Raw genomic sequence first — 230,686 nt, 5'->3', positions numbered from 1 at the left:
GATTGACTGTCGACCTCATCAATATGAATTTAGCCGTCTAAATCTTGAGTACACAGTGATGTCTAAGCGTAAGCTTAATCAGCTGGTTACCGAGAGATTGGTTGCAGGGTGGGATGACCCGCGTATGCCAACCATTTCAGGACTACGTCGTCGCGGTTTTACTTCTGCGTCAATTCGTGAGTTCTGTAAACGTATTGGTGTGACAAAACAAGAAAACATGATCGAATTTAGCTCTCTAGAGTCTTGTATTCGTGAAGATTTGAATGAAAATGCACCTCGTGCAATGGCCGTTCTTGACCCCGTCAAAGTGGTAGTTGAAAACTTTGATGCCGATAAAGTGGAAACATTGACGCTTGCTAATCACCCAAATAAACCTGAAATGGGTGACCGCGAAGTACCCTTTACCCGTGAGCTGTGGATCGAGCGCGAAGACTTCCGTGAAGAAGGCAACAAAAAGTACAAGCGTTTAGTTCTAGGTAAAGAAGTTCGCTTACGGGGCGCTTATGTCATTAAGGCCGAGCGTGTTGAAAAAGATGAAGCAGGTAATATTACAACTATCTACTGTACCTACGACGTAGATACGTTAGGAAAAAACCCAGCCGATGGGCGTAAAGTGAAAGGTGTTATTCACTGGGTGTCTGCAGATAAAGGATTGCCAGCGGAAATTCGTCTGTACGATCGTTTATTCACAGTAGCCAACCCTGCCGCTGCTGACAATTTTGCAGAAACGATCAATCCGGATTCTCTCGTTAGTATCACAGGTTTTGTTGAACCAAGTTTAGCCAACGCAAAAGCAGAACAAGGTTTCCAGTTTGAGCGTATGGGGTATTTCTGCGTTGATTCTAAAGATTCCACAGCAGAAGCTTTAGTTTTCAACCGTACGGTTGGTTTGCGTGATACGTGGGCTAAAATCGATACAGAGTAACTTCAAGTCATGAAGTATAAAGGTCAGCAAATGCTGGCCTTTTCTTTTTGTGCCCAGATAGCTTCTCGTTGTTTTGCCCGCTATGACTCATTTGGTAGCAGTAAAATGTGTGAGATTCCTGCGATTATTGTGGTCGTGACACATTTTTTACCATACGTCCTATAGTTTTGCTGCGGTTATCCGATATATTTAACAGATCACCGTATTTTTTTTCCAAGCACATAGCTGAGCCTTATATGCGTCAAATTATTCAGCGTCTTCTATTGCCGATAGCAATCGTTGCCGTGACTCAGATTTCTATCGTTAGTGCAGAGAGCATTCGCCTGATTGGGCCGAATGGCGAGATCCAGTCTTCTCCTCAATTTTCAGAAAATCTAGCCCAAACTCGTAACTTGCAACAATCTGATAATCAACCATCGAAGTTTTTTGGACCGACTTTAGAAAGTGACACTTTGTGGTCAATTGCGACTCGTTTACGTCCATCAAACGCGGTGACGGTTCAACAAACATTATTCGCTATCTATCGCCTAAATCCGCAAGCGTTTGAAAATCAAAATATCCATAGTTTGATGCCTGGAAGTAATCTACGAATTCCATCGCTTGCCCAAATCCGAAGTTCATCGACCCAAGATGCGGTAAATGTGATGGCGGCCCATCAAGCCAAGTTGGATAATATTGGCTCGCCATCGGTTGTTGCAGCTCCGCCTGCACCTGTAACACCGGTGAAACCACCAGTAACAAATAATGCTGTGGCCGCAGTGGAGTCTCCAACGGTCAAACCTGCAGTTGAAACCCCTGTCACTTCGCCAGCAATAAAAACATTAGAAACACAAATTGTAAGCTCAGATGCTGAGCTAATGGCTCTCGAAGAAAAAAATCATAAGCTGCGCTTGATGCTAGCGGATGTGAAATCTGAGGTTGATGAGCTAAAAGGTGAATTGGGTGATGAGAATCGTATTCGCTCTGAAGTTGAAAAACTACTCGATGAAGAGCGCAGAAAAGCAGCCGAAGCACAAAAATTAGCTCCAAGTGCTCTAGATCAGTTGCTTTCAAATCCATGGTTAGTCGCGGCCTTAGCAATTATACCTGGTTTATTGATCGGTCTGATTGTGGTTATGTTACTAGGACGCCGTTCTAAAACGGAAGCTCAGCAAGAGGTGACGCCACCAATTCAAGAAAATATTGCCCCGATTACTGTTGGTGACCCTAACATCGAAGATATCGGCGATGACTTGATGTTAGACGATGATTTATTTGGCGAATCAGACGATAGTGAAAAGCTGTTTGGTGATGATATTGCATTTGATGATGAGACAGATCCTAACGCTGATAAAGAACCGGACATCTTTGCTGACCTAGAGGATAGCGATTTAGATTTCAATCTAGAAGGTGAGGATGATGAAGACCCATTCGCTAGTATTGGTGATGATGGTGATTTAGAAGAGCTGACCTCTAGTAGTAATGGCATCAGTGTTAGTGGCGATGAAAAAGCCGTTGGTCTAGATGAAATGGCTCGCGCTCTTGATGAAGCCTCGGTTGATTCTGCCGATGAGAGCGAATTTGATCTGTCTGATGAACATGCTATGTCTGATGCAGATATTGAGGCGCTACTCAACGGGGATGGAGCAACGGAAGAACTTGAAAGTGATACGTTGGATCAATCTTTGTTGGATGACCTGCTTGCCAGTACTGAACAAGATGATCACGATGACTTTGATTTTGACTCTTTACTGGATGACTCTGGCGATGATTTTAACCTCGACTCTGAGCAGTCAGATCCAATTAATACCGACTTTGGTATAAAAGATGCCGAGCTGGCTTCTGATAGTGAGTTAGACGATTTATTTGCCAATATAGAGGCAGAGGCCGATCTCGAACAACTAGAAGCTAGCGCAATTGATGATACAGCTCTGCTCGATGAATTACTGAATGAAGAAGATTCACCGCAAATTGATAGTAATAGTGTTGATTTATTAGATGAGCTACTCGACGAGGAAGAAGACGAGAGCTTACCTGATCTCACTCAAAGTACTGACTTATTGGACGAACTTGTTGAAGCTGACAATAATCAGCAAGATACTGATGAGCCAGACTTTTCTAGTGCTCAAACCTTAGATGAACTATTAGGCGACACATCATCAGAAGATGAAGATGTTGATTTAAATCTTGATGAAGAAAGCACCGACTTATTGGATGAATTGCTGTCAGATGATGATGGTTCTGAAACGCTTAAAATTGATGAAACTGCGATCTTAGATGAGTTAGCTGATAATGATGATATTGCCGTTGAAGATGGCACCGAATTGTTCGAAGAGTTGCTCGAAATTGAGCAGCATGCTCAGCAGGTTGAAGGTACGCAGGAAACTGAAGTAAGTAGTGAGCTAACCGGGGGGCAACCTGAAATAGAAGAGGCTGAGTTCAACCGCAATACTTTTATTGATGACATGCTCAATGTGGCTCCTGACAAGGATCCACTGCTTGATGACGGAGAAATAGAACTTAGCACCGCGGAGGATAGTCGCGACTTTTCTGAGGAAGTTGGTAGCGATGATGACTTTGATTTTAACCCTGAAATCGAAGGTAGCGATTACTTAGAACAGAATAATCAACAGCCATCTAACGATACTCCATCGCTGGTAGACGCAAACAATGAGAATGTAGGTGCTCCTGAAGCGGTCGCTAATGAATTTGGTATCCCGCAAGATGGTGATTGGGAGCTTGAGCAAGAGCCGCTTTCTGACGCGAATGCCGAGCTGGCCGAAGAACGTTCAGAGCCAGTGGCGCAAGAAACGTTTGAAGCGATTGATGACGAGTCGCTGCCCGAGTTCAGCGAAGAAGAGGCGTTAGCCTCATTCGAACCAGAAAAGGTTAGTGAGCAAGAGTCGGTTGAAGAAGACGTGCTCGCTTCACTAGAAGCCGAATCGGTTGATGCCCCAGTTCAAGATCAGGACGAAGCGCTTGATGAACTGGAATTGCCGGAATATACCGAGCAAGACGCATTGGCTGACGCGAATGCCGAGCTGGCCGAAGAAAGCTCAGAGCCAGTGGCGCAAGAAACGTTTGAAGCGCTTGATGACGAGTCGCTGCCCGAGTTCAGCGAAGAAGAGGCGTTAGCCTCATTCGAACCAAAAAAGGTTAGTGAGCAAGAGTCGGTTGAAGAAGACGTGCTCGCTTCACTAGAAGCCGAATCGGTTGATGCCCCAATTCAAGATCAGGACGAAGCGCTTGATGAGCTGGAATTGCCGGAATATACCGAGCAAGACGCATTGGCTGACGCGAATGCCGAGCTGGCCGAAGAAAGCTCAGAGCCAGTGGCGCAAGAAACGTTTGAAGCGCTTGATGATGAGTCACTGCCTGAGTTTAGCGAAGAAGAGGCGTTAGCCTCATTCGAACCAGAAAAGGTTAATGAGCAAGAGCCGGTTGAAGAAGACGTGCTCGCTTCACTAGAAGCCGAATCGGTTGATGCCCCAATTCAAGAGCAAGACGAAGCGCTTGATGAGCTGGAACTACCGGAATACACCGAGCAAGACGCATTGGCTGACGCGAATGCCGAGCTGGTCGAAGAAAGCTCAGAGCCAGTGGCGCAAGAAACGTTTGAAGCGATTGATGATGAGTCACTGCCCGAGTTCAGCGAAGAAGAGGCGTTAGCCTCATTCGAACCAGAAAAGGTTAGTGAGCAAGAGCCGGTTGAAGAAGATGCGCTCGCTTCACTAGAAGCCGAATCGATTGATGCCCCAGTTCAAGAGCAGGACGAAGCGCTTGATGAGCTGGAACTGCCGGAATACACCGAGCAAGACGCATTGGCTGACGCGAATGCCGAGCTGGCCGAAGAACGTTCAGAGCCAGTGGCGCAAGAAACGTTTGAAGCGCTTGATGACGAGTCACAGCCTGAGTTTAGCGAAGAAGAGGCGTTAGCCTCATTCGAACCAGAAAAGGTTAATGAGCAAGAGCCGGTTGAAGAAGACGTGCTCGCTTCACTAGAAGCCGAATCGGTTGATGCCCCAGTTCAAGCACCAGAAAATAATAATCGTCATCAAGAGGCGAGCAGTGAACAATTGCAGCTGATTGCCAAAGATGAGTTTGATGAACAGGCTTTAAACGATTGGTTAAATGAAGACGATTCCTCTCAAGCACCATTTTCATTTGAGAAACCACTAGACACACTGACCATAGACAGTGCAGGTATGAATATCGATGCCATGCTTGAAATGGGTGGCGAAGATTGGAATGGTTTTAACTTAACGCCTGATCAGCAAGCCTCAATTCCTGATGACGTTCCAGAAGAAGAGCGTGAAGTTTGGAACCAGGATATTCAGACGGAAGAGCCCGAAATTCTTGAAGAGAATTGGGCAATGCAGGATGTGTTAGATGACTTTGATGCCAAGAAAAGTCAGTACATGACTATTGATGAGCTGATGGCACAAGTCGATGATGCCGAGCAAGGAGCGATTAGTCCAGAAGATGAAGCTCTCAAGCTTGATGTTGGCTTGAATGAATTCCCTGATGTGATTGGAGATATCGGTGATATCGATGTCGATAGCGATTCCGAGGCGTCTGGAAAACTTGATTTAGCTAAAATATACATCGAAATGAATGATGAAAAAGGTGCAATAAAATTATTGGAAGAAGCGATTGTTGATGGTAATGACGTTATTCGCCGAGAAGCAAAGACCTTGATTGATATCATCAATGGTCGAGTATAGGTGAGTTTGGAGGCAGCTTGATGCTGCCTTTTGGCATCGATTAGAATTTTGTTGTCATTACTATTATACTGCCAACCCCATTTTTAAAGAGAATTGCATCATGAGAATCGCTTTAGGTGTCGAGTATAATGGTACTCAATACTTTGGTTGGCAGCGACAACGCGACGTTAAGAGTGTCCAAGAAGAGTTAGAAAAAGCACTTGCAGTTGTCGCAAATCACCCTATTGAAGTATTGTGCGCAGGTCGTACGGACGCTGGTGTTCATGGTACGGGACAAGTTGTTCATTTTGACACTAGCGCGAATCGAAAAATGGTGGCTTGGGTAATGGGCGTCAATGCTAATTTGCCAAAAGATATTGCCGTTCGGTGGTCTAAAGAGGTTTCTGAAGATTTCCATGCGAGGTTTACGGCCACGGCTCGCCGTTACCGTTATATCATCTATAACCATGCGTATCGTCCAGCAATATTATCTTCTGGTGTTAGTCACTACCACGGTGATTTAGATGTTGAGAAGATGCAGCAAGCGGGTCAGTTCTTGCTGGGGGAAAATGATTTTACGTCTTTCAGGGCTGTTCATTGCCAGTCACGAAGCCCTTGGCGAAATATCATGCACTTAAATGTGACTCGTCATGGCCATTATGTGGTGATCGATATTAAGGCGAATGCTTTTGTGCATCACATGGTACGTAATATCACAGGCAGTTTGATCACTGTTGGGCGTGGTGAACAGGAACCTCAATGGATGAAGTGGTTGTTGGAAGCAAAAGATAGAAGACTGGCCGGAGCAACCGCAAAAGCTGCAGGTCTATATTTGGTAGATGTTGATTATCCAGAAGAATTTGGACTACCAAGAGAAACGATCGGCCCTCTATTTTTAGCCGATAATTTGAACTAATTAAGAGCAACTTACTCAAAAAATTCAGTGGCGTGTGTGAGATTAAGAGTCAGAAAATAGGTACAACCAGTTTTTTGTCTACACTCAGCATTTTATATGTTCTAATCCTCACGCATAAATCCCAATTTTGTATTTCCCGCAATAACGCGGGAGAGTTAAGAATAAAAGGTCTTCCATGAGTTGGCTTGAAAAGATTTTAGAAAAAAGCAACATTGTAACTTCACGTAAAGCATCGATTCCTGAAGGTGTTTGGACTAAATGTACTTCTTGTGAACAAGTCCTTTACCACGCAGAGCTTGAACGTAATTTAGAAGTTTGTCCTAAATGTGATCATCACATGCGGATGAAAGCGCGTCGTCGTTTGGAAACGTTTCTTGACGAAGGTAATCGTGTTGAGATCGGTGAGGAACTTGAGCCTCAAGATAAACTGAAATTTAAAGATTCAAAGCGTTACAAAGAGCGTATCTCTTCAGCACAAAAGAACAGTGGTGAAAAAGATGCACTTGTTGTGATGAAAGGTGAATTACTAGGTATGCCTTTAGTCGCTTGTGCGTTTGAGTTTTCTTTCATGGGTGGTTCCATGGGCTCTGTTGTCGGAGCGCGCTTTGTTCGTGCTGTCGATGCGGCGATTGAAAACAACTGCGGCTTGGTCTGTTTTTCTGCTAGTGGTGGCGCGCGCATGCAAGAAGCGTTGATGTCATTGATGCAAATGGCAAAAACAAGTGCAGCACTTGAGCGTCTCTCTGATAAAGGTTTACCGTTTATTTCGGTAATGACCGATCCAACGATGGGTGGCGTTTCAGCGAGCCTAGCAATGCTTGGTGATATCAATATTGGTGAACCTAAAGCTTTGATCGGTTTTGCAGGTCGTCGAGTGATCGAGCAAACGGTTCGCGAAGACTTGCCAGAAGGCTTCCAACGCAGTGAGTTCTTACTTGAGCACGGTGCTATCGATATGATCGTTGACCGTCGTGAAATGCGTCAGCGTGTTGGTGGATTAATTGCGAAACTAACGAATCACAGCTCTCCGTTAGTGGTTTCTGTTAACGATTCTCCTGTTGAAGCTGATTACTCTGTACCAGAAGCGAACGAAAAAGGGTAAAGTAGGCACTAACAAACTAACTGCTTAATGGTTAAAAACGTTAGATGACTCAGAACCTTATTCCTCAAGCCACATCCTCCCTAGCGGTGTGGCTTGATTATTTAGCTAATATTCACACATCAGCTATCGACCTTGGGTTGGATCGCGTTCAAGCGGTTGCCCAAAAAGCAAACCTCACTAAACCTGCCCCAACTGTTATTACCGTTGCCGGAACCAACGGCAAAGGCTCGACATGTGCGATCATGGAAGCGATCTTGCTTGATGCAGGCTATCGTGTTGGCGTTTACAGCTCCCCACACCTTATTCGTTATAATGAAAGAGTACGTATTAACGGTCTTGAACTCAGTGACGAAAAACATGCCCAGAGCTTTTCCTTTATTGAAGAGCTGCGTGGTGAAATCAGCCTAAGTTTATTTGAATTTGGTACGTTGGCTGCGTTGCGTCTTTTCCAGACGGAAAAGGTGGATGTGGTTTTGCTGGAAGTAGGGCTTGGTGGGCGATTAGATGCCACGAATGTGGTTGATCACGATGTTTCTGTTATCACCAGCTTAGCAATTGATCATGTTGATTGGTTGGGCGACGATATTAATGTCATCGGTTATGAAAAAGCGGGCATCTACCGCAGTGGTAAGCCTGCTATTTGTGGTCAGCCAAAGCCACCAGCTACGGTTGCGGCACATGCCGATGATATTGGTGCACAGCTTCACCAAGTCGGGATTCAATTTAATTATGAATTGGTGTCTGACACGACTTGGAATTGGCGTAGTGGTCGATTTGAATTAACGCAATTGCCTATACCAAGTTTACCTCTACCCAATGCGGCAACAGCACTCATGGCGCTAGGTTGTGCTGAGTTGGATCTTAGTTATGTCAATATTGTCAGCGGTTTGAAGAATGTAACATTAGCTGGGCGTATGCAGAAAATAAGCGATGCGCCAACCATTATTTTAGATGTGGCGCACAATCCTCATTCTGCACAATATCTGGCCGATCGGCTTCAACAACGATATGCGCAACGTACTATCCATATGGTTGTGGGTATGCTGCATGATAAAGATGTAGAATCGACATTAAAACAGTTACAACCTATCAGTAGTGCTTGGTATCCTGCCTCATTAAGTGGTCCTAGAGCAGCAAAAGCTGAAGAGCTATGTAGGCACCTTGAACAATACGTAGGGCAATTTACCAATCCTGTGAGTGCATTTGAAGCGGCAATGGCACAAGCCAAAGAGAATGATGTGATAGTGGTTGTCGGTTCATTTCATACCGTTGGTGAAGTATTAGAACACTGGCAGAACAAAGGAGTATAAATGGCAAGCAAGTTCCAAAGTCGGTTAGTGGGTACGATTATTTTAGTCGCAATCGGCGTGATTGTTCTTCCGGATGTATTGGATGGAAAGAAGACCCATTATAAAGAAGAGATTGCCAGCATTCCGATCAAGCCTGACTTAGATAGTGATATGGAAGAATTCCAGATTCTTGACCCCGTGGAAGATCAAATCGCGATGCCTGACTCACCAGTTGAGGTCACTGAGCAGAGTACCACTTCGGAAAGCAAGCCTTTACCGATTAAGGTAAAAGAGCCAACCGAGAGAAACGACTATCAAGATAGTGCTTGGATCATTCAATTGATGGCTTTAAAGAATGCTGAAAACGCCAAAAATATGGTGATCGATCTGCAAAAACGCGGTTATCAAGCTCACACCAAACAAGAAAATGGTTTTACTCGGATCATTATTGGTCCAGATGTATCCAAAAGTAAGCTTGAGCGTCAACTCCTAGAACTGGAAAAAATTACCGGTGCGAAAGGTCAAATGCTCAAATTTAAACCACTAAACCCATAAGAAAACGTTTGCGTCGCGTTTTTTTCTGTTAAAATGCGCGCCAACTTAAGATGTAAGAACTCATGAATTGGTTAGATATTGTCATTTTAAGTGTGATCGGCCTATCGGCATTGATCAGTTTAGTTCGTGGCTTTGCTAAAGAAGCTTTGTCATTAGTGATATGGTTTGGTGCTTTTTTTATCGCCAGCCAGTACTACGCAAAACTTGCGGTGTATTTTACTAATATTAATGATGACATGTTTCGTAATGGCACAGCCATTGCAGCATTGTTTGTTGCAACACTCGTTGTTGGCGCGATCATCAATTATGTGATTGCTCAACTAGTACAAAAAACTGGGTTATCTGGAACTGATCGCATATTAGGTATTGTCTTTGGGGCATTGCGTGGTGTGTTGATTGTTTCTGCAGCCTTGTTTTTTATGGATGCGTTTACCGCATTCCCGAGTTCAGAGTGGTGGAAAGGGTCGCAATTGGTGCCGGAATTTAGCCGCATTATTGCTCCGTTCTTTGAGCACTTACAAGCAACATCAAGTTTTCTATCTGGCGCGATTTAGCGCCAGTTATTGTCGCAAATCGAGGATTAGGACATGTGTGGTATTGTTGGAATCGTGGGTACAACGCCTGTAAACCAGTCTATTTATGACGCGTTAACGGTATTACAGCATCGTGGCCAAGATGCCGCTGGTATTTGTACCATAGAAAGCAATCGTTTTCGTCTGCGTAAGGCGAACGGTTTAGTAAAGGATGTCTTTGAAGCGAAACACATGCAGCGTCTTCAAGGAACGGTTGGAATAGGGCATGTACGTTATCCTACTGCAGGCAGCTCTAGCGCCTCTGAAGCTCAACCTTTCTACGTAAACTCTCCTTTCGGTATCACTCTTGCTCATAACGGTAACCTTACAAACGCTAATGAAGTTCGTCAAAAGCTGTTTGAAAAAGACCGCCGTCATATCAATACCACCTCTGACTCTGAAGTACTACTTAACGTACTAGCGCATGAAATTGACACCGTAAAAGGTAATGTTACGTCAGATGATGTATTCCGTGCCGTATCAAATGTACATCGCACCATTCGTGGAGCATACGCAGTTGTGGCGATGATTATTGGTCATGGTTTGATTGCGTTTCGTGATCCGCATGGCATTCGCCCATTATGCTTAGGTAAGCGTGAGCTTAATGGACGCACCGAATACATGGCTGCTTCTGAATCGGTAGCGCTTGATGCTGTTGGTTTCGATTTTGTGCGTGATATTGCTCCTGGTGAAGCGGTGTATGCGACGTTTGATGGTCAACTGTTTACTAAACAATGTGCCGATAATCCAACACTTAACCCATGTATTTTTGAATTCGTTTACTTTGCTCGTCCTGACTCGTTTATTGATAAAATTTCGGTTTACAGTGCGCGCGTTGAAATGGGTAAAAAATTGGGTGAGCGTATCAAAAATGAATATTCAGACCTTGATATTGATGTAGTCATTCCTATTCCAGAAACGTCATGTGATATCGCGCTTCAAATTGCTCAGGCTATTGATATTCCATATCGTCAAGGCTTTGTAAAGAACCGTTATGTAGGTCGAACCTTTATCATGCCAGGTCAGCAACAGCGCAAAAAATCAGTGCGCCGTAAACTTAATGCGATACGTTCTGAATTTAAAGGCAAGAATGTACTGCTAGTTGACGACTCTATTGTGCGTGGTACTACATCAGAACAAATCATTGAGATGGCTCGAGACTCGGGTGCAAACAAAGTCTATATGGTTTCAGCCGCGCCTGAAATTCGTTTTCCAAATGTGTACGGAATCGATATGCCAAGTGCGAATGAGTTAATTGCTCATGGCCGCGATACCGACGAAATCTGTAAACAAATTGGGGCTGATGCGCTGATATTCCAAACCATTGAAGATCTTGTCGAAGCAGTGGGTCTTGGCAATCAAGATATCGCCAAGTTTGAGGCTTCAGTTTTTAATGGCGAATATGTAACCGGTGATATCGACCAGCAATACCTTGATTACCTTGAATCGATGCGTAACGATGATTCGAAAACCGTTCGAGAAATGCAGCAAGATCTTGCCAACTTGGAACTGCATAACGAAGGTGCGTAGTTTGGCGTTGTTAAAGGCTCAATAAAAAGGCTTCCGTGATGGAAGCCTTTTTTACATTCGTAGCTTATGCAGCTTATAAAACCATGGCGGCAAGCCAACCAAAAGCGATCAATGGAATATTGTAGTGAATAAAGGTCGGTACGACCGTTTCCCAAATATGCTCATGTTGGCCATCAGCATTTAAGCCTGATGTTGGACCTAACGTGGAGTCAGAGGCAGGAGAGCCCGCATCACCTAGCGCAGCCGCAGTGCCGACTAGCGCAATGGTTGCCATTGGTGAAAAACCAAATGCGATCGCAAGCGGTACATAAATAGTTGCAATAATTGGAATGGTTGAGAACGAAGAGCCAATCCCCATGGTAACTAATAGGCCAACCACGAGCATGAGCAGCGCCGCGAGAGCCTTGTTGTCACCAATAGTGGTGGATAGTGCTTCAACTAATGACTCAACACCGCCTGTTTGCTTCATTACGGCTGCAAACCCGGCTGCGGAAATCATAATAAAGCCGATCATCGCCATCATATGCACACCCTTGGTAAACACATCATGAGTTTCTTTCCATGCAATTACACCACCAAAAGTGAACACCATAAAGCCTGCCAGTGCGCCGATGATCATCGAACCCGTCGACAGTTGCGCGGCAAGGGCGGTCACAATTCCTAAGCCTGCAATAAAAATGTGCTTTTTGTTGATCGCAGTTGGTTCTGTATGAACAGTGGTGAGTTCCGTTTCTTTATACTCACGCGGTTTACGGTAAGTAAAGAAAATTGCGACCAATAAGCCAAAAATCATGCCCATTGCTGGGAATATCATCGCAACAGGCACTTGACTTGCTGTGACGCCTTCAAGCCCATTATCGCGCAGATTTTTAAGTAAGATGTTATTGAGAAAAATACCGCCAAAGCCAACAGGCAGTACCATATAAGGGGTGATTAAACCAAACGTTAACACACAAGCGACTAAACGACGGTCAAGTTTTAGTTTTGCAAAAACGCCTAGTAGAGGTGGAATTAAAATCGGGATAAAGGCGATATGAACAGGAATTACGTTTTGAGAGGACATGGTCACCAACACCAACGCAATTAATACGGCATATTTCAAACCAGTGCTGGCTGCGCTGTTTTCTTTGCCATGGATACGCTTGATAACGCTTTGAGCTAATAAATCAGTAATACCTGATTTGGAAATTGCTACCGCAAAAGTCCCTAACATAGCGTAGCTTAATGCGATGGTTGCACCACCACCTAGGCCACTTTCAAATGCAGAAACAGCGTCGTTTAAACTCATCCCTGCAACTAAACCACCGACTATCGCACTGAATGTCAGAGCAACCACGACATTCACACGCATCAGTGCTAATAGCAGCATGATACATACAGAAATTACTACAGGATTCATATTTTTCTCGGTTAGTTGTGTTTACTTATTATCATCTGATGGTTCAATAAGTGGCCAGCCTCCTAAGGCTTTCCATTTATTGACGATGCCACAAAAAAGTTCGGCTGTTTTTTGGGTATCGTAGAGCGCTGAATGCGCTTCTTTGTTGTCAAAATCCATCCCCGCAGATTTACACGCTTTGGCTAGCACGGTTTGGCCATAAGCCAAACCACTGAGAGCGGCAGTATCAAACGTTGCAAAGGGGTGGAAAGGAACTCGTTTTAACTTACAGCGTTCGCTGGCGGCCATGACAAAGTTAAGATCAAAAGTCGCGTTATGTGCCACCATAATGGCACGGCTACAATCATTATCTTTCTGTTCTTTGCGCACTAACTTATAAATTTCTTTGAGCGCTTCAGACTCACTCACAGCACCGCGTAAAGGGCTAAAAGGGTCTCGAATACCATTAAATTCGAGCGCTTCTTTTTCAAGGTTGGCACCTTCAAAAGGCTCTACATGAAAATGAATCGTCGATGCTGGGTGGAGGTCGCCATGTTCATCCATACGTAATGTAATGGCGCAGATCTCTAATAGTGCATCGGTTTTTGCATTGAAACCGGCCGTTTCTACATCAATAACGACGGGGAAATAACCACGAAAACGTTTTTTCAATGTCAATGCTTCATTTATGTCAGTCATGCTAGCTCTTGTTTGTGTGACAGGGCTGGCATTATTGCAGATTCTCTCTACGATAAAAACCGAACATGTGAATAAAAAGCCATTTATCTGAGGAGGATTTGCACACGTTACTGCCACACTGAACACTTCTAGTTGCTCGGGCGTGACAATTAGTGTGGCTAGATTTTTGCATAACTTGGTACAATGGAAAACCAAGTGGCAATTGACCGCCACCATTGCAGTACCGCTCGGAGAATACAGCCATTATGAATAAATGGGTTATCGCTACTATTTTTACTACATTCGCTTTAAATTCTGTTGCGACATTTGCGATGGAAAAGCGTTATGTGGCAACGCCGCAGCAGTCTACGTGGCAAATGGTGGCTAATACACCACTGGAATGTCGTTTAGTACATCCTATCCCTAATTATGGTGATGCCGAGTTCTCTTCACGAGCAAACAAAAAGATAAATCTCGATTTTGAACTAAAAATGCGTCGCCCAATGGGTGAAACCCGTAATGTGAGTTTAGTTTCATTACCACCAAGTTGGCGTCCGGGAGAAAGTGCTGATCGTATTACGACATTGCAATTTTTTAAGCAGTTTGATGGCTATATTGGTGGGCAAACCGCGTGGAGTATACTCAGTGAATTAGAGAAAGGACGTTACCCGACGTTTAGTTATCAAGATTGGCAAAGCAGAGATCAGCGCATCGAAGTAGCACTATCATCAGTGCTGTTCCAAGAAAAATACAATATATTTAGTGATTGCGTGAGCAATTTGCTGCCGTACAGCTTTGAAGACATTTCCTTTACGATTTTGCATTACGACCGTGATAACGTACAACTCAATAAAGCATCGCAAAAACGACTCGCACAAATTGCAGAATATATCCGTTATAACCAAGACATCGACTTAGTTTTGGTTTCAACCTATACCGATTCAGTGGATGGTAAGAGCGTAAGCCAAGATCTCTCAGAACGTCGAGCTGAAGTCTTAAGGGATTATTTTAAATCATTAGGTTTACCTGAAGACCGCATTCAAGTGCAAGGTTATGGTAAGCGCAGACCAATCGCTGATAACGCATCACCAATCGGCAAAGATAAAAACCGAAGAGTGGTTATCTCATTGGGACGAACACTGATCTAATCCAGCTCAATAGATATAGAAAAAGCAGCGATGGCTGCTTTTTCTATATCTAGCTTATGCTTAATTAGCCTTCTAATCCCGCTGAAGCTTGCTTATTTTGGATAAGTTCAATCATGTAGCCGTCAGGGTCTTTTATAAAAGCGATGTGGGTAGTACCGCCTTTTACTGGCCCTGCTTCACGAGTGACATTACCGCCAGCCGCTTTAATCGCGTCACAGGTTGTGTAGACATCTTCGACACCAATGGCTATGTGGCCAAATGCATTGCCAAGGTCATAGCTGGTGGTGCCCCAGTTATAGGTCAGTTCTATCACTGCGCCTTGTGACTCATCACCATAACCTAGGAACGCTAATGTGTACTTATACTCAGTGTTTTCATTGGTGCGCAGTAACTGCATACCCATAACTTTGGTGTAAAACTCGATGGATTTATCTAAATCACCGACGCGTAGCATAGTGTGCAAAATACGACTATTTGACATGATGGGCTCCTAGCTTCTTGGCAAGTTTTTATAGTTCAGTTTTTTCTTTGTATTCACAAAGGTCTTCAATAATACAGCTACCGCAACGGGGCTTTCTTGCCACACAGGTGTAGCGACCATGAAGAATCAACCAATGGTGAACGTCAATTTTGAATTCTTTAGGGACGACTTTTAGCAGTTTTTGCTCGACGTCATCAACGTTTTTACCAACTGCAAATTTTGTACGATTCGAAACACGGAAAATATGTGTATCTACCGCGATAGTCGGCCAGCCGAAAGCGGTGTTGAGGACGACATTTGCCGTTTTCCGCCCGACACCGGGGAGCGATTCTAATGCTTCTCGATTCTCAGGAACCTCACCATGATAGTGGTCGAGTAAAATTCGACAGGTTTTAATCACATTCTCAGCTTTGGAGTTAAATAACCCAATGGTTTTTATATACTCTTTCAGTCCCTCAACACCCAAATCGAAAATAGCCTGTGGGGTGTTGGCAATCGGGTAGAGCTTGTCCGTTGCTTTGTTGACGCTGACATCCGTCGCTTGAGCGGAAAGCAATACTGAAATAAGCAGCTCAAAAGGTGTTGTCCATTTGAGTTCAGTTTCCGGTTTGGGGTTGTTTTCCCTTAAGCGTTCGAGAATCTCGACTCGTTTGCTATTGTTCATCGTGCTGGCTGCTTCCTTTGTATTTTGACTTATATTAGGCGTTGGTCACACGTGCTCGTTCTATGGCTGGCTTTTGTTCTTTTGGCTGGCGAGCAGCAATATTACTATCGATAATGTTTTTAGCCGCAATCAAGAAACCAACCCCAATAAACGCACCAGGTGGAAGCAGGGCAAGTAAGAAGCTGTTATCAAAATGGAATATTTCGATACGCAGCATGGTCGCCCAATCTCCTAGCAATAAATCGGCGCCATCAAACAGTGTGCCATTGCCAATCACTTCGCGCATTGCACCTAGAACCACTAAAATAGTGGTCATACCCATTCCCATCCAAAATCCATCTTGAGCAGAAGGTAATACTGCATTTTTTGATGCAAATGCTTCAGCGCGACCAATGATGATGCAGTTGGTTACAATGAGAGGAATGAAGATCCCAAGCGAGAGATACAAGCCGTAAGCGTAAGCGTTCATCAACAATTGCACGCAGGTAACCAGTGCAGCGATGATCATCACAAATACGGGGATACGGACTTCTTTTGGTACATAATCTCTAACCAAAGAGACAGTGACATTAGAGCACACCAAAACCAATAAGGTTGCGATGCCCAAACCTAAGGCATTGGTCACGGTTGACGATACGGCAAGCAATGGACATAACCCAAGTTGCTGTACTAACGCTGGGTTGTTGCTCCACATACCATTTTTAATTAGCGTTTTGTGGTCAGTCATCGTTGGCTCCTTGGCAGTCAAAAGGTTGAGCTAATAACTGTGCACGGTTGTTGTTAACAAAAGCAACCGTATTTTTGACCGCTTTCACTACAGCTCTTGGTGTGATAGTTGCGCCAGTGAACTGGTCAAATTGTCCGCCATCTTTGCGCACCTTCCAAGTATCCAGATTCTGTGCGGTCACTTGTTTGCCTGTGAAATTCAATATCCAGTCTGTGACACGCAGGTCGATTTTGTCACCCAGCCCCGGAGTTTCTTGATGCGCTAAAACTCGCGTGCCAGTGATCGTTCCATCTTGTTGGATACCTATAATGATTTTTATTGCACCGTTATAGCCATCAGGCGCGATTGCTTCAATCGCTAACGCGCTCGGCTGACCGTTGAGTGTTGCAATATAAGCATGCATCTGCTGCTCAGTTCCTAGTGCTGGGTCTTTAACCAGTGTGCAGGATTTATATAGCTCATTATCATGTGCATCATGAGCAATGACTTGGTTGAGGATCGACTGCAACTGCGCTTGCTCTTGTCTGCTTATTTGCTCTTCAGTGAGATACTGAGTTAAGGCTACAACGCCTGTCGAAGCACAAGCAAAGATAGCAAGGATCAAACCGTTTTTACGAATGGCGGTTAACATAGTGCTCCTTAATGACCATAAGTACGAGGTTTAGTGTAGTAGTCGATCAACGGTACACACATGTTTGCTAGCAATACGGCAAAGGCAACGCCATCGGGAAAACCACCCCAACTGCGAATAACAAAGACCATCATGCCAATGAATGCACCGTAAATAAGACGACCTTTTACTGTGGTCGAGGCGGTGACAGGATCGGTGGCGATAAAGAATGCCCCCAACATTGTTGCACCAGAAAGTAAATGAATCAGCGGTGATGCTGTTGTTCCTGGAGCAATGAGTTGAGTGATAAGGCTGGCAAACAGCAAACCACCCAGCACAGCAACAGGAATATGCCAGTTAATGACGCGCAGCTTTATTAGCAGTAGTCCACCGGCTAGATAGGCGAGGTTGACCCATTCCCAACCAATACCCGCTAAGCCACTAAATTGTGGATGCGTCATGGCTTCAGACACAGTTTGACCTGCGCGCAGTGATGTTTTTACCGAATCTAGTGGTGTTGCCATAGTAACGCCATCAATGCCGGTTCGAATTTGTTGTAGTGAAAGCCCTTCAATATTAAAGCCGCTAAAAATGAGTGAAAATGCATCACTAAATGAAATGGGCTCTGGTGCCAATGCGTTCGGTGCTATCCAACTGGTCATCTGTACTGGAAATGAGATCAGCAAAACCACGTAAGCAACCATTGCTGGGTTGAAGGGGTTTTGTCCGATTCCGCCATATAGATGTTTTGCGATCACAATGGCAAAAAGCAGACCAATAAACAGCACCCACCAAGGTGACATCGGAGGAATGGCAATAGCTAATAACCATGCGGTGACCAATGCGCTGTAATCACTCAGCGAGCGAGTTGGGTTGCGTTTGCGCAGCAGCATTACTCCGGCTTCAAGTGATAAAGCAATCACAATGGCCAATATGAGCTGAATAATAGTGCCCCAACCGAAGAAATAACTTTGTGCAATCAGTCCAGGGATAGCGCACAAAGCTACCCACTTCATCAAGTCTGAGGTGCTGCGCTTACTGTGCGCGTGGGGGGAGCTGGCAATAAAAAAGGCCACTACTCATTCTCCTCATTGTTTTCATTAACTTGTTTTTGTTGTTGGGCTTTACGTGCTTTAGCACGCGCAATGGCCGCCGTTACCGCGGCTTTTTTCGGGTCGTCTTGCTCAGTTGGTTCCACTGGTGTTTGAGTGTGTGACGGCTCTGTTTGTTGCTCGGCTTTGCGCGCTTTAGCCCGTGCAATGGCCGCCGCCACCGCGGCTTTTTTCGGGTCGTCTTGCTCAGTTGGTTCCACAGGTGTTTGAGTGTGTGACGGCTCTGTTTGTTGCTCGGCTTTGCGCGCTTTAGCCCGTGCAATAGCCGCCGCCACCGCGGCTTTTTTCGGGTCGTCTTGCTCAGTTGGTTCCACAGGTGTTTGAGTGTGTGACGGCTCTGTTTGTTGCTCGGCTTTGCGTGCTTTAGCCCGGGCAATGGCTGCGGCTACCGCGGCTTTTTTCGGGTCGTCTTGCTCAGTTGGTTCCACAGGTGTTTGAGTGTGTGACGGCTCTGTTTGTTGCTCGGCTTTGCGTGCTTTAGCCCGTGCAATGGCCGCCGCTACCGCGGCTTTTTTCGGGTCGTCTTGCTCAGTTGGTTCCACTGATGTTTGAGTGTGTGACGGCTCTGTTTGTTGCTCGGCTTTACGCGCTTTAGCACGCGCAATGGCCGCAGCCACTGCCGATTTTTTATCCGTAGTGTCAGTAACCACAGGCTCTTCGGCACCGCTCGATAGCGCTTTTCGCTCTCTTGCTTGGCGTTTTCGCTCTTCTCGAAGCTTTATCATTTCAGAATTGTCAGGTTGCGTTTCGCCTGCTTGCAGTGCTTGCGCCTGTTTAGCTTTTGCTCTGGCTATAGCGGCTGCCACAGCAGGTTTAACGTCAGGTGAATCCTTAGTTTCAGCTTGGGATTTTTGTGCCTTAACGCGCGCGATAGCGGCTGCAACAGCATCATCACCACCTGTTTTTTTCATCTCTTGGCGGCGTTCATCAGCGGCTTTCTTAAAGCGATTTTCACGCTCAGCTTTATCTCTTTCTAAGCGCGCTTTTTTCTCTTCAAAGCGTAGCTTGGCGCGCTCTGCTGCTTCAGCTTCTTGCTTACGTGTTTTTATTTCCACTTTTGCTTGACGATAATACTGCACCAAAGGAATTTCACTAGGGCACACATAAGCGCATGCACCACACTCAATACAGTCCTGTAGATGCAGTTCTTCACACTTGTCATATTCTTGTGCTTTTGCATGCCATTGCAGTTGTTGGGGGAGTAATGATGCGGGACAAACTTCAGCACATTGCCCACAGCGAATACATTCCATTTCGTGTTGTGCCGATGCAATTTCTTTACGTGTAGGAGCAAGAATACAGTTGGTTGTTTTGGTGATGGGCACCTGAGAGTGAGGCAAGGTAAAGCCCATCATTGGGCCACCCATAATCAACCTCGGCAGTTTTTTATCAGCGGTATAACCAAACTGCTCCAGTAAATGTTGCACGGAAGTGCCTAGTAATACCCATACATTACGAGGTTGCTTGAACGTCTTGCCAGTTAGTGTCACCACTCGGTTGATTAACGGCTCACCGTTAATTACAGCACGCTTAATAGCATAAATTGACCCAACATTTTGCACCATAAGTCCGATATCAGCTGGAATTTTCCCGACGGGAACTTCTTGGTTAGTCAGCAGCTTAATCAGCTGCTTTTCGCCACCAGACGGGTATTTGGTTGGGATAACGCGGATCACGATGTTTTTATTAATAGCCGCTTTTTCTAATGCTCGAATTGCTTCGGGTTTGTTATCTTCAATACCAATGATGGTCAATGTGGGTTTGAGTATGTGTTCAACGATGCTAATGCCTAGGATGATTTCTTCTGCATGTTGCTGCATCAAAACGTCATCGGCGGTAATGTAAGGTTCACACTCGGCCGCATTAATGATCAGTATTTCTGTACGAGCCAAGCCCGATTGTATTTTTTTAGCTGTTGGGAAGCCTGCGCCACCTAGCCCTGAAATACCCGCTTGGCGAATTACTTCAATCAGTTGCTCTGGTGTTTTCTGCTGGTAATCAGCTATAGGAGTGCGCGCGATCCATTCATCTTGTTGGTCTGCTGTTATGACGATACACATTTCGCTCAGCCCTGAAGGGTGTGCGGTAGTACGTGGTTCAATTGCAGAAATTGTTCCCGAGGTAGGGGCATGCACAGGCAGCATGAAGGTTGATGTATACTGGGTTAAAGGTTGTCCTTTCAGTACACGCTCACCAACCGTTACCAGTAAATCACCTGCGCGGCCAATATGTTGCTTTAAAGGCAATACGATTTCGTTGGGAATGGATGCGGCAATCAATGGTGTTTGGTTTGATTGACGTTTGTTTTCTGGTGGGTGAATGCCGCCAGGAAAACTCCAAAGCGCACCCGTTCTAATTTGTTCAATTAATGGCAACATACCAGTCCTTAATTCACGCTTTTCTGCGATTGAGATGCAGAATCGGTAACATCAACAACAGGAATGGCGTTCATTTGCCACTTCCAAGTATCGGTGGTTTGTTCTACTGGAATCATTTCAATACAGTCAGTTGGACAAGGCGCAACACAAAGGTCACAGCCAGTACATTCCGATTTTATAACGGTATGCAGTGCTTTAGTGCCGCCGACAATCGCATCCACAGGGCAAGCTTGAATGCATTTTGTGCAGCCGATGCACATATCTTCATGAATAAATGCAACGGTTTTCACTTTATTATCAAGGTCGTGGGCTGACTCTTCTGCTTCGACGCCCATTAAATCGGCCAGTTTTTCGATGGTTGCTTGGCCACCTGGTGGGCATTTATTGATTTTGTCTCCGCCAGCAATGGCTTCAGCGTAAGGACGACAACCTGGGTATCCACATTGCCCGCATTGAGTTTGCGGTAAAATAGCGTCAATTTGATCGACGATAGGGTCGGCTTCCACTTTAAAGCGGATAGAAGCAAAGCCCAAAATAGCACCAAAAATGGCGGCTAGAGCAGCAAGCGCGAGAACAGCGATTAGTATCGTACTCATATTACAGTTTCACTAACCCCGTAAAGCCCATAAAAGCAAGAGACATAAGACCTGCGGTAATCATCGCGATAGAGGCCCCTTTAAAAGGCGTGGGTACATCGGCCACGCTGATGCGTTCACGCATTGAGGCAAACAGAATCAATACCAATGAAAACCCGACGGCAGCACCAAACCCATAAATAATGGACTGAATAAAGTTGTGGTTCTCGTTGATATTGAGCAGAGCCACACCCAAAACAGCGCAGTTAGTGGTGATCAAAGGAAGAAAAATACCAAGTAGGCGATACAACGTTGGGCTAGTTTTGTGTACCACCATTTCGGTAAATTGCACCACCACCGCAATAACTAATATAAAGCTCATCGTGCGCAGGTATTCAATGCCTAATGGGTGGAGTATGTAGTTTTCAACTAGGTAGGCACACACAGAGGCTAAGGTTAGTACGAATGTCGTCGCCAACCCCATGCCTATTGCCGTTTCTAGTTTTTTTGAGACACCCATAAAAGGGCAAAGCCCCAAAAACTTTACCAGTACAAAGTTGTTGACCAGTACTGTGCCAACTAACAACAAAAAATATTCGGTCATAGTTATATCAATCTTAAATTCCGATCCGGTCATTATCGTGCTTTGCAAGGGTAATAACAACCAAGGAAAGATAAGGTTTTAGATTGTTGGTGGGATTTTGTTCATTAATGAGTGGGAAGTTATGGACTGAGAGTTATTCCCACCTTTCCCCCAAGGCTTTGTTGCAGCCGAGGCGTTTATTAGAGATGAATGATATCGAGAGCAGTGGAATGCTAAGTTACCAGTATCAATCTTCTTATGCTGATCAACTGGATCCCGATGAATAGCCAACAAGGCTATGACGTACAGGGGTATATTTACTAATACCTGATTGAAAAATTTGTCGCCAATGCCAGTAAGTTTTACATGCCTAATTAAGTCTCGGCACTCATGCTGCACATCGTTGCCCAAAAGCCAAAACCCTTTAGTAATCTAACCTCTGTAGTTCGGGAACCTTGTTATTCTAAAGTGATTCTATGTTTATAAAAGTGAACAAAGTCAAAACAGAGCAGGGTAGTAATATGCTACCTTTATTTAGAGGGTTCTAATATAAGTCATATTAATTTATACAAGGTATTGCATGAAAAGATTTAAATGGACGCAAAGATTTTTATTTATCCCTCCCGTTCTTATTGGTGCTGCAATACTCGTATCTGCACCAGCAATGAAAGCCGAGCCACCAAAGATAATTGATAATAAAGGGGAAAAAGTGGTGAGGGTACTTAAAGTTGCGCCACGAGATATCCAACCCTCTGCTATTGGTTATGGTCACACCCAACCCGCAAGAGATTGGGAAGCACAAGCGGAATTGGAAGGTGCGGTAGTCTGGATAAATGATAACTTCCACGATGGCAACATAATCAAACAAGGCAATGAAATTCTCAGACTGGATCCCTCTTCTTATCAACTCTCTATCGCCCGTCTAGAGGCTGAACTTGAAGTCGCAAAACTCACCGATCAAACGATTCTGGAAACGCTGAATATTTCTGAGCAAGAGTATCAGGTGCAGAAATCAGAATATGAGCGTACGGTTCGCCTGAGTAAATCCGGGCATATATCCAAAACAGACAAAGATAAAGCCACCAAAGACCTTCTCAACAGCCAACAGCAGTTCCAGACACAAAAAAATAACCTTGCTATTAATAAAGCGACACAAAAGGTACTGCTGACTGAACTGGCTTTAGCCAAACGCGATCTTGAGCACACCATCATCAAAGCACCTTTCGATGTAAGAGTTACAGATAAAATGGTTGGTCTGGCAGAATACGTTAACAAAGGCGAGATCATGCTAAAAGCCGATGGCATCGATGCGGTTGAGATCAATGCCCAGTTCCCGCTTGGCAAAATGCGCCCTTTGAGAAGATCGGAAGTGCTGAGTAAAGCAAACAGTAACGACTACACAGGCCTTGAGGCAATTGTCGAGCTGAACGTTGGAGAGCATCTTATCTCATGGGATGCGAACGTCAGTCGTTCGGGTGGCCATATTGACGTACAGACACAAAGCCAGAGCATCGTGGTGCAAATTGATAATCCGCTCAAGCAGGCGTCTCCGGGCCAACGTCCACCTCTCATTAGAGACACCTTTGTAAAAGTGACCCTGAAAGCACCAGTGATGAGCAAGCAGACCCTACTTCCCCTGACCGCTATCCATAACGATAAAGTCTATTTGGTTCAGGACGGTAAACTGAAAATTCAGCCGGTAAAGGTTGATTTTGTTCAGGGTCAGATTGCTGTTATCAAATCTGGCATCCAGCAGGACGATATTGTTGTATTAAGCAAGCTTTCACCAGCAGTAGAGGGAATGTTGCTTAAACCGCAACCCGATAAAAATATCAACCAGTGGTTGGATAAAGAAACCGGATTTAAATTAGATAAACCAAAGAGTGAGGTCAAATTATGATTTCATTCTTCGCCCGTCACGCGACCGGTGCCAATGTGCTGATGGTGGCGATACTTTTGCTTGGTGCTTTTGCGCTACCGAAACTGCAAAAAGACACCTTCCCGATAACCCAAACCAAAGATATCGAAATTCGAGTCAGTTATCCGGGCGCTTCCCCTTCTGAAGTGGTTGAAGAAATTTGTACCCCGCTAGAAGAGGCTGTGGATAAATTAAACAGAATCAAAGAGTTAACCTGCGATGCTAGAGAGAATATGGCTATCGGCAATGTTGAAATTGATGACGGTGAAAATATCGATGCACTCACCTCAGATATTCAGCAACAAGTAAACTCCATCAATGATTTTCCCGACAGAGTTGAGCAGATAACCGTGACGAAACTAGACAGGATCGCAACGGTAGCAAGCGTCGCTATAACTGGAAATATGTCTGCAAGCGATCTCTACCTTTATGCTCAGGATGTTAAACGCAGGATAAAATCACATCCATTAATCGCGCAGGTTTCCGTTGGCGGCTTCTCCGAACAAGAGATAGAAATTCGTGTTTCCCAATGGAAGCTTAAGCAATACGGACTCAGTATTTCTGACCTGTCCAACCTTGTTCAGCAACAAAGTATAAACACCCCTGCTGGCGTGTTTACTAACGATCTGGAAGAACTCAGTGTACGTTTTAATCAACTGGGCAGCGAAGTCGACGATTTTAAAAAAATCATAGTGAAATCCAGCGAGCTTGGTACTCAGGTTACACTGGGTGATATTGCAGAAATTGAACAGAAGTTCGCCACTGAAGAGGACCAAATTATCTTCCAAGGCCAGCGAGCGGCCTTACTGCAAATCTCCAAAACCTATTTCCAGGATTCTCTGAGGGTAAAAGAGGCGATTATTAATCTCGTCGAAAAAGAGCAGATGAGAGCGCCACAAGGTGTGGAATTTACCATTACTCAGGATGTCAGCGTTAATATTGAAGATAGGCTGAGAATCTTAACCAGCAACGGTGTTCAGGGGCTGGCATTGGCATTTCTGATGCTCTGGGCCTTCTTTAATTTTCGCTTTAGCTTCTGGGTAGCGCTGGGGCTTCCTGTCTCATTCCTAGGCGCAATCTTTGTCATGTATATGCTGGGCTACACCTTGAATATGATGACCATGGTCGGCCTCATTGTTGCTATCGGCCTGTTAATGGATGACTCTCTGATCATTGCAGAAAATATCGCAGCCAAAAGGCAGGCGGGTATGCCGCCAGTTGAAGCGGCAATTAAGGGCACCATACAGGTACTTCCCGGTGTTATCGCCTCATTTGCCACAACCTTGATGGTTATTGGCCCACTAATGTTCCTGAGCGGAAATATGGGAGAGGTGCTGCGTTATATTCCGATTGTTTTGCTAATTACTTTGCTAGTAAGCCTGATTGAAGCCTTGTTGATTCTTCCGGCGCATCTTGCGCACAGCCATTTGGAATCAGGATCAAACCCTGTGCGAGAAAAGTTTATCGGAAGTTTTGAAAGAGTAAGAGACAAGTTCTTTGTTCCTCTGTCTGTTAAAGCAATGAATGCGCCTTACCTGACACTGGGCATTCTGACTATGGTCGTACTGCTCTCAACCGCAACTTTCTCCGCAGGGCTTCTTAAATTTAAAGCGATGCCATCACTGGAAAGTGACACGCTTCAGGCGCGTGTTCTACTTCCTCAAGGAAGCCTGCTTTCTCAAACAGAGGACGTGGTTGCAAAAATATCCAAAGCTCTGGATAAAATAAATCAGGAATATTCGGAAAAATTTCCCGATTCAGAGCCACTGGTGAAAAGCAAAACCATTATGTACAACACCAATATAGATGCCAACGAATCTGGGCCTCATATGGCGACAGTCAGTGCGGATTTACTTCCGGCGCAGCTGCGTCAAGAGAGCATCAAATATCTGGTGCAAAGCTGGAAGGATAAGACAGGCCCCACTGCAGACGTCGTTTCACTTAAGTTTACCGATAAAGAACGGGGGCTTGCAGGCAATGGTATTGATATTCGTGTTCAGGGCAACTCTCTTGAAGAACTAAACAAGGTAAGCCGCTCTCTTATCAAGTGGCTGAAAGGCTTTGATGGCGTCTTTAATCTTTCTAGTGATCTGCGTTACGGTAGATCTGAAATTCACGTAAAACTTAAAGACGAAGCAGGTGTTATGGGCGTTAACTCAGCACAGCTAGCCCAGACACTTCGCAGCGCGGTAAAAGGCAGTACGGATCTAACTGTGTTCCAGAGCGGTGAGATTATTGATATTACTGTCCGTCTTGACGAGTTTACTCACCAAGCGAGTTTGCACGAGCTAAAGGACCTTATGGTGACGGCTTCCAACGGTAGACTTGTTCCGTTGTCTGCCGTGGCTGATTTTGAAGAACAGCAAACATTCTCTAGAATTAACCGAATCAACGGTATCAATACGGTAACAGTTCAAGGCAATATCAATACCCAAATTGCCAACTCCAGAGAAATAATGCAGCAGTTCTATACGACGTTTGTCCCCAATGCTAAAAAGAGTTTCCCAGATGTTAGCTTTGTTTCTCAGGGACAAGACAAAGAAAGCGCCGATACCGGCTCATCCCTGCAAACCTTTTTTACTATGGGTGTCATCGGTATTTATTTGATCCTGACCTTTTTATTCCAAAGCTATACTCAACCGATTGCGGTATTACTCGCCATTCCTATGGGGTGGATAGGTGTCGTTTGGGGGCACTTGGGGATGGGAATCGATTTGACGATTCCGAGTCTGGTTGGCTTTGCAACGCTTGCCGGTATTGTCGTAAACGACAATATTCTGCTAGTAACCTTTATTAAAGAGAACATAGCCAAAGGCGTCAGCTTGATGGATGCTTGCCGTGAGGCCGTTCATGATCGATTCCGAGCTATCTTTATCACCTCGCTAACCACCTTTGCCGGGCTGTTACCTTTGTTAACCGAGAGCAGTACTCAGGCGCAGTTCCTGATCCCGCTGATTGCCAGTATCGCCTTTGGCTTGATATCGGCAACCCTATTGGCATCCATTATTGTCCCTTGTGTGTTACTCATTCTCGATGACTTGGGTTTAAGCAAATTATCAGAACCAAACCTTAAGAGGTATGCATGATGCAATTATAAAATGGAATAAGCTGCGAGAGCTTTTATTTTGCTTAGTCTATAAAAAGTAAAACGAGTTAATCCATACTTAGTTAGGAGTTCTGCATAAGATAAACCTCGTTCGATGACTCTTGATTGACCGCTTATGTCTAGACGTACTTTAGGTAGGAAGATTATGTACTGTCAGGGACAAGCGGTAGTAAGTACTGGCTAGGCAGTTACCAATAGAGCATTATTGTTTGTCCAACTTCAGTAATTGCTCTGAGGTTTTCCGGTAAATACGGGGCATGTTTACCGAATTTGTATACCTAAACTTCTAAGCTAGTACTAGTCAGGAAAATACGTTAAGAGAATACAATCCCTTGAAATAGCTAGGTTTAGATACAAAAAAAGACGTCCTAGGACGTCTTTTTTCTTGAATTTGGCTCCCCCTGCAAGACTTGAACTTGCGACATACGGATTAACAGTCCGCCGTTCTACCGACTGAACTAAGGGGGAATTGCTTTAAGCGGTGCGAATGTTAGCTAGCGAGATGTTTAGTGTCAACCTTTTTACATCAATAAAAAATAAATTTTCCCATTAAAAATGCTTTACTTTTTTGTATCCCTTATCAGTATTAGGCTAGGTTTACTTATCCACCAAAATTGTGGATAAGTGTGTTAATGAACCTTGCGCAACTTGTTTTTAGGATAAATATTGAGTAATTACTCAAATGTGATTTACCGTTAATCTTGTATTTAACTGTTTGTTTTTACGTTTTTTTTATGACTTATCAACCGAGACGATTGTGGTGGTGGTTACATCGCGTAAAAATAAAAATATCGATTTTCAATAGTATTTTGGGGAAAACAAGTGGATTATTTTTTTGTACAAGGCTGATTTTTGTACGAATTGGGTGGAGGATGATAGCAAACTCCAAAGTGGTAATCTAGTGGTTTTTTCGATGCTTGCTCGATCTTCTGCACAACTATTTTGATGAATTGCTTGCAACAAAACCTCGCTAACAGCGAGAATGCTTGAGAGGTCACAGGCATTGGTTAGAGGAACTATGAACAAAGCGTTTGAATTGGTATCAGACTATCAACCGTCGGGGGATCAACCAACGGCGATTAAACAGTTATTTGCTGGGTTAGACGCAGGGCTTGCTCATCAAACCTTATTGGGTGTGACGGGGTCGGGCAAAACGTTTACTTTAGCCAATGTCATTGCGCAAGCTCAGCGTCCAGCAATTTTATTGGCACCTAACAAGACCTTAGCCGCTCAATTGTATGGGGAAATGAAATCATTCTTCCCCAATAATGCGGTTGAGTATTTTGTCTCGTACTACGATTACTACCAACCAGAAGCTTATGTGCCAACCACGGACACGTTTATAGAAAAAGACTCCTCGGTTAACTCCCATATAGAACAAATGCGGCTTTCCGCGACCAAAGCACTGTTAGAGCGTAAAGATGCAATTATTGTTGCTTCGGTTTCCGCTATTTATGGGTTGGGTGATCCAGATTCGTATTTAAAGATGATGCTGCACGTCCGCCGTGGTGATGTGATGGATCAGCGCGATATTATCCGCCGTTTAGCGGAGCTTCAATACACACGTAACGACATGGCGTTTGAACGTGGTCAATTCAGAGTCCGCGGTGAAGTGATTGATATATTTCCAGCCGAGTCAGACTATGCCGCTGTACGAGTCGAAATGTTTGATGATGAGATTGATTGCATCAGCCTGTTCGATCCGCTAACAGGGGCGATGATTCAGCGTGACTTGCCAAGGTATACTGTTTATCCCAAAACTCACTACGTGACTCCTAGAGAGCGAATATTAGATGCAATAGAACTGATTAAAGAAGAGCTGCGAACTCGTCAAGCTTATCTGCTTGAAAATAACAAATTGCTCGAAGAACAACGGATATCGCAGCGCACTCAATTTGATATTGAAATGATGAATGAACTTGGATTCTGTTCTGGTATTGAAAACTACTCGCGCTATCTCAGTGGTCGTAATGAAGGTGAGCCACCGCCAACACTTTTTGACTATCTGCCTCATGATGGCTTGTTGATTATTGATGAATCTCACGTCACCGTGCCGCAAATTGGCGCAATGTTTAAAGGGGATCGATCGCGCAAAGAAACGTTGGTCGAATTTGGTTTCCGTTTGCCTTCTGCCCTAGATAACCGCCCATTGAAGTTCGAAGAGTTTGAATCACTCGCGCCACAAACTATTTTTGTTTCGGCGACACCGGGTAACTACGAATTGGAAAAATCGCAAGGTCAGATTGTCGATCAAGTTGTTCGTCCAACGGGTTTGCTTGATCCTGTGCTGGAGGTTCGCCCGGTGGCGACACAAGTTGATGATCTGTTGTCTGAAATTCGAATCCGTTCGGCCAAGGAAGAGCGAGTATTGGTTACCACTCTGACTAAACGAATGGCAGAGGATTTAACCGAATATCTGCATGAGCATGGAGTAAAAGTTCGATACCTTCACTCGGATATTGACACAGTTGAACGAGTTGAAATTATTCGTGACCTTCGTTTGGGTGAGTTTGATGTATTAGTGGGTATCAACTTACTTCGCGAGGGTTTGGATATGCCAGAAGTGTCGTTGGTTGCTATTTTGGATGCAGATAAAGAAGGCTTCTTACGTTCAGAACGATCGCTGATTCAAACCATTGGTCGTGCCGCACGTAATATCGAAGGCAAAGCGATTTTATATGCAGACCGTATCACTAACTCGATGAAGAAAGCGATGGATGAGACCGAGCGTCGTCGTCAAAAGCAGCAAGCGCACAACGAGGAGCTGGGCATTCAACCGCAGGCCCTTAAACGTAATATCAAAGATATTATGGAATTGGGTGACATCACCAAATCGAAAAAACAGCGTGCTAGCGCTCAAGTTCCGTTATCGAAAGTGGCCGAAAGCTCTCAAACCTATGGCGCGTTAACACCACTGCAATTAGAGAAAGAGATCAGTAAATTAGAAGCTAAAATGTATAAACATGCGCAAGATTTGGAATTTGAATTAGCAGCACAGAAACGAGATGAGATTGAGAAGTTACGTCAGCAGTTCATAACCAATAGTTAAAAAAATAGCCAATAGAAAAGAGACTCTATTGGCTGTTATTTGTGAATACTTTATTCACTAACAACGTCAGTTGGCTAGGTGACCCCTAAGGGTCATATAAGCTAAGGCATATACCATGCCAAGCTTAACTAAGCCCTAAAGTGTGATGTGGGCTTTAAACTATCGGCTTTCTCTAACTTTTTTTTTGCAAAATGCAAACCTTAATGCAACAATTAAGGCATACTGCAAATGTTAATGGCTAGGTTATGCAATCGAGTTTATCAATACGGAAGACTAAGTATCTTCTGATGGTCGAAGATACTGCGTCTGTTGCGGCGTTGTATCGTTCTTATTTAACGCCTCTTGAAATCGATATTAATATCGTCGGGACCGGCCGCGACGCAATAGAAAGCTTGGCCCATCGAGAGCCAGATTTAATTTTGCTCGATCTTCGATTACCGGATATGACTGGTATGGACGTCTTGCACGCGGTCAAAGATCAATATCCTGACGTCCCTGTGATTTTCATGACAGCACACGGTTCGATTGATACTGCCGTTGAAGCAATGCGTCATGGGGCACAAGACTTTCTGATTAAACCCTGTGAAGCGGACCGTTTGCGTGTCACGGTCAATAACGCCATTCGCAAAGCAAGCAAATTACGAGATGACGTCGGTAATCCGGGTAATCAGAATTACCAAGGTTTTATTGGAAGTAGCCAAACTATGCAGTCGGTTTATCGTACTATTGACTCTGCCGCAACCAGTAAAGCCAGTATTTTTATCACAGGTGAGAGTGGTACAGGTAAAGAGGTGTGCGCCGAAGCGATTCATGCTGCGAGTAAGCGCGGTGATAAACCGTTTATTGCCATCAATTGTGCGGCGATTCCTAAAGATTTGATAGAAAGTGAGTTGTTTGGTCACGTCAAAGGTGCATTTACTGGTGCAGCCACCGACCGACAAGGTGCTGCCGAGTTAGCAGATGGTGGTACTCTATTCTTGGATGAATTGTGTGAAATGGACTTGGATTTACAAACCAAACTACTGCGTTTTATACAAACGGGTACATTCCAAAAAGTCGGTTCGTCTAAAATGAAAAGTGTGGATGTGCGTTTTGTTTGTGCAACCAACCGTGACCCTTGGAAAGAAGTTCAAGAAGGGCGTTTTCGAGAAGATTTGTACTATCGACTGTATGTAATCCCTTTGCATTTACCCCCTTTGCGAGAACGAGGTGATGATGTTATTGAAATCGCTTATTCGTTGTTAGGTTTCATGTCGAAAGAAGAAGGAAAAGGCTTTGTCCGTCTAGCGCCTGAGGTGGTTGAGCGTTTTACACAGTATGAATGGCCCGGTAATGTTCGCCAACTACAAAATGTTTTACGTAACGTTGTTGTTTTGAACCAAGGTAGTGAGATCCAACTAACTATGCTGCCACCACCTTTGAATCAAGTGCTGGATAATCAAATCCGTATCCCCAATTCGAATTCAGAGACTGATACAAAAAGTGTCACCGTACACGATATTTTTCCACTATGGTTAACAGAGAAGCAAGCCATTGAACAAGCGATTGATGCTTGTGATGGCAATATTCCTAAAGCCGCGGGTTATTTAGATGTTAGCCCTTCAACCATCTATCGTAAAATTCAAGCATGGAACGCCAAAGAGAATTAATCGAAATGGAATTAATAAATCAAAATAAAATTGCACATTTAGCTCAGGAAATTGGTGAAGAGAACGTTCCTGTATTGTTGCAGATCTTTCTAGGGGAGCTTAGTGACTACTCTCATAAGCTTACTGATGACACGCTAAGTAACAAGTTTGAGTATCTCAAAGAGATTAGCCACGCTCTAAAAAGTAGCGCATCGAGCTTTGGTGCTGATAGATTATGTGCTAAAGCCGTTGAGATTGACGCGAAAGCGAAAGAACAGCAGTCATTTGATGAAGCTCAAGAATCGGCAGCGATGCTGAGTTTGATTGAAGAAACGCATCGCTGTTATTCCAACTTGATGGAGCCAAGTTAATTATTAGGTAATTCCATAGGGAATTAACCGATTAACTGAGCTTCAATCGCTTGCTGAAGTTTTACGCGATCATGCCGCCAGTCGCGGTTGGGAGAGGCTAAGTCGTTGGTGACACAATTCCATCGTTCAGCGAGCTCTGGATGAGGCGTGTCGCCAATCACAACATCAATACCACGAGCATGACATGCTCTCTCACACCATTCCAATTTTTGTTGAAGTGACATTCTTCCCGCCGGACCTTGCTCTGGCGATAAGTTTTCGACAAAAATCAATTTTGCTTTTATGTTTTGTTTAATGGCATTGCCGATCTCTGGCAGTAACAGTGGCGGCATTACACTGGTTAAGAAACTGCCGGGGCCAAGGATAATACAATCTGCAGCACTGATTGCCGCTACCGCCTCTTTCGTAGCTGGTACTTCAGGCGACAAGTCTAAACGGCGCAAGTTTTCCTGCATTTCATCGACATTGGTTTCACCTGTAACCCAGCGACCATCCAAAGACAAAGCAGTCAGATCAGAAGGATGCTCCGACATTGGCACGATATTGACGTCCACTTTCAGCATATTGCGAATCAGGTTGATTGCATCGAGGGGGCGTACCGATAGGTTGTCTAAAGCAGTTAGCATTAAATTACCAAGGTTGTGTCCATTCAGCTCACCTGCGCCTTTGAAGCGATATTCAAACATCATCGAACTGATCGAGGGTTCGGTAATCAATTGATTAATACAGTTGCGAGTATCACCCCAAGCAATACCACCTTGGCAGTGGCGAATGCGACCAGTTGAGCCGCCGTTATCGGTAGTGGTAACAATACCGGTTGCGTTAGAACCGAAATCTTTTAAAGCCGCTAGCATACGTCCTAGCCCGTGTCCGCCGCCTATAGCGACGACTTTTTTGGATGCGTAAATACTCATCTGTTTCTTCTTATTTTTAAATATTTCACTACAATTTAGAGTAGGTGGTTCATAACTCATACTCATTAGGTGGTAAATTGAGTGGTGGATATATTTTTTTTGCTACAAGGGTAGAATCACTTAAAAATATTAAGTATTTTACCTTCAGCTGCTGTTGATTTGGTTGATTATAATACCTCAACAGTTGCCATAGCTCCGAGCTTAATCAGCTAAGTCTCATTTTTGTGAGATAAGGTGGTTAAGCCAGTGGCCTACTGCCACAAGGGCATAATTGGAAATGATTATGCCTCCCGTATTTGGAAAGGTGTTTCGTGGCGCAACAATTCGAAGATAGATTTCAGCGTAAATTTTATTATTTACGCTTATCCGTTACAGATGTCTGTAACTTTAAATGCACATATTGTCTGCCTGATGGTTATAAACCTTCGGGGCAGAAAAATTCGTCATTTTTAACCCTCCCAGAGATACAACGCGTCGTAAAAGCATTTGCTGATTGTGGTACGTCTAAAGTACGCATCACTGGTGGTGAGCCCAGTCTCCGCAAAGATTTCACCGAAATTATTGCGACAGTGGCCAATACAGCTGGCATCAATAAAGTAGCGACGACAACCAATGGCTACCGTATGGCGAAGCAAGTTGAACATTGGAAAGCCGCGGGGTTAACTCATGTCAATGTGAGTGTTGATAGTTTAGATCCGCGCATGTTTCATCAGATCACGGGCGAGAATAAGTTCAACGATGTAATGTTGGGGATTGATCGTGCTTTTGAAGTCGGATTTGAGCAGGTTAAAGTTAATGTCGTACTGATGAAAGACATGAATCATCACGAGCTTCCTGCTTTTCTCAACTGGATCAAACACCGTCCCATTCAACTGCGTTTTATTGAATTGATGCAAACTGGAGATATGGATAGCTTGTTCGACCGTCATCATGTTTCTGGCGTAGCGATTCGTAATCAACTTATTGCGGACGGATGGGTGCTCAAAGCACGAGCTAATAATGATGGTCCGGCACAAGTGTTCGTTCATGCCGATTACCAAGGTGAGATTGGCCTTATCATGCCTTATGAGAAAAACTTTTGTGAGAGTTGCAACCGCTTAAGAGTATCAGCAAAAGGCAAACTGCATTTGTGTCTGTTTGGCGACCATGGAGTTGAACTGCGTGATCTGCTTGAAAAAGATGAACAAGAAACAGCGTTAATTGAACGTATCCAAGCGCAATTACAAACTAAATCTGTGAGTCATTTTCTACATGATGGTCATACAGGAATGACACCACATCTCGCCTCAATCGGCGGCTAAAATTCGAATTTTCTGATACTTGCCCACGATATAACGAAGGGGCAAGTTCAATACAACATCATATTTTAAAAAGAAAGGTGAACTAATGGGTCACGCAGAAAGCAAATTCCAACCTGCAAATATCGCGGTATTAACAGTGTCAGATACTCGTACTGAAGAAAATGACACCTCAGGCGGTTACTTAGCCGAGCAGCTTCAAGAAGCTGGTCACAAATTAGCAGATAAGAAAATTGTCATTGATGACATGTACAAAATTCGAGCGATTGTTTCACAGTGGATTGCTGATGAAAACATCCAAGCGGTGTTGATCACTGGCGGAACAGGCTTCACTTCTCGTGACAGTACACCTGAAGCACTTAAGCCTTTATTTGATAAAGAAGTGGAAGGTTTTGGCGAGTTATTCCGAATGGTTTCTTATGAAGAGATAGGTACATCCACCATTCAATCTCGCGCTATTGCGGGTTTTGCTAATCACACCGTAATTTTTGCGATGCCGGGGTCTACCGGGGCATGTCGTACTGGTTGGACGAAAATTATTAAGCAGCAAATGGATGCGAGTCATCGCCCTTGTAATTTCATGCCTCACCTTGCGGTATAAGGAAGCCCGATGAGCTCATTTACTCATATTAATGCTTCTGGTGAAGCTAACATGGTTGATGTTTCGGCAAAGGCCGAAACCGTTAGAGAGGCACGCGCAGAAGCGTTTGTTCATATGGCACCAGAAACGTTGCAGTTAATCGTTTCTGGGCAACATCACAAAGGTGATGTCTTTGCTACGGCTCGTATCGCGGGTATTCAGGCGGCAAAGAAAACATGGGATTTAATTCCACTCTGTCATCCATTGTTGCTTTCCAAAGTTGAAGTGCAGCTTGAGGCTATTGAGGCTGAAAATAAAGTACGTATTGAATCTGTTTGTAAGCTTGCAGGAAAAACAGGCGTAGAAATGGAAGCTCTGACGGCTGCTTCGGTTGCAGCGTTGACCATCTACGATATGTGTAAAGCCGTTCAAAAAGATATGGTGATTAGCCAAGTTCGTTTGTTGGAAAAAACAGGCGGGAAATCGGGTCACTTTAAGGCCGAAGAATAAAAATTGAATTTTGAAAACTATAATTCAAACAAGACAGTAAGTGGTGAAGGCATGATTACGGTTCTCTTCTTTGCTCAAACACGAGAATTAGTTGGGCAAGACAGTTTGGTTGTTGATAGTGAGTTTGATACGGTTGAAGCATTGCGTGCTCACTTAGCCGCTCAAGAAGGTAAGTGGGGGCTCGCGCTAGAGGCTGGTAAATTATTAGCCGCCGTTAATCAGTCGATTGTCCCATTCGATACAGTGTTGCAAACTGGTGACGAGGTTGCTTTTTTTCCACCAGTGACCGGGGGCTAAAATGGATAGCAGAGTAAGCGTACAGCAAGATGATTTTTCGGTTGATGCCGAATACCAATATCTGTCGGAGGGAACGGCAGCCGGTGCGGTGGTTACCTTTATTGGTAAAGTTCGAGATATGAACTTAGGCGACAACGTCATTGGCTTGTCGCTGGAGCACTATCCAGGTATGACAGAGAAATCGCTCAGTGAAATTTGTGATCAAGCTGAGCTACGTTGGCCTTTGCAGAAAATTCGTGTGATTCATCGAGTCGGCGACATGGATATTGGTGATCAAATTGTGTTTGTTGGTGTTACCAGTGCGCATCGTGGTTCTGCATTTGAAGCGTGCGAATTCATCATGGATTACTTAAAGACTAAAGCGCCTTTTTGGAAAAAAGAACGTACCACGCATGAAACACGTTGGGTGGATTCAAGAGATTCTGATGCTAAAGCTGCGGCTCGTTGGCAGAGATAGGTACCATTTGCTTAGTCCTTTTTGAGCATATGAATGGTGCCTCGTTGCTGATGTTTAGCATGAAATAGAGCTTTATCTGCAATTGCAACAAATTGTTGTGGTGTCATGTTGGTTGGTATATCGACGCAATGTTGTATGCCGATTGTTATCGAAACATAGGGAGAAACGTGTGAACCTTTGTGGGGGATCGCTAGTTCTCTCACTTTATCGAGTAGTTGATAGGCTCTATCTTTACATTGTTTGTCATCTATATCGGTAAGAAATAGCAAAAATTCATCTCCTCCGTACCGAAAACAGAGATCATGTTTTCGTTTCCAATGCTGAAGTAGTTTCCCTACCTCACGCAACACATCATCACCATTAACGTGCCCATAGTGGTCGTTGTATTGTTTAAAACAATCGATATCGATCATAAAAATAGCGGCACTGGATTTTTCTAGCCTAGCCATATCTAAAGCTTGAGGGAGTAAGGAATCCATCGCGTAGCGGTTATAGACTTGGGTGAGGTGATCTATATAGGTCAGTTTTTCAAGCTCGAGCTGGTGGGTCGCGAGTTTTTCTACAGTACGTTTGTATTCGGTAATGTTACGTACCGTCCAGAGTACATATTCTGTTCCGGCTAACGGGATTACGAGTGCATTGAAATATTGAACATCTTGAGGGCCTTCTATGCCTTCAAAACAGGGTAAAGTTTTCGGATCAAGCTCATATTCGAATTCTTGGTGCTGACCGCTATCAATCACGTCAGCAATGATTTGATTAAACCAACGAGCTTTATCGTGTGGAAGCACTTGGTACTGGTTTAGGCCGATGATGGTGGCAGGGTCATGGTGACGACTTCTGTCGGTTCCTCCCCATGTTTCGACATAGACTCCTTCACGGTTAATGAGAAAAGTTGGCTCAGGAAGCGATTCAAAGAAGGCATACATCAATACTGGATTTTCTAAGATAGCGGATATTAACGGTGAATTCGCCATATCTCAGCCTTAATAATATAAAAGTTAATACATTAATATATAGATGATCTTGACGATAAAATCTTGCGCGTAATGGCGTGTTCAATGCTATTAAGTGGTTTATAAATGAGACAAAGGGCTTTTTGTTTTTCAATGATTTTCTTTTAGTAAAGTAACACTCTGGAATGGTGATAGTTTTTGCCTATTAAAAAAATTGGTCATTTCCATTTAGTAAAATCAAGAAATTAGACAACACTTACTCTAAAGGCAGCATAACGTTGCAAGTAAGGAGACTATTATGCAATCGCTCAAAGTTAAAGATTATATGACATTACAAGCGGTTACTTTTAAACCCGAAATGTCACTCACTGCCGCGCTAGATAAAGTGATTCGTTCTGATCATCTAGGCGGTCCTGTCATTAACGATCAAGAGCAGGTGATCGGTTTTCTTTCCGAGCAGGACCTACTCGATAAATTAGTGAAAGTCAGCTATTTTTGCCAAGACACACATCTAGTCAGTGACTGTATGCACCCTGATGTGTTATCTGTCGGGCCTGATATCTCTATCATAGAACTTGCCGATATGATGAAAGTCGGTAAACCTAAGGTTTATCCCGTGATAGACCAAGGCAAATTGGTGGGTATTATCACCCGAAGAGATGTGCTACGTGCACTGGGTAAAAATCTCGACAGCTGTTTCAAGCGACAAGTATAAGTAGATTCAATCGTTTTCTAATCGATCGAAATAAGGATGTCGTTGTCTTTGCTATCCTGAGTCTAACTTAAATTGTGTGTGAGTAGTCAAGAGACGCCAAAGAGCGTCTCTTTTTTTTACTGGAGTATTGACCTTGGAGTTAGCTCTAAGGTGTAAGCTTATTGAAAAGTAAAAGGAGAACCTTATGTGTACAAAACACGACGCCTGTCGCTCAACAAAAAAAACGATAGTTCATCAGCATTCTGCTTCATGTGCTAGTCCCAAAATCACCTCCATTAAAGCGGCTACGGTAGAGCCTAGTGATGGCGGCTGTTGTAGCTCTCAAGGTTGTCCAAGTGGTGCAGACACTACTGATGACGAGGAATCTGCTCGGAGAGCATCATCCAATGCACTTTATTCTTTAAGTTGGCAAATAGAGGGAATGGATTGTCCTTCTTGTGCGCGAAAAATAGAAACCGCGATTAAAAAAGTAAACGCTATTGTTGATGCAAAAGTACTGTTTGCTACTGAAAAACTGGTGGTTCAATTTAATGCGCCAGAGGCAGAACAAGCGATAGAGCAAGCCGTTGCCAGTGCGGGCTTTTCGATTCGCCGCACTGGTGCATCTCAAGTAAAAACTAGCGATAACACTGGTTGGAAATTGATCCTCATCCACAATGCACAAATCTTCTCAATAGCCTCAGCCATGGTTTTTGCTGCCATTATCCAATCTTACTTGCCACAGATTAGCCACTGGATTTTCGTCGTAACCTGCTTGGCTGGTTTATATCCGATTGCCAAAAAAGCGATACAGTTGGCAAAGTCAGGAACCCCTTTCGCTATAGAAACGTTAATGAGCGTTGCCGCATTAGGTGCACTCTATCTGGGGGAAACAGTAGAAGCGGCGATGGTTCTTTTACTATTTCTTATCGGTGAGCGTTTGGAAGCTTTTGCTGCCTCTCGCGCGAGAAGTGGTGTGCAAGCATTAATGGCTCTGGTACCTGAAACAGCAACAAAAATAGTGGCAGGAGATCGCGTGAATGTCGCGGTAAGTGAACTACAGCCGGGGGATGTTGTTGAAGTATCACCGGGAGCACGACTTCCAGCCGATGGCCAGTTACATGAAGTATCCGCCAGTTTTGATGAAAGTGCTTTAACTGGCGAATCATTGCCAGTTGAACGTTTTAAAGGTGAGAATGTGATGGCGGGCGCGGTGGTCGTCGATCAAGTGGTACGTTTTACCATAGTATCCAAACAGGGTGAAAATGCGATTGACCGCATTTTGCATTTAATTGAAGAGGCTGAAGCTCGTAAAGCGCCGTTAGAACGTTTTCTTGACCAATTCAGCCGTTGGTACACGCCATTAATGATGGTGCTCTCCCTTGCGGTGGTTGTCATCCCACCACTGTTTTTTGCTCAGCCTTGGGAAACGTGGGTGTATCGAGGTTTGGCGCTGTTATTGATTGCTTGTCCTTGTGCTTTAGTGATTTCAACGCCAGCGGCCATTACGTCGGGTTTAGCCGCCGGTGCGCGTCGTGGAGCCTTGATAAAAGGTGGAGCAGCGTTAGAGCAGTTAGGCAAAATTGAAACTATTGCGTTTGATAAAACCGGTACACTAACTAAGGGCAAACCCGATGTAACTGATGTGATTGCGCTTAATGGTTATCCGGAAAACCAATTATTGAGCATGGTGGCAGCTATTGAAATGGGGTCAAGCCATCCGTTGGCTACCGCCTTGGTTGCTAAAGTTGAATCTATGGGGCTACCGATTGCTCAGGCCTCTGACAAGAAGGCACTGATTGGTCGAGGTGTTTGTGGGGTTGTGGATGGAAAAATATACCAAGCACTAGCGCCAAGTAAAGTGACGGTTAGTGTTTCCCATGAGACAAAACAGCGCATCGAAGCATTAGAAAGTGAAGGTAAGACCGTTGTTGTTGTTTTGGAAGATACGCGACTGATTGGCCTATTGGCTTGGCAAGATACCTTGCGTGAAGATGCGAAAGAGGCCATTGATGCTCTGCATCGGCTCGGGATCAATACGATCATGCTCACGGGTGATAATCAAAGAAGTGCTGCAGCCATTAGTACTCAATTAGGTATCGACTTCAAAGCTAGTTTGTTGCCACAAGATAAAGTCAGTTATATCCAGCAGTTGGCACAGCAAAAAAATGTGGCCATGGTGGGGGATGGCATCAATGATGCACCGGCAATGAAAGAGGCGAGCATTGGTATTGCAATGGGGGGAGGAACCGACGTTGCGCTTGAAACAGCAGATGCCGCTATTACCCATAATCGGCTCATTGAATTAGCGACCATGGTGGAGTTATCGCAAGCGACGTTAAGAAACATTCGGCAAAATGTCACGCTGGCTCTTGGCTTAAAAGCCGTATTTCTAGTGACAAGCTTATTGGGGATAACAGGGTTGTGGGTCGCTGTTTTGGCTGACAGTGGTGCGACAGCTCTCGTTACATTGAACGCTTTGCGCTTATTGAAATTCAAGCAATAACCTAATGTTGATACGGGTGGCGGGTTGTCTCCTGTATCATTTATGCTTTCACCGCCATTCTTTCTGAAAATGTGAAGTATGCGAACTATAATTGCATTGTTTTGTTCTATATAACCTTTTTACTTGAAGCCGCAGCGGTGTTGGCTACGTTCACTCACCTCAATCGCATAGTATGTCTATGCTCATGGGGATTCACTCACTTGCCGCCTAGTTGCAACTCCAAGTAGTTTGGGTATAGGCAAACCAATCGCATTATTTAAACGTACACTATTGCATCGATATGGACTGTTTTTGTGATGCAAACCGTTTTTCCGTGAAATGTTCGGTTACATTACGGTATTCATTGTGAAATTGATCACTCTTTGTTGAGGCTAGGTCATATAAAGTAAGTCCATACCCGATGAATATCTATGAGCTGAACAAGCCGCAATAAGGAGTCACTTATGTCTCAAGCAGTTTTCCATCTTGGCGTTACCGAAGCCGATCTTAATGGTGCAACCCTAGCCATTATTCCTGGCGATCCGGCGCGTGTACAAAAAATCGCGGAAGAAATGGAAAATCCAGTTTTTCTAGCAAGCCATCGCGAATATACGGTTTACCGTGCAGAATTAGATGGTAAGCCAGTGGTGGTTTGTTCAACTGGTATTGGTGGTCCTTCAACTTCTATTGCGGTTGAAGAACTTGCGCAACTTGGCGTTCGTACGTTCTTACGCGTAGGTACCACTGGTGCCATCCAACCACATGTCAATGTTGGTGATATGATCGTGAGCACAGGCTCTGTTCGTCTTGATGGTGCGAGTTTGCATTTTGCCCCAATGGAATTCCCTGCTGTTGCTGATTTTGATGTGGCAACCGCGATGAAAGCAGCAGTTGTTGAAAGTGGTGCTACAGTGCATATGGGCGTTACGGCATCTAGTGATACTTTCTACCCTGGCCAAGAACGTTATGACACTTTCACTGGTCGTGTTGTACGCCGTTTCCAAGGTTCAATGCAAGAATGGCAAGACATGGGCGTGCTAAACTTTGAAATGGAATCTGCAACGCTACTGACTATGTGTGCAAGTTCTGGTTTGAAAGCGGGTTGTGTGGCCGGTGTTATCATTAACCGTACTCAAAAAGAGATCCCAGACCACGCTACACTAAAAGAGACGGAAGCGCGTTCAATTAAAGTAGTTGTTGAAGCTGCACGTAAAATGCTTTAACGCTTAAACTTTACACTTCTCTTTAAAACTAAGCCCCAATGTTTGGGGCTTTTGTGTTCATAGAATCATCAGCCAAAATTTTCATTCATCAATCCGGTTGCTGTCAAAAACGATAAGTTGATATTCACCACTGTCAATAAGCTGCTGTAAACCTCGAGCGAACACTCGGTTAAGATGTTGGCTGCGTTCAAGGTTGTGTTTAGAAAATAGAATATGCATTTCGTCTTCCATTAGAGATTGGCTACTGACTTGGAACTGAGATGCTTCTTTGCTATCAAATAGTTTACCGAGTAAATAGTTTCCTCTGATCAAACCTGTCGGATAAGCATCAATACGTTTTTTGGCTAACTTTATAAAATTAATCTCTTCAGCGTTGGCGATATTGGGCTCAACGCCTAAGTTGATAAGATAATTGGTTGCTTGGTAGTCTTGGGTTGCACCGATAATATATTTTTTGAGATCTTCAGTATTGTTCCAAGTAAAGCCCACATCTTTGTGTGAGAAAAAGACAATTTTTTGAGTAAAGAATGGCACTGAGATAAGAAACTTTTCCTGTCTTGAGTCGCTGACCATCCAAGGGAAGCTGCCATCATACTTATCTTGAGCTGCAAGGCGTAGAGAGCGTGACCAAGGGAAGTAATCCAATTCAACCTGATAACCCTGGCTTTCAAAGGCTTTGACCACTATTTGCTCTGCAATTTTCTCGTTGGGGCTAGCAGATGAACTGGTATAAGGTGCCCATTCTCCAATCGCAAACTTTACTCGCATTTCTTGTGCGGCTAACGAGCAAGAGAGTAGCAGACAACTTAACATCCACGATATTGCTTTCATTTATCTCAACCTAAAGACGACCTATCGCTCAGTCTAGTGGTATCGTTTGCTTTTAGCGCTCTGTTTAAAAAATATTTGTGATAGAAATCGAGTAAGTCGGTTAGCGTTAATGCTAACCGACTTATTTTACTCAACTGAATGCAATTTTTGGTAGTGGCTGGTAGAGGCTTTCAGTTAAATCACTCAGCATTTGATCGTACACATGCGAAATGCTCAATGATATTTCGGTGGTGATTTGATACATCCTATCGGGGCTAATATCAAAAGCGGGGTGGTCGTGTAATTCACCTAAGCAGTGCAGGGCTGATGAACAGCTAGGCGAAGCAATCGTCAGTGGGCTAATTAACGCTAACTGATTCATCTTACGTCTCACGACATCGCTGTAGTGTTGTAGACGCATTCGTCCATCCTGGCTTTGCATATCATCAATACAAATACGCAGTTGTGTGAGTGAGTCCATTGCATCGATGACTTGTTGCCAGTTGATGTGGTATTCATCACTTAAGTCTTCGCGGCTTGACTCAACTAACCACGCCAAAATGACTTCATCCATTAAGAACATACAGTGGCGAATCGTTTTACCATGCATCATTTGATTACGAGCGACACTGCGTTCTGGCCATTCATTCATCAATGCTTTTAGCTTGAGTTGTAGTACACGGTACATTGGCTTGTTGTCAAAATGCGCTGTGGCAATCAGTTGGTTACTTTTCTGAAATAGTTGGTCCTGTATTTCAGTTAATTCGGTGCCTCGTCGACTGTTTGATAGCAATGCATGGTGCGTAATGCTGCGGTGCTGGCGGGTAAGAAGCAGCAACTGGCGCAGATTGATCAGTAATTCATATTTCCGCTGTAAGGTTGATTCACGCTGTTTAGATAAATAAAACATGGACCATAATATCCCGATAGAGACGAGCATAGAGATAAAAACAAACATAACCAACTCCTTGTTAATGTTATACCAATAAGGAGGTTGCAGACTTAATGCCAATTATTAATTTCTTATTATTCAGATGGTTATGGTTTTTTGTGGTCAGTTAATGCATCAAAACAGTGCATTTTGAACTAAAAGTGTGAGGCGGATCGCTATTGCTGGTTAGGGGATATAAAAAATCCCCAATACATCTCTGCATTGGGGACTTTGTTATTTGGCGAGCGATTACATTACGCGCATACCAGGCTGAGCGCCTTCATGTGGCTCTAAAATCCACAAGTCACTACCACCAGGGCCTGCGGCTAAGATCATGCCTTCCGACATGCCAAACTTCATTTTACGAGGTTTGAGGTTAGCGACCATCACGGTCAGTTTACCTTCTAACTCTTCTGGTTTATAAGCCGACTTAATACCAGAGAATACCTGACGCGTTTCGCCACCGATATCCAATTGGAATTTCAGTAGTTTGTCAGCTTTTGGCACTGCTTCACATGAGATAATACGAGCAATACGCATATCAACCGCTGCAAATGCATCAAACTCAATTTCATCTGCAATTGGATCTTTGTCCAGTTCCGTTTGGCTTGCTTTCTCGTTTTCCGCTTCTGCTTTTTCTTTTGCTGCGGCTTCCGCTGCTGCATCTTCTTTAGAGGCTTCAATCATGGCTTCAATGTGCTTAGGATCAATGCGATTAAATAGCGCTTTGAATGGTGTTAGGCTATGACTTGTGAGTGGATCTTGTACGCCATCCCACGTAAGTTCTTGATTCAAGAAAGCTTCGGTACGTGCAGCCAGTGCAGGCATAACTGGTTTCAAGTAAGTCATCAATACACGGAATAGATTAATACCTACCGAGCAGATATCTTGCAATTCTTGATCTTTACCTTCTTGTTTTGCCACAACCCAAGGTGCTTTTTCATCAACGTATTGGTTCGCTTTGTCAGCGAGTGCGGTAATTTCACGAATCGCACGACTGAATTCACGTGTTTCATAAAGTTCAGCAATACGCTCGGCAGCGGCGGCAAATTCGGCGTACAGCTCTGGCTCAGCGAATGTATCAGAAAGCTTGCCTTCAAAACGCTTGGTGATGAAACCAGCGTTACGAGAAGCAAGGTTGACAATCTTGTTAACCACATCAGCATTGACGCGTTGTGTGAAGTCTTCAAGGTTTAAGTCAAGGTCATCGATACGACTGTTAAGTTTTGCCGCATAGTAGTAGCGTAAGCATTCAGGGTCTAGATGATTAAGGTAAGTGCTTGCTTTGACAAACGTACCTTTAGACTTAGACATTTTCGCGCCATTGACAGTCACATAACCGTGCACGAATACATTGTTTGGTTTGCGGAAACCGCTGCCGTCAAGCATGGCAGGCCAGAATAGGCTGTGGAAATAGACAATATCTTTACCAATGAAGTGGTATAGCTCTGTTTTACTGTCTTTATTCCAGTACTCGTCAAAGTCTAAGTCATCGCGTTTGTTACATAGGTTTTTGAATGAGCCCATGTAGCCAATCGGTGCGTCTAGCCACACATAAAAGAATTTGTTCTTTTCGCCTGGAATTTCAAAGCCAAAGTATGGCGCATCGCGTGAAATATCCCACTGTTGGAGGCCTCCCTCAAACCATTCCTGCATTTTGTTTGCAGTTTCAGTTTGTAGTGAACCAGAACGAGTCCACTCTTTAAGCATGCTTTCAAACTGAGGCAAGTCAAAGAAAAAGTGTTCAGAGTCCTTCATTACCGGAGTAGCACCAGAAACGGCAGATTTCGGGTTAATCAATTCAGTCGGGCTGTATGTTTCGCCACAATTGTCACAGTTGTCACCGTATTGGTCTTCAGACTTACATTTAGGGCAAGTGCCTTTAACGAAGCGATCCGGTAGGAACATCTCTTTTTCTGGGTCAAATAACTGAGAAATAGTGCGGCTAGAAATAAAGCCATTTTTCTTCAGTTCAAGATAGATATGTGAAGCCAACTCGCGGTTTTCTTCGCTGTGCGTACTGTGGTAGTTATCAAAGCTGATATCAAAGCCCGCAAAGTCTTTTTGGTGCTCTTCGCTTACCGCGGCAATCATTTCTTCTGGCGTGATACCCATCTGTTGCGCTTTAAGCATTATTGGCGTGCCGTGAGCATCGTCAGCACAGATGAAGTTTACAGTATTGCCGCGTAAGCGTTGGTAACGAACCCAAATGTCGGCTTGGATATGCTCAAGCATATGACCAAGGTGGATCGAACCGTTAGCGTACGGAAGGGCACAAGTTACCAGCAGTTTCCTTGAAGAAACGTTTCTTGGATCAGTCGCCATACTTAATATTCGCTTTTATTGATAGGTATTAGAAATTGTGACTAATACTACCTTATGAAGCGAATGACTCCAAGGCGTGCGCTTAAGGAATCCCGCAACTTTTTTAGGGTTCTGTCAGACAAAGGAGAGTGATAGCATGAGCAAAAAAGGAGAGCGTATGCATCAGTTCACGTCTAAACAAGATTTTTGCGATTGGTTGAACCAATTTGAACATCCTTATCTGATTTCTGGTTGGGCAAATCAGCCTAATTTGGTTTCCATTTCTGCTGCGGGTATTTTTAACATTCAACTACCTTTTGCGGCGAGTGAATTGGTTCAATCGTTGTCTCAGTGGATCACAGCAAAACAGCAAGCCAAAGAAGTAGTGGAATTTAGTTTTGATGTGCTTATCGCACCGAAAGCCTTGCAAACGAAAGTTGCCCACAGTGTAAACGGGGTAAAGAATATTATCGCTGTAACATCAGCAAAAGGTGGGGTTGGGAAATCAACGACCGCAGTTAATTTGGCGTTAGCAATTGCTCACTCTGGCGCTAAAGTCGGTTTGTTAGATGCCGATATTTATGGTCCATCAGTGCCGATGATGCTTGGTAAACAAGATGCTAAACCAGAAGTGCGAGACAATAAGTGGATGCAGCCGATCCTTGCGCATGGCATTTATACTCACTCAATTGGCTATCTGGTTGATAAAGCCGATGCGGCAATTTGGCGAGGGCCAATGGCTTCTAAAGCGTTAGCACAATTACTCAATGAAACCGAGTGGCCGGAATTGGATTACCTCGTGATTGATATGCCGCCGGGCACGGGGGATATTCAATTAACGCTTTCTCAGCAAATTCCTGTAACAGGGGCGGTGATTGTGACGACACCACAAGACCTTGCGCTTGCGGATGCACGTAAGGGAGCTGCGATGTTTGAAAAAGTGGATGTGCCAGTAGTTGGATTAGTTGAAAACATGAGCTACCACATTTGCAGTCACTGTGGCGAGAAAGAGCATATCTTTGGAATGGGAGGTGCGCAGCAACTCGCCAGTGAGTATGGTTTAGCTTTGCTCGCTCAAATCCCGTTACACATCACTGTGCGTGAAGATATTGATCAAGGTAAGCCTACGGTAGTCGCAAGGCCAGAAAGCGAGCACGCTGAGCACTACTTGGCGTTAGCTGATCATGTCTGCTCTCGTCTGTATTGGCAAGGTATAGCCAAACCAGATGCAATCAGTTTTACATTGGTCGAATAGCCCGTTAAGCACCATGTAACGCACGAAAACGTTTGCTTGGTGCTTTGTTACTCCATTCGAATAAAACCCGTCTTAAAGTCTAAGCATTGACTGGCATCACATCGGTTAAGTCCCTATAATCGGGCAGTTTATCTATTTTCATCACCAAACCACATCGGGTGCAAAAATAATGTCTGATAATAATCAATGCGTCATCGTAGGTATTGCTGGCGCTTCAGCTTCTGGAAAAAGCCTCATAGCAAGCACGATATATAATGAACTTCGTGCCAAAGTGGGCGACCACCAAATTGGTGTGATTACGGAAGATTGCTATTACAACGACCAAAGCCATCTCAGCATGGAAGAGCGTGTAAAGACAAACTACGACCACCCGAGTGCACTTGATCACGACCTTCTTTGCCAACATTTAGAAAAATTGACTCGCGGCGAAGCGGTTGAAGTGCCAGAGTACAGCTATACTGAGCATACTCGTACTGATAAAACGACAACGCTCACCCCGAAAAAAGTGATCATCTTAGAAGGTATCTTGCTTCTTACTGATCCTCGCTTGCGTGATTTAATGCATGCCACGGTCTTTATGGATACACCACTGGATATCTGTTTATTACGCCGTGTTAAGCGTGATGTTGAAGAACGAGGTCGTACTATGGAGTCTGTTTTAAAGCAGTACCAAAAAACGGTTCGTCCGATGTTTATGCAATTTATTGAACCGTCAAAACAGTATGCTGACATTATTGTTCCACGCGGTGGTAAAAACCGTATTGCCATTGATGTATTGAAAGCCCACATTGCTAAATTGTTGAAATCTTAACGTTAGTGGTCTTTATTTTTAAGCAGACAAGTGGCACTTTATGTGCCACTTTTTGTATCTAAACATAAGCAAGGAAAAAGCTGATGAAAAAACTGTTTCTTTTCATTGCCATCATTATCGGCGTGTTAATCTCGGCCGTGCTCGCACTTGTTCTTTTGGTTAACCCTAACCAATTTAAACCATTGATCGTGGAGCAAGCCAAAAAACAAACTGGCTTAGACTTAGTGATCGAAGGAAATATCGGCTGGAGTTTCTTCCCTTCCATCGGCTTCGAACTAGGTAGAACCGAGCTTAGAAACCCTCAAGGTTTTACCACTGCAAATTTGTTTAAAGTGGAGCAAGTTGGTATTGATATTTCTGTTATGCCTCTGCTTGATAAGCAGTTGGAAATTGGCAATATCAGCTTAAATGGGGCGGAGTTTCACCTCGAAACCCTCAAAGATGGTCGCTCAAATCTAGATAGTTTGACTCAGCCAGCAGCCTCTCAAACGACTCAAGCTTCATCAGATGAAAAGCCTTCGCCAAATGCACAGAATAGCGATAATTCTGCAAGTCCGACCCAAGAGTGGAGCATTAACCTTGCAGGTGTTAGCGTAGAAAATGCGTTACTTGAAATACAAGATCGCAAAGCGGGGACGCATACAAAACTCTATGATGTGGCTCTCAATCTTTCTGAGTTTGCGGTTGATCAATGGACATCAATGACTTTTGCTGCCAAAGGCAAAAATAACCAACAAAATTTTGCCGCAACAGGCCGAGCAGAGTTTAAATTGGCTGCTGGTTTCAAAGAATATGCATTAAAGAATATCGTTCTTGATACGAGTTTTAGTGACCCATCAAACCAAATTGATGCTGCGAAAGTCGAATTAGCGACTTTTGAGTTTGATAAGGCAAATGACCTTTCATTTAGCGTGAAAGGCAAAGCTGCCGATCTAGCGTTAGATGCACAAGGGAGCGCTCAACTTACCGTTGATAAAGCCATCAGCTTGGTGAAAGTTGATAAGTTAACGTTGGATGCCAATCTAGAAGGGGCTAGTTTACCGCAAAACCCGATGAAGGTCGGGCTGAGCTCGGATATCAGTTTTGATATCACAAAAGGCTACCTCAATGTGCTGTTAAATAAACTTACAGCCAATGCCTTGAGCTTTGATGGTGATGCTAATGTTACTTTAGCCGACATTCCTAAAATTCGTTTTAATCTCCACAGCCCAAATATCGATCTTGATGAGTTTTTGGGTTCAACAACTGCCGAGCCTGCGGGTAAGCCAGTAGGTGGAAGCACTCAGCCGGCTGCATCGACTACCGATAAGGCGGCAACGGCTACTGCTGCCCCTGAGATTGAACCAGATCTAAGCGCATTAAAAACATTGGATGTAAAAGGTGTGGTGGTGATTGATAAGTTCAAGGCAAGCAATGCTCATCTGCAAAATGTCAAAACCAATTTTAGTGTTAACCGCGGTATTGCCGATTTGGTGTCATTTACATCTGATTTGTACCAAGGCTCTATCCAAGCGACGGCTCGTTTAGATGCAACTAAAACTCCGGCTACCTACAGTGTGAAGAAAAACATAAAGGGTGTGAAAGTCCTGCCACTATTGAAAGATGTCGCTAATAACGAAATGTTAGAAGGGACGGGAAATTTTGATGTGGATGTCAAAGGTCAAAGCTTGACACCGACGGGCATCAAAAAGAACCTTGTTGGTACGGTAAAGATTAATTTTGCAGATGGAGCAGTCAATGGCATCAATATCGCGCACTTGATTCGTAGCAATTACGCCAAAATCAAAGGTAAAAAAGTAGAAAGTGACGCTGTGCAAAAAACAGACTTTAGCGCTATGACCGCGACATTGACACTGAATAAAGGTGAGGTTTCTACCAATAACCTAGCGATGCAATCACCGTTGCTAAGAATTCGCGGTGAAGGTAAAGCGAATTATCTTGATGAAACCGTAGATTTCTTAGTCAGTACTTCAATTGTTGGTTCACTCGAAGGTCAAGGTGGTCAAGATATCGATGAACTTCGCGATGTGACCATTCCTATCAATGTGTCAGGAAAATGGGCTGATCCTAAATTTAAGCTAGTGTTTGATGACGTGCTTAAGCAAAAAGCGCAAAAAGAGATCGATCGTGGTTTAGAAAAATTAGGCGTCGAGATCAAAGATGAGAAAACCAAAAAAGCCGTGGATAGCTTATTGAAAGGGTTATTTAACTAATTCTTGAATAGGTATCTTTATAGCCTCCTCAGATGAGGAGGCTATCTTCGTTCTACCAATCCACACCTTTTAAGGCTTTTACCCCAGACTCAAAAGCATGCTTTACGTTTTTAACTTCTGAGACCGTATCAGCCATTTCAATTAAGGTGCGATGTGCTCCACGACCAGTAATGACAACGGACTGCATTTTCGGACGTTGCTCTAATGCGCTGACCACTTCATCTAAATCAATGTACCCATAACTCACCATGTAAGTCAGTTCGTCAAATAGCACCACATCAATCGACTCATCTTTGAGCATGCGTTTGCATTCTTGCCATACCGACTGCGCAGCTTGTGTATCAGCTTCTTTATTCTGTGTTTCCCAAGTAAAACCGGTGGCCATAACTTGAAATTCGACCCCCAGTTTTTCTAATAAATTACGCTCACCATTGGCCCATGTTCCTTTAATAAATTGCGCTACCGAGCATTTCATCCCATGTCCAACTGCACGAGCAATGGTGCCAAAGCCGGAAGTTGATTTACCTTTACCATTACCCGTAATAATTAACAGCAAACCTTTTTCTTGCTGGGCGGCGGAAATTTTTGCATCGACTTGTTCTTTTACTTTCTGTTGCCGCGCCTTGTGGCGTTCATTTTTAATCTCTTCGGTAGACATGCCCAATCCTGTTCATTAATAGTGTTGTCGCTATCATATCTCAACTATTCGGCAGCAAAAACCATCTAAATTACAAGGAATAAAAAAGCCAGAGCAGTGCTCTGGCCTTGAATGTTTCGCTAGATATTAGAATCGATAATTGGCTTGCACACCAATTATCCATACATTACCTGTCGTTGTACCCACAAACTGACCACCGATCTTTTCCGCTGCATCATCTGAGGCATAGCCACGAGATTCAGTAATCGGTGCATCTTTCGCTAGGATGTAAGTGAAACCTGCATCTAGGGTGAATTGGTCAGTAAATGCGTAACCAGCACCAATACTTAGCCAAGTACGGTCTGTTTCTGGGATAGTAATGGTTCGGTTTTTATCGCTCACTGCCGCGATGTCGTATGCAACACCAGCGCGCAATGCCAATTTTGCATCTAGTTGATAAGTTGCCCCTAACGCGAAGCGATAGTTGTCTTCCCAATTTTCAATTTTCACTTCAGATGGCTGGGCTCTGCCTACCAGGTCGGCTTCGAGCTTGTCAAAGCTGCTCCAGTCTGTCCAATTAATGCTAGCATGCAGAGCAAGTTTGTCATTGAGTTGATGGAAACTTGCTAATTCTGCGGTTGCAGGTAGGTTTAGGTTCATAAAGCCATCAAGCTTTTGACCTGATGGCAAACCAAAGCCAAGTCCTTCAGCGTGACCTTCAAGTTTCAGTTTTACCTCTGATTTATAGGTGAAACCAATGCGGTTGTTATCGTTGACTTGCCAAGCGGTACCTACTTGCCAACCCCAAGATGTGTCATCACCTTCCATGTATTTTAGTGTTGTGCCTTGTGGAAGAGGCTTAGTTTGAGCCGGAGAGGTCGCACCAAAATGCCCTTCACCTATGACATAGCGAACACCACCACCAATGCTAACCGTTGGGGTCACTTGATAACCAACATTAACATTCGCTTCCATAGTTTTAACCATGGCTTCATTGCCAAAATGGCTTGCTGCAAAGTTATTATCTAACTCTGTTTCCATGCCGTAGTTAGTACCCAGAGCCAAGCCAAGCACCAGTTTTTCATTGACCTGATGTGATAGGTAGAAGTTAGGAATTACCGCGTCGCGTGCAAAGTCGTCTGAACTTGTCTCTAACATACCATTGATTTTGCCTTTAACATCAACATTCGGGTTAACGTAAATAGCACCCACAGAAATTTGCGTACCTTTCAAATAAGTCAGCATGGCAGGGTTACGCCATTGTGCACTGGCATTATCAGCCATGGCTGCTTCACCAGCGTAAGCACGACCAAGACCGGTTGCAGAATATTCAGCAAGTTGGAAACCTGCTGCTTGGGATGCGCTTGATACGCTGAATAGTCCACATGCCACTGCGAGTGAAAGAAGAGTTTTATTTGATTTCATTATAATGTTCGCTGAAATATTTGAATTTGGTATGCGGATTCTAAGGTTAGAGCTAATACTTTAAAAATATAAAGCAGTGTATTTCCTACTTTTGAAAGTAAAATCTTTAAAATCAAGATTTTCAAGTCGAATGCTCTGCTTGTTATGAAAGTGTTTCTATTTTTCAGCGAACATTTGTAGCGTGGTTTAAGGTTGTAAAGGTACAGCTGTTAGCTGAATTAGGCGAGGGTATGCTGTTACAGTATTGAAAAGGGCTGGAAAACCAGCCCTTTATTGATGCTTTGCTAATAAACGTTTTGTTTAGAAGCTGCGGCTATATTGTAAGCCGACTAGGATTGCATCTGCATGAGTTGTTGCGGTTAGTACAGTACCGGCAGAATCTTCTTTAACGCTTACATCGTCACCTAATAAGTAAGTGAAGCCAAAGTCTATATTTGAAGCGGTATCAATATTGTAAGTGAAACCAGCCGAGAACCATTGACGATCAGAATCTGGTACAGAAACTGAAGTTAGTGAGTCTTGTGCACTAGTGTCGTACATATAGCCAGCACGCACTGTCCAATCGTTATTTAGATAGTAAGTACCACCGATTGCGTAGTGCCAGCCGTCTTGCCATTGGTATTCTTTACCGTAAGTGCCGCCACCAGCTAGTTTTGCTGCGATAGGTGATTGTGAAGCATCTAGGTTTTTAAAGTCGATTTGATCAAAGGCACCCCAACCAATCCATTGCACGCTATAGTGGACAGCAAACTTGGTGTCTTGAATTTTGTGAAAACCAGAGAATTCTGCGATATCTGGAAGTGGTAGGACGATTTTTTGACCGTAATCATCTTTCGCTTCAAATTCCGGACTGTAATGGTAAGCAAGGCCAAAGCGGTTATTCTCGTCTAATTCGTATACTGTACCTAAGTTAAAACCAACAGCCCAACCATCGGCTTTATCAACATCTAGAAGAGCCGTTCCTGCAGGAACCTTTAGTCCAGCAGCTAATGTTGCACTAGCGTAACGCTTCATTGTGCCTTGACCATAGATCAGATCTAGGCCAGCACCAATGCTCCACTGCTCATTGATACGGTATGAACCAGCCAAACCGAAGTTAATGCTTTTAACATCAGTTAAACCACCATATTCTGAAGCTGGATATGAGTCAGAAAATTCAGTTTTGGTACCAAAGTTGGTGTAAGCATTAACACCCCACGCAAATTTGTCATTCACTGGAACAATTAAGTGGATATTTGGAGCGATAGATGTACCGCCTACATCATCCACATCAGGAATTGATTGCCCCATATACTTTGCATCTTTCACATCAATCATTGATGTAATGCTTTCGAAACCTAAAGATAGTTCCATTTTGTCAAACAGAGCCATCGCCGCTGGGTTGCGAGCCATTACCGATGCGTTATCGGCGATAACGGCATCACCAGCGAACGCACGACCTACGCCAGTAGCCGATTGTGCATTGAGTTGGAAACCTGCTGCAAGTGCTTGTTGTGAAGCGAGAGCTACAGTTACAGCGAGTAGAGATTTTTTAAACAGACGCGTCTTGTTCATTGTGCTTTTCCTTTTAACATCGTCGCCTCTAATGGGCGTTGTCTGAGCAATAGCTCAGTTTGGTGGCTGATACTAGACTCTAGTGTAGAAGATAGAAATCCGACCATTGTCTAATTGGATGATAAAATTGCAGAAATGATGTCTATCTGGCAGGAAAAGCTTATAAAATGCTTTGTTTTAGAGTTTTGACTCTATTTTTATCGGAAAAATCCGACCCACAACTCGATGTGAGTCGGAACGTGACTTAGCTGGCAGGTTTTAGCATTGGCATCAGTTTTTTGGCGATGTTAGCGACATCTTCACCTTTTTCTCCGACAAGGATAAGGCTTGTGTTACCCATTGGTTCGACAATGCCATTCATGCCTTGCTGGGTGAAATTGGCAGGTTGATCACTAGCAACGCCAGCTAAAAATAGCGTTACCTTGCCTTTTTCGCCTTGAAATACCATATGTAGGGCATTTGCTTGACCAAATCCACAATGGTTTAAATAGTAAACATGGTACGGAAAATTATGATTGAGCTGATAAGCAAAAGGCAGCATTTTTGCGTTGATCTGGCTTGAATTCACCTGTTCATCAAGAGTGCTGACAAACCCATCTTCATCAATAACGTGTTTGATTGCCGTATCGACAAGGCTAGCTTGCGCTGGTGGTACGATTAAGTTGCCCCAATTGACTTGACCTACGAGTAGCCCGAAAACAAAAGCAATAGAAGCGGCCATCGCCATGGCTTGCTTTGCAAAAGTTGGTCGAACTACATTGTCGGCTACGGATGTTTGGTTAAATAAGATGCGATCGGCTAAGTCATCAGGCACATCAACATTCATGGCAGCGGCAATTTTCGTGTCTAGATTGAGCACATCATCTAAAAATTTACTGTTCGCTTCATTCGCTGAGGCGGCATCGATCAGATCTTTATCGCGCTGTTTTGGATCTGACATCACGCGGCGGCGAAATTCTAAATCATCCATTTTGCTGCCCTCTATAAGTTTCAGAAGAATCCAACATTTCTTTCAATTGATTACGAGCTCGAAACAAGCGAGTCATCACTGTGTTTTTATTGAGCTCTAAGATCTCGCCAATTTCTTCACCACTAAACCCGCCAATCACTTGCAGAAAAAGTGGTTCTCGGTATTCAATATCCAATTTCATGATCTGTGCTTGTAACCATTCTTGTTGGTGATGAGGATCGTCGTTGACTTTAACATCGCCGCTATAGTCATCAATATCGACCAAATCCAATTGTTTTCGCTCAAATCGGCGAGCATTCTCTCGACGCAGAATCGTGATCAACCACGATTTCGCTGCTTTTTCATCGAGTAAACTATCAAGAGATTTCCAAGCTCGCAGGCAGGTCTCTTGCACCAAATCTTCTGCAATACTCTTGTCTTTACACAGCCAGTAGGCATATCGGTAAAGGTCCCGATGATAGGCGCGCACGAGCGCTTCATATTTTCTTTGTCTGTCCATATCATTATTGACCGGGGGGCTGGCCTTTTTCTTTCCAAACATTTTTATTATCGACACATGAGCCTCCATCTGCTCTGTGGTTTTATACCAACGTTATGCGTTTAGCATAGGAATACGGTGTGTTATGGAAATTCAAGTTTTGCGGCTTTTTCATTCCGCTACATTCAATAAATCACAATAAAATTGATCTACTTCAAAAAGTCATCACCTGAAGCCGCTATAGTACACCTTGTCATCTCGTTAGTCATTGCGACTAACATGTTGAGCAAGATGACACTTCCTTTTGAAGGCTGACTTTACTTTCTCCTAATCAGGAAACTGATTATTTCAATTGGCGTAAGTTAATTGCTTTATATATTCCGACCACACATTCTTGTGTGGTTTTTTTTGCCTAAAATTCTCCAATACCAGAGCGCGTCCGCGACCATGAGAGGGCTATCTTCTCGAGTTGTCTTATGTTTTTCTTCCGTTGTTTTATCGGGATTTGCCTAGATTCGATGCGAATATCACGTTTATTTAAACACTTGTTTGATTGTTTTAACAATCTCGTTACAATGCGCAGGTCAGACCTCTTATTGTAAGGAGAAACAATGGGCAAGCAGGAAGTCAAAACACGCTCGGGTGAACGTGTTGCAATTGTAGCGGGGCTGCGCACTCCTTTTGCGCGTCAAAGCACCGAATTTAGCCAAGTTCCCGCCGTCGACCTAGGAAAAATGGTCGTTGGTGAGATGTTAGCGCGTACGGATATTGATCCTAAATTGATTGAACAATTGGTCTTTGGGCAAGTGGTCCAAATGCCGGAAGCGCCGAATATTGCGCGTGAAATCGTGTTAGGCACTGGTATGAATATCCACACCGACGCTTACAGCGTGACACGTGCTTGTGCCACCAGTTTTCAAGCCGCGGTTAATGTGGCTGAAAGTATCATGGCTGGAACCATTGATATCGGTATTGCGGGTGGTGCTGACTCTTCTTCTGTTCTGCCAATTGGTGTCTCTAAAAAGCTTGCCGCAGGTCTTCTCGCACTGAGTAAAACTAAAACGGTTGCTCAAAAACTCAATATATTAAAATCGCTTTCCTTCAAAGACTTAATGCCAGTTCCTCCTGCTGTTGCAGAATACTCGACTGGGTTATCGATGGGGCAAACGGCGGAACAGATGGCGAAGTCACATAATATCAGTCGCTTGGAGCAAGATGCACTGGCTCATCGTTCCCATACCTTAGCTGCGCAAGCGTGGAAAGAGGGTAAAATTCAGGGCGAAGTGATGACCGCTTTTCCTGAACCTTATAAAAAGTGGATTGCGGAAGACAACAATATTCGTCATGACTCCACTTTAGAGGGCTATGCCAAGCTACGTCCTGCGTTTGATCGCCAATATGGCAGCGTAACCGCAGCCAACAGTACACCACTAACTGATGGTGCCGCCGCGCTTATATTGATGCGCGAAGGGCGAGCTAAAGAACTCGGTCTAGAGATCATGGGGTATATCCGCTCATACGCATTTTCTGCGATTGGGGTAGAACAAGACATGCTTATGGGGCCTTCCTACGCGACTCCTCTTGCTTTGGCGCGCGCGGGTATCGAACTTTCCGACCTTACACTAATTGATATGCATGAAGCTTTTGCAGCGCAAACCCTTTCCAATATGAAAATGTTCGCGAGTGACCAATTTGCCCAACAGCATTTAGGTCGAGCGAAAGCTATCGGTGAAATTGATATGGATAAATTCAACGTGTTAGGTGGTTCTATCGCTTATGGTCACCCTTTTGCAGCAACTGGTGCACGTATGATTACACAGACATTAAGAGAGCTGAAACGCCGGGGGGGCGGGTTAGGCTTGAATACGGCATGTGCGGCTGGTGGCCTTGGCGCAGCGATGATTTTGGAGGTTGAATAATGAACACAGCAAAAGCCTTTAATTTGACCATTGATGAGCAAAATATCGCGTGGCTCGCTATTGATGTCCCAGGCGAGAAAATGAACACGTTGCAAGCGGCGTTTGCTGAAGAAATGCAAGCCATTTTCTCAGAACTGGACGCGCAAAAAAACAGCTTAAAAGGGATGGTTGTCCACTCACTTAAACCAGACAACTTTATTGCAGGTGCTGATGTTCGCATGTTGGACGCTTGCCAATCGTCAGCGGAAGCAGCAGCGTTAGCGAAACAAGGTCAGGACATGTTTCAAACCTTGTCTGATCTTCCTTTCCCAGTTGTTGCTGCGATTCATGGCCCCTGCTTAGGTGGTGGTTTAGAGCTAGCATTAGCGTGTCACTACCGTGTGTGTACGGATTCCGATAAAACGCGTTTAGGTTTGCCTGAAGTTCAACTCGGCTTATTGCCAGGGTCGGGTGGCACTCAGCGTTTACCTCGCTTAATTGGTTTGCTCCCTTCACTTGATTTGATTTTGACTGGCAAGCAGTTAAGAGCAAAAAAAGCCAAGAAACTGGGAGTGGTGGATGCCTGCGTGCCTGAAACTATTTTGCTTGATGTAGCGCAGAAGTTTGTTATCGATAATGCAGGCAAAAAGCAGAAGAAACATAAGGTTGCAACCAAAGAAAAGCTGATGTCTCATACTCAATTTGGGCGTAAGTTGATTTTTGAGCAAGCGGCGAAAAAAACTAAACAAAAGACGCGCGGAAACTACCCTGCGGCTGATGCAATTTTAGATGTAATTCGACACGGTTTAGAGCATGGGTTTAAAGCCGGATTGGAGTTAGAAGCAAAGCGTTTTGGTGATTTGGTAATGAGTTCTGAATCAAAAGCCTTGCGTTCTATCTTCTTCGCGACGACCGAGATGAAAAAAGAAACGGGCAGCAGCGCCAAACCTAAACACGTTCAGCGTGTTGGTGTATTAGGGGGCGGTTTGATGGGGGCTGGCATTAGTCATGTAACGGCTTCAAAAGCGAAAGTGCCAGTACGCATTAAAGACGTTTCTAATGATGGTGTTTTGAACGCGCTGAATTACAACTACAAGTTGTTTGATAAACAGCGTCAGCGCCGAATTTTGTCTAAGGCACAATTACAATCGAAAATGTCGCAGTTGTCTGGTGGAACGGACTTTACTAGCTATTCGCAGATTGACGTAGTAATTGAAGCGGTATTTGAAGATTTAAATCTAAAACAGCAGATGGTTGCAGATATTGAGCAAAACGCGAAAGATAGCACCATTTTCGCAACCAATACTTCATCACTACCAATTTATCAAATTGCAGAGAAAGCGGCTCGCCCTGAAAATATTATTGGCTTGCATTATTTTAGCCCAGTAGAAAAAATGCCGTTGGTGGAAGTTATTCCTCATCAAAGTACTTCGGAAGAAACGGTTGCCACCGTAGTTGCACTTGCCCGTAAACAAGGTAAAACACCGATTGTCGTTAAAGACTGTGCTGGCTTTTATGTGAACCGTATTCTTGCCCCTTACATGAATGAAGCCGCGCAAGTGTTAATGGCGGGTGAGCCGATTGAAAAGCTCGATACGGCATTGCTTGATTTTGGGTTCCCTGTTGGGCCTATCACTTTGTTAGATGAGGTTGGTGTCGATATCGGAGCGAAAATTATGCCGATTCTGGTCAAGGAGTTGGGGCCGAGATTCCAAGGTCCAGATGTATTTGACGTACTGTTGAACGATAACCGTAAAGGCCGTAAGAGCGGCAGAGGCTTCTACACTTACAAAGGCAAGAAAAAAGAAGTGGATAAGTCGGTCTACAAATTGCTGAAGCTGACTCCGGAATCGAAATTGAGCGACAATGAAATGGCACTGCGTTGTGTATTACCAATGCTCAATGAAGCGGTTCGTTGTTTAGATGAAGGCATTATTCGTAGCCCTAGAGATGGCGATATTGGTGCTATTTTCGGTATTGGTTTCCCTCCTTTCCTTGGTGGGCCATTCCGTTATATGGATCAAATAGGTATCGATAAGTTAGTTGAAATGATGAACAAACATGCTGAAAAGTATGGCGATAAATTTGCACCGTGCGATGGTTTACTGACTCGTGCTGGATTAAATGAGCGTTTTTATCCTTAATCGCAATGACTCTAACTTAAAGTATTAACAGCGAGGGATAGCCCCTCGCTTTTTTTGTGCGAATTATTCTCATTTGTTATAAGATGAAAAAACAATAATGAAGTAAAGAAGGATTTCAAATGGATGCATTAGAACTGCTGTTGAACCGACGCTCCATTGCTAAGCTCAACTCACCCGCACCTGAAGGCAAAGTATTGGAAAATATTATTAAAGCGGGTCTACGAGCACCTGATCACGGCGGTTTAACACCTTGGCGCTTTGTCATCGCTCAGGGAAGTGGCTTGAATAAACTCGCCAATATTTTAGCGGCAGCAGCACAAGCTGATGACAGTGAAGCGGTGGTGATCGAAAAAGTGAAAAATGCGCCCTTTAGAGCACCGATGGTCATTACCATCATTGCCAAAGTGACCGCACATGACAAAGTGCCTGCATTCGAGCAGCATTTGTCGGCTGGGTGCGCGGTGCAAGCTATGCAAATGGCCGCAGTAGCACAAGGTTTTCAAGGCATTTGGCGTTCAGGTAATTGGATGTTTCATCCTGAGGTGCGTAAAGCTTTTTCTGTGCAAGGGGAAGATCAAATCGTTGGCTTCTTATATCTAGGAACACCAGGATGTACAGCGTTGAAAGTGCCAGAGCGTGACTTGAGCAAATTTGTAGAATTCTTATAGAAAAGAGACCCAGTCAGGCTGGGTCTCTTACAAGACAACAAAACGCTTAATCTAGAATTTAGTCAGTGTGATAGGCAATCACAAAATCGATAAATAAACGGACTTTTTCAGGTAAATGATCTTTGTGGTTGTAAAGCATATAAATATCACGTGGGTTTGCTACCCAATCGTGTAGCACTCGCACCAGACTTCCATCTTCAATAAACTCCCTTATCATCACATCTGGCATCAAAGTAATACCCAGACCTTCAGAGCAGGCACTGCGAACGACATTGAGGGTATTCGCTTGAAAGCGACCTTTATCGTTATTAACTATGCTTTCCCCTTTGTTATTCGTCAGTTGCCACTTCATTAGAGGGTGGCCTTTAAGCAGCGAATGGTTACTGAGTTCTTCTGCATGAATGGGGGCCGGATGCTTAGCCAGATAAGTAGGGCTTGCCACCAAGATGTCTTTTACTTCATTAATTTTTCGTGCAATTAGGCTAGAGTCTCTTTGTGGTCCAACTCTGAAAATGACGTCCCATTCGGTCGGGTCAAGCTGGTCAGCATGATTGCTCGTGGTGAGCTCAATGTTGATATCAGGGTACTGATTCATAAACGCATTGAAGATGGGCATCATCATGCGCTTTGTCACGTTGGATGGTGAGGATATTTTGAGTTTACCTGAGGCCCCTCGGCAGTCGTCAGTGATCTCTTCAGTTGTCGCCGCGAGTCTGTGCAGTAAAGGTGAGCACTCTTGAAAGAATCGTTCGCCGGCTTCAGTTAGCGACAGTTTCCGAGCATGACGATTCAACAGCCTAAGATTCAACGAATCTTCAAGTGCTTGAATGCGTCGGGTAATGGTTGCTACTGGGATCATCGTTTTACGTGAAGTAGCGGTGTAGCTTCCATTTTCGACCACCAGTCGAAATAGGTTTAGGTCATCTAATTTCATTATTCCTGACACATTATTTTGCGAATTTGAGTAATCTATACGTATATCATTTGTCAAAGTTTGAGTCATATCAACTTGTTTGACGAAAAGTGATATTCAATACATATAGTAGGTAGCCTCAAAAGAAAGTGGAACATTTGTATAAATCTTATTTAGATACTACCTTATAAAGTATCGTATCAATCCATCTTATAACAATAATATAACCGCTTTTAAAAGCATTGTGAGGCGATAACCATGTACAAATCTCACAGTCAGGTTGGTGAGCGCTCGGCACAAAAACGTATAGAGAATACTCCCATCGACCAGAAGCTCATTATGCTCGTTGATGATGATCCTATTTTCAGACATATCACCAGTGGCTACTTGGCTTCTCAGGGCTATCAAGTGCTTGAAGCCGAAAATGGCCTTGATGGCTTACGCAAATTAAAAGATGCAGAACCCGATCTTATTGTCTGTGATCTTGCAATGCCAGTGTTAAATGGTATTGAATTTGTTGAAGAAGTGAGTCTGGAATATCCTTCAATGCCATTGATTGTGGTATCTGCGACCGATGAAATGTCTGATGTCGCCAAAGCCTTGCGCTTTGGCATCAAAGATTTTCTACCCAAACCAATTGGTAACCACCAACATCTTGGTTGTGCGATTGAAAGTACACTAGAAGATTCATTCAGTCGTTTGGCGGATCAACGTGACTTCTCAACTCAGTGGTTTCGTATTGATGATGATGGTGATGTTCCTGAAGAGCAGGAATTACATTGGCATCTCGAGTATTTACAAGATAATCCAAATGCTGCAAGAGATTTGCTTCACGCCTTGTTACCGGATAAAGACACCTCGCAAGGAAGTTGGAAATGCACTTATCGACTTTTACAGTCTGCTGATGTGATGCCTTTGGTCTTTGATTATGCGTGGCTAATGAATGGGCAATTTGCTTTTTACTTAGTTGATTCAAATAATTACCATGAAGATGGTGTTGCCTCGACCTTATTGGTCAGAGCCTTATTTCATGACTATCTGCGTAACTTAAAGAGCTTCAGTGCTGATCTAAAAAATATGGCTGAGATATTGGAAAAGGGGATTGAGTGCGCTAAATCGGCCAACTCCGTCAAAGCGCTATTTGGTATTGCGGATCTCGCTGAAGGAACGGTTTCGTTGTTGCCGGCTGGTTTGGACTGCCAGTGGTCTAACGGCTACATCAACCAACACATAGCACCTGGTGTTAACTTAGGTGAAAACTGTTTGAAAAATTTTATTACCAAGGATTTACCGATTAATTCAGCCTGCCAACTATCAAGTAATCGATTAGGTTCCAGCAGCTTTAAACTGGATATTTATCAAGGCAAAGATGCCTGACTGATCGGTGAAGCTGATTAATTCGCTAGTCGTTATTAGACTTTAATAACCCTAATTTTACTCTGTGTTTGTGGTGATGTGTTTGAGGTATAGTTTGCGCCTAAAACAATAATCACTAAATCCGTTTACTTTTCATTAACCCTAATTGATAAAAAGAGCGGAGAAAACAGTCACCCAACACTAGAGAAGTAGCAATGGCAGACCAAGATTTTAAAGAACCTTATAACGTTTTTTACTTTTTAGGCTTAATCGCCGTCATTTTAATCCCGACTTTACCTGCAACACTGACTTGGATTCGTGTATTTAACGGCTATTCAGGTTTTTAATTTTGAACGGAGCTCGTCATTAATATTCGTCATCTTTTTCTTAATATTTTTGGCGGGCTGAGCCTAGTTTTAGGCATTATCGGTATTTTCTTACCTCTACTCCCAACGACTCCATTTATCCTACTCTCCAGTGCTTGTTTTTTGAGAAGCAGCCCTCGCTTTCATTATTGGTTACACCATCACCGTATCTTTGGTCCAATACTCGATAATTGGCAACAGTATCGCGCTGTCTCTCAACAAGTTAAGCAACGAGGTTGCATATGGATTATCGCGAGTTTTGCTTTTTCTATCTGGTTTGTTCCTCACTCTTGGTTAAAAATCATGTTGTTTATCATGCTTGTGGGATTGATCACTTGGTTTATTCGCCTTCCAGTTCATGAGCAGGTTGCTAACCAACAAGAAAATCACTAGCATTATAGAGAAGTGTGCCCACTCTTCGAGTGGGCGTTTGTTTTTTCAGCGACTAGATATATTGGCATATCGATAGTGCTGAGAGCTCATGCTCTACCACTCTAAGCCTGTATAAGCCTTGGGGTCTACGAGCCAATCGAAGTAAATGAAGTTATGACAACTGAAACTATCTCTCTGATCAAATCAAGCATCAAAAGTATTCCTAATTATCCAAAACCGGGCATTCTATTTCGTGATGTCACCAGTTTGCTAGAAGATGCTCAGGCATACCAAGCGACCATTGCATTGTTGGTTGAAAAATATAAGGACATGGGCTTTACCAAGGTCGTGGGCACTGAGGCGCGTGGTTTCCTATTTGGTGCACCACTTGCGTTGGAGTTAGGCGTTGGTTTTGTACCTGTACGTAAGCCAGGCAAATTGCCACGAGAAACGGTTGCCCAGTCTTACGAGTTAGAGTACGGCACCGATACCTTGGAAATTCATGTCGATGCCATTAAGAAAGGCGATAAAGTTCTGATGGTTGATGACCTGCTTGCGACGGGTGGCACGATTGAAGCGACCACCAAATTGATCCGTCAATTAGGGGGTGAAGTTGACCATGCTGCGTTTGTGATTAATCTACCTGAAATTGGTGGAGACAAACGTTTACAAGCAATGGGACTAACCGTCTATAGTATCTGTGAATTTGAAGGTCACTAAGTCAACCAACTGGAAGTATTCATGAGTTATCTTGCCTTAGCGCGAAAATGGCGACCAACGAAATTTAATGAAGTAGTCGGACAAGCTCATGTCTTGACGGCGCTTGAAAATGCATTAGCACAAAATAGATTGCATCATGCTTATCTGTTTAGCGGCACTCGTGGTGTTGGAAAAACGACCATCGGTCGATTGTTTGCCAAAGGGTTAAACTGTGAAACGGGTATCACCGCCACTCCTTGTGGTGAATGTGATACATGCCGTGAAATTGACCAAGGACGCTTTGTTGATCTTTTAGAGATTGATGCTGCATCACGCACTAAAGTTGAAGATACTCGTGATTTACTGGATAACGTGCAGTACAAACCTGCACGTGGTCGCTTCAAAGTTTATTTGATCGATGAAGTTCATATGCTCTCTCGCCACAGTTTTAACGCTTTGCTTAAAACGTTGGAAGAGCCACCTGAATATGTGAAGTTTTTACTTGCGACGACTGACCCGCAAAAATTACCTGTTACTATTTTATCGCGTTGCTTACAGTTCAATCTTAAACCAATTAGCGTTGAAAATATCCATGAGCAGCTAGAGCATATTCTATCAGTCGAACAAGTAGCTTGTGAATCAAGAGCGCTAGGTATGATAGCGCATGCGGCCGACGGTAGTATGCGTGACGCACTGAGCTTAACCGACCAAGCCATCGCCTTAGGCAATAATCAGGTTATGGTTGATGTTGTTGCTCCCATGCTTGGCACGTTAGATACTGACCAAGCATTGAACTTACTACAAGCCATCAGCAGTAAACAGCCACAAACAGCAATGAATAGTGTAGAGTCTTTGGCTCAACATGGCGTTGATTGGGATGGATTGTTACAGCAAATCGCGATGCAATTGCACCGCATTGCTATGTATCAAACCTTACCTGCTACACTGGATAAAATGCAGCCAGATGCTGAAAAAATTCAGCTATTGAGCAAAGCATTGAGCCCACAAGATGTTCAGCTTTATTACCAAATTGCGTTGAAAGGTCGTGAAGATTTAGCCTTGTCACCGACGGCGCGTGTTGGTTTAGAAATGATTGTCTTACGTATGATGGCGTTTCGCCCTGCGTCAGTGTCGCTGGTTAATACTATTAGCACTGATGTGTCTAAACCTAGCGAACCTCAAGCTCAACAGTCAGCACCAGTTTCTAGTGTTGCAGCTCCATCTCAAACCGCACCCAGACCAAATGTTACTCCTGCGCAGCCGGTAGTATCGACAGAACCGCAACCTGGTTACCCTAGCTACGAGGCGGATCGAGAGTACGATAGTCGCTATTCTGACATGAATTATGATGACTCTAATGCAATGGACTATGTACCAGAAGCATATTCGCACGCGTCATCAGCCCCCCCAGTCTCTCAACAACCAGCCACACCGCCACCAGCACAGTCGGTTTCACCGATAGCAGGGTTACGCCATCAATTGCGCTCTCAGCGTAAAGGGTTAGCTCAACCAGTAAAAGGTTCTAATCCAACAAGGAACGGTGGAAAAAAGTCTAATGCGGCATCTGCTCAACCTGAATCTGTGCTTGAACGCGTTGCGTCGCACGGTAAATCAGCGCGGATGTCGCCTGCATCAAAAAACAAGCCTGAGAGCGACCAACCTCTTGGTAATGAACCTTATCAATGGCGTCCAACACAGACTGAGGTCATTGAGCCACAACAGAAAACTGAGCTGACACCCACTCAAATTAAACAAGCTTTGGAGCATGTTAAAACCCCTGAAATGGCGGCGAAGTTGTTGGAAGAGTCGGTAGCCAAAGACCCGTGGGCAGCATTGATTCAAAAACTGAATACAGCAAAATTGGTTGAACAACTGGCGTTAAACTCTGTCTATCATAAATCAGGTTCATCAATCGAGCTGACATTAAGAGCGAGCCAAGCTCATCTCAATACCGAACGAGCGCAAAGTGAATTATTGCAAGCGCTCAATGAAGTGCTTAATGAAGAGTGTCATCTTAGTGTGACTATCGGTGAACAAGGTGAAACGCCATTAGAGCTCAGAGAGCGGCTGTACCAAGCAAGGTTAGAGCAGGCTTTTGCCAGCCTGGAGAGCGACCCTAGTGTGGTGTTTCTACAAAAGCGCTTTGAAGCTGAACTTGACCGCGATAGTGTGAGACCAATTTAATCAAATTAACCGTGTGTGGGGTTGAATCTATTCTTTAGTAACCCCACTTTATGTGAAACACCCAATGAAACCAGAGAGATAAACATGTTTGGTAAAGGCGGTATGGGCAACTTAATGAAGCAAGCCCAGCAAATGCAAGATCGCATGCAAAAGCTTCAAGAAGAAATCGCAAATATGGAAGTGATTGGTGAATCTGGCGCAGGTCTTGTAAAGGTCACTATTACTGGTAGCCACAGCGTACGTCGTGTTGAGATCGATGAAAGCTTGATGGAAGATGACAAAGAGATGCTTGAAGATCTTATCGCAGCGGCATTTAACGATGCGGCACGTCGCGTTGAAGAAACTCAAAAAGAAAAAATGGCTTCAGTAACTGGTGGTATGCAACTACCACCAGGCATGAAAATGCCGTTTTAACCAACAAGCAGGTTATTAATGCGTACCAGTCATATGCTGGAGCATTTGATGGAGGCCTTACGTTGTCTGCCTGGGGTTGGCCCCAAGTCAGCTCAACGTATGGCCTTTCATTTGTTACAGCGCGATAGAAAAGGCGGCTTACAGCTAGCCGATGCTTTAAGCCAAGCGATGACGGAAATTGGTCATTGCAGTGAGTGCCGAACTTTCACCGAAGAAGAAACGTGTAATATTTGCACCAACCCCAAGCGCCAAGAAAACGGGCAATTGTGTGTGGTAGAAAGCCCAGCAGATATTGCCGCCGTCGAGGCAACGGGCCAATATTCTGGGCGCTATTTCGTGCTTATGGGTCATCTGTCGCCATTAGATGGTATTGGTCCGAGTGATATCGGTTTGGATACGTTGGACTATCGCTTGCAGCGTGGTGGCATTTCAGAAGTGATTCTAGCGACCAACCCAACGGTCGAGGGAGAAGCAACGGCGCACTATATTGCTGAATTGTGCCGAGCTCACCAAGTGTCCGCAAGCCGTATTGCTCATGGTGTACCTGTTGGTGGAGAGCTTGAGCTAGTCGATGGCACAACGTTGTCTCACTCGCTACTTGGGCGGCAAAAGTTGTAATTGGCTTGAACGCGCCCTAAAGATCAAAAGCCGCTGTGATAATCGCCAGCGGCTTTTTCATTGAACGTTTTATTGGTTGGTCTTTTTCAAGAAATGAATGGCTACTCTTGATGATTATTCAACCAAGAGGTAGCTAGGTTAAAAGCTCCAATTCAGTAATGTTCTGTAGTGCTTCTTGGGCTGTGTTGCCACAAATTATCGGACAAGCCTTAAACTGGTGGCATACTTTGGGCCGTTCTGGCTTGCCAAACAACTTACATAGATTATCGTCGTTAAGTTGAATGCAACGAACCCCTGCCGGTTTACCATTTTCCATGCCTGGAATTGATGAAGAAATACTAGGGGCAATACAGCATGCGCCACAACCGAGTCGGCATTCCATAACATTGTCCGAGAGATAAATTAGGCACGCATCCTAGCAGATATTAGTAGGAATCGCAGCGTCTGTGGTGAATTTTTCTCCTTGAATTTTCTACGCCACAGCGGTATAACACGCCCCCATTCGTTAAGTTAGTCGTTAAGTAAGAAGTCATCCTATGAATACACCATTTTGGCAAACTAAATCCCTAGAGCAAATGACTGAGCAAGAGTGGGAGTCGCTTTGTGATGGGTGCGGTAAGTGTTGTTTACACAAATTAATGGATGAAGATAGTGATGAAGTGTATTACACCAATGTCGCTTGCAGTTGGTTAAACAGCGATACTTGTTCGTGCAAAGATTACCCAAATCGATTTAATTCAGGTGAAGAGTGTTTAAAGCTGACCCGCGATAAAATTGATGAGTTTAACTGGCTACCTGATACGTGCGCTTACCGCCTAATGTCGGAAGGGCAGTCTCTACCACAGTGGCATCCGTTAATCACTGGCTCCAAAGAGGCGATGCACGCCGCGCAAGAAAGTGTCCGTAATAAAGTGGTTTATGAAATCGATGTTATTGATTGGGAAGACCACATTTTGAATCATCCCTCACGTTAGGGAAATGAACCAAGCCCTTCCAAGCATTTAATGTCTGAGTAAATCGTTATGCTGCTGATTATGATGAGTGGTATTGATTTACTCAATAATCAGTGTGCGTTACCCAAGTAGGTTGAACCTCATAATAACAGTAGTAAACCGCCAATCGTTGCCGCAGCGGAAAGATATTGCCCTGCCGAATAGGAGTCATCTTCATCTTCAGGGATCTTGTCTGGGTGGTCTAAGCCTAATGCACCGTGAGCAAAGGATTCTACTTTATCCCCAACGGTTTTTTCCTTGTTTTGATCAACTTTGTTATCTTTTTCAAGCTCCTGCAATGCGGCAAGTAATGCTTTTCCTTCATCGGATAAAGTCACTTTATTTTGCTCGACTTTTAGCGGAGCAGCTGCGCTTGCCTCTGGTGTAGAGTTTGCTTGAGTTTTTACCGATTGACTTGAATACAGCTTAGCTGCACCTGTTCCTACGGGTGTCATACTTCTCTCCTAAAATATGCCCTCAGACAATGTATCGACAGATATACAAAAAACTTGTGCAAAAAAATCGCAATTTGTATGAAATAAACACAAGCAAAAATCGCGCCTATTTATCCGATCAAATCAGACAAAAGACGCAGTCTATTTGATTGGCTATTTACAGGAGAGCTCTGCATTTCGTGTAGCAAGTTGTTTATAGGCTTGCATACGATTGTTCGGTTGGATAAAAGCAGTGGGAACAGGCAGTACCTCTAGTTGAAAATCTGGAGAAAGCGGCTGAATTTTTTCAACTGGGGTAATAACAACGATCTTCAAATTTGGATTGCGACGAAAAATAGAATTTGCAGTACCTAATCCCTGTTGTGTGTGGAATTTACCCGCAATATGCATGACTTGTGAGTTAGGGTGATCAGTCAAATATTCAACAATACTTTCTGCCATGGTTTCATCCCAGGTGATTTGTGCAGCAAACTGATTTTCTGTTTGTTCGGCAGAGCCGTGATGCATCGATGCCATGAATTTTTCTTTATATAAAGATGAAGACATATCAACTTGTCTGGCAACATGTTGTCGTTGTTCTGCTGGCAACCTATCAAGATATTCTATGCCGACTTTTCCTATGCAGCGTACAATCGATTTAGGAGCATTCGCCGCAATGGTGTCGATGTTGTGCGCTTTGGCGTATTCAACCAGTGGGCGGTAGTCACTTTCATAATTTGGCCACGCATTCGCTTGAGAGATAAGGTATTGCTCACCAATTTCGCCTACAAGATAACGATTGAGTACTGGTTGGCTATCGCGTGAAAATTGTTCCATAGACAAAGCGACATCTCGTTTTTGTAGGTTGAGTTGTTCGAGTAGATCAGTTTGAAAACGGTGGATAGCTGGGTGCGTATGCCATTCTCCAACCAAAATAACATCAGCATTTTTAAGCGCTTGAGGTAGGGCTGTGAGAGCGATTGGCTCTCCTTCAGGAGAGGCTAGTTGGTAATCATAAAAGTGTGTGACTGGCTTAGTCGAGTATGTTGTACAGCCCATAAGCCATAGGGATAAAGCAAAATAAATAATCGTGCGCATGAGAGCCTCCATCTAAGTTTTAAATAGTAATGGAGGCGTTGTTAACTTGCAATATAATGAGAATTGTTATCAGTTATTCTTTCTGTAAACGCTGATCATAAAATCCGCCTCACATTCAAATATCTCGGCATTTTTCAAATGAGATCTTAATTCATCACTGGCTCGCCATGCAAACGGGGTCATCTGCAATAAATCAAAGGCATCAGAGCCACTAAGGGACATTGTATAATTAAGCTGTTGTTGGTGTTCTAATGTGAATCCAGCGATTATTTCAGGTGTTTCATCATGCAGCTGTACGGTTTGGTAGATACCTTGTTTGAGCTGGTATAAATGGCGACCCGCGGGCGTAACGGTAATTACGATACCATTAGCTTGAATGCATCGGTTAAGCTCATCAGCTTTGCACGGCGCATAAATCCGCAAGACACCATCAAGTGAGTGATCTGCGAAAGGTAGGCGATGGCTTGATGCGACAACAAAATTGACATTCGGATAACGCTTGGCGGCATAGCGAATCGCGATTTTAGAGATGTCTAAACCATAAGTGGTTGCCTGTGGTGCTTGGTCTGCCAGCGAATGCGCGACAAACTGAGTGTAGTAGCCTTCGCCGCAGCCAATATCTAAAAATTGGTATTGTGAACCTTGCAAATAGTCACAACATAACTGGGTAACAGCTTGACGCATCGGGTCATAATGTCCACCTTCGAGGAAGCGGCGTCTTGCTTGCATCATCTCCTTATTGTCACCGGGATCTTTTGAACGCTTGTGCTGCACAGGCATTAAATTCACATAGCCTTCTTTTGCGCGGTCGAACTGGTGATTATTTTCACATCGGTAGTTTTGTTGATTGAGTGCAAGAGGCTGGTGGCACAGGGGACATTGGTAAGTCATAACGACCTCATGGAGATATTCAAGGCGGCAAGTTTAACGGTATTAGCGTTAAATAAAAAGGGTGGGAAAGTACCACCCTTATATGATTGCGCTTATGCAGAAAGACGAGTGATCAACTGGTGGCTTTCACCGGGTTGCAAGGTTTTACCTGCAGACAAACAAGGTGCATGTAGTGTTGATTCAACACATAACATGGTTTGGTAGCCATCATCAGGCATGTCGGCCATTGATTGTGCTCCTGCTGCCCAGGGGTTCCAAAGTACCGCCGAGTTATGGCCGCTATTTTCAACAGTCAGTGTTCTATTGAGTTTAGCGTCAGCAACCTTAATTTGAGCCTCTGGCGCAGTATAAACACGGTCAATGGTATCGGTGAGGAGTAATTGTTCACCGCCTTGACATACCTTCGCATTCTGTAGGCTATCGATATATTCACGGCCCATACCTGTGGTGGTAGTTTGGCTAATATCGCCAACATTGAGATAAGTATGCAGTGCGCCAGAGAACGTCCATGCTTTCTCATCAGTGTTGGTGACTTCAAGGGTAAGATTTAGTGCATCACCAATTTCTACATACAGACGTGCTTGGAACTGATAAGGCCAGATAGCCAACGTGTCAGCTGTTGCTTCCAATCCAAGAACGACGATGACGCCATGGTCGTTTTCTTTATGTTCAACCAGCGTCCATTCGCTAGTACGTGCAAAGCCATGAGCTGGTGCGGCAATACGGCCAAACCATGGCCAACAAACAGGAATGCCGCCTCTTAGTGCTGCTTTTCCATCAAAAATTGCACTATCACTCATCCAAATAAGATCATCTTTGCCAGCTGGGGTGAATGACACAACGTGGCCGCCATGTAAGGCAATACCTGCGGTTGCTTTATCGTGAATAACACGAACGATTTTCACACCATCTTTTTCAACGATGGTGACGTTATCAGAAAGAAAAGTAAGCGTTGGAAGAGAGTGTAAGTCCATAAATGCCGTTCCTCATGCAGTTCCTGCCAGACAAACGGGTAAGGAACCGGTTGGAGTTGTCCAAAGCGAGTCCCTAGGTAAAGGGACAGATACTAAAAAGGCGACACAATGGCCGCCTTTGTTCTCAACGAATTTCTTCGCTAAACACTTACATTATTTAGAAACGTGAGCGATTAGGTCTAGAACTTTGTTTGAGTAACCGATTTCGTTGTCGTACCAAGATACAACTTTAACGAAGTTGTCAGTTAGAGCGATACCAGCTTTAGCATCGAATACTGAAGTTTGAACTTCGCCGATGAAATCTTGAGATACAACTGCATCTTCAGTGTAACCAAGAACACCTTTAAGCGTAGTTTCAGAAGCTTGCTTCATTGCAGCACAGATAGCTTCGTAAGATGCGCCTTTTTCTAGGTTAACTGTTAGGTCAACTACAGAAACGTTAGCAGTTGGTACGCGGAAAGCCATACCAGTTAGTTTGCCGTTTAGTTCTGGAAGAACAACGCCTACTGCTTTAGCTGCACCAGTTGAAGATGGAATGATGTTTTGAGAAGCACCACGGCCACCGCGCCAGTCTTTAGCTGAAGGACCATCTACAGTTTTTTGAGTCGCAGTAGTTGCGTGAACTGTAGTCATAAGGCCTGAAACGATACCGAAGTTGTCGTTTAGAACTTTAGCGATAGGTGCTAGACAGTTAGTAGTACAAGAAGCGTTAGAAACGATGTCTTGGCCTGCGTAAGATTCGTGGTTAACACCCATAACGAACATTGGAGTTGCGTCTTTAGATGGACCAGTTAGAACAACTTTCTTAGCACCAGCAGTGATGTGCTTACGTGCAGTTGCGTCGTCTAGGAATAGACCAGTTGCTTCAGCAACTACGTCAACACCGATTGCATCCCACTTAAGATCTTCAGGGTTACGCTCAGCAGTTACACGTACAGTTTTACCGTTTACTACTAGGTTACCGCCTTCAACTTCAACAGTACCGTTGAAACGGCCGTGAGTTGAATCGTACTTCAGCATGTATGCCATGTAATCTACGTCGATAAGGTCATTGATACCTACAACTTCGATGTCATTGCGCTCTTGCGCTGCACGGAATACGAAACGACCGATACGGCCAAAACCGTTAATACCTACTTTGATAGTCATTGTAGTTGCTCCACAACTTAATTTCTGATTAAAGATAAACTGGTAGTAAAATTACAAAATCCAGTAAACATCTGCAACAGATAATCGGACTTAACTTGTTCAAAGTCAAAAAAAACTGTCGCTTTTTTTCACAATCCGTCGCAAGTGATTAAAATTTAGACTTTAAGTGGCTTTCGATTACTACCAGCTGGCGTAAAATACTTTAGAGCTCTAAAGCATTTAAGAAATTCTAAACCTACCGTTTTACGGAGAGAAAGTATGTGCTACAAAGAGCTGGCTGTGCAAGTTTTTAGCACAAAAAGAATGGTCAAATTTTGAGAAAAGGAAGTTTTGTTAAGTGGAACGAAAGGTCGAAAATACCATAAAGCCCGATGAATACTGGCGTGAGAAGCTGACTGATGATGAGTTTTATGTATGTCGTCAGCGTGGAACTGAAGCTCCATTCAGCGGCAAGTTATTGCACAATCGTGATACAGGGGAGTATGTATGTACTTGTTGCGAAGCGCTGTTATTTACTTCCACCAATAAATACGATTCAGGTTGTGGTTGGCCGAGTTTTGATGCGCCAATTAACGACACCGCTATTCGCTATTTAGAAGATAGAAGTCATGGAATGGTACGTACGGAGATCCGTTGTGCTCAGTGTGATAGTCATCTTGGGCATGTTTTTCCTGATGGGCCAAAGACGACGGGTGAACGATTTTGTGTCAACTCTGTGTCGTTAATTTTCAACAAAAAGTGAAAAAGCGGTGAGTTTCTCACCGCCTTTCGTTTTATCGTTACAGGTTTTAAAGCTAATTAGTGGTAGACCTATGCCCTTGTCTACTTGAAACTGCAGCGGTGTTGGCTACGTTCGCTTACCCCAATCACATCGTTTATCTATGCTCATGGGGATGAACTCACTTGGCCGCCTACCTGCAACTTGAAGTTGTTTGGGTGTTTATAACTCTGATAGATTCGAAGGCATAAGAGACGCTTTGAATTGCCCATTTTCGATCGCCTCTGTTATTTGATCCGCAATGAGATCTAACCTATCGAATTTCTCTTGAGTGAAGCCATACAATAATTCAAGCTCAGCTTCTGAGGCGACAGGCACATTGAATGCCTTACCGACCATCGCCCAAATGTACGCTTTTTCTTTATGTTTCAGGATCTGATTAGTGCTTGCCAAAGATTTTATAATCTCGATATTAACTGGTTTACCTTTGCTGAGTTCAAGCGAGTGAGTGAGTAAGGCAATACTTTTCTCTCTATCTCTGTTGGTATAAAAAGTAGCAAGCGCATACTGCATTTCTGCATTTTCAAGCTCAGGTTTTCCTTCCAACTGTAAGAATTGACGCTGAGCTTGTTTGTCACCGATTTGACTCCACAAAAAGTAAAGTGATTGTGCTGAGCGTGATTGTTTCAGTTCTTTAACGATGCGATCCAGATCATTCCCCGAATTGACCAGAGCCTCAAAACGTCGCTGCTTAAGCTTGGTTTGGTCTATGGCTTGAATTTGGGAGGCGAGTTCAAGGCATTTTCGATAAGATTTGACCAAACCATATTCTTCAATTTTGTTTTTATCTGTAGGGTTCTTTAGTACCTCAAAGCGGTGCCAAATTAAATCGGTACGAGGAATTCTGCACTGACCATCATCCATATTGAGCTGTTCACAGCGTAAGTTTGGATTATCAGCGCAGAGCTTTTCAGTATTCTTATTGTTTTCAAAGCAGCCACTAGCAAGCAGTGGAAAGCAAAGAATTAGCGTAATTTTTATGCGGTTCATTGTCTTAGCTTGTGATCAAATACACTTATTTATTTGGCTTGCCTTGACTCAATAGATTGGCAAGTTATGTTTGTGATGAATTTGTTAATCAAGGACACATCATGGATGCCAACCAATTAATTAACGCCATCACACCTGAAGCTTATGAGCGTTTATTACACGCTGTGGAAACGGGTAAGTGGCCTGAGGGTACACCACTTTCTCAAGAGCAGCGAGACTCATGCATGCAAGCTGTGATGTTGTATCAATCTAAGCATAATCTAGAAGCTGAGCATATGACAGTTGCCGCCGGTGGTGAAATTAGCTTGAAGTCAAAAAGTGAACTGAAAAAGCGCTTTCAAAAAGGGCAAGAAGATATCGTGCGAGTTAACCCCAATCACGATTAAGCTAACAGTGTTCAAGGTGATATTAAAAAGCCCTATCTAGATAAGACGGGGCTTTTTATTGTCCATAGTTTAATGCAGATGAAATTATACCAACGCGTTATAGGCTCATTTCACCACGCAGTACTTGCTGCATTTTTGTTTTAACTTCCTCATAGGAGAGGTTTTGACTAAGTAAGTAGTGAAGCTTTGCTAATGCAGCTTCTGGCGTCATGTCATAGCCACTAATCACACCTGATTCTGCCAGTGCACAGCCCGTTGCGTAGCCACCCATGTTGACTTTGCCTGCTAGGCATTGCGTTAAGTTGACGACAATCACGCCACGCTCAGAGGCTTCTTTTAAATGACCTAATAATTCAGGGTTTTGTGGTGCGTTACCGACACCGAAGGTGAGCAAAATCATTGCATTTACCGGTTGCAATAAGGTGTTGCGAATAACCTCGTGTGAAATACCTGGGTACATTGTAATCACTCCAATTGGTTGCGGGGTGATGTTATGGACTTTAAAAGTACCTTGAGGTTGCTCGTTGACCTTAACACTATTGCTGATTTGGATGTTAATTCCAGCTTCGAGTAAAGGAGGCAAGTTTGGTGAAGTAAAGGCATTAAAACCATCGGCGTGAGATTTCACACTGCGATTGCCTCTCATCAATTGATTGTTGAAGAATAACGTCACTTCATTGATGGGATAATTGGCCGCAATATGTAAGGCATTAAGTAAATTTGCTTGGCCATCAGAACGAAGTTCAGCCAGCGGAATTTGCGACCCAGTCACGATGACAGGCTTACCTAAATTTTCTAGCATGAAGGAGAGCGCAGATGCCGTGTAGGCCATGGTATCGGTACCATGTAGGATCACGAAACCATCGTATTTATCATAATTATCACGAATATCGTTGGCTATTTGTTGCCAATCTTCAGGGGTCATATCGGAAGAGTCGATCAAAGGATCGTATTCGTGGATGGTAAACTCAGGCATTTCAGGACGGTGGAACTCGGGCATGCCTGCTAATTGTTTTTCCATGAATCCCGCAATTGGGACGTAACCATGGTCGGATTTTAGCATACCAATAGTGCCGCCAGTGTAGGCGATGTAAATATGTTTTCTTGCCATTGCTAGAAACCACTCGTGTAGGGGGGAACAGAGCGGCGATTATAGCGTATTCAATCAATATAAAAAGGGGCGCTTTACACAAAGCGCCCTAGAGTATTATTTAGTTAATAACAGTTATTTTTATTGTACTTGGCAGTTAAGACAGAACGCATATTGTCCTTTTGGATCATTAAAACTGCTGAGTATATTGGCATCTTGCACCAGTTGTTTGGCTGCCGGTTGTAGTGCGGCAGGCAGTATCAAAGATACATCAAACTCAAAGTGAGCTTGTACTTGGCTCATGATATCTTGTAGGAACTGTTGTGCCGGAGTGAGTGGTTCTTCTACCCAGTAAATATTATAGGTTTCCAGATTCGCTAATTCCGCTGCCAGTTTTACCGCGTCATCAAAGTCACCCATTTGGTCGACTAACCCATGGTCCATTGCATCTTGCCCTGTCCAAACACGACCTTGAGCGATGCGGTCAACTTGCTCGGTAGATAAACCGCGGTTTTCACCGACAAGGCTAATGAAACGATGGTAACCGTGTTCTATGCCTAATTGAAGTGCATCGGCTGCACCTTTTGGTAGGCCGGTGGTCACCCCAACACCAGAGAATGGAGATGTGCCAATACCATCGGTATAGACCCCTAGCTTGTTGAGGCCTTTTTCAAAGGTAGTGATGACACTGAAAATACCGATTGAGCCCGTTAATGTGGTTGGCTGAGCAACGATTTTATCCGCGCTCATGGAAATCCAGTAGCCACCGGAAGCCGCTAGGCTCGACATGGAAACCACGACCGGTTTTCCGGCGTCTTTCAATGCTTGGATCTCGTTACGGATTACCTCAGATGCAAAGGCACTGCCACCCGGGCTGTCGACTCGCAACACAACGGCTTTTACTTTATCGTCATTACGTGCTTGGCGAAGTAAACTTGCCGTTGTATCGCCACCCACAGTGCCGCGTGGCTGGGAGCCATCCATAATCGCACCACTGGCCACAACAACAGCCACATCATCCATCTCACTATTAAATTGCGGTGTTATGGTCGCTTGGTATTCGTAGTAACTCATTGCGTTGTAGCTATCTTCGCCATTGCTACCGAATACTTCGGCTAATTCACGACGTACTTGCTGGCGAGTGGCGAGTTCGTCGACCAAGCCGAGTTTCAGCGAAAGCGCGGCAAGGTCACCATTAGTGGCTTTTAGCTGGGTAAGGAATTCTTCCATTGATGGGTTAAGCGTTTGGGCATCAATTTGGCGATTGGTTGAAACATCATCGATGTACGCGCCCCATAGCTGCGTTAACCAACGAGAAGCTGACTCTTTGGCTGCCTGTGACATGTCATCGCGAATAAAAGGTTCAATGGCAGATTTGTAAGTGCCAACACGAAAGACGTGCGTATTGACATCTAACTTTTCTAGCAAGGTTTTATAGTACATGGAATACGCACTATAACCTTTGAGCATCACCGCACCATCAGGCGCTAAGAACACTTTGTCAGCGTAGCTGGCTAAGTAATATTGACTTTGGTTATAGAAGTCACCAATAGCGTAAATTGGTTTACCCGCCGCTTTGAACTCATTGAGTGCTTTAGCTATGTAGCGCAACTTAGTCAGGTTCGTCTCAGGCATTTCACCTAATGCTAAAACTAAGCCGGTGATTTTTGTGTCATTCTTTGCATGGCGAATAGTGTCAACCACGTCAAACAGCACATTTTCTTTTGGCAAATCCTGACCAAAAAATGAACCAGCTACCGAATCCATTGGATTCACATAGGAGCTTTGTTCAACGATAGGACCAGACAAATTGAGCACCAAGGCCGATTCTTTGTCTACGGTCGGAAGAGGGGATTCTGCATGTACATACAAAAAATAAATAATGGCGATACTGAGCAAAAAGAATATGTTGGTTAAAGCCACTCTTACAAAAGTAATAGCTTTCCAAAAACCTTTAAAGATCAAGCCGATAAATCGAAATAGTGATTTCATTGCCTCTCCACTGCGGTTATTCGCTAGCGTGTTAAATGAATAGAAGGGAATACCCTTGAGATATGAATGAGTTACATCCTACGTGATCTAGTATACCCAAACAACCGCAAGATTGATCGGTGTTACAAAAATGTAAACACTTGTTTGATTTTTATTGACTCCGATAATATTCTGGTCTGACCACGAAGCATAATTATAAAAGTGAAGTCAGCATGTACCCACACCTATTACAGCCATTAGATCTAGGATTTACTCAGTTACGTAACCGTGTATTGATGGGATCAATGCACACTGGATTAGAAGAACATAAAGAAGGACTCCACAAACTCGCCGCCTTTTATGAAGAGCGTGCAAAAGGTGGGGTTGGACTGATCGTAACTGGCGGTTTTTCGCCTAATTTACGTGGTCGACTTCATCCTTTTAGTGCCGAGTTTAGTAAAGTGAAGCACGCTCGTTCCCACAAAGTGGTCACAGAAGCGGTTCACCGTCAAGGCGGCAAAATAGCATTACAATTGCTTCATGCTGGCCGATACGCGATGCATCCTTTTGCTCAGAGTGCATCAGCGATCAAAGCGCCAATCGCGCGCTTCGCACCGAGTGAAATGAGTGTTCGTCAAATCAAAAAAACCATCGATGCTTTTGCAAATAGCGCTGAATTGGCGCACTTAGCCGGTTACGATGGGGTAGAAGTGATGGGCTCAGAAGGCTACCTTATCAACCAGTTTATCTGTAAGCGTACCAATATGCGCTACGACGATTGGGGGGGTAGTTATGAAAATCGTATTCGTTTTCCCTTAGAAATCGTCAAGGCGATACGCGCCGCGGTTGGTAAAGATTTCATCATAATTTTTCGTCTTTCGATGCTGGATTTGGTCGAAGAAGGCAGCACTTTTGAAGAAGTATTAACGCTTGCTAAAGCATTAGAAAAAGCTGGGGTGACCATCATCAATACTGGTATTGGTTGGCACGAAGCACGTATCCCAACCATTGCCACGCAAGTGCCACGCGCTGCATTTACGTGGGTAACAGAGAAAGTGCGTCCTCATTTATCGGTTCCTGTAGTGACTTGTAACCGAATTAACACACCTGAAGAGGCGGAGAAAATACTGGCATCTGGCCAAGCTGATATGGTCTCAATGGCTCGTCCATTTCTCGCTGATCCTGAATTTGTGAGCAAAGCCGAGCAAGGAAAAGCGGCGCTGATTAATACCTGCATTGGTTGTAACCAAGCTTGCTTGGACAATGTATTTAAAGCGAAACGTGCCAGTTGTTTAGTCAATCCTAGAGCCTGTTACGAAACTGAAATTGTGGTGCAACCTGCCGAAAAACCCAAGAAAATTGCTGTGATAGGGGCAGGGCCTGCCGGTTTATCGTGCGCCACAACCTTGGCAGAAAGAGGCTATCAAGTTGATTTGTTTGAGAAAAATGATCGAATCGGTGGTCAGTTTAGACTAGCAATGCAGATCCCCGGTAAAGAAGAGTTTCGAGAAACTATTCGCTATTTTGCCAATCTAATTGATGAGACGGGCGTCAAGCTTCATTTAGATACTGAGGTTACTTTCGATATGCTGCAAGGCTATGATGATGTGGTGATGGCCTCTGGTGTGACCCCAAGAAAAGTCAGTATTGAGGGTATTGAAAACCAAGAAAAAGTGGTTGATTACCAAACCTTGATTCGCGAAAAAACACCAGTAGGCGAAAAGGTTGCGATAGTCGGGGCTGGTGGCATTGGTGTCGACGTTGCCACCATGTTGACTGAGCCGCAAGATCACACACTCGATGATTGGCTACACGATTGGGGGATCGATAAAGAAATCGCTCACCCTGGTGGCTTGTACCCTTACCCAGATTCATTGAGTGATAAAACGGTTTGGGTTTTACAGCGCCGCAAGGGACGTGTGGGCAAAGGGCCAGGTAAAACGACAGGTTGGATCCACAAACGTACGCTTGAGAAACGCGGAGTTCACTTACTAGGTGGCGTGAGCTATGAAAAGATAGATCCAAACGGATTGCATATTTCTATTGATGGCAAGCAACAATTACTCGATGCAGACAAAATTGTAATTTGCGCTGGTCAAGAATCAGTTCGTCCGTTTGAAGATAAATGGGATTCGTTGGGAGACAAATTACATGTGATTGGCGGTGCTGATTACGCTGGTGAGTTGGATGCGGTACGCGCTATTCGCCAAGGTGTCGAGTTAGCGACGAAATTGTAATACCTAATCACTAAATAGAAAAAAGCGCTGAATTCAGCGCTTTTATTGATGGTATCTAATTTGTTTTTCTTCGGTCAAAGTGCCTAAAGAATAACGGTTTTGTTGCCGTACACAAAAACGTGATCGTTTACGACTTTATTGAGTGCTTTGCTCAATACATTCTTTTCTACATCGCGTCCGGCTTGTGCCATATCTTTTGCACTAAAAGTGTGATCAACAGGAATGACATCTTGTTTGATGATTGGGCCTTCATCTAAATCGTTGGTAACGAAGTGTGCTGTTGCACCGATGATCTTAACGCCACGCTCATAGGCTTGTTGATAGGGTTTTGCACCAATGAAGGCTGGCAAAAAGCTGTGGTGGATGTTAATGATTTTGTGATGATAGCTCTCAACAAATGTCGGTGTCAGCACGCGCATGTATTTCGCAAGAACCAAATAATCTGGCTGATACTGGTTGATCACTTCAAGCAGTTTTTCTTCGTGCTCAGAGCGGTTTAGTCCTTCGTGAGAAACGTGGTGATAAGGAATATCAAACCGTTCAGTCAGACTTTGTAGAGTATCGTAGTTGCCCACAACCGCGGCAATCTCGACATCTAAACTGCCATCGAAGTTCTTCATTAAAATGTCACCGAGGCAATGTGCTTCCTTTGTGACCAAAATCACTACGCGTTTACGTGATGAATCTACGAGTTTACGCTTGGCTTGAGCAGGTAGAGCTTGATCAAGGTCAGCAAGAAGCGTCGTATCATTGAAGTAACCTTCAAGTTCGGTACGCATAAAAAAGTGACCGCTTGTGTTATCAACGTACTCATTATTTTGGATGATGTTGAGTTGATGTTTATAACAAATGTTGGTGATTTTTGAGATTAAGCCTGGTGCATCGCTACAATGAGTCAGGAGAGTCTTTCTTTCCATTATCTAATACTTCCGTGATTGAATTCTTTTATTCTAAAAACTAATTCGAGCGCGCATGAACGGTGACGCACTCCACAATATAAGGGCTATAATTAATCTATTATCAAGTTGGTTTCAATAAATAAACGGGTTAACCGTTAGGCTTTAGCTTATTTTCTTCTTCATGAGAGTCTTAAGGCGGTATTTATGGATAAAGAACTCCTTGCACGTAAACTGTACGTCGAAAGAGTGAGTGCATTGATGGGCGATCAGCAGATCGATGAAATTATCTTGGAAGACATGTGGGAGAGCCGAGCATCACCGGCCGACGCAGCTAAAGCAATGACCCAAGCGGAAAGTGGCTATGAAGCGCCGATGTGGCTGTCACGTTACCTCAATCGCAAATAGAACATCCCTAACCGGCGTGAGTCATCGTTCGATTCGCGCCGATTCATGAAACCTGCCATAATGCCCCGCAACGAATACTTACCCCTATTTTTAGATGATCGCAAAAACCTTTTCTTCGCAGGGTGCACTCGGTAAAGCCATTCCTGGTTTTCAAGCACGACAAGCACAAATTGATATGGCTGAAGCTGTGGCCAAGGCCATTACCCAGCAATCACAATTAGTGGTTGAAGCGGGAACAGGAACGGGGAAAACATTCGCTTACCTTGTCCCGGCATTGCTCAGTGGTAAAAAAACCATCATTAGTACGGGGTCTAAAAACCTACAAGAACAGCTTTTTCACCGAGATTTACCGCTAATGGTTGATGCTCTCGGTTTCTTTGGCAATGTCGCATTGTTAAAAGGTCGTGCGAACTATTTGTGCCTTGATAGATTAAGCCGACAAATGATTGAAAGTCACACCAATGAAGCAGATCCGCAATTGTTGACTCAATTGGTTAAAGTTCGTAGTTGGTCATCAGAGACCAAAAGCGGTGATTTGGGCGAATGCGATGAACTGCCTGAAGATAGCTTAATTATCCCAACTATTACCTCGACCAATGATAACTGCCTAGGTAAAGAGTGCCCAAGCTACGTTGATTGCTTTGTATCCAAAGCGCGAAGAAAGGCGATGGATGCTGATGTGGTTGTGGTTAATCATCACCTTTTCCTCGCCGATCTTGCTATCAAAGAAACCGGATTTGGCGAATTAATCCCTGAGGCGGAGGTGTTCATCTTCGATGAGGCACATCAATTGCCAGATATTGCCAGTCAATATTTTGGTCAGTCTGTCTCAAGTCGCCAAGTTCAAGAGCTAGCGAAAGATATTGAAATCGGTTATCGCACTGAAGCTAAGGACATGCGCCAGTTACAAAAAGTAGGCGATAAACTAACTCAATCGGCGATGGAATTGCGTATTGTATTGGGCGAACCGGGTTTTAGAGGCAATTGGCGTGAAGCCTTATCTTCCCCATCTGTTGCACGTGAATTAAGTCGATTGCGCGAGAGTTTAGATTTTGCAATTGATGTCCTGAAACTGGCTTTAGGGCGTAGTCAATTATTAGATACCGCATTTGAGCGAGCTAACCTCATTAAAGGGCGTATCGACCGAGTGTGTGATGTTTCTATTACCGGTTATTCCTATTGGTATGACACGACACCGCGTCACTTTAGTTTGCATATTACCCCCCTCTCTGTGGCGGATAAGTTTCATGAGCAGATAGAACTCAAGCAAGGTTCGTGGATATTTACCTCCGCGACGTTGGCGGTGAACGATGATTTTAGCCATTTTACCCATCGTTTAGGCTTGAAGCCGCAGGCGCAATTTTCTTTGCCGAGCCCGTTTGATTATGAGCAGCAAGCCAAGCTGTGTGTGCCACGTTATTTACCAGAACCCAATAGTGCTGGGCTGGCGGATAAATTGGTGCAAATTCTTGCGCCTGTTATAGAACAAAACCAAGGGCGCTGTTTCTTCTTATGTACCTCACACAATATGATGCGCGAATTAGGAGAGCGTTTTAGAGAAGTACTAACGGTTCCAGTACTTTTACAAGGGGAAACCAGTAAGCAAAAAACCTTAGCGGAGTTTATGGAGCTAGGGAACGCGTTGTTAGTGGCAACTGGCGCATTTTGGGAAGGGATTGATGTTAGAGGTGACGCCTTGAGCTGTGTTATTATTGACAAACTTCCGTTTACCGCACCTGATGATCCGCTATTAAAAGCGCGAATTGAAGATTGCCGTTTGCGAGGCGGAGACCCATTTTCTCAAGTACAATTACCAGACGCGGTCATCACGCTAAAACAAGGCGTAGGGCGTTTGATTCGAGACAAGAACGACAAAGGGGCGCTCATCATCTGTGATAACCGATTAGTGACCCGTGATTATGGTGGGGTATTCCTTGCCAGTTTACCGCCCATTCCTCGTACGCGAGATTTGGATAAAGTGAAAGACTTCCTTAGTCAGATTTCAGTAACAACACAAAATAATTAGAGATAGTAATGAGCGCAAAAATTCTTGCCTTAGACACAGCAACAGAAAACTGTTCTGTTGCATTGATGGTTGGCGACAAACTGTATGTTCGCAGTGAAGTTGCACCACGTGATCACACCAAAAAAATCCTGCCAATGGTCGATTCGGTTCTAAAAGAAGCAGGCATCCGCTTACAAGAACTGGATGCATTAGCTTATGGTCGTGGTCCGGGAAGTTTTACCGGAGTGCGCATTGGCATTGGAATTGCACAAGGTTTAGCGTTTGGTGCCGACTTACCAATGATCGGTATTTCAACCTTGGCAGCAATGGCGCAAGGTACCTATCGCCAACACGGTTATCAACAGGTTGCGTGTGCTATTGATGCCAGAATGAGTGAAGTGTATTGGGGGCGCTACCAGCGTCAAGAAGATGGCTCTTGGAGTGAAGTCGACAGCGAATGCGTGATTCCACCGAGTGTGCTAAGCCAGCAGTTAGCGGCAGATGATAAAACTTGGGGTTGCGCAGGTACTGGTTGGGCGGCGTATGCCGAGGAGCTGGAATCACTCCCCATTGTTCGTGAAATGGGCGAAGTACTTTACCCAGATGCGCAAGATATTGTTTATCTTGCACAGTATGAGTTTGCCAAGGGAAATACCACATCGGTGGAAGAGTCTAGCCCAGTCTATTTACGAGACAAAGTGGCTTGGAAAAAACTACCTGGCCGCGAATGATTCACCGTGAGTAGGGTTGTATGCCAATCCTACTCAAATAGAACAGGAACAGTATGGTTTCAATTAATGGTTTACCTCCTTCGATAGTGCCGGGGTCTAATAAGACCAATAGAGCAAATAAGAAAAATGAGGTAAGAAAAGGCGATACTAAAGCTGCGGTTGGTCAAACAACCAAGGTGGCTAATGCTGTTTCTCATTCGATTCGTCAAGTACAAGAAGCTGATATTCAGCGCGCAACCCTAGAATATGATTTACCCGAAGGGCGAGCCAGAAAAGCGATGGAAGAGTATATGGATGTGATGAATCAAGCAAAAAAAGAGGAACTTGCTCAGATGCTTGGGGTCGACATTTACATCTAACATAATAAGGTCATTATCATGCGCGCTGCGAGCAAAAGGTTTTTTACCCATAGAACCTTTATCCATAAAACACCAATTAGTAACAAGCTACTTCGTCACTCCTGTATTGGTAGAATATTACTGCTTTTATCTTCCGTGTTTCTAATTAGCGCCTGTTCTAGTTTGCCGGAAAACCTCAAAGCAAGCGGTGAGAATGTGTTTACCGACTACAGCAGTTGGGTAAATAGCTCAGCTGCTGTGGGCAGTGAAGTTCGGCTTGGCGGTGTGATTGCCAATGTCACGAACTTAACTAATCAAACGCGTATTGAGGTGGTGAACTTACCGATTAGTTCATCTGGAAAGCCCGATATTAGTCAAGAGCCTCAAGGTCGCTTTGTTGGTTACATCGACGGTTTTGTCGATCCTGTTACTTATGCTAACGGTCGTTTGATTACGGTTATTGGGGTTGGTTCGCCCGCAGAGCAAAAGAAAGTGGGTGAATATCAATATACCTTTCCTGTAATGGCGGTCAAAGGCGCTCATTTGTGGCGTATTGAGGAACGGGTCATTGTTAATGAAGTCGGCTCCTATTTATCACTGTGCAATGGTCTATACTGCCGTCAAAGAGCCCCAAGTTCCCGAGAAGGTCGTGTGGTTCAACAGGTCAAATGAACATTCAACAAAAGCGTTATTTCCTTGAGCAAGGTTACATTGCATCACAGGAAATTGGCAATGCACAAACGGCCGAAGTCTCGGTCGTTTTTTTACATGGTTGGCTAGATAACTCATCCAGTTTTTTAACTACTATCAATGAGTTAAGTTGGCGGCTTTCTGGCGCACACCTTTGCGCAATCGATTTGCCTGGTCATGGCCTATCAAGCCATAAATCAAACGACAATTTTTACCCTTTTCACGACTATATTGACGACATTTACCAACTTTTGCTTAATTTGTCACCAAACAGGTTAGTGTTGGTTGGGCATTCTCTTGGTGCTTTAATCGCAAGTTGCTATAGTGCCGCCTTTCCTGAGCAAGTCGCAGGATTAATTCAAATTGAAGGGGTGGGGCCACTAGCTGAATCGCCAGATAAAAGCGTAACTAGGTTACGTAATGGTGTGCTGAGTCGACAACGGATCCGACGTAAGCCAAAACGTTCACTACCCACCTTGGAAGATGCGATAGCTCGCCGATCAGCAGTCAATCACTTGGATACGAAATTGATTCGTCCTGTTGTCGAGCGAGGAATAGAACAGCGAGGCGAACAGTGGGTTTGGCGGCACGACGTAAAGTTAAATAGTGACTCACTATTTAGGATGTCGTTTGAGCATGCTCGGCAATTTTCAGGGCAAGTCCAATGTCCACATCGGGTCATTCTTGGCGATCAAGGTTTTGGCTATTTAAAGCAAAATTGTGACTGTTTAACCAATAATCACTGTGAAATGTTCACTATTTCTGGTGGTCATCATTGCCATCTTGAACAACCTTCGCAAGTCGCAGAACTAATCTTTGGCTTAGTTAACAAAATTTAAACAAGTGTTTGAGTGTTTCGTGCTCATACGCTTTGGCTGTGCTGTAATAGCAAAAATAAAAATATTGCCGTAGAGCAGCAGCCAATAACGAGGAGTATTACCGTGGATAAACCTTGGCTTTCACGTTACCCAAGTGACGTACCGGAAACCATCAATCCAGATACGTATCCATCTTTGGTGGAAATGTTTGAACAATCTGTCCATAAATATGCCGACCAGCCCGCTTTTATGAATATGGGCTCAGTGATGACGTTCCGTAAACTGGAAGAGCGCAGCCGTGCTTTTGCCGCTTACTTACAAAATGAGCTAAAGCTGAAAAAAGGCGATCGAGTAGCGTTGATGATGCCAAATTTGCTGCAATATCCCGTTGCATTATTTGGTGTACTTCGCGCAGGCATGATTGCAGTTAACGTTAACCCACTGTATACCCCTCGTGAACTTGAACATCAACTCAATGATGCCGATGCAAAAGCCATCGTTATTGTGTCTAACTTTGCCAACACGTTAGAGCAAATCGTAGATAACACCCCGGTTAAACACGTGGTACTCACAAGCCTTGGGCAGATGTTACCAAGAGCCAAAGGTACGCTCGTTGATTTCGTTGTGAAATATGTCAAAGGGATGGTACCAAAATACGATCTGCCAGGGGCAATCTCAATGCGTAAAGCATTGCATAAAGGTCGTCGTCTGCAATATGTGAAACCATTTATGTCGGGTGATGATATCGCCTTTTTGCAATACACCGGTGGCACTACTGGGGTCGCGAAAGGTGCAATCTTGACCCACAGAAATATGATTGCCAACGTACTGCAAGCTAAAGGTGCTTATGGCCCTGTTTTAGCTGAAGGGCGCGAGCTTGTGGTGACAGCATTACCGCTGTATCACGTATTTGCATTAACCGTAAACTGTTTGCTGTTCGTCGAAATGGGTGGTCGCAACCTTTTGATTACCAACCCAAGAGATATTCCAGGCTTTATTAAAGAACTGCAAAAATACCCTTTTACTGCCATTACTGGGGTGAATACGCTCTTTAATGCACTGGTCAATAACGAAGATTTCCATGAACTTGATTTTAAAAATCTTAAGTTATCAGTAGGTGGCGGTATGGCAGTGCAGCGCGCTGTTGCTGAGCAGTGGAAAAAAGTAACCGGGATTCATTTGCTTGAAGGTTATGGTTTAACTGAATGTGCTCCTTTGGTAACCGGTAACCCTTATGATTTGAGTGATTATTCTGGTGCTATCGGTTTGCCAGTGCCGTCGACTGAAGTCCGTATTGTTGATGATGAAGGTAATGTCTTAGCGTATGACCAAGTGGGTGAGCTGCAAGTGCGCGGACCACAAGTGATGCAAGGTTATTGGCAGCGACCTGAAGCGACAAAAGAAGTCATCAATGCGGATGGTTGGTTATCTACTGGCGATATTGTGAAGTTTGATGAACAAGGCATGCTGTATATTGTTGACCGAAAAAAAGACATGATTTTAGTCTCTGGTTTTAATGTTTATCCAAATGAAATTGAAGATGTCGTTGCCCTGCATGGCAAGGTGTTGGAAGTTGCAGCGGTTGGACAGTCACACGAAGTATCAGGTGAAGTGGTGAAAATCTATGTTGTCAAACGAGATCCTAGCCTAACCAAAGACGAAATTATTACGCATTGCCGTAAGCATTTGACGGGTTATAAAGTGCCTAAATTGATTGAGTTTAGGGAAGACTTACCTAAATCTAACGTTGGTAAGATTCTGCGCCGAGTATTGCGCGAAGAAAATGAAGCTCAGCAAGCGGAAGCAAAGCGAGCATAAGCGTCAAGCCAGCAATAGAAAATAATGATAGAATGCCGACAAAATTGTCGGCATTTTTATGTCCCCCATCGTGGGCTGCCCAAAGTGAGCCATTTGTGAATTATCAAATCATTACCCAATTGAACGACCTTCAGCGAGTATGCCTTGCCGCACGTGATGCAGACTTAGTGATGCTCGACACCGAATTTGTCCGTGTCCGTACCTTTTATCCACAGCTCGGCCTTATCCAGTTGTACGACGGTGAGAATCTCTCATTAATTGACCCATTGGCTTTTGATGATATGGCTCCGTTTGTTGAGTTGTTGCAAGATGTCTCTGTATTAAAGGTGCTACATGCTTGCGGTGAGGATTTAGAAGTCTTCCACAACGCATTTGGTTGTGTTCCTTTCCCTATGGTCGATACGCAAGTGATGGCGGCATTTTTAGGTCATGGACTCTCCACCGGTTTTGCCGCGCTGGTGAACGAATTTGTTGGGGTTGAGTTGGATAAAAGTGAGTCGCGAACTGACTGGCTTGCCCGTCCATTATCGCAAAAGCAGTTAGATTACGCTGCCGCTGATGTTTTCTACTTATTACCCATGTATCAACAACTGTTGGAAAAAGTGACTCAAGCTGGCTGGTGGGATGCTGCGCAGCAAGAATCAGAACTGCTCACGGTTAAACGTATTAAGAATACCAATCCTGAATTTGCTTATCTTGATCTTAAAGGGGCATGGCAGCTATCACCGAAACAGTTGGCAATTCTGAAACCGTTGGCAACGTGGCGTTATGAAGAAGCGGTGCGCCGAGATTTAGCGTTAAATTTTGTGGTTAAAGAAGCCGATTTGCTCACCATCGCTCGCTTGGGGCTGACTAACCCTAATCGTATGATTGAGGAGGGGGCTGACCCACGAGGGATTCGTCGCCATAGTGATAAAATTATCGCCTTGGTCAAAGCGGGGCAACAAATCCCTGCTGACCAATATCCGCCTCAAATCGAACCGTTGATGGACTACCCAGGTTATAAACAACTGTTTAAAAAGTTGAAAGATGAAGTCAAAGCGGTTTCTCAAACAACAGGATTAGCGACAGAGTTTTTGGCATCGAAAAAACAGTTGAATCAACTGTTAAGTTGGGTGTGGAAGAAAGAGCGAAACCCTGAAAAATTACCGGATGTTATGCAAGGCTGGCGTTTACCTATCTTAGGTGAAAAGCTTAATAAACTTGTTTAATTTCTCAAGGCCAACCATTTTAAGGATCAAAATGACAGCAACAGCTTATCTTAATGATTTGAACCAACGTTATCTTGCCATTCATCGCACGAAAGAAGATTTCTTTTGGGATACCTATATGGGTATCAGTGAGGATCATCAAGGCTCGACTCAAGCTCAAACTCGTTGGACGCAATTTCTCAGCGACGCAGAGCATATTGCTGAAATAAAGCAGCAATTGGTTCAAGCGGAACGTATTACTAACGAAGAAGAAAAGCAAAACACAGTTATTGGTTTAAATGGTTGGCTCGCCATGTTTCAAGCGCATGCGATTGAGTCAGAACACGCTCAAACGTTAAAGGCTGATTTAATTAAATTTGAAGCTGAATTGTTTGAGAAAAAACAAAACCATGTGATGACATTCACTAGTGAGCAAGGTCAACGTATTGAGGGATCATTGCCAGTTGTTGGCTCGACGATTCGTACCAATAACCATGAAGCTGTTCGCCAAAGTGCTCATCAAGCCTTGCTAGATCTTGAACAGTGGTTATTGCAAAACGGCTTTTTAGAGTTAGTGAAGCGGCGTAATCGGTTTGCTCAGTCACTTGGATATAAAAGCTTTTTTGATTATTCAATCAACAAAACGGAGAAAATGACAACCGAGCAACTGTTTAATATTTTAGATGATTTTGAACAGCGTACCCGCGATAGTCATCAGAGCAGCTTAGCGATGCTGGTACAAGCAAAAGGGGAGCAAGCACTCGCAGGGCATAATTTTGTGTATTCTTTTGCCGGTGATGTGATGCGTGAATTAGACCCTTACGTGCCATTTTCACAGTCGTTGCGCCGTTGGATTGAATCCTTTGGTCGTTTAAATATTGATTATTCTGGCGCGGAATTGACGCTCGACTTACTTGATCGCAAAGGCAAGTATCCTAATGGTTTTTGTCATGGCCCCGTACCATCATTTTATGACCAAGGAAAGTGGATTGCGGCGAAGGTCAACTTTACCAGTAATGCAAAACCTGACCAAGTTGGAAGTGGTTATGATGGCATTAATACCTTATTCCATGAAGGTGGACATGCTGCACATTTCGCTAATGTTAAGATGAATGCGCCATGTTTCTCTCAAGAGTTTGCGCCAACTTCAATGGCTTATGCTGAAACACAATCAATGTTCTGTGATAGCTTGCTCACTGATGCTGATTGGCTAAAAAGCTATGCGCTTGATGCTCAAGGTAACCCAGTACCTGATTCAATTATTCAAGCGATGATCAAGAGCCGTCAACCGTTTAAAGCATATGAAGAACGTAGCATTTTGGTGGTGCCATATTTTGAACGCGCATTGTATGAATTAAGTGAAGAGGAATTAACAGCGGAACGTATCACCGCTCTTGCTCGGGCTACGGAACAAAAAATTCTCGGTCTGGCTTGCAGTCCACGTCCATTGATGGCGATTCCTCATCTATTGTCCGATGAAGCATCGTGCTCTTATCAAGGATATTTGTTGGCACATATGGCGGTATATCAAACACGAGCTTTCTTCACTCAAAAATTCGGTTACCTGACTGACAATCCTGAAATTGGCCCATTGTTAGCTGAACATTATTGGCAAGCTGGAAATAGCGTGTCGCATAATCAAACCATCGAGAAACTGACCGGTGAAGGTTTCAATGCTAAATACTTAGCGGACGTCTGTAACCTATCGGTTGAGCAAGCATGGCAACAAGAGTTACAGAAGATAGAGCGTCTAGCTGATAGAACGCAAATTCAACCAGCCTCACTCAATGCCACAATTAAAGTTGTCGATGGAGCACAAGAATTAGCCAGTAATACTCATTCTGACGATGAAATGTGCCGCCAGTTCGAGCAGTACATTGCACAACATTATGGTTGTTAAGCTGTTAGTGTTGTTAACTGCTTAAGGTGCTAGCGCCATGCAAATAAAAGAGCCTGCATTTTAGCAGGCTTTTTCTCGATCAGTGTTTAACTCAATTTAAAGCCGAGTTTATTTCTCTTCATCTGGCAATTTGACATTCAATTCCAACACAGCAATATCATCTCCTTTATGCTCAAATGTCAGTTCAACCATGGAAGGGTCGATGGGAACATATTTAGCAATGGCTTTTAGAATATCTTCTTTCAACTGCGGCAAATAAGTCGGTGCTGGGTCACTTTGGCTACGACGCTCCGCAACGATGATCTGTAAACGTTCTTTCGCAAGATTAGCTGATGTCTTTTTTTGTGGTCTGAAGAACTCAAGTAGTGACATAGTGCTTAACCTCCAAATAGTCGTTTAAAGATGCCTTTTTTCTGCTCAGTGACGAAGCGAAAATCAACTTGTTGGCCTAATAGACGCTCAACTGCGTCACCGTAAGCTTGGCCTGCATCTGACTGTTCGTCAAAAATAACTGGTACGCCTTTGTTGGAAGCATTTAACACAGCTTGGCTTTCTGGAATTACACCCAGTAGAGAAATGTGTAGGATCTCTTCAACATCTTCCACACTCAGCATTTCACCTTGCGTCACGCGTGTTGGGTTATAACGTGTGAGAAGCAGGTGCTGTTTGACTGGTTCTAGACCTTGTTCTGAGCGCAGTGACTTTGAGTCTAAAATGCCAAGAATGCGGTCAGAATCTCGCACCGAAGATACTTCTGGGTTAGTGGTCACAATGGCTTCGTCGGCAAAGTAAAGTGCCATTAGCGCGCCTTGCTCAATACCTGCTGGAGAATCACAGATGATGAAATCAAAACCCATCGCATCGAGTTCATCGAGTACGCGCTTGACGCCATCCTTAGTCAGCGCATCTTTATCGCGAGTTTGTGATGCGGGAAGAATGAATAAATTGTCTGTGCGCTTGTCTTTGATCATCGCTTGGTTGAGCGTAGCTTCACCGTTGATGACATTGACAAAGTCATACACAACGCGACGTTCGCACCCCATGATAAGGTCAAGGTTACGTAAACCAATATCGAAATCGATAACCGCAGTTTTTTTACCTTTCAAAGCCAAACCTGATGCGATGGCTGCGCTTGAGGTCGTTTTACCTACGCCGCCTTTTCCTGACGTTACAACAATAATGCGTGCCATTATGTTTTCCTTGTTAATTTTTAAATCGTGAGCGTTTCGAAGTGTAGTGAGTCATCAACCATGCTGAGCATCACTTTCTTCTGCCAAAACTCACTTTCAATTTGATCACTAAGCCAGTAATTACCAGCAATGGATACCAGCTCAGCTTGTAAATCGTGACAAATAATTCGTGCTTCGGTTTGACCGCTTGCGCCTGCGATGGCTCTGCCTCGCAATGTGCCATAAACATGGATAGAGCCATCAGCAATTACTTCTGCTCCAGCACTGACATGGTTTAGGATCACTAAATCGCCATCTTTAGCGTACACTTGCTGTCCAGAGCGAATTGGAGTGCGAACGACTTTGGTCGGTGCCATTTTTGCGGGTGCTTGAGCAGGGGACTTACTTGCGCTCATCACGGCAAAACCGGCTTCTGATGCCAAGTTTTGGCTGCGTTTATCTTTACAGCCAGTCACTCCTACCGGAATCATTCCTGCTTCACTGATCCCCTGTTTTAGCATGATGAAATCAATCTCGCCCATTACCTTGGCAATATTAATAACCACCGGGGCTGATGCGAAAAAAGCTGGGGCTTGGGTTACTTTTTCCTTGAGAAACTCAATGCTATTGGCAACTTCATTGTCGCAAAGGTGTAAAACTGACAAAGTAAAACTGCTACCTTTTAGGTCAGGAGTATTGGACATCTTATTTTTGACCTCAATAACTAATGGCTTCACTAGAAAGGGCGTTGCCTGAAACTAGGGTTGTCATGTTATATTTACTCACTTAGCTCAGCAAGTTATCTACTGCCAAATGTTTGTATTAATCTCAAATTTGGCGAAAATTTAACGTTTATCACTTAATCTGCTTAAAAAGCCGATTTATTACAAGAAAGGGTTGTCATGCTTTGTTCTATCTACAAAGGCTCAAAAAAAGAAGGTACCTATCTTTATATTCCGAAAAAAGACGATTTTTCACAGGTCCCTGACACGCTGATGCAGATGTTCGGTAAACCTACTTTGGTTATGGTAGTGAAATTAGAAGGACGGACACTTGCTCAGGTCAACATTGAGAAAGTGAAAGAGTCTTTGGAAAATGAAGGTTATTTCTTACAGTTACCACCGCCACCAGAAAATTTACTTGAAAACTACAAACAGCAAAAAGCTCAGCAACAAGGCCGTTAGGTTTTTAGCTCAAGGAGGGCGATTTGAGAAAATTATTGTCAGTCGTATTAGGTTTGAGTCTTACTGCGCCGTTAATGGCGAATGAAGTCAGTTTCGAACAGTATGTTGAAAGCTTAAAACAGCAAGCGCGCAGTGAAGGGATCTCAGAGCAAATTTTAAGCGATGCTTTCAAAGATGTTGCTTACAAGCCGCGTGCGGTCAAAGCGGATCGCAATCAGCCAGAAAAAAAATTGACGCTGGACGAATATATTCCCCGTGCAGTGCCAGACTGGAAAGTAAACCAAGCCAAAGCCTTGTATGAAAAGCACTATGATCAACTTAGCCGTATTGGCAAACTGTATGGTGTACAGCCTCGTTTTATCGTGGCGCTATGGGGAGTGGAAAGTAATTTCGGTGCATTGACGGGGGGTTATAGTGTTATTGATGCTTTAACGACCATGGCTTATGACGGTAGAAGAGAGGCATTTTTTCGTAAAGAGACGATGGCTGCACTGCAGATTCTACAGCAAGGTCATATCAGTGCTGACGACATGAAAGGGTCATGGGCAGGTGCAATGGGCCAATGTCAATTTATGCCTAGTTCATTTTTGGCCTTCGCTTCTGATGGCAATGGTGATGGCAAAAAAGATATTTGGGGCACTAAAGAAGATGTGTTTGCTTCAACGGCCAATTACTTAAGCCAATCAGGTTGGGATGATAAATACACTTGGGGCCGCCAAGTAAAAATCCCGAAGGGATTTGACCATGAGCTAGAAGGACGTCAATCAGAAAAAGGCAAATTCCTGCAAGAGTGGTCCAAGCTAGGCGTTACTCGTTATGATGGCCGCCCGTTGCCAACGCTAACAGACGATATTCAAGCTTGGTTGATCATGCCAGACGATGAAGCTGGTCGAGTCTATTTGGTATATAACAATTACAATGTGTTGATGAAGTGGAATCGTTCGTATTATTTTGCTCTTGCCGTTAGCCATTTAGCAGACCGCATCGCCGGTTTTTAGTTGCAGTTGAATTCATTACTCAACCAGTGTGATGAATTCAACTCATTGCTTAAAAATTTATAATTTTGTGAATAGTGCTGTGGTGGTTTACTTTTGTTTTGGTTACTATCATTTTTGTTATTTTGAACTGAAATCACATTTTTTGTTGTATTTAGCGGTCGAAATCACTTGCTAGCAACGGCTGGTGGTAGAACTTTACAGAGGAATCTCGGTGGCGCATGATGTTCACAGTTTTGTAGCGGATAAACTATCTGAAGTGGTTCTAACAAAACATCACCGGCAACGGATGATGGTTTTTGCTTTGACGCTATTTGGTATAGTGTTTCTTGGTGTTTTTTCTGGCTATTGTTTTTATAAAGGTCAAACGTTACTGGCAACGACCTTAGCGTTCTATACGGGTTTTGGCTTGCTGACGGTTTGGCTATTGACACGTTGGCGAACGGTTGGCTTGGTTTGCCTCTCTGCGATTATTTACTCTTTGAGCTTATACCTTGTCGTAACTGGTGGATATGAAGGTACAGGGGTTATGTGGGTATATCCGCTTGCCGCAATCGGAATATTTATTAATCAATTTAAGCATGGTTTACTTCTTTCCTTTCTATTTATTACTGGTGTTTTTATAACGCTCGCTTTCCAATTGTCGATCTACGAGTATTCTCATGTGATGAGTATCCGCTTGGTCATTACATTGATTGCATTAAGTGGAATGTGCCATATTTTGATTTATTTTCAGTCTCAAATGGATGACTACATACTTAAAATGCATGAGGAAGGTATTCATGAACTCGCTTATATTGATTCACTGACCAAGTTAGCTAACCGTTCTAGTTTCAACTCGGTACTTTATCATTCCATGCAGTTAACTCGTCACTACCAAAGCGCAATTGTTTATATCGATTTAGATAATTTTAAGAACATTAATGATCGCTATGGTCATAATTATGGCGACATCGTCCTAGCTGAATTTGGCTTAAAGTTGAAAGCTATTGCCGAGCAATATCTACAACAAAGCTTAGGTGCATATGATGTTGCTCGCATCGGTGGCGATGAATTTGCTATTTATGCGAAAGAGTATGCCAGCGAGCAGGATGTCGTGAACATGGCAAATGAGATCATTGCGCTATTTTCTAGCCAGCAGCTCTCTTCACTAAAAAAAGTAGTGAACGATGTTGGAGCAAGTATTGGTATTGCATTCGTTGACACGGAAAAGATGGACTTGAGTGATAGCCTGACGATTGCAGACAGGGCTATGTATCAAGCCAAAAAGGCAGGCAAAGGTAAAGTTTGCGTTGCAGAAGTTGGTTCGGAAATAAAGAGGAGTTACTGCACTAATCCATCAGAAAATGAATGGTAATGTTCCCCCCATTTTTTTGTCTATTGTTGTTGTTAATTAGAGCAGAAAGTAGAAGTTTCTCTTCATGTTTTTAGATGTTGATACTGGTTATTATTGGCCAAAATATCATCTACAGAGAGACTTATATGTTAATGCCAAGCGTAAATCGATTAGGATTAGTTTTGGCGATAGGGATATCGTTGGCTGCATGCGGGGGAGGTGAAGGGGATTCATCTTCGAATGTAGTTACGACACCAAAGAGTGTTACACCACCAACCAGCATTCCCTCTTTGGAAAGCGAAAAAGATCGTATTGATATTGTGGTAAATGATATCACTTTATTATCGTCATCTAGCTATGCTGGATATAGTTTTAGCCCAACTGTTTTTAATCAAATGGGTGAGGTTAGCTATACGAGTGATCCAGCTGATATTGTTGTCGATAATGGCGATGGAAGCTTAATGGTACTAAAACCAGGTTCGGTTACCGTTACGGCTACGGACACACTTAATGGTTACAAAACTGCAAAAGATATATTTAATGTCACAATTGAAAAGTGGGATAATTCGAGTTTAAAGGCTGACTCCTTAACACTTAATACACTTGGTGATAATAATACGCGCAAGTTAAATGTTAGAGGATTCAAAGGCGAACTCAACTTTACGGTTCAACCTAAGTATGACCATATTATTAGTGTGGATCATAAAGGAAATGTCACTGCTAATGGATTTGCAGGAACAGCTATTGTAACTATCACCGACTCTGGAAATAGTAGTTATAAATCTACTAGTGTAATGGCTAAGATTATAGTAACGGCTGTGTCAGCGGATACATTAAGTTATGAGAATTTTGAACAAGAATATAGTGATGGCTTATTTATTCAAGCAAATAAAATTACCGGGGCTCCAATAAAAAGTCAGAATTATTCCGTTTGGGATGGTCAGGATGTTTTAAACATCAATCCTGCTACTGGAGAAATGGAAATACTAAAAGCTGGTGAGGCAATAATTCAGGCAAATGTCGAATATCAGCCGGGGTATAGTACTAGTAGAGAAAGCGCTACATTTACAGTGAAGATAAATAAAGCTGAAGCACCTTATTCTCTAAAGCTAGATAAGCAATCTGTAGTGTTTGAGGAAGAAAAGCGTCTTCAGCCAAGCTTCAATGGTAGTCCTGAATCTGTAAGCTATTCTATCGCTGATGGTCAAGATGTATTGAGTATAGACCCGTCTACTCATTTTCCTCAAATTAATAATACAGGAACTATTGATGTTACGGTAACTGTTCCAGAAAATGATAGATATAAAAAATATCAAGGCGTTATCTCATATGATGTAATCAAAGCTCCCCACCCTGGATTGAGAAATGATTTTATTAAGTCAGAATATCATGAAGATTTGTCTTTACCTTTTCATCTGGTTGGCCAAAAAGGTAATTTATCTATTATATCGAGTGAGCCATCAGGAATAACTTTACGTGATGAACAATTAAAAATACCCAGTGTTGGTAATTATGTTTTAAGTATATCTGATGATGGTGGACGTAATTACCAACCTGCTGCTAATAATGCAACTGTAATAGTTGAAATAAGCCAAGGTGTTCAACCACAGCTAGAAGAGTTAAAACCGATTACTGTGGTATATGATAATGACTTACTAATTGATTTATATAAGTACTATGGAATTGCTACTAACAGTGATCTGGAAATTATTAACATAAGTAATAAAGAAGTAGTAACTACAACTGATGCACATATTCTGAAAGTTATTAATTCTGGTACCACAGTGGTTACAGTCAGAAAACCTGAAAGCTCTAATTTTCAAGCATCAAATATACGTGACATTGTGATTACCGTTCAACCAGTTAAATCATCATTAACTTTAAGCCCTCAATCGGTTGTTTCAGCATCTTTGGACCAGAAAATTCTTCCTGCCCCAGTCATTATCGGAGCAAATGGGCAACTCTCTTATTCGTTAAATTCTAATTCAGCGATAGATGTTATTAAGGTAAATAGCGATGGGAGTATGGATATATTAAATGCAGGTGTTGCTATAGTTAGAGTCGTCGATTCAGGTCGTGGTGGTTTCTCCGAAAGTGAAATGACATTTAATGTCATGGTTACTCAAGCGGATAATCCAATCAAATTTAGTTATCCATCGATTGAATATCAAGATAATTTGACATTGTCTCCTAATATTTCTCAGCCGATTGGTTCTAACGAGATAATTACAACTAATTATAAATTGCTTAGCTCAAATAATAACAATGTAGAGGTTAACAAAAGCACTGGTGAACTTACTATCAAGGGGGCAGGAGATTACAATATAGAAGTAACTTCAAGTTCTAGAAATTATAAGGAGTCAACCCAAATAATCAGCGGCAGTGTAAAGAAAGCGACCCACCCAGGAATTATCGCTAAAAATATTAGTGTCGATTTTTCACCGTTCAAAAAAATAAAACCAGATTTATCCTCAATACAATATGGAAAGAGAGTTTATCAAATCATTGGCGAGAATCTACAATATGCATCTATTGATGCAAATAGCGGTGAAGTCTCTCTTAATGATTATGATCCAACAACCCGTACTTTTCTGATCGGTGTTCATGAGGAGGAAAGTGATAATTATGCTTCCTCAGCGGCAGAAACATATTCAGTGAGAGTCAACCCTCCCAAAGGTGAAAATCAGACTTATGATGCTGTTTTTACATCAAACTCACAGACCAAAATTTTGATGAGCCAGCTAGGCACTAATAATACTCGAAACTTAATGGGCAGCAGGTTTAGTGTGTTAGGAGCACGTAGCGTTTACCCAATAGATCAAAAAATTCTCGTTGATGTGAGAAACTCCTCGACAGGAGAAATAGGACACGTATTTTTTTATCTCCATCGTTTTGATGGTTGCCCACAACAATCGATGATAATAGGTTGGGATGAAGTGAGTGCTTGTTCAAATGAAGCTAATTCTTATAGTGTGGCTTTAACATTTCAGCATGCAAGTAACAATATTAAGGAGAATGGAGAAAAGTGGCAGGCTGTTGGGCCAATTATTATCAACCGTTATGGAGACCAGAAATTTTATAGTGGTCCCGATGGTGGTGGTTATAGTGATACCGGAGTTTTTGGTAAAGGCTACTCTGAACCGAGTAATCTTTATTGGTGGGAGTTGGTTAACATTACTTTAGAGTTATGATCGTTTAAATGGTGACCGATAACCGGTCACCATCTTTATTACGGAAGATCAACTTACTTTAGTATGAAACTGTTCACACGCAAGCATCGTATTTTCTATCAGACTTGCCACCGTCATTGGGCCAACGCCACCAGGGACTGGTGTGATAAAGCTTGCTTTCGCCCTAGCGACATCGTACTCCACATCACCCACTAGTTTGCCTGATTCCAAGCGGTTAATGCCAACATCGACCACAATCGCACCGTCTTTCACCCAAGCACCTGGAATAAAGTTGGGTTTACCAACAGCAACAACCAAAACATCAGCTTGGCGTACATGGTGCTCTAAATCTTTAGTGAAGCGGTGGCATGTGGTTGTCGTACAGCCCGCAAGCAGTAATTCAAGTGTCATTGGGCGGCCAACAATATTGGAAGCGCCAACAATCACCGCGTGTTTACCGCGTAGTTGGATATTGTAGCGATCGAGCAGTGTGATAATGCCTTTTGGTGTGCATGAGCGCAGTTTAGGAATGCGTTGCGCTAAACGGCCTACATTGTATGGATGGAAACCATCCACATCTTTCTCAGGAATGATGCGCTCAAGTACATGAGTTGTGTCAATACCAGCCGGTAGTGGCAGTTGTACTAAGATGCCATCAATTTCTGGATCTTCATTAAGTTGATCGACTAACGTCAGTAACTCTTCTTCACTGGCGGTGGCAGGAAGGTCATAAGACTTCGATACAAAACCAACTTCTTCACACGCTCTACGCTTGCTGCCAACATAAACTTGCGATGCAGGATCTTCACCGACTAATACAACAGCAAGGCCTGGCGCGCGCAACCCTGCTTGAGTACGAGCTTTTACTCGTGCTGCGACTTCTGAGCGGACTGTTTGTGAAATAAGTGTTCCATCAATATTTTGAGCGGTCATGACTTTCCTTACACATTCGTAGCGAAAATTTTTGCGCGCATTGTCGCAGATATTTTGAATAACATCCACAGGCAAACGTTTGCTTTGTTTTGTTTTTCATCAGTATATTGCTGGGCGACTCTTTTTTAGGCATTTGAAACAAAATGTTAGAGAAAGCGATTGATTTACCGAGTTCAACTCGTATAATCCTTTCCCTGTAGCGCGCCCTTAGCTCAGCTGGATAGAGCACGTCCCTTCTAAGGATGTGGTCGTAGGTTCGAATCCTACAGGGCGTGCCATTTATTTAGAAAATCCCGATAATTCAATGAGTTGTCGGGATTTTTGCTTTTTAGCGTCACTGTCCCTTTTCATACCCTTGAGAGGACAGATACTTGATTTTTGATACCCACGTCACGCTTTCTCTGCATACACCTATCCCTGTACTGATAGAACAGTACTCAATTCAGAAAGCTCAATACTTCAAAAGCTACCTCTGCACTATCCAGTATCGCCTAAAGCGTTTAGCTGAATGGTTCTCAGATAGCTGTGTAAAAGACATTTCTCCAGAGCTTGTGCAAATTAACAGCCAGCCTCAGAACGTGGTCTGTTAAAAAAGAAAGCCTCACTAGGAGGCTTTCGTTGATACCAATTTTCGCTGATTACCTATACTAGATTTAGATAATGGCTGAATGATGCCCCACGGAAATTTTTTGGCAGTTCCTTTTTGAGATCTGATATCTCTTTATCGAGTTTATTAATTTCATTCTTAATTTTATCCCTGTCTTCACCCTTGGGCTTGGGTGTGTTATTCAACTCCTTTTTCAGCTCTTTGCGCAGTTCGACGAGGTTACTTAATAACGCGAATGAAACTGTTACATGTGCTAGCTTACTATCATGTGTAATGGCTGTAGTGTCAGCTTTTCGTGGGGTGATAGATGAAACTGGTATATATGCTGGCTTACTATCATGTGTAGTGGCAGCTCTTCGTGGGGTGATAGATGGTGCTGATGATGTTGAAGAGGTACTGATACTGCTCCCTTCTGGTGCGTTGCTACCAGTCGGTTTAGGGGTGCTGCTTCTAGCCGTGCCAGATCCCGCACGTGGAATAGTATAGGGTTCCATTGGCATCTTCCGTATATAGCCGCGAGGAGCTGCTCTATACGTTGTTTTCTTAGTAACCAGGTTATTGAAATCTCCTTGGAGTTTACGGATTTGATCAGCATTTTCATCCTCCTGCCTATACTTACCTATTTTTTTCATTAGCCCCTCGAGTTGTTGAAATTTTTTCTTTGTTTTACCTGAGAGAGGATGAACTCTACGGACGGGAAACTGATCTGATTGATTTAAATCTGCAATCAGAGACCCGGCTTTATCTATCTTTTTTTGGTTGATATTTCCAGTAGACGTACACGTAAATAATTTCATATTACTTCCTATTGAATGGTTAGAATTAGTCTTCGTTGAATAACGCCATTAGATTATTCCCCGTTTTCAAATTGTTATCACGAGACTAATTCTGAATAGTTAGGAATGCTCGCTTAGTGGTTGAGAGCTAATTTGTTCACTGAGCTTAAATAATAATGCACTGGCTTCCATATGTTGCGGATAGTTACTAAACAATTGGCGCGTTTCTTCGGTCATATCCAATAAATCGCTCGGCAGTTGCCACTGTAAGGCTGTGGTGTACAGCATGGCTTTGAGAGGTTTATAAACTTGTTGTTCATAAGCCTGCATTAATTGCTCTAAAAGACATTCACGCTCCGATTCAGTGCGAAGTGGTGATTTACTTTGATCAAGAAACTGACGGTAGATTTCACTATCAATCAGTATTTCCATCAGAGGAATGTTATCTTTTGCTCGTTCGTTGAGTTCATCTTTTATGATGCTTAGCCAATGTTCTTTGGTTAAATCACTAGCAACAACATCATCAAATTGGTTTCGTATTTTTGTTTCGATAGAAGCTTGTGCCTGCTTAAGAACGGAGCGAACAACTTGGAAAGGTAATTGGAACTCTCTACATAATTCAACGATAAGCGCATGAAAACCACCGCCAGGAAGATGGAGGCTGTGTTTGAAGGTGGCTATTGCATCGGTTTGTTCTGTTGTTAACTCGCACATGTCATCACCTTGTTGTCTGTTAAATATAAAAAATCAGCTCGATAGGTGAGTGACACTACCGAGCAATGATGCATGTTAATCTTTCATCCAGAGTTATGCGATAAAAAGGGTAGCAATCGCGTCTCATGGCTAATATTGATGCCCGTTCACTCTATTAGTAATTTCAGGGCCTCGTTCGAATATTGTTCTTGATATTTGATAGTAAATTTATCTAACGGAAGGGGTTTTGAATAATAGTAACCTTGTAGTAGATCGACGCCTAATGAAGACAATTGTTTTACATGCTCTTTGGTCTCTACACCCTCAGCAACGACTCGATAACCTAAACTTTGTCCCATTAAAATCATTGAAGATACAAATTCCAGGTTGGATTGATCTAATGTCATGTCGAGTATAAAACTGCGGTCTATTTTAACTTCCGACAGTGGCAAGTTTTTTAGCAGTGATAGTGATGAAAAACCGGTCCCAAAATCATCTAATGAGATAGAAATACCTGCATCACTGAGTTTTTTTAACGAACGTAACGATTGATCATAATCCGTGAATGCGGCGGTTTCTGTAATTTCTAAACAAAATAACGATGCAGGTAATTGGTAGCCATTAATGGTGTTGATGATTAAGTTAGCAAAATCTGGCTGGGTGAGTTGGCGAGCACTGATGTTTATTGATATCTGATTGAGTCCCTGCAACAGTTTTGAATGACTTATATCTTCACAGACTTTGGTAAATATTTGTTTGCCTAGTTTTTCAATCAACCCAGATATTTCAGCAACTGGAATAAATTTGCTAGGAGGTATCTGCCCATTGATCGGGCAAGACCAACGCGCTAAGACTTCAGTAGCAACGATTTTCCCACTTTTGTTACATACTTGCGGTTGGTAGTAAATATCGATTTTATTGTCATCAATTGCTTTCGATAGCCGTTGTTCCAGAGCAATAAATTTACTCGATTCCTTATGCATATCAGGGCTGAATCTGAGGTACTTTCCACCACCTTGTTGCTTAGCTCGGTACATAGCAATATCTGCATTTTTGATCAGTTCCTCGGTAGATGAAGCATCGGAGGGATAAATTGCCATCCCTAAACTTCCTTGGCTACTGACTTTTATTTGACTGTAAAGCATTGGCTTTTCAATACTACGCAGTATTTTTTGGGCCATTTCATTGGCTTGTTCTACATTTGCAATAGAGCAAAATAGCAGAAACTCATCTCCTCCAAGCCTTGCTATGGTGTGCTTTGAACCAAGAACTTGGGTTATCTCTCTGGCAACATGACAAAGTAATGCATCGCCGACATGGTGGCCGAATGAATCGTTGACCATTTTAAAACGGTTTAAGTCCATGAGCATTACAGCTTTAAGCTGTGTTGGCTTATTGTCGATGTGAGCGGTAATTTCTTCGATAGCTTTACGTCGATTTGCAACTCCAGTCAATGAGTCAAAATAAGCCATATGATGAATTTTAGCCGCTGACTCTCTTTGCTCTGTTATGTCGGTCATCGATCCAATAAAGCGCACGGCCTTGCCATTTGAGTCGCGTACTGCTGAACCATTCGCCTGTACCCAAATGTAACTATCATCAAACTTACGCATTCGAAATTGGGTTTTAAAGGGCGTGTTGTTTAGGAAATGTGACTGTATTTGTTTTTCTAACTCTTCCAAATCTTCAGTGTGAATATGTTCAAACAGTTGGTCACAATCAAAATGCTTTGTCTCTAGGTCATCATCCATTCCTAACATTTTGATGAGGCGACTATTCCAATGAAGAGTATTGGTTTTTAAGTCCCAATCCCAAATGCCGTCATTGGAACTGTTTGATACGACTTTTAACTGTTGGAGTAGTTGTTGTGCATTTTTTTGACGCAATTGGCTTGTTTTTAATAATTCATCTCGTTCGATGAATAAGGACAACATATCGAGGTAATTGTTAAACATAGCTTGAGAAGCAACGCAATCTTCACCTTGTAATGAATCAACGATGGCCAGTAATCGCCAATGGCTTTTTTGTCCGGTTGAAATTGGGATGATGGTTGCCATGAAGTGTTCGTCAGAATTGATCTGTGGAAAGGCACTCAAACCGTAACTGTCGCTTTCTGCCTTTAACGTTATTTGTGGTTTGATATAACCGCGTTCTGCCCAATCCGTTACTTCGAGTTGTCCTGAGTGATAGGTAGCCATGCAGGCCCAATCAAATCCAGAACCATATAACCCGTGAGTATCGAGTATTGAATTAAAGCCATTTTTAGCTTGTGCATAGAAACTTTCAAATAGTTCTGCTGGAGATAGACCTCGAACATTGGTTAGAGCGTGTCTTATTGATCCTTGCGTTTCATTCGTTCTGTTGTTGGTATTGGTGTTTCCACAGGATTCTCTAACCACCAATTTTTGTGATATGTGATGAATCTCATGTTGAAATGGATCACCAGCAATTCGTTGGAGGGCGCGCTGGAATGCTTGATTAGCCAAAGATTCAAGCTGTTGATCGACAGTGGTTAGCTGAGGATGAGTTTGTTTACCCAAAAAGATGTTATCGACGCCAACGATGGCAACTTGCTCTGGAACTTTCCAGCCTAAATGTTGCAATTGTTCAATCATACCAATCGCATTTTGATCGGTGGCACAGATCACGGCACTACAATCGGACTTTCTCTCAATGAAAGCTAACGCGGCCTCTCTTCCTCCGGATAAAGCACAATTATCGACGCAAAAAACGTGTTCAGACTGATAGATATGGTGATATTTACTTAACGAATCTTGATAAGCCTTAAAGCGTGAGCGTATATCATTGACCGATAAATCTCCGCAGAAGCCAATTTGGGTATGGCCATTGGTGTAAAGCCAATCATAAAGTGCTTCAATTCCAGCGCGTTGGGTGCTGCAAAATTGTTCGACAGGGAGTGGTGAATAACTGGCTGCTAATGAGATTACCGGAATATTTTTAGCTAATGCTTTTTTTACTAAGCGGTCGGAAGCACAATGAAGAACCACCAGTAATGCATCAAGGTGGTTTAAGCTAACGTCGAGGTCAAAATCTCGTTGCTCGCCAGAGCGAATGATGACTAAATTAGCGTTATTCTGCTTGGCGAGTTGACGGCAGGTTGCGCTCAACTCTCCCATATAGAACCCACTTAGCATTGGCATGATCACACCAATTGTTGGACGGCTTGTTTTATTTTTAGGCATATTAATAGTCGTCAGTGTTAATGTTATTTGTTGCTTACAGGGTAAGTTTATTACCCCCTAAATCAGTTCGATAAAATGCGTTGAAAGTGGTGAAAACTTAAGTGGTACGTAGGCTGTATCTTCTTTCTCATTCACTATCAATACCAGTGCTTGCTGGGTAAGGTGATCAAACAGTGGATATTCCCCCTCGCTTAATCCCCAATACTTAATCAATGCCATCGGAATACTTAGATGTAATGATTTCGAGTGAGTGTCACTGAAGTTCGCCGCCAGGATCAGTTTTTGAGTGGTATTCCCTCGAGCAAAAGCAAATAGGCTGTCTTGCAGAGGAGCAAAGTTGTCAACGTTTTGCGCATACAAATCATGATATTCGCCCATCAAGGCCGGGCTCTGTTTGGCTAAATTGAGCAATGTGCAATAAAAATCGCGAAGTTGCTTTTCACTATCAGTTAATTGGCCACCATCAAATAGGCCGTTGTTCATCCAGCGCTGATGACTTGGCACACCAATATAGTCGAAGATAGAAGTGCGAGATGGCTGACCAAAGCCTGCATGTTCGGCACCCGCTTCCCCGACTTCTTGTCCGAAATAAATCATGGTTGGCGCGGTCGATAAGCACGTTGAAATCAACATCGCGGGGATCGCTTTTTCAGCACTTCCTGCAAATTGTGGCGATGCTATACGCTGCTCATCGTGATTATCGAGAAAGTGCAGCATGTGATGTTCAATATCACGCAATTGATATTCAATGCGGCCAATCTCTTTGGTCGAACCATGACCTTGCATCACCGCTTTTAATGAATCGTAAAGGTCTACTTTATCGTAGAGATAATCCATCTTTCCTAGCTGAATATAATCTCGGTATAGCTCCGGTTGGTACACTTCGGCTAACAAAAATGCGTGTGGATTTTGTTGTTTAATCGCCGAGTTCATATAGCTCCAGAACTCAATAGGCACCATCTCTGCCATGTCGTAGCGAAAGCCATCGACGCCTTTATTGATCCAATACAGCGCAATATCGCGAAACTTGACCCATGAATCTGGCACGCTTTTATCTTGCCAGAATGCGGCATGCTCACGGTGAGACTTAAAGCGGTACTCTTCTGGTAACGACACAAAATCTTTGCGGCCGTCGGGTCTTATGCCGTAATTTACTTTGACGGTTTCGTACCAGTCATCCGCATTGGGTTTAGCAAGTCGTGAACCATTGCCTGTCCATTTTGCAGGATATTCATGGTATGGCGTTGCTAAATCAGGGTGCTTTTCGCCACCGAGTGGCAAAAGGGAAGTAGGTATATCAGGCAGTTCAAATGGCTGCTGTGGAATGTAATAGAAGTTGTTATCTCTTGCATATTCGACACTGGTGTCATCATTGGCTCCGAAATCATTTACACCAGCAGGGTTATTTAAGCCGCAATACTGCCTTGCAACATGATTAGGGACGATATCGATGATGACTTTCATACCCGCATTGTGCGTTCGGTGAATTAATGCTGCAAACTCTTCATTTCGCTGTTCAGGGTTATCGGCTAAATCTGGATTGACCGAATAGTAGTCTTTGACAGCATAGGGTGAGCCTGCACGGCCTTTGACCACACTTGGGTGATCGTTGTGAATGCCGTATTGAGTGTAGTTACGAACCAAAGCATGGTGGGGTACACCGGTATACCAAATATGGGTGATGCCCAACTTTTGAATTTCAGCCAGCGCTTGATGAGTAAAATCACTGAATTTACCCAAGCCATTTTGTTCGGCGCTGCCCCACGGAGTATTGACACTTTTTTTATTACCAAATAAGCGCGTGAATACTTGATAGATATTGTATTTATTAGTGGTCATAACGGTTGAACCTAAGCCATCACGTTTATATCAATATTGGATGAGTTTTAGGCTAGTTGAAGCGCAATGAGACAAAATCCTCCTTGATGCATTAATTGGGGGCGTAGATGGCAAGGAGTGAGCGGAAGTGTGATGCGGTTTAAATTATTTGGAACGCTAACTAGCATAGACCCCACTAACTGGTGAGGTCTATGGATAGAGAGCAAATGTTTACGAGCGTTTAGCTTGCTTAGGGCGAGAAGGGGGACGAGACGCATTGGAGCGGTCGTTATCACGCTTTTTCAAGTGGTAATTTAAAATCGAAATAGGTACGTCTTTTTTCGGGGTGAAGCCTTCAATCTCTTTGCGTACCAATAAATGTCCTAAGCGACTTTCAATCATACATAAGTTTTTAAAGTCATCTCTTGATACCAGTGAGATTGCTTCGCCTGTAGCACCTGCGCGACCAGTACGGCCGATACGGTGAATGTAGTTTTCAGCTGGGTAGGGTAGATCGTAATTGATAACACGCTCTAAGTTGTCGATATCAATCCCGCGAGCCGCGACGCCAGTCGCAATCAGAAATTGAAGTTTACCGGCTTTGAAATCGGCCAATAATTTTTCTCGAACTTCTTGGCTACGCCCGCTATGAAATGCTTCGGCGGTGATGCCGCGTTTTTCCAATTGACTGGCTAACTTGGCGGCGCCATGTTTGGTTTCAATGAAAATCATCGCCTGCTGCCATTGGTTTTCATTGATCAAATGGCTAAGCAGAGCGGATTTTTGATCTTTATCGACCGTGATGATCCACTGCTCAATTTGATTTGGTGTTTTGTTGTAGCCCGCAACATCAATTTCGATTGGGTTATTAATCGCTGATTTTGCCAGTTCGCGTACTGGGCGAGAGAGTGTTGCAGAAAACAGCAAGTTCTGACGATCAAGCGGTAGGCGATCAACAATTTTATTGATGTCTTCAATGAAGCCCATATCCAACATGCGGTCGGCTTCATCCATGACTAACACTTCCAGCTCGTCAAAATGGACGGCACGTTGTCCATACATATCAAGCAAGCGGCCTGGTGTGGCGATCAAAATATCCACACCTTCAATCAAGCGTTGTTTCTGTTTTTGAGAATCAACACCGCCGTACATTGCAAGCGACGTCAGTGAAAGATATTTCGCATATTGCGTAATGTTTTCTTCTACTTGCAGTGCTAACTCACGAGTTGGAGCAAGAATTAATGCACGTACGCGTTTGGCACGCTGTGTTTTTCCTTGGCTGAGCATTTGTAGAATAGGCAATACAAAACTGGCCGTTTTACCGGTACCGGTCTGCGCCGCCGCTATCACATTTTTACCCGTTAAAATGGCTGGAATCGCCTTTTCTTGGATGGGAGTGGGGGCGGAATAACCGAGTTCGGTAACGGCTTTTAAGATTGGATCGCTCAATCCAAGATTGGAGAATGGCATGCTGACTCTCAGAATTATGATAATTTGGTAGGATTAGCCCAACAAGGCTCAACCTGTGTCGATAAGAGCACATTCTAGCATGAAGTCAGCAAACGCGAACGAAGATCGCACATTTTAGCGATAGCTATTTTGTTGTTCATGAAAGGCAGTGATACCGCTTGAGTATCACTGCTGCTAGTCGAAGTTATTTAGCTGAACGTTTTTGAGTAAATCCGCCATATAGGTCTAAGCGTCGGTGGCGTAAGTTAGTGACGGAGCCTTCCATGTTAAGCTGCTTGAGTTTGTCTAAATCAACGTCTGCAAAAATGATCATTTCAGTGTTAGGGCTTGCCTCTGTGATCGTTGCATCGTGTGGGAAATAGATATCAGAAGGGGAGAAAACCGCCGACTGAGCATATTGAATGTCGACATTATCCACCCTTGGAAGGTTTCCAACACTGCCGCCAATAGCAACATAGCATTCGTTTTCGATGGCACGGGCTTGTGAGCATAAGCGTACGCGTTGGTAACCATTTTTGGTATCAGTCCAAAATGGCACGAAGATGATCTGCACATCTTGTTCTGCCATCATTCTGCCAAGTTCTGGAAACTCACTGTCGTAGCAAATCAAAATGCCGACACGTCCTGCATCGGTTTCAAAAACCTTCACCTTATCGCCACCATCAATCACCCAGTCTCTTTTTTCATGTGGAGTAATATGAATTTTATACTGCTCGTCTATCGAGCCATCTCGATGCAGTAAATAGGAGACATTATATAGTTGGTCATCTTTGATCACCGGCATACTGCCTGCAATAATGTTGATGTTGTAGGTGACTGCCAATTGTGAAAAATGCAGTTTTATTTCGTCGCTGAATGAAGCAAGAAAGCGTATTGCTTCAACTGAATTCTTATCATTTTGCAAACCCATTAACGGCGCATTGAAAAACTCTGGAAATAAGGCGAAATCGGCCTTGTAATTGGACAGTGATGACACAAAAAATTCAGATTGTTGCATCAAGTCTTCGACGCTTTCCATCGCGCGCATCTGCCATTGCACAATGCCTAAGCGAACAATAGTCTTTTCAATATCATGAACAGAAAAGATATCTTCTTCATAGAAGAAATTATCCCATTCTAATAATGTTGCGTAGCCTTGTGAGCTGTCGTCTTCCGGTAGGTAGTGACGCATAATACGTTTTACGTCGAAATCATTCGCTAATTGAAAAGATAAAATAGGGTCATGCAGCTCGCGTCTTTTGATTTTTTCTATATATTCAGCGACCTTCATTTCTTTGGCATGTTTAGCGTAACCTGGAATACGCCCACCAGCCAAAATTGCTTTCAAGTTATTGCTGCGACATAACTCTTTTCTTGCCTCGTAAAGACGTCTTCCTAAACGCAAACCTCGGTAATCTGGGTGAACAAACACATCCAAACCATAAAGTGCATCACCACTGGTTTTATGTTGAATCACATTATTTTCATTGATGATGTCGGTATAGACGTGCGGTAATGACATCCGGTTATAGTCAACTTTAATTGTTAATGCTGCGCCAACAATGCGCCCATCATCTTCAATACAAATTTGCCCGTCAGGAAACTGATGTACAAGGTCCATGATGGTCATTCGTGGCCATGATCCGCCAACGTCATGAAAAACCAGATCCATTAACGCCGCCAGTTCAGAATAATCACTCGTCTCTATGACTCTTAAGGTTAAGCGTGGGGTTGATTTTCTCATTGAATAAGTATCCTTTTTTTTATTTATCTGGATTGCTCGTTAGAAATCAACTGACTGATAGCCAGGAAGAAATAGCAACGAGTAATACGACATTTTCACTATCTCTTAACCTTTTGAAGATTACTAGCACAGCATCGTTAATTTTTTATCGAGATAAAAACAATATTGTTAACAACTACTGTGGGGAGTTAGATTCGCATCACAGAGCTTTTCGGATAAAAAATATCCATATCCGATATATTAACCCTACGGTTTTGTAAGGGAATTCATTCATGGAAGATCAACAGTTACCCGTCCAATATACGGTGGTCAGTGCGCTTAAACTAGTAAGAGCAAACTGGCTGACGCTGCTTTTTCTGTCTGCTCCTTTTTGTGTAGTGAATGGCTATTTTGTTTTAGGTTGGGCTGATATTTCACAGCCTCAAGTTATCTTTACACCATTGAATATACTGATTGGTTTACTTTATGTGGCGACAGCAGCAATGGCGGCCGTTCGGATTCACCGTTTGGCACTGTTAGATGAAAAGTCATGCAGTTTGGAGGCTATTTTTCATATCAGTATCCGTGAGTGGCGATTTGTGGGGTGGTGGTGTGTATTGGCGAGTGCGTTGTTTGGTGTGATGTTTATCCCTTTGTTTCTGGTCGGGTCACTTGCAAGTTCCATCGGTGCTGCACAGTGGGTGCTGCAGCTTATGACTTATGGTGTGATACTTCCTATTTGCTGGCTATTAGCACGTTGGTCACTGGTGTTACCTGCAACGGCTTTAGACCATCAACCAAGAGGGTTAACTATTGCGTGGCGCAGGTCGAAGCCACACAGTAAATCGCTGTTTATTTTGATTGGTGTGATCCCGACATTGATCAATATCGTGTTGCAACCATTATTTGCGTCCAATATTTTGATGATGACACTCTTAGCCTCTGCAATTTGGCTGTTTGTTTGTGCAGTTGAAATTTGTATTTTGTCATTGAGTTATCAATGGATCATTCAACGCGAAGCGGCAGAGCAGAAGCTAGAAAACCGCGTGCCAGAATTTAATGCTTAAAGCTTCACTGGTATATACCCAAACCACTTGCAGTTGCAGGTAGGCGGCAAGTGAGTTCATCCCCATTAGCATAGATACACTATGTGATTGGGGTGAGTGAACGTAGCCAACACCGCTGCAAATTCAAGTCGGAAGGGTATAAGGTTTATTTTTATCAGAGACCGTTTATTCACAGGGTGGAGCTAAATGAATAAGTGCCAACCCACCTAATGACGTTTCTCGATATTTTTTGTTCATGTCTTTACCAGTTTGAAACATAGTATCGATGACTTTATCTAAAGATATTAAACATTTACTGGTTCGTTTTAATGCCATTCGAGAGGCGTTTATCGCTTTCATTGCCCCCATGGCATTTCGCTCAATGCATGGCACTTGGACTAAACCACCAATCGGGTCACAGGTCATACCCAGAGAATGTTCCATCGCGATTTCTGCAGCAATGCATATTTGTTCGTTACTGCCGCCTCTCAGTGCGGTTAACCCTGCCGCAGCCATTGAGGAAGACACGCCAATTTCACCTTGACAACCCACTTCAGCGCCAGATATTGATGCATTGGTTTTGTACAAAATTCCAATCGCGCCAGCAACGGCTAGAAAATCTTTCAACTGTTTGGTGTCGAGTGGCTTAATGAAACGATGGTAGTACATTAACACCGCAGGAATAACGCCAGCGGCACCGTTAGTTGGTGATGTGACCACTTGTCCACCCGCTGCATTCTCTTCGCTTACTGCAAAAGCAAATAAATTAATCCAATCCATGATTTCCATTGGGTCATTCTCTATTGCCGCATTTGCTTCCAGCTTTTTTAATAGCGCAGGTGCTCGGCGAGTGACATGCAGCCCTCCTTCTAGTATTCCTTCTGTTTCTAAACCTCGTTGCATACACAGCGACATTACTTTCCAAATTTGGTCGGCTTTTTTATTGATCTCTTCAACGCTTTGAAAGGCAAGTTCATTGCGTAGCACTAAACCACCTAAACTGAGCCCATTTTTTTCAGCTTTGAATAGGAGCTCGTCGGCAGAGGAGAAAGAGAATTCGACGTCTACTGTCGGTTGACTGCTGCCATGTTGCAGCTCTTGCGCTGTGGCAACAAATCCGCCTCCGACTGAATAATAGGTTTCAAAGGCAAGCTGCTGCCCTTGTTTACCAAAGGCTGTAATAGTCATGCCATTTTCGTGCAGTGGCAGGTTGGTCGATTGGAAAATAAGGTCGGTTTGAACGTCAAAAGCGATATTGTGAGAGCCTGCTAAGTTGAGTATTCCCTCTTCGAAAGCAACGGCTAGTGATTGCTTGGCACTGGTTATTTTGATGGTGTCGGGCTTATTGCCCAGTAAACCAAGAACGACCGCTCGGTCGGTATGGTGGCCCTTACCGGTTAACGATAAAGACCCATAAAGATCAACTTGTACTCGCTTTACTTCAGAAAGATCAGCAATAAGGCGTGTGAATTGATAACCGGCGATCATCGGACCGTTGGTGTGTGAACTTGAAGGGCCGACGCCAATTTTAAAAATCTCAAAAATGGATAACATGGCAATACCTACGATAAAGAGAGTGACTGTTAGCAATAGTAGCGTTTTTCGTTAGTGAAAGAGAGAGAAGATTGAATGCTTTGTAACAAAAATTTAATATCTTAACCAGTTGAGTAAATATCAAAAATTCATCATATTGTAATCACGATGTAATAATTAGTGAGGGTAACATGCAGCATCAAGAAATGATCCAACCTGCTTTTCTCGGGGTGATAGGTAAAACCAGTCTTTTTTCGTTCGTTATCGTTATGGGTATATTTGCCTTTATCTAAATAGAGCCAACTAGGGTTGGGTTACACTCATATACCCTAGCAACTTGGTCGGGTATTTGTTAACGTGCGAGTGTCATAGCATTGTAAATAAAGGACTTCGCATGTCGATTTGGGATGAGGTAAAGCTACACAATCGTTACGGTCAGTTACCCACCGCTTTTTATTCTAAGGTTGATCCTACGCCATTAAAAAATGTGCGTTGGGTGGCTTGGAATAAACAGCTAGCTTCGTTTTTGTCTTTACCAGAGTCGGCTAACGATGAGTTATTAGTCAGTTTATCGGGTCAAGCACTCCCTTCTCAATTTAAACCGCTTGCCATGAAATATGCTGGCCACCAGTTTGGAGTGTACAACCCTGAACTGGGTGACGGGCGCGGTTTACTGCTTGCTGAAATTGAAAGTCACTCAGGGGAGGTTTTTGATCTCCATCTTAAAGGAGCAGGGTTAACACCTTATTCTCGAATGGGCGATGGCCGAGCAGTGCTGCGTTCAACCATTCGTGAATATTTGTGTAGTGAGGCAATGGCAGGTTTAGGAATTGCCACCACCCGAGCACTAGCTATGATGAGCAGTGATACGCCAGTTTATAGAGAACAACAAGAACAAGGTGCTCTGTTGGTGAGAGTGGCACAAAGCCATATCCGCTTTGGTCATTTTGAGCATTTCTTTTATACCAACCAACTTACGCAGCAAAAGTTACTCGCCGATAAAGTGATCGAGTGGCACTACCCAGACTGCCTCGCTGAAGAAAAACCTTATGCCGTTATGTTTAACCGCATTGTGGAGCGCACAGCCAAGATGATTGCCGATTGGCAAGCGGTCGGCTTTGCTCATGGTGTGATGAATACCGACAATATGTCGATTCTTGGTCAAACTTTTGATTATGGCCCTTTTGCATTTTTAGATGATTACGAGCCCAGTTTTATTAGTAACCATTCTGACTATCAGGGGCGTTATGCGTTTGATCAGCAGCCTAGAATTGCCTTGTGGAATTTGTCGGCGTTAGCACATGCGCTTTCTCCATTGGTTGAGCGTGCTGATCTTGAAGCCGCTCTTTCACAGTTTGAAAGACAACTTGGGCGTTATTTTAGCCAGCACATGCGCCATAAACTTGGCTTACTGACACAACAAACCGGCGATTCTGCTTTGTTTGAGCATATGTTCGAGCTGCTAACTAAAAACCATACCGATTACACACGATTTTTTAGGCAATTATCTAACCTAGATACTCAAGGATCTCAAGCGGTTATTGATCTATTCCTTGACAGGGGGGAGGCCAAAATTTGGCTCGATCACTATCTAGAACGTTGTCATTTAGAAACGGATCGGTTTGGAAATTTGACCTCGCTTGAGGCGCGCTGTGAAGCAATGCGAAAAGTGAACCCTAAGTATGTTTTACGTAATTACCTTGCTCAGCAAGCTATCGATAAAGCGCAACAGGGTGATTATCAAGAAGTGCAACGTTTGGCACAACTACTGGCTCACCCTTTTGATGAGCAACCTGAAAACGATCACTATGCGCAACTTCCACCACAATGGGGGAAAAAATTAACGATCAGCTGTTCCTCATAACCATTCCAATTTGTGATCTTCATCCAGTTTGAATTCAAATTTTACATAAATATCAATAATCAAAAAAACGGTCGATCGATACACTGTGGCGATTAGTGGTAAAAAATAAAGTTGTGCTAAAGGCGGGAAAAGGGTATGCAGTCAAGAACGCGCATTGTTGTAGTAGATGATGATAAGGAAATTCGTGAACTACTCGACGAATATCTGACCAAATCGGGCTATGAAATTATTACGCTCGCTGATGGTGTGGCATTGCTGTCTTATTTAGAGCAAAACACGTACCCAGATCTTATCCTGCTTGATGTGATGATGCCGGGTGACGACGGTTTTACGCTATGTCAAAAAATTCGTCGCAATTCAAATGTGCCAATCATTATGCTAACAGCGGTTTCCGATGAAACCGATCAAATCATTGGTTTGGAGATTGGGGCTGATGATTATGTCGCGAAACCTTTTAGTCCGCGTCAGTTGATGGCTCGTATCAAAGCGCTGCTTCGTCGAGTGCAAGTTTCTGACGATAAGCCTACCGATAGTGCGTCTACCAAGCAGATTACTTTTGGCGATTGGCAACTTGATACCTTGTCGCATCGCATCATGCATCTTGAACGTGATGAAGGACATGATCTTTCAGGCAGCGATTTTGCCTTATTGATGCTCTTTTTAACCCACCCTAATGAAGTGCTGGATCGTGACACTATTTCGCACGCAACGCGTGGACGCGAAGCTTTGCCTTATGAGCGTGGTATTGACGTTCAACTGAGTCGCTTGCGACAACGACTAGGCGATAGCGCTAAATATCCTCACTATATAAAAACGATGCGTGGTAATGGTTATATTCTCTCGGTTCCGGTCACGTATGGTAGTTAAACGATGCCATTGACGCCTTTATTTTCGCGACTTAAACCCAATTCTTTAGTTTCTCGCACACTACTACTGACGCTGTTAGCGGTGGTGATTGCACAAGGGATCGCCACAGCCATTTGGTACAGCCAATCGAAACAGAAAGAACTCGAGGGAATACACTCGGTATCATCTAGTATGGCGGGTATGTTTGCTTCTACAGTGACATTTTTTCAGTCGCTGCCAGTGAAATACCGTCATATCGTACTCGACCAAATTCGTAATATGGGTGGCACGCGATTTTTTGTCTCTTTCAATAAAGAGGCGTTGTTGGTGGAGCCGATTGAAGAGACGCGCTTAAAGCGAGCTTCGGTTGATGCTGTCACTGAGGTTCTCATGCAAAAATTAAACAATGTCGCTAGCATTCAAGTGGAATTTACCAAGCCTGAGCACCTACGTTTATTGAAAAATGACATTTTACTTAGTGATTTACCAAAGTCCTGGGCATACCATACGTTAACACTGGAACCTCTTAATCCACCTATTTTGGTGGTGCAAATTGAGCTTTCAAGCCATGAGTGGATCTACGTTGCCGCCTTGTTGCCCGCACCGTACGTGAAGTTAGACGATACGATTTTAGGTAAGGAGCAAATGTTATTTTTGTTCTTTTCCACCACCATATTGCTGCTACTCACTTACTTATTAATGCGCCGCCAAGTTAGGCCGTTGAAAAATCTCGCTAAGGCCGCTAATGAAATGAGCATGGATATTGCCCAACGTCCTTTACGTGAAGAGGGCGCAACGGAGTTGATCACGGCCACGCAAGCCTTTAATCGAATGCAGCAACGTATTCGCCGTTATATTGCTGATAGGGAGCATCTGTTCTCTGCCATTTCTCATGATTTAAAAACGCCCATCACCCGTTTACGGCTAAGAGCTGAATTGCTCGACAGCGATATAAAACGTGAGAAGTTTAACCGTGATCTGGACGAGTTAGAGATGATGGTCAAAGGGGCATTACAGTGCGTACGCGATACCGATTTGCATGAGAATAATGCCAGCATTGATCTCAATGAGATGATTATCACTATCGCTGAGGGCTATAACTTATCTCAATCTGTGGTGCACTTCTCTCCGATTGAGATCGCTCCTGTTATCGCAAAGCCGCTGGCTATCAAGCGCGTGTTAACCAATTTAATCGGTAACGGTGTTAAATATGGTCAGCAGGTGTGGGTTAAGTTGGAAGAAACACCAGAATGGGTGGTAGTGACAATCCAAGACAAAGGCCCGGGTATTCCGGCTGATAAATTGGAGGCGGTATTTGAACCTTATTTTCGCTTGGCCGATGATGATCAAGGACACGGCTTAGGGTTGGGTATCTGCCGCAGTATTTTACATGGACACGGTGGTGATATTATTTTGCGCAACCCAGCGCACGGTGGGTTGGAAGTGCAAGTGTTTATCCCGCCTATGCTTGAAGTGTGATCTAGGATGCCAGACAATTTCTTTTTAGCGCAAAGCAAACGATGGGCGTCGATATGAGTACCAACACGAGGTTATCTATCAAAAAAATACTCTTGGTTTTATCGTTGCTGTTCACTGCATCGGCTGATGCCGCTGATGTTGAAGTTCTTCACTGGTGGACTGCTAATGGAGAAGTTGAGTCGATTGATGTACTAAAAGAGATGCTAGAAGAGCAAGGTCACAGTTGGAGGGATTTTGCGGTGGCTGGTGGTGGTGGAGAAAGCGCGATGACCGTGCTAAAAACCCGCGCCGTTTCGGGTAACCCACCCTCTGCTGCGCAAATTAAAGGGCGTGATATTCAAGAGTGGGCAGGGCTTGGTTTTCTGACCAATTTGAATGATGTTGCCAAACAAGGCCATTGGGATGATGTTCTTCCGCCCGTAGTATCCGAGATCATGAAATGGCATGGCCAGTATGTTGCTGTCCCAGTGAATATTCATCGTGTAAATTGGCTATGGGTCAACCTTGCACTATTGGATAAATTCGGTCTGAAAGTACCTACTAGCTTGGATGAGTTTTTTGCAGTCGGCGATATACTTAAGGCCGCAGGCTTTATTCCACTTGCTCATGGTGGTCAACCGTGGCAAGACGCAACCTTGTTTGAAGTCATTGCTTTAGACGTATTGGGTCCTAAAGGCTACCAGCAGGCATTTGTTAATCTGGATATGGATGTACTATCGAGTGATAAAATGGTCGAGGTGTTCAGCAAATTCCAAAAAATGCATGATTATATCGACGTTAACGCTCCCGGTAGAGATTGGAACGTAGCAACATCGATGGTGATAGGTGGTCAAGCTGCGATGCAGATCATGGGGGATTGGGCCAAAGGTGAATTTACCGCTGCCGGTAAAGTCGCAGGTAAAGATTACCTTTGTGTTGCTGCGCCCGGTACGGAAGGGCAGTTCATTCATAATATCGACAGTTTTGCCTTTTATGAGTTAAGCGACACCGAAAATAAGCAAGCGCAACAAGCATTGGCAACGACGATTCTTGCTCCTCAGTTCCAAGAGATATTTAATCTCAAAAAAGGCTCCATTCCTGTGCGAGTTGACGTAGACATGTCTAAGTTTGATCTATGCGCTTTAGATTCAATGAATGCCTTTAAAAACACGGCAGCATCCGCTGGGTTAGTACCTAGCATGGCACACGGCATGGCAACGACCAGCTATGTGCAAAGTGCAATGTTTGATGTAGTTACTGACTTCTTTAACGACAGCCATGCTGATCCTAAACAGGCTGCGCGTAAGCTAGCCAAAGCAGTAAAAGCGGCGATGTAACGTTCGAGGTTGATATCCTCATGCTTTACTCGCTTACCATCTTGCTTAGTGTCATTTTCCACCCAAAATGCCGTTTTATGTGTGTCATTTCCCACCCATTGTACCAATAAGTCTTGTAGGACTTTGTCTGTTTACAAACCGCGTAATCGTTGAGAACCTTGTGGTTAAAGGCTTGTTAAATAAATGTACAAAGTTGGCTTGGTAATTGCCTTGTATAGCCTATACAGCACCCATTGATGGGGCTGATATGTTCACTCAAGGAGAATAATAATGTTAAAGCCTCTAACCCTTCTTTCTGCCTCAATTCTTGCCGTAACGAGTTTTAATGCCGCTGCAAACTGTGACCCTGGTGAAATGGTGATTAAATTCAGCCATGTAACCAATACCGATAAACACCCTAAAGGTATCGCAGCTTCATTGCTTGAAGAGCGCGTCAATAAGGAAATGAATGGCAAAGCCTGTATGCAGGTATTTCCAAACTCGACACTCTATGATGATGACAAAGTGTTAGAAGCTTTGCTCAATGGCGATGTTCAGCTTGCTGCACCTTCTCTTTCTAAATTTGAGAAGTTCACCAAAAAGTTCCGCATTTTTGACCTTCCTTTTCTTTTTGATGATGTTGATGCCGTTGACCGTTTCCAAAATTCTGCTGACGGCGAAAAACTGAAAAACTCAATGGCACGTCGTGGGGTGAAAGGCCTAGAGTTTTGGCATAACGGCATGAAACAGATGTCAGCCAATAAGCCATTGTTGGTCCCTGGGGATGCCAAAGGGTTGAAATTCCGTGTTCAAGCCTCTGATGTGCTAGTGGCTCAGTTTGAACAACTTGGCGCGAACCCGCAAAAAATGTCTTTTGCTGAAGTATATGGTGGCTTACAAACCAAAGTTATCGATGGCCAAGAAAATACTTGGTCTAACACTTATGGGAAGAAATTCTTCGAAGTACAAGATGGTATCACAGAGACGAACCACGGTATTTTGGATTACTTGGTCGTGACCTCAACCAAATGGTGGGACGGTCTACCAACGGATATTCGCGATCAGTTTGCCACCATTCTAAAAGAAGTAACGGAAACGCGTAATTCCGAATCAAATCGGGTTGAGCAACAAAACAGACAGTATGTATTAGAAGCGGGCGGCGTTATTCGCACCTTGACCCCAGAACAGCGTCAAGAGTGGGTTACTGCACTTAAACCCGTATGGAAGAAGTTTGAAAAAGACATCGGTACTGATTTGATTGATGCTGCGTTGGCTTCAAACCAATAACGTACCATTTGCCCCATCAAGAGTGATGGGGCTTTCTCAATACGCTGCACCTAACTCTACCGCTGGTTTGGAAGTTAAGTAGTACAGCGCTTTGTGTCTATTCCGATAATAACTATTAGAGCGATGTATCAAATGGAACACTCTTTTTTCTCTAAAGTCGGCAAATTTACGGATGCCATAGAAGAAATGCTGATTGCATTTTTCCTTGGCAGTATGACCTTACTCACTTTCGTTAACGTCGTGCTGCGTTATGTGTTTAACGAAAATATTTTATGGGCATTGGAACTGACAGTATTCATGTTTGCTTGGATGGTGTTAGTGGGCGCTTCCTACGGTGTGAAAAAGCATTTTCATATTGGTGTTGATGTCATTATTAACATGGTTCCTGCCGGTATGCGTAAAGTGTTTGCTTTGCTTGCTGTTGGCAGTTGTTTAGCCTTCTCTATCTTATTGCTCATTGGTTCGTGGAACTATTGGTATCCCTTTGCGACAGAGCGCGCATGGTATGAAACAGACGATATTCCGATGCCAGAGATGCTGCAATTTCTCGCAGATTTGATGAATGAAGGCGAACGCTATGAAAAGCTACCACGTTTCATTCCTTATATGGCATTGCCGATAGGAATGGCATTGTTAACATTCCGCTTTTTACAAATTGCCTACCAAATTGTGACAGGCAAGCTAGACCGTATGATTGCAGGTCATGAAGCCGAAGAAGATTTAGAAGCGCTGAAAGCCGAAATGGCGCAAGCCGCTGACGATATGGCCGAACCATTTCGTCAACCTACCGCCTCGAACGACAGCAGCAAGGAGCGCTAATTCATGGAAATTTTACTACTGTTTGTGATGGTGATTGGTTTTATGCTGGTGGGCGTGCCCATTGCTATTTCACTTGGCTTATCGAGTATTCTTTTTCTTTTGTGGCACTCAGATACGTCGTTAGCATCTGTGGCTCAAACCTTATTTAATGCCTTTGAAGGGCACTACACCTTATTGGCGATTCCATTTTTCATTTTAGCCTCCAGTTTTATGTCTACAGGCGGCGTTGCAAAACGCATTATCCGTTTTGCCATTGCGATGGTAGGTTGGTTCCGCGGTGGTTTGGCGATTGCCTCTGTTGTGGCATGTATGATGTTCGCTGCGTTGTCTGGGTCATCACCTGCTACCGTGGTCGCTATTGGTAGTATTGTTATCGCTGGTATGGTGAAAAATGGGTATACCAAAGAGTTTGCCGCTGGTGTTATTTGTAATGCGGGGACGCTCGGAATTTTGATCCCTCCGTCGATCGTTATGGTTGTTTATGCGGCGGCCACGGACGTATCGGTTGGGCGAATGTTCTTAGGGGGAGTGATCCCTGGGTTGCTTGCCGGGCTGATGTTAATTATTGCCATTTATATCTTTGCCCGTGTGAAAAATTTGCCCAAGCAGCCATTTGTCGGTTGGAAAGAAGCGATGTCGGCTGCTAAAGAAGCTAGCTGGGGGCTGCTACTTGTGGTCATTATTCTTGGTGGTATTTATGGCGGAATATTTACACCTACAGAAGCGGCAGCCGTTGCCGCGGTTTATTCATTTTTGATCGCTAACTTTATTTACAAAGATATGGGCCCATTTGCAGATAAAGAAAACACTAAGCCTGCGGTTGTCAAAGTGGTACAAGCCTTTTTTCATAAAGACACCAAGGCGACCCTGTTTGATGCAGGTAAACTGACCATTATGCTGCTGTTTATCATTGCCAATGCCTTGATATTAAAACATGTATTAACTGAAGAGCGCATCCCACAAATTATCGCTGAATCGATGTTGTCGGCAGGGCTTGGTCCAATTACCTTCCTCATTGTTGTGAACGTATTGCTGTTGTTAGGTGGTCAGTTTATGGAGCCGTCAGGTTTGCTGATTATCGTCGCTCCACTGGTCTTCCCTATTGCTATTGCGTTGGGAATTGACCCAATTCATCTCGGTATCATTATGGTGGTTAACATGGAAATCGGCATGATAACGCCACCCGTGGGCTTAAACCTATTTGTCACCGCAGGGGTCGCCAAAATGTCGATGATGAGTGTGGTGAAAGCGGCATTACCGTGGGTTGCTATTATGTTCTTATTCCTAATTATCGTTACTTATGTGCCATGGGTCTCAACCTGGTTACCGACCACGCTGATGGGGCCGGAAATCATTACCAAATAAAATCCAATGCCCAGCGACGCTGGGCATTTTTATGGTATTAAATCTTATAATTGTCTTTGTCTAACCCGTAGCGCTGCATTTTGTCATATAAGGTTTTACGCGCCACATTCAACGTTTCCATCGTCTCTTTTATACTTCCACCGCATTCAATTAACGCTTGTTCAATTGTCGATTTTTCAAATTCAGCCACTAGGTCTGTCAGGTTACTGGTTGTTTGGATGGCTGGTTGGGTGGTTCCCAATTGAACGAGTTTACCGAGTAGAACAAAACGCTCTGCGGCATTTCTCAGTTCGCGCACATTGCCTGGCCAGTCATGGCTAATCAATGTTTGCATGTCTGATTTTGGTAGTGCGGTGGCGGCCTTACCATAACGCGCAGCAGCCACCAAAAGGAAATGGTGAAATAAGGCTGGAATGTCTTCTTTTCTATCGCGCAGCGGTGGAATATCAAGCGTAACAATATTGAGTCGGTAATAGAGGTCTTGTCGAAAAGTACCTTCTTCAGCAGCCTGTTTTAGGTCGATTTTGGTGGCAGCGATAACGCGAATATCTAAAGGAAGCAGCTCATTGGAACCAACGCGTTCGATGACTCTTTCTTGCAACACACGAAGTAGGCGAATTTGAGCTTGCATCGGCATGGATTCGATTTCGTCTAAAAAAAGTGTTCCACCTTGCGCGTGTTCAAACTTACCAATACGTTTTGTATCTGCGCCAGTAAACGCGCCTTTTTCATGCCCGTATAGCTCACTTTCAATCAAATTTTCAGGTACGGCACCACAATTAATGGCAACAAAATTTTGCTCGCGGCGTGAACTTTGCTCATGCAGGGAACGTGCAACCAATTCCTTACCAGTCCCTGTTTCGCCAAACAGCAAAATGTCTGCATTGGTATCAGCAATGTGCGTAATCGTCTCGCGTAATGACTCAATACTATGAGCAGCACCGATAATGCGAGGCCCCAACGTTTGGCTAGCTTTGAGAGTGCGTTTTAACTGTTGATTTTCAAGTGTTAGCTGGCGCTTTTCTATGGCTCGTTGAACGGTTTCCATTAATCGTTCAGTGGCGAAAGGCTTTTCAATGAAGTCGTAGGCTCCATCGTGCATCGCTTGTACGGCCATCGATATATCGCCGTGGCCAGTGATTAATATCACAGGGATATCAGGGTCTTGATGGCGAATAGAATTGAGTAGGTTTTGCCCCGTGAGACCTGGCAAACAGATATCGGTGACGACCACAAGAGGCAGGCCATCGCTTTTTACGGTAAGCAAGGCTTCTTCGGCGCTAGCAAAGAGGCGAGCACTAATGTCGGCTAATTCAAAACTTTGCTCGATGGCGATACGGATATCATCTTCATCGTCAATAAAAAACACATCACACATATGGTGTCCTTGTGATTATTGTGGTTCTGCGATTCGTGGCAATGATACGGAAAAGCGAGCCCCTGAAAGCGTTGATTTCGTCATGCTCAACTTGCCATCCATACTTTGTATTATTTGCTGTGAGATAGAAAGACCAAGCCCCAGTCCATTTTTTTTAGTGGTAAAAAACGGTTCAAAAAGGTGGTCAATTTTTTCTTGTGAGATTCCTGGCCCGTTATCATCAATATGAATAGTAACGTAATCCTGATGGATTTCTGTTGTTAAGTGAACACACTTTTCTTTTTGTTCATCAACAGCTTGAACGGCATTGGTGAGTAAGTTAATCAATACTTGTTCTAATTGGATAGGGTTTACTCTGACTAGAATGGGCTGGTTGGGTAATTCACTATGAAACTGAATTAAGTGCGACTTGAATTGAGGCTGCATCAACTCTTTAGTCGATAAAATAATCGGTAATAATTGTGCAATGACTTTCTCATCCGTTGCACTTTTGCGCGCAAACGATTTAAGCTGTTCGCTGATTTTTGCCATGCGTTCAGTTAGCGCAGAAATGCGAGCAAGATTATCATCGGTTCTTTCGGGCTTGCCCGTTGCCAAAAAGCGGCGTCCATTGTCGGCAAAACTTCGAATGGCGGCGAGTGGATTATTGAGTTCGTGGCTAATGCTGGCGGACATTTCTCCTAATACCGCAAGCTTAGCGGCTTGGATCAATTCATCTTGAGTTTGTCTTAGCATTACTTCAGTCTTACTTCGTTCGGCAATTTCTGCGTGCAGCTCTGAGGTTCTTTCCATCACTAAAAATTCGAGTTTTTGCTTGGCTTCTGATTGCAAGTGTTCGATCTGGCGCTGTTTGAGTTGACGGTGATGGATGAGCAGGAGCGCTAAATAGATGATGGCAAATACCATGCTAGAGATCAGGGCAAAGGCAAAGCTATCCCAAAAAATATTCATCTTCGGCGATAACACGCGGATATTGAGCGAAACATTAGGCAAAGCACGTGTAGAGACAATGAAGTCGCCTTTGAACCAACCTTGATGTGGGTTTTGCCATTCAGAAACTGGAGCGGTAAAGTCACCCACTAAACCGAGAGAACGAATCGAAGTTTCAAGGTACTGGCGACTATTTTGTACTAATAATCGTTGACTATCGGTCAACGTATCCACGCTTTTAAACAGCCATTGTGGTTTACTGGACATAAAAATAATGTTGTTGCTGTCGGTTGCTACAAAGTAGCTTTGCTTGCTCTGCCAGTTTTCTTCAATGGCCGATAGATCCATTTTAACCACCACTACACCTATTACATCCGCCGCATAGATGACAGGGTAAGAATAATAGTAACCGCGTTGGCCAGATGTCGAGCCTAGCGCAAAATATTGACTCTCCTGGCCCGTAATAGCCGCTTTAAAATAAGGCCGCCAAGCAAAATTGCGATCGATAAAAGAGCGATCAAGGTTCCAGTTACTTGAAGCTATGGTATTGCCATATTGATCGATGAGATACGTATCGGCCGCTTGAATGACTTCATTGACTTGCTCCAAGTAGCGATTAGTGATTTCTATCTGGGCACTATTGTTAGGGCTGTTTAATGCATCGATTAGCTCCTTATCTTTAGAGAGCAATCTTGGTATGTGCGCATATTTATCGAGTTTAGCCGTGATATGGCTAGAGAAACGATCAAGTTGAGCTTGATGTTCAATTAATAAGTTTTGATAACTGTATTGCCAGGTAAGGTGAGCACCCAGTGCTGTTATCAACACGAACAGTATTACAAAAATTAGACTGACACGGCGAATCGCTAGCATCCTTGGTTACTCTTTTATTGCAGCTGCGGTTGTGATTAAGAAAATCCATTTCTGAACACGATAAGTCTACTGGTTTTCGATGTTTTTTTGTTTAAAAAGAGTTCAATAGTGCGGCACAAAACAGGAGCAAGATCTCTTTTTACACTTCTGAGATAAAAAAAGCCTCGATTCCCTTGAAAAAGCCTTTATTGTCCCCATTTCAAAACTGTGCTTTTCCATGTTGATGGAATTTTTAGCACTCGATAGGCAATTTAGGGCATTGAATCATCTCCAAGCGGTGATTGGCTCGACAGCACTGGTTCAGGTCGGTAGAATGTCGCGTCTAAATTTTCTGTCCTGAGACTAATCGGAGATACCTTTTTGACCTAGGTTGGTAAAGATATCGCTCATTAGTCCGATGTTTGGGTGTTTTCGCTTCAGATGTCGACGCTCATTTTAATTGAAGTGTTCGGATAGAACACAACACAAGGATGCAGCCAAGCACCAGGCGATAGCCTAGCTTACGGCTCATGATGCTCAGAAATACTGAGCCAGTTTTGAGGTTTATAAATAATGCAAGTTACTGTTGAAACGCTAGAAGGCCTAGAGCGCCGTCTGAATATTACTGTTCCTGCTGCTAACATTGAAGATGCAGTTACAGCTGAACTACGCAACATCGCGAAAAATCGTCGTTTCGATGGTTTCCGTAAAGGCAAAGTTCCAATGAAAATGGTTGCTCAAATGTACGGTAAAGCGGTACGTCAAGACGTGATGGGCGAAGTAATGCAACGTCACTTCATCGAAGCAATCGTAAAAGAAAAGATCAACCCAGCAGGTGCTCCGACTTTTGCTCCAGTTGCTACTGAAGAAGGTCAAGATCTTGTTTTCACTGCAACTTTTGAAGTTTACCCAGAAGTTGAGTTGAAAGGTCTAGAAAGCATCACTGTTGAAAAACCAGCGGTTGAAGTTAAAGAAGAAGATGTTGTTGAAATGCTAGAAACGCTACGTAAGCAACAAGCTACGTGGGTTGAAGTTGATGCAGCAGTTGAAGACGGTTCTCGCGCAACTATCGATTTCGTTGGTTCAATCGACGGTGTTGAATTTGAAGGCGGTAAAGCTGAAAACTTCCCACTAGAAATGGGTGCAGGTCGCATGATTCCTGGTTTTGAAGACGGTATCGTTGGCAAAACTAAAGGCATGGAATTCGAAATCGACGTAAACTTCCCAGAAGATTACCACGCTGAAAACCTAAAAGGTAAAGCGGCGAAATTCGCAATCAAGATCAACAAAGTAGAAACTCGTGAGCTACCAGAATTAAGCGATGAGTTTGTTGCTAAATTCGGTGTTGTTGAAGGCGGTGTTGAAGCGCTTAAAGCTGAAGTTCGCAAAAATATGGAGCGTGAGCTTAAGCAAGCTGTTAAGAACCGCATCAAAGAGCAAGCGATCGAAGGCCTAGTGAAAGAGAACGACATTGACGTTCCTTCTGCACTTATTGACCAAGAAATCGGTGTGCTACGCCAACAAGCTGCACAACGTTTTGGTGGCAACCCTGAAGCGGCAGCGCAACTTCCACGTGAATTGTTCGAAGAACAAGCTAAACGTCGTGTAGTTGTTGGTCTTCTTCTTGGCGAAGTGATCAAAACTGAAGAGCTAAAAGCGGATGATGAGAAAGTAAAAGCGCTAATCGAAGAGATGGCGACTGCTTACGAAGATCCTGCTGAAGTAATGGCTTACTATGCTCAAAACGAGCAAATGATGAACAACATGCGCAATGTTGCTCTTGAAGAGCAAGCAATCGACGCGATCATCGCTAAAGCACAGGTTTCTGAGAAAGCCGTTAGCTTCAACGAGCTAATGAACCAACAACCTGCTTAATAAGCAATATGTAGCGTAGGTGGTTGACTTAACGTTAACTATTCTGCTAACAATGGTCCGCGTGATACCCATCATCCGGGCCATTTATTTTAGGGACATAACAATATGAGCTACCAAGAAAAAAACGCAATGTCGCCAATTATTGACGCGCTAGTACCCATGGTGGTTGAGCAGACTTCCCGTGGTGAGCGCTCATACGATATTTATTCCCGCTTGCTTAAAGAACGAGTGATTTTCTTGACAGGTCAAGTTGAAGACCAAATGGCAAATCTTGTCGTTGCACAATTGCTGTTTTTAGAATCAGAAAACCCTGACAAAGATATTTTCTTATACATTAACTCCCCAGGTGGTAGCGTAACCGCAGGGATGTCAATTTATGACACCATGCAGTTCATTAAGCCTAATGTGAGTACGGTATGTATGGGTCAAGCTTGTTCTATGGGGGCATTTCTATTGGCGGGGGGCGCGCCAGGTAAACGTTTTGTGTTACCTAATTCACGAGTGATGATCCACCAACCGTTGGGTGGTTTCCAAGGTCAAGCCTCTGATATTCAGATCCACGCTCAAGAAATTTTGACCATCAAACAAAAACTCAACAAACTATTGGCTGAGCACACAGGTCAACCACTAGAAGTGATTGAACGTGATACTGACCGTGATAACTTTATGTCAGCAGACCAAGCGGTTAAATACGGTTTAGTTGATTCGATTTTAAGCAAACGTGGCGAGTAACAGTTATCATAATTATTCACGCATTTTGGCTTAATTTGAGTTACACTCAAACCATTAAGAGTAAAGGCTAAGAGGTTAGCGAATGACAGACAAAAGCAAAGAGAGCGGTAGTAGCAAGCTGTTGTACTGCTCTTTCTGTGGTAAAAGCCAGCACGAAGTTCGCAAGCTGATCGCCGGTCCTTCTGTTTACGTTTGTGATGAATGCGTTGATTTATGCAACGACATCATCCGTGAAGAGATTAAAGATGTTCTGCCTAAAAAGGAATCTGAGGCGTTACCTACGCCACGTAAGATTCGTGAACATCTTGATGACTATGTGATTGGCCAAGAACACGCGAAAAAAGTGCTTGCAGTTGCAGTATATAACCACTACAAGCGTTTACGTAACGGTGATACGACAAGTGAAGGGGTTGAGCTTGGCAAGAGTAATATTTTGCTTATTGGCCCAACGGGTAGTGGTAAAACACTACTGGCAGAAACACTGGCTCGTTTCCTAGATGTACCGTTCACGATGGCAGATGCAACCACACTAACAGAAGCGGGTTATGTAGGGGAAGATGTCGAAAACATCATCCAAAAACTACTTCAGAAGTGTGATTACGATGTTGCTAAAGCCGAACGCGGTATTGTGTACATCGATGAAATCGATAAGATTTCTCGTAAAGCTGAAAACCCATCGATTACACGAGATGTATCGGGTGAAGGGGTTCAGCAAGCGCTATTGAAATTGGTTGAAGGTACTGTTGCTTCTGTACCACCACAAGGTGGACGTAAGCATCCGCAGCAAGAATTTCTGCAAGTAGACACATCTAAGATTCTATTTATCTGTGGTGGTGCATTTGCTGGTTTAGATAAAGTAATTGATCAACGCGTTGCTAAAGGTTCAGGTATTGGCTTTGGAGCGGAAGTTCGTTCCAAAGATGAAACTAAGACCATTGGCGAGCTGTTCACTCAAGTTGAGCCAGAAGATTTGGTGAAATACGGGTTAATCCCTGAATTCATTGGCCGTCTTCCTGTTACGGCTACACTGACTGAACTTGATGAAGAAGCGCTGATTCAAATCTTGTGCGAGCCTAAAAACGCACTGACTAAGCAATACGCTGCACTATTCGAGTTAGAGAATGTCGAACTTGAATTCCGTGAAGATGCATTGCGAGCGATTGCGAAAAAAGCAATGAATCGCAAGACTGGTGCGCGTGGTTTACGTTCAATTTTAGAAGGTGTCTTGCTCGATACCATGTATGAGCTTCCATCTGTATCGGATGTTAGTAAAGTGGTAATCGATGAATCTGTAATCAATGGTGAATCTGAACCGCTGCTAATTTACAGCGCAAATGAGAGCCAAGCAGCAGGCGCAGAGTAAAACACAGAGATAAATATTTAAAGGAGGTAGCAAATACCTCCTTTTTTTTATTCTGTTATTGAATCCAGTTAGTTAGCCCCCATATACTCGGTAATAAGTTAAAGCGGAAGAGAGAATAATATGAACTTGGAGCGTTCCGAGCGTATCGAAATCCCCGTACTGCCTCTACGTGATGTGGTGGTTTATCCTCATATGGTTATTCCTTTGTTTGTTGGTAGAGAAAAATCTATCCAATGTCTTGAAGCGGCAATGGACAACAACAAACAAGTTCTATTAGTGGCACAGAAAAAAGCAGAAACTGATGAACCAACGATAGAAGATCTATTTGACGTTGGAACTGTTGCTACCATTTTACAACTCCTCAAACTACCTGACGGCACTGTCAAAGTATTGGTGGAAGGTCAGCAACGAGCGAAAATAGACCGCTTTGTTGAAGGTGATTTTTTCTCAGCTGAAGCACAGTATCTTATTACTCCTGAACTGGACGAAAGAGAGCAGGAAGTCATAGTACGTAGTGCTATTAACCAGTTCGATGGTTTTATTAAACTAAATAAGAAAATTCCACCAGAAGTACTTACCTCATTGAATGGTATCGATGAAGCCGCTCGTCTTGCTGACACCATTGCTGCGCACATGCCGTTAAAGCTGGTTGATAAACAAAAAGTCTTAGAAATTATTGATATCAGCGAGCGTCTGGAATTCCTAATGGGGCAGATGGAGTCGGAAATTGACCTACTACAGGTTGAAAAACGAATTCGTGGCCGCGTTAAAAAACAGATGGAAAAGTCTCAGCGTGAGTATTATCTCAATGAGCAAATGAAAGCGATTCAAAAAGAATTGGGTGATATGGATGATGCACCTGACGAATTTGAAACGCTGAAAAAGAAAATTGATGAATCAAAAATGCCGCAAGAAGCGCGAGAGAAGACAGAGCAAGAGCTTCAGAAATTGAAAATGATGTCTCCAATGTCTGCTGAAGCGACAGTGGTACGTAGCTATATCGACTGGATGGTTAATGTCCCGTGGACAAAACGCTCTAAAGTTAAGAAGGACTTAACGAAAGCAGAAGAGATCCTCAATTCTGATCACTACGGTCTAGAACGAGTGAAAGAGCGTATTTTAGAGTATCTTGCGGTACAAAGTCGTATCAACAAGTTAAAAGGTCCAATCCTTTGCCTTGTTGGGCCTCCTGGTGTCGGTAAAACCTCATTGGGTCGCTCTATTGCTGCTGCCACTGGGCGTAAGTACACGCGTATGGCTCTGGGTGGTGTTCGTGATGAAGCTGAAATTCGAGGTCATCGCCGAACTTACATTGGTTCACTACCAGGTAAATTGATCCAAAAAATGGCAAAAGTTGGTGTTAAGAACCCGCTATTCCTATTGGATGAAATTGACAAAATGTCTTCAGATATGCGTGGTGATCCTTCATCTGCATTACTTGAAGTACTTGATCCGGAACAAAATAGCACCTTTAACGATCATTACCTTGAAGTCGATTATGATCTTTCGGACGTTATGTTTGTTGCCACGTCAAACTCAATGAACATTCCGGGACCACTTCTTGACCGTATGGAAGTGATCCGTCTTTCTGGTTATACCGAAGACGAAAAACTGAACATTGCTAAGCGTCACCTGGTTACCAAACAGATAGAACGTAATGGCTTAAAAGCGCATGAAATCGTCATTGAAGATTCAGCAATCATTGGCATCATCCGTTACTATACTCGCGAAGCCGGCGTGCGTAGTTTAGAGCGTGAGATTTCAAAAATCTGTCGTAAAGCTGTTAAAAATATCTTGTTGAATAAAGAGATAAAAACCGTTGTAGTAAATCAAGAGAATTTGAAAGAGTTCCTTGGTGTACAACGTTGTGACTTCGGTAAAGCGGATGACAGCAATCGTATTGGTCAAGTAACAGGTCTTGCGTGGACTGAAGTGGGCGGTGACCTCTTAACGATTGAAACTGAATCAATGCCAGGTAAGGGTAAACTCACCCAAACTGGTTCTTTGGGTGATGTGATGCAAGAGTCGATTCAAGCAGCGATGACTGTGGTTCGAGCTCGTGCTGAGAAATTAGGGATTAACCCAGATTTTTACGAAAAACGTGATATTCACGTTCACGTGCCAGAAGGTGCGACACCGAAAGATGGTCCAAGTGCTGGTATCGCTATGTGTACTGCGCTTGTTTCAAGCCTCACGGGGAACCCAGTTAAAGCTGAAGTGGCGATGACAGGGGAAATAACCTTGCGTGGTGAAGTGCTTCCGATTGGTGGTTTGAAAGAAAAACTGTTGGCAGCGCATCGCGGTGGTATTACCACGGTACTGATCCCGAAAGATAACGAGCGTGATTTGGAAGAGATTCCTGACAACGTTATTGCCGATCTAAAAGTCATTCCAGTTCAATGGATTGATGAGGTTTTAAAGGTTGCACTGGAGCGAGACCCATCAGGGGTTGAGTTTGACGCTAAAAAATAGTGATGTGTAGCAAAAATAAGTAAAAGATTGCGCTGATAGGCTTAAAAAGGCTTGTCAGCGTTTTTTTTGGGCGCTAACGTAACCCACTATAGCTTGCAGCCCAGACACGATAAGGCTTCAAGCTAGTTTAGGAACTTAATGGAACGGAAAAGTCACCATTAAAAAATTATAACTGGTGACACTAAGGGGAAACACAGTGAATAAAACACAATTAGTAGAAAAAATCGCAGATAACGCTGACATCTCTAAAGCATCTGCAGGTCGTGCTCTTGATGCATTCATCGAAGCGGTAAGTGGTACTCTTCAGTCTGGTGACCAAGTTGCTCTTGTTGGCTTTGGTACATTTAGTGTTCGTACTCGTGCCGCACGCACAGGTCGTAACCCAAAAACGGGTGAAGAAATTCAAATTGCTGAAGCAAAAGTTCCTGCATTTAAAGCAGGTAAAGCTCTTAAAGACGCTTGTAACTAATCAAAATCGTCTTTTTTTGCCATTGGTAGGCAAAATTAATTCGAACCTTTTGAAATTATGCGCATCCTACTGATGCGCATTTCTTTTTCTGATATTATCGCGCTATTCAAATTTTTAGGCTGAAGTGTGAAGCTTCTTATCCGGAGAGCAGTTAGATTATGATGGATCGATTACGCGAAGGCGTGAACAGCATCGCGGTGAAAATTATTTTAGGAATGATTATTTTATCATTCATCTTCGCAGGTGTAGGTAGTTACCTAGTCAGTGGTAGCAACAATGCTGCAGCAAAAGTTGGCAATACTGAGATTGGTCGTGGAGACTTTGAGCAAGCATATCAAAATGAGCGCAATCGCATGCAGTCCCAATTAGGTGACTACTTTGCTAATTTGTTGGCTGATCCAAGCTATGTAGAGTCTTTCCGTAAATCTGTACTTGACCGTATGATCAACGACCTACTACTTGAGCAGCATGCTCAGTCGTTAGGTTTACGAGTCAGCGATGCTCAGGTTCGTCAAATGATTATTGATATGCCTCAGTTTCAAGTTGACGGAAAATTTGATCAAGAAATCTACCAAGCAGCGCTTCGTCGTGCCGGTTTTTCGCCAGAAAGTTTTGCTGAATATCTACGTCGTGACTTGGTTCGTAACCAACTATTGAGCGCTATTCAAGGCAGTGAGTTTATTCTTCCTGGTGAAATTGATGAGCAAAGTCAACTTATCTCTCAAACACGTAATATTCGTTCGTTAACGCTATCTCTTGATGAGTTTGCTAAAGGAGTAGAATTAACAGAAGAAGACATTGAACAATATTACCAACAGAATCCAGATCGTTACACTCGACCTGAACAGGTGAAAGTTGCGTATATAGAACTTTCGGCTGAACAGTTGAAAGAGCAAATGGCCGTTTCTGAAGAGCAGGCGAAAAAGTATTACCAAGAGCATCTGGATAAGTACTCAACACAAGCTCAACGTAAAGTGAGTCATATTCTGGTACAAGGTGACGATGAAGCCAAAGCGCAAGCAATACTTGATGAACTCAATGCAGGTGCGGATTTTGCGACGTTAGCAAAAGAGAAATCTGAAGATATTGGTAGCGCAGAAGAGGGGGGATCCCTAGGCTGGATTGAACGTGATGTGATGGATCCTGCTTTTGAAGAAGCAGCATTCGCACTTCAAAATGTCGGAGATGTAACAGGTTTAGTTAAATCTGAATTTGGTTACCACATCATTCGTTTAGATGAAGTGAAAGACTCGGTTGCCCAACCTTATGAGCAAGTTGCTTCTGAAATTAAAACAGAGCTAAAAGATCAAAAAGCGGTCGATAAATTCTATGAACTCCAAAGTGAATTAGAAAAAGTAGCGTTTGAATTTCCAGATTCTTTAGATGATGCCGCTAAAGCGATTTCTGCAACCATCCAAACTACTGACTTTATTTCACAACAAGATGCGCCAGAATTGTTGTTGACACCAGCGGTGCTACAAGCGATTTTAAGCCCAGAAGTAAAAGAGGATGGCCTAAATTCTGAGGTGATAGAAGTTGCGCCTGAGCACGTTATTGTGGTTCGTGTTAACGATGCTCGTGAGCAAATGGTACTGCCGTTATCTGAGGTTAAAGAACAAGTGGTTACTCAACTTTCAAAAGTGAAAGGTGAGCAACAGGCAACGGAGTTGGGCGAAAAACTCGTCGCTTCACTACAAAATGGAGATCGATCTCTGCTCGAACAGAACGCTCTGGAATTTGGTGAGGCAGAAATGATTGATCGCAGTTCACCACTTGCTAATACCGTTTTCTCATTACCTAAACCAGTAACGGATAGCGTGATTTACGGGCAAGCAAAAGCGGCAAATGGTGATGTCGTCATTATTGAGCTTGATAAAGTTGAGTCAAAAGTTACACCAGAGTACAACGATCAAATTGGTGCTCAGCTAGAACGAATGGGTAGCCAACAAGACCTTGCGGGAATGCTAAGTATCTTACGTAAGAATACGGATATTGAGTACTATGTTGTGAGCCAATAGTTACTAGCAATGTAACTGATATGAAACTCAAAATGGGCTGCAGATGTAGCCCATTTTAATTTTTGGCTTTATGCATCTGAATGTGTTTTTTAAGTCGTTAGTATAGAGGTGACTGAACTGACAACAAGGAGATACTCAGATGAAATCGAAACTATGGTTACTCGTTTTAAGCTTATTACTGCCACTTACACCTACCTTTGCATCCGAAGAAGTTGCAGACACTTATCAAGGTATAGAAATTACCGTCAATATAAACCAAGCATCCGCCCAAGAGCTCGCTGATTTATTAAAAGGTGTTGGTTTAAAAAAAGCACAAGCGATAGTCGACTATCGAGAGCAAAATGGAGCGTTTAAAACGAAGGAACAACTGAGTCAAGTAAAAGGAATCGGTAATGCCATCGTTCAAAAAAATGAAGACAGAATTTTATTATAGTTTGGCATAAATTAATAATGAGGGGCTATATGAAGAGCTCCTCTTCACTACTTTTTATTGCACTATTTCAGACACATCAACATTCCTTCCTAGCACCTTTACTGGATAAGCACTATAATTTGTCGCCGACAAAAGCGAGCAATGTGTCGCACTAAAACGAATTGGAGTAAATCATGTCCTCTCATACACCGGTTATAACCGTTGATGGACCAAGTGGTGCTGGTAAAGGCACACTTTGTATGTTGTTGGCTAAAAAATTAGGCTTTCATTTATTAGATTCTGGGGCAATATACCGTGTGCTTGCACTCGCCGCTATTCACCACGGAGTTGACACAGAATCAGAAGATGCTCTCGTGCCTTTAGCAACGCATTTGGATGTTCAGTTTTTGGCGGAAGGTGACTTAGTGAAAGTTATCTTGGAAGGTGAAGACGTATCTAAAGAGCTACGCAAAGAAGAAACCGGCATGGCAGCATCAAAAGTAGCGGCTTTACCTCGAGTGCGTGAAGCGTTACTGCGCCGTCAGCGTGCTTTTGCCAAAGAGCAAGGCCTAGTTGCTGATGGGCGTGATATGGGGACCGTTGTATTCCCACAAGCTGAAGTAAAGATATTCTTAGACGCGAGTGCGCAAGAGCGTGCTCAGCGCCGCTTTAAGCAGTTGCAACTCAAGGGCCTAGATGTTAAATTTGACGCCCTTTTAAGCGAAATCCAAGAGCGTGACGATCGAGATCGTAACCGCCCAGTGGCTCCATTACGACCTGCTGAGGATGCGCTATTGCTTGATTCAACTTCAATGTCTATCGACGAAGTTGTAGAAAAAGCATTACAATATACCGAATCTAAGCTAGCAGAATAGTTCTGTTAGGTAAGAGCGTTGGTCGCAAGGATGATGACTGGCGAATTTAATAACCCCATGCGGTAGGATACCCATGGAAGTTTAATTATTGAAGATTAAATAAATGACTGAATCTTTTGCTCAACTCTTTGAAGAGTTTTTAAACGAAACTGAATTTCAACAAGGTACTATCGTTAAAGGTACTGTAGTAGCTATCGAGAACGGTTTCGTTCTTGTAGATGCTGGTCTTAAGTCTGAGTCTGCTATCCCTGCTGAACAATTCAAGAACGCTGCTGGCGAACTTGAAGTTGAAGTTGGTTCTGAAGTAGACGTAGCTCTTGACGCTGTTGAAGATGGTTTCGGTGAAACTCAACTTTCTCGTGAGAAAGCTAAGCGTCACGAAGCTTGGATCGTTCTTGAGAAAGCTTACGAAGAAGCTGAAACTGTTGTTGGTATCATCAACGGTAAAGTTAAAGGCGGTTTCACTGTTGAACTAAACGGTATCCGTGCTTTCCTTCCAGGCTCTCTAGTAGACGTACGTCCTATCCGTGACACTGCTCACCTAGAAAACAAAGAGCTAGAGTTCAAAGTTATCAAGCTAGACCAGAAGCGTAACAACGTTGTTGTTTCTCGTCGTGCTGTTATCGAATCAGAAAGCAGCGTTGAGCGTGACGAACTTCTTGAAACTCTACAAGAAGGAACTGAAGTTAAAGGTATCGTTAAGAACCTTACTGACTACGGTGCATTCGTTGATCTTGGTGGTGTTGACGGTCTTCTACATATCACAGATATGGCATGGAAACGCGTTAAGCACCCATCAGAAATCGTTAACGTTGGTGACGAAATCCTAGTTAAAGTTCTTAAGTTCGATCGTGAGCGTACTCGCGTATCACTAGGTCTTAAGCAACTAGGCGAAGATCCATGGGTAGCAATCGCTAAGCGTTACCCAGAAGGTCACAAACTATCTGGTCGTGTAACGAACCTAACTGACTACGGCTGCTTCGTTGAAATCGAAGAAGGCGTTGAAGGTCTAGTACACGTTTCTGAAATGGATTGGACTAACAAGAACATCCACCCATCTAAAGTTGTTAATGTTGGCGACGAAGTTGAGGTTATGGTTCTTGATATCGACGAAGAGCGTCGTCGTATCTCTCTAGGTCTGAAACAGTGTAAAGCTAACCCATGGCAGTCATTCGCTGAAGCACAAGCTAAAGGCGACAAAGTTACTGGTAAGATCAAGTCTATCACTGACTTCGGTATCTTTATCGGTCTAGACGGCGGCATCGACGGTCTTGTTCACCTATCTGATATCTCTTGGAACGTTGCAGGAGAAGAAGCGGTACGTGATTACAAGAAAGGCGATGAAATCTCTGCAGTTGTTCTAGCAGTAGACGCAGAGCGTGAGCGTATTTCTCTTGGTGTTAAGCAAATGGAAAACGACCCGTTCAATGCATACGTTGCAGATAACAAAAAAGGTACTCTAGTTAACGGTACTGTTACTGCAGTTGACGCGAAAGGTGCTACAATTGAACTTGTAGACGGCGTTGAAGGTTACATCCGTGCTTCTGAAGTATCGCGTGACCGTATTGAAGATGCGTCTCTAATCCTAAGCGTTGGTGATAGCGTTGAAGCGAAATTTACTGGTGTAGACCGTAAGAACCGCGTAATCAACCTATCTATCAAAGCTAAAGATGAAGCTGATGAGCAAGAAGCAATGGCTACTCTGAACAAAACTGATGAAGGTGCGTTCGGTAATGCTATGGCAGATGCATTCAAGGCTGCTAAAGGCGAATAATCTAACTCGCTAGAAGGAGCCGAAAGGCTCCTTTTTTTTCGGTTAGTGCCTACTTTGATAAGCAAGTAATGAGGGAAACTATGACTAAGTCTGAATTGATAGAAAGACTCTGTGCTGAGCAAACGCACCTATCTGCTAAAGAAATTGAAGATGCAGTGAAAGATATTCTTGAACACATGGCATCAACTTTGGAGAGCGGAGAGCGAATTGAAATTCGCGGATTTGGTAGTTTCTCTTTGCACTATCGTGAGCCTCGGGTGGGACGTAACCCTAAAACTGGTGATAAAGTGGTATTAGACGGAAAGTTTGTACCTCATTTTAAACCAGGCAAAGAGTTGCGTGAGCGAGTTAATGAGAGCCTCTAAATTTGTTATTTAGAACCTATTTTGAGAAGCGGCATACAGTTGGGATGCCGTTTTTTTATGATATCTATCTATAGATAGACGTGGTTTGTGAAGTCATTTTCCTGCATAATCAGACCAGATCAATACTGGATAGGTAATGGCTTATGAAAATTATAAAAATCGTTCTCATTGTTGCGCTTTTTTTGATTGCTTTAGCATTAGGTGCACAAAATCAAGTGGTTGTGACTTTTAATTACTTACTCGCTCAAGGTGAATTCCACCTATCTACTTTACTTGGTGTAGTGTTTGTCTCAGGTTTTGCTTTAGCTTGGTTAATTGGCAGTAGCTTTTATTTTAAATCTCAGTTACAGCTGCGAAAGCTAAATAAGCAGCTGAAGAAACAGACGGCTGAAAAAAATGCCGTTACAAGTAAAGCTTAGAATGGAATAAAGGCTGACTTAATGTTAGAAATTCTCTTCTTGTTATTGCCAATAGCAGCCGCTTACGGATGGTATATGGGCAATCGTAGTGCCCAGCAAGACAAGCAGAAGCATTCTCACCAAATATCCCGTCAATATGTTACGGGGCTTAATTTACTGCTTTCTGATCAATCAGATAAAGCGGTTGATCACTTCATTGAACTGCTTCAGGTCGATAATGAAACCATTGATACTCACTTGGCGTTAGGCAACCTATTTCGTTCAAGAGGAGAGGTCGATCGTGCTATTCGTATTCACCAAAATCTGATATCTCGTTCGAGTTTAACCATTGACCAAAAAAATCTCGCTCTGCAACAGTTGGCAAAAGACTATATGGTGTCTGGCTTCCTTGATCGCGCTGAGAGAATTTTTGAGCAGTTAGTGGATGAACCTGAACACCGTGAAGGTGCATTACAGCAACTCGTCGCTATTTATCAACAAACCCGCGAATGGCATAAAGCCATTGATTACGCCTATGATTTGGTGAAATTAGGCCGCAAGAGAATGCGTAGTGTGATTGCTCATTTTTGGTGTGAACTCGCTATGCAAGAAAAAGCAGATGGTAACGATAGCAAGGCGATTCAGAATTTTAAGAAGGCATTAAGCGAAGACCCTAAATGTGTGCGTGCTACCATCTCTTTAGGGAAGTTATACCTTGAGCGTGAAGATTATCAGCATACGATTAAATACATGCAGATGGTTTTAGAGCAAGATATTGATTTTATAGGTGAAATCCTTCCTACTCTAGCAGACTGTTACCACCACATTGGCCAAGAACAGCACTTGGTCGAGTTCTTAAGAGAATGTATAGAAAAAGAAGCGGGTGTATCGGCTGAGTTGATGCTTGCACAGTTAGTTGCACAACATGAAGGCGTTGGTGCAGCTCAAGACTTGCTAACTAGGCAACTCGTAAAAAATCCAACGATGAAAGGCTTTTATCGTTTAATTGATTATCATCTAGCCGATGCTGAAGAGGGAAGAGCTAAAGATAGTTTGTCTACATTGCAGAAACTGGTGGGAGAGCAGCTTAAAGTGAAGCCCCATTATCGGTGTAGAAAATGTGGTTTCTCTACCCATTCTTTATATTGGCACTGTCCTTCTTGTAAAAATTGGGGGTCAATCAAACCCATTCGTGGGCTAGATGGAGAATGATTCATCAGAGTTAATCCGTTAACTCGAAAAAGAATTTGCAGCTAATAAGCTGCTTTTTTTTAGGTTCAATACTGTTAGGAGTAATAATGAAAGACCAGAAAGTGATTGTCGCGTTGGACTATGATAGACAAGATGAAGCTTTAGCATTTGTCGATAAAATCGACCCTAATTCTTGCCGACTAAAAGTAGGTAAGGAGATGTTTACACTGTTTGGTCCAGATTTTGTGCGCGAACTTCATAAGCGTGGTTTTTCAGTATTTTTAGACCTTAAGTTTCATGATATTCCTAATACATGCTCTAAAGCCGTAAGAGCAGCCGCCGAACTTGGTGTATGGATGGTCAATGTTCATGCAAGTGGTGGAGAGAGAATGATGACAGCTTCGCGTGAAATTCTAGAACCTTATGGTAACGATAAGCCATTGTTGATTGCGGTGACGGTCTTAACGAGCATGGAGCAGAGCGATTTGCGTGGTATTGGCATTGATACGACTCCACAAGAACACGTCATGCGACTTGCAAGTCTTACCAAAAACTCAGGCCTAGATGGTGTGGTTTGCTCTGCGCAAGAAGCCACAGTGCTTAAAGGTAGCTTTGGTCATGATTTCAAGCTAATTACTCCTGGGATCCGTCCTGTAGGGGCTGAAGTAGGCGATCAAAAACGCATCATGACACCATATGAGGCTATCAAAGCGGGATCTGACTACTTAGTTATTGGTCGCCCAATCACGCAGTCTGTGCAGCCTGATGCTGTTTTAAAAGCGATCAATGAAAGTCTTTTTCCGCGCGGATGATAATAAAGGGATAAACCGTCGCTAAATTGACTGCTGGCGTAAATTACCGCGACTTTAGTTAATGAAGATTCAAAGTGAAAATTTTATCAGTGATAGCCCTACTTCGGTAGGGCTTATTATTATGCGCTTAATCAGTTTGAAGCGGGACGACCACTGTGAAACTTAAAATCATTATCTATTGTGGTGATCAAATCAGCTTCAACTTGGCCGAAATAATTGACTCGCTCGCTAATATCTTTACCTGCAACTTGCTCTGCTAGCGCTAGGTAATCTTGATAGTGTCTTGCTTCGGAGCGCAATAATGAAATGTAGAATTTTGCAATGTCTTCATCTAAATGCGGAGCAAGTTTTGCAAATCGCTCACAAGAACGGGCCTCAATATAGGCGCCAATAATGAGTTTATCAATCAAGGTATTAGGTTCATGTGTTGTCATATGCGATAGCAGCCCTTTTGCATATCGGCTCGCTGGTATTGACTCATATTCAATGCCACGGGAATGCATAATTTCGAGTACTTGATAGAAGTGGTGAAGCTCTTCTTTAATCAGCAGAACCATTTTGTCGATCAAATCTTGGCTATAAGGAGAGTTTGACTTAGCCATAATCATCTTGGAAATATTACTTTTGCCCTTAAGGGTTTCCATGGAGCCGATATGGCGATAAGCAAAATCTTCATAAGGTTTGAACCAATCTAAGAGGGTAAGTGCACTTTGTTGATCAACAGCGTATTTGCGAATCAGATACATCGCTGATTGCCCAGCCTTCAGCTCACAGAGTAAATGATCGAGAAGAATGATTTTCAAATTGCTGGGTTTACGAGCCTCTTCTACCCATTCATCGGGGGTTTCACATTGCAAAAATTGGTGAATAGGCTCTAATAGGGATTGGATTGTTGTTTTGTTTATCATGTCGTTACTGTGTAAAAAAGGCCGCGTTTGCGACCTTCAAAATTAGAATTAAATCGAGGTGGTATATTACCACTTTTTCTTTTCGCCAAAGAGAGCATCCATATCACTATTTCTCTCTTTGTCTTCCATGACTTGAAGGTCTGCGGCACTTTTAGTTTGGCGGCGTTTCTCTAAATCATCATACATTGACTGCAATTTTTCTCTTGCTTGATTAGAGTAAGCGTCATTTTTGGTACTCAGTACATCCAAACCTTTACGCAATAATTGTATTGCTGTTCCTGGCTGCCCACGCATGATTGAATCATTAGCTCGTTTAAGTACATTTTCAATATTGATGCGAACTTGTATAGTTTCTAGACGCGCATTTTCAGTGACATAAGCCTGAGTTTCAAAGCGTCCTTTATTGTGTTCACTGCGCACCGTATCTCTGAGGCGTTTAACCAACTTCAACATCATCAGGGCTTGCTTATCACTGGTTGGAACTTTGAACGTTGTAGTGTCTCCCCCAGGGTGATTCTCTTGCAAGTTTTTGACCTGTGTTTTCATGTTTTCAATTCGTTGCACTAATTGTTTATTCTTGGGATCCAGTTCATGCATATTAAGCAGAGCATCAAGAATGCGGTTATTGAGGCAAACCAATAAATCCTTACTAAAAGGCATGTGGTGAGCGTTCCCGATAAGATCTTCAGTGGCATCAATAATCGCAATGTAGCGAGTCGATTCCTGCTTTTTTGCTGACTCGACCTTTACTTTGTACTGGAGCATGATGTTGTAGCCAAGGACCAATACCAGTAAAACGGCAACTAGAGCAATGATTAAACCTATATTCATAAAATCCGTATCTTTCTTAGAATTCAGCGGTTGATATTTAAGGATACACGATCCTCAGTTATCACTACACCTTCAAAACGACTATTTTCATTATTCCTGTTTTAAAACGTCAAAACTGCTTTTTATTTATGAGATTGGGCGTTGCTTGGCAAAAATTTAGTCAACTGCACAAAATGCTCTCTTTTTTAGTTAAGTATTGACCTTATAGGCTTTGAATTGAGAGTGTTAAGCGTTATAACTAATTATTATAAACTATGATTGTATGATCTGGATCTTTGATAAGGGATTGCGGGGCCAATAATGAAGTTACAGCAGTTAAAATACATTGTTGAAGTGGTTAATCATAACCTGAATGTTTCAGCAACTGCGGAAAGTCTGTATACCTCTCAGCCGGGTATTAGTAAACAGGTACGTTTGCTTGAAGATGAGTTAGGCATTCAAATATTTGAACGTAGCGGTAAGCACCTTACTCAGGTGACTGGGGCTGGAGAAGAAATTATTCGAATTTCTCAGGAAATCCTTTCGCGTGTCGAGAGCATTAAAGCCGTTGCTGGTGAACATACCCACCCAGAAATGGGCACGCTGAATATCTCCACTACCCACACTCAAGCACGTTATGCTCTACCAGATGTCATCAAAGGCTTTACTGCTCGCTATCCTAAAGTTTCACTACACATGCACCAAGGGACACCAAGTCAGATGTCTGAAGCGGTTGCCAAAGGTACTGCCAACTTTGCTATTGCTACAGAAGCTTTGCACTTATATCAAGACGCCGTCATGTTGCCTTGTTACCATTGGAATCGATCTATTGTTGTACCTAAAGATCATGCTTTAGCCAAAAAAGAGCGCATTTCAATTGAAGACTTGGCAGCCTATCCACTAGTCACTTATGTATTTGGCTTTACCGGGCGCTCAGAGCTAGATACGGCATTTAACCGTGTAGGGTTAACTCCCAAAGTGGTTTTTACCGCAACGGATGCCGATGTAATCAAAACTTATGTTCGCATGGGAATTGGCGTTGGTGTTATCGCAAGTATGGCCATTGATAAAGCAAGTGACAGTGACCTAGTGGCTATTGATGCCAGTCATCTTTTCGGTGCCAGCACAACGAGCATTGGATTCCGACGCGGTACATTCTTGCGCTCTTATATGTTTGATTTTATGGAACGTTTTGCACCTCATCTCACCCGTCCAGTCGTCGAGCGAGCCATCTCTTTGAAATCGAATATAGAGATAGAAGAGATGTTTAAAGATATTGAATTACCGGTTCGTTAAATAGTTCGTTTGTTCGAGATTTCTCTTTTCAATGAGAAACGCTTTCTAATTAATGACTCTCCCCCTAAAATTAGCAACTCTAGGGGGATGAATGCGTACATTATTTAAACAGCTCGATGCTTTCTTAATCGAAAATCAACACTTTTGGCGATTTGAGCCTTTTCATCAGAGTATTGTGCCCGGTTCGCCATGGCATTCATTCAATGAACCTTTAGGTCAGTGGTTAAGCTCTCTGAGCTTTTCACAAATTGAAGCGTTGAAATTGTCGCCAAATGAATTGGTTATTCATTTATCTGAGTTCATTGAAGGGTTAGATCAAGTTCACGCTTCGTTACAACTTCGACCAGCCCGTCGTAGTCATCGAATTATTCGCGATTCCCATCTTGAAACAGGAATTCCAGGCCGAAAATTACAGCAAATTCGTTCGATGAGCGCAGCTTTATTGTATCAGCACCAAGGTACGGAATGGTTGGAATGGTGTTCAGGTAAAGGTTTTTTAGGAAGAATACTGGCAGCTCAATCAAAACAAAAAGTGACAAGCTTTGAGTATCAAATGCCATTATGTGAGGCTGGACAAACCATTGCGGATGCATTTGCTCTGCCGATGCAGTTTATACAAGGAGATGCCTTCCAGCCAGAGGCACTGTGTGCATTTCACCCAGCACAACACGCTGTAGCATTGCATGCTTGCGGTGACCTCCACGTTCGGCTTTTAGAGTATTCAGTAGCGAAAAAACTACCCGCTATTTCATTCTCACCTTGTTGTTACCACCTAATTCAAGCAGCCCTCTACCAAGCGATGTCGAGTGAGGGGCAAGCGTCATCATTAGCACTAAGTCAAAGTGAATTACGTATTCCCCTACAAGAAACGGTAACAGGGGGGGAGAGAGTGCGACGACACCGTCAGCAGGAAATGACGTATCGTTTAGGCTTTGATCTATTTTTGCGACTAGAGTTAGGTTATCAAAATTATTGTCCTGTACCGAGCATCAAAAAATCTCAGTTAGCCGATGGATTTCGCAATTTCTGCCAATGGGCTTGCACGCAAAAGAGTATTGAGTTTCCTGCCGATGTGGATTTAAAACACTATGAAGAAAAGGGAACGGATAGATTCTGGCAGATGGAAAGACTGAGTCTTGTACAGCAAGCCTTTCGTCGCATCATTGAGCTATGGCTAGTGTTGGATAAAGCCATTTATTTGCAAGAGAATGGTTACAAAGTAACGATTGAGCAGTTTTGTGAACGGGAAATCACCCCTAGAAATATACTGGTCCACGCTTTCAAGAAGTAGCAGCTAAAAGAAAGCCAGATGATTAGCCTGACTTTCTATCCATTTTAGCGGAACGCAACTATAAGAGCTCGCGATCAGTTGAACATTGCAATAGCTTCTTCAGGTGCAACATACTCAAGAGAGAAACTCTCGGCAACTTCTTGGCACGTTACTTTTCCATGGATAACATTGAGTCCTTCGAGGAAGCCTTTGTCATCAAGTAATGCTCGTTGATAACCTTTATTCGCCAGTTTTACAATGTAAGGCAGAGTAGCGTTATTTAAAGCAAATGTTGATGTGCGTGCAACGGCACCTGGCATATTGGCAACACAATAGTGCACAACTTCGTCAACGATATAAGTTGGGTCAGCGTGTGTTGTTGCATGAGAAGTTTCGAAACAACCACCTTGGTCAATGGCGACATCGACGACCGCAGAGCCAGGTTTCATGCGAGAAATAAGATCTTTGGTGACAAGCTTAGGTGCCGCTGCCCCCGGAATAAGAACAGCACCGATAACTAAGTCAGCTTCTAGAACATGTTGCTCAATAGCATCTTTTGTAGAATAAACGACTTTTGCACGGCCTTGGAATTCTTCGTCAAGTTTGCGTAATGTATCGACACTACGATCGAGAATGGTGACATCCGCACGTAGGCCAACCGCCATACGCGCAGCATTTGCGCCAACAACCCCACCACCGATAACGACCACTTTAGCAGGTGCTACGCCTGGTACACCGCCCATCAGTAATCCACTGCCACCGTGTGATTTCTCCAAGCATTGTGCACCTGCTTGAATAGACATGCGACCCGCAACTTCAGACATTGGTGCTAATAGTGGTAAGCGACCCATATTATCTGTTACAGTCTCATAGGCTATGCAGACAGCTTTGCTCTTGATTAGCTCTTCAGTTTGTGGAAAATCTGGAGCTAGATGTAAATAGGTAAATAAAATTTGGCCTTCACGGAGCATAGCACGCTCAACAGCCTGAGGTTCTTTAACCTTAACTATCATTTCTGCTTTCTCAAAAACGTCAGAAGCAGTAGGAAGAATGGATGCGCCTACAGCGATGTAATCATCGTCTGAAAAGCCGATGCCGGAACCGGCATTTGTTTCAATAAAGACTTGGTGGCCGTGTGAGATAAGTTCGCGCACGCTCGCGGGAATCATACCCACACGATATTCGTGGTTCTTGATTTCTTTAGGGACTCCAATGATCATCCTAACTCCTTAGATATTTTTGGTTGTTATAACTGCATGTTGGGTTGTTGTTGCGAATTTATGACTAGTATAGATGTGAATGTGTAAAATTTGATACTGAATATTAAAAAGTTGTAGTATATATTTTTGCAAGGAAGTAATAAGGTGGAATAAAAAATGGCAGACAACTATAAAAGGCCGTCCAAGGATCTAGACCGTATCGATCGCAATATTCTTAATGAACTGCAGAAAGATGGTCGTATTTCGAATGTAGAATTGTCTAAACGGGTTGGGTTATCTCCAACGCCTTGTTTAGAGCGTGTACGTCGCTTAGAGCGTCAAGGTTTCATTACCGGTTATACCGCGTTGTTGAATCCTCAATATCTTGATGCTTCGCTTTTGGTATTTGTTGAAATTACGTTGAATCGTGGTGCACCTGATGTTTTTGAGCAGTTTAATACTGCGGTTCAAAAGCTGGATGACATTCAAGAGTGTCATCTTGTTTCTGGTGATTTCGACTACCTGCTGAAAACTCGTGTATCTGACATGGGGGCGTATCGAAAACTGCTAGGCGACACGTTGCTACGTTTACCTGGTGTAAACGACACGCGCACCTACGTCGTAATGGAAGAAGTAAAGCAAACCAACCAATTGGTTATAAAAACTCGATAATGTTTGAATAGTGGTACTTCTTTCCACATTCTGACTTTCGTTAATTGGGTTTTTAACCTTGATAGGTTAAATTACATAACAAACCGAGCGGCTTTTGCCGCTCGGACTGTTTCCACTTAAACCAATCGCTAAATTATTCATCAAATTTACGTATTGGCGCTAATCAGAATCTAGGTTTATGTTCAAAGAGAACCCGAATAAAGTTGAGACTATTGTTAAAACGAGTGAAGAGCCTCAGTCTTCACGTTTGAATGGGTCTCAACGCCTTAAAGAATGCGGACTGATCATCGCTGTCCTTGCCTCTGCACTTCTTTCTGTCGCATTACTTACTTTTAACCCTGCCGACCCATCGTGGTCCCAAACGTCTTGGGGCAGTGATATACAAAACGCTGGTGGAGTTATTGGGGCCTGGGTTGCGGATACGCTGTTCTTCATATTTGGGTCACTGGCTTATCTTATCCCGCCTATTATGATGGTGATTGCTTGGGTTTTTCTACGAAAAAGAGATGCCGATGATCCTTTAGATTTTGTGTTGTGGGGTACGCGCTTACTCGGCCTAACTGTTCTGATTTTAACCAGTTGCGGATTGGCTGATATTAACTTTGATGATATTTGGTATTTCTCTTCGGGTGGTGTTATTGGTGATGTACTGACGAGCCTAGCCTTGCCTACATTAAACTTATTAGGTTCCACGTTAGTATTACTTTTTCTATGGGGAGCAGGTTTTACGCTGCTAACTGGGATCTCTTGGTTAACCATTGTTGAATCGCTAGGAGAGACGAGCATCCGCATGTTCTCATGGCTGCTTAACCGGATTCGTGGTGAGCGAGAAGAGACTATTGAACCTGTTCTCACCGCCGTTGAATTATCTCGTGCTGAACCCACAGTGCTTGACCAAGAGGTAGTGAATGAGCGTGAGTCGACAGTGGAAGGTGCTCAACAGAGTGTTTTAGCAGATGAGGCGCCAAGGCGTTTTAATATTCATATGCCTGAAACCAAAGAACCTGTTGAGTTAACAACACCATCGAATTATATCGAACAACCTGAGTTTGATCGCAGCAAACAACTTAATGCAACGATTGAGGAGCTTGAATCGGTCGCTTTAGAAGATGATGATCTTGTATCTCAATCAGGGCAAGAATCGCCTGATCCCACGTTCATTAATAATACGATGGAAGAGATACCAGCACGGCCGTTGAGATCTGAACCATTGGATCAAGATTCAAATTGGCCTCGGCCTCAGGCAGATACCGAGGTTGACCCGGTATTTAGCTCGGTGGCTGACGTTGAAGTCGAAGTCGATGAACTGCGCGTTGAACCCGTTATTTCAGATTTTGATGTGGTTGATGAAGAAGAAGCACCAAGCGAAGTAGAGTTTATTCACTCTGAGCCTAAACTTATGCCGCCAGCTGCAAGTGTCGAGCAAGAAGATCACGCAGAACAAACCGATAGCGACGTACTTGCTTTTCAAGAAATGGTGGCGTCGGCACAGGCAAATATGGCTGCGCAACAGAATCCATTTTTAATGCAACAAGAAACCAATCTTCCGAAACCTGCCGAGCCAATGCCAACGTTGCAGCTTTTATATCATCCAGAAAAGCGTGAGAACTTTATTGACCGAGATGCATTAGAAGAAATTGCTCGTTTGGTTGAATCCAAGCTCGCTGATTATAAAATTCAGGCGCAGGTTGTGGATATCTTCCCAGGTCCGGTGATTACTCGTTTTGAGTTGGATCTTGCACCAGGGGTTAAGGTCAGCCGTATTTCTAGTTTGTCGATGGACTTAGCGCGTTCTTTGTCTGCGATGGCGGTACGTGTGGTTGAGGTTATTCCTGGTAAACCGTATGTGGGCCTTGAATTACCGAATATGAGCCGTCAGACAGTTTATTTATCAGATGTTATTGATAGCCCGCAATTTAGAGAAGCAAAATCACCAACAACAATTGTATTAGGGCAAGACATTGCTGGTGAAGCTTTGGTGGCCGACTTATCTAAGATGCCTCATGTGCTGGTGGCCGGTACCACGGGTTCAGGTAAATCGGTTGGGGTCAATGTCATGATTCTCAGCATGCTGTATAAAGCAACGCCTGAGGAGGTCCGCTTTATCATGATTGACCCTAAAATGTTGGAGCTATCGGTTTACGAAGGTATTCCTCATCTTCTCTCTGAAGTTGTTACTGATATGAAAGATGCTTCCAATGCGTTGCGTTGGTGTGTGGGTGAAATGGAACGCCGCTACAAGCTCATGTCAGTGCTTGGTGTGCGTAATATTAAAGGTTACAACGATAAACTGAAGATGGCTGCTGAAGCGGGTCACCCAATCCATGACCCTCTTTGGCGAGAAGGTGACAGCATGGATAGCGAACCGCCATTGCTAGAAAAATTGCCGTATATCGTTGTGGTTGTGGATGAATTCGCTGATCTAATGATGGTGGTGGGTAAAAAAGTTGAAGAACTGATTGCTCGCTTAGCGCAAAAGGCTCGAGCGGCTGGTATTCACTTGATCCTAGCGACTCAACGACCATCAGTTGACGTTATTACGGGTTTGATTAAGGCTAACATTCCAACACGTGTTGCTTTTACTGTCTCTACCAAAACAGACTCACGTACTATTCTTGATCAAGGCGGTGCTGAATCGTTATTAGGCATGGGTGATATGCTTTATTTACCTCCGGGTTCAAGCCATACGATTCGCGTGCACGGTGCTTTTGCTTCAGATGATGATGTGCATGCGGTAGTGAATAACTGGAAAGCTCGTGGTAAACCTAATTATATCGAAGAGATCACTCATGGCGATCAAGGCCCAGAAGGTTTGCTACCTGGTGAGAAGATGGAAAGTGATGAAGAAGTCGACCCACTCTTTGATCAAGTGGTGGAACATGTCGTAGAGACGCGTAGAGGCTCAGTTTCGGGTGTTCAACGGCGGTTTAAGATTGGCTATAACCGAGCGGCAAGAATCGTTGAACAGCTAGAAGCTCAAGGAATCGTGAGTGCGCCTGGTCATAATGGCAATCGAGAGGTACTGGCTCCCGCACCATCAAGAGACTAACACTCAGTTTCTCAACGCCTAACTGCGTTTGGTCCATTATTAGGATAGAAAAAGATAAGGGCACTGCAATCCATAGCATCGAATATGGATTGCAGTGCCCTTAAAATTCAGTGACCTAATAAGCTTATCGATTGGTTTTTGCTAGTTGAGCTAATACTATCACCGCTAATACCAATAAATTACCTGCAAAAATAACCACTAACCACTGTGGCATCGAAAGCGATAAAAACTGCCATACAATTTTTGAACAATCTCCATAAGCTTCAAACATCCATGGTGCCCATTGATTCAGTGGCGCCCAGCTGGGGAAAGTAACAAAAAGATCACAAGTAGCGAATGGAGAAGGGTTAAATTGATAGTCTACATGTTGCATTGCTAACGTTAACCCCTTGTAGGCACTCGCTCCCCAAGCGATTAGGCCAACCCAACGTACAAATGGGTTGCTTGGCGCAATAGCCCCGATAACGGCTGCTCCTACAATCCCTAACATCGCAACTCGCTCATAAATACACATAACGCAAGGTGCTAGCATCAATACGTGCTGGAAAAAGAGTGCGCAGAGTTCGAAGAAAACCACAAAAAGCAAAAGTAAAAGCCAAGACTTTCTAGATTGTGAGAAGGACTTGAGGGTGGAAAGAATATTCACTGATATTTCCCTATTGAGAATAAAAAAAGCTCTGAGTTATCAGAGCTTTTTAACTTGGATAAGTTTCATGTTCAACTGAAATTTTTAGTGCCCAATAGAAACTGCGTGCTCCACCGCTTTTGCTGAGTGATGTACTATCCAACCTAAATCATAAAAGTGAGCCGTCATTGGTTCGACTAAGAACACAATTCCCGCTAAGCCTACTAGGGCGAGTACGATAGTGTAGGGCAGAGCCATTAACACCATTCGGCCGTAGGAGAGGCGAATAAGTGGCGCAAGTGCTGAAGTCAACAAAAATAAGAACGCGGCTTGACCATTCGGGGTTGCTACAGAAGGTAAGTTAGTACCGGTATTAATGGCCACAGCCAACACATCGAACTGATCACGCGTGATCATACCTTCAGTAAGTGCTGCTTTAACTTCGTTGATGTATACCGTGCCGACAAATACATTGTCGGAGACCATAGATAGGAGACCATTAGCCACATAGAACAACGCGAGTTGAGTCCCTTTATCTTCAACATGCAGTACTGCATCAATCACAGGTTTGAATAACTCTTGATCAATAATGACGGCTACAATCGAAAAGAAAACGGCGAGTAAGGCTGTAAATGGCAAGGCTTCTTCGAATGCCTTACCTAACGAATGCTCTTCAATAACACCAGTAAACGCTGTTGCAAGAATAATGACCGAAAGTCCAATTAAGCCAACAGCTGCTAAGTGCAGAGCGAGACCAACAATCAACCAAATCGCAATGGCACCTTGAATCCAAAGTTTAGCAACATCTTGATTAGTGCGAGTTTTTCGCTCTTCGGTATCAAAATCGACCAAAATTTTACGGACGTTGTTTGGAAGTTCTGCGCCATAACCAAAAACTTTGAATTTCTCTACTAGTACGCAGGTTAAAATTCCGCAAATAAAGACAGGGACAGTAACTGGAGACATTCGAATGATGAATTCACCAAATAGCCACCCCGCTTGGTCTGCTATGATCAAGTTTTGTGGTTCACCAACCATCGTCATTACACCGCCTAATGCGGTCCCGACACCTGCGTGCATCAGCAATGAGCGAAGAAAAGCGCGGTAATTCTCTAAGTCGTCACGTGTGAGTTCTGATATATGCTCATCCTGCGTGTGGTCGTGTGCAGAGCTTGTACCTTGACCAGAAGCGACTTTATGATAAATCGAATAAAAACCAACTGCGACGCTAATAACAACAGCGATCACGGTTAGAGCATCTAAGAAAGCTGATAAGAAAGCAGCAGCGATACAAAATGCAACCGACAGCATGGGTTTAGATCGAATGCCAAGTAATATCTTGGTGAAGATAAAGAGCAATAACTGCTTCATGAAGTAGATACCAGCGACCATAAATACCAGTAGCAGTAATACTTCAATATTATTGACTAACTCGTGCTTTACTTGTTCAGCACTGGTCATCCCAATAGCAATAGCTTCAATAGCTAATAAGCCACCAGGTTGAAGAGGATAACACTTGAGCGCCATCGCAAGGGTGAAAATAAACTCAACCACTAACAACCAACCGGCAACAAATGGGTTGATCAAGAAAAAGACAATCGGGTTAATAATGAGAAAAGTGATAATGGCAACTTTGTACCAGTCAGGAGCTTTACCAAGAAAGTTCTTGAGAAAAGCGCTTCCGAGGGACATCGGCATGGGTAGTACTCTTACTGTTGATATGAATAGACATCTTCAGCTTATCTAAATTCATGTATTGGCATTATCAAATGTTGTAGTCGTAACCGTCTATTTGACAATGACTTAGTGAAACAATAATTCAAGTGTTGAATAACTGCTTAACTAAGACGCTCCTTGAGTGAGACAAGCAATCCTTACTTCGAACGCCACTCTACCTTGCACGCTTTTTTAGTCAATAAGAAACCGCTTATTGATAAAATACCTACCAACATTTTGGTCAAAAACGCGATCAAAGTAGTGTAAACATGGCTTGAGAATGATGATAAATGTTCATTGAGATACGATTCGAAGTGAAACTAAGTTAATAGCGTGCAAAGAAAGTAAAAAGAGCGAATTTCGCAAGATTAAATTACGTCTTATAAATCTATGAATGTGATTTATCTCTCTTTATCTTATAGTGAGTTATGAGTGGCGGGGATACATAAGTGATGGAAAATAGCTATTTTACTTATTATCTAAATGGAATCTCCATACTGAATGAAATGGAGTTTTTGCTCTAATTTTGCTTTGTGACGACTTTACTGAAGGGTGGTTTCCGATAACGAGTAAGTAGTGGTATGATGAGTGCTATTCGACCCACAAATAAATAGAAAACTGGAAAAGTACTTAATGGTCATTAAGGCAAAAAGCCCAGCAGGTTTTGCTGAAAAATACATAATTGAGAGCATCTGGAATGGTCGCTTTCCGCCAGGTTCAATCTTACCAGCAGAGCGTGAACTTTCGGAATTAATTGGTGTTACACGCACAACGCTTCGAGAAGTATTGCAACGCTTAGCCCGTGATGGTTGGCTAACTATACAACATGGTAAGCCAACGAAAGTAAACCAGTTTATGGAAACATCTGGCCTACATATTTTAGATACGCTTATGACGCTTGATGCTGACAATGCAACCAGTATCGTGGAAGATTTGCTAGCTGCACGTACTAATATTAGCCCGATATTTATGCGATATGCTTTTAAGGTAAACAAAGAAAGCTCTGAGCGTACGATCACTAATGTGATTGAATCTTGTGAAGCCCTGATAAGAGCAGAATCGTGGGATTCGTTTATGGAATCATCACCTTATGCTACTAAAATTCAGCAGCACATTAAAGATGATGGCGAGAAAGATGAGGCTAAACGTCAACAGATACTCATCGCAAAAACATTTAATTTTTATGATTACATGCTTTTCCAACGTTTAGCATTTCATTCAGGTAATCAAATTTATGGTTTGATCTTCAACGGAATTAAAAAATTGTACGACCGAATTGGTAGCTACTATTTTTCAAACCCAGAAGCTCGTGATTTGGCTCTGAAGTTTTATAGAGAGTTATTAGCTGTGTGTGAGAGCGGCAACCGCGAAGAATTGCCCGTAGTTATTCGTCATTATGGTATCGATAGTGCTCACATTTGGAATCAGATGAAGACAACGTTACCGACTAATTTTACGGAAGATGATAGCTAGGCTATTCATTGTCGAGTATTTATAAAATAACAAAGCCTGCAGAGCGGGCTTTGTTATTTATGGCAGTCGCTAGATTTCTTCGCTACCCCCAGCTTCTTGGAACCAAACCGCAAGGTGTGTTTTTAAGTCTTTCAGTTCATCAGGACCAATCAAGGCTAACCCCAGATCTTCAGCTCGGGTAATGTCGTTGTGGCGTAAAGGACGAAAGCTAACTAGCATTGCTCTTGCTTGTAATCCGCCAAGCAAATCACGTAATGACTCTAATTTATAGAGAGTATCATCGCCATCATCACGCATGCCTTTGGTTTTACATTCAATAATATGCAGCTTGTTGTTCACAACTGTCGCAACATCAAGTTCATTTCGAACTTCTCTTTCTCCTAATTGGCGATAAACTTGTACATTTAGAGAACGGTCTTGAATCGTTGGCATATCATCTTGAATTTGCTTCACCGTGCTATGTACTAAAGTTTCAAGCCATTCCCCATTCGAGAAACGACGCGCATCTTCATTAGCAAAAGTTAAAACACCATCTTCATAGGTAGCAATTTTAGCTTCGACCAAATCAGTTAAAAGAAGGTTTAGTTCACGGTAGCCTTGCTGTTTTTCAGAGAGCTCAACATCGAGTTTCTGCTCTTTACGACAAGTCGTTGCTAAGTAATTTAAGGTAGCGAGGCCAGGGCCTAATTCTAATGCGTTGCTGGCCCAACGTTCACCGAGTTCATAGAGTTTTTTGTCGAGTTGAGGTGGGATATTATGTTCACTGAACTCACCTCTGGCACCAAAAATAGTCAAGTAATCAGAGATGGTGATATGGTCTTGAACTTGAGCATCTTGATTTCCATCAGGGTAGAGCCAACACAGACGATCACTACTCGGTTCGATCACAAAAATTGGCCAGCGGTAACTACGAAATACTTCATAAACAGACAGCAGACGATGGCGTAGTCCACAGCTAGCGTTGAGCTTAACCTCTTCATTTCTTGCTTTAAGCTCTTCTGCTAACTCATAGATCGATTTTTTAATCGCTGATGTATTTGAACCCGATGGGATCTCAAAAAACTCAGAGGTGATATCGCGCTGCTTGAGTACGGAGTGTAGACGTAAATAAATAGGTTCTTGGCTTTGATCACCAATAAAAACAATGTGTGAACTTACCGTTCGATTATCCAGTAGGGGTGTGACCAAGCGAATAGGGTCTTGGTCAATAATGCCAACATGAACAGCCATAAATCATCCTCATGTTTAGCTTGCAAAAATAAGAAGTAAAATGGTGTGCAAGCAATAGTTATCATATAACGATGCAATGCTTAAAAAACAAGGGCGACTTTAGATAAAAGCCGCCCTTGGACGATTATTGACACTTAACTTACAAACTAAAGTGAGTTAGCCATGAGTTTGTTACAATTTGAATTGATGGACCAATTCATTTTGTTGGCTGGCTAGTTGAGTCAAACTAGCGCTTGCTTGTGCAATTTGAGACATAGCTTGATAGCTTTCATCTGCGATCAAATTAATATCTTCTATATTACGTGCAATGTCACTGGTGGTTTCACTTTGTTCTGCAGCGGCTTGAGTGATATGCGTGCTCATTTGGCTGATTTCGAGTATAAGCGCTTGAATTTCTTCCATCGCGCTATTTGCTGTTGACGCTTGTTCGACCGACATTTCCATGTCTGACATACAGCTTTCGATAACTGTACTTGCTGATGAAGAGCTTGATTGTAGATTGCTGATCATAGTTTCAATTTCAGAGGTAGAGTCAGTGGTACGTTTTGCGAGAACACGAACTTCATCGGCTACAACCGCAAAACCACGACCTTGTTCTCCTGCTCGCGCGGCTTCAATAGCTGCGTTTAATGCCAACAAGTTCGTCTGTTCAGCGATATTGCGAATTACATCCAAAATAGAACCAATTTGGCTACTCATTTTTTGCAATTCACCCACCGCATCTACAGATTGGTTCAAACGTGTTTCAAGCTGGTTAATGGTCGTGATATTGGTGCTCATGATGTTGCGGCCAGATTCAGAAGCCGACTCCACTTTCTGTACCATTTCTAATGAGCTTTGTGCACTTTGCGCGACTTCTTGAACAGAGTGCGCCATTTCTGTCATTGCAGTGGCGACATTCGCGGTTTGCTCACGTTGAGAATTGAGTTTCGATTGTGCTTGCGACGAAGTGGTTTGGTTATGATTAGCCGTGTCGGTTAGGTTTTCAGAAGCATCATTGAGTTGTACTAGGATGTTATGTAAATTGTCCGCTAATGAATTAACATGGCCACTTAAGCGGCTGAATTCGTTGTTATAGCGAATCTCAATACGTTGTGTCATATCCCCTTGAGTTAGCCCTTCGAGTGTTTTGAGTATACGAGTTAGCGGCTCACGAACACTTTGTGCAATATGATAACCAATACCGGTAGCAATAAGCACCACAGCGATACCAATGACAATCGCTTGTATCACACCTTTCTCATAAACATCACCTGCTTCTGCGAGAGAAGCATTTAGGCTATCAGTTGCTGTGCCATTGAATGAGTCTAGAATCGTCATTGCTTTATCAACTTCCACCGCAAGATTGGCAATGTTGTCGTATAAAGCGGCTTTAGCGAGTAAGTAGTTATTATGTTGGTCTAACACACCGCCTTTTTGGCCAATATCTATAGTGAATTTCTCTACTGATTCATCAAAGACTTTCTTAAGCTCTGGCAATTGTGTTGTTAGCCCACGGTAGGCATAGTTTAAATGGGTAACGGCTTTTTTATTTCTCGCTACCGCTTTTTCAACAAAGGACACATCTGAACTGGCTAAAGCATCAGAAGTAATGACCTCAGCGTCTTTCAGTTTGATGAAATAGCTTTTTGCCATAACTTTCACCGAAATACTGCTTTGGCCGTCGACGTAATCTTTCATTCCAACGCTCAAATCCGCATGCAGTCTTTGAAACTCACGTGTTGATTTTTGCACTTTTTCTTGAGCCTCAAACATAGCTTGGTAGTTGTTCATTGCTTCAGAAGCTTCAGAGAAGTAGCGTTGCTCCATTTGCTTTAATTGAGTAATACGCTCTGCTAAGTCAGGATTACTCGAACTGGCTTGTGCGAGTTGATTTAGGATGGTGTTGAAGTCTTGTTTTGATGAAGTAAATTCTGCACGCATGGCATTCATACGATCTTGATTCTGCGTGGTTAAAAAATCTTTAAATGATTTGTCAGCTGAAAGTAATTGCACACTTGTTTTGTTTGATAGTGAAACAAGTGGTAAAGCGGTGGTTGATACACTTTCGAAATTGGAATGAATTTGATTCATTCCTCCCATCATGATAGCAGTTGTTACAGCAAACATAATGATGATCAGTGTAAAGCCAGCGTACATACGCCTAATCACTGAACCCTTCATAATCCTCTCCCTAGAAAAATCATAATAATCTTTTGTCTCAAAAAAATAACAAAATAATCGGCATTGTATTGAGGCTGGGGTGCACATTTTATGACGAGTTTGGCAAAATTATTTTTTTATATTAGTGAAATGTCATTTATGTTAAGTGAACGGTGTTTTTTATTGAGCTTTTTTTAGTGTTAGCGCATACTCAAATCCAACTAAACACCTATCACTATATTCACCCAATGGAGTACTTCATGGCTGAGGAAACCATTTTTAGCAAAATCATCAGTAAAGAAATTCCTGCTGACGTTCTATATCAAGACGACTTAGTCACTGCTTTTCGAGATATTAACCCGCGAGCTCCAAGCCATATTTTAATCATCCCCAACAAATTGATTCCAACAACGAATGATGTGGAAGCCGAGGATGAAGCTGCGTTAGGGCGTATGTTTACCGTAGCGAAGAAAATCGCACAGCAAGAAGGTATTGCCGCTGATGGTTATCGCCTCATTGTTAACTGCAATGCGCATGGTGGACAAGAGGTCTATCATATTCATATGCACCTTGTAGGTGGTCGTCCACTTGGCCCTCTCTTGATGAGCTAAATTTGGATTACCCAACTTTGGTTGGGTAATGACTGTGATCCATAGATTTCAGAAACGGAGTGTTGGGTGAAGGGTTACGTGCGACTTGTTGTTATTTTTTTATCGCCTATTTTTCTTAATGCATGTGCCAATCTCTCTGCGGGAAATTTGTTCAGCCACTACAGTGCGCAAAACAATGTTGTTTACCAATCAGTGAAAGTTGGTCAATACCAGCAAGCGGAAAGTGAACTTCCGGATTATATAGCGGGTGATATTCTTGATAACTTAGAGAAAGGACGAGTTTACTTTCTCAATCAAAAATATGTCGAAAGTAAAGCAACTTTTGAGCTGAGCGATGCAGCAATTAAAGTTCAACAAGATAAGGCATTAATTTCTCTTAGCGATACCGCTAGCAGTGTCGGCTCGCTTGCTGCTAATGATAATTTAACAGAGTACATTCCTGCGGATTACGAATTAGGATTCTTGCATCTCTATCTGAGCTTAAACTATTTACAACGCAATGATTTGGAAGGTGCGTTGGTCGAAATTAGACGGGCCAATCAAGTTCAGGAGCAAGCAAGAAAAACCAGAGAAGCTGACTTGGAAAAAGCGCAAAAAGATATGCAAGCTCAAGGTGTTACTCCAAATCTAGGTAGTGTGTTATCGAATTATCCTGATGCTGGTAAAACGCTGCAAGCGGTACAAAACGCATACCTTCTGTACTTGTCAGCTTTACTTTATGAAACCTCTAACGATTTGAATAGTGCGTATGTGGATTACAAACGAGCATTAGCTGTGATGCCCGATAATCCTGAAGTGATCGACGGTACATTGCGAGTTGCTAAACGTTTGGCAATGAAAGCAGACCTTGTTCAACTTGAAAAGCAATATGGTAAGGCTTCGGCCATGTCTGAATATCAAGGGCGAGTGATCGTCCTTGAAGAACAAAGTATTGTTCAAGCGATGCAAAGTTGGCGTCAATCTTTGCCGTTGTATGACAGTCGAGGTAATGGCGCATTATATTCTTTGGCTCTGCCATACTATCCTAAAGCCCAGGTTGAAGGATTTGCACGATTGGCGATCAATGGTCAGCCTGTAGAATCAAATGTGCTAGCGGATGTAAATTTGATGGCCAATCAAAACTTGTCAGAACGAATGCCGTCTATTGTTATAAAGCAGGCGTTAAGAGTGTTCGCCAAAGATCAATTACGCAAAGAAGCGGCTAAAGATAATGATGTAGGTAACTTACTGCTTAACGCGTGGAATTTACTGACTGAGCAACCTGATACGCGTAGTTGGATAACCTTACCGGGTCAAGTGAAGAGCACAAGCCTTTTAGTTGATGCGGGGGAGCAACGAATAGAGCTGAAGGGACAAGAGTACGTTTTTTCTGTTCCTGAAAAAGGAACAACATTGGTGTGGGTTTCGCGCCAAGGGAATAATGCAACGATCTGGCATAAACAACTAGGAAAATTGTAATGAAAAAGTGGATATTAGGGCTTTTAACTGCCATAGCCTTAGTTGGCTGTGCTGCGAATACAGCTGGTTTAAGAGTCGACGGAGCATCACAAAAAGTGTTGTTTGGTGACAACGTATTAGGTCAACGACTTGTAGTTGAGGATATTGCGACCAAGCAAGTTGATGGGCATACACGAGGAATAGTTCGTTTAGTTAGCCAATACAAAGGTGACCAGAATATTGAGTACCGCTTTTATTGGTACGACGATGATGGGCTAGAGGTAAACAACAAACTCAGTCCTTGGAAGCAAACTATCATTAGTGGAATGGATACTGTTTCACTCTCTGAGGTTTCAGTGAATCCAAACGGTAAACAGTTTCGCGTACAAATCCGTGAATCAAACAACTAAATTGGGAAGTTAAGGATCCAATATGAAGAAAAGTATTATTGCATTGCTAGGTCTAGCGGTCATTCTGGGCGGTTGTTCAAATAAAGTGAGCTATGGTGACGCACAAGCTGTTGAAACGACCACGGTTGATTTTGGCTCAACGGATTTACAAAAAATTGCCGCTGAAATGATCGATAGTATGATGATGTCAGGCTCTATTGCCGCTATTACTCGCGATTCGCGCCCCATTGTTTTTGTTGAGCGTATTAAAAACAAAACCAGCGAGCATATTGATACAGAGTCGATCACTGACACCATTAGCACTAAGATGTTGAATTCAGGTAAGTTCCGTTTTGTTGATATGGACCGTGTTGAGTCTGTACGTGAGCAGCTCAATTTCCAAAACAATGACGAGCTAGTCAATCAAAGTACAGCGATTCAATTTGGTAAAATGGTTGGTGCGCAGTACATGCTTTATGGCAACCTTTCAAGCATTGTAAAAAATGCTGGAAGTGACAAAGATGTGTACTACAAAATGACGATGCGTATGATGGATCTAGAAACTGGTCTTATCGAGTGGGCGGATGAAACCGAAATCCGTAAGCAAGAGTCAAAAAGTATGTTAGGTCTTTAATTACGATATCTAGGGCGTGTTGACCTAATTATTGAGGAAGAAGTCGATATGGCGCGAATGTCTTGGCGTGAAGCTTGTAATCTTGATCATACCTTAACCTCGCTAGAAGGCTTCTTCTCTATTCCACCGGGCTATGCTCAGACCTTGACTGGTGGTTTAACCAATCGATGCTGGAAAATCATTGCTGAAGATGGACCTGCTTTTGTATGGCGCCCTAATACGCCAATTACACAAGCATTTTCGATCTCCCGTTTTCAGGAGTATCAAATCCTATCAGCGATAGAATCGTCTCATATCGGCCCCAAGCCGCTGTTTATCAATGAGCAGGGATTATTAGTTGAGTGGATAGAGGGTGAGTCTTTAATGGATGGGTTACCCTTCGAATCATTACTCAAGACCCAAATTAAGATCCACAATCTCAGTACAGCCCGTATCCCCGTAGCTCCGTTCAGTTTTACCGCTCGTGTCGATCACTATTGGTTACAACTTAAAGCCGAGTACAAAACCGATCAATGCACGAATCTATACCAATCATGGAGAACAGCTCCCAATCTTGCCGATGTTGGGGTAGTTCTCTGTCATTTTGATCTTGCTGGTTACAATATGGTGAAAACCCAACAAGGTCATCGAGTCATTGATTGGGAATATGCTTCTATTGCTGACCCAAGGCTAGACCTCGCCTTAAGCATTGAAGTTGCCGGAGAGAAGCCTTTGGAATCTGTTTATCGCTATTGCCAATTACGCAAAATTGAAGGTGTAGATGACTGGGTTGAAGGTGTTATGGCCTGGCATCCAAGGATATCGATGATGGCGATGTTATGGTATTTACTTGCACATCAACTGTGGGGAGATGATAACTATCTACACCAAGCCGATAAACTTAAAAACGGATTATGTAGTTAGGATCACTGTTTCGTAGTCTTATTGCATTAAATTTTTGGTAAGGTCTTTAAAACCACAATCTTCGTGGTAGATTGAAGCCTCAAGGAATGGGGGAATTACTATGATTATCTATTTACACGGTTTCGACTCAACAAGCCCGGGAAACCATGAAAAAGTGTTGCAGTTGCAGTTTATTGACGATGATGTCCGTTTCATTAACTACAGCACATTACACCCCAAGCATGATATGCAGCACCTTCTCAAAGAAGTGCACAAAGCTATCGAGCAATCGAATGACCCACATCCAATCATTTGTGGTGTGGGGTTGGGTGGGTTCTGGTCTGAACGTATTGGTTTTCTGTGTGGCATTAAGCAAGTTATCTTTAACCCTAACTTACATCCAGAGAAGAATATGACAGGACGAATTGACCGTCCTGAAGAATACGAAGATATTGCAACCAAGTGTGTGGAACAGTATCGAGTGAAAAATAAAGGGCGTTGTTTAGTGATCTTATCGAAAGAAGATGAAATCCATGACAACAGCAAAACGGCAGCTGCGCTAGAGAGCTACTACGATATTATTTGGGATGAAAAAGAGTCCCATAAATTCAAGAAGATCTCACAGCATTTACAAGCGATAAAAGCATTTAAAGAATCTCATTAGCTGCATATATTGATGACAAAGCGACTCCAGTAAGGGTCGCTTTTTTATTGTCCAAATCCCTACATTTGTTAATGAAATAGCATCATTCTTTAGTTGCACGGTGAATTTTGCTCTATATAATGAATAAACTATAAATATTTTGATAAATATCAAAAAAAATTGAGAGCAAGGCGAAAACTTGCCCATTATTGTGTGTAAGCATATTTTTATCCTAATGAACGTGTTACTGAAAGCAGCTTTTACTTCAAAGGCGATAGCGTGCCCAAAGCAAGCATATGATTGAAAATTTCTTCAGTGTGAAGTGTCATGCTGAACCATGTTTATTCATTTTTTGAGGATTGTTTTTGTGACTCGAATTGTCGTTGTAGGTGGTGGAGCGGGTGGTTTAGAACTCGCAACGAAACTTGGCCGTACACTTGGCCGTAAAAATCGCGCAGAGATTACACTGGTAGATCGTAAGGCGAGCCATTTATGGAAACCTTTGTTGCATGAAGTTGCAACAGGTTCTTTGGATGAAGGTGTGGATGCCTTGAGCTATCGTGCCCATGCTAAGAACCATAGCTTCGACTTCCAAATGGGTAGCCTGGCTGATATTGACCGTGAACGTAAAGTGATTGTGCTCAGTGAGCTCAAAGACGAACATGATGAACTGTTGATGCCAAGCCGTGAAATAGAATACGACATTCTTATTCTTGCTATTGGTTCGACATCCAATGATTTCAATACTCCTGGCGTGCGTGAGCACTGTATTTTCCTCGATAGTCCTGAACAAGCAAACCGCTTCCGTACAGAGATGAATAATGAGTTTTTGAAACTGCATGCTAAAAATGGCCATGGGACGGTAGACATTGCGATTGTTGGTGCGGGTGCGACAGGCGTTGAATTATCGGCTGAGCTGCACAACGCAGTGAAAGAGCTTCGTACTTATGGTTTTGGTGATCTCGATTCAAGCAAACTTAATGTTAATCTTGTGGAAGCGGGTGAGAGAATTCTACCTGCATTGCCACCGCGTATTTCGAGTGCAGCGCATAGCGAGTTGACCAAACTCGGTGTTAATGTGCGCACAGCAACAATGGTGACTCAAGCGGATAAAGATGGTTTAACTACCAAAGACGGCGAGAAAATCCCAGCACAAATCATGGTATGGGCGGCAGGTATTAAAGCCCCAGATTTCATGAAAGACATTGCAGGTCTGGAAACTAACCGCATTAACCAATTAGTCGTGAAAAACACACTTCAAACCACACGAGATGACGATATTTTTGTGATTGGTGACCTTGCACAATGCACCCAAGCTGACGGTAAGTTCGTACCACCACGCGCGCAAGCTGCGCACCAAATGTCGAGCCATGCGTTTAGAAACATTGTCGCTAAACTCAATGGTCGTGAGTTAAAACCTTACGTCTATAAAGATCACGGCTCGCTCGTATCGCTTAGCCGTTTCTCAACGGTTGGTAGCCTAATGGGCAATTTAACTAAAGGCTCTATGATGGTTGAGGGGCGTATAGCTCGCGTGGTTTACATTTCGCTTTATCGTATGCACCAAATGGCGCTACACGGTATTTTCAAAACTGGTCTGATGATGCTAGTTGGTCGAATTAACCGAGTCCTTAGACCGAATCTTAAACTGCACTAACGAATGAAATTTGGACCGGAGCAATAGCTCCGGTTTTGCTTTGTATTGTATTAATAAATAATTTTACATTGTCGTTTTAACGAGATTGCTCATCTAGTAAATAAACAGATTAAACCATATGAAGAATGCCTACCCTTTACTGGGATTAATTCTCAGTTTGTAGAAATCGCTGTAGCCCGACTTTCGAATCTGTACTCCACTTACTCCCTTGGCGCAGGTTACTTGTTCCTGGCCCCAAAACAGAGGCAATATTGTCGAGTTGCTGCGTAGGTTGGTAAGTAGCTCCATCAAGCGCTCTGTGGGTTCGCCTTTTGCAATGACATCATGAACTGTATTAGTGTGTTGGTTTAGTTCCTGTGTATCATAAATAAAACGGATTCCAGTACCCGTCAACAACCACTCATACATACCGTATTTCAGTGGTGGTTCGATAATGTCTTCGACAAAAAGTAAGTCAGCTTGCTTTTTTACCTGCTGAGGTTTGCTGGCGTCAGACAATTCAACCAGTTCTACTTTGAGTCCGGTTTGCTTGATTAGGTTGATAAGCCAATTGCTCATTTTTTCTAAATAATCGATGGTCCATTTAGGGTGTGTTAATACTAAAGTGCCTTCGAGATTAGGGATATGGTTACACGGTTCTCCTTCACTAAGTAGCTGCATTGCCTTCAAATCGCTGCTATTTGCAAATTCATAGCGGCGGCTCTCAAGAAAGGTAAATAGGCTTTGCCAGGTTTGATCATCTAATGTGCACTCAGGGCGTTGATTATGTGCTAAATAAGAAAATGCCTGAATAGTATAGCTTTCTGTATCTTCAGTATGTTGGTTATAGCTGATGTATTTATCTAGCTCTTCGCCTTGATGAGATAGGGTTATCTGCTCCAGTAGCGCCTTTTTAGCGAAGTAGTGGGGTTGTTTTTTCATTACCAGCTTGTCTTTCTCCCAGTATTCAAGAATAAAGGGGCCGGTGCCTATAGCAACGCTGCGTTGGTTACTGAAATCTTTATGACGTCTAGTGGTAATAGAGGCGTTGGCGGTAGCGAGACAGTAGATAAACAGTGGGTTAGGTTGCTTTAACTCAATGCAGATCGCTTTCCTATCCTCATCAAAACTGATCTGATAAATTTGTTGAAATAGCCACTTAACTGGTCCATTAGCCTGCATAAGCCGTTTCAGACTATGTACAACATCGTCCTCTTCCAGCATCAGGCCATCGTGGCAGCGTATATCTGGACGTAGCCAAATATAGATGTATTTTGCTTCGATTTGGTATTCACAAGCAAGGTGAAGGTGTAGCTGGCTATTACTGTCAACAGTGAATAGAGTATCGTATAGGCTGCGTATGATTTGCAATTCAGCAAAGCGGTAGGTCAGGGCTGGATCAAGTTCATCTATCCAAGGATACTGACTGATAATCAGAGAATTTGCGTTTTGATTTTCTTGCGATGTTTCTTCCATCGCCTGGTTAAGAGCACTGGCTGCAGTACCTCGGTATTTTTTGAGTAGTTTGGTGATTACATCGAAGTTGCCTGCATTGATCTCACTGCGGATGGTGCAATAGAGTGCCTGATGCATTGAAGTGGTCACTTTTAGGGTGCTGGCTTTACCACGCCCCCGGCCAGGTACCCAGCTTATCCAGCCATAGTCATTGAGCATTTTTAGGATGTTTGAGGTATTTCGACGTGAAGTGGTAAACAACACTTCTAGATCGTCAAGGCTTGCTTGGTGCACCTGAGACGGGTTGTAGTGCTGTAATAGTTGGCTCAATCTACGAAGATATGTCTCGGTCATTTTACTCTGCCATAGCCTTAAAAGATGATTTAAATATTTATTATGAAACGATGCTCAACAGCAGTTGCTATATAATTATAAGGTTATTTATTAAAAATTCATAATTTAATTTATAGATCATTTTTTATGATTTGAATAGTTCGGCATTCTTTCCGGATGTGGGGTGATTTTTTATAATCGAAATTAATATGCAACTAAAGGTTAGATGAAATTTGTGGAATATTGATTGGCGTTTTTTGCTATATAAGAGATTAATATTAAATCTATTTTATTTTCTGTAGACGAACCATGGATGAAAGCCCCAAATAATTAATATAAAATACTTAGGGCTACGAATTAGTTGACCTTAGGAATGGTGGTAAATATTGTCCATTCGTTTTTAACCATGCCTTTATGACCGATAACTGTAGCAGTGACACGGCGGTTTAAGGCGTGGCTGACTTCATCGAGACCTAATGCGGCCAAATGAGTGTCACCATAACTGACGATTTTTAATCGCTGGCTGTCAATGCCTTTTTCAATCAGCAGGTTGCGCACGTTCTCTGCCCGTCGACGGGCCAGATCGTAATTATACTTTGTATCGCCTACTTTACTTGCATATCCTTGTATTTCTATAGAGGTCTCAGGGTACTTATTTAGGAAAGCCGCTAGCTCAGTGCCCTTACGTTGGAAAACACTCTTGATACGGCTAGAGTCGTTATCAAATAAGATCTTAAGCTGGTATTGTTCTTTTTTGTTGACGTAGGTTTCACAGCCGTCGTTATCGACTTCTGCGGCCATTGGGGTGCCGGTACAGAGGTCGCGAGCATTGATCACACCATCATCGTCTGCGTCTTGCAGGTCGGCAATCTGATTGGCTGTTGGAGTCGGGATATAATCCATACCATCGTTTGCAAATGTGACATTTAGGCTCAGTATAGTCAGAACTAAAGCCGTTAATATAATATTTTTCATAGTGTTTAGTACTCCACTGGTTGAGTCCACTCTTTTGGAATATCAATGCGTAGCGCATCACGTAGGTTTCCGGTTGAAGTCAGAACACGGTATTTGGCGTACTGCTGTGCGAACTGGGCTTCTATGTAGCCTTTGCGCGACTCGAATAACTCATTTTCAGTGTTTAATAAGTCAAGCAAAGTACGCCTACCTAAGCTGTATTGCTTCTGGTATGCAATAACAGTATTCGATGCAGAGTCAACATGTTGAGCCAAAAATTTTTTTTGTAGATTTGTCAGCTCAAGTGCATTCCACGAAAGATGAAGTTCTTGTTCAACCCCCCGATAAGCGCGTTCTAGCAGGTCTTTCGCTTTGTTGAGTTGGTAGGCCATAGTGTCCGCGTTTGCCGAATCTCGACCACCGTTATAAAGGTTATAGCGAACACGAACCATCGCAGTGGTCTCAGTACTGCTACCTTCAATACCACCAGAGTCATTGCGCCAGTTTTGTGCTGCTTCAAATGAAATGACAGGAAAATTATTTGCATCAACTTGCTTATATTGGAATTTTGCTGAGTCGACATCTGCTCGAGCTATTTTGATAACCGGATGGTTTTCAAAGGCTTGAGTTTTTGCTTCATCAAGAGTTGCCGGAATGAAGTTTTTATCAGCGTGTGGGAATATTAGATCGTGTGGGACTTCGCCAACCAACTTAAAGAAAATCGTTTGCGTATCTTTATAGTTATTTTGTGCTGCGAGTATGTTGCTGTGAGCTTTGGCCAAGCGAGCTTCAACTTGAGTAAGATCAGCAACAGAACCTATCCCAGAATCTTTACGCTTTTTAATATCAACATAGATACGCTCATGTGTACTAAGATTACTTGCAGAAAGCTCCATAAACTTTTGTGCCTTAAGTACATCAAGGTAAGCATTAATCACCTCGAGGGCCACACTCTGTGCATCAGAAAGCAATTGATAACGTAATGACTCTGCATCTGCCGAAGTTCGGTCAATATCATGTAGGGTTTTAGACCCATCCCAAATCAACTGAGTCAGAGTTATAGATGCGTCTTTGCGAGTCATATCTGTGTTTTTGTTACCAGTCGAATTTGCCGGGTTTATCCCCTCATAGCCAATGCCCGCATCGATATCAATACGAGGTTTATAAGCCCCAGTTGATTGATCGACAATATACAGTTTGCTCATGTACTCGTTAAATGCACTCTTTATATCAGGATTGGTTGCAAAGGTAATTGCTACCGCCTGTTCTAACGTTTGTGCATTAGAAGGAAGCGCAATAAATAAGCCACAACACGCAATGCTGATACTGCTTAATTTCACAGAGAGTCTCCTAAAATAATATTAATCTCAATATTTAAAACTATATAAATTCGAATATATATAAGTGAACGTTGCGCAGTTTAAATCTATTGACGATAAGTCATTGCTTCATTAGAAACGTAGTGATTACGAACGTTGATCCACCAAAAACAGGTCGCGTAAGATATGATGTTTTGTTCGAAAATAAAATAACTTTAAAACATGCAGTTTATTGGTGAAAAAAATACATGTTTTATATGTAGTGAACAGTGATAAATTAATAAATAAAATATGTTAACGATTCAAATCGAATCTCATTGCCCATCTAGTTGTATGGGGGGGATTTTTTTATTTGCTAAATGGGGTAAATCTCTTGGTTGAACAATCAAAATTAACCGCAGAAACCTATGTTGTAATAGGACTGGATGGTCACATCAAAGTAGTAAAATCGAAAGATAGTTTACTGCCAGGTGAAGTGATTGTTGAAACATTGAAAGGTGAAATCCAACCTCAGCAAGTCGACTTAGCAAATGTTGAAGAAGATCCTAAGTCTGGTAATTTCGTTGAATTAAATAAAATTTATGAAGCTCTAGAACAAGGTGTTGATCCTACTGAATTAGGTGATGAGTATGCCACCGCACAGGGTGAAATAGTTGGTTCAAGCCTGACAAAATCTGGCACTATTGAACGTACTGGTGCCGAAGTATTGGCAAGCACCTTTTTTGAAACTGCTAGCATGGTTACTGATCTAACAACCGAGCAGGGTAAAACGGTATTTAATATTGCTCGTGCGCCACAATCTGAGCCCACAGAAACCAAAGCGATCATCACCCCAACACAACCGGATGGCGATAAAGGCGCGGTGCAGGAAGACGTGCTGTTGGAGAGTCGCGGTAACCTGAAGATTGCAGACCCGGATGCTGGCGAAGCGGTATTCCACCCCCAAACAGATGTTAAAGATGGCAACTGGGGTACTTTTTCTATCGATGAGAGTGGCAACTGGACCTATAAACTGAATAACAGCCATGCGGATGTGCAGGCTTTGGATGCAGACAGCGCTCCTCTAATCCGAACCATGACTGTGACCTCGGCAGATGGTAGCACGCATGACGTGGTGATCACCATCACCGGCTCTGACGATAAAGCGATCATCACCCCAGCACAACTGGATAGTGATAAAGGCGCGGTGCAGGAAGACGTGCTGTTGGAGAGTCGCGGTAATCTGAATATTGCAGACCCGGATGCGGGCGAAGCGGTATTCCACCCCCAAACAGGTGTTAAAGATGGCAACTGGGGTACTTTTTCTATCGATGAGAGTGGCAACTGGACCTATAAACTGAACAACAGCCATGCGGATGTGCAGGCTTTGGATGCAGACAGCGCTCCTCTAACCCGAACCATGACTGTGACCTCGGCAGATGGCAGCACGCATGATGTGGTGATCACCATCACTGGCTCTGACGATAAAGCGATCATCACCCCAACACAACTGGATGGCGATAAAGGTGCGGTGCAGGAAGACGTGCTGCTGGAGAGTCGCGGTAATCTGAAGATTGTAGACCCGGATGCGGGCGAAGCGGTATTCCACCCTCAAGCAGATGTTAAAGATGGCAACTGGGGTATTTTTTCTATCGATGAAAGTGGCAGCTGGACCTATAAACTGAACAACAGCCATGCGGATGTGCAGGCTTTGGATGCAGACAGCGCTCCTCTAATCCGAACCATGACTGTGACCTCGGCAGATGGCAGCACGCATGACGTGGTGATCACCATCACCGGCTCTGACGATAAAGCGATCATCACCCCAGCACAACTGGATAGTGATAAAGGCGCGGTGCAGGAAGACGTGCTGTTGGAGAGTCGCGGTAATCTGAATATTGTAGATCCGGATGCGGGCGAAGCGGTATTCCACCCCCAAACAGATGTTAAAGATGGCAACTGGGGCACTTTTTCTATCGATGAGAGTGGCAACTGGACCTATAAACTGAACAACAGCCATGCGGATGTGCAGGCTTTGGATGCAGACAGCGCTCCTCTAATCCGAACTATGACTGTGACCTCGGCAGATGGCAGCACGCATGACGTGGTGATCACCATCACCGGCTCTGACGATAAAGCGATCATCACCCCAGCACAACTGGATAGTGATAAAGGCGCGGTGCAGGAAGACGTGTTGTTGGAGAGTCGCGGTAGTCTGAATATTGTAGATCCGGATGCGGGCGAAGCGGTATTCCACCCCCAAACAGATGTTAAAGATGGCAACTGGGGCACTTTTTCTATCGATGAGAGTGGCAACTGGACCTATAAACTGAACAACAGCCATGCGGATGTGCAGGCTTTGGATGCAGACAGCGCTCCTCTAATCCGAACTATGACTGTGACCTCGGCAGATGGCAGCACGCATGACGTGGTGATCACCATCACCGGCTCTGACGATAAAGCGATCATCACCCCAGCACAACTGGATAGTGATAAAGGCGCGGTGCAGGAAGACGTGCTGTTGGAGAGTCGCGGTAGTCTGAATATTGTAGATCCGGATGCGGGCGAAGCGGTATTCCACCCCCAAACAGATGTTAAAGATGGCAACTGGGGCACTTTTTCTATCGATGAGAGTGGCAACTGGACCTATAAACTGAACAACAGCCATGCGGATGTGCAGGCTTTGGATGCAGACAGCGCTCCTCTAATCCGAACCATGACTGTGACCTCGGCAGATGGCAGCACGCATGACGTGGTGATCACCATCACCGGCTCTGACGATGCTCCGGAATTTATCAGTGGTACCAACAATATCCATGGCTTGGATACGCAAGGTAAGGCCGATGTTGACAGTTACCAGTTTAGTGTTGATGAAAATACCGAGCCTAGTGTAATAGGGACGGTTAGCGCCTTTGATATAGATCTGAACAGCCAAGTAACCTATCACCTTACCAATCATACGGATCTGTGCGAAATCAACAGTATTACTGGTGAGATCAGCGTTAAAAAAGGTGTGACATTCGATCATGAAATAGTGAATAACTATCAGCTTGAAGTAGAAGCTCTAGATGAATCGGGCGCTAAAGATAGCGCACAAGTTAATGTGCTGATTAACGACATTAACGAAGCTCCAATCGCTGAAAACGATAATGGTATTGAGAAGGTGACCAAGATCCTAGATCACAAAAGCTGGGATAATAATACTGATATAAGCGTTGACTATTACATCATTGATACAGCAACTGGAAGTAAAGTTGCAGACGCTAGAAAAGCGGATTACACCGGGGATGGCGGTGAGCACAAATTTGGAGTTAGTTCTACTTTGGACGGAGGCTCAGACCGTGTCCAAGATGGTCAGATTGGGTATGATGATGTCACCGGGCAAAGTGAGGCAATGCGCTTCTTATTTGCCAATGGACAAGTTTCTGATCACGCAGAAGTAGAAGTGAAAAATCTATGGACGGACACTACGAACGGAAGCTGGGAACCAGGTATTGAGCGTGGCGTCTGGAAAGCGTACTACAAGGGTGAACTAGTTGCGACAGACGTGTTTGAAGGTACCCGTGGTGGCACTCAGGTAGTCAACGTAGATGCAGATGGTCGCTTCTTCGATAGTATCGAAATGTCGACGACCAGCTACAAAGACGGGGTAGTTGATCCTAACGGTTCTGAATACTTTATTACCCAGCTATCTGTGGATTTGACAAGCTTTAATGATAGCTATCAGACCAACGGCTCAGGTACTCTTCAGCTAGATGTATTAGTGAACGATAGCGATCCCGATGGCGATAATCTAACTATTGTTGACTACCCACATACTGACTATCTATCGTTACAGAACGGCAAGCTGGTTTTTGATGCAGCTAAGTATTTAGAGTCTTTACCTGCCGATATACGTACTCTAGAAACTGGTGAAGTTAAGAGGTACACCTTCGAATACACCATCGAGGATGAGCATGGTCTGACTGATAAAGCAGAAGTTACCGTGAGTGTGATCGGAGAACCTATGTCTCTGAATGATACGCATGCTGTACTGAGTGAGCTCCAGATTGGTACAGATATTGGTGCACGTACCGAAGGTGATTTGGTTGCAAACCTTGGTTCAGCAACAGATGCAGAATACCACTTTGATGCAAAACAGAGTCTGGATGGTGTTACCAGTGGTGGTAAGTCGTTGGTATTTGAAGTAAGTACTGATCAAAGCACTCTGACCGGATATATTGGCAGTGGAGCGGATAAGGTGACAGTGCTTGAAGCTCATGTCGACAGTAAAACTGGTCACTATTCTGTCGTTCAATATGCGTCTTTGGATCACACCGAGCAAGGTGCAGATAAGCTGGATATCCCTGTAAAAATCGAGGTGAATGCAGGTGGTCAATCGGAGAGTGCTACGCTTCATATTGACGTAATAGATTCACAGCCTTCGGTTACTTCTGCTCATTATGAGATCAATGACGTTGCTCCGCAGAACAATAGTGTTGTGATTGCGCTAGATGCATCCGGTTCTATGTGGAGTGACAAAGTAAAGGACGAGAATGGGCTTGAAGTCTCACGCTGGGATCTTGCACGAAGTGCAATTAAAACCATGTTTGAAAAATATGATGACTTAGGAGATGTTCGATTTAAGATCGCGACACATTCGGGTTATCCAGAAGGTAAGACGTCAGAATGGTTGAATTCAGTCGATGATATTGATGCTTATTTGGATTCTATCGGGCGTGGTGGTTGGACACCATACAGCCAAGCAATCGATCAGGTACATTCAGCGCTTACCGATCTGAACGGAGAAATGGAAGATACCAGTAGCCATCAGCTTTACTTTATTTCTGATGGCGCCCCGAGTGATTTTGGTTCGTGGACCAACATCTCCGATAGTGCCTATGCAGGATTGCGTGAAAGTTTGATGAAGTGGTCAGCCGCAGACGATTTTGAAAGTGCACAACGTTATGAGTATCTTGTTAAAGGTTGGGATAAGCCGACAGAAGCTGAGCAATCTATTATTCTAGAAAACGCTATGGAGCGCAGCATTAGTTCCAGTGGTGTGATCATCGATAATGTTTGGTCCATCGGTATTGGGGCCGGAGCTAATATAAAATATCTAGAGCCTGTAGCAACAGACAAGGGTTCGGCAATTTTGGTAACAGATGATTCACAAATTGAAGCTCTACTGACCAAAACTGTATCAGGCCAACTACAAAGTAACCTTCTGGATGAGCATAATGGTGATGCTCAGTGGGTGGATCACATCACTAGTAATGGTGAGACTTATTACTACAGCAAAGAAAATGGCAGTATCACCACGAGTGATGGGACTGTTATTTCAAGTTACAGTTTGGCACAGATCGATACAGAGCACGGCAAGTTGACTATCAACTTTGAAAATGGTCGTTACGATTACAAAGCCACGAATGTGGCTGGCCACCAACAGGATAAATTTGAAGTCACGATTATTGACTCTGATGGTGACACTGCAAATGGCGAAATTATTATCGATATTCGTGATCGCGCGCCAGAGTTTATCAGCACTGATGATGCAGACCAAATTCATGGTACTGATATTAGCGGTATGCCTACAGCAGATACTGCTAGCTTTAACATACCTGAGCATGAAGTAGGTGTATTGGTGGGGAAGGTTGAGGCTTTTGATCCTGATGGAAGCGATACTATTAAATACGAATTAAGTGGTGGTGATGCTAACCTATTTCGAGTGGATCCGAACAGCGGTGAGATCTGGTTGAAAGACGGCGTGAAACTAGAACATTCCACCCAGCAGTCCTATCAGTTAGCCGTGTCAGCAACAGATGGTGCTGACAGTGATACTACTCAGGTTACCCTGAATGTTACAGAGAATCACGCGCCGACTTCATCACCAGTTCAAGGCTTTGCAGAGATGGAAGCTCTGCCAATTAACAAAGTGACAGTCGTATTCGATGAGTCCAATAGCATGACCCGTACTTTTGACGGTCAGAATACAGTTGGCAGTGAAGCGACGGCTCCTAAATCTGAATCGAGAGCTTACAAAGCGGCAGAAGCACTGCATACCATGGTTGAAAATATGATTGCAGAAGGTGGTGAATCGAATACGTTTATTCGCCTGATCCGCTTTGATGGTGATGTGTCAACACAAAGCTGGCTTACGTTGACAGATGTTGAATCGATGACTCGCCCTCCAGAGTTGAATGGACGGAATGAAAATGATCCAAAATACCTCTCTGAGGTCGCCACTTATGTGAACAACTGGTGCGATATTGACCATGGTAAGAACACTGATTACAACAAAGCTATGGAAGCGGTCATGGATGCAGGTGAAAAGCATCGAACCAGTTATCCTTGGCAAGACGGTCTTGATGAAGACGGAAATTTTGACTGGGATCTATACCAGAACGAACAACCAGTTGAAAGCAAGGACACTATATTCTTTATCTCTGATGGTGAACCAAACCCGCAAGAAGGTGAGGTAGCCAAACCTGATTTGTATCAGCGTTGGGAAGAGTACAAACAAATCAATGATGTTAAAGTCTATGGTATTGGTATCGCTTTGTCAGAGAATGCCAACGCAACTCAAGCGCTAGCTGAGTTAAGCGACAAAGTAGTGCTTGTAGATTCAGGAGAAGATCTGAGTCAGTATCTTAACCAATTCTCGCCAGAGCCAATTGCAGGTGAGCTTTTGGCTGGTAGCCAGGATGCAGATGGCGATACTATGACAATTTCTCTGGCTGACGAGGACTTCTCATTTCTAGGCGCAGATCTGCACGGCATTACCGTAAATCAACCCCTAGTGTCTTCGACTAATGATGTAGACGGTAAGCTGCATATTGAAACTGCGTTTGGTACTTTAGAAGTGGCCTCAAACGGTAGCTACAGCTTCACTCAGAGTGACGACATTACCCTTCAGGGTGACCAGCAGGCTGATCTAAACTTCCTGTTTAAAGTATCAGATGGCAAAGGTGGTACTAGTGATAATGTTTTTACCCTGACTTTGAGCGAATCAGGTAGTGATATTGCTAAAACCGAACGGGATTCTTTGGTTGGTGACGATCACGACAACTCACTTACTGGCGGTGATAGTATTGATATTATGCTCGGTTTGGCTGGAGTAGACACTTTAAACGGTGGCGCAGGTGATGACATTCTAGTTGGCGGTCAAGGTGACGATATCTTGATTGGTGGTCTGGGCAACGATATTTTGACTGGGGGAGAAGGTAGTGATCTATTTACCTTCTCCAACGATGTGTTAAGCGTTACGTCTTCTCAGGATGTGATTAAAGATTTCCATTTAGGAGAAGACAAGCTAGATCTAAGCGATATTATGCTACTGACGGGTAATGATGCGAATGATATGGATAACCTGTTAGATCACGTAAGCACAAGTTTTGATGATTCTAATGATCTCTTAAAGCTGACCATTACTGGTGATACTGGTGACTCGACATCAGTTGCACTTGAGCACTTTGATATGTCAGGACTTGAATTGACCGCTTCGGCAACGTCGCATGAAATTGTTGAACAATTGTTTCAGCATCAAGCATTTAAGATGGATTAATACTATCTATAGCTAAAATTGTTACTTTTAAAAACGGCACTCGACAAAATTGAGTGCCGTTTTTAATTGGTGGGTATCACTGAAAAGACAACGCCATCTTTTGGTAAGCCATGAAACAGGAACCTGTTTTTTGCTAATGCTTCCATTTTAGCACCGCATGCCAACGCCAGTTGCTGACTTGGGAGGTTGTCCGGGTCACACACAATTTCTAGACGAGTTAATTCAAGCTTGCTGAAACAGAACTCAATTAGTGCATCCAACGCTTCTTTAGCATAGCCTTTACGCTGCTTTGCATCACTCATCCAATACCCTAAACTTGCCATGTTAAAGGTATGATAAAACTCGTTGACGGCGACCATTCCAATCAGTTGTTCACTTTCCTTTAAATAAATCCCAAAACCTAATGCTTGTACTTTCACCCAGTTCAATCTTGTAGCGATCAAAAAGCGCTGCGCTTCATCAAGAGTAAAATGTGGGTGACACCAGTCAATCCACTGATGAAGAGTTGGAGAGTGAGATACACAATCAGCTAACGATTGTGCTTCATCAACGGTGATCAGTTTCAGTTCGAGACGTTGTGTGATGATCTGAAAATCGGGACTCATAGCCAAAGTTCCAAGATAAAAAACGCCCGAGTTCGGGCGTTATGAAGGAGAATTACTGTTCGACTCGACGGACTTGGATGATCATCCCCATTAATGGGTGATCTAGATAATGGGTTTCATTACTGCGCATACGACGCTTTTGGTCCATCCGGTAGCTTTTCAAAAACTCTTCGATTTCTAACGTTGGCGAAACAGACTCTAAGTTGCCCACTTGTACTGCTGCATTTTTATCTTCTGGCGCGACATCAAGCTCTAAAGGAGAATCCTGTAGCGTTACCTCTCTAACACTAGGCTCTTTTAGGTCAATAGTCGTTTCTGCATAAAGATAATGTTGTACGTAGATCTGTAGTTTACCATCGAGTTCATAAAGTGGTTTGGCAATACTTTGCTCGACAACGCCATTCACTGGTGAATCTTCTTGCACGGTCACTTTTTCACTACCATCAACATTAAATTGGGTTGAGTAATCTTTACCAGCTTGGATATGGAAAACGGGTGCTGAATTTCTACCTTGGTCACCTTGTCGCCAAGCGGTATGCAGCAGTACTTCAAAACCTGCGTGATTTTTCAATTTTTGCACTTGGTCATTCAATTGGTAATCTGAGAAAGGCAGCATTTTCACGCCTTTTTCTTGGCGATAGCTTTGGTCACTAAAGCTACCCGCACGCTCAACATTAATCTCAGGCAGAGAGTTAGGCCATGACTCGCTCACTTTCTCTGCATCAACCGCGCGCTTAAAAATGATCACTTCTATATCAAATTGTCTCGCTGCCAAACTTGGCATGGAGACAAGCAAGAGTAATAGGGGGATCAGTTTTTTCATCATAGCTCCATCATTTAGGTGCAAAGTTCAGTATAAAAGATTGGCCTTTTATACTCTTGGCATTAGGTTTTGTTGGAATTCACTGAGCATATTTGCCACAAACTGAATTCGTTCGCGTCTATCGACTAATGGTACAGCAAACTTAAACTTAGTAGGTCCTTCCATTGCAAATTTTTTCGGTTGAGATTGCAGTAGTTTAACTAAAAACATCGGGTTTATGTCAGCATCTGGATAGAACTCGATATAACCGCCTTTGTCATGCGCTTCTATTTTTTTGACTTTTAACACGGCAGCATCAATTTTAAGTTCAGCCACTGAGAGCAAGTTATTGGCAGCATCTGGTAGTTTACCGAAGCGGTCAATCAATTCCACTTTTAACTCAACCAGTTCATCACGGCTACTGACACTGGCGATCTGTTTGTACATGGATAGGCGAGTATTGACATCGGGAATGTAGTCGTCAGGAAGTAGGGCTGGCAGACGCATTTCGACTTCGGTTTGCTCACGAAGTAAGTCCTCAAGCGCTGGTTCTTTCCCTTCTTTCAGTGCTTCTACCGCTTGCTCTAACATTTCCATGTAGAGCGTAAAACCAATTGACTGGATCTGACCGCTTTGTTCGTCACCCAACAGTTCACCTGCGCCACGAATTTCCAAGTCATGAGTCGCAAGCGTAAAGCCAGCACCTAGGTCTTCGAGTGAGGCAATCGCTTCTAAACGTTTAATCGCATCTTTTGTCATTGCTTTCGGGTGTGGTGTAAGCAAATATGCATAAGCTTGATGATGAGAACGTCCAACACGACCACGAAGTTGGTGTAACTGAGCGAGGCCGAGATTATCGGCTCTATCCATAATGATGGTATTAGCGGTTGGTACATCAATACCAGTTTCAATAATGGTGGTACACACTAATAAGTTAAAGCGTTGGTGATAAAAGTCGTTCATCACTTTTTCGAGTTCTCGTTCGCGCATTTGTCCATGAGCAATGGTGATGCGAGCCTCGGGGATCAGTTTTTCTAAGTCTGCGGCTACTTTTTCAATGGTCTCGACTTGATTGTGTAGGAAGTAGACTTGACCGCCACGCATGATTTCACGCAGTACAGCTTCACGTATTGTGCTGTCATCGCTTTGTCGAACAAAGGTTTTAATCGCTAAACGTCGAGCGGGTGGTGTCGCAATGATGGAGAGATCTCGCATACCGCTCATCGCCATGTTTAACGTACGAGGTATCGGTGTGGCGGTAAGCGTGAGGATATCAACATCGGCGCGCATTGCTTTGACTTTCTCTTTTTGTCTCACCCCAAAGCGGTGCTCTTCATCGACAACCAGTAAGCCGAGGTCTTTAAACTTTAGCTCACTCGATAACAATTTATGTGTACCGACTAAAATGTCGACTTTACCTTCAGCGACATCAAGCAGAATTTGTTTTTGCTCCTTGGCGGATTTAAAGCGAGAGAGCACTTCGACTCGGATCGGTAAGTTAGCAAAACGGTCACGGAAGTTTTCAAAATGCTGTTGGGCCAGCAAGGTTGTCGGGACTAATACTGCGACCTGTTTACTGTTGTCGGTACATACGAACGCTGCGCGCATTGCTACTTCGGTTTTACCAAAACCAACATCCCCACAAACTAGACGGTCCATGGCTTTCTTTTGACACATATCGGAGAGAACCGCATTGATCGCCATGTTTTGGTCTTCGGTTTCTTCAAATGGGAAGCCTGCTTTAAATGTTGCGTATTGCCCGCGATCCAACGCGAATTTGTAACCCGGTTTGAGTTCTCGCTTGGCATAAACATCAAGCAACTCTGCCGCGACATCGCGCACTTTTTCCGCCGCTTTTCGCCTTGCCTTGGTCCATGCTTCACCGCCCAGTTTATGCAGTGGAGCACTATCTTCAGCGCCACCGGAGTAGCGGCTGATAAGATTTAAAGAGGCAACAGGTACGTACAGTTTGGCATCATTTTGGTATTCAAGAGTTACGTATTCAGTCACCATTCCGCCAGCTTCAAGGGTTTGTAGCCCCAAATAGCGACCAATGCCGTGATCAATATGCACAACGGGCTGGCCGGGTTTTAGCTCTGCTAGGTTACGAATAACAGCGTCACTGTTGGTGACTTTACGGTCTTTCTTACGGCGAAGAATGACTCGATCGCCCAATAAATCGCTTTCGCAAATTAAGGCAAGTTTGGCGTCATCATAGATGAAACCGTGTTCGGCTGCGCCGAGCACTAAACAAACTTTATCTTTCGCAGTACATGCTTCTTGAAAGCTGGATTTTTCAACTGGGCGAAGTTTAATGCGCTGTAACAGTTCTAATAATGCTTCTCGGCGACCCTCGGATTCGACAGAAAAAACGATTTTGCCATTAAAAGTTTCACTAAATTGGCGCATAGCCACTAGTGGTTCTTTGTTTTTATGTTGAACCGCTAGCTCAGGCAAGGTCGACACTGGTAGGTTAATGCGGCCAGGCTTTTCTGTGATAGGGGCTGTACTTAGTTGTACTTGAGCAACACCTTTAAATAAGCTGAATAATTCGTCTTTTTTGAGCCACAGTTCGTTGGGAGGCAGCAATGGACGCAATGGGTCAATTTTGCGTTGATCATAGCGATACTCAACGTCAGTCAAAAAATGATCGATGGCCTCTTCGATATTGCCTAGAGTGATCAATTGGCTTTGTGGGTCAATATAATCAAATAAGGTTTCTGTGTGCTCAAAGAAAAGTGGTTGCCAATATTCAATGCCGGCAGGCCAAGTTCCCTTAGTGACTTGCATATATACCGATTCGGGCTCTCGGCGGGCATCAAAGCGTTGACGCCAGCGGATGCGGAAATCCTCAATGGCACCTTCGGTGGTAGGAAATTCATGTGCGGGTAGTAGACGAATTTCCGTTATTTCTTCAATTGAGCGTTGGTTCTCAGGGTCGAAAGTTCGAATCGTATCGATTTCATCATCAAAAAAATCGATACGATAAGGATCATGACTACCCATAGGGAATAGGTCGAGAATGGAACCACGACTGGCGTACTCACCAGGGCCAAAGACTTGATCGACATGTCGATAGCCAGAATTCTCTAATTGAATACGTAATTTTTCCAACGAAAACTGGTCACCGGTTTTGACCATCAAGGTATGCTGGAGCAAAAACTCACGCGGCGTTTGGCGCTGTAACAGAGTACTGACCGGAACGATGGTAATACCTGTTTTCAAGCTGGGCAGTTGATAAAGCCTTGCTATACGGTCAGAAATGATTTCTTGGTGTGGAGAAAAATTGTCATAGGGCAGTGTTTCCCAGTCAGGAAATAAAGCGACTTCGGCTTGGCTAAATTGTTCAATTTCTTGCAACAGTTTTAGCGCCGTTTGCGGGTCGGGCACGGCCAATAAAGTATGACTTGGGTGCTGGTTAGCAAGCTCGGCGATTGCTAGAGCTAAGCTAGCGCCATGTAAGTTGCCAATGTGTTTTTTGTCTCCAGCACCTGTTGGTTTAACCAGAGAAAGTATCGATTGTGTAGTCATGATAACGCTTATGGTTTATTTCGCTCTAGAGAGCGTTGGCGTAGCAATTTCTGCTGTTGGTAAAGTGCCGCTTTAATTAACAAGTCTTGATCGGTATCTCGTAGCAGATCGTACCTCATCGTGATGAGATATTGTTCGTGTTCTAATCGACAATCTGTGACCGAACTATAGCAATAAATGGCGGCGGGCGGATGGTCCAAAAACAGTTTAACTCTTGCTTTGCTGCCGATATTTAATGGGGCCGTGGTCATAAATGAAAACTGACTGGCGCCAAAGGTTGTTGTGGTAAAGCGAGTTGCTGGGTCATCTTGCTGAGACAACATAAAGGTGAGCAACAAATTTAGCTTTGAATTCTGAGTTTCAAGTAATTGAATGACGTTCTTGAAATCGTTGTTTTTTAGCTCTAAGCGAGCGCTTTCATTGAGTTGGTCAAGCTGGCTAAATTCACTTGCCACAATAAATGGCGCAGGAATCTCGGCTTCAAAAATAGGCTGAGGAGGTAGCGAAAATGTGTCATCTAAAGGTTCAATATTGGTGGTTAATCCATAATGAACGGTAAAAAATTCTTGGTTGGTCATACAGGCTTCCTTCTCATCGCTCTGTTGATTATCGTCATACCGGCGAACTAATCAAGGTATGTCCTTGTTATCGGGTTGAATTAACACATTATTGGCAAATTAATGCTACAACCTTGAATCGTTTGTCGTTACAGTATCGAGTATCACTTTTAGGCGGTTTTCCATATGTTTCATCCAGTTTCGACATTTATCGGCTTACGCTATTTACGTGGGCGTTCCGGCGATAGGTTCAGTCGATTTGTCTCTTATATGTCCACAGCAGGGATCACGATTGGAGTGATGTCATTAGTGACGGTGCTCTCAGTCATGAATGGCTTTGAATCTCAACTCAAAAGTCGAATTTTAGGCGTGCTGCCACAAGCGGTAGTTTCACAGCAAGGTGATAAAACGTCTTTAACCTTAGCGGCCCCCGATTTCATCAATAAACTATCAACTGCAAGACCAGTAGAACCGATTGTTCGCAGTGAGGCGGTGATTCAAAGCACTTCCCAACTTGCGGCTGGTCTGTTGATTGGCATAGAACCAAACCAAGATGATCCGATAAAAGCGTATTTAATTGCCGGTAAAGTGGATAAGCTCAAGCAAGGTGATTATCAAGTTTTTCTTGGTCATACCCTCGCGCGCTCTTTGAACGTGTCGCTAGGCGATAAGGTACGCTTGATGGTGACCAGTGCCAGCCAGTTTACGCCATTGGGGCGTATTCCTGCGCAGCGTAATTTTACCGTTGCAGGGATATTTAATACTGGTTCAGATGTTGATGGGCAGTTAATGCTAACCCACATTCAAGATGCGGCACGCTTGCTGCGTTTACCTGCCAATACGGTTTCTGGTTGGCGACTATTTTTTGATGATCCTTTCGTTGTGGCTGATTTATCAAATGCTCCATTACCTACAGGTTGGGAGTGGAGCGATTGGCGCGACCAGCGAGGCGAGTTGTTTCAAGCTGTACGCATGGAAAAAAACATGATGGGCTTAATGCTTGGACTGATCATCGGTGTGGCTGCATTTAACATTATTTCAGCGTTGATCATGGTGGTGATGGAAAAACAAGCCGAAGTGGCAATACTCAAAACTCAAGGTATGAGCGATAAGCAAATACTCGCCATTTTTATGGTGCAAGGTGCCAGTAGTGGTGTAATTGGTGCTCTTGCTGGTGGACTACTGGGGGTGTTATTGGCCAATAACCTCAATGCGCTACTCGAAACTCTGGGGGTTGCTCTGTTTTCAGTCGGTGGCACACTGCCTGTCGAAATTAATCCTGTACAAATATTGGTGGTGGTCATTTTAGCCATCGGTTTAAGTCTATTGGCTACACTTTTCCCTTCCTATCGCGCGTCATCCGTAAAACCCGCAGAGGCTTTAAGATATGAATAACCTTTTACAATGTCACAATGTCTGCAAAACCTACCAAGAAGGTGAGCTACAAACTCAAGTGTTAAAAGGGGTTAGCTTCAATATTCAAGCGGGAGAGTTAGTGTCAATTATTGGGACTTCTGGCTCAGGGAAAAGTACTTTATTACATATTCTTGGAGCGTTGGATGATGCTTCGCAAGGTTCGGTGTCATTTCTTGGGCAGGATTTATCGGCGCTAAGTTCGAACAAACAAGCCAAGATTCGTAACCAACATTTAGGTTTTGTGTATCAGTTTCATCACCTGCTTGCTGACTTTACTGCTCTAGAAAATGTAGCTATGCCTTTATTGATTGGTGGTCAGAAAACCTCTATAGCGAAACAAGGAGCCAAGGCGTTGCTCGAAAAAGTCGGTTTAGGGCATCGACTCTCTCATCGTCCTTCTGAATTATCTGGAGGAGAACGCCAACGTGTTGCAATTGCTCGTGCATTGGTTAATCAGCCTGATTTAGTATTGGCTGACGAACCGACAGGGAATCTTGATCATAAAACAGCATTATCGATTTATGATTTGATGCGCCAAATGAACCAAGAATTTGGTACGGCATTCTTAGTTGTCACGCATGATAGTGAGCTTGCTAAAAAAATGGACAGAAAGATGCACATGCAAGATGGCTTATTGATTAATGTGGAGGAGTCGTAAGTGCTGCCTTCTCTCTCTTTATTGATCGGCCGCCGTTTTAGCCGCGCTAAGCAACGCAACAAGATGGTGTCATTTATCTCACTTTCCTCAACTATTGGTATTGCGGTTGGGGTGGCGGTAATCATTATTGGTTTGTCAGCAATGAATGGCTTTGAGCGAGAGTTACAAAACCGCGTGTTATCGGTGATCTCGCATGGTGAATTTGAAGGTGTACAAAAGCCAATAACTCAGTGGCAACTGTTGATCAAAAAAGCCGTTCAACACCCTCAAGTGGAAGCGGGTGCGCCTTATGTCAAATTTACCGCCTTGGCGGAAAAAGGGCAGCAATTAAAGGCGATAGAAGTGCGAGGCATTGATCCACAAATGGAGCGAGCGGTATCAAGTTTGTCACAATTTGTCTCCAATGGAGCATGGCAGCAGTTCAAGGCCGGACAGCAGCAAGTTATTCTAGGGAAAGGCGTAGCAGATAAGTTAGGGGCTAAAGTCGGTGACTATGTCACGTTAATGATTCCATCTTCTAATGCTTCAAGCAAAGTTCAGGCTCCTAAACGGGTACGCGTCAAGGTATCAGGGTTGCTTGAACTTAATGGGCAAATTGACCATAGCCTTGCCCTTATTCCATTAGAAGATGCTCAGTCCTACGCGAAGTTGGGTAGTGGCGTAACCGGGGTATCCATTAAGGTTTCACAAGTATTAAATGCAACACAGATCGTCAGAGAAGTGGGCAGCACGTTAAATGAATATGTCTATTTACGTAGTTGGCAGCAAAAATTTGGCTTTCTATATCGAGATATTCAATTGGTCAGAACCATTATGTATTTGGTGATGGTGTTAGTGATTGGTGTTGCAAGCTTTAATATTGTGTCCACCTTAATGATGGCCGTTAAAGACAGAGCCGCAGAAATAGCGATTTTGCGCACTATGGGGGCAACGGATGGCTTGGTTAAACGTATTTTTGTTTGGCAGGGCGTTTTTTCTGGGGTGTTAGGTAGCGTGGTTGGTGGTATGGTCGGTGTGCTTGTTGCCTTAAATTTAACTTCACTAATCAAAGGGCTGGAGTCATTGATCGGCCATCAATTTTTGTCTGGTGATATTTATTTTGTTGATTTTCTTCCATCTCAAGTCAGCATGATGGACGTTGCGCTTGTTTCGTCTACGGCCATTGTTTTGAGTTTGCTTGCGACTTGGTACCCTGCCTCGCGGGCAAGCAAATTAAACCCTGCATCGGTTCTTAGTGCCAAGTAAAAAGAGGCTAGGATGACCTGTTATTTATTACGATAGTTTTATACCCTTCTGACTTGGAGTTGCAGCGGTGTTGGCTACGTTCGCTTACCCTAATCACATAGTTTATCTATACTCATGAGGATGAACTCACTTGCCGCCTACCTGCAACTTCAAGTGGTTTGGGCATAACATCCAAACCAATAAAAAAGGACCGATAAGGTCCTTTTTCAGTTTTCAACGACATGTTTTTGCAACATGAGTGCTTGGTTGCTCAAAAGTAGCGAAGATAAACTAACGAGTTTGGCGCTTTTGCCAACTTCTTACGACAGAATACCGCCATAAACCACGGATGCCAAAGTAGCCAATAATCGAAGACAGGACGCCACAAATTAGGCAGCCCAAAACGAACGGAGGCCCAATAGTGTGCATTTGCTGCACGATAAAGTGCCATGAAAGCTCAAAGTGGAAAGGTTGTGGTGGTACGTGCATAACCCATGCGCCCAGTTTATACGCGAAATAAAACAGCACGGGCATAGTGATAGGGTTACTTATCCAGACTAGTGCTACGGCCAATGGAAGGTTGACACCACATGCAATGGCAAGGCCTGCTGACATAATCATTTGACTAGGAAGTGGAACAAACGCCATGAATAAACCTACGGCAAAAGCCCCCGCCGCCGAACGACGGTTAAGACACCATAAATTGGGGTTGTACAGTACATTGCCAAAAACTTTTAGTGCTTTCTGACGCTTGATTAATTCATGGTCAGGCATAAAACGTTTTATGAATTTTCTTGGCATTAGAAAATGACTCTCATATCGAATTATTGGACGCTGGCTTCGTTCTCGCTAACCATTATCTCCGCTTCCTATTGGCCATTAATGCCAGACTGGAAATGGGCAATTCCTTTCATTCTCACTTTTATACTCTCTATGGGGTCTAAAAAGCTACGATTATTATCGGGAATTTCTGTAGCACTGCTAGTCATTTTTACTAACGGAAACTTACTGCACGAGCAATCAAATACTATTTTTCAGGCAGAGCAGAATATTATCATAAATGCCGAAGTTGACAGTCTTTTTAGACAAATAAGTTACGGTTATGAGGGTACAGTTTCGCTTAGATCAATTAACGGTCAAGTTTTGAGCGCATTCCTACAGCCTAAAGTTCGTTTGGTTGCCCCCTTACCTTTAATGATAGGCGACAAAGTACAATTTTCCGTGATGGTTAAACCTGTCTTCGGGCGTTTAAATGAAGCCGGATTTGATCTTGAATCTTATTATCTTAGTCAAGGTATTGTGGCTCGAGCAAGTGTGATTGCTAATACATCGTACTATGTCGAATCCTTATCTGGTCTGCGTATGGAGTGGTATCAGCAAATTAGAGCATGGTTAGAAAATGCGCCTAACCAAGGCATTTTATTGGCTTTAACATTTGGTGAGAGAAGCGACATATCAGCGTCTCAGTGGCAAGCGTTGAGAGACAGTGGATTAATTCACCTAGTTGCTATTTCCGGTTTGCATATCGGTATTGCGTTTGGTTTTGGCTACAGTCTTGGTCTATTTTTGATGCGATTGCACAGTCGTATGCTATGGGCTCCTTTCGTGATAGGGAGCTTGTGTGCTTTGTTTTATGCTTGGCTTGCAGGGTTTACTATACCGACACAGCGCGCATTGGTGATGTGCTTACTTAACGTAGCGATAGTTGCGTTCAATGTGCGAATCAATACACTGCAAAGACTGCTCATTACTTTGTCTGTTGTACTATTTATTGATCCATTTGCCAGTTTATCTAGCAGCTTCTGGATGTCATTCGCGGCCATCGGTGTCATTTTTTATCAATTGTCTTTGCCCACTAAATCTCGCCCTTTATTGCTACGTTTGGTAGTGATGCAAGTCGGGCTGATTTTCTGTATGTCTCCGGTCACGGCTTATTTTTTTGGTGGTGTCAGTGTCAGTGCGGCGCTCTATAACTTGCTTTTTATCCCTTGGTTCAGTTTTGTGGTTGTGCCTGCCATATTTGTTGCATTGTTCTTTACTGCACTTGGCGCTGATTTTGCGGCGACATTGTGGCTTTGGTTAAGTAAGCTTCTTGTTCCGGTGGACTGGTTTACTTCTTTCGCTGGTGTAAGTTGGATAACGATTTCTTCAGATACGCTTACGCTGCTTTGCGCTTTATTGGGCATATTGATATTTTCACCGTTGATGTCTGTTTTTGCTCGAGGGATTAGTTGCCTAATAGTGATCGCTTGCTGGGTGAGCATCTCACCCCCTTCAGCTTGGAAAGTTGATGTGCTAGACGTTGGTCATGGTTTAGCTGTGCTGATTGAAAAGGGTGGGCATTATGTGCTTTATGATACGGGATCGAGTTGGCAAGGTGGGGATCATATTCAGTCTACGGTAAGTCCTATTCTCACTAAACGCGGTGTCGAGCAATTAGATGGTTTGATTTTAAGCCATATGGATAACGACCACGCAGGTGGCCGAACGGAAGTTGAACGTGTCTGGCAACCAAGTTGGAAACGAGCAAGTCAATCACTGCTTGATTATCAGCGTTGTGTTGCTGGTGAAACCTGGCAATGGCAGCAACTCAATTTTGCTGTGGTTTGGCCGCCAAACCTCGCTAAGCGAGCCTATAATCCACATTCGTGCGTTGTTCGTGTTTTTGACCAAAACACGGGTTTTTCAGTACTGCTACCCGGTGATGTTGATGCTATTAGTGAATGGTTACTTGCGCGCACTAGCGAAGATTTACACAGTACGGTGATGCTCGTACCCCACCATGGCAGCCGAACATCATCTATTGACGCATTGATAAAAAAAGTGCAACCCGAGCTCGTGATTGCTTCATTAGCAAAAGGCAACCGCTGGCAATTGCCTTCGCCAATGGTTGTTGAACGGTATCGAAAAAACGGAGCTCAATGGCTAGATACTGGTGATGCGGGACAAATCAGCATCACTTTTATTGATGAGCAATACTATGTAAACAGTTTACGTTTATCTCACTCGCAGCCATGGTATAGGCAGATGCTACGTAACAAGGTAGAATGAGCGTAATTTTTTCATAAGAACAAAGCACTTCTATGTCACAACATACTGACGAAACTACTTGGCAAACGTTTAAACGACTCTGGACTTATATCCGCCTCTATAAATCAGGTTTGGCTGTTGCTGTAGTGGCATTGATAATCAACGCAGTTTCAGATACTTACATGGTTTCTTTGTTAAAACCGCTGCTTGATGAGGGTTTTGGTAATGCTGAATCAGACTTTCTGCGAATTTTGCCCTTTATTATTTTAGGAATGATGGCGATACGAGGTCTGAGTGGGTTTGTTTCGTCTTATTGCTTAAGCTGGGTGTCGGGCAATGTCGTAATGCAAATGCGCCGCAAAATTTTCAACCAGTTTATGCATATGCCTGTTAGCTTCTTTGATAAAGAGTCTACGGGAGGGTTGCTGTCTCGAATTACTTATGATTCAGAACAGGTAGCAGGAGCTACCAGCCGCGCTTTAGTTAGTATTGTACGAGAAGGTGCAAGTATTATTGGCCTGTTAACTTTAATGTTTTGGAATAGTTGGCAGTTATCATTGGTACTTATTGTTGTTGCTCCAGTAGTTGCAATGGGAATTAGCGTCGTTTCTAAACGTTTTCGCAAGATTTCTAAGGGTATGCAAACCACTATGGGACATGTCACGTCGTCTGCAGAACAGATGCTGAAAGGGCATAAAGTCGTGCTTAGTTACGGTGGTCAGAAAGTAGAGAGTAAACGCTTTGACAATGTTAGTAACAGCATGCGTCAGCAAACAATGAAGCTTGTAGCTGCGCAGTCTATTGCGGATCCCATCATTCAAATGATTGCCTCTTTAGCGTTAGTGACAGTGCTCTTTTTGGCCAGTGTTGATTCGATTCGTGCTGACTTAACACCAGGCACTTTTACGGTCGTATTCTCTGCGATGTTTGGTTTAATGCGCCCACTAAAAGCCTTAACCAGTGTGACTTCTGATTTCCAACGTGGTATGGCTGCAAGCCAAACGCTGTTTGCTCTTATTGATTTAGAAACTGAACGTGATAGCGGCACATTTGAAACCGATAAAGTGCGTGGTGATATTAAGGTTGAAGATGTAACGTTTACCTATCAAGGTAACGAAAAACCTGCATTATCGAACGTCAATTTCACTGTCCCTGCCGGTAAAAGCATTGCTTTAGTTGGACGTTCAGGTTCAGGAAAAAGTACCATTGCGAGCTTGTTTACTCGCTTCTATGATGTGGATTCTGGTGCTATTTATCTTGATGAACATGATATTCGAGATTATAAACTGAAGAATTTACGTACCCACTTTGCGCTCGTTTCGCAAAATGTTCATCTATTCAATGACACAATTGCCAATAATATCGCTTATGCCGCAGAAGGTGAGTATAGCCGTGAACAAATTGAACATGCTGCGAAGTTAGCGCATGCCATGGAGTTTGTTCAGACTATGCCTAATGGTTTGGATACCATGATTGGTGAAAATGGTGCGAGTTTATCAGGTGGTCAAAGGCAGCGTATTGCCATCGCGCGCGCACTGCTACGTGATGCACCAGTACTGATTTTAGACGAGGCGACATCGGCGTTGGACACTGAATCAGAACGAGCAATTCAGGCAGCATTAGAAGAGTTACAAAAAAATAAAACCGTACTGGTGATTGCCCACCGCCTTTCTACTATTGAAGAAGCCGACGAAATTTTGGTGGTTGATGACGGTGAGATCATTGAGCGGGGTCATCATGCAGAATTGATTGCTAAAGATGGTGCCTATGCACAGTTACACCGAATTCAATTTGGTGACTAAGTGGTGATTGAGAAAATCTGGTTTGAAAATCATCCATTAAAATATCTATTGTGGCCATTGTTATGGCCGCTCAGTTTGCTTTTTGGTGTGATCAGTCAGTCACGCAAGCAGGCGTTTACACTTGGAAAGAAAGAGAGCTTTCGTGCTCCAGTCCCAGTGGTTGTAGTCGGCAATATTACTGCTGGTGGGAATGGAAAAACGCCGGTGGTGATTTGGCTAGTAGAAGCTTTACAAAGACAAGGCTTTAAGCCGGGCGTTGTATCTCGGGGGTATGGTGGGAAGTCGCCATTTTATCCTCTTGTCCTCAATGACAACACGCCTACAGCTCATAGTGGTGATGAACCAAAGCTGATTTATCGTCGAACTGGGGCTCCGGTTGCTGTAGCTCCAATTCGCTCCGATGCCGTAAAGGCCTTGCTGCCATTAGGTGTTGATGTGATTATCACTGACGATGGGCTTCAGCATTATGCTCTGCAACGTGATATTGAGTTTGTCGTTGTGGACGGAGTGCGCCGTTTTGGTAATCAGCAGCTTATCCCGCTTGGGCCATTAAGAGAACCTGTCACTCGTTTAACCGACGTTGACTTTATTGTGACAAATGGTGGTCAGACACAACGTGGTGAGATTGCGATGCATTTATCCCCAAGCTTGGCTGTCAATCTTGTTAGTGGTGAGAAAGTTCCTGTAAGCCAACTTGAAGAGCTCGTCGCTTTTGCGGGGATCGGTCATCCCCCTCGTTTTTTTGATACTTTAGATAAATTAGGAGCAAAACCTATCGTCACTCAAGGTTTTGCGGATCACCAAGACTTTAAACCGTCAGAGTTAGCGGCGCTTGCAAAACAAGGTGCAAACGTCATTATGACTGAAAAAGATGCTGTTAAATGCGCGGGATTTGCCAAAGAAAACTGGTGGTATCTTCCGGTTTCTGCTCAATTTGACGCACAAGATGAACAGCGTATTTTGGATAAAATAATAGAGGTAATGAAGCCATATGGATCACCGTCTGCTTGAAATCGTTGCTTGCCCTGTATGCAAAGGGAAGCTGACTTATGATAAAGAAAATCAAGAGCTTATTTGTAAACTTGATCGCTTGGCTTACCCGATCAAAGAAGGCATTCCAGTGCTTCTTGAACCGGAAGCTCGCAGCATGACGATGGAAGAGGGACGATAATGTCGTTCACGGTTGTCATTCCTGCACGTTATCAATCGACTCGTTTACCGGGAAAACCACTGGCTGATATTGGTGGTAAACCGATGATTGAGTGGGTTTATGAACAAGCTAAACAAGCCGGAGCCGATCGCGTGGTTGTTGCAACCGACGATGCGCGTGTAGAACAAGCGGTACAAGCTTTTGGCGGTGAGGTGTGTATGACGTCACCGAACCATGAATCAGGTACGGAACGTTTGGCTGAAGTGGTTAAACTGATGGGCATCGCTGATGATCATATTATTGTCAACGTCCAAGGTGACGAACCTCTTATCCCACCAAGTATCATTCAGCAGGTTGCGCATAATTTAGCGAATAGCACAGCACCGATGGCGACTCTGGCCGTCGAGATTGCCGATGAAGCTGAAGTGTTTAATCCCAATGCAGTCAAAGTCATCACTGATAAAGAGGGTTACGCACTCTATTTTAGCCGTGCAACGATTCCTTGGGATCGCGACAACTTTGCTTTTGCTCAAAAACAGATTATGCAGCCATTGCTTCGCCATATTGGCATTTATGCTTATCGAGCTGGTTTCATTAATACTTATATTAATTGGCAACCAAGCATGCTTGAGAAAATAGAATGTTTAGAGCAGCTACGTGTGCTTTGGTATGGTGAAAAGATTCATGTTGATGTGGCAAAAGAATCACCACCAGCAGGGGTTGATACACCGGAAGACTTAGAGTTGGTTCGTGCCATTGTGAGCCAGAGGTAGAAAAAGGAGCAAGTTGCTCCTTTTTTGTGTCTGCTATTAGCTATCGTCCTGATGGCTAGTTAAGTTTAATTCGTGACATAGTTTGATCTTTCATAATAAAGTGGTGGTAGAGTGCTGCCGCTATATGGCCCCCAATAACCGTTAACACCAAAATTTGCATCACTTCGCCATGAGCCGCTTTCCCTATATCGTAAAGCCATTCGCTTTTATCAATGATTGATGGAATAGCGTCACCAGCTATCGTGAGTTCTCGTCCTTTACCAGCAAAGCGTAGATAACCACTAATTGGCACTAGCAAAGTGATCAAATAAAGAATGATGTGCACAGCGCGGAGCAGCGTTTTCATAATGCCATCTTCATAGACAGGGGCTGGAGCTTGTGTTGCGAGTTTTACCGCTAAGCGAGCAAGAGTGAGCGCAAATACACTCACCCCAAACCACGCATGTAAATTAAGCCAAAATACGCGCATTTCGCTTCCTTTGTCGGCAAAGGAACGTAGTGAGTCACTTAAAAATAGCGAAGCAAACAGTAAAGCAATCATCCAGTGGATTACGATGATGATTTTGTTGTATTTCATAAAAACATCCCTATAAAAGTTAGTGTCTTTATTTAAGCAAAATCATGATGAATTAAATGTGAACGACATTGTAATAAATTATTACTTTTCTCTGGGTGAGTGGCTTGGGAGATGGCTGAAAAGTAAAAGCGTACAGGGCATAAGGTTTCTGTACGCTTTTAATATAACGATTGGAGATGGTTAGATTCGGGTATCGTAATCTCCGCGTTGAGGGCAAGTGGTCAGAATTTCTCTGCGTCCTGTTTCTTTTACTTCTTCTAAAATGACATCAAATCCCCACAAACGGTAAAGATGTTTCATGACTTCTTCATAGCTTGGGTCTAGTGGAATACGCTCATGGGGGACATGTTGAAGAGTGAGCGAACGGTCACCTCGTACATCAACATTAAATACTTGGATGTTCGGTTCTAAATTACTTAGGTTGTACTGTGCAGCAAGCTTTTCTCGTATTGCGTGATATCCCGAGTCATTATGAATGGCGCTCACTTCAATAAAATTTTTTCTGTCATCATCTAACACAGCAAATAGTTTGAAATCGCGCATTAACTTCGGTGATAAATATTGGCTGATAAAGCTTTCGTCTTTAAAGTTTTGCATCGCAAAATGAACGGCATCTAGCCAATCTGTTCCTGCCAGTTCAGGAAACCACTCTTTATCTTCGTCTGTGGGTTCTTCACAAATACGTTTAATATCGCGAAACATAGCAAACCCGAGAGCATAAGGGTTTATACCACTGAAATATGGGCTGTTGTAGGAAGGTTGAGCGACAACGCTAGTGTGACTGTGAAGAAACTCGAGAATAAATTTCTCAGAGACCAAACCTTCGTCATAGAGATGATTCAAAATAGTGTAATGCCAGAACGTTGCCCAACCTTCGTTCATTACTTGAGTTTGTTTTTGTGGATAAAAGTACTGACTTATCTTACGCACAATTCGTACGATTTCACGCTGCCAAGGTTCGAGTAACGGTGCGTGTTTTTCAATGAAGTAAAGAATATTTTCTTGAGGCTCGCTAGGAAATCGAACTTTAAGGTCTTCTTCTTTGGTTTTCGCTTTAGGAACGGTTCGCCAGAGTTCATTAACTTGCGATTGCAAATAGGCTTCACGTTCTTCTTGTCGCACTTTTTCTTCAGCAATGGATATTTTTTCTGGACGTTTATAGCGGTCGACTCCGTAGTTCATTAATGCATGGCAAGAGTCTACGAGAGACTCGACTTCTGACACGCCGTATTTCTCTTCACATTGTGTGATGTAGTTTTTCGCAAATAGCAGATAGTCGATAATAGAGCTGGCATCCGTCCAGGTTTGAAACAGATAGTTACCTTTGAAGAAAGAGTTATGTCCATAACAAGCGTGCGCCATAACTAATGCTTGCATGGTGACGGTATTTTCTTCCATAAGGTAGGCTATACATGGGTCGGAGTTAATTACAATTTCATACGCTAGACCCATTTGACCATGCTTGTAGCCTTGCTCGGTTTGAATGAATTTTTTACCAAACGACCAGTGGTTGTAGTTGATCGGCATACCAATGCTTGAGTAGGCATCCATCATCTGTTCTGAGGTGATCACCTCGATTTGGTTAGGGTAGGTATCTAGCCGATAGAACTCAGCGACACGGCGAATTTCCGTGTGGTACTGCTCTAAAATTTCAAATGTCCAGTCAGGCCCATCTGGTAGCATTTTGTTTTTATGCTTGGCCGCCCCTTTAGTTTTTGTCGTCATTAGCACGCCTCCCTAAGCTGTTTCCTTTTGGAATAGCTCCCTAAATACAGGAAATATGTCATCCACGGTGCGAATATTTTTAATGGCAAAATTGCCAAATGATGGCTGTAATTTTTCGTATTCGTGCCACAAGGTTTGATGTGAGCGACGAGTAATTTCGATATAGGCGTAATACTGGCAACAAGGCAGCAGTTGAGTGGTGAGTAATTCCTTACAACGTGGTGAATCGTCTGCCCAGTTGTCGCCGTCTGATGCTTGCGCTGCATAAATATTCCATTCCCCTAGTGGGTAACGCTGCTCAATAATTTCATTCATCAATTTGAGTGCACTAGAAACAATGGTACCGCCCGTTTCTTGCGAGTAGAAGAACTCATGTTCGTCGACTTCTTTTGCTTGAGTGTGATGGCGGATAAAGACTACTTCCACATTCTCATAGGTACGAGTGAGGAATAGGTATAACAGTACGTAAAAACGTTTTGCTATGTCTTTCGTAGCCTGATCCATTGACCCTGAAACATCCATCAAGCAAAACATTACCGCTTGGCTTGAAGGAACCGGACGCTTTTCATAGTTTTTGAATCGTAAATCGAAGGTGTCAATAAACGGGACACTTTCAATTTTTTTCCGCAGTTCCTCTATTTCTTGTTGGAGTCTTTTTTCCTCTAACATTTGTGCGGGTTCGGTATGTTGAATACGTAATAACTCATCTTCGAGCTCTGCCATCAAACGGCGTTTGCCCGCTGTCATTGCGGTGCGCCGAGCTAGAGATTGTTGTAGTGAGCGAACAATGGCGATATTGGAAGCTGACCCTGCCGTTTTGTAACCAGAACGGTGCGTTTTCCATTCAGTAATCTTGTTGATTTGATTCTTTTCTAAGTTGGGTAGTTCAAGATCTTCAAACAAAATATCGAGATATTCGTCTTTTGATATTTGGAAAATAAATTCATCTTGACCTTCACCGCTGTCACTCGCATCTCCTTCGCCTGAACCTCCTCCTTGGGCACCACCTTTTGGACGTTCAATTTTGTCTCCAGTAATAAATTGATCATTACCTGGGTGGACTCGTTCCCTTAAGCCGCCTTTGCCTTGATGAAAGACTGGCTCTTTAATGTCGTGATTAGGTATTGATACGTCTTCGCCTGATTCCGTATTGGTAATGGAACGGCGATTGACAGCATCTGCAACAGATTCTTTGATCTGCTCTTTATGACGGCGTAAAAAGCGTTGTCGATTGACCGCACTTTTGTTTTTACCGTTCAATCTTCTGTCGATGAATTGCGCCATGAGTATCCCCTTGAAAACATATCCCGGATGTTAACCATAGAACTTATGGTTAACATACCGTTACGGATTTGGGCCTGCTGAAGTTAAGAGGACTTACGTACGCGTAAATACCATTCAGACAACAGCCTTACTTGTTTCTCTGTGTAACCTTTTTCCATCATACGAGCGACAAAATCATCGTGTTTTTTCTGATCATCTGAAGACGTTTTGGTATTAAAGGAGATTACAGGAAGCAGTTCCTCTGTATTGGAGAACATTTTTTTCTCAATAACCGTGCGCAATTTTTCGTAGCTTGTCCAAACTGGGTTCTTACCATTGTTGTTGGCTTTCGCACGCAGTACAAAGTTTACGATTTCATTACGGAAATCTTTGGGGTTACTGATACCGGCTGTTTTTTCGATTTTCTCTAGTTCATTGTTGAGAGAGGAACGATCAAATAACTGACCTGTTTCTGGATCTCGGTATTCTTGATCTTGAATCCAGAAGTCGGCATAGGTGACGTAACGGTCAAAGATATTTTGTCCATACTCAGAATAGGATTCTAAATAGGCGGTTTGAATTTCTTTGCCAATAAACTCGACATAACGTGGGACTAAGTAGCCTTTTAAAAACTCGAGGTAACGTTCAGCGGTTTCTTGTGGGAACTGTTCTCGTTCAATTTGCTGTTCAATGACGTAGAACAAATGCACAGGGTTAGCGGCCACTTCCGTTTGGTCAAAGTTAAATACGCGCGATAAAATTTTGAACGCAAAACGAGTTGATAATCCTGACATGCCTTCGTCGACACCCGCATAGTCACGGTATTCTTGATAGCTTTTCGCTTTAGGATCAGTATCTTTGAGCGTTTCTCCATCATAAACTCGCATTTTAGAGAATAGAGAAGAATTCTCTGGTGCTTTTAAGCGAGATAAAATACTGAACTGACTCAAGAGATCTAGTGTGCTTGGTGAACAAGGAGCCTTGGATAGTTCGCTGTGTTCGAGCAGTTTTTGATAGATCTTAACTTCTTCTGAAACGCGCAAGCAATAAGGTACTTTCACGATATATACACGGTCGAGGAAGGCTTCATTGTTCTTGTTGTTTCTAAATGTTTGCCATTCAGATTCATTTGAGTGAGCGAGGATCATGCCATCGAATGGCAATGCAGACAGACCTTCCGTACCGTTGTAGTTACCCTCTTGGGTTGCGGTTAATAGTGGGTGTAGCACCTTCAACGGTGCTTTGAACATTTCTACAAACTCCATGACACCTTGGTTTGCTTTACATAACGCGCCGGAGTAGCTGTAGGCGTCGGGGTCATCCTGCGAGAAATGTTCCAATTTTCGGATATCAACTTTACCGACGAGCGATGAAATATCTTGGTTGTTTTCATCTCCAGGTTCAGTTTTGGCAACGGCTATTTGGTCTAGAATCGATGGCTTTACTTTAACCACTTTGAATTTGGAAATATCGCCACCAAATTCATGCAGACGTTTCGCTGCCCATGGTGACATGATTGAACGCAGATAACGTTTTTCGATGCCATATTCCTGTTTGAGAAGTTCGCCATCTTCGTTGACATCAAACAAGCAGAATGGATGGTCGTTGACAGGGCTGCGTGCGCCATCAGCAGATAAAACATAGATAGGCATTTGTTGGATTAAAGCTTTCAGCTTTTCTGCAAGTGAAGATTTACCACCGCCAACAGGGCCAAGTAAATAGAGAATCTGTTTACGTTCTTCTAAACCTTGAGCGGCATGTTTTAAGTAAGAGACAATCTGCTCGATGGCTTCTTCCATGCCGTAAAAATCTTCAAAAGTTTTGTAGCGTGAAATGACTCGGTTTGAAAAAATACGACTAAGGCGTGGGTGCTTAGCTGTATCAATCAGCTCTGGTTCACCTATCGCCATTAAGAGACGTTCAGCAGCATTGGCATAAGCACTTTTATCTTCTTTACATAGTGCTAGAAACTCTTGCAGTGAAAGCTCTTCATCCTTGGCTGCCTCGTAGCGTGCCTGAAAGTGGTCAAAAATACTCATAGTGAATTCCCCTCTGAAAACTGTCTAACTGACAACACCGCTTAAAAACACAATTCCTTTACCACATAAGGTTAGTTCTACTTTGGCAATTTTGCTTAACAATTATGTATTTATTTACAATTCGTGATGTAAATAGCGAGTCTGAGGCTAAGGTATTTATTTCATGAATATCAAAGGCTCTATACAAAAGATGAACGTTAGATTTAATTGTTGGAAGGGGTAAATACGCAAAAAGGCGCATTTATGCGCCTTTAAAATAAAACTTTGGTGAGCGTTAAGCGTTGAAGATCTGCTTAAACTCAGCGGCTGATAGATGATATTGACGTGGGCAGTTACGCCAAGTTGTTAACATACGACGATATTTATCGAGCATTGGCATCTGGCTATTGAAATGGTGGTCAGCTTTATCGAACTGCTTATACAAACCTTCAGAATCAACTAGGAAGCGTACGTAATGAACTAGTTGAGCTTCTCTTGCGATATCGAAACCTAAGAACTGAAGGCGACGTTGATCGACCTCTTTTCCATCGCAATCTGCAAGCATCTTGTGTGACTCTTGCATGGCATGATACATCTCCAAGATATCAATAACTTCGCGACATTCAGCTTCGGTCAGACAACCAAATTCTTTGTTTAGCTCTCTCATTTGTAATTCGTAGCCGCGTTCAACAATGGTTTGCAGACGTTTGTATTTATTCGCGTTGTTGGGATCCATCTGCGACATCAAAAAATATTGGTTTGAAAGAATCAAGCGTTGAGCATTGGTCATTTCCATGGAGTTGGCCTCACTAAATTTAATGTTTTATTTTGATGGACTAAGGTTAACAGGAATTATCGATAATGAAACATGATCTCAACACGGATTCAATATGGTTAGTGTAAAAGATAACCATTTTTTACTCACTTTTATGTAAGTGATTATAGATATAAGCGCGGTCTGAAAATACTCTTAACCACTCTGGTTTAAATACGGATAGGATGGCCAGTGACATGCCATTTAACAGCCCTTCTGGAAAGGCTAGTAGTGGAACAAAGATGAGATAATTGTCCTTGATGACTTGCCAATCATAGTGGCCCAACATCAATTGATAAGCGGTATTTATGGCAAGGTGTAGGCTTCCTGTCATGGCTCCATTAAAAAAACCTGCGATAAAAATGAAGACAAAAATGTTGCGTGGAAAGTAGTGATAGCTCAAGGCAAATATGCTGTAACTGAGCAAAATTGGTATTAGGGATGATAGCAGCAGGTATTCGGGAATATCTAAGAAAGCTAATTTTCCAACAACTGCGAGAGCAAATGTCACCGGAATTGTCATGGCAAAGGCGCATCGCCAACCAAACATCATGGTTAATGTTGTTAGGCCTAGAAAGTGAATATGCAGCCCGTCTTTGATACCGGCTTGTGCAGACCACAAAAGAAATAGAGCAAAAATCACAAAATAAGTAAGGTGCTGAAAAGATTTGTCTGAACGAAATTTCGGCCCAAATACATGCTGTACATCATAGATGGCTGTTAAACTTGCAGTCAGTACGATAAAGAGCGTTGCTAATTCTTCTAGCTGCAAAATAACCTTCCTATAAAAATACCAGCACTAAGCTGGTATTTTTTACGAAATAACGGTGATTTTAAATCAATATTTTACGTTTGAGTGATACTGCTCAAGGATCGATACGATTTTATCCATGGTTTCTTTCGAGGGAGGATTAACTCCCTCAAGTGGGTATTCCATACCCATGGCTTCCCACTTATGAGCACCAAGTTTGTGATATGGTAGCAACTCGATTTTTTCAATATTATCCATATCTTTAATGAAATCACCCAACATATGAGCGGCTTCATCATCATCGGTGTAGCCTGGAACAATGACGTAGCGAAGCCAGGTTTTTTTGCCAATAGTGTGCAAGTAGCGAGCAAAATCGAGGGTGCGTTTATTGGATACGCCAATGAAGTCGTGGTGTATCTCATCTTTCATGTGTTTGATGTCCAACATCACTAGGTCGGTAGCATCAAGTACTTCGTCAATAACATCGGTATGTTTGCGAATATAGCCATTGGTATCAAGGCATGTATGAATGCCTTCCGCTTGCGCAGCTCTAAATAAATCTCTGACGAATTCCGGCTGAAGCATGGCTTCACCACCTGAACAGGTGATACCGCCACCAGAGGCATTCATAAAGTGACGATAAGATTTTGCTTCGTTGATGATCTCTTCGACGGAGACTTCTTTGCCGCCATGCGTATCCCATGTATCACGGTTATGGCAATACATACAGCGCATTAAGCAACCCTGCATAAAAACAATGAAGCGGATTCCGGGGCCATCGACAGTGCCACAAGATTCGAAGGAATGAATACGACCAGTTGTTGACATGAGCTCATCTCGAATAGGTAATTTAACCGTTATTTTATTACAAATAGTGGGGATTAAATAGAGCTAGCGAGAAATGTGGACTTGAAAATAGTTCTATAGTTGAAAAACATCGCTCCTAACTCTGCATTCTGTTATAGAATTGTTATGAATAATGTTATTTATAACAATAACTTTAATAGACCTTATGGTTGAATTTAACGCCGCGCTGTTAGTAAGGATTGCTTTATGGGTACGCTTAATTTTTCTCAAAAACAAAAAATAACGTTATTTATCGTTATATTATGCATCGGATTTCTTTCGCTCGGATTTTATACTTCGCAAAGCTTGTCTGCTATGAATGAGCAGAATCAACGTAGTAGTGAGATAGCATCGGGTTCTCTAAAAATCTACAGCACTCAAGCTAGTTTGCTATCTCTTGCTTCTGAGCTTAACGATTTGAATGGTAATCAAGTCTCATCTGCGCTCGAAAAACTGAATCAACTAATGAAAGATGTGGAGAGTAATGCCCGTTTTCTAGAGTTATCAAAATTACGCCAAGAAGGCACCTTGTTAAAGGGAGCGGTAACTCAATTTGATGCCGCTTTACGTCCTTGGTTAGAGTTGAAGTCTGAGCTAGGATTTAATGTCGACGAGGGTAAGCTCGGCGAGTTGAAGCGTTTAGCAGCGACTATTGAGAAAAAAATCGAAGAAACCGGCATGGTGACTATTAACTCTGATTTTCAGGTGATGGTCAAAGCACAACAAAACTACTTATTACAGCCTAATGAGCAGAATTTAAAGTTATTCAATCGCTCCATGGCTGGGTTCAAAAATGTCTCGAACTCATATGCCATGCTTGATCTTTACGAACAAGAATTAGACCAGTTCAAAGATACTTTTTTACGTGTTAGTCAGCTTTCTCAACAGGTTGGGGTGATGGAAGGTAATCTTATCTTGAGCGAAAACCAAGCGAAAAAGGTCATCCAAGATATATCAACTAAATTAGCCTCATTAAGTCTTCAATATCAGCAATCGGCTCGTAAATCGGCAGCCCAAACCCAGTGGTCGGTGCTGGGAGCTTGCGCAGTTTTGGCTGTTTTGACTATCTCTATTTTTGTCACGTTGAATCTTTCATTGACTCGTTTATTAACTCAAACCATTCAAGTATTGAAAAGCATTTCTCAAGGTGATTTGTCGCAACGGATGCTGGTTACAACAAACGCTAAGGATGAATTTAATCAACTGGCGATAGCCATTAATCAAAGTTGCGAGAATCTTGGGCAATTAGTTAGCGGTGTTCAGCAAAGCAGTGATGCGCTATCGGATAACGCTGCTGAGCTCAACATGGGCTTAGATAACTTAGCCAATAATCAATCAGATGTAATAGAGCAAACTCAGCTATTGGCGTCTGCCACAGAAGAAGTGAGTGTGACTACCCAGGAAGTCTCGAACTCATTAGAGTTTGTTGCTGATATTAGTAAATCGTCGATGCAAACGGCAGAAGAAGGGGGGCAGGTTATTTCTGCCGCTATTAATTCGTTAAAAGATGTAGGGCAAATTTTGAGTGCAGCCGCAGGGCATATTCATCAATTAGAACAAGCTTCTGCTAAAGTTGATTCGGTGATGGACATCATTAATGGAATTGCTGAGCAAACCAATTTGTTGGCACTTAACGCTGCTATCGAAGCAGCAAGAGCAGGTGAACAAGGCCGTGGTTTTGCCGTAGTGGCCGATGAAGTGAGAAGTTTAGCGGTAAGAACGGTTGACGCGGTTGCTGAAATTTCAGATACGATTGAAACAATGAAAAAAGAAAGTTCAGAAGTGATTAACTATATTAGCCAATCAGAGCAATCTATGTTGAGTGGTCAAGAAAAAGGCAATGCAGCGATACAGGCTATTTCACAAATCACCGAAAAAGCGGATGAAGCGGCTCACCAAACAGAAGTAATCTTTGCTTCTATTCGCGAACTGGCCACGACGAGTCATTCCATGGCCGATAGTATGACTCAAATATCTAGCGCGATGAAATCACTTGAGGAAAATAATGAGCAGCTCAGAGCAACGAGTCAAATTGTTGATAAACGCTCTAGCAGCTTAAATGCAGACTGCCAGAGGTTTACAATCTAACCGATCAGAAGAAGGCAAAAAATGAAAGGCTGCCCACACCGTGGATGGAATTTTTGTCTTCTTCGTATTCAGAGGTATTTGCAGTAAAAGACAAACTGGCACCAAAGTGTTTTATGTACCATGCAGCGCCCGCGACTGCTGTTGCCTGGACATGCTCTACATTGACTTGGTAGTACTGTGGGTCATATTCTAGGCCATTTAGAGGTCTATCCCCTTCAATAGTCACATCATTAAAACGGTATCGGCCTTCGAGTCCTGCAAACAAAAACCATCCAGAATTTGAAGCGCCTATCATCCCTGAATAAAAAGGGTTTTCTGCATCAATTTGTGCGCTACCAAAATTGTTAGCAAGGTCAGCACCCCAACGCATCATAAAACCGGTGGATACATCACTGCGAAAATTACCAATATTGGCTTCTGAAACATTTGAAAACTCCAGTTCCGTGCCGAAGTAGCTGCGATAGCGCGCCAGTTTGAAATGCGAAAGGTATCCAACACTGCCAGCGACTTGATCTTCGACTTGATATGCCCAGCCATTAGGATCATCGGATTTAGTGATCCTATGAACTATTTTCTGAGCCTTTTCGGAAAGAGAAGACTCGCCTGTTGTACCGAGGGTGAGATTAAACCGAGATGCTTGTTGAGGATGCAGACTGATGTAATTGAATTCAGCATAAAGAAAACCAGCATATGGGCGTTCATTCGGTTCTGGTTTTTCGAGAGTGATATCTGAAGGTGTCCACATTTTGTTAGCGATGCTGATTTCCCACTTATCCAGAGAAGAGGCGCCCCATGCAGACAGGCTGAGCGGCTTTGCCCACCAATAAGGTGTAATGGATCCAGAGGTATAGGTTAAAAATAAGCCATTGGTGTAGTCGCGATCGACGCCAAATACACCGTCGTTATCTATGTTTAGAGAGAGTGTAGAGTTTTGCGACGCGAAAGCTGAAGCACTCAGCAAAGCTAAAGGTAATATGTAAAATAACTTCATACAAATACTGTCGAATGGAGATTAAGTTAAATACTACAGGAAAAAGAACGAATTAAGTGGATAAACCTAGGATAGAAGAGGCATAAATGTGCAGAAGGTTACATTTATATAAAATAGGTTGAATTGTGCCGTTGGTTGGTCGTTATAAATAAAAACCCCACTCAATGAGTGGGGTTTAAACTATCTAGCTATTTAATCAGCTGAATTATAGAGATTCAGTGAAAGTACGTGCGATTACGTCGGCTTGTTGCTCAGCAGTTAGCGAGTTAAAGCGAACAGCGTAACCTGATACACGGATAGTCAATTGAGGGTACTTCTCTGGGTGCTTAACAGCGTCTTCTAGAGTTTCGCGGTTAAGAACGTTCACATTTAGGTGTTGACCACCTTCAATGCCAGCTTCATGGTGGAAGTAACCATCCATTAGACCTGCAAGGTTAGCACGTTGGCTGCTTTCTTCTTTGCCTAGCGCATTTGGAACGATAGAGAAGGTGTAAGAGATACCATCTTGAGCATCAGCAAACGGTAGTTTCGCTACTGAAGTCAATGATGCTACAGCACCTTTTTCATCACGACCGTGCATTGGGTTTGCACCCGGTGCAAATGGAGTACCAGCGCGACGACCATCAGGAGTATTACCTGTTTTCTTACCGTATACCACGTTTGAAGTGATAGTAAGGATAGACTGAGTTGGGATCGCATTACGGTATGTTTTAAGCTTACGGATTTTGCCCATAAATACGCTAACAAGTTCACAAGCGATGTCATCAACGCGAGGATCGTTGTTACCAAATTTAGGGTAATCGCCTTCGATTTCAAAATCGATGGCTAGACCGTCTTCATCACGAATTGGTTTAACTTTCGCGTATTTAATTGCTGAAAGTGAGTCAGCTGCAACAGATAGACCTGCAATACCACATGCCATAGTACGAATAACATCGCGGTCATGTAGAGCCATTAGTGAAGCTTCGTAGCTGTATTTGTCGTGCATAAAGTGAATGCTGTTTAGTGCAGTCACGTATTGTTTTGCCAACCAGTCCATGAAGTGGTCCATCTTGTCCCACAATTCGTTGTAGTCAAGATATTCGCCAGCAATCTTGTCCATCTTAGGACCAACTTGGATTTTAAGCTTCTCATCAATACCGCCATTGATGGTGTAAAGCATAGTTTTAGCAAGGTTAGCACGAGCACCGAAGAACTGCATTTGCTTACCAACAACCATTGGCGATACACAACAAGCAATTGCGTAGTCATCAGAGTTCATGTCTGGGCGCATTAGATCGTCGTTTTCGTACTGGATAGAAGAAGTATCGATAGATACTTTTGCACAGAAACGTTTGAAGCCGTCAGGTAGTTGCTCAGACCAAAGAACAGTGATGTTTGGCTCTGGAGAAGGACCCATAGTATATAGGCTGTTTAGGAAACGGAAGTTAGAACGCGTAACAAGCGTACGACCGTCAAGACCCATACCACCCATAGATTCTGTTGCCCAGATTGGGTCACCAGAGAATAACTCATCGTATTCAGGAGTACGTAGGAAACGAACCATACGTAGCTTCATTACGAAGTGGTCGATCATTTCTTGAGCTTGTGCTTCAGTAATTTTGCCTGCAGCAATATCGCGCTCGATGTAGATATCTAGGAAAGTCGAAGTACGACCTAGAGACATTGCTGCACCGTTTTGAGACTTAACTGCTGCTAGGTAGCCGAAGTAAGTCCATTGAATAGCTTCTTGTGCAGTTTGTGCTGGCTCAGAAATATCAAAACCATATTTAGCAGCCATTTTTTTGATTTGGCCAAGAGCACGGTGTTGCTCTGCAATTTCTTCACGAAGTTGCATTGTCATTTGAAGATCTTCACCATTCTCAAATTTCTCTTGAAGAGAAGTAAATTGAGCTAGTTTATCTTTCATTAGACGGTCGATACCGTATAGCGCAACGCGACGGTAGTCACCGATGATACGACCACGACCGTATGCATCAGGAAGACCAGTTAGAACACCAGACTTACGACATGCTAGGATATCAGGAGTGTAGATATCGAAAACACCAGCATTGTGTGTTTTGCGGTATTCTGTATAGATTTTTGAAACCATTGGATCAAGTTCGCGATCGTATGCTTTACAAGAACCTTCAACCATGCGGATACCACCATTAGGGATGATAGCGCGCTTAAGTGGTTTTTCAGTTTGTAGACCTACGATAGTTTCAAGATCTTTTTCGATGTAGCCTGCATCGTGAGCAGTGATGGTAGAGATAACAGAAGTGTCGAAATCAACAGGAGCGTGAGTTGAGTTCTCAATTTTAATACCTTCCATTACTTTAGCCCAAAGCTTGTTAGTTGCTTCAGTACCTTCAGAAACTAGGAAAGATTCATCGCCTTCATACGGCGTATAGTTCTTTTGAATGAAATCACGAACGTTAACTTCATTTTGCCACTCACCTGCAGCAAAACCTTCCCAAGCTTTAGCAAATTGCTCTGCCATGACATACCTACCTTTTTAGTAGAAAAAACACGTACTGTCTTCACTGTTGAGCCAGTTATCCCCGAAGGGAGCAGTACACTTATTAATAACAATATCTATATACATACTATTCAATCATCTGAATATAGATATTGTGATTCCCTAACTTGTTTACAATAGTAAACTAAAATTTTTTTGCAAAACTTAAACTAAATCAATAAAAGTTAAAAAATTAAAATAAAGTTTGGGTAGTGCTTTTGACACTACCCAAATCTATATTAGTTCATTATAGCCAAGCTTTCAGACCATATTGACTTTCTAACATACCGACAGCAAGCATAGCAACCAAGCAGATGATAAACACCCCGACAGGGATGATAATTTTATCGGCAAACGATAGTCGAGACGCACGCTCTTTATCACCGATAAGGCCGTTGTTATCTAAGAACATTGTTAATGCCCAAGCCAGCACAGGGTTTGTAACAATAGAAGCAAAGATACAGATACCAGCCGCTTGTGAATCTTTTGTGTCACGAACCATTTGCATACCGGCTTCTAAAAGCGGCAGAGATACACCAACTAAAAGTGCAACACGCATTACTGGTGGCCATACAGCAACATCCATAGGGAAACCAAGTACAGCAACAATGATACATAATGAACCGAGCAAAATTGCTCCCGCTGGGATAGGGCGTTTAGCAATCGCTGCGGGGATCATGTAAGTACCCCAAGAAGAAGTGATGTTACCACCACCAACCGCAGTACCAACCATTTGACGTACAGAACACATAGTCATTGTGTCATCAACGTCCATTAATACTTTTTCAGTCTTTTTCGGGTAGTTAAGTTCTTGGAAAATACGGTGACCTAAGAAATCTGGTGACCACATTGCTACGGCTAAAATCGCAAAAGGAAGAGAAGCAATGAAGTGCTCAAGGTTTGGCAAACCTAGCATCCAACCTTCAGAGGTTGAACCCCACCAGTACACAGGATTTAGATTTGGTAGGCCCATTTGAGTTTCAAATTTGATATCGAAGCCTGCGCCAAGTACTAAAGCGATAGCCAGACCAGTGAACGCACAAACAGGAATTGCTAACCAACGTTTGTTAACTTTTGCTAGGTATGCGTAAATACCAACGGTTATACCGAGAACGATAAGACCAACGTAACCCATGCTGCCAGCTGCGACATCCGCAGATTGCAGACCTGTAGCCCAATCTTGGATAGAGCTAATCTGGCTCATGGTACCAGTTAAACCAAGGAATATCAGCAAGCCACCCGCTGTACCTTCCGAGGTAAGGTTGACTAGTTTTGAACCCCCTTTCAGAAAGCTCAGAATCAAGCCGAAAACACCGATCAAAATCGCTAGAGCAAGTGGGTGAGCACCCGCCAATGCAATCGTACCGATGAGTGGGATCATTGGACCGTGGTTACCGGCAAGGTTTGCGCGTGGATTTAAGAAACCAGAAGAAATGATACAGAAAAGGAGTGCTGGAATAAGCATTTCCACACGAGCGACTTCAATAGCAAACTCTTTGCCAAGGTTTACGTGGTCCCATGCCTCGGTTAGGCCTTGAGCCCAAGACATCATTACTGCTGAGTACATCGCGATAATGCCGATGGTACCTGCAAGCGCAGGAACAAGATCTTCGAGTTCAAAACGGAAATCACGACCAGGAAGGTTTAGACCAAAGCGGCGTGGTTTCATGATTTGCAGTTCATGATCTAAATAATCTGAACGGCTTGCAAACTCAGATGCTGGTCGGTGTAGCTCACGATAGCTTTTGCTCTCGATATCCGAATCAGAGTGAGTATTTTTCACTGCGTCTGACATAGATTCCTCATATTTTAAAAAGTTAGTAATTCGTAATGAATCGCTAGTAATCCGCACGTTGCGGTAACGCTTTAATTGAATATGCTGCACATTTTGTACGTGCTTGAACAGTATCAACTAAAAAAGAAAATTTGGTCATTTTTATGGCCTTATCTTTGTTGGCGAGTTTAACGTGCTTAATCTACAGCGTGATTGATCTTGATCACTTTACGAATAATTGTGAAAGAAAACTACGTCAACCCAATAAAATCGGGCGCTTAGCACAAAAAACCATGAAAGATTTTTTCAGATTGTGATGTTGTATAAATTAATAGTCATGGCATTTTGTCACAAAATTTTATGTGTCTATATGTATGATTTATAAATAGAGAGAATGCTTTTCTTTACAACCTTGTTAATAAAATACATTGCCCGTTAACTCTTTGTTGTGCCATTTATATGCGTTATATAAAGAAGTATTGGCTAAAATATGAATATATAGTCACATAATATAACTAAATATCCCTTATTTGTAGGTTAATAATTTGTTGCATGTTTCTGGTGTGAATGCTAGTTTGTATCGAAAACAAGAGTTGGAATACTCTAGCAGTGGAAAATACAGGGAGTTAAGCGCATGAATGATGTACCCGCGCTGAATATTAAAGAACTGCACAAAACTTTTGGGCAAAACGAAGTACTTAAAGGCATATCACTAGAAGCACATAAAGGCGATGTTATTTCGATAATTGGTTCTTCAGGTTCCGGTAAGAGTACCTTTCTCCGATGCATCAACTTACTCGAGACACCAACGTCTGGAGAAATTTGGGTGGATGGTGAACTCATTCAGATGAAGAAAAATCGTCAAGGAGAATCTTCTCCAGCTAATGAAAAGCAAGTACAGCGAATTCGTTCTCGCTTAGCGATGGTTTTTCAAGGATTCAACCTCTGGTCTCATATGACAGTTTTAGAAAATGTCATTGAAGCACCTGTTCATGTCCTTGGTGTGCCTAAAGCTCAAGCTTTAGAAAATGCAGAGTTACTACTCAAAAAAGTAGGCTTGTATGAGCGCAAAGACTATTATCCAGGACACTTATCAGGTGGTCAGCAGCAACGTGCGGCAATTGCAAGAGCACTTGCTGTTGAGCCAGAAGTTATGCTGTTTGACGAACCAACATCAGCCTTAGATCCTGAACTGGTCGGTGAGGTATTAGGGGTTATGAGAGACTTGGCAGAAGAAGGCCGTACTATGTTGGTTGTTACGCATGAAATGGCTTTCGCACGTGATGTCTCCAACCATGTGATGTTCCTACACCAAGGACGAGTTGAAGAACAGGGTAACCCGGCAAAATTGTTCACGGCTCCTGAGTCTGAAAGACTCAAGCAATTTATTTCTTCAATCTATTAGTTGGTATGGTCACTTTTGTGGCTGTTACTTTTACCGCCACAATTAATTAAAGCAACACAACATTATCAAAAAAGTAATATTTCAATCACAGGAGTATGGAAATGAAAAAGTGGTTATTAGTTGCAGCTGTTGCTGCTAGCGCAATGACGGGTATGGCTCAAGCGAAAGAATGGAAAACGGTTCGCTTTGGTATCGAGGGTGCTTATCCTCCATTTAGTTGGACTGAAGCAGACGGCTCTTTGAAAGGGTTTGATGTAGATATGGCTAATGCTTTATGTCAAGAGATGCAAGTCGAATGTAAGATTGTGCCACAAGATTGGGATGGGATTATTCCGTCACTACTTGCTCGTAAATACGACGCTATCATTGCGGCAATGTCCATTACTGAAGAGCGTAAGAAAAAGGTCGATTTTACTGGTAAATACGCGCAAATCCCTAACAAGTTTATTGCGAAGAAAGGTGCAAACCTCGACTTTTCTAAAGAAGGTTTAAAAGGCGTTAAAATTGGTGTGCAACGTGCAACTACACACGATAAATATCTAACAGATAACTACGGCGATGCGGTTGAAATTGTTCGTTATGGTTCATTTGATGAAGCCTACCTTGACCTAGCTAACGGCCGTATTGCAGCTGTATTGGGTGATGCTTCTGCATTAGAAGAAGGCGTGATCAATAAAGCGGGTGGCGAGGCGTATGAATTTGTTGGCCCATCACTCACTGACGCTAAGTGGTTTGGTGATGGAATGGGTATTGCGGTTCGTAAACAAGACAAAGAATTGACCAAAAAACTTGATGCGGCAATCCAATCTTTACGTGACAAAGGCGTTTACAGCACAATTGCAGCTAAATACTTTAACTATGATGTTTATGGTGAATAAGCGATAGCTTTTTCTTCACCAATTCCTAGCTGCTGGCGCCTAGTTCCAGAAGTACCCAGCAGCTAGATTCCTCAGGGACTAGGAACGAATTATGTTGGATTTACAAGGATATGAAGCCTCAATATTTAAAGGGGCGGTATTAACCATAGAAGTGGCCGTTCTATCTTTGATATTGGCAGTGATACTTGGCATGCTCGGAGCGTTGGCAAAGCTTGCACCATATCGTTGGGCAAGGGCGATCGCGACTCTGTATACGACGATTATTCGTGGTATCCCCGACCTCGTATTGATGATGCTTATTTTCTTTGGTGGTCAAATTCTGTTGAATAATAGCCTTTATTCAATTAACGAGTGGTTAAACAATTGGTTTATGGCAAGCGATCCAAGCCATGAATGGACTTCTTACCTACCAGACTACATTGATGTCAGCCCGTTCGTCGCAGGGATACTGACAATCGGTTTTATTTTCGGTGCCTATATGGCTGAAACCTTCCGCGGTGCAATTATGGCGGTTGATAAAGGCGAATTAGAAGCAGCTAAAGCGTATGGTATGAGTTCTATTTTGGCATTTAGACGCATTTTGCTACCTCAAATGGTCCGCCACGCCTTGCCAGGGTTTGGTAACAACTGGTTAGTTCTGCTGAAAACGACGGCGCTTGTTTCCATTATTGGATTGGAAGATATGGTCCGGGTCAGTTCATTAGCCGCTGGTTCGACGAAAATGCCGTTCACTTTTTATATGGCCGTCTCAGTGATATTCCTTTTCTTTACCAGTGTATCAACCGGCCTACTCAAACTGGTTGAACGCAAGTTCAGCATTCACACGAGGTAAATATGGACTTTTCCCTTATTACTCAAAGTCTGCCTATCTATTTTAGTGGGTTGTGGACAACGGTTTGGCTGGTAGCATTGTCATTGATTATTGGTTTGAGTGTGGCCATACCATTAGCCGTGGCTAGAAACAGCCATAATTACTTTATTAGTATGCCTGCTTGGGGTTATACCTACTTTTTCCGTGGAACACCTTTATTGGTTCAGCTTTATCTCATCTATTACGGCATGGATCAGTTCTTCCCAGTGAAGGATACCCTGTGGGAAAATGCATGGTTCTGTGCACTGGTAGCATTTATATTAAATACATCAGCTTATACTGCAGAAATTATCCGCGGTGCGATTAACGGTTTACCTAAAGGTGAAGTGGAAGCGGCAAAAGCATATGGCATGAGCACCTGGAAAACGTACCGTCGAATCATTTTACCTAGTGCACTGCGCCGTGCTTTACCCGCCTACAGTAATGAAGTGGTATTCATGCTACATGGTTCTGCGGTCGCAGGTATTGTGACCATCATGGATTTGACCGGTGCTGCACGTTTAGTCAATTCGCGCTACTACGCGCCTTTTGAATCATTTCTTACGGCGGGGCTGTTTTATATGGGCCTCACGTTTATTATTTTGTTTTGTTTCAAGCAGGCAGAAAAACGCTTTTTGGCATATTTAAGACCGCTCAGTTAATTAAGGTTTAATGAATGAAAAAGAGCGCTTCGAGCGCTCTTCTGATGATGATTTAGGAAAAAGTAGACCAGATAGGGGCGTGGTCAGACGGTTTTTCAATGCCCCTTAGCTCGTAATCAATGCCGGACTCTTGGCATTTAGCTGCTAAGCTCGAGGTGGCAAGAATCACATCGATACGCAGACCTCTATTATCATCAAAACCTCGAGAACGGTAATCAAACCATGAGAATTGGTCGTTAGTTTCTGGGTGCAATTGACGGAAGGTATCAATCAACCCCCAGTCTTTAAGTGCTTTTAACCATTCGCGCTCTTCCGGTTGAAAAGAACATTTGCCAGTTTTCAACCAACGCTTACGGTTTGGTTCACCAATACCTATGTCTAAATCAATAGGGCTGATATTAATATCGCCCATCACAATGATTTGCTCACTTGGAGAGTGATATTCCGTTAAATAACTCATTAAGTCTTGGTAAAACTGGCGCTTGTATGGGTATTTGGTTTCATGGGCAATATTGTCGCCTTGTGGGAAATAGCCGTTTAATATCGTTACTTTTTCACCTGAATTATCTTCAAATGTCGCGATGATCATTCGTTTTTGATGGTCTTCATTATCGGTAGGAAAACCTTTTTGAACAGAAATTGGCTGCTTTTTGCATAGCATAGCAACACCATAGTGCGTCTTCTGACCATGAAAATAAACGTGGTAGCCCATCGCTTCGACATCTTCAATTGGAAAGGCTTCATCATGAACTTTGATCTCTTGGAGACCAATAACATCAGGTTGATGTTTATCGATGATAGCTTGTAGCTGATGCAAGCGTGCTCTCAACCCATTGATGTTAAAACTAATGACTTTCATTGCTGATCCTTTCGTTGGTCTGTTAAAGAAGATGTTACCATTTAGAAACGTGAGGACAAGATGAAAACCTAGTAAACAGTGCATATAGTAAACAGGTAAGTGGCTCCTGAGTTTTCTGTTAACATTTTTATAAACTTACGATTGATCTCTTGGGTGAATATGGTCTAATTTAGTTGAATCATTCACTCTTTAAAAAATTAAGCTGACGCAAACATAGGGATGTTGTATGCGAACACTATCGGTTCAGTGGAAAATTACACTTTTGGCAGGCTTTTGCTTGTTGATCACTTCACTATCACTCATTGGTTTCTCGGTTTATAACGCCGTTAATAACCAGCATATTATTAAGCAGCAAAGTTCCGACTCAGTAACCATTAAGTCACAACAACTGTTGCAAACACGAGCATTACTCAATGCAACCGAAGTGTCGGAATACCTAAATGAGGCGATGTTTAGAGCAGAAATGCTGGCAGCGAATGCTCTGTTTTTTAAAACCAATACTGAAGAGAACTTTGGTGAAAGTGAAGTGCTACGTACGGCACTTGATGAAATGGTTCGCAAGTCAGTTGTGGGTTTCCCAAGTATTCAAGGGGCTTACCTTGTATTTAAGCCCGATATGCTCGACGGGGAAGACGCAAACTATGAAAATGCTGCCTATGTAGGTTCAAATGAAATTGGTCGGTTTGCAGCCTATTGGCTAACGGCAGCTAATGGTGAAAATGTTGTTGCCAATGTATTAAGTGAACAAGCGTTAAAAGATACGAAAGAGAACGAACGATTTGCTTGTCCATTATCTAATGCCGAAACTTGTATTTCCTCGCCAAGAATGATTCAAAATGACGATAGTTCCTTTCTCTCTTCTTCAATATCTGTGCCTATTTTAATCGACGGCTTGCCGATAGGGTTTTTTGGTATTGACCTAACACTCACTCCATTAGTTGATATTGCTTTAGGTTCTGATCGCAGCCTTTTCGAAGGTAGCGGCAAAGTATTCATTACCAGCGCAGAAGGCTTGTTGATCGCGAGCGACGATTCATCGCTCACATTAGGTAAACCATTATCTAGCGCTGTTTTGACGGCTCGGGAAATGCAAGAGTTTCGCGCTAGCCAAAAGGTACAAGCGAAATGGAGTGACGATGGTCAATGGCTAACTGTTTTTGCTCCAATTAATGTTGCTAACCAAACGTGGGGAGTGATATTTGAAATGCCTAAAGCGAGTGTATTAGCAGATGCGAGTCAACTCGATCAAATCATTACTCAGCAAGTAGAGAGGGGCGTCCAAACTGAACTGCTGGTGGGTACTATTTTAGTGTTACTTGGTTTAGGTGTTATTGCGTTAAGTGCCGCTAAAATCGTAAAACCAATTAGAGAAGTAGCATTACGTTTACAAGATATTGGTTCAGGAGAAGGGGATTTAACTCAACGTCTTGTGGTGACGTCACAAGATGAAATTGGCCAACTGGCAAATGGGTTTAATCAATTCTTAGATAAATTGCAGTCGATCATTCAACAAGTGATCGAAACGGCTAATCAAGTGGCTCAAACGGCAGATCAAGCACGCAACGCAGCTGTACAAACACGCAGTAGTAGCGAGTCTCAGTTTAAAGAGATGGATTTAGTCGCTACCGCCTCTGAAGAAATGACGCAAACGGCCAGTCTTGTGGTGCAAAATGCTGAAGCTGCGGTTAATGCGGCTTCTCAAGCCAATAATTCAGCATTGGTTGGTCAGGAGGTGATTCGCGCCTCTGAAGCTGAAATGCATAAGCTTGTGGTACGGATGAGCGATGCGGTTCCGGTCGTAGAAGAACTCGCACGCAACAATGCCAATATCACCGAAATTTTAACGGTCATTGAAGGTATTTCAGAGCAAACCAACTTGCTCGCTTTAAACGCGGCAATTGAAGCGGCTCGTGCTGGAGATCAGGGACGAGGTTTTGCAGTGGTTGCTGATGAAGTACGTAACTTAGCGCAACGTACTCAAGATTCGGTCGGAGAGATCCGCCAAGTTATCGAAAAGGTACAGCAAGGCACGAAAGGGGTCGTCGAGGTTATCCAGCAAGGTAATGAATTGGCAAATGGTACGGCTGATCAAGTGCAGAAAGCGGTTGCCGAGTTAAGTACAGTTTTTGAGTCAATCTCTGCCATTAATGACATGAACAGCCAGATAGTGAAAGCGGCTGAAGAGCAGCAAGCGGTGTCAGGTGAGGTTAACCAAAACTTATCGAATATTCGTGATTTAAGTGCGCAAATACTCGAAAGAGCCGGTGAGTCAGAATCGGTCGGCTCTCAGATCAGTGCGCTTTCTGCTAAGCAGCAGCAATTGGTTGGGCAATTCAAAGTTTAGCGTTAAGCACATTAAGCTAAAAGGAGCGAGTTCTCGCTCCTCAATTTTTATTTGCTTCAATCTTACGCAATAAATCTTGTTGTACGATTTGCATGGCAGCTAGTGCTATCTCTGGCGCGATTTCATTGCTTTCAAGCAAATAAATGAGGTCAACGGCGAGCTTAACCTCTGCGGGTGCGGTGTCTAAAGCTGAGTCCATGTTATTGGTTTTTCTCTCTGAAGGTGATTTGTTTTTCAATTTTTGCTTTTGCTTCTTGGCAGCGTTTAAGGCGTTGCTCGGCGGTTATCAATGCCTGTTGTGCTTGTTGCTGATTAAAGGCAGAGGTTTGTCGCAAACTAAGTTCTTTATCTCTGACCATATCCATCAAACGTCGCTCCCACTCTTGATGCTGTGCAAGCTCTTGATATAAGCCATTAATTGGTTTTCGGTAGTAGCTACTATGCTTGGGTTCACTTTTTCTAATCGATAGGGTAGAGATTTCTCTTTGTATCGCTGAAATTTGGGCCAGTAGACGTTCGGTCAGGTATTCGGCGCGTTGGCTTGTTAAACGATTCGTTTCTTGCTCGCGCATGATGGAATCATAAGTCGACTGTGTTTCCAGCACACAAGGTACTAATAAATGAGCTTTGCAACGAAACAGTCGCTCATCGAATAAAACGTGGTGATGTTCACCGCGAGAACGGTCAACTTGCGCAGCCTGCTGTTTAAGCTCGTCGATTAAGGTCTTAAGCTTTGAAAAATGATTCATAAGGCGACAAACCATGCATCATAGGCGAGTTTAAGCGCGAGAACACTGACCACGCTAACAAATACAGGGCGAATAAATTTAGCCCCAAAGCGAATGGCGGAATGTGCGCCAACAAATGCTCCAGCCATTAAGCAAACCCCCATGGTTAGGCCTAAAACCCAATCGATATGGCCCAATATAGCAAAAGTCACCAATGAGGTAAGGTTACTGGTGAAATTCATCGCCTTTGCCAACCCAGAAGCAAGTAATATATTCAGTCGATACAAAGCCATTGAACTAACGGTCCAGAATGCCCCCGTCCCGGGGCCGGCAAGGCCGTCATAAAACCCTAGTGTTAAGCCTTGAATATATTGTTTCTTATGTAAAGTCGGGCAAGGTTGCGGGCTGACATTTTGCTTCGCATCTGGCGTTTTATGCCAAATCGTATAAACCGCTGCCGCCAAGATAATCAGTGGCAGCACTTTTTGTAGCCAATCAGTACTAATGGCATCAACCGCAAAGGTGCCAATAACCGCGCCAATAAATGTCGCCACAAAGGCTCGTAGCCAGCAGCGAGGTTGGAATAGTTTTTTGCGATAGTAGGTGAAAGCTGCGGTCGATGAAGCAAAGGTAGCAGCTAGCTTATTAGTACCCAATGCAATGTGTGGTGGTAGACCAATAGACAGCAATGCAGGTACGGTTAGCATGCCGCCCCCGCCTGCGACAGCATCAATAAACCCCGCCACAAAGGCGACGAGTGCTAATACAACCAACATGGTTGGTTCAACAAGTTCCATGAATAAAATAGGCCCTAAGTTATTGGATAAAAAGGCGCAAACTTGAAGCCTTAGTTAATATTCGATATTTCTTTTAAAGGGTGGCAAAGAGTCGAGTAGTGACTTGCCATAGCGTTTGGACACAATGCGTCGGTCAAGGATGACGACTCTACCAGAATCTCTTTCTTTACGCAGCAATCTACCCACTGCTTGAATCAGCTTTTTGCTGGCCTCTGGCACGGTAATTTGCATAAAAGAGTTTCCTCCCCGTTTTTCAATATATTCTGCATGCGCTTGCTCGACGGGGGAAGTCGGAACAGCAAAAGGTATTTTAGTGATCACCAAGTTTTCTAACAGCTCTCCCGGTAAGTCCAAACCTTCCGAAAAGCTACTCGTTCCAAATAACACACTTGTTTTTGCGCACTGCACTAGCATTTTATGTTTATTTAGAATTTCTGAGCGCGATGAATCGCCTTGTATTTGTAAGGCCCAGCCTTTTTTTACAAAATCGGCTGCCAGTTTTTCTGCTACTTCACGCATTTGCCAATAAGAGGCAAACAATACCAAGTTAGCTTTACCATCGGTAATAAATTCCGGTAAACGTTCGACAAGATAATCAGTAAATTCTTTGGCTTGGGGTTCGATACGCATAGTAGGGATCAACAACTCAGCTTGACCTTGGTAGTCAAAAGGAGATGCTAAGGCCAAAAAGCGTGTGCCGTCTTCAGCTTTTTCGCTGATCCCCGCTTGTATGCAGAAGTAGCTAAATGAATTGAGTGCTCGCATCGTCGCTGAGACTAAAATAGCGCCTATGCAACGGCTCCAAATTTGTTTATCCAGTTGCCAACCTATTTCAAGGGGCGAAACACTAACAACAAAGTCACCGTCCCGTTCTGGGTGTAGTTCTAGCCAGCGAGCTAAGGGGGCTCCTTTTTCTCGTTGAGGTTCAGCCATTAATGCCCAAACTTGTGCCAAGTTATCTAATCTTTGACTATAAAAACCGAGTTCGGTCAATGCTGGCTCGGCAATTCTGGCGGCCAGTTCGCCTTCCTTTACGCGCTCTCCAATAAGGTCCGCTATTTTTGCTAGTGACTGGTTCGCTTTTTGTGAGAGCTTTTTTAGATCTTTTGATTCGGTTTCAAGCCATTGTGGAAGTTCACCGTGCTCGAATCGATAGCGTTTTTCTACAAATTGTTCAGGAACAAACTGTTTCGCCAGTTGGTTTAAGCTTGGGATCAACTGCTGAATGGATTCTTGTAGCTCGTTTCTAAAACGAGCTACTCGTCTTTCTTCTGCTAAATTAGCAAACTTGGTGACCGACTGGTTGAGCTTTTCCAACCAACTTGCCGCCCCTTTTAAACTGGCCGATGCCGATGCATGGTCACGGGCCACGTGAGGTAGGTGATGCGCTTCATCAAAAATATAAATAGTATTTTCAGGCTCGGGCAGAATAACGCCACCTCCTAGATCAGCATCAGCCATCACTAAACTGTGGTTTGCGATGATGACATCAGCTTTGTCGAGCTCTGAGCGGGCTTTTTGAAAAGGGCAATCCCTGTGACCTGGGAAACTACCATTACAACTATGCTTATCGCTAACAATTAAACGCCACAGTTCATCTTTTATCGCCTTTGGCCATGAATCTCTATCGCCATCCCATTTACCTTTGGTCAATCTATCGTACATAGTGGCTAAAAGGTCGATATCTTTTTTCTGCGGTTTGGTTTCGAAAAGCGCAATTTGGCTTTCATTTTCGCCACATGCTGCTGCCAGTTTTTCAGCGCAGCAGTAACGTTGTCGACCTTTTGCCAAAATAAAAGAAAATTCGCGGTCAGTAATACGGCGAAATAGAGGTAAGTCTTTACTAACCAACTGTTCTTGTAGTGCAACAGTTGCTGTTGAGATCACAACTTTTCTATTGTTTAACACCGCAACAGGGATAGCCGCCATTAAATAAGAGAGTGATTTGCCAATACCAGTGCCAGCCTCTGCGACCAAAATTCGATTTGATTTGTGATATGAACCGCAAAGCGTTTTGGTAATTTCTGCGACGAGGAAGTTTTGTCCACGGCGAGGAATGAAATTTTCCAATTGAAATTGCAGGTTTTGATAACTGGTGCGAATGGATTGTTGGATTTTGGTAGTAAGCATAGTTGGACCTAAATTGCGGAAATCCGATGGTAGCACACTTTGCTAAAGTATACGCAGTTCACGAAATCGTATGCTTTTCAATTAAATCTAGATCTCCTTCACAAAAAAAAACTGAACCTTCAGGAACTTATATTTAATTTAGGTTGTGAAACATATAAAACCACACTTTGGTTAATTCTGTGGTTTTATATTCTAAATATATGGAAAATACACTGAATTATTAGTCAATAACTCTTATGTTAAATTTTTATTATCATTTATATTTTGTGATATTTAGGCTTGTAAGTCACTCGTGTTTTTATGAAAATCAAGTGTAACATATTGTTTTTGTTGTTATTTACAAAAAATTAGGTTTATTTTTTAGGATATTTGACATGCAGGATAATCTTTTGCAATCTAGCTCTCGAGATTTAATGGCGGTGATGAACTAAATTGAAATTTAGAAGTTGCCATCAAAAACAACATAAGGGAACCGGACAAGGAATTCCCATACTAAGAAAAGGCAGTGGATTATTATGAAAAAGACTCTATTAGCATTAGCAGTTATGGCTGCAGCTGGTTCAGCTCAAGCTGGCATCGAAGTTTACAATAATGAAGGTGTTACTGTTAACCTAAAAGGCGATATCGAAGTTGTTTACAAGCAAGATATTGCTCCGGACGCTGAATTCAAACAAGAAATTCAAGACGCAGATTTTGGTTTTGATGTACGTTACGCTATCAACGATGATCTACAATTCGGTGGTTACTGGGAATTTGATGGTGCATCAAGTGATGTTACTAAAGGTTCAAGTACATCTGCTAATGTAGGTGATGTTTATGTTGCACTTTACTCTCAATCTATGGGTTCTATCAAAGTAGGCCGTACTTGTGGCATGCTAGATGACGCTGGTGTAGCGAACGATTACCAATTTGGTATTACTTCATTCTTCAATAACGACAGTTCATTCTGTACTGATGAGATGATCCGTTATGACATCGATAAAGGCAATATCTACGCAGGTGCTTCTTATGCACAAGATAAAAACGAAAACACTATGATGGGTGAAAATGGCAACTATTTTGATGCTAAAATTGGTGGTCGTGTAGCTGGGGTTGATATTCGTGCTTATTTTGCAACTGCTGAGTTGAAAAGCGCTGTAGAAGTTGATGAGACTTTGTGGGCACTTGAAGTTGTTTATAGTGGTGTAGAAAACCTAAATGTTGGTATTGGTTACTATGCAATTAATCAAGATGTTCAAGGTGGCGCTGATAAAGATTCAGATTCTCTAGCATTGGGCGTTGACTACACTATCGAGAAGACTACTCTTTCTGTAGGTTACAGCCTTTCTGACGAAGATGGTGCAGCAGATAAAATCAATTCTTGGTTTGTTAACGCAGGTTACGGTCTAGCGCCAAACACAACAGCATACGTAGAAGTGGGTGGCAACGATGTTGACAACACTGACACTGGTGTAGCTCTTGGTGTTAAAGCAAGCTTCTAATCATAGAATATGATTCAAGTTTTCAAGGCCACCCTTCGGGGTGGCTTTTCTTTTTCCAACATATTATTCAAAAATACCCATCAAATTTTCAGCATTCTGTTTGCTTTGTTAAAGATAAAACAGTGTGTTAGTGGTATCTTGAGCAAAAGGATTAATTCAAGGAGTCAGTTTTTGTGAAAAAAATAAAAGTGCTTTCATTTGCTCTTACGGCATTGGCTTTTTCTGTCAATGCAGCAACGCTAATTCCAGCCAAAGGCGTTTCTATTTTGTATATCAATGGCCAAAATGCACAGTCAAAGATTGGTAAAAATGAAATACAGTCAGGCACCAATCAGCTTATCGTTCGCATGGATAAAACCCTAGGTAAGGGTAGCAGTGGTTCGGTGTTTACTTCTGACCCTTATGTGTTGACCTTTGAGGTTAATGGCGATGAAGTGAAAGTAAACCATCCAATCGCTCGCAGTGTTGCAGAAGCCGAAATGGTATTTAAAAGCGAAAACCCACAGTGGCGCATAGAGCAAGACAAGCAACCGCTTGCTTATACGCAAGACCAATTACAAGGTAAGAAAGGTTTGCTTCCATTTATGGGGCTTGATGGATTAGTCGCTGATTACAACAAAGCTCAAGGTATTAACTTTGTTGATGGTGTGCTAGTGACGACAGCGTCTGCTATTACAGTGGCAAGCGCTAGCTCGGTAGAGACTAAACCGCTAGATCAAGTAAGCAGTGAACAAGCGAGTTCTCATATAAATGCAGAGAGCCAAAATTTAGAACAACTCAAAGCGTGGTATTTAAAATCATCCGCGCAAGAACGCAAAACGTTCCGTAAGTGGATGATCGACCAAGAATAATCGTCCTCAATCATTAAAACGCCAAACTAGAGAGTTTGGCGTTTTATCTTTTAAGCACAACATTTTTTAAATTTTTTGCCGCTGCCACACCGGCACGGATCATTTCTGCCAATTTTGCTTTGCTGGTATTGCTCAGGAAATTGACCATCGATATAAAACCAAAGGCCGTTGTGTTTGAGAAAACGAGAACGTTCTTCTAAGCAAAATTGTTGGTTATCTTGCTCAAAGTAAGCTTTAAAATGGACAAACCCTTCATCAGCATGGTTGCCTGATGTCGTATCAACAACCTCTAAGCCACACCAGTTGCTATTAATCGATTGTTCGATTTCAGTGCGCTGGCGCTCTGCTTGGCAGCTAGGGTGGTAAGTTGCGATGACAAAATCGACTAAACCAAGCACATGAGCGCTGTAACGTGCGCGCATCAGTTGTTCAGGATGAATAGCTAAGCTGTGGTTATCATGAATGGGCTTACAGCATTTTTCATAACTGGCGACATTACCGCAGTAACAGGTTGTCATTTCAATCTCTACAATTGGTTTTACACAACGCCGAAGTGTAGAGATTAACAGGTGAAGTGTCTAGGGTATGCTTCGATTGTGAGAGCATACAACCCGATTATGCGCCGGCTGTAAATAAGTCTGCTGTCCATTTAACCGCTTCATCATAGCAAGCAGCAATATCTTCGTCGCTCAGCTTTAGTTGTTGTGCAATTTGAGTAACCGTATCCCACTGTGCGTGTTCATGAGCTTTTGTGAGGTTAAGAAGTTGGCCTAACACACCTTCACCTTGAGTAAGCGCTAACTTGACCTCCTCTTCAATCGGCATCTCGTCCATTATACTTTCGAGTGATTGATCAAGCAGGCTATCTAGTAGTGAAAACATGCCAGTTAAAAAGCCTGCACCGGGCGCTAAGGTCAATTTAGCTTTCACTGCAACGAGCTCGCAATATCTGGCTCGTTGGATAGACAGACCATAAAGGTAGTCAGGTTTTGACTCTTGGGTAGACGCTATCGCGACTAAAGAAACAAACTTGCGTAAGCGCTGCTCACCGAGGTACACCAAAGCTTGCTTAAATGAATGTATTTTTGCGCATACCATTGCCGATGAATTAACAAAAGTTAAAAGCTTATATGACAGCGTTACATCAGTGGCGACCAAGCTTTCTATGGCTGAGTAATCAAGATCTTGTTTCGCTATTTCTTTAAATAGCTGAACGACGGTCAGAAACGAGGGCTCTAATGCTTTGCGCTGTAGTAATTCTGGCTTGCTAAAGAAATAGCCTTGAAAGTATTTAAAACCAGCAGACTTTGCCTGTTCAAATTCTTGGTATGTTTCTACCTTTTCAGCTAGGAACGCAATTTTAGTCGCGCCTAACTTTTTAATAAAAAGTTTCGCCTTTTCAATCGGTACTATTCGAATATCAAATTTTATAATAGAAACATAAGGCAAGAAGGGTAGCCATTCTTTGCGCGGAACAAAATCATCCAACGCAATTTGGTAACCTAAATGGGCAATTTTTTTGATCGCTTCCAGTAACTCTGCGGTTGGTTGGCAGTCTTCTAACACTTCGACAACCAAGCTACCTGCTGGAAATAGTGTCGGGACTTGATTGATAAGGCTTTGATAAGGAAAATTAACAAATCCTAGGCGATCACCGAGGGTCTCGTAATGAGTCGATAAGAAATGGTCAGATAGTAAACGGCTGGTCGCTAAATCAGGATCAATATCCGGAAATGTATTTTTTGGTCCATCCCTAAAAAGTAACTCATAACCTATGGTTTCGCGGTCACTATTTAGTATAGGCTGCCTGGCAACATACGAATATTTCAATGCAAGACTCTTTTAATTATTTGATAATTTTAACAGTAGTGATTATAGCCGAAATATTACCTTTTAATTACACGATAACACATCCAGGATGTGACTAATTCCTAACTATCTGATTTAAACTGTCGGGTTTCTAGTTTGAAGCCATCGTCAGCATAGACTAAGACCGAGCCTTGAGTATACCAGTCGCCAAGCACAATCCGCGTTGTTTCTTTATTTAATTGTTTTGTGTGATGAACGTCAGGTCTATGGGTGTGGCCGTGGATCATTAAATCTACATTATGCTTACGCATAACATGATCGACCTCTGAAAGCGTAACATCCATAATATCAAGCGATTTCATTTGTTTATCACTATTAATGTCAGATTGAACTTTGCCAACAATACGCATTTTTAGAGAAAAAGGTAATCGGTTGAAGATCCACTGTAACCAAGGTTGGTGTACTTTCTTGCGATATTGTTGGTATTTTATGTCTTGAGTGCACAGGGTGTCACCATGCAATACCACGGCTTTTGTGCCATACAGGTTGATAACGTGCTCTTCATCGAGAAGGATAATGCCCGTTTCTTTTGCAAAACGTTTCCCAAGTAAAAAATCGCGATTACCTTGGGTAAAATAACAAGGGATGCCTCGACCTGTAAGACGGCTAAATTCGGCTTTTATTTGATCCGCAAAAGGGGAGTCATCATCATCGCCAATCCAAAATTCGAATAGATCACCAAGCACGTACAATGCATCGGCATAAATCGCTTCTTCGCGCATAAAACGTACAAAACAGTCGGTAATATCGTGGCGAAAAGGGCTAAGGTGTAAATCAGAAATAAATAGTGTATGCATAATTAAAATTAAGGAGCGCCAAGCGCCCCTTCTACCGTTACTCTTCGATGGTCGTGCTAGTGATGAATACTTCTTCTAGCGGTACATCTTGGTGCATACCCATAGAGCCAGTGCTAACGCCTTTGATTTTATTTACGATGTCCATGCCTTCGATTACTTCGCCAAATACACAGTAACCCCAACCATCTAAGCTTTCTGAGCGGAAGTCCAAGAAGGTGTTGTTGTTCACGTTAATAAAAAATTGAGAACTTGCTGAATGCGGTTCCATGGTACGAGCCATTGCTAGTGTACCGATTTTGTTGCTCAAGCCGTTATTCGCTTCATTTTTAATCGAAGCGCGAGTTGCTTTCTCTTTAAGGCCTGAAGTCATGCCACCGCCTTGGATCATGAAACCATCGATAACACGGTGAAATAGGGTGTTATCGTAAAAAACCGTCACGGCAGTACTGTAGAAAGTTTGCGCTTGTCTCTGGTGCTTTTTCTTCATTAAGTTGAATTTTAATATCACCAAAATTCGTGTGAAGGATGATCATGATGGTTACCTTATATCTATTTTTATTGAAGCACGGATTTTAACTGAACTTTCGACACATTCAAATCAACAAATCTGTTTGTTGTTGGGAATATTCGTCGAGATTAAGGATGACCTAGCTAGGAGAGAGTTGTTATACTGTGAAACTGTTTTAGTTCAAACCGTTATTAGATAGAGATCATGCTGAAAATATATAACTCACTCACAAGACAAAAAGAGGAATTTAAACCCATCAATGCTAACAAAGTTGGCATGTATGTCTGTGGAGTCACCATATACGATCTCTGTCATATTGGTCATGGTCGTACCTTTGTTTCTTTCGATGTGGTTTCACGTTACTTGCGCTATTTAGGTTATGACTTAACGTTTGTACGTAATATCACTGACATTGATGACAAGATCATCAAACGTGCGGCAGAAAATGGTGAATCTTGTGAGTCACTTACAGAGCGTTTAATCGCTGATATGCATGCCGACTTCGATGCACTGAATATGAAGCGCCCTGATATTGAACCAAGAGCAACGGGCTACATTCAAGAAATTATTGAACTGGTTGAACGTTTGATCGAACGAGGCTTTGCTTATGTCGCAGATAATGGCGATGTAATGTTCGAAGTTAGCAAGTTTGATGAATATGGTAAGTTATCGAAACAAGATTTGGATCAGTTGCAAGCTGGTGCTCGTGTTGATGTTGAATTAGCAAAACGTAGTCCACTGGATTTTGTGTTGTGGAAAATGTCTAAACCAGGCGAGCCAACATGGCAATCGCCATGGGGAGATGGTCGTCCTGGATGGCATATTGAATGTTCTGCAATGAACTCGGCGATTTTGGGTAATCATTTTGATATTCATGGTGGTGGCTCTGACCTGCAGTTTCCGCACCACGAAAACGAGATCGCTCAATCATGCTGCGCACATGATACTACTTATGTGAATACATGGATGCACAGCGGTATGGTGATGGTTGACCGCGAGAAAATGTCTAAATCACTCGGCAATTTCTTCACCATTCGTGATGTTTTGGCTCATTATGACCCTGAAACGGTTCGTTATTTCTTGATGTCTGGCCACTACCGCAGTCAACTCAACTACAGCGAAGACAACTTGAAACAAGCGAGAGCGTCATTAGAACGCCTATATACCGCGTTAAGAGGCCTTGACCTTTCGGTCGCTGTTGCTGGTGGTGATGAGTATGTTAGCCGCTTCGCCACCGCGATGAATGATGACTTTAATACGCCTGAGGCTTATTCAGTGTTGTTCGATATGGCACGCGATATCAACAAGCTAAAAATGGAAGATCTTCATCAAGCAAGCCAACTAGGTGCATTAATGCGTGAGTTGGCTGACGTAATAGGTATTTTGCATCAAGACCCTGAGGTTTTCCTTAAAGGGGATGCCGGTGATGATGAACAAGCGGCTGAGATTGAAGCCTTGATCAAATTACGTAACGACTCTCGTGCTGCTAAAGATTGGGCAAACGCAGACTTAGCGCGCGATAAGCTCAATGAGTTGGGTGTCATCCTTGAAGATGGGCCAAGTGGTACAACGTGGCGCCGTAAATAATTACGTTCGTTAATGTATTGAAAATGGGCTTAAACTTCGTAAGTTAAGCCCATTTTTATTGTTAGTAGCAGCAAGCGTTGTTTACGAAAAAAGGTATTCATGTCAATTATTTTGGGGATAGACCCAGGTTCTCGTATTACGGGCTATGGAGTGATTCAGCAGCAAGGCCGCTACTTATACTATTTAGGTAGTGGTTGTATCCGTACCTCTGAAAAACAACTTCCCGGACGTTTAAAACAAATTTATGCTGGCGTCAGTGAGATCATCACTCAGTTTCAACCTGATGTATTCGCTATTGAACAAGTCTTTATGGCAAAAAACGCAGATTCAGCTCTTAAACTAGGGCAAGCCAGAGGAAGCGCCATTGTTGCCGCGGTGAATGCCGATCTACCGGTCTATGAATATGCCGCAAGGCTTATTAAGCAAGCGGTCGTTGGCACGGGTGGGGCAGATAAATCTCAAGTCCAACACATGGTTCAACATATGCTGAAATTATCAGCAAAGCCGCAAGCGGATGCGGCCGATGCTCTTGGGGTTGCTATCTGTCATGCCAACACTAATAAAACGCTGATAGCATTAGCAGGCCAAGCAACTGGCGCTAAAAAAGGCCGTTATCGCTGATAACTCAGTGCATTCCATGGTGGTTTTTCTACTGGCTATCCATCCAGTTATTTATTATTATCTCAGTTCATTAACCCTATTCTCAAAGGAATTTCCTGTGATTGGACGTCTTCGTGGCATTCTAATTGAAAAACAGCCGCCCGAGTTACTGATTGAAGTTGCTGGTATCGGCTATGAAGTTCAAATGCCCATGAGTTGCTTCTACGAATTGCCTCAAGTCGGTGATGAAGCGATCATCTATACTCATTTTGTCGTACGTGAAGATGCACAACTTTTGTATGGATTTAACACAGTGAAAGAACGTGCTTTATTTAGAGAAGTCATTAAAGCCAATGGCGTAGGACCCAAATTGGGTTTAGGCATACTTTCAGGCATGACGGCGAGCCAGTTTGTTGCTTGTGTTGAACGTGAAGATATATCCACATTAGTGAAATTGCCTGGGGTCGGTAAGAAAACGGCAGAACGTTTAGTTGTTGAAATGAAAGACCGTCTTAAAGGTTGGGGAGCGGGAGATCTTTTCACACCGGCAACCGATGCTGCACCAATGGATGTCCACCACCCAGAATCTGTGACTCAAAATGCAGAAGAAGAGGCGGTTAGTGCGCTACTTTCTTTGGGATATAAGCCACAACAAGCTTCGAAGGTTGTTTCACAAGTGGCCAAGCCTGATATGACAAGTGAAGCGTTGATTAAAGAAGCCTTGAGAGCAATGGTATGATTGAAGCTGATCGCTTGATTGCTCCAAATAGCCCTATCCTAAAAGACGAAGAAATTATTGATCGCGCGATACGTCCTAAAAGACTGGCGGATTATCGTGGCCAAGACCACGTGCGTGATCAAATGGAAATTTTTATCAAAGCTGCACAATTGCGCAGTGAAGCATTAGATCACCTACTAATTTTTGGCCCTCCAGGTCTTGGTAAAACTACATTAGCTAATATTGTGGCAAACGAGATGGAAGTGAATATTCGTACTACCTCGGGCCCAGTGTTAGAGAAAGCGGGTGATTTAGCGGCTTTGTTGACCAATCTTGAAGAGAACGATGTACTATTCATTGATGAAATCCATCGCTTGAGTCCTATGGTTGAGGAAGTATTGTATCCGGCAATGGAAGACTACCAACTCGACATCATGATCGGTGAAGGCCCGGCTGCACGCTCCATAAAAATCGATCTCCCTCCTTTTACTTTGATCGGCGCGACAACGCGGGCCGGTTCACTCACTTCACCGTTGCGCGACCGTTTTGGCATTGTTCAGCGACTTGAGTACTACAACATTGCAGATTTACAACATATTGTTCAACGAAGCGCCGATTGTTTAGGGTTATCAATGGAAGCTGAGGGGGCGCTTGAAGTTGCAAGACGTGCTCGTGGAACGCCTCGTATCGCTAACCGTTTATTAAGACGTGTTCGTGACTATGCTGAAGTCAAAGGCAATGGTCACATCTGTGTCGATACGGCTGACAAAGCCCTGAATATGCTGGATGTGGATAGCCAAGGTTTTGACTATATGGATCGTAAGCTGCTTCTTGCAATCATTGATAAATTCGGTGGGGGTCCCGTAGGCCTAGATAACCTAGCCGCTGCAATCGGTGAGGAAAAAGATACGATTGAAGATGTACTTGAACCCTTTCTTATTCAGCAAGGTTATTTACAGCGGACACCGAGGGGACGCATTGCAACTGATCGCGCTTATCTACATTTCGGAATTGAGAAGTAAGTTTACAATTTTGTTTTCTTTTTATTTTCGAAGACAAAATTGTGACTTAAGTAGCATTTATCAAATCCCATATTTCTTCCAAGAGTTAATATACGTACCAAATTGTTAATTCATTATTGCTATTTTCTTATGGTGTTTACCTAAAAACTACAATACATGTGATATTTGATTGATTTAGATCAGGTTGTTTGTTTTATGTGCAGGCATGTATTGTGAAAATTGATGTAAATCAAGGCTTTTTTCTCCTATAAATTTTTTGAAACAATCACTGTTTAGCAGTAATATTAGTTCTAGCTATATTAGCTGATGCTTAACAATTAACTAACCATAACGGTACATACTTGCAACAAATTAATGTTATTTTTCAACACTTGTTGAGTTTGTTTAATATTAGATGATTTGTTTTTGCAATGTATGTCAAAAGTGTCATTCAGCCGGCACAAAGGAGTTACCATGATTGACGTAGTTGATCTATCGCGGTTGCAGTTTGCACTCACAGCGATGTATCACTTCCTGTTCGTTCCATTGACTCTAGGTATGGCTTTTCTTTTAGCCATCATGGAATCTTTGTATGTAATGACCGATAAGCAAATCTATAAGGACATGACAAAGTTCTGGGGTAAGCTTTTTGGTATTAACTTCGCTCTAGGTGTGGCCACCGGCCTTACGATGGAGTTTCAGTTTGGTACGAACTGGTCGTACTATTCCCACTATGTAGGTGACATTTTTGGCGCCCCTCTTGCAATTGAAGCACTTGTAGCCTTCTTCTTGGAATCAACCTTTGTTGGGTTGTTCTTCTTCGGGTGGGATAGACTTTCAAAACGCCAACACTTAGCCGTGACCTGGTTGGTTGCGCTGGGCTCTAACTTCTCCGCGCTTTGGATTCTGATTGCGAACGGATGGATGCAAAACCCTGTTGGTGCTGAATTCAACTTCGAAACTATGCGCATGGAAATGGTGAGCTTTGCGGAAGTTGTATTTAACCCTGTTGCACAGGTGAAATTTGTTCATACGGTTGCTTCTGGTTACACCACGGGTGCAATGTTCATTCTAGGCATCAGCTCTTACTACCTATTAAAAGGTCGTGATGTTGCGTTTGCTCGTCGTTCATTTGCTATCGCAGCCTCATTTGGTATGGCGGCTATCTTGTCTGTTATCGTGCTTGGTGATGAATCAGGTTACGAAGTAGGCGAAGTGCAAAAAGTGAAACTCGCTGCTATTGAAGCTGAGTGGCACACTGAACCTGCTCCAGCGGCTTTCACTTTATTTGGTTTGCCAAATCAAGACGAAATGCACACCGACTATGCGATTAAAATTCCTTATGTGATGGGTATTATCGCCACCCGTTCGCTTGATACGGAAGTCACTGGCTTACGTGACTTACGCGATGAACACGTTGATCGCATCCGTAATGGTATGTATGCCTATGAGCTACTTGAAAAGCTGCGTGCGGGTGAAAAATCTCAAGCGAATATGGATGCGTTTGATGAAGTGAAAGGTGACTTGGGTTATGGCTTACTTCTTAAGCGTTATACCGACAAAGTGACTGACGCGACTGAAGAGCAAATCCAAGCGGCCGCTGATGACTCAATTCCAACCGTGTGGCCTCTATTCTGGTCATTCCGTCTGATGGTTGGTATTGGTTGTGTGATGTTGCTTGTATTTGGTGCGGCATTTATTCAAACATGTCGTCAAAAAATCGAACAGAAGCAGTGGGTTCTTAAAGCTGCATTATTCAGCATTCCTCTACCGTGGATCGCTATTGAGGCGGGTTGGTTTGTGGCTGAATATGGCCGCCAGCCATGGGCCGTTGGTGAAATATTACCGACTCATGTTGCCGCATCAGCACTGACTCTTGGCGAATTATGGACTTCACTGTTTGCTATTCTTGCACTTTACACAGTGTTCTTGATTGCCGAAGTCTACCTGATGGTGAAATTTGCTCGTAAAGGGCCTAGCAGCCTAAAAACTGGCCGTTACCATTTTGAGCAAAATGCAAACTCTGTTGAAGACAAAGTTAGCCGCCAAGTAGAAGCATAGGCAGGGAGATACGATTATGTTTGATTACGAAATTTTGCGACTAATCTGGTGGGTGCTTATTGGCGTGCTGCTTGTTGGTTTTGCGATTACCGATGGTTTTGATATGGGCGTTGGCGCTCTTGTTCCAATTATCGGTAAAAATGATAGCGAACGCCGAGTAATGATTAACTCTATTGCTCCACACTGGGATGGTAACCAAGTTTGGCTTATCACTGCTGGTGGTGCGCTGTTTGCAGCTTGGCCTTTGGTTTATGCAACATCATTCTCTGGGTTCTACTTAGCGATGATCGTAACCCTAGCAGCGTTATGGTTGCGTCCGATTGGTTTGGACTACCGTTCAAAAATTGAAGATCCAAAATGGCGCAGCACTTGGGATATTTGTATTTCAATCAGTGGTTTCGTTCCGCCAATTATCTTTGGTGTAGCGTTTGGTAACCTACTTCAAGGTGTACCATTCCAATTGAATGATTTCTTGATGCCGACATACCATGGATCATTCTTTGGTTTGTTGAACCCATTCGCACTGCTTTGTGGCTTGGTTAGCTTATTCATGATTGTGCTACAAGGTGCAACGTGGTTACAGATGAAAACGACCGATGCCGTTCATGTGCGTGCACGTAATGTTGCACAGCTCATGGGTTTACTCGTTGTAGCTACTTTTGTTGCAGCGGGTTTTTGGATTCAAAATATCGATGGCTATGTGATTACAAGTGTAATTGACACCAGTGCTGCATCGAATCCTTTAAACAAAGAAGTGATTCGTGAAGCTGGCGCATGGATGGCTAATTTTGAAGCTTATCCATTGTTGTGGGCTGCGCCTGCTTTAGGTGTTGTGATGCCATTAATTGCCGTGCTGGCTTCTCGCTTTGAAAAAGGTGGTATTGCCTTCTTGGCTTCTAGCTTGGCGAATGCGGGGGTTATTTTCACCGCTGGTTTTGCTATGTTCCCGTTCATTATGCCTTCAAGCTTAGTACCAAGTAATAGCTTGACGATGTGGGATTCGACATCAAGTGAGCTAACACTGAACTTGATGACTGTGGTAGCTTTTGTGATGGTTCCGATCATCCTGGGTTATACGACATGGACTTACTACAAGATGTTTGGCCGTCTTGACAGCAAGTTCATCGAAGAAAACAAAAACTCACTTTACTAAGGAGCGATAGATATGTGGTATTTCGCATGGATTCTAGGTGTACTACTAGCTTGTGCATTCGGTATCATCAACGCTCTTTGGTTAGAGCATACAGAAATGATGGATAAAGACAGTGAGTAAACTTGCTTTGCAAGTGACTCAGCTTCATCAGCTAACTGACAAGACCTCATTAAGGGTCTTGTCATTGGTGTTAGGCTTTTATCATGTTGCGATGGTGATGTGGGACCCGGAACAATATTCTCATAGTATTGGTGGGTTCAACGCCATCATCAGCCCCTTGCTGATTTGGGCATTGTGCTCAAGCATGGTGTTTGGGGTTGGCTTTAAGCCTCGTAAATGGGTTTGGCAACTGTTGTTTAGCCCTTATATCTCTCTTTCAATATTAACCTACCTAACGGTTGTTAGACTGGTTTGATTGAGCCTTTTCCAACTTAAAACTGTAGTTTCAGGTCGGAAGAGGATAGCAGAGCAGATGTTACTTATGTCTCGGCATTGATTCAGTGCCGATTAAATATCCACATTAGTGCTGTCTCTTTGAGGCAGCACTAATTTTTTGTATCCATTCTAAGAAAAGTCTATTCAATCCTTGTACTAACAGTAACGAGTTGCGTTATAGTAACGAACTCAATCTGTATATGTATTGGAATGTTTGTGCAAAATACAGCCTCGGCCTTTCAGTGGCCTGTAACCATTTATTATGAAGATACTGATGCCGGTGGTGTCGTGTATCACTCAAACTATCTTAAGTTCTTTGAACGTGCGAGAACCGAACTGCTCCGCTCTATTGGTGTCTCTCAGCATACTCTTCTTACTCAGAATATTGGTTTTGTCGTCAGACATATCGACATCGATTTTTTGCGAGGTGCTCGTTTGGATGAGATGCTGAATGTTGTAACAAACATTTCTGAGCTGAAAAAAGCCTCTCTGACATTCTGTCAAGAGCTCGTCAATCCTGAAGGTAAAGTGTTGTGTAAAGCCGTGGTTAAGGTAGCATGTGTCGACAATCAGAGCATGAGGCCCAAGGCGATGCCTCAATCAATAATTTTGGAGTTAACCCCTAGTGACCGCTGATATTTCAATTCTTGATCTGTTTTTGCAAGCCAGCATATTAGTAAAAATGGTGATGCTTATCCTTTTAGGCATGTCTATTGTCTCATGGGCGATGATCATCAAGCGCAGCAAAATTCTTTCTCAAGCAGAGAAAAGTGCAGATTCGTTTGAAGATAAGTTTTGGTCTGGAACCGATTTATCTGCAATTTACCAAGATGTGAAGAAGCGCAAAGATGAAATTTCAGGTACTGAAGAAATTTTCTATTCAGGTTTCACTGAATTTGCGCGTTTACGGAAAACCAATGCGACCTCACCAGACTTCATTATGGAAGGAACTGGTCGAGCAATGCGCGTTGCTGTTGCACGCGAAGTGGATGAATTGGAAACGAGCTTGCCATTTTTAGCCACCGTTGGCTCTATCAGCCCATACATTGGCCTTTTTGGTACGGTATGGGGAATTATGCACTCATTCATTGCGTTAGGTGAAGTCAAGCAGGCGACACTTGCTATGGTTGCCCCAGGTATCGCTGAAGCTCTGATCGCAACCGCTATGGGCCTATTTGCTGCAATACCAGCGGTGATGGCTTACAACCGATTAAGCAATAAAGTGAGTAAGTTAGAGCATAACTACGCGACATTTTCAGAAGAGTTTCACAGTATTCTCCATCGCCAAGCTATGGCGGGTAGGGAATAAACCATGGTGGGTTATCAGCGTAAAAAACGCAAATTGACCGCAGAAATTAATGTTGTGCCATACATCGACGTGATGTTGGTGTTACTGATTATTTTTATGGTGACCTCGCCATTTGTGACACAGGGTGTCGATGTCGAGCTCCCTAAAACCTCTGCTGCAAAGCCAGCATCCGAACTTGCTGGGGATAGCGATAGCAGCTTTATTATCGTAGAGATAGATAAAGAAGGTAATTTAGGGCTTAGCGTCAATGATGAAGAGGTTCAAAGAGGCTTGTCATTGCAGGACGTTATTGTTCGAGTCAAAGCTGAACTCTCACTAAAACCAAACTCACCTGTTGCTGTGGGCGGTGATGCAGCAACACCCTATGCGGAAGTCGTACTAGTTTTAGATGAATTGAGTCGCGCAGGTATTCCGAAAGTGGGTCTACTAACCGATATAAAGGGATAGTTCGTACTGTTCATGAAAGATAATAAGTCCAAAAACAACGACTACAAAAAGCCAATCATCATTTCCACTATTTTGCATGTGGTTCTGATTGTTGTTTTGTTGTGGGGCACTGATTTCACATTATCGAAACCGGAACCAACGGGACAAATGGTGCAGGCTGTTGTGATTGATCCTCAATTGGTTCAAAAGCAAGCTCAGCAAATTCGTAGTCAACGTGAAGCCGCAGCGAAAAAAGAGCAAGACCGACTCGATAAATTACGTCGAGAAAGTGAACAATTGGAAAAAAATCGCAAGGCAGAAGAAGAGCGGATTAGAAAGCTCAAAGAGCAGCAAGCGAAAGAAGCAAAAGCGGCGAGAGAAGCAGAAAAGCAGCGCGTTCAAAAAGAGCAAGAGCGTAAACTTGAAGAAGAGCGAGTACGCAAAGAAAAGGAACGAGCTGCTAAAGCCGAAATAGAACGAAAAACTAAAGAAGAGGCGGTCAAGAAGGCCGAGCAAGAACGCCTAGCGAAGCAGGCCGCAATTGCACAAGCAGAACAAGAACGTATAGCGAAAGAAAAAGCGGCCGCTGAAGCTAAAGAGAAAGCGCGCAAAGAACGTGAAGCGGCAGAGCGAGCCGAGAAGGAGCGTATAGCTAAAGAGAAGGCCGCTAAAGAGGCTCAAGAAAAAGCCCTCAAAGAAAAAGCACGTCTAGAACGCCTAGAGCGTGAACGTAAAGAGCAAGAAGCGGCTTTAAATAGTATTTTCTCAGGTTTAGAAACGGAGACCGAGCTAAATAGCTCAGCACGTTCTCAGTTTGTAATGAGTGAAACGCAACGCTATGGAGCAATATATACTCAGCTTATCCAGCAAAACTTACTACTAGAAGATAGCTTTAAAGGTAAACAGTGCAAGGTGAATTTACGCCTAATTCCAACAGGAACAGGGGCGATTGTTGGTAACTTAAACATTGTTGGTGGAGACTCTCGATTGTGCGCTGCAACAAAGCGTGCAGTTGCCCAAGTGGGGACGTTTCCATTACCAAAAGATGCTCCCGATGTAGTCGAGAAATTAAAGAACATTAATTTAACTGTAGAACCAGAGTAAATAAGGAAGAGCTTGTGTTAAAGCGATTGATGTTAGGGTGCTTACTTGTACTGACAAGTAATATACAGCTTGCTAACGCAGCATTGGAGCTTGTTATTACCGATGGTATCAACTCGGCAAGGCCAATTGCGATAGTACCGTTTAAGTGGGAAGGTAAAACAAAACTTCCTCAAGATATTTCAGGAGTTATCGCTTCTGATCTACAACGCAGTGGTAAATTTAGCCCTGTTGCGACCAGTAAAATGCCGCAAACCCCATACAGCGAAACAGATATCAAATTCGATGCTTGGAGCCGCATTGGGGTGGATGCACTATTGACTGGCAGCATTACGC

At 43.2% G+C, this 230,686-nt stretch carries 194 protein-coding genes, 2 tRNA genes, 1 pseudogene and 1 riboswitch (2 of these 198 cut by a window edge); of the genes and pseudogenes, 117 read left to right on the top strand and 80 right to left on the bottom strand.

Annotated elements, in window-relative coordinates:
- The 8 genes from glnS to purF form a co-directional block, all read left to right on the top strand.
- A protein-coding gene (glnS, locus tag MCT08_RS11045; protein ID WP_274678677.1) for a glutamine--tRNA ligase crosses the window boundary here: on the top strand, positions 1-925 show its 3' portion. 746 nt of this gene lie to the left of the window's left edge; 925 of the gene's 1,671 nt are visible here — the last part of the coding sequence; its start codon lies off the left edge, out of view; its stop codon occupies positions 923-925.
- A 236-nt stretch (positions 926-1,161) separates the two neighbouring features.
- Positions 1,162-5,628, top strand: a complete 4,467-nt coding sequence (locus MCT08_RS11040; RefSeq protein WP_274678416.1) for a FimV/HubP family polar landmark protein — start codon at positions 1,162-1,164, stop codon at positions 5,626-5,628.
- 100 nt (positions 5,629-5,728) lie between these two features.
- Positions 5,729-6,523 (top strand): tRNA pseudouridine(38-40) synthase TruA, encoded by a 795-nt coding sequence (gene truA / locus MCT08_RS11035; RefSeq protein ID WP_053310229.1) that lies wholly within the window; start codon positions 5,729-5,731, stop codon positions 6,521-6,523.
- 175 nt (positions 6,524-6,698) lie between these two features.
- The gene (gene accD, locus MCT08_RS11030) at positions 6,699-7,625 is read left to right on the top strand and encodes an acetyl-CoA carboxylase, carboxyltransferase subunit beta (RefSeq protein ID WP_053310228.1); all 927 of its coding nucleotides are present in this window, start codon (positions 6,699-6,701) and stop codon (positions 7,623-7,625) included.
- Positions 7,626-7,669: 44 nt separating this feature from the next.
- Positions 7,670-8,935, top strand: coding sequence for a bifunctional tetrahydrofolate synthase/dihydrofolate synthase (folC, locus tag MCT08_RS11025; RefSeq protein ID WP_274678414.1), 1,266 nt, complete (start codon positions 7,670-7,672; stop codon positions 8,933-8,935).
- Positions 8,936-9,469 carry an SPOR domain-containing protein gene (locus tag MCT08_RS11020; protein ID WP_274678413.1) on the top strand — a complete coding sequence of 178 codons (534 nt, stop codon included), beginning with the start codon at positions 8,936-8,938 and terminating at the stop codon, positions 9,467-9,469. It begins immediately after the preceding gene.
- 62 nt (positions 9,470-9,531) lie between these two features.
- Positions 9,532-10,023 carry a CvpA family protein gene (locus MCT08_RS11015; RefSeq protein WP_053310225.1) on the top strand — a complete coding sequence of 164 codons (492 nt, stop codon included), beginning with the start codon at positions 9,532-9,534 and terminating at the stop codon, positions 10,021-10,023.
- Between the two features lie 33 nt (positions 10,024-10,056).
- Positions 10,057-11,571 carry an amidophosphoribosyltransferase gene (gene purF, locus MCT08_RS11010; RefSeq protein WP_168780402.1) on the top strand — a complete coding sequence of 505 codons (1,515 nt, stop codon included), beginning with the start codon at positions 10,057-10,059 and terminating at the stop codon, positions 11,569-11,571.
- Between the two features lie 73 nt (positions 11,572-11,644).
- Here purF and MCT08_RS11005 read toward each other — a convergent pair whose 3' ends face one another.
- Both MCT08_RS11005 and rnt read right to left on the bottom strand, forming a co-directional pair.
- Complete coding sequence (locus tag MCT08_RS11005; protein WP_053310223.1) at positions 11,645-12,970, bottom strand: Na+/H+ antiporter family protein; 1,326 nt, start codon at positions 12,968-12,970, stop codon at positions 11,645-11,647.
- 21 nt (positions 12,971-12,991) lie between these two features.
- Positions 12,992-13,648, bottom strand: a complete 657-nt coding sequence (gene rnt / locus MCT08_RS11000; protein ID WP_053310222.1) for a ribonuclease T — start codon at positions 13,646-13,648, stop codon at positions 12,992-12,994.
- A gap of 245 nt (positions 13,649-13,893) precedes the next feature.
- Here rnt and motY point away from each other — a divergent pair, with 245 nt between their 5' ends.
- Positions 13,894-14,775: a flagellar protein MotY gene (motY, locus tag MCT08_RS10995; protein WP_274678412.1), complete on the top strand. Its 882-nt coding sequence runs from the start codon at positions 13,894-13,896 to the stop codon at positions 14,773-14,775.
- 64 nt (positions 14,776-14,839) lie between these two features.
- Here the strand turns inward: motY and gloA are convergent, their stop codons facing one another.
- From gloA to rsxA, 8 genes are read right to left on the bottom strand one after another with little or no spacing between them, the layout of a single operon-like run.
- Positions 14,840-15,256 carry a lactoylglutathione lyase gene (gloA, locus tag MCT08_RS10990; protein WP_168522881.1) on the bottom strand — a complete coding sequence of 139 codons (417 nt, stop codon included), beginning with the start codon at positions 15,254-15,256 and terminating at the stop codon, positions 14,840-14,842.
- Between the two features lie 28 nt (positions 15,257-15,284).
- Entirely contained in the window at positions 15,285-15,920 is a 636-nt protein-coding gene (nth, locus tag MCT08_RS10985; protein WP_171981097.1) for an endonuclease III, read from the bottom strand.
- Between the two features lie 34 nt (positions 15,921-15,954).
- Positions 15,955-16,647: an electron transport complex subunit E gene (locus tag MCT08_RS10980; RefSeq protein WP_172531969.1), complete on the bottom strand. Its 693-nt coding sequence runs from the start codon at positions 16,645-16,647 to the stop codon at positions 15,955-15,957.
- The gene (rsxG, locus tag MCT08_RS10975) at positions 16,640-17,278 is read right to left on the bottom strand and encodes an electron transport complex subunit RsxG (RefSeq protein ID WP_168522877.1); all 639 of its coding nucleotides are present in this window, start codon (positions 17,276-17,278) and stop codon (positions 16,640-16,642) included. Before rsxG ends, MCT08_RS10980 begins: the two co-directional genes overlap by 8 nt.
- A gap of 8 nt (positions 17,279-17,286) precedes the next feature.
- The gene (gene rsxD / locus MCT08_RS10970) at positions 17,287-18,333 is read right to left on the bottom strand and encodes an electron transport complex subunit RsxD (RefSeq protein ID WP_053310216.1); all 1,047 of its coding nucleotides are present in this window, start codon (positions 18,331-18,333) and stop codon (positions 17,287-17,289) included.
- Positions 18,333-20,747 (bottom strand): electron transport complex subunit RsxC, encoded by a 2,415-nt coding sequence (gene rsxC / locus MCT08_RS10965; RefSeq protein ID WP_274678411.1) that lies wholly within the window; start codon positions 20,745-20,747, stop codon positions 18,333-18,335. The genes rsxD and rsxC overlap by 1 nt, the downstream gene beginning before the upstream one ends.
- Positions 20,748-20,755: 8 nt before the next feature.
- Positions 20,756-21,343 carry an electron transport complex subunit RsxB gene (gene rsxB / locus MCT08_RS10960; RefSeq protein ID WP_053310214.1) on the bottom strand — a complete coding sequence of 196 codons (588 nt, stop codon included), beginning with the start codon at positions 21,341-21,343 and terminating at the stop codon, positions 20,756-20,758.
- Position 21,344: 1 nt separating this feature from the next.
- Positions 21,345-21,926 carry an electron transport complex subunit RsxA gene (gene rsxA / locus MCT08_RS10955; RefSeq protein ID WP_053310213.1) on the bottom strand — a complete coding sequence of 194 codons (582 nt, stop codon included), beginning with the start codon at positions 21,924-21,926 and terminating at the stop codon, positions 21,345-21,347.
- Positions 21,927-22,485: 559 nt separating this feature from the next.
- On the opposite strand from rsxA, the gene MCT08_RS10950 reads away from it, so the two are divergent.
- Together MCT08_RS10950 and MCT08_RS10945 are read left to right on the top strand one after the other, a co-directional pair.
- A complete protein-coding gene (locus MCT08_RS10950; RefSeq protein ID WP_274678410.1) occupies positions 22,486-23,805 on the top strand; it encodes an efflux RND transporter periplasmic adaptor subunit in 1,320 nt (439 codons plus the stop codon).
- Complete coding sequence (locus MCT08_RS10945) at positions 23,802-26,909, top strand: efflux RND transporter permease subunit (protein ID WP_274678409.1); 3,108 nt, start codon at positions 23,802-23,804, stop codon at positions 26,907-26,909. The genes MCT08_RS10950 and MCT08_RS10945 overlap by 4 nt, the downstream gene beginning before the upstream one ends.
- A gap of 211 nt (positions 26,910-27,120) precedes the next feature.
- Here the strand turns inward: MCT08_RS10945 and MCT08_RS10940 are convergent.
- Together MCT08_RS10940 and MCT08_RS10935 are read right to left on the bottom strand one after the other, a co-directional pair.
- A pseudogene (locus tag MCT08_RS10940) lies at positions 27,121-27,200 on the bottom strand (transcriptional regulator); the annotation flags it as partial.
- 121 nt (positions 27,201-27,321) lie between these two features.
- A tRNA-Asn gene (locus MCT08_RS10935) sits at positions 27,322-27,397 on the bottom strand.
- A 550-nt stretch (positions 27,398-27,947) separates the two neighbouring features.
- Between MCT08_RS10935 and uvrB the strand changes: the two genes are divergently transcribed.
- The 3 genes from uvrB to luxU all read left to right on the top strand — a co-directional run bounded on the left by uvrB (position 27,948) and on the right by luxU (position 31,977).
- Complete coding sequence (gene uvrB, locus MCT08_RS10930; protein ID WP_168522836.1) at positions 27,948-29,978, top strand: excinuclease ABC subunit UvrB; 2,031 nt, start codon at positions 27,948-27,950, stop codon at positions 29,976-29,978.
- Between the two features lie 245 nt (positions 29,979-30,223).
- Entirely contained in the window at positions 30,224-31,627 is a 1,404-nt protein-coding gene (luxO, locus tag MCT08_RS10925; protein ID WP_053310209.1) for a quorum-sensing sigma-54 dependent transcriptional regulator LuxO, read from the top strand.
- A 5-nt stretch (positions 31,628-31,632) separates the two neighbouring features.
- Positions 31,633-31,977, top strand: coding sequence for a quorum-sensing phosphorelay protein LuxU (luxU, locus tag MCT08_RS10920; protein WP_053310208.1), 345 nt, complete (start codon positions 31,633-31,635; stop codon positions 31,975-31,977).
- Positions 31,978-32,000: 23 nt separating this feature from the next.
- Here luxU and MCT08_RS10915 read toward each other — a convergent pair whose 3' ends face one another.
- On the bottom strand, positions 32,001-32,891 hold the full coding sequence (locus tag MCT08_RS10915) for a YvcK family protein (RefSeq protein ID WP_172531907.1): 891 nt from the start codon (positions 32,889-32,891) through the stop codon (positions 32,001-32,003).
- 181 nt (positions 32,892-33,072) lie between these two features.
- Positions 33,073-33,214: riboswitch (molybdenum cofactor riboswitch) on the top strand.
- Here MCT08_RS10915 and moaA point away from each other — a divergent pair.
- From moaA to moaE, 5 genes are all read left to right on the top strand, one after another.
- A complete protein-coding gene (gene moaA / locus MCT08_RS10910; protein WP_053310206.1) occupies positions 33,203-34,192 on the top strand; it encodes a GTP 3',8-cyclase MoaA in 990 nt (329 codons plus the stop codon). (Overlaps the previous riboswitch by 12 nt.)
- 85 nt (positions 34,193-34,277) lie before the next feature.
- Positions 34,278-34,790, top strand: a complete 513-nt coding sequence (gene moaB / locus MCT08_RS10905) for a molybdenum cofactor biosynthesis protein B (protein ID WP_274678408.1) — start codon at positions 34,278-34,280, stop codon at positions 34,788-34,790.
- Positions 34,791-34,799: 9 nt separating this feature from the next.
- The gene (moaC, locus tag MCT08_RS10900; RefSeq protein ID WP_168522826.1) at positions 34,800-35,279 is read left to right on the top strand and encodes a cyclic pyranopterin monophosphate synthase MoaC; all 480 of its coding nucleotides are present in this window, start codon (positions 34,800-34,802) and stop codon (positions 35,277-35,279) included.
- 51 nt (positions 35,280-35,330) lie between these two features.
- Positions 35,331-35,576, top strand: coding sequence for a molybdopterin synthase sulfur carrier subunit (gene moaD / locus MCT08_RS10895; RefSeq protein WP_168522824.1), 246 nt, complete (start codon positions 35,331-35,333; stop codon positions 35,574-35,576).
- A gap of 1 nt (position 35,577) precedes the next feature.
- Positions 35,578-36,033 carry a molybdopterin synthase catalytic subunit MoaE gene (gene moaE / locus MCT08_RS10890; protein WP_168522822.1) on the top strand — a complete coding sequence of 152 codons (456 nt, stop codon included), beginning with the start codon at positions 35,578-35,580 and terminating at the stop codon, positions 36,031-36,033.
- Between the two features lie 11 nt (positions 36,034-36,044).
- Here the strand turns inward: moaE and MCT08_RS10885 are convergent, their stop codons facing one another.
- Positions 36,045-37,010, bottom strand: a complete 966-nt coding sequence (locus tag MCT08_RS10885) for a sensor domain-containing diguanylate cyclase (protein WP_261915692.1) — start codon at positions 37,008-37,010, stop codon at positions 36,045-36,047.
- Between the two features lie 277 nt (positions 37,011-37,287).
- On the opposite strand from MCT08_RS10885, the gene MCT08_RS10880 reads away from it, so the two are divergent.
- The 3 genes from MCT08_RS10880 to udp all read left to right on the top strand — a co-directional run bounded on the left by MCT08_RS10880 (position 37,288) and on the right by udp (position 41,391).
- Entirely contained in the window at positions 37,288-37,704 is a 417-nt protein-coding gene (locus tag MCT08_RS10880) for a CBS domain-containing protein (RefSeq protein ID WP_274678407.1), read from the top strand.
- 184 nt (positions 37,705-37,888) lie between these two features.
- Positions 37,889-40,189 (top strand): zinc/cadmium/mercury/lead-transporting ATPase, encoded by a 2,301-nt coding sequence (locus MCT08_RS10875; protein WP_274678406.1) that lies wholly within the window; start codon positions 37,889-37,891, stop codon positions 40,187-40,189.
- 443 nt (positions 40,190-40,632) lie between these two features.
- The gene (gene udp / locus MCT08_RS10870; protein ID WP_176312965.1) at positions 40,633-41,391 is read left to right on the top strand and encodes a uridine phosphorylase; all 759 of its coding nucleotides are present in this window, start codon (positions 40,633-40,635) and stop codon (positions 41,389-41,391) included.
- Positions 41,392-41,472: 81 nt separating this feature from the next.
- Here udp and MCT08_RS10865 read toward each other — a convergent pair whose 3' ends face one another.
- The 3 genes from MCT08_RS10865 to metG form a co-directional block, all read right to left on the bottom strand.
- Positions 41,473-42,222, bottom strand: coding sequence for a substrate-binding periplasmic protein (locus MCT08_RS10865; RefSeq protein ID WP_274678405.1), 750 nt, complete (start codon positions 42,220-42,222; stop codon positions 41,473-41,475).
- A 130-nt stretch (positions 42,223-42,352) separates the two neighbouring features.
- The gene (locus tag MCT08_RS10860) at positions 42,353-43,159 is read right to left on the bottom strand and encodes a hypothetical protein (protein WP_274678404.1); all 807 of its coding nucleotides are present in this window, start codon (positions 43,157-43,159) and stop codon (positions 42,353-42,355) included.
- 222 nt (positions 43,160-43,381) lie between these two features.
- Positions 43,382-45,457: a methionine--tRNA ligase gene (metG, locus tag MCT08_RS10855; RefSeq protein ID WP_171979973.1), complete on the bottom strand. Its 2,076-nt coding sequence runs from the start codon at positions 45,455-45,457 to the stop codon at positions 43,382-43,384.
- Between the two features lie 157 nt (positions 45,458-45,614).
- Between metG and apbC the strand changes: the two genes are divergently transcribed.
- The 3 genes from apbC (at position 45,615) to MCT08_RS10840 (ending at position 49,715) form a co-directional block, all read left to right on the top strand.
- A complete protein-coding gene (apbC, locus tag MCT08_RS10850; RefSeq protein WP_053310454.1) occupies positions 45,615-46,691 on the top strand; it encodes an iron-sulfur cluster carrier protein ApbC in 1,077 nt (358 codons plus the stop codon).
- Between the two features lie 169 nt (positions 46,692-46,860).
- Complete coding sequence (udk, locus tag MCT08_RS10845; protein WP_053310194.1) at positions 46,861-47,502, top strand: uridine kinase; 642 nt, start codon at positions 46,861-46,863, stop codon at positions 47,500-47,502.
- Positions 47,503-47,585: 83 nt separating this feature from the next.
- Positions 47,586-49,715 (top strand): AsmA family protein, encoded by a 2,130-nt coding sequence (locus tag MCT08_RS10840; RefSeq protein ID WP_274678403.1) that lies wholly within the window; start codon positions 47,586-47,588, stop codon positions 49,713-49,715.
- Between the two features lie 52 nt (positions 49,716-49,767).
- Here the strand turns inward: MCT08_RS10840 and cobO are convergent, their stop codons facing one another.
- The 5 genes from cobO to MCT08_RS10815 all read right to left on the bottom strand — a co-directional run bounded on the left by cobO (position 49,768) and on the right by MCT08_RS10815 (position 54,869).
- Positions 49,768-50,373 (bottom strand): cob(I)yrinic acid a,c-diamide adenosyltransferase, encoded by a 606-nt coding sequence (cobO, locus tag MCT08_RS10835; RefSeq protein ID WP_274678402.1) that lies wholly within the window; start codon positions 50,371-50,373, stop codon positions 49,768-49,770.
- 126 nt (positions 50,374-50,499) lie between these two features.
- Positions 50,500-51,777 (bottom strand): outer membrane protein transport protein, encoded by a 1,278-nt coding sequence (locus MCT08_RS10830; RefSeq protein ID WP_274678401.1) that lies wholly within the window; start codon positions 51,775-51,777, stop codon positions 50,500-50,502.
- A gap of 300 nt (positions 51,778-52,077) precedes the next feature.
- A complete protein-coding gene (locus MCT08_RS10825) occupies positions 52,078-53,331 on the bottom strand; it encodes an outer membrane protein transport protein (protein ID WP_274678400.1) in 1,254 nt (417 codons plus the stop codon).
- Positions 53,332-53,575: 244 nt separating this feature from the next.
- A complete protein-coding gene (locus MCT08_RS10820) occupies positions 53,576-54,301 on the bottom strand; it encodes a DUF3379 domain-containing protein (protein WP_053310189.1) in 726 nt (241 codons plus the stop codon).
- Positions 54,294-54,869 carry a sigma-70 family RNA polymerase sigma factor gene (locus tag MCT08_RS10815; protein ID WP_171979967.1) on the bottom strand — a complete coding sequence of 192 codons (576 nt, stop codon included), beginning with the start codon at positions 54,867-54,869 and terminating at the stop codon, positions 54,294-54,296. The genes MCT08_RS10820 and MCT08_RS10815 overlap by 8 nt, the downstream gene beginning before the upstream one ends.
- 521 nt (positions 54,870-55,390) lie before the next feature.
- Here MCT08_RS10815 and fadI point away from each other — a divergent pair.
- The 3 genes from fadI to MCT08_RS10800 all read left to right on the top strand — a co-directional run bounded on the left by fadI (position 55,391) and on the right by MCT08_RS10800 (position 59,489).
- Positions 55,391-56,698 carry an acetyl-CoA C-acyltransferase FadI gene (fadI, locus tag MCT08_RS10810; RefSeq protein ID WP_053310187.1) on the top strand — a complete coding sequence of 436 codons (1,308 nt, stop codon included), beginning with the start codon at positions 55,391-55,393 and terminating at the stop codon, positions 56,696-56,698.
- The gene (gene fadJ / locus MCT08_RS10805) at positions 56,698-58,821 is read left to right on the top strand and encodes a fatty acid oxidation complex subunit alpha FadJ (RefSeq protein WP_274678399.1); all 2,124 of its coding nucleotides are present in this window, start codon (positions 56,698-56,700) and stop codon (positions 58,819-58,821) included. Before fadI ends, fadJ begins: the two co-directional genes overlap by 1 nt.
- Before the next feature lie 119 nt (positions 58,822-58,940).
- Positions 58,941-59,489: an NAD(P)H nitroreductase gene (locus MCT08_RS10800; RefSeq protein ID WP_274678398.1), complete on the top strand. Its 549-nt coding sequence runs from the start codon at positions 58,941-58,943 to the stop codon at positions 59,487-59,489.
- Between the two features lie 58 nt (positions 59,490-59,547).
- On the opposite strand, the gene MCT08_RS10795 is transcribed toward MCT08_RS10800, so the two are convergent.
- Positions 59,548-60,423 carry a LysR family transcriptional regulator gene (locus tag MCT08_RS10795; RefSeq protein WP_274678397.1) on the bottom strand — a complete coding sequence of 292 codons (876 nt, stop codon included), beginning with the start codon at positions 60,421-60,423 and terminating at the stop codon, positions 59,548-59,550.
- Positions 60,424-60,660: 237 nt separating this feature from the next.
- On the opposite strand from MCT08_RS10795, the gene MCT08_RS10790 reads away from it, so the two are divergent.
- From MCT08_RS10790 to recR, 7 genes are all read left to right on the top strand, one after another.
- Positions 60,661-61,779 (top strand): response regulator, encoded by a 1,119-nt coding sequence (locus MCT08_RS10790; protein ID WP_274678396.1) that lies wholly within the window; start codon positions 60,661-60,663, stop codon positions 61,777-61,779.
- A gap of 194 nt (positions 61,780-61,973) precedes the next feature.
- Positions 61,974-62,105, top strand: a complete 132-nt coding sequence (locus MCT08_RS10785; RefSeq protein WP_141652834.1) for a hypothetical protein — start codon at positions 61,974-61,976, stop codon at positions 62,103-62,105.
- A gap of 45 nt (positions 62,106-62,150) precedes the next feature.
- Positions 62,151-62,516, top strand: coding sequence for a YbaN family protein (locus MCT08_RS10780; RefSeq protein ID WP_053310182.1), 366 nt, complete (start codon positions 62,151-62,153; stop codon positions 62,514-62,516).
- Positions 62,517-62,669: 153 nt separating this feature from the next.
- Positions 62,670-63,215, top strand: coding sequence for an adenine phosphoribosyltransferase (apt, locus tag MCT08_RS10775; RefSeq protein WP_053310181.1), 546 nt, complete (start codon positions 62,670-62,672; stop codon positions 63,213-63,215).
- 21 nt (positions 63,216-63,236) lie between these two features.
- Entirely contained in the window at positions 63,237-65,378 is a 2,142-nt protein-coding gene (dnaX, locus tag MCT08_RS10770) for a DNA polymerase III subunit gamma/tau (RefSeq protein WP_274678395.1), read from the top strand.
- Positions 65,379-65,462: 84 nt separating this feature from the next.
- Entirely contained in the window at positions 65,463-65,792 is a 330-nt protein-coding gene (locus MCT08_RS10765; RefSeq protein ID WP_053310179.1) for a YbaB/EbfC family nucleoid-associated protein, read from the top strand.
- Positions 65,793-65,810: 18 nt separating this feature from the next.
- A complete protein-coding gene (recR, locus tag MCT08_RS10760) occupies positions 65,811-66,410 on the top strand; it encodes a recombination mediator RecR (protein WP_053310178.1) in 600 nt (199 codons plus the stop codon).
- Positions 66,411-66,543: 133 nt separating this feature from the next.
- On the opposite strand, the gene MCT08_RS10755 is transcribed toward recR, so the two are convergent.
- Positions 66,544-66,792 (bottom strand): YkgJ family cysteine cluster protein, encoded by a 249-nt coding sequence (locus MCT08_RS10755; protein WP_080996331.1) that lies wholly within the window; start codon positions 66,790-66,792, stop codon positions 66,544-66,546.
- Between the two features lie 154 nt (positions 66,793-66,946).
- On the opposite strand from MCT08_RS10755, the gene MCT08_RS10750 reads away from it, so the two are divergent.
- Positions 66,947-67,384, top strand: a complete 438-nt coding sequence (locus tag MCT08_RS10750; RefSeq protein WP_168522795.1) for a YcgN family cysteine cluster protein — start codon at positions 66,947-66,949, stop codon at positions 67,382-67,384.
- Positions 67,385-67,503: 119 nt separating this feature from the next.
- Here MCT08_RS10750 and MCT08_RS10745 read toward each other — a convergent pair whose 3' ends face one another.
- From MCT08_RS10745 to gap, 5 genes are all read right to left on the bottom strand, one after another.
- Positions 67,504-67,857 carry a hypothetical protein gene (locus MCT08_RS10745; protein ID WP_172531931.1) on the bottom strand — a complete coding sequence of 118 codons (354 nt, stop codon included), beginning with the start codon at positions 67,855-67,857 and terminating at the stop codon, positions 67,504-67,506.
- Between the two features lie 153 nt (positions 67,858-68,010).
- Positions 68,011-68,934 carry a ChaN family lipoprotein gene (locus MCT08_RS10740; protein ID WP_274678394.1) on the bottom strand — a complete coding sequence of 308 codons (924 nt, stop codon included), beginning with the start codon at positions 68,932-68,934 and terminating at the stop codon, positions 68,011-68,013.
- Between the two features lie 69 nt (positions 68,935-69,003).
- Positions 69,004-69,825: a 23S rRNA (guanine(745)-N(1))-methyltransferase gene (rlmA, locus tag MCT08_RS10735; RefSeq protein ID WP_171979956.1), complete on the bottom strand. Its 822-nt coding sequence runs from the start codon at positions 69,823-69,825 to the stop codon at positions 69,004-69,006.
- 92 nt (positions 69,826-69,917) lie between these two features.
- On the bottom strand, positions 69,918-70,799 hold the full coding sequence (locus MCT08_RS10730; protein WP_168522789.1) for a D-hexose-6-phosphate mutarotase: 882 nt from the start codon (positions 70,797-70,799) through the stop codon (positions 69,918-69,920).
- A gap of 153 nt (positions 70,800-70,952) precedes the next feature.
- A complete protein-coding gene (gene gap / locus MCT08_RS10725) occupies positions 70,953-71,948 on the bottom strand; it encodes a type I glyceraldehyde-3-phosphate dehydrogenase (protein WP_053310168.1) in 996 nt (331 codons plus the stop codon).
- Positions 71,949-72,285: 337 nt separating this feature from the next.
- Between gap and msrB the strand changes: the two genes are divergently transcribed.
- Positions 72,286-72,690, top strand: a complete 405-nt coding sequence (msrB, locus tag MCT08_RS10720; protein WP_274678393.1) for a peptide-methionine (R)-S-oxide reductase MsrB — start codon at positions 72,286-72,288, stop codon at positions 72,688-72,690.
- Between the two features lie 198 nt (positions 72,691-72,888).
- On the opposite strand, the gene MCT08_RS10715 is transcribed toward msrB, so the two are convergent.
- Complete coding sequence (locus tag MCT08_RS10715) at positions 72,889-73,716, bottom strand: DUF2989 domain-containing protein (protein WP_053310166.1); 828 nt, start codon at positions 73,714-73,716, stop codon at positions 72,889-72,891.
- 101 nt (positions 73,717-73,817) lie between these two features.
- Here MCT08_RS10715 and MCT08_RS10710 point away from each other — a divergent pair, with 101 nt between their 5' ends.
- The gene (locus tag MCT08_RS10710) at positions 73,818-74,102 is read left to right on the top strand and encodes a YeaC family protein (protein WP_261915675.1); all 285 of its coding nucleotides are present in this window, start codon (positions 73,818-73,820) and stop codon (positions 74,100-74,102) included.
- Positions 74,103-74,199: 97 nt separating this feature from the next.
- Here the strand turns inward: MCT08_RS10710 and ansA are convergent, their stop codons facing one another.
- Together ansA and sppA are read right to left on the bottom strand one after the other, a co-directional pair.
- On the bottom strand, positions 74,200-75,213 hold the full coding sequence (gene ansA, locus MCT08_RS10705; RefSeq protein ID WP_053310164.1) for an asparaginase: 1,014 nt from the start codon (positions 75,211-75,213) through the stop codon (positions 74,200-74,202).
- 120 nt (positions 75,214-75,333) lie between these two features.
- On the bottom strand, positions 75,334-77,184 hold the full coding sequence (gene sppA / locus MCT08_RS10700) for a signal peptide peptidase SppA (RefSeq protein ID WP_274678392.1): 1,851 nt from the start codon (positions 77,182-77,184) through the stop codon (positions 75,334-75,336).
- Between the two features lie 212 nt (positions 77,185-77,396).
- Here sppA and MCT08_RS10695 point away from each other — a divergent pair, with 212 nt between their 5' ends.
- Positions 77,397-79,400: an NADPH-dependent 2,4-dienoyl-CoA reductase gene (locus MCT08_RS10695; RefSeq protein ID WP_274678391.1), complete on the top strand. Its 2,004-nt coding sequence runs from the start codon at positions 77,397-77,399 to the stop codon at positions 79,398-79,400.
- Positions 79,401-79,483: 83 nt separating this feature from the next.
- Here the strand turns inward: MCT08_RS10695 and purU are convergent, their stop codons facing one another.
- Complete coding sequence (gene purU / locus MCT08_RS10690; RefSeq protein WP_053310161.1) at positions 79,484-80,317, bottom strand: formyltetrahydrofolate deformylase; 834 nt, start codon at positions 80,315-80,317, stop codon at positions 79,484-79,486.
- Positions 80,318-80,503: 186 nt separating this feature from the next.
- Between purU and MCT08_RS10685 the strand changes: the two genes are divergently transcribed.
- The 9 genes from MCT08_RS10685 to MCT08_RS10645 all read left to right on the top strand — a co-directional run bounded on the left by MCT08_RS10685 (position 80,504) and on the right by MCT08_RS10645 (position 90,194).
- On the top strand, positions 80,504-80,704 hold the full coding sequence (locus MCT08_RS10685; RefSeq protein ID WP_053310160.1) for a hypothetical protein: 201 nt from the start codon (positions 80,504-80,506) through the stop codon (positions 80,702-80,704).
- A 94-nt stretch (positions 80,705-80,798) separates the two neighbouring features.
- Positions 80,799-82,730, top strand: a complete 1,932-nt coding sequence (gene yoaA / locus MCT08_RS10680) for a DNA repair helicase YoaA (RefSeq protein WP_274678390.1) — start codon at positions 80,799-80,801, stop codon at positions 82,728-82,730.
- A gap of 8 nt (positions 82,731-82,738) precedes the next feature.
- On the top strand, positions 82,739-83,440 hold the full coding sequence (gene tsaB / locus MCT08_RS10675; protein ID WP_168522773.1) for a tRNA (adenosine(37)-N6)-threonylcarbamoyltransferase complex dimerization subunit type 1 TsaB: 702 nt from the start codon (positions 82,739-82,741) through the stop codon (positions 83,438-83,440).
- A 53-nt stretch (positions 83,441-83,493) separates the two neighbouring features.
- Positions 83,494-83,799 (top strand): hypothetical protein, encoded by a 306-nt coding sequence (locus tag MCT08_RS10670; RefSeq protein WP_053310157.1) that lies wholly within the window; start codon positions 83,494-83,496, stop codon positions 83,797-83,799.
- A gap of 18 nt (positions 83,800-83,817) precedes the next feature.
- Positions 83,818-84,450: a Slp family lipoprotein gene (locus tag MCT08_RS10665; RefSeq protein WP_261915672.1), complete on the top strand. Its 633-nt coding sequence runs from the start codon at positions 83,818-83,820 to the stop codon at positions 84,448-84,450.
- A 2-nt stretch (positions 84,451-84,452) separates the two neighbouring features.
- Complete coding sequence (locus MCT08_RS10660; protein ID WP_274678674.1) at positions 84,453-85,307, top strand: alpha/beta fold hydrolase; 855 nt, start codon at positions 84,453-84,455, stop codon at positions 85,305-85,307.
- A 102-nt stretch (positions 85,308-85,409) separates the two neighbouring features.
- Positions 85,410-87,104 (top strand): long-chain-fatty-acid--CoA ligase FadD, encoded by a 1,695-nt coding sequence (fadD, locus tag MCT08_RS10655; protein ID WP_274678389.1) that lies wholly within the window; start codon positions 85,410-85,412, stop codon positions 87,102-87,104.
- A gap of 95 nt (positions 87,105-87,199) precedes the next feature.
- On the top strand, positions 87,200-88,315 hold the full coding sequence (gene rnd / locus MCT08_RS10650; protein ID WP_053310452.1) for a ribonuclease D: 1,116 nt from the start codon (positions 87,200-87,202) through the stop codon (positions 88,313-88,315).
- A gap of 31 nt (positions 88,316-88,346) precedes the next feature.
- Positions 88,347-90,194 carry a M3 family metallopeptidase gene (locus MCT08_RS10645; RefSeq protein ID WP_274678388.1) on the top strand — a complete coding sequence of 616 codons (1,848 nt, stop codon included), beginning with the start codon at positions 88,347-88,349 and terminating at the stop codon, positions 90,192-90,194.
- A 108-nt stretch (positions 90,195-90,302) separates the two neighbouring features.
- Here the strand turns inward: MCT08_RS10645 and minE are convergent, their stop codons facing one another.
- From minE to minC, 3 genes are read right to left on the bottom strand one after another with little or no spacing between them, the layout of a single operon-like run.
- Entirely contained in the window at positions 90,303-90,566 is a 264-nt protein-coding gene (gene minE, locus MCT08_RS10640; RefSeq protein WP_053310153.1) for a cell division topological specificity factor MinE, read from the bottom strand.
- A 5-nt stretch (positions 90,567-90,571) separates the two neighbouring features.
- Positions 90,572-91,384, bottom strand: coding sequence for a septum site-determining protein MinD (minD, locus tag MCT08_RS10635; protein ID WP_168522763.1), 813 nt, complete (start codon positions 91,382-91,384; stop codon positions 90,572-90,574).
- Between the two features lie 20 nt (positions 91,385-91,404).
- Positions 91,405-92,067, bottom strand: a complete 663-nt coding sequence (gene minC / locus MCT08_RS10630) for a septum site-determining protein MinC (protein ID WP_274678387.1) — start codon at positions 92,065-92,067, stop codon at positions 91,405-91,407.
- Between the two features lie 198 nt (positions 92,068-92,265).
- On the opposite strand from minC, the gene MCT08_RS10625 reads away from it, so the two are divergent.
- The 4 genes from MCT08_RS10625 (at position 92,266) to MCT08_RS10610 (ending at position 98,069) form a co-directional block, all read left to right on the top strand.
- Entirely contained in the window at positions 92,266-92,547 is a 282-nt protein-coding gene (locus tag MCT08_RS10625) for a YcgL domain-containing protein (RefSeq protein WP_053310150.1), read from the top strand.
- Between the two features lie 23 nt (positions 92,548-92,570).
- Positions 92,571-93,545: a lytic murein transglycosylase gene (locus MCT08_RS10620; protein WP_274678386.1), complete on the top strand. Its 975-nt coding sequence runs from the start codon at positions 92,571-92,573 to the stop codon at positions 93,543-93,545.
- A 211-nt stretch (positions 93,546-93,756) separates the two neighbouring features.
- The gene (locus MCT08_RS10615; RefSeq protein WP_274678385.1) at positions 93,757-94,899 is read left to right on the top strand and encodes a GGDEF domain-containing protein; all 1,143 of its coding nucleotides are present in this window, start codon (positions 93,757-93,759) and stop codon (positions 94,897-94,899) included.
- Positions 94,900-95,024: 125 nt separating this feature from the next.
- Positions 95,025-98,069 carry a hypothetical protein gene (locus MCT08_RS10610; protein WP_274678384.1) on the top strand — a complete coding sequence of 1,015 codons (3,045 nt, stop codon included), beginning with the start codon at positions 95,025-95,027 and terminating at the stop codon, positions 98,067-98,069.
- 48 nt (positions 98,070-98,117) lie between these two features.
- Here the strand turns inward: MCT08_RS10610 and folD are convergent, their stop codons facing one another.
- Complete coding sequence (gene folD / locus MCT08_RS10605; RefSeq protein ID WP_171980327.1) at positions 98,118-98,981, bottom strand: bifunctional methylenetetrahydrofolate dehydrogenase/methenyltetrahydrofolate cyclohydrolase FolD; 864 nt, start codon at positions 98,979-98,981, stop codon at positions 98,118-98,120.
- Between the two features lie 201 nt (positions 98,982-99,182).
- On the opposite strand from folD, the gene MCT08_RS10600 reads away from it, so the two are divergent.
- Both MCT08_RS10600 and MCT08_RS10595 read left to right on the top strand, forming a co-directional pair.
- Positions 99,183-99,259 (top strand) — tRNA-Arg (locus MCT08_RS10600).
- A 93-nt stretch (positions 99,260-99,352) separates the two neighbouring features.
- Positions 99,353-99,571: a hypothetical protein gene (locus MCT08_RS10595; RefSeq protein WP_168786467.1), complete on the top strand. Its 219-nt coding sequence runs from the start codon at positions 99,353-99,355 to the stop codon at positions 99,569-99,571.
- 52 nt (positions 99,572-99,623) lie between these two features.
- Here MCT08_RS10595 and MCT08_RS10590 read toward each other — a convergent pair whose 3' ends face one another.
- The 6 genes from MCT08_RS10590 to MCT08_RS10565 form a co-directional block, all read right to left on the bottom strand.
- Positions 99,624-100,385, bottom strand: a complete 762-nt coding sequence (locus MCT08_RS10590; RefSeq protein WP_274678383.1) for a hypothetical protein — start codon at positions 100,383-100,385, stop codon at positions 99,624-99,626.
- A gap of 99 nt (positions 100,386-100,484) precedes the next feature.
- Positions 100,485-101,078: a hypothetical protein gene (locus MCT08_RS10585; RefSeq protein ID WP_261926670.1), complete on the bottom strand. Its 594-nt coding sequence runs from the start codon at positions 101,076-101,078 to the stop codon at positions 100,485-100,487.
- A gap of 146 nt (positions 101,079-101,224) precedes the next feature.
- On the bottom strand, positions 101,225-104,260 hold the full coding sequence (locus MCT08_RS10580; protein ID WP_274678382.1) for an EAL domain-containing protein: 3,036 nt from the start codon (positions 104,258-104,260) through the stop codon (positions 101,225-101,227).
- Positions 104,261-104,317: 57 nt separating this feature from the next.
- Positions 104,318-106,099: an alpha-amylase family protein gene (locus tag MCT08_RS10575; RefSeq protein WP_274673316.1), complete on the bottom strand. Its 1,782-nt coding sequence runs from the start codon at positions 106,097-106,099 to the stop codon at positions 104,318-104,320.
- A gap of 210 nt (positions 106,100-106,309) precedes the next feature.
- On the bottom strand, positions 106,310-107,548 hold the full coding sequence (locus MCT08_RS10570; RefSeq protein ID WP_053310143.1) for a DEAD/DEAH box helicase: 1,239 nt from the start codon (positions 107,546-107,548) through the stop codon (positions 106,310-106,312).
- Between the two features lie 184 nt (positions 107,549-107,732).
- The gene (locus MCT08_RS10565; protein WP_053310142.1) at positions 107,733-109,271 is read right to left on the bottom strand and encodes a bifunctional GNAT family N-acetyltransferase/carbon-nitrogen hydrolase family protein; all 1,539 of its coding nucleotides are present in this window, start codon (positions 109,269-109,271) and stop codon (positions 107,733-107,735) included.
- A gap of 272 nt (positions 109,272-109,543) precedes the next feature.
- Between MCT08_RS10565 and MCT08_RS10560 the strand changes: the two genes are divergently transcribed.
- Positions 109,544-110,317, top strand: a complete 774-nt coding sequence (locus tag MCT08_RS10560) for a hypothetical protein (protein ID WP_274678381.1) — start codon at positions 109,544-109,546, stop codon at positions 110,315-110,317.
- A 165-nt stretch (positions 110,318-110,482) separates the two neighbouring features.
- On the opposite strand, the gene MCT08_RS10555 is transcribed toward MCT08_RS10560, so the two are convergent.
- Positions 110,483-111,850, bottom strand: a complete 1,368-nt coding sequence (locus tag MCT08_RS10555; RefSeq protein ID WP_172531953.1) for an L-serine ammonia-lyase — start codon at positions 111,848-111,850, stop codon at positions 110,483-110,485.
- A gap of 373 nt (positions 111,851-112,223) precedes the next feature.
- Here MCT08_RS10555 and MCT08_RS10550 point away from each other — a divergent pair, with 373 nt between their 5' ends.
- From MCT08_RS10550 to MCT08_RS10520, 7 genes are all read left to right on the top strand, one after another.
- A complete protein-coding gene (locus tag MCT08_RS10550) occupies positions 112,224-113,693 on the top strand; it encodes a protein adenylyltransferase SelO (protein WP_261915664.1) in 1,470 nt (489 codons plus the stop codon).
- Between the two features lie 135 nt (positions 113,694-113,828).
- Positions 113,829-114,560 (top strand): response regulator, encoded by a 732-nt coding sequence (locus MCT08_RS10545; RefSeq protein WP_171980320.1) that lies wholly within the window; start codon positions 113,829-113,831, stop codon positions 114,558-114,560.
- Positions 114,561-114,563: 3 nt separating this feature from the next.
- Positions 114,564-116,018, top strand: coding sequence for an ATP-binding protein (locus MCT08_RS10540; RefSeq protein WP_053310137.1), 1,455 nt, complete (start codon positions 114,564-114,566; stop codon positions 116,016-116,018).
- Between the two features lie 53 nt (positions 116,019-116,071).
- The gene (locus MCT08_RS10535; RefSeq protein ID WP_261915663.1) at positions 116,072-117,334 is read left to right on the top strand and encodes an ABC transporter substrate-binding protein; all 1,263 of its coding nucleotides are present in this window, start codon (positions 116,072-116,074) and stop codon (positions 117,332-117,334) included.
- 270 nt (positions 117,335-117,604) lie between these two features.
- The gene (locus tag MCT08_RS10530; RefSeq protein WP_053310136.1) at positions 117,605-118,600 is read left to right on the top strand and encodes a TRAP transporter substrate-binding protein; all 996 of its coding nucleotides are present in this window, start codon (positions 117,605-117,607) and stop codon (positions 118,598-118,600) included.
- A gap of 132 nt (positions 118,601-118,732) precedes the next feature.
- Positions 118,733-119,419: a TRAP transporter small permease gene (locus MCT08_RS10525; protein ID WP_168522730.1), complete on the top strand. Its 687-nt coding sequence runs from the start codon at positions 118,733-118,735 to the stop codon at positions 119,417-119,419.
- Positions 119,420-119,422: 3 nt separating this feature from the next.
- Positions 119,423-120,784, top strand: a complete 1,362-nt coding sequence (locus tag MCT08_RS10520) for a TRAP transporter large permease (protein ID WP_053310134.1) — start codon at positions 119,423-119,425, stop codon at positions 120,782-120,784.
- Positions 120,785-120,821: 37 nt separating this feature from the next.
- Here MCT08_RS10520 and MCT08_RS10515 read toward each other — a convergent pair whose 3' ends face one another.
- Together MCT08_RS10515 and MCT08_RS10510 are read right to left on the bottom strand one after the other, a co-directional pair.
- A complete protein-coding gene (locus MCT08_RS10515; protein ID WP_274678380.1) occupies positions 120,822-122,162 on the bottom strand; it encodes a sigma-54-dependent transcriptional regulator in 1,341 nt (446 codons plus the stop codon).
- A gap of 15 nt (positions 122,163-122,177) precedes the next feature.
- Entirely contained in the window at positions 122,178-123,965 is a 1,788-nt protein-coding gene (locus MCT08_RS10510) for a sensor histidine kinase (RefSeq protein WP_172531957.1), read from the bottom strand.
- 552 nt (positions 123,966-124,517) lie between these two features.
- On the opposite strand from MCT08_RS10510, the gene tig reads away from it, so the two are divergent.
- The 13 genes from tig (at position 124,518) to pyrF (ending at position 138,700) form a co-directional block, all read left to right on the top strand.
- A complete protein-coding gene (gene tig, locus MCT08_RS10505) occupies positions 124,518-125,819 on the top strand; it encodes a trigger factor (RefSeq protein ID WP_053310131.1) in 1,302 nt (433 codons plus the stop codon).
- 105 nt (positions 125,820-125,924) lie between these two features.
- Entirely contained in the window at positions 125,925-126,551 is a 627-nt protein-coding gene (gene clpP, locus MCT08_RS10500) for an ATP-dependent Clp endopeptidase proteolytic subunit ClpP (RefSeq protein WP_053310130.1), read from the top strand.
- A gap of 82 nt (positions 126,552-126,633) precedes the next feature.
- A complete protein-coding gene (clpX, locus tag MCT08_RS10495) occupies positions 126,634-127,914 on the top strand; it encodes an ATP-dependent protease ATP-binding subunit ClpX (RefSeq protein ID WP_053310129.1) in 1,281 nt (426 codons plus the stop codon).
- Between the two features lie 120 nt (positions 127,915-128,034).
- Positions 128,035-130,386 (top strand): endopeptidase La, encoded by a 2,352-nt coding sequence (gene lon / locus MCT08_RS10490; protein ID WP_053310128.1) that lies wholly within the window; start codon positions 128,035-128,037, stop codon positions 130,384-130,386.
- A 196-nt stretch (positions 130,387-130,582) separates the two neighbouring features.
- A complete protein-coding gene (locus tag MCT08_RS10485; RefSeq protein ID WP_053310127.1) occupies positions 130,583-130,855 on the top strand; it encodes an HU family DNA-binding protein in 273 nt (90 codons plus the stop codon).
- A gap of 158 nt (positions 130,856-131,013) precedes the next feature.
- Complete coding sequence (ppiD, locus tag MCT08_RS10480; protein ID WP_168522724.1) at positions 131,014-132,873, top strand: peptidylprolyl isomerase; 1,860 nt, start codon at positions 131,014-131,016, stop codon at positions 132,871-132,873.
- Between the two features lie 139 nt (positions 132,874-133,012).
- Positions 133,013-133,306: a ComEA family DNA-binding protein gene (locus tag MCT08_RS10475; protein WP_168522722.1), complete on the top strand. Its 294-nt coding sequence runs from the start codon at positions 133,013-133,015 to the stop codon at positions 133,304-133,306.
- 173 nt (positions 133,307-133,479) lie between these two features.
- Positions 133,480-134,160, top strand: a complete 681-nt coding sequence (gene cmk, locus MCT08_RS10470) for a (d)CMP kinase (protein ID WP_053310124.1) — start codon at positions 133,480-133,482, stop codon at positions 134,158-134,160.
- Between the two features lie 103 nt (positions 134,161-134,263).
- Positions 134,264-135,934 carry a 30S ribosomal protein S1 gene (gene rpsA / locus MCT08_RS10465; RefSeq protein WP_053310123.1) on the top strand — a complete coding sequence of 557 codons (1,671 nt, stop codon included), beginning with the start codon at positions 134,264-134,266 and terminating at the stop codon, positions 135,932-135,934.
- A gap of 68 nt (positions 135,935-136,002) precedes the next feature.
- Positions 136,003-136,299, top strand: a complete 297-nt coding sequence (gene ihfB / locus MCT08_RS10460) for an integration host factor subunit beta (protein ID WP_168522718.1) — start codon at positions 136,003-136,005, stop codon at positions 136,297-136,299.
- Positions 136,300-136,442: 143 nt separating this feature from the next.
- Positions 136,443-136,718 (top strand): LapA family protein, encoded by a 276-nt coding sequence (locus tag MCT08_RS10455; RefSeq protein ID WP_053310121.1) that lies wholly within the window; start codon positions 136,443-136,445, stop codon positions 136,716-136,718.
- Between the two features lie 21 nt (positions 136,719-136,739).
- Positions 136,740-137,909 carry a lipopolysaccharide assembly protein LapB gene (gene lapB, locus MCT08_RS10450; protein ID WP_053310120.1) on the top strand — a complete coding sequence of 390 codons (1,170 nt, stop codon included), beginning with the start codon at positions 136,740-136,742 and terminating at the stop codon, positions 137,907-137,909.
- An 86-nt stretch (positions 137,910-137,995) separates the two neighbouring features.
- Positions 137,996-138,700 carry an orotidine-5'-phosphate decarboxylase gene (gene pyrF / locus MCT08_RS10445; RefSeq protein ID WP_274678379.1) on the top strand — a complete coding sequence of 235 codons (705 nt, stop codon included), beginning with the start codon at positions 137,996-137,998 and terminating at the stop codon, positions 138,698-138,700.
- 131 nt (positions 138,701-138,831) lie between these two features.
- Here pyrF and miaE read toward each other — a convergent pair whose 3' ends face one another.
- Positions 138,832-139,608: a tRNA isopentenyl-2-thiomethyl-A-37 hydroxylase MiaE gene (miaE, locus tag MCT08_RS10440; protein WP_176245913.1), complete on the bottom strand. Its 777-nt coding sequence runs from the start codon at positions 139,606-139,608 to the stop codon at positions 138,832-138,834.
- Positions 139,609-139,674: 66 nt separating this feature from the next.
- Positions 139,675-140,439: a DNA repair protein gene (locus MCT08_RS10435; RefSeq protein ID WP_168522710.1), complete on the bottom strand. Its 765-nt coding sequence runs from the start codon at positions 140,437-140,439 to the stop codon at positions 139,675-139,677.
- A 300-nt stretch (positions 140,440-140,739) separates the two neighbouring features.
- Here MCT08_RS10435 and cysB point away from each other — a divergent pair, with 300 nt between their 5' ends.
- Positions 140,740-141,714 (top strand): HTH-type transcriptional regulator CysB, encoded by a 975-nt coding sequence (cysB, locus tag MCT08_RS10430; protein WP_053310115.1) that lies wholly within the window; start codon positions 140,740-140,742, stop codon positions 141,712-141,714.
- 91 nt (positions 141,715-141,805) lie between these two features.
- Complete coding sequence (locus MCT08_RS10425) at positions 141,806-143,005, top strand: methyltransferase (protein WP_274674527.1); 1,200 nt, start codon at positions 141,806-141,808, stop codon at positions 143,003-143,005.
- 74 nt (positions 143,006-143,079) lie between these two features.
- Here the strand turns inward: MCT08_RS10425 and ald are convergent, their stop codons facing one another.
- Positions 143,080-144,204, bottom strand: a complete 1,125-nt coding sequence (ald, locus tag MCT08_RS10420; RefSeq protein WP_171980311.1) for an alanine dehydrogenase — start codon at positions 144,202-144,204, stop codon at positions 143,080-143,082.
- 156 nt (positions 144,205-144,360) lie between these two features.
- On the opposite strand from ald, the gene lrp reads away from it, so the two are divergent.
- Positions 144,361-144,855 carry a leucine-responsive transcriptional regulator Lrp gene (gene lrp, locus MCT08_RS10415; protein ID WP_053310112.1) on the top strand — a complete coding sequence of 165 codons (495 nt, stop codon included), beginning with the start codon at positions 144,361-144,363 and terminating at the stop codon, positions 144,853-144,855.
- Positions 144,856-145,033: 178 nt separating this feature from the next.
- Entirely contained in the window at positions 145,034-147,904 is a 2,871-nt protein-coding gene (locus MCT08_RS10410; RefSeq protein WP_274678378.1) for a DNA translocase FtsK, read from the top strand.
- Between the two features lie 124 nt (positions 147,905-148,028).
- Here MCT08_RS10410 and dsbB read toward each other — a convergent pair whose 3' ends face one another.
- The gene (gene dsbB / locus MCT08_RS10405; protein WP_176245916.1) at positions 148,029-148,550 is read right to left on the bottom strand and encodes a disulfide bond formation protein DsbB; all 522 of its coding nucleotides are present in this window, start codon (positions 148,548-148,550) and stop codon (positions 148,029-148,031) included.
- Positions 148,551-148,634: 84 nt separating this feature from the next.
- Entirely contained in the window at positions 148,635-150,227 is a 1,593-nt protein-coding gene (nhaB, locus tag MCT08_RS10400; protein WP_171980308.1) for a Na(+)/H(+) antiporter NhaB, read from the bottom strand.
- A 651-nt stretch (positions 150,228-150,878) separates the two neighbouring features.
- Here nhaB and fadR point away from each other — a divergent pair.
- On the top strand, positions 150,879-151,718 hold the full coding sequence (gene fadR / locus MCT08_RS10395; RefSeq protein ID WP_053310108.1) for a fatty acid metabolism transcriptional regulator FadR: 840 nt from the start codon (positions 150,879-150,881) through the stop codon (positions 151,716-151,718).
- Between the two features lie 69 nt (positions 151,719-151,787).
- Here the strand turns inward: fadR and MCT08_RS10390 are convergent, their stop codons facing one another.
- Positions 151,788-152,948: a DUF1887 family protein gene (locus MCT08_RS10390; RefSeq protein WP_274678377.1), complete on the bottom strand. Its 1,161-nt coding sequence runs from the start codon at positions 152,946-152,948 to the stop codon at positions 151,788-151,790.
- Between the two features lie 171 nt (positions 152,949-153,119).
- Positions 153,120-155,111 carry a methyl-accepting chemotaxis protein gene (locus MCT08_RS10385; protein ID WP_053310106.1) on the bottom strand — a complete coding sequence of 664 codons (1,992 nt, stop codon included), beginning with the start codon at positions 155,109-155,111 and terminating at the stop codon, positions 153,120-153,122.
- Between the two features lie 239 nt (positions 155,112-155,350).
- Here MCT08_RS10385 and hinT point away from each other — a divergent pair, with 239 nt between their 5' ends.
- From hinT to MCT08_RS10350, 7 genes are all read left to right on the top strand, one after another.
- Positions 155,351-155,701 (top strand): purine nucleoside phosphoramidase, encoded by a 351-nt coding sequence (gene hinT, locus MCT08_RS10380; protein ID WP_053310105.1) that lies wholly within the window; start codon positions 155,351-155,353, stop codon positions 155,699-155,701.
- Positions 155,702-155,767: 66 nt separating this feature from the next.
- Complete coding sequence (locus tag MCT08_RS10375) at positions 155,768-157,159, top strand: COG3014 family protein (RefSeq protein ID WP_274678376.1); 1,392 nt, start codon at positions 155,768-155,770, stop codon at positions 157,157-157,159.
- Positions 157,159-157,548: a YcfL family putative periplasmic lipoprotein gene (locus tag MCT08_RS10370; RefSeq protein WP_053310103.1), complete on the top strand. Its 390-nt coding sequence runs from the start codon at positions 157,159-157,161 to the stop codon at positions 157,546-157,548. The genes MCT08_RS10375 and MCT08_RS10370 overlap by 1 nt, the downstream gene beginning before the upstream one ends.
- A 22-nt stretch (positions 157,549-157,570) precedes the next feature.
- Positions 157,571-158,161, top strand: a complete 591-nt coding sequence (lpoB, locus tag MCT08_RS10365) for a penicillin-binding protein activator LpoB (RefSeq protein ID WP_053310102.1) — start codon at positions 157,571-157,573, stop codon at positions 158,159-158,161.
- A gap of 48 nt (positions 158,162-158,209) precedes the next feature.
- The gene (locus tag MCT08_RS10360) at positions 158,210-159,064 is read left to right on the top strand and encodes a phosphotransferase (protein ID WP_274678375.1); all 855 of its coding nucleotides are present in this window, start codon (positions 158,210-158,212) and stop codon (positions 159,062-159,064) included.
- A gap of 100 nt (positions 159,065-159,164) precedes the next feature.
- Positions 159,165-159,707 carry an alpha/beta hydrolase YcfP gene (ycfP, locus tag MCT08_RS10355; RefSeq protein WP_053310100.1) on the top strand — a complete coding sequence of 181 codons (543 nt, stop codon included), beginning with the start codon at positions 159,165-159,167 and terminating at the stop codon, positions 159,705-159,707.
- A gap of 346 nt (positions 159,708-160,053) precedes the next feature.
- Positions 160,054-161,343, top strand: a complete 1,290-nt coding sequence (locus MCT08_RS10350; protein WP_168522691.1) for an NAD(P)/FAD-dependent oxidoreductase — start codon at positions 160,054-160,056, stop codon at positions 161,341-161,343.
- 129 nt (positions 161,344-161,472) lie between these two features.
- On the opposite strand, the gene MCT08_RS10345 is transcribed toward MCT08_RS10350, so the two are convergent.
- The 3 genes from MCT08_RS10345 to MCT08_RS10335 all read right to left on the bottom strand — a co-directional run bounded on the left by MCT08_RS10345 (position 161,473) and on the right by MCT08_RS10335 (position 165,404).
- A complete protein-coding gene (locus MCT08_RS10345) occupies positions 161,473-163,131 on the bottom strand; it encodes an ABC transporter substrate-binding protein (RefSeq protein WP_274678374.1) in 1,659 nt (552 codons plus the stop codon).
- Between the two features lie 336 nt (positions 163,132-163,467).
- Entirely contained in the window at positions 163,468-164,085 is a 618-nt protein-coding gene (locus tag MCT08_RS10340) for an OmpA family protein (RefSeq protein WP_274678372.1), read from the bottom strand.
- A 5-nt stretch (positions 164,086-164,090) separates the two neighbouring features.
- On the bottom strand, positions 164,091-165,404 hold the full coding sequence (locus MCT08_RS10335) for a TolC family outer membrane protein (protein WP_274673304.1): 1,314 nt from the start codon (positions 165,402-165,404) through the stop codon (positions 164,091-164,093).
- A 352-nt stretch (positions 165,405-165,756) separates the two neighbouring features.
- Between MCT08_RS10335 and MCT08_RS10330 the strand changes: the two genes are divergently transcribed.
- A complete protein-coding gene (locus tag MCT08_RS10330; RefSeq protein WP_274678371.1) occupies positions 165,757-172,905 on the top strand; it encodes a VCBS domain-containing protein in 7,149 nt (2,382 codons plus the stop codon).
- A gap of 62 nt (positions 172,906-172,967) precedes the next feature.
- Here the strand turns inward: MCT08_RS10330 and MCT08_RS10325 are convergent, their stop codons facing one another.
- Genes MCT08_RS10325 through MCT08_RS10310 form a run of 4 tightly spaced genes read right to left on the bottom strand, consistent with a single transcriptional unit; the run spans position 172,968 to position 178,421 of the window.
- Entirely contained in the window at positions 172,968-173,510 is a 543-nt protein-coding gene (locus MCT08_RS10325; RefSeq protein ID WP_168522681.1) for a GNAT family N-acetyltransferase, read from the bottom strand.
- 52 nt (positions 173,511-173,562) lie between these two features.
- Positions 173,563-174,333, bottom strand: a complete 771-nt coding sequence (locus tag MCT08_RS10320; RefSeq protein WP_168524045.1) for a peptidoglycan binding protein CsiV — start codon at positions 174,331-174,333, stop codon at positions 173,563-173,565.
- A gap of 48 nt (positions 174,334-174,381) precedes the next feature.
- Positions 174,382-177,843 carry a transcription-repair coupling factor gene (gene mfd / locus MCT08_RS10315; RefSeq protein WP_274678370.1) on the bottom strand — a complete coding sequence of 1,154 codons (3,462 nt, stop codon included), beginning with the start codon at positions 177,841-177,843 and terminating at the stop codon, positions 174,382-174,384.
- Between the two features lie 8 nt (positions 177,844-177,851).
- Positions 177,852-178,421 carry a PilZ domain-containing protein gene (locus MCT08_RS10310; protein WP_168522677.1) on the bottom strand — a complete coding sequence of 190 codons (570 nt, stop codon included), beginning with the start codon at positions 178,419-178,421 and terminating at the stop codon, positions 177,852-177,854.
- A 165-nt stretch (positions 178,422-178,586) separates the two neighbouring features.
- Here MCT08_RS10310 and lolC point away from each other — a divergent pair, with 165 nt between their 5' ends.
- The 3 genes from lolC to lolE are packed head-to-tail and all read left to right on the top strand — an operon-like array spanning position 178,587 to position 181,719.
- Positions 178,587-179,795 carry a lipoprotein-releasing ABC transporter permease subunit LolC gene (gene lolC / locus MCT08_RS10305; protein ID WP_053310094.1) on the top strand — a complete coding sequence of 403 codons (1,209 nt, stop codon included), beginning with the start codon at positions 178,587-178,589 and terminating at the stop codon, positions 179,793-179,795.
- Complete coding sequence (gene lolD, locus MCT08_RS10300; protein WP_274678369.1) at positions 179,788-180,474, top strand: lipoprotein-releasing ABC transporter ATP-binding protein LolD; 687 nt, start codon at positions 179,788-179,790, stop codon at positions 180,472-180,474. Before lolC ends, lolD begins: the two co-directional genes overlap by 8 nt.
- Positions 180,475-181,719, top strand: a complete 1,245-nt coding sequence (lolE, locus tag MCT08_RS10295; RefSeq protein ID WP_274678368.1) for a lipoprotein-releasing ABC transporter permease subunit LolE — start codon at positions 180,475-180,477, stop codon at positions 181,717-181,719.
- A 270-nt stretch (positions 181,720-181,989) separates the two neighbouring features.
- On the opposite strand, the gene MCT08_RS10290 is transcribed toward lolE, so the two are convergent.
- Positions 181,990-182,499 carry a DUF2062 domain-containing protein gene (locus tag MCT08_RS10290; protein ID WP_172533430.1) on the bottom strand — a complete coding sequence of 170 codons (510 nt, stop codon included), beginning with the start codon at positions 182,497-182,499 and terminating at the stop codon, positions 181,990-181,992.
- A 6-nt stretch (positions 182,500-182,505) separates the two neighbouring features.
- Between MCT08_RS10290 and MCT08_RS10285 the strand changes: the two genes are divergently transcribed.
- The 5 genes from MCT08_RS10285 to kdsB are packed head-to-tail and all read left to right on the top strand — an operon-like array spanning position 182,506 to position 188,453.
- The gene (locus MCT08_RS10285) at positions 182,506-184,749 is read left to right on the top strand and encodes a DNA internalization-related competence protein ComEC/Rec2 (RefSeq protein WP_274678367.1); all 2,244 of its coding nucleotides are present in this window, start codon (positions 182,506-182,508) and stop codon (positions 184,747-184,749) included.
- Between the two features lie 32 nt (positions 184,750-184,781).
- Positions 184,782-186,530, top strand: a complete 1,749-nt coding sequence (gene msbA / locus MCT08_RS10280) for a lipid A ABC transporter ATP-binding protein/permease MsbA (protein WP_274678366.1) — start codon at positions 184,782-184,784, stop codon at positions 186,528-186,530.
- Between the two features lie 3 nt (positions 186,531-186,533).
- Positions 186,534-187,541: a tetraacyldisaccharide 4'-kinase gene (lpxK, locus tag MCT08_RS10275; protein ID WP_274678365.1), complete on the top strand. Its 1,008-nt coding sequence runs from the start codon at positions 186,534-186,536 to the stop codon at positions 187,539-187,541.
- Complete coding sequence (locus MCT08_RS10270) at positions 187,522-187,701, top strand: Trm112 family protein (protein WP_053310089.1); 180 nt, start codon at positions 187,522-187,524, stop codon at positions 187,699-187,701. Before lpxK ends, MCT08_RS10270 begins: the two co-directional genes overlap by 20 nt.
- Positions 187,701-188,453: a 3-deoxy-manno-octulosonate cytidylyltransferase gene (gene kdsB / locus MCT08_RS10265; protein WP_274671507.1), complete on the top strand. Its 753-nt coding sequence runs from the start codon at positions 187,701-187,703 to the stop codon at positions 188,451-188,453. The genes MCT08_RS10270 and kdsB overlap by 1 nt, the downstream gene beginning before the upstream one ends.
- Before the next feature lie 55 nt (positions 188,454-188,508).
- Here kdsB and MCT08_RS10260 read toward each other — a convergent pair whose 3' ends face one another.
- The 7 genes from MCT08_RS10260 to pflA form a co-directional block, all read right to left on the bottom strand.
- Positions 188,509-189,030, bottom strand: coding sequence for a cytochrome b (locus MCT08_RS10260; protein ID WP_274678364.1), 522 nt, complete (start codon positions 189,028-189,030; stop codon positions 188,509-188,511).
- A gap of 180 nt (positions 189,031-189,210) precedes the next feature.
- Positions 189,211-190,755: a SpoVR family protein gene (locus tag MCT08_RS10255; protein ID WP_053310086.1), complete on the bottom strand. Its 1,545-nt coding sequence runs from the start codon at positions 190,753-190,755 to the stop codon at positions 189,211-189,213.
- 12 nt (positions 190,756-190,767) lie between these two features.
- Positions 190,768-192,039: a YeaH/YhbH family protein gene (locus MCT08_RS10250; protein WP_053310085.1), complete on the bottom strand. Its 1,272-nt coding sequence runs from the start codon at positions 192,037-192,039 to the stop codon at positions 190,768-190,770.
- Between the two features lie 83 nt (positions 192,040-192,122).
- A complete protein-coding gene (locus tag MCT08_RS10245) occupies positions 192,123-194,057 on the bottom strand; it encodes a PrkA family serine protein kinase (RefSeq protein ID WP_053310084.1) in 1,935 nt (644 codons plus the stop codon).
- A 274-nt stretch (positions 194,058-194,331) separates the two neighbouring features.
- Positions 194,332-194,832 carry a YfbU family protein gene (locus tag MCT08_RS10240; protein ID WP_053310083.1) on the bottom strand — a complete coding sequence of 167 codons (501 nt, stop codon included), beginning with the start codon at positions 194,830-194,832 and terminating at the stop codon, positions 194,332-194,334.
- Between the two features lie 121 nt (positions 194,833-194,953).
- Positions 194,954-195,592 carry an energy-coupling factor ABC transporter permease gene (locus MCT08_RS10235; protein WP_241772857.1) on the bottom strand — a complete coding sequence of 213 codons (639 nt, stop codon included), beginning with the start codon at positions 195,590-195,592 and terminating at the stop codon, positions 194,954-194,956.
- 96 nt (positions 195,593-195,688) lie between these two features.
- Positions 195,689-196,429, bottom strand: a complete 741-nt coding sequence (gene pflA, locus MCT08_RS10230) for a pyruvate formate lyase 1-activating protein (protein ID WP_053310081.1) — start codon at positions 196,427-196,429, stop codon at positions 195,689-195,691.
- 225 nt (positions 196,430-196,654) lie between these two features.
- Here pflA and MCT08_RS10225 point away from each other — a divergent pair, with 225 nt between their 5' ends.
- A complete protein-coding gene (locus MCT08_RS10225) occupies positions 196,655-198,535 on the top strand; it encodes a methyl-accepting chemotaxis protein (RefSeq protein WP_274678363.1) in 1,881 nt (626 codons plus the stop codon).
- Positions 198,536-198,539: 4 nt separating this feature from the next.
- On the opposite strand, the gene MCT08_RS10220 is transcribed toward MCT08_RS10225, so the two are convergent.
- The 3 genes from MCT08_RS10220 to MCT08_RS10210 all read right to left on the bottom strand — a co-directional run bounded on the left by MCT08_RS10220 (position 198,540) and on the right by MCT08_RS10210 (position 203,821).
- Positions 198,540-199,526 carry a lipid A deacylase LpxR family protein gene (locus MCT08_RS10220; protein ID WP_274678362.1) on the bottom strand — a complete coding sequence of 329 codons (987 nt, stop codon included), beginning with the start codon at positions 199,524-199,526 and terminating at the stop codon, positions 198,540-198,542.
- A gap of 205 nt (positions 199,527-199,731) precedes the next feature.
- Entirely contained in the window at positions 199,732-202,008 is a 2,277-nt protein-coding gene (gene pflB, locus MCT08_RS10215; protein ID WP_053310078.1) for a formate C-acetyltransferase, read from the bottom strand.
- A gap of 265 nt (positions 202,009-202,273) precedes the next feature.
- On the bottom strand, positions 202,274-203,821 hold the full coding sequence (locus MCT08_RS10210) for a DUF3360 family protein (protein WP_053310077.1): 1,548 nt from the start codon (positions 203,819-203,821) through the stop codon (positions 202,274-202,276).
- A 613-nt stretch (positions 203,822-204,434) separates the two neighbouring features.
- Between MCT08_RS10210 and MCT08_RS10205 the strand changes: the two genes are divergently transcribed.
- From MCT08_RS10205 to MCT08_RS10190, 4 genes are all read left to right on the top strand, one after another.
- The gene (locus MCT08_RS10205; RefSeq protein WP_053310076.1) at positions 204,435-205,205 is read left to right on the top strand and encodes an ABC transporter ATP-binding protein; all 771 of its coding nucleotides are present in this window, start codon (positions 204,435-204,437) and stop codon (positions 205,203-205,205) included.
- 101 nt (positions 205,206-205,306) lie between these two features.
- On the top strand, positions 205,307-206,083 hold the full coding sequence (locus MCT08_RS10200) for an ABC transporter substrate-binding protein (RefSeq protein WP_168522643.1): 777 nt from the start codon (positions 205,307-205,309) through the stop codon (positions 206,081-206,083).
- Between the two features lie 91 nt (positions 206,084-206,174).
- Positions 206,175-206,915, top strand: a complete 741-nt coding sequence (locus MCT08_RS10195; protein WP_053310074.1) for an ABC transporter permease — start codon at positions 206,175-206,177, stop codon at positions 206,913-206,915.
- Between the two features lie 2 nt (positions 206,916-206,917).
- On the top strand, positions 206,918-207,595 hold the full coding sequence (locus MCT08_RS10190) for an ABC transporter permease (RefSeq protein ID WP_168522640.1): 678 nt from the start codon (positions 206,918-206,920) through the stop codon (positions 207,593-207,595).
- A 52-nt stretch (positions 207,596-207,647) separates the two neighbouring features.
- On the opposite strand, the gene xthA is transcribed toward MCT08_RS10190, so the two are convergent.
- On the bottom strand, positions 207,648-208,454 hold the full coding sequence (gene xthA, locus MCT08_RS10185; RefSeq protein WP_274678361.1) for an exodeoxyribonuclease III: 807 nt from the start codon (positions 208,452-208,454) through the stop codon (positions 207,648-207,650).
- Positions 208,455-208,680: 226 nt separating this feature from the next.
- Here xthA and MCT08_RS10180 point away from each other — a divergent pair, with 226 nt between their 5' ends.
- Entirely contained in the window at positions 208,681-210,798 is a 2,118-nt protein-coding gene (locus tag MCT08_RS10180) for a methyl-accepting chemotaxis protein (protein WP_274678360.1), read from the top strand.
- A 40-nt stretch (positions 210,799-210,838) separates the two neighbouring features.
- On the opposite strand, the gene rsmS is transcribed toward MCT08_RS10180, so the two are convergent.
- From rsmS to dinG, 4 genes are read right to left on the bottom strand one after another with little or no spacing between them, the layout of a single operon-like run.
- The gene (gene rsmS / locus MCT08_RS10175) at positions 210,839-210,997 is read right to left on the bottom strand and encodes a pleiotropic regulatory protein RsmS (protein WP_053310070.1); all 159 of its coding nucleotides are present in this window, start codon (positions 210,995-210,997) and stop codon (positions 210,839-210,841) included.
- Between the two features lies 1 nt (position 210,998).
- Entirely contained in the window at positions 210,999-211,547 is a 549-nt protein-coding gene (locus MCT08_RS10170) for a primosomal replication protein (protein WP_274671503.1), read from the bottom strand.
- On the bottom strand, positions 211,544-212,323 hold the full coding sequence (locus MCT08_RS10165; RefSeq protein ID WP_168522537.1) for a sulfite exporter TauE/SafE family protein: 780 nt from the start codon (positions 212,321-212,323) through the stop codon (positions 211,544-211,546). Before MCT08_RS10165 ends, MCT08_RS10170 begins: the two co-directional genes overlap by 4 nt.
- 54 nt (positions 212,324-212,377) lie before the next feature.
- On the bottom strand, positions 212,378-214,453 hold the full coding sequence (dinG, locus tag MCT08_RS10160; protein WP_274678359.1) for an ATP-dependent DNA helicase DinG: 2,076 nt from the start codon (positions 214,451-214,453) through the stop codon (positions 212,378-212,380).
- A 515-nt stretch (positions 214,454-214,968) separates the two neighbouring features.
- Here dinG and MCT08_RS10155 point away from each other — a divergent pair.
- Entirely contained in the window at positions 214,969-215,934 is a 966-nt protein-coding gene (locus MCT08_RS10155) for a porin (RefSeq protein ID WP_274678358.1), read from the top strand.
- Positions 215,935-216,107: 173 nt separating this feature from the next.
- Positions 216,108-216,785, top strand: a complete 678-nt coding sequence (locus MCT08_RS10150; protein WP_274678357.1) for a YccT family protein — start codon at positions 216,108-216,110, stop codon at positions 216,783-216,785.
- Positions 216,786-216,835: 50 nt separating this feature from the next.
- Here the strand turns inward: MCT08_RS10150 and MCT08_RS10145 are convergent, their stop codons facing one another.
- The 4 genes from MCT08_RS10145 to MCT08_RS10130 form a co-directional block, all read right to left on the bottom strand.
- Positions 216,836-217,303 (bottom strand): YchJ family metal-binding protein, encoded by a 468-nt coding sequence (locus MCT08_RS10145; protein WP_274678356.1) that lies wholly within the window; start codon positions 217,301-217,303, stop codon positions 216,836-216,838.
- A gap of 97 nt (positions 217,304-217,400) precedes the next feature.
- The gene (locus tag MCT08_RS10140; RefSeq protein ID WP_274678355.1) at positions 217,401-218,615 is read right to left on the bottom strand and encodes an EAL and HDOD domain-containing protein; all 1,215 of its coding nucleotides are present in this window, start codon (positions 218,613-218,615) and stop codon (positions 217,401-217,403) included.
- Between the two features lie 101 nt (positions 218,616-218,716).
- On the bottom strand, positions 218,717-219,451 hold the full coding sequence (lpxH, locus tag MCT08_RS10135; protein ID WP_274678354.1) for a UDP-2,3-diacylglucosamine diphosphatase: 735 nt from the start codon (positions 219,449-219,451) through the stop codon (positions 218,717-218,719).
- A 37-nt stretch (positions 219,452-219,488) separates the two neighbouring features.
- On the bottom strand, positions 219,489-219,938 hold the full coding sequence (locus MCT08_RS10130) for a peptidylprolyl isomerase (protein ID WP_274678353.1): 450 nt from the start codon (positions 219,936-219,938) through the stop codon (positions 219,489-219,491).
- Positions 219,939-220,163: 225 nt separating this feature from the next.
- Between MCT08_RS10130 and cysS the strand changes: the two genes are divergently transcribed.
- The 13 genes from cysS to tolB form a co-directional block, all read left to right on the top strand.
- On the top strand, positions 220,164-221,546 hold the full coding sequence (cysS, locus tag MCT08_RS10125) for a cysteine--tRNA ligase (RefSeq protein WP_274678352.1): 1,383 nt from the start codon (positions 220,164-220,166) through the stop codon (positions 221,544-221,546).
- Between the two features lie 99 nt (positions 221,547-221,645).
- A complete protein-coding gene (gene ruvC, locus MCT08_RS10120; RefSeq protein ID WP_168522522.1) occupies positions 221,646-222,167 on the top strand; it encodes a crossover junction endodeoxyribonuclease RuvC in 522 nt (173 codons plus the stop codon).
- Positions 222,168-222,264: 97 nt separating this feature from the next.
- A complete protein-coding gene (gene ruvA / locus MCT08_RS10115; RefSeq protein WP_176246242.1) occupies positions 222,265-222,885 on the top strand; it encodes a Holliday junction branch migration protein RuvA in 621 nt (206 codons plus the stop codon).
- Positions 222,882-223,886, top strand: a complete 1,005-nt coding sequence (gene ruvB, locus MCT08_RS10110; RefSeq protein WP_274678351.1) for a Holliday junction branch migration DNA helicase RuvB — start codon at positions 222,882-222,884, stop codon at positions 223,884-223,886. The genes ruvA and ruvB overlap by 4 nt, the downstream gene beginning before the upstream one ends.
- A 453-nt stretch (positions 223,887-224,339) precedes the next feature.
- Positions 224,340-225,926, top strand: a complete 1,587-nt coding sequence (cydA, locus tag MCT08_RS10105; protein WP_274678350.1) for a cytochrome ubiquinol oxidase subunit I — start codon at positions 224,340-224,342, stop codon at positions 225,924-225,926.
- A gap of 16 nt (positions 225,927-225,942) precedes the next feature.
- Positions 225,943-227,079 (top strand): cytochrome d ubiquinol oxidase subunit II, encoded by a 1,137-nt coding sequence (gene cydB, locus MCT08_RS10100; protein ID WP_168522520.1) that lies wholly within the window; start codon positions 225,943-225,945, stop codon positions 227,077-227,079.
- A gap of 12 nt (positions 227,080-227,091) precedes the next feature.
- Positions 227,092-227,199, top strand: coding sequence for a cytochrome bd-I oxidase subunit CydX (cydX, locus tag MCT08_RS10095; RefSeq protein WP_000270285.1), 108 nt, complete (start codon positions 227,092-227,094; stop codon positions 227,197-227,199).
- Positions 227,192-227,494, top strand: coding sequence for a cyd operon protein YbgE (gene ybgE / locus MCT08_RS10090; RefSeq protein WP_176246243.1), 303 nt, complete (start codon positions 227,192-227,194; stop codon positions 227,492-227,494). Before cydX ends, ybgE begins: the two co-directional genes overlap by 8 nt.
- 230 nt (positions 227,495-227,724) lie before the next feature.
- Positions 227,725-228,150 (top strand): tol-pal system-associated acyl-CoA thioesterase, encoded by a 426-nt coding sequence (ybgC, locus tag MCT08_RS10085; RefSeq protein ID WP_053310054.1) that lies wholly within the window; start codon positions 227,725-227,727, stop codon positions 228,148-228,150.
- Complete coding sequence (tolQ, locus tag MCT08_RS10080) at positions 228,140-228,823, top strand: protein TolQ (RefSeq protein ID WP_053310053.1); 684 nt, start codon at positions 228,140-228,142, stop codon at positions 228,821-228,823. The genes ybgC and tolQ overlap by 11 nt, the downstream gene beginning before the upstream one ends.
- Positions 228,824-228,826: 3 nt before the next feature.
- Complete coding sequence (gene tolR, locus MCT08_RS10075; RefSeq protein WP_053310052.1) at positions 228,827-229,270, top strand: protein TolR; 444 nt, start codon at positions 228,827-228,829, stop codon at positions 229,268-229,270.
- Between the two features lie 12 nt (positions 229,271-229,282).
- Positions 229,283-230,353, top strand: coding sequence for a cell envelope integrity protein TolA (gene tolA / locus MCT08_RS10070; protein WP_274678349.1), 1,071 nt, complete (start codon positions 229,283-229,285; stop codon positions 230,351-230,353).
- Positions 230,354-230,382: 29 nt separating this feature from the next.
- Positions 230,383-230,686: the beginning of a Tol-Pal system beta propeller repeat protein TolB gene (gene tolB, locus MCT08_RS10065; protein ID WP_210731391.1), read on the top strand. Its footprint extends 1,034 nt past the window's final position; the window shows 304 of its 1,338 coding nt (coding positions 1-304); it begins with the start codon at positions 230,383-230,385; its stop codon lies off the right edge, out of view.

The sequence above is a fragment of the Vibrio aestuarianus genome (assembly GCF_028858425.1).
Classification (GTDB): Bacteria; Pseudomonadota; Gammaproteobacteria; order Enterobacterales; family Vibrionaceae; genus Vibrio; species Vibrio aestuarianus.
This window is presented reverse-complemented; position numbering and strand designations above follow the sequence as displayed.

Coding starts and splice junctions, on each gene's coding strand:
- MCT08_RS10590 (WP_274678383.1), bottom strand. CDS start 100,385: ATGAAATTATTTACGTGTACGTCTACTGGAAATATCAACCAAAAAAAG.
- MCT08_RS10520 (WP_053310134.1), top strand. CDS start 119,423: ATGGAAATTTTACTACTGTTTGTGATGGTGATTGGTTTTATGCTGGTG.
- MCT08_RS10885 (WP_261915692.1), bottom strand. CDS start 37,010: ATGGCGAATTCACCGTTAATATCCGCTATCTTAGAAAATCCAGTATTG.
- MCT08_RS10795 (WP_274678397.1), bottom strand. CDS start 60,423: ATGAAATTAGATGACCTAAACCTATTTCGACTGGTGGTCGAAAATGGA.
- MCT08_RS11005 (WP_053310223.1), bottom strand. CDS start 12,970: ATGAATCCTGTAGTAATTTCTGTATGTATCATGCTGCTATTAGCACTG.
- udp (WP_176312965.1), top strand. CDS start 40,633: ATGTCTCAAGCAGTTTTCCATCTTGGCGTTACCGAAGCCGATCTTAAT.
- tsaB (WP_168522773.1), top strand. CDS start 82,739: ATGAGCGCAAAAATTCTTGCCTTAGACACAGCAACAGAAAACTGTTCT.
- MCT08_RS10585 (WP_261926670.1), bottom strand. CDS start 101,078: ATGTGCGAGTTAACAACAGAACAAACCGATGCAATAGCCACCTTCAAA.
- minD (WP_168522763.1), bottom strand. CDS start 91,384: ATGGCACGCATTATTGTTGTAACGTCAGGAAAAGGCGGCGTAGGTAAA.
- lon (WP_053310128.1), top strand. CDS start 128,035: ATGAACTTGGAGCGTTCCGAGCGTATCGAAATCCCCGTACTGCCTCTA.
- ald (WP_171980311.1), bottom strand. CDS start 144,204: ATGATCATTGGAGTCCCTAAAGAAATCAAGAACCACGAATATCGTGTG.
- MCT08_RS10800 (WP_274678398.1), top strand. CDS start 58,941: ATGGATGCATTAGAACTGCTGTTGAACCGACGCTCCATTGCTAAGCTC.
- rlmA (WP_171979956.1), bottom strand. CDS start 69,825: ATGACTTACCAATGTCCCCTGTGCCACCAGCCTCTTGCACTCAATCAA.
- MCT08_RS10270 (WP_053310089.1), top strand. CDS start 187,522: ATGGATCACCGTCTGCTTGAAATCGTTGCTTGCCCTGTATGCAAAGGG.
- MCT08_RS10130 (WP_274678353.1), bottom strand. CDS start 219,938: ATGAAGAAAAAGCACCAGAGACAAGCGCAAACTTTCTACAGTACTGCC.
- MCT08_RS10790 (WP_274678396.1), top strand. CDS start 60,661: ATGTACAAATCTCACAGTCAGGTTGGTGAGCGCTCGGCACAAAAACGT.
- ppiD (WP_168522724.1), top strand. CDS start 131,014: ATGATGGATCGATTACGCGAAGGCGTGAACAGCATCGCGGTGAAAATT.
- rsxA (WP_053310213.1), bottom strand. CDS start 21,926: ATGACCGAATATTTTTTGTTGTTAGTTGGCACAGTACTGGTCAACAAC.
- MCT08_RS10765 (WP_053310179.1), top strand. CDS start 65,463: ATGTTTGGTAAAGGCGGTATGGGCAACTTAATGAAGCAAGCCCAGCAA.
- minE (WP_053310153.1), bottom strand. CDS start 90,566: ATGTCACTACTTGAGTTCTTCAGACCACAAAAAAAGACATCAGCTAAT.
- MCT08_RS10545 (WP_171980320.1), top strand. CDS start 113,829: ATGCAGTCAAGAACGCGCATTGTTGTAGTAGATGATGATAAGGAAATT.
- MCT08_RS10875 (WP_274678406.1), top strand. CDS start 37,889: ATGTGTACAAAACACGACGCCTGTCGCTCAACAAAAAAAACGATAGTT.
- xthA (WP_274678361.1), bottom strand. CDS start 208,454: ATGAAAGTCATTAGTTTTAACATCAATGGGTTGAGAGCACGCTTGCAT.
- MCT08_RS10455 (WP_053310121.1), top strand. CDS start 136,443: ATGAAAATTATAAAAATCGTTCTCATTGTTGCGCTTTTTTTGATTGCT.
- MCT08_RS10830 (WP_274678401.1), bottom strand. CDS start 51,777: ATGAAATCAAATAAAACTCTTCTTTCACTCGCAGTGGCATGTGGACTA.
- MCT08_RS10535 (WP_261915663.1), top strand. CDS start 116,072: ATGAGTACCAACACGAGGTTATCTATCAAAAAAATACTCTTGGTTTTA.
- lolD (WP_274678369.1), top strand. CDS start 179,788: ATGAATAACCTTTTACAATGTCACAATGTCTGCAAAACCTACCAAGAA.
- gloA (WP_168522881.1), bottom strand. CDS start 15,256: ATGTCAAATAGTCGTATTTTGCACACTATGCTACGCGTCGGTGATTTA.
- luxO (WP_053310209.1), top strand. CDS start 30,224: ATGCAATCGAGTTTATCAATACGGAAGACTAAGTATCTTCTGATGGTC.
- MCT08_RS10155 (WP_274678358.1), top strand. CDS start 214,969: ATGAAAAAGACTCTATTAGCATTAGCAGTTATGGCTGCAGCTGGTTCA.
- MCT08_RS10625 (WP_053310150.1), top strand. CDS start 92,266: ATGCTTTGTTCTATCTACAAAGGCTCAAAAAAAGAAGGTACCTATCTT.
- lpoB (WP_053310102.1), top strand. CDS start 157,571: ATGAAGAAAAGTATTATTGCATTGCTAGGTCTAGCGGTCATTCTGGGC.
- motY (WP_274678412.1), top strand. CDS start 13,894: ATGAATAAATGGGTTATCGCTACTATTTTTACTACATTCGCTTTAAAT.
- MCT08_RS10575 (WP_274673316.1), bottom strand. CDS start 106,099: ATGACCACTAATAAATACAATATCTATCAAGTATTCACGCGCTTATTT.
- MCT08_RS10320 (WP_168524045.1), bottom strand. CDS start 174,333: ATGAAAAAACTGATCCCCCTATTACTCTTGCTTGTCTCCATGCCAAGT.
- MCT08_RS10340 (WP_274678372.1), bottom strand. CDS start 164,085: ATGAAAAATATTATATTAACGGCTTTAGTTCTGACTATACTGAGCCTA.
- MCT08_RS10865 (WP_274678405.1), bottom strand. CDS start 42,222: ATGAAAGCAATATCGTGGATGTTAAGTTGTCTGCTACTCTCTTGCTCG.
- MCT08_RS10345 (WP_274678374.1), bottom strand. CDS start 163,131: ATGACCGAGACATATCTTCGTAGATTGAGCCAACTATTACAGCACTAC.
- luxU (WP_053310208.1), top strand. CDS start 31,633: ATGGAATTAATAAATCAAAATAAAATTGCACATTTAGCTCAGGAAATT.
- MCT08_RS10475 (WP_168522722.1), top strand. CDS start 133,013: ATGAAATCGAAACTATGGTTACTCGTTTTAAGCTTATTACTGCCACTT.
- MCT08_RS10880 (WP_274678407.1), top strand. CDS start 37,288: ATGCAATCGCTCAAAGTTAAAGATTATATGACATTACAAGCGGTTACT.
- pflA (WP_053310081.1), bottom strand. CDS start 196,429: ATGTCAACAACTGGTCGTATTCATTCCTTCGAATCTTGTGGCACTGTC.
- MCT08_RS10195 (WP_053310074.1), top strand. CDS start 206,175: ATGTTGGATTTACAAGGATATGAAGCCTCAATATTTAAAGGGGCGGTA.
- MCT08_RS10695 (WP_274678391.1), top strand. CDS start 77,397: ATGTACCCACACCTATTACAGCCATTAGATCTAGGATTTACTCAGTTA.
- apt (WP_053310181.1), top strand. CDS start 62,670: ATGACAACTGAAACTATCTCTCTGATCAAATCAAGCATCAAAAGTATT.
- folD (WP_171980327.1), bottom strand. CDS start 98,981: ATGACCGCTCAAAATATTGATGGAACACTTATTTCACAAACAGTCCGC.
- cydA (WP_274678350.1), top strand. CDS start 224,340: ATGATTGACGTAGTTGATCTATCGCGGTTGCAGTTTGCACTCACAGCG.
- gap (WP_053310168.1), bottom strand. CDS start 71,948: ATGACTATCAAAGTAGGTATTAACGGTTTTGGCCGTATCGGTCGTTTC.
- MCT08_RS10565 (WP_053310142.1), bottom strand. CDS start 109,271: ATGAGAAAATCAACCCCACGCTTAACCTTAAGAGTCATAGAGACGAGT.
- accD (WP_053310228.1), top strand. CDS start 6,699: ATGAGTTGGCTTGAAAAGATTTTAGAAAAAAGCAACATTGTAACTTCA.
- MCT08_RS11020 (WP_274678413.1), top strand. CDS start 8,936: ATGGCAAGCAAGTTCCAAAGTCGGTTAGTGGGTACGATTATTTTAGTC.
- cysB (WP_053310115.1), top strand. CDS start 140,740: ATGAAGTTACAGCAGTTAAAATACATTGTTGAAGTGGTTAATCATAAC.
- recR (WP_053310178.1), top strand. CDS start 65,811: ATGCGTACCAGTCATATGCTGGAGCATTTGATGGAGGCCTTACGTTGT.
- MCT08_RS10325 (WP_168522681.1), bottom strand. CDS start 173,510: ATGAGTCCCGATTTTCAGATCATCACACAACGTCTCGAACTGAAACTG.
- MCT08_RS10730 (WP_168522789.1), bottom strand. CDS start 70,799: ATGGACTTACACTCTCTTCCAACGCTTACTTTTCTTTCTGATAACGTC.
- MCT08_RS10710 (WP_261915675.1), top strand. CDS start 73,818: ATGGATGCCAACCAATTAATTAACGCCATCACACCTGAAGCTTATGAG.
- MCT08_RS10540 (WP_053310137.1), top strand. CDS start 114,564: ATGCCATTGACGCCTTTATTTTCGCGACTTAAACCCAATTCTTTAGTT.
- moaB (WP_274678408.1), top strand. CDS start 34,278: ATGGGTCACGCAGAAAGCAAATTCCAACCTGCAAATATCGCGGTATTA.
- MCT08_RS10310 (WP_168522677.1), bottom strand. CDS start 178,421: ATGACCAACCAAGAATTTTTTACCGTTCATTATGGATTAACCACCAAT.
- mfd (WP_274678370.1), bottom strand. CDS start 177,843: ATGACTACACAATCGATACTTTCTCTGGTTAAACCAACAGGTGCTGGA.
- ansA (WP_053310164.1), bottom strand. CDS start 75,213: ATGGCAAGAAAACATATTTACATCGCCTACACTGGCGGCACTATTGGT.
- MCT08_RS10580 (WP_274678382.1), bottom strand. CDS start 104,260: ATGCCTAAAAATAAAACAAGCCGTCCAACAATTGGTGTGATCATGCCA.
- MCT08_RS10410 (WP_274678378.1), top strand. CDS start 145,034: ATGTTCAAAGAGAACCCGAATAAAGTTGAGACTATTGTTAAAACGAGT.
- metG (WP_171979973.1), bottom strand. CDS start 45,457: ATGGCGACTGATCCAAGAAACGTTTCTTCAAGGAAACTGCTGGTAACT.
- rsxC (WP_274678411.1), bottom strand. CDS start 20,747: ATGTTGCCATTAATTGAACAAATTAGAACGGGTGCGCTTTGGAGTTTT.
- MCT08_RS10825 (WP_274678400.1), bottom strand. CDS start 53,331: ATGAACAAGACGCGTCTGTTTAAAAAATCTCTACTCGCTGTAACTGTA.
- MCT08_RS10225 (WP_274678363.1), top strand. CDS start 196,655: ATGGGTACGCTTAATTTTTCTCAAAAACAAAAAATAACGTTATTTATC.
- MCT08_RS10610 (WP_274678384.1), top strand. CDS start 95,025: ATGTTAATGCCAAGCGTAAATCGATTAGGATTAGTTTTGGCGATAGGG.
- fadR (WP_053310108.1), top strand. CDS start 150,879: ATGGTCATTAAGGCAAAAAGCCCAGCAGGTTTTGCTGAAAAATACATA.
- MCT08_RS10670 (WP_053310157.1), top strand. CDS start 83,494: ATGGTTTCAATTAATGGTTTACCTCCTTCGATAGTGCCGGGGTCTAAT.
- MCT08_RS10750 (WP_168522795.1), top strand. CDS start 66,947: ATGAATACACCATTTTGGCAAACTAAATCCCTAGAGCAAATGACTGAG.
- MCT08_RS10525 (WP_168522730.1), top strand. CDS start 118,733: ATGGAACACTCTTTTTTCTCTAAAGTCGGCAAATTTACGGATGCCATA.
- purF (WP_168780402.1), top strand. CDS start 10,057: ATGTGTGGTATTGTTGGAATCGTGGGTACAACGCCTGTAAACCAGTCT.
- MCT08_RS10370 (WP_053310103.1), top strand. CDS start 157,159: ATGAAAAAGTGGATATTAGGGCTTTTAACTGCCATAGCCTTAGTTGGC.
- MCT08_RS10390 (WP_274678377.1), bottom strand. CDS start 152,948: ATGGCTGTTCATGTTGGCATTATTGACCAAGACCCTATTCGCTTGGTC.
- pyrF (WP_274678379.1), top strand. CDS start 137,996: ATGAAAGACCAGAAAGTGATTGTCGCGTTGGACTATGATAGACAAGAT.
- nth (WP_171981097.1), bottom strand. CDS start 15,920: ATGAACAATAGCAAACGAGTCGAGATTCTCGAACGCTTAAGGGAAAAC.
- yoaA (WP_274678390.1), top strand. CDS start 80,799: ATGATCGCAAAAACCTTTTCTTCGCAGGGTGCACTCGGTAAAGCCATT.
- cydX (WP_000270285.1), top strand. CDS start 227,092: ATGTGGTATTTCGCATGGATTCTAGGTGTACTACTAGCTTGTGCATTC.
- MCT08_RS10190 (WP_168522640.1), top strand. CDS start 206,918: ATGGACTTTTCCCTTATTACTCAAAGTCTGCCTATCTATTTTAGTGGG.
- MCT08_RS10745 (WP_172531931.1), bottom strand. CDS start 67,857: ATGACACCCGTAGGAACAGGTGCAGCTAAGCTGTATTCAAGTCAATCG.
- rnt (WP_053310222.1), bottom strand. CDS start 13,648: ATGACTGACATAAATGAAGCATTGACATTGAAAAAACGTTTTCGTGGT.
- MCT08_RS10210 (WP_053310077.1), bottom strand. CDS start 203,821: ATGTCAGACGCAGTGAAAAATACTCACTCTGATTCGGATATCGAGAGC.
- ihfB (WP_168522718.1), top strand. CDS start 136,003: ATGAGGGAAACTATGACTAAGTCTGAATTGATAGAAAGACTCTGTGCT.
- lapB (WP_053310120.1), top strand. CDS start 136,740: ATGTTAGAAATTCTCTTCTTGTTATTGCCAATAGCAGCCGCTTACGGA.
- rpsA (WP_053310123.1), top strand. CDS start 134,264: ATGACTGAATCTTTTGCTCAACTCTTTGAAGAGTTTTTAAACGAAACT.
- truA (WP_053310229.1), top strand. CDS start 5,729: ATGAGAATCGCTTTAGGTGTCGAGTATAATGGTACTCAATACTTTGGT.
- moaD (WP_168522824.1), top strand. CDS start 35,331: ATGATTACGGTTCTCTTCTTTGCTCAAACACGAGAATTAGTTGGGCAA.
- MCT08_RS10915 (WP_172531907.1), bottom strand. CDS start 32,891: ATGAGTATTTACGCATCCAAAAAAGTCGTCGCTATAGGCGGCGGACAC.
- MCT08_RS10715 (WP_053310166.1), bottom strand. CDS start 73,716: ATGAACCGCATAAAAATTACGCTAATTCTTTGCTTTCCACTGCTTGCT.
- uvrB (WP_168522836.1), top strand. CDS start 27,948: ATGAACAAAGCGTTTGAATTGGTATCAGACTATCAACCGTCGGGGGAT.
- MCT08_RS10290 (WP_172533430.1), bottom strand. CDS start 182,499: ATGCCAAGAAAATTCATAAAACGTTTTATGCCTGACCATGAATTAATC.
- MCT08_RS10685 (WP_053310160.1), top strand. CDS start 80,504: ATGGATAAAGAACTCCTTGCACGTAAACTGTACGTCGAAAGAGTGAGT.
- clpP (WP_053310130.1), top strand. CDS start 125,925: ATGAGCTACCAAGAAAAAAACGCAATGTCGCCAATTATTGACGCGCTA.
- MCT08_RS10205 (WP_053310076.1), top strand. CDS start 204,435: ATGAATGATGTACCCGCGCTGAATATTAAAGAACTGCACAAAACTTTT.
- rsxG (WP_168522877.1), bottom strand. CDS start 17,278: ATGTTAACCGCCATTCGTAAAAACGGTTTGATCCTTGCTATCTTTGCT.
- sppA (WP_274678392.1), bottom strand. CDS start 77,184: ATGAAATCACTATTTCGATTTATCGGCTTGATCTTTAAAGGTTTTTGG.
- MCT08_RS10840 (WP_274678403.1), top strand. CDS start 47,586: ATGAAAAAACTGTTTCTTTTCATTGCCATCATTATCGGCGTGTTAATC.
- MCT08_RS10240 (WP_053310083.1), bottom strand. CDS start 194,832: ATGGAAATGACCAATGCTCAACGCTTGATTCTTTCAAACCAATATTTT.
- MCT08_RS10570 (WP_053310143.1), bottom strand. CDS start 107,548: ATGCCATTCTCCAATCTTGGATTGAGCGATCCAATCTTAAAAGCCGTT.
- tig (WP_053310131.1), top strand. CDS start 124,518: ATGCAAGTTACTGTTGAAACGCTAGAAGGCCTAGAGCGCCGTCTGAAT.
- MCT08_RS10860 (WP_274678404.1), bottom strand. CDS start 43,159: ATGTTTGTTTTTATCTCTATGCTCGTCTCTATCGGGATATTATGGTCC.
- MCT08_RS10220 (WP_274678362.1), bottom strand. CDS start 199,526: ATGAAGTTATTTTACATATTACCTTTAGCTTTGCTGAGTGCTTCAGCT.
- udk (WP_053310194.1), top strand. CDS start 46,861: ATGTCTGATAATAATCAATGCGTCATCGTAGGTATTGCTGGCGCTTCA.
- MCT08_RS10515 (WP_274678380.1), bottom strand. CDS start 122,162: ATGTGTGATGTGTTTTTTATTGACGATGAAGATGATATCCGTATCGCC.
- cobO (WP_274678402.1), bottom strand. CDS start 50,373: ATGTCTACCGAAGAGATTAAAAATGAACGCCACAAGGCGCGGCAACAG.
- folC (WP_274678414.1), top strand. CDS start 7,670: ATGACTCAGAACCTTATTCCTCAAGCCACATCCTCCCTAGCGGTGTGG.
- nhaB (WP_171980308.1), bottom strand. CDS start 150,227: ATGCCGATGTCCCTCGGAAGCGCTTTTCTCAAGAACTTTCTTGGTAAA.
- MCT08_RS10170 (WP_274671503.1), bottom strand. CDS start 211,547: ATGAATCATTTTTCAAAGCTTAAGACCTTAATCGACGAGCTTAAACAG.
- cmk (WP_053310124.1), top strand. CDS start 133,480: ATGTCCTCTCATACACCGGTTATAACCGTTGATGGACCAAGTGGTGCT.
- MCT08_RS11015 (WP_053310225.1), top strand. CDS start 9,532: ATGAATTGGTTAGATATTGTCATTTTAAGTGTGATCGGCCTATCGGCA.
- dinG (WP_274678359.1), bottom strand. CDS start 214,453: ATGCTTACTACCAAAATCCAACAATCCATTCGCACCAGTTATCAAAAC.
- clpX (WP_053310129.1), top strand. CDS start 126,634: ATGACAGACAAAAGCAAAGAGAGCGGTAGTAGCAAGCTGTTGTACTGC.
- MCT08_RS10255 (WP_053310086.1), bottom strand. CDS start 190,755: ATGACGACAAAAACTAAAGGGGCGGCCAAGCATAAAAACAAAATGCTA.
- MCT08_RS10550 (WP_261915664.1), top strand. CDS start 112,224: ATGTCGATTTGGGATGAGGTAAAGCTACACAATCGTTACGGTCAGTTA.
- MCT08_RS10530 (WP_053310136.1), top strand. CDS start 117,605: ATGTTAAAGCCTCTAACCCTTCTTTCTGCCTCAATTCTTGCCGTAACG.
- lrp (WP_053310112.1), top strand. CDS start 144,361: ATGGCAGACAACTATAAAAGGCCGTCCAAGGATCTAGACCGTATCGAT.
- kdsB (WP_274671507.1), top strand. CDS start 187,701: ATGTCGTTCACGGTTGTCATTCCTGCACGTTATCAATCGACTCGTTTA.
- rsxB (WP_053310214.1), bottom strand. CDS start 21,343: ATGAGTACGATACTAATCGCTGTTCTCGCGCTTGCTGCTCTAGCCGCC.
- MCT08_RS10200 (WP_168522643.1), top strand. CDS start 205,307: ATGAAAAAGTGGTTATTAGTTGCAGCTGTTGCTGCTAGCGCAATGACG.
- purU (WP_053310161.1), bottom strand. CDS start 80,317: ATGGAAAGAAAGACTCTCCTGACTCATTGTAGCGATGCACCAGGCTTA.
- MCT08_RS10165 (WP_168522537.1), bottom strand. CDS start 212,323: ATGGAACTTGTTGAACCAACCATGTTGGTTGTATTAGCACTCGTCGCC.
- lpxH (WP_274678354.1), bottom strand. CDS start 219,451: ATGCATACACTATTTATTTCTGATTTACACCTTAGCCCTTTTCGCCAC.
- hinT (WP_053310105.1), top strand. CDS start 155,351: ATGGCTGAGGAAACCATTTTTAGCAAAATCATCAGTAAAGAAATTCCT.
- MCT08_RS10665 (WP_261915672.1), top strand. CDS start 83,818: ATGCGCGCTGCGAGCAAAAGGTTTTTTACCCATAGAACCTTTATCCAT.
- MCT08_RS10945 (WP_274678409.1), top strand. CDS start 23,802: ATGATTTCATTCTTCGCCCGTCACGCGACCGGTGCCAATGTGCTGATG.
- apbC (WP_053310454.1), top strand. CDS start 45,615: ATGCATCAGTTCACGTCTAAACAAGATTTTTGCGATTGGTTGAACCAA.
- miaE (WP_176245913.1), bottom strand. CDS start 139,608: ATGATAAACAAAACAACAATCCAATCCCTATTAGAGCCTATTCACCAA.
- MCT08_RS11040 (WP_274678416.1), top strand. CDS start 1,162: ATGCGTCAAATTATTCAGCGTCTTCTATTGCCGATAGCAATCGTTGCC.
- fadI (WP_053310187.1), top strand. CDS start 55,391: ATGGGCAAGCAGGAAGTCAAAACACGCTCGGGTGAACGTGTTGCAATT.
- MCT08_RS10560 (WP_274678381.1), top strand. CDS start 109,544: ATGGAAGATCAACAGTTACCCGTCCAATATACGGTGGTCAGTGCGCTT.
- MCT08_RS10740 (WP_274678394.1), bottom strand. CDS start 68,934: ATGCGCACGATTATTTATTTTGCTTTATCCCTATGGCTTATGGGCTGT.
- ybgC (WP_053310054.1), top strand. CDS start 227,725: ATGTTTGTGCAAAATACAGCCTCGGCCTTTCAGTGGCCTGTAACCATT.
- MCT08_RS10425 (WP_274674527.1), top strand. CDS start 141,806: ATGCGTACATTATTTAAACAGCTCGATGCTTTCTTAATCGAAAATCAA.
- ycfP (WP_053310100.1), top strand. CDS start 159,165: ATGATTATCTATTTACACGGTTTCGACTCAACAAGCCCGGGAAACCAT.
- pflB (WP_053310078.1), bottom strand. CDS start 202,008: ATGGCAGAGCAATTTGCTAAAGCTTGGGAAGGTTTTGCTGCAGGTGAG.
- moaC (WP_168522826.1), top strand. CDS start 34,800: ATGAGCTCATTTACTCATATTAATGCTTCTGGTGAAGCTAACATGGTT.
- MCT08_RS10950 (WP_274678410.1), top strand. CDS start 22,486: ATGAAAAGATTTAAATGGACGCAAAGATTTTTATTTATCCCTCCCGTT.
- tolR (WP_053310052.1), top strand. CDS start 228,827: ATGGTGGGTTATCAGCGTAAAAAACGCAAATTGACCGCAGAAATTAAT.
- lolC (WP_053310094.1), top strand. CDS start 178,587: ATGTTTCATCCAGTTTCGACATTTATCGGCTTACGCTATTTACGTGGG.
- MCT08_RS10250 (WP_053310085.1), bottom strand. CDS start 192,039: ATGGCGCAATTCATCGACAGAAGATTGAACGGTAAAAACAAAAGTGCG.
- fadJ (WP_274678399.1), top strand. CDS start 56,698: ATGAACACAGCAAAAGCCTTTAATTTGACCATTGATGAGCAAAATATC.
- MCT08_RS10435 (WP_168522710.1), bottom strand. CDS start 140,439: ATGAATATAGGTTTAATCATTGCTCTAGTTGCCGTTTTACTGGTATTG.
- msbA (WP_274678366.1), top strand. CDS start 184,782: ATGTCACAACATACTGACGAAACTACTTGGCAAACGTTTAAACGACTC.
- minC (WP_274678387.1), bottom strand. CDS start 92,067: ATGTCCAATACTCCTGACCTAAAAGGTAGCAGTTTTACTTTGTCAGTT.
- rsmS (WP_053310070.1), bottom strand. CDS start 210,997: ATGGACTCAGCTTTAGACACCGCACCCGCAGAGGTTAAGCTCGCCGTT.
- ruvC (WP_168522522.1), top strand. CDS start 221,646: ATGTCAATTATTTTGGGGATAGACCCAGGTTCTCGTATTACGGGCTAT.
- MCT08_RS10980 (WP_172531969.1), bottom strand. CDS start 16,647: ATGACTGACCACAAAACGCTAATTAAAAATGGTATGTGGAGCAACAAC.
- MCT08_RS10145 (WP_274678356.1), bottom strand. CDS start 217,303: ATGACAACCTGTTACTGCGGTAATGTCGCCAGTTATGAAAAATGCTGT.
- MCT08_RS10385 (WP_053310106.1), bottom strand. CDS start 155,111: ATGAAGGGTTCAGTGATTAGGCGTATGTACGCTGGCTTTACACTGATC.
- MCT08_RS10815 (WP_171979967.1), bottom strand. CDS start 54,869: ATGGAGGCTCATGTGTCGATAATAAAAATGTTTGGAAAGAAAAAGGCC.
- MCT08_RS10755 (WP_080996331.1), bottom strand. CDS start 66,792: ATGGAATGCCGACTCGGTTGTGGCGCATGCTGTATTGCCCCTAGTATT.
- cysS (WP_274678352.1), top strand. CDS start 220,164: ATGCTGAAAATATATAACTCACTCACAAGACAAAAAGAGGAATTTAAA.
- MCT08_RS10180 (WP_274678360.1), top strand. CDS start 208,681: ATGCGAACACTATCGGTTCAGTGGAAAATTACACTTTTGGCAGGCTTT.
- tolA (WP_274678349.1), top strand. CDS start 229,283: ATGAAAGATAATAAGTCCAAAAACAACGACTACAAAAAGCCAATCATC.
- moaE (WP_168522822.1), top strand. CDS start 35,578: ATGGATAGCAGAGTAAGCGTACAGCAAGATGATTTTTCGGTTGATGCC.
- cydB (WP_168522520.1), top strand. CDS start 225,943: ATGTTTGATTACGAAATTTTGCGACTAATCTGGTGGGTGCTTATTGGC.
- MCT08_RS10555 (WP_172531953.1), bottom strand. CDS start 111,850: ATGTTATCCATTTTTGAGATTTTTAAAATTGGCGTCGGCCCTTCAAGT.
- MCT08_RS10510 (WP_172531957.1), bottom strand. CDS start 123,965: ATGCTAGCGATTCGCCGTGTCAGTCTAATTTTTGTAATACTGTTCGTG.
- MCT08_RS10785 (WP_141652834.1), top strand. CDS start 61,974: ATGGCAGACCAAGATTTTAAAGAACCTTATAACGTTTTTTACTTTTTA.
- MCT08_RS10645 (WP_274678388.1), top strand. CDS start 88,347: ATGACAGCAACAGCTTATCTTAATGATTTGAACCAACGTTATCTTGCC.
- dnaX (WP_274678395.1), top strand. CDS start 63,237: ATGAGTTATCTTGCCTTAGCGCGAAAATGGCGACCAACGAAATTTAAT.
- ruvB (WP_274678351.1), top strand. CDS start 222,882: ATGATTGAAGCTGATCGCTTGATTGCTCCAAATAGCCCTATCCTAAAA.
- MCT08_RS10360 (WP_274678375.1), top strand. CDS start 158,210: ATGGCGCGAATGTCTTGGCGTGAAGCTTGTAATCTTGATCATACCTTA.
- MCT08_RS10285 (WP_274678367.1), top strand. CDS start 182,506: ATGACTCTCATATCGAATTATTGGACGCTGGCTTCGTTCTCGCTAACC.
- MCT08_RS10245 (WP_053310084.1), bottom strand. CDS start 194,057: ATGAGTATTTTTGACCACTTTCAGGCACGCTACGAGGCAGCCAAGGAT.
- MCT08_RS10820 (WP_053310189.1), bottom strand. CDS start 54,301: ATGGATGATTTAGAATTTCGCCGCCGCGTGATGTCAGATCCAAAACAG.
- MCT08_RS10260 (WP_274678364.1), bottom strand. CDS start 189,030: ATGAAATACAACAAAATCATCATCGTAATCCACTGGATGATTGCTTTA.